Annotated in this window: 130 protein-coding genes and 2 pseudogenes (1 of these 132 only partly in view); 49 read left to right on the top strand and 83 right to left on the bottom strand. The window is 69.3% G+C overall.

Annotation, left to right across the window (positions count from 1 at the left end; genetic code table 11):
- Nucleotides 1-118: the 5' portion of a hypothetical protein gene (locus tag HDA45_RS43115; protein ID WP_184903798.1), read on the bottom strand. Its footprint begins 110 nt before the window's first position; the window shows 118 of its 228 coding nt (coding positions 1-118); the start codon lies at nucleotides 116-118; its stop codon lies beyond the left edge, outside the window.
- Nucleotides 119-326: 208 nt separating this feature from the next.
- Between HDA45_RS43115 and HDA45_RS38235 the strand changes: the two genes are divergently transcribed.
- The 3 genes from HDA45_RS38235 to HDA45_RS38225 all read left to right on the top strand — a co-directional run bounded on the left by HDA45_RS38235 (nucleotide 327) and on the right by HDA45_RS38225 (nucleotide 3883).
- Nucleotides 327-2078 (top strand): CocE/NonD family hydrolase, encoded by a 1752-nt coding sequence (locus tag HDA45_RS38235; protein ID WP_281400843.1) that lies wholly within the window; start codon nucleotides 327-329, stop codon nucleotides 2076-2078.
- A 52-nt stretch (nucleotides 2079-2130) separates the two neighbouring features.
- A complete protein-coding gene (locus HDA45_RS38230) occupies nucleotides 2131-2568 on the top strand; it encodes a hypothetical protein (protein ID WP_184903794.1) in 438 nt (145 codons plus the stop codon).
- A gap of 280 nt (nucleotides 2569-2848) precedes the next feature.
- A complete protein-coding gene (locus tag HDA45_RS38225) occupies nucleotides 2849-3883 on the top strand; it encodes a helix-turn-helix domain-containing protein (RefSeq protein ID WP_184903792.1) in 1035 nt (344 codons plus the stop codon).
- Here the strand turns inward: HDA45_RS38225 and HDA45_RS38220 are convergent.
- From HDA45_RS38220 to HDA45_RS38200, 5 genes are all read right to left on the bottom strand, one after another.
- Nucleotides 3846-7715 carry a S8 family serine peptidase gene (locus HDA45_RS38220; RefSeq protein WP_343072250.1) on the bottom strand — a complete coding sequence of 1290 codons (3870 nt, stop codon included), beginning with the start codon at nucleotides 7713-7715 and terminating at the stop codon, nucleotides 3846-3848. The two genes, HDA45_RS38225 and HDA45_RS38220, sit on opposite strands and share 38 nt — an antisense overlap.
- 366 nt (nucleotides 7716-8081) lie before the next feature.
- Nucleotides 8082-8711 carry a lamin tail domain-containing protein gene (locus HDA45_RS38215; protein WP_184903790.1) on the bottom strand — a complete coding sequence of 210 codons (630 nt, stop codon included), beginning with the start codon at nucleotides 8709-8711 and terminating at the stop codon, nucleotides 8082-8084.
- Between the two features lie 133 nt (nucleotides 8712-8844).
- A complete protein-coding gene (locus HDA45_RS38210; protein ID WP_184903788.1) occupies nucleotides 8845-9153 on the bottom strand; it encodes a helix-turn-helix domain-containing protein in 309 nt (102 codons plus the stop codon).
- A gap of 57 nt (nucleotides 9154-9210) precedes the next feature.
- Nucleotides 9211-9711 carry a lamin tail domain-containing protein gene (locus tag HDA45_RS38205; protein ID WP_184903786.1) on the bottom strand — a complete coding sequence of 167 codons (501 nt, stop codon included), beginning with the start codon at nucleotides 9709-9711 and terminating at the stop codon, nucleotides 9211-9213.
- 100 nt (nucleotides 9712-9811) lie between these two features.
- On the bottom strand, nucleotides 9812-10516 hold the full coding sequence (locus tag HDA45_RS38200) for a response regulator transcription factor (protein WP_184903784.1): 705 nt from the start codon (nucleotides 10514-10516) through the stop codon (nucleotides 9812-9814).
- Nucleotides 10517-11113: 597 nt separating this feature from the next.
- Between HDA45_RS38200 and HDA45_RS38195 the strand changes: the two genes are divergently transcribed.
- From HDA45_RS38195 to HDA45_RS38180, 4 genes are all read left to right on the top strand, one after another.
- Nucleotides 11114-14884, top strand: coding sequence for an nSTAND1 domain-containing NTPase (locus tag HDA45_RS38195; RefSeq protein WP_184903782.1), 3771 nt, complete (start codon nucleotides 11114-11116; stop codon nucleotides 14882-14884).
- A gap of 147 nt (nucleotides 14885-15031) precedes the next feature.
- The gene (locus tag HDA45_RS38190; protein WP_184903780.1) at nucleotides 15032-15892 is read left to right on the top strand and encodes a hypothetical protein; all 861 of its coding nucleotides are present in this window, start codon (nucleotides 15032-15034) and stop codon (nucleotides 15890-15892) included.
- Nucleotides 15893-15972: 80 nt separating this feature from the next.
- Nucleotides 15973-16359 (top strand): hypothetical protein, encoded by a 387-nt coding sequence (locus HDA45_RS38185; protein WP_184903778.1) that lies wholly within the window; start codon nucleotides 15973-15975, stop codon nucleotides 16357-16359.
- 31 nt (nucleotides 16360-16390) lie between these two features.
- Nucleotides 16391-16666 carry a hypothetical protein gene (locus HDA45_RS38180; protein ID WP_184903776.1) on the top strand — a complete coding sequence of 92 codons (276 nt, stop codon included), beginning with the start codon at nucleotides 16391-16393 and terminating at the stop codon, nucleotides 16664-16666.
- A gap of 333 nt (nucleotides 16667-16999) precedes the next feature.
- Here the strand turns inward: HDA45_RS38180 and HDA45_RS38175 are convergent, their stop codons facing one another.
- Genes HDA45_RS38175 through HDA45_RS38165 form a run of 3 tightly spaced genes read right to left on the bottom strand, consistent with a single transcriptional unit; the run spans nucleotide 17000 to nucleotide 20146 of the window.
- Nucleotides 17000-18154 carry an amidohydrolase gene (locus tag HDA45_RS38175; RefSeq protein WP_184903774.1) on the bottom strand — a complete coding sequence of 385 codons (1155 nt, stop codon included), beginning with the start codon at nucleotides 18152-18154 and terminating at the stop codon, nucleotides 17000-17002.
- Nucleotides 18151-19038 (bottom strand): polysaccharide deacetylase family protein, encoded by an 888-nt coding sequence (locus HDA45_RS38170; RefSeq protein WP_184903772.1) that lies wholly within the window; start codon nucleotides 19036-19038, stop codon nucleotides 18151-18153. The genes HDA45_RS38175 and HDA45_RS38170 overlap by 4 nt, the downstream gene beginning before the upstream one ends.
- A complete protein-coding gene (locus HDA45_RS38165) occupies nucleotides 19031-20146 on the bottom strand; it encodes a CapA family protein (RefSeq protein WP_184903770.1) in 1116 nt (371 codons plus the stop codon). The genes HDA45_RS38170 and HDA45_RS38165 overlap by 8 nt, the downstream gene beginning before the upstream one ends.
- Nucleotides 20147-20214: 68 nt before the next feature.
- Between HDA45_RS38165 and HDA45_RS38160 the strand changes: the two genes are divergently transcribed.
- Nucleotides 20215-21006: an IclR family transcriptional regulator gene (locus HDA45_RS38160; RefSeq protein ID WP_184903768.1), complete on the top strand. Its 792-nt coding sequence runs from the start codon at nucleotides 20215-20217 to the stop codon at nucleotides 21004-21006.
- 23 nt (nucleotides 21007-21029) lie between these two features.
- Here HDA45_RS38160 and HDA45_RS38155 read toward each other — a convergent pair whose 3' ends face one another.
- The gene (locus tag HDA45_RS38155) at nucleotides 21030-22337 is read right to left on the bottom strand and encodes an MFS transporter (RefSeq protein ID WP_343072249.1); all 1308 of its coding nucleotides are present in this window, start codon (nucleotides 22335-22337) and stop codon (nucleotides 21030-21032) included.
- A gap of 129 nt (nucleotides 22338-22466) precedes the next feature.
- Between HDA45_RS38155 and HDA45_RS38150 the strand changes: the two genes are divergently transcribed.
- A complete protein-coding gene (locus HDA45_RS38150) occupies nucleotides 22467-23555 on the top strand; it encodes an NADH:flavin oxidoreductase/NADH oxidase (RefSeq protein ID WP_343072247.1) in 1089 nt (362 codons plus the stop codon).
- Between the two features lie 35 nt (nucleotides 23556-23590).
- Nucleotides 23591-24379, top strand: a complete 789-nt coding sequence (locus HDA45_RS38145) for an alpha/beta fold hydrolase (protein ID WP_184903766.1) — start codon at nucleotides 23591-23593, stop codon at nucleotides 24377-24379.
- Nucleotides 24380-24698: 319 nt separating this feature from the next.
- Here HDA45_RS38145 and HDA45_RS38140 read toward each other — a convergent pair whose 3' ends face one another.
- The 4 genes from HDA45_RS38140 to HDA45_RS38125 form a co-directional block, all read right to left on the bottom strand.
- Entirely contained in the window at nucleotides 24699-25382 is a 684-nt protein-coding gene (locus HDA45_RS38140) for a GntR family transcriptional regulator (protein WP_343072246.1), read from the bottom strand.
- A 24-nt stretch (nucleotides 25383-25406) separates the two neighbouring features.
- Nucleotides 25407-26330 (bottom strand): NAD(P)-dependent oxidoreductase, encoded by a 924-nt coding sequence (locus HDA45_RS38135; RefSeq protein ID WP_184903763.1) that lies wholly within the window; start codon nucleotides 26328-26330, stop codon nucleotides 25407-25409.
- Between the two features lie 30 nt (nucleotides 26331-26360).
- A complete protein-coding gene (locus tag HDA45_RS38130) occupies nucleotides 26361-26768 on the bottom strand; it encodes a carboxymuconolactone decarboxylase family protein (protein ID WP_184903761.1) in 408 nt (135 codons plus the stop codon).
- An 89-nt stretch (nucleotides 26769-26857) separates the two neighbouring features.
- Nucleotides 26858-27277, bottom strand: a complete 420-nt coding sequence (locus HDA45_RS38125) for a MarR family transcriptional regulator (RefSeq protein WP_184903759.1) — start codon at nucleotides 27275-27277, stop codon at nucleotides 26858-26860.
- A gap of 56 nt (nucleotides 27278-27333) precedes the next feature.
- On the opposite strand from HDA45_RS38125, the gene HDA45_RS38120 reads away from it, so the two are divergent.
- The 4 genes from HDA45_RS38120 to HDA45_RS38105 all read left to right on the top strand — a co-directional run bounded on the left by HDA45_RS38120 (nucleotide 27334) and on the right by HDA45_RS38105 (nucleotide 32230).
- The gene (locus HDA45_RS38120; RefSeq protein ID WP_184903757.1) at nucleotides 27334-27849 is read left to right on the top strand and encodes a DUF6790 family protein; all 516 of its coding nucleotides are present in this window, start codon (nucleotides 27334-27336) and stop codon (nucleotides 27847-27849) included.
- On the top strand, nucleotides 27846-28472 hold the full coding sequence (locus tag HDA45_RS38115; protein ID WP_184903755.1) for a TMEM175 family protein: 627 nt from the start codon (nucleotides 27846-27848) through the stop codon (nucleotides 28470-28472). Before HDA45_RS38120 ends, HDA45_RS38115 begins: the two co-directional genes overlap by 4 nt.
- A 68-nt stretch (nucleotides 28473-28540) precedes the next feature.
- On the top strand, nucleotides 28541-30481 hold the full coding sequence (locus HDA45_RS38110) for an NPCBM/NEW2 domain-containing protein (protein ID WP_184903753.1): 1941 nt from the start codon (nucleotides 28541-28543) through the stop codon (nucleotides 30479-30481).
- A gap of 225 nt (nucleotides 30482-30706) precedes the next feature.
- Nucleotides 30707-32230, top strand: coding sequence for a nucleobase:cation symporter-2 family protein (locus HDA45_RS38105; protein WP_184903751.1), 1524 nt, complete (start codon nucleotides 30707-30709; stop codon nucleotides 32228-32230).
- Nucleotides 32231-32285: 55 nt separating this feature from the next.
- Here HDA45_RS38105 and HDA45_RS38100 read toward each other — a convergent pair whose 3' ends face one another.
- The 3 genes from HDA45_RS38100 to HDA45_RS38090 form a co-directional block, all read right to left on the bottom strand.
- Nucleotides 32286-36023 (bottom strand): NACHT domain-containing protein, encoded by a 3738-nt coding sequence (locus tag HDA45_RS38100; RefSeq protein WP_184903749.1) that lies wholly within the window; start codon nucleotides 36021-36023, stop codon nucleotides 32286-32288.
- 115 nt (nucleotides 36024-36138) lie between these two features.
- Complete coding sequence (locus tag HDA45_RS38095; protein ID WP_184903747.1) at nucleotides 36139-37743, bottom strand: hypothetical protein; 1605 nt, start codon at nucleotides 37741-37743, stop codon at nucleotides 36139-36141.
- 13 nt (nucleotides 37744-37756) lie between these two features.
- Nucleotides 37757-38899: a phosphorylase family protein gene (locus HDA45_RS38090; RefSeq protein ID WP_184903745.1), complete on the bottom strand. Its 1143-nt coding sequence runs from the start codon at nucleotides 38897-38899 to the stop codon at nucleotides 37757-37759.
- A gap of 25 nt (nucleotides 38900-38924) precedes the next feature.
- Here HDA45_RS38090 and HDA45_RS38085 point away from each other — a divergent pair, with 25 nt between their 5' ends.
- The 3 genes from HDA45_RS38085 to HDA45_RS38075 all read left to right on the top strand — a co-directional run bounded on the left by HDA45_RS38085 (nucleotide 38925) and on the right by HDA45_RS38075 (nucleotide 41768).
- Nucleotides 38925-39644, top strand: a complete 720-nt coding sequence (locus HDA45_RS38085) for an NUDIX hydrolase (protein ID WP_343072245.1) — start codon at nucleotides 38925-38927, stop codon at nucleotides 39642-39644.
- A 27-nt stretch (nucleotides 39645-39671) separates the two neighbouring features.
- Nucleotides 39672-41066, top strand: coding sequence for a macro domain-containing protein (locus HDA45_RS38080; protein ID WP_184903743.1), 1395 nt, complete (start codon nucleotides 39672-39674; stop codon nucleotides 41064-41066).
- A 93-nt stretch (nucleotides 41067-41159) separates the two neighbouring features.
- Nucleotides 41160-41768 carry a mycothiol-dependent nitroreductase Rv2466c family protein gene (locus HDA45_RS38075; protein ID WP_184903741.1) on the top strand — a complete coding sequence of 203 codons (609 nt, stop codon included), beginning with the start codon at nucleotides 41160-41162 and terminating at the stop codon, nucleotides 41766-41768.
- 42 nt (nucleotides 41769-41810) lie between these two features.
- On the opposite strand, the gene HDA45_RS38070 is transcribed toward HDA45_RS38075, so the two are convergent.
- The 4 genes from HDA45_RS38070 to HDA45_RS38055 form a co-directional block, all read right to left on the bottom strand.
- Nucleotides 41811-44051, bottom strand: a complete 2241-nt coding sequence (locus tag HDA45_RS38070) for a molybdopterin cofactor-binding domain-containing protein (RefSeq protein ID WP_184903739.1) — start codon at nucleotides 44049-44051, stop codon at nucleotides 41811-41813.
- Nucleotides 44051-45040: an FAD binding domain-containing protein gene (locus HDA45_RS38065; protein ID WP_184903737.1), complete on the bottom strand. Its 990-nt coding sequence runs from the start codon at nucleotides 45038-45040 to the stop codon at nucleotides 44051-44053. The genes HDA45_RS38070 and HDA45_RS38065 overlap by 1 nt, the downstream gene beginning before the upstream one ends.
- 1 nt (nucleotide 45041) lies before the next feature.
- The gene (locus HDA45_RS38060; RefSeq protein ID WP_184903735.1) at nucleotides 45042-45515 is read right to left on the bottom strand and encodes a (2Fe-2S)-binding protein; all 474 of its coding nucleotides are present in this window, start codon (nucleotides 45513-45515) and stop codon (nucleotides 45042-45044) included.
- Between the two features lie 105 nt (nucleotides 45516-45620).
- Nucleotides 45621-47057 carry an MFS transporter gene (locus HDA45_RS38055; protein WP_184903733.1) on the bottom strand — a complete coding sequence of 479 codons (1437 nt, stop codon included), beginning with the start codon at nucleotides 47055-47057 and terminating at the stop codon, nucleotides 45621-45623.
- 112 nt (nucleotides 47058-47169) lie between these two features.
- Between HDA45_RS38055 and HDA45_RS38050 the strand changes: the two genes are divergently transcribed.
- Both HDA45_RS38050 and HDA45_RS38045 read left to right on the top strand, forming a co-directional pair.
- Nucleotides 47170-48159 carry an RNA polymerase subunit sigma-70 gene (locus tag HDA45_RS38050; RefSeq protein ID WP_343072244.1) on the top strand — a complete coding sequence of 330 codons (990 nt, stop codon included), beginning with the start codon at nucleotides 47170-47172 and terminating at the stop codon, nucleotides 48157-48159.
- Nucleotides 48156-48731: a maleylpyruvate isomerase N-terminal domain-containing protein gene (locus HDA45_RS38045; protein ID WP_184903731.1), complete on the top strand. Its 576-nt coding sequence runs from the start codon at nucleotides 48156-48158 to the stop codon at nucleotides 48729-48731. The genes HDA45_RS38050 and HDA45_RS38045 overlap by 4 nt, the downstream gene beginning before the upstream one ends.
- 126 nt (nucleotides 48732-48857) lie before the next feature.
- Here HDA45_RS38045 and HDA45_RS38040 read toward each other — a convergent pair.
- From HDA45_RS38040 to HDA45_RS38030, 3 genes and pseudogenes are all read right to left on the bottom strand, one after another.
- A pseudogene (locus HDA45_RS38040) lies at nucleotides 48858-54776 on the bottom strand (thioester reductase domain-containing protein); the annotation flags it as partial.
- 38 nt (nucleotides 54777-54814) lie between these two features.
- Nucleotides 54815-64423 (bottom strand): type I polyketide synthase, encoded by a 9609-nt coding sequence (locus tag HDA45_RS43110; RefSeq protein WP_184903728.1) that lies wholly within the window; start codon nucleotides 64421-64423, stop codon nucleotides 54815-54817.
- A 14-nt stretch (nucleotides 64424-64437) separates the two neighbouring features.
- Entirely contained in the window at nucleotides 64438-77307 is a 12870-nt protein-coding gene (locus tag HDA45_RS38030) for a type I polyketide synthase (protein WP_184903726.1), read from the bottom strand.
- 201 nt (nucleotides 77308-77508) lie between these two features.
- Here HDA45_RS38030 and HDA45_RS38025 point away from each other — a divergent pair, with 201 nt between their 5' ends.
- The gene (locus HDA45_RS38025; RefSeq protein WP_184903724.1) at nucleotides 77509-77901 is read left to right on the top strand and encodes a YybH family protein; all 393 of its coding nucleotides are present in this window, start codon (nucleotides 77509-77511) and stop codon (nucleotides 77899-77901) included.
- Between the two features lie 34 nt (nucleotides 77902-77935).
- On the top strand, nucleotides 77936-79111 hold the full coding sequence (locus HDA45_RS38020) for an acyl-CoA dehydrogenase family protein (protein ID WP_184903722.1): 1176 nt from the start codon (nucleotides 77936-77938) through the stop codon (nucleotides 79109-79111).
- A 66-nt stretch (nucleotides 79112-79177) separates the two neighbouring features.
- On the opposite strand, the gene HDA45_RS38015 is transcribed toward HDA45_RS38020, so the two are convergent.
- Nucleotides 79178-80575, bottom strand: coding sequence for a flavin monoamine oxidase family protein (locus HDA45_RS38015; RefSeq protein ID WP_184903720.1), 1398 nt, complete (start codon nucleotides 80573-80575; stop codon nucleotides 79178-79180).
- 165 nt (nucleotides 80576-80740) lie between these two features.
- Between HDA45_RS38015 and HDA45_RS38010 the strand changes: the two genes are divergently transcribed.
- Nucleotides 80741-81157: a YybH family protein gene (locus HDA45_RS38010; RefSeq protein ID WP_184903719.1), complete on the top strand. Its 417-nt coding sequence runs from the start codon at nucleotides 80741-80743 to the stop codon at nucleotides 81155-81157.
- A 400-nt stretch (nucleotides 81158-81557) separates the two neighbouring features.
- Here HDA45_RS38010 and HDA45_RS38005 read toward each other — a convergent pair whose 3' ends face one another.
- The 3 genes from HDA45_RS38005 to HDA45_RS37995 form a co-directional block, all read right to left on the bottom strand.
- Nucleotides 81558-82940 carry an FAD-dependent oxidoreductase gene (locus HDA45_RS38005; protein ID WP_221471347.1) on the bottom strand — a complete coding sequence of 461 codons (1383 nt, stop codon included), beginning with the start codon at nucleotides 82938-82940 and terminating at the stop codon, nucleotides 81558-81560.
- Nucleotides 82937-84427 carry an acyl-CoA carboxylase subunit beta gene (locus HDA45_RS38000; protein WP_246481559.1) on the bottom strand — a complete coding sequence of 497 codons (1491 nt, stop codon included), beginning with the start codon at nucleotides 84425-84427 and terminating at the stop codon, nucleotides 82937-82939. The genes HDA45_RS38005 and HDA45_RS38000 overlap by 4 nt, the downstream gene beginning before the upstream one ends.
- 174 nt (nucleotides 84428-84601) lie before the next feature.
- Nucleotides 84602-85114 carry a flavin reductase family protein gene (locus tag HDA45_RS37995; protein ID WP_184903716.1) on the bottom strand — a complete coding sequence of 171 codons (513 nt, stop codon included), beginning with the start codon at nucleotides 85112-85114 and terminating at the stop codon, nucleotides 84602-84604.
- Between the two features lie 175 nt (nucleotides 85115-85289).
- On the opposite strand from HDA45_RS37995, the gene HDA45_RS37990 reads away from it, so the two are divergent.
- Nucleotides 85290-86840, top strand: coding sequence for an aspartate aminotransferase family protein (locus HDA45_RS37990; protein WP_221471346.1), 1551 nt, complete (start codon nucleotides 85290-85292; stop codon nucleotides 86838-86840).
- 46 nt (nucleotides 86841-86886) lie between these two features.
- On the opposite strand, the gene HDA45_RS37985 is transcribed toward HDA45_RS37990, so the two are convergent.
- Nucleotides 86887-89202, bottom strand: a complete 2316-nt coding sequence (locus HDA45_RS37985) for an ATP-binding protein (protein ID WP_184903714.1) — start codon at nucleotides 89200-89202, stop codon at nucleotides 86887-86889.
- Nucleotides 89203-89892: 690 nt separating this feature from the next.
- Entirely contained in the window at nucleotides 89893-90981 is a 1089-nt protein-coding gene (locus HDA45_RS37980; RefSeq protein ID WP_343072243.1) for a helix-turn-helix transcriptional regulator, read from the bottom strand.
- A gap of 30 nt (nucleotides 90982-91011) precedes the next feature.
- On the opposite strand from HDA45_RS37980, the gene HDA45_RS37975 reads away from it, so the two are divergent.
- Nucleotides 91012-92556 (top strand): FAD/NAD(P)-binding protein, encoded by a 1545-nt coding sequence (locus HDA45_RS37975; RefSeq protein WP_343072242.1) that lies wholly within the window; start codon nucleotides 91012-91014, stop codon nucleotides 92554-92556.
- Between the two features lie 42 nt (nucleotides 92557-92598).
- On the opposite strand, the gene HDA45_RS37970 is transcribed toward HDA45_RS37975, so the two are convergent.
- The 7 genes from HDA45_RS37970 to HDA45_RS37940 all read right to left on the bottom strand — a co-directional run bounded on the left by HDA45_RS37970 (nucleotide 92599) and on the right by HDA45_RS37940 (nucleotide 129343).
- On the bottom strand, nucleotides 92599-92796 hold the full coding sequence (locus HDA45_RS37970) for an MbtH family protein (protein WP_184903708.1): 198 nt from the start codon (nucleotides 92794-92796) through the stop codon (nucleotides 92599-92601).
- Nucleotides 92797-92809: 13 nt separating this feature from the next.
- Complete coding sequence (locus HDA45_RS37965; RefSeq protein ID WP_184903706.1) at nucleotides 92810-94045, bottom strand: MFS transporter; 1236 nt, start codon at nucleotides 94043-94045, stop codon at nucleotides 92810-92812.
- On the bottom strand, nucleotides 94042-108873 hold the full coding sequence (locus HDA45_RS37960; protein WP_184903704.1) for a non-ribosomal peptide synthetase: 14832 nt from the start codon (nucleotides 108871-108873) through the stop codon (nucleotides 94042-94044). The genes HDA45_RS37965 and HDA45_RS37960 overlap by 4 nt, the downstream gene beginning before the upstream one ends.
- A 10-nt stretch (nucleotides 108874-108883) precedes the next feature.
- On the bottom strand, nucleotides 108884-126439 hold the full coding sequence (locus tag HDA45_RS37955) for a non-ribosomal peptide synthetase (protein WP_184903702.1): 17556 nt from the start codon (nucleotides 126437-126439) through the stop codon (nucleotides 108884-108886).
- A gap of 73 nt (nucleotides 126440-126512) precedes the next feature.
- On the bottom strand, nucleotides 126513-127811 hold the full coding sequence (locus HDA45_RS37950; RefSeq protein ID WP_246480927.1) for a serine hydrolase domain-containing protein: 1299 nt from the start codon (nucleotides 127809-127811) through the stop codon (nucleotides 126513-126515).
- A 521-nt stretch (nucleotides 127812-128332) separates the two neighbouring features.
- Nucleotides 128333-128557 carry a hypothetical protein gene (locus tag HDA45_RS37945; RefSeq protein ID WP_184903700.1) on the bottom strand — a complete coding sequence of 75 codons (225 nt, stop codon included), beginning with the start codon at nucleotides 128555-128557 and terminating at the stop codon, nucleotides 128333-128335.
- Nucleotides 128558-128860: 303 nt separating this feature from the next.
- Nucleotides 128861-129343, bottom strand: coding sequence for a hypothetical protein (locus HDA45_RS37940; RefSeq protein ID WP_184903698.1), 483 nt, complete (start codon nucleotides 129341-129343; stop codon nucleotides 128861-128863).
- Between the two features lie 209 nt (nucleotides 129344-129552).
- On the opposite strand from HDA45_RS37940, the gene HDA45_RS37935 reads away from it, so the two are divergent.
- The 6 genes from HDA45_RS37935 (at nucleotide 129553) to HDA45_RS37910 (ending at nucleotide 136615) form a co-directional block, all read left to right on the top strand.
- Nucleotides 129553-130704: an amidohydrolase gene (locus HDA45_RS37935; RefSeq protein WP_221471345.1), complete on the top strand. Its 1152-nt coding sequence runs from the start codon at nucleotides 129553-129555 to the stop codon at nucleotides 130702-130704.
- A gap of 87 nt (nucleotides 130705-130791) precedes the next feature.
- Nucleotides 130792-132036: an MFS transporter gene (locus HDA45_RS37930; RefSeq protein ID WP_184903694.1), complete on the top strand. Its 1245-nt coding sequence runs from the start codon at nucleotides 130792-130794 to the stop codon at nucleotides 132034-132036.
- Nucleotides 132033-133262, top strand: a complete 1230-nt coding sequence (locus HDA45_RS37925; protein WP_184903692.1) for a hypothetical protein — start codon at nucleotides 132033-132035, stop codon at nucleotides 133260-133262. Before HDA45_RS37930 ends, HDA45_RS37925 begins: the two co-directional genes overlap by 4 nt.
- Nucleotides 133237-134568 carry a hypothetical protein gene (locus HDA45_RS37920; RefSeq protein ID WP_184903690.1) on the top strand — a complete coding sequence of 444 codons (1332 nt, stop codon included), beginning with the start codon at nucleotides 133237-133239 and terminating at the stop codon, nucleotides 134566-134568. The genes HDA45_RS37925 and HDA45_RS37920 overlap by 26 nt, the downstream gene beginning before the upstream one ends.
- 147 nt (nucleotides 134569-134715) lie before the next feature.
- Nucleotides 134716-135516, top strand: a complete 801-nt coding sequence (locus HDA45_RS37915; protein ID WP_184903688.1) for a phytanoyl-CoA dioxygenase family protein — start codon at nucleotides 134716-134718, stop codon at nucleotides 135514-135516.
- A 178-nt stretch (nucleotides 135517-135694) separates the two neighbouring features.
- Complete coding sequence (locus HDA45_RS37910) at nucleotides 135695-136615, top strand: LysR family transcriptional regulator (RefSeq protein ID WP_184903686.1); 921 nt, start codon at nucleotides 135695-135697, stop codon at nucleotides 136613-136615.
- Nucleotides 136616-136624: 9 nt separating this feature from the next.
- Here the strand turns inward: HDA45_RS37910 and HDA45_RS37905 are convergent, their stop codons facing one another.
- Both HDA45_RS37905 and HDA45_RS37900 read right to left on the bottom strand, forming a co-directional pair.
- Nucleotides 136625-137809: a glycosyltransferase gene (locus tag HDA45_RS37905; RefSeq protein ID WP_184903684.1), complete on the bottom strand. Its 1185-nt coding sequence runs from the start codon at nucleotides 137807-137809 to the stop codon at nucleotides 136625-136627.
- A 24-nt stretch (nucleotides 137810-137833) separates the two neighbouring features.
- On the bottom strand, nucleotides 137834-139201 hold the full coding sequence (locus HDA45_RS37900) for a DHA2 family efflux MFS transporter permease subunit (protein ID WP_184903682.1): 1368 nt from the start codon (nucleotides 139199-139201) through the stop codon (nucleotides 137834-137836).
- A 116-nt stretch (nucleotides 139202-139317) separates the two neighbouring features.
- Between HDA45_RS37900 and soxR the strand changes: the two genes are divergently transcribed.
- On the top strand, nucleotides 139318-139779 hold the full coding sequence (soxR, locus tag HDA45_RS37895; protein WP_184903680.1) for a redox-sensitive transcriptional activator SoxR: 462 nt from the start codon (nucleotides 139318-139320) through the stop codon (nucleotides 139777-139779).
- Between the two features lie 122 nt (nucleotides 139780-139901).
- On the opposite strand, the gene HDA45_RS37890 is transcribed toward soxR, so the two are convergent.
- Genes HDA45_RS37890 through HDA45_RS37845 form a run of 10 tightly spaced genes read right to left on the bottom strand, consistent with a single transcriptional unit; the run spans nucleotide 139902 to nucleotide 150062 of the window.
- The gene (locus HDA45_RS37890) at nucleotides 139902-141206 is read right to left on the bottom strand and encodes a nucleotide sugar dehydrogenase (protein ID WP_184903677.1); all 1305 of its coding nucleotides are present in this window, start codon (nucleotides 141204-141206) and stop codon (nucleotides 139902-139904) included.
- A 48-nt stretch (nucleotides 141207-141254) separates the two neighbouring features.
- Nucleotides 141255-142223: an NAD-dependent epimerase/dehydratase family protein gene (locus tag HDA45_RS37885; protein WP_184903675.1), complete on the bottom strand. Its 969-nt coding sequence runs from the start codon at nucleotides 142221-142223 to the stop codon at nucleotides 141255-141257.
- Complete coding sequence (locus tag HDA45_RS37880) at nucleotides 142220-143674, bottom strand: FAD-dependent monooxygenase (protein ID WP_184903673.1); 1455 nt, start codon at nucleotides 143672-143674, stop codon at nucleotides 142220-142222. The genes HDA45_RS37885 and HDA45_RS37880 overlap by 4 nt, the downstream gene beginning before the upstream one ends.
- A 4-nt stretch (nucleotides 143675-143678) precedes the next feature.
- Nucleotides 143679-144623, bottom strand: coding sequence for an aromatase/cyclase (locus HDA45_RS37875; protein WP_184903671.1), 945 nt, complete (start codon nucleotides 144621-144623; stop codon nucleotides 143679-143681).
- Between the two features lie 25 nt (nucleotides 144624-144648).
- Nucleotides 144649-145434: a 3-oxoacyl-ACP reductase FabG gene (fabG, locus tag HDA45_RS37870; RefSeq protein ID WP_184903668.1), complete on the bottom strand. Its 786-nt coding sequence runs from the start codon at nucleotides 145432-145434 to the stop codon at nucleotides 144649-144651.
- 38 nt (nucleotides 145435-145472) lie between these two features.
- A complete protein-coding gene (locus HDA45_RS37865) occupies nucleotides 145473-145733 on the bottom strand; it encodes a phosphopantetheine-binding protein (protein WP_184903666.1) in 261 nt (86 codons plus the stop codon).
- Nucleotides 145720-146976, bottom strand: coding sequence for a beta-ketoacyl synthase N-terminal-like domain-containing protein (locus HDA45_RS37860; RefSeq protein WP_184903664.1), 1257 nt, complete (start codon nucleotides 146974-146976; stop codon nucleotides 145720-145722). The genes HDA45_RS37865 and HDA45_RS37860 overlap by 14 nt, the downstream gene beginning before the upstream one ends.
- Nucleotides 146973-148244 carry a beta-ketoacyl-[acyl-carrier-protein] synthase family protein gene (locus tag HDA45_RS37855; RefSeq protein ID WP_184903662.1) on the bottom strand — a complete coding sequence of 424 codons (1272 nt, stop codon included), beginning with the start codon at nucleotides 148242-148244 and terminating at the stop codon, nucleotides 146973-146975. The genes HDA45_RS37860 and HDA45_RS37855 overlap by 4 nt, the downstream gene beginning before the upstream one ends.
- The gene (locus tag HDA45_RS37850; protein WP_184903660.1) at nucleotides 148241-148567 is read right to left on the bottom strand and encodes a TcmI family type II polyketide cyclase; all 327 of its coding nucleotides are present in this window, start codon (nucleotides 148565-148567) and stop codon (nucleotides 148241-148243) included. Before HDA45_RS37850 ends, HDA45_RS37855 begins: the two co-directional genes overlap by 4 nt.
- Before the next feature lie 40 nt (nucleotides 148568-148607).
- Complete coding sequence (locus tag HDA45_RS37845) at nucleotides 148608-150062, bottom strand: FAD-dependent monooxygenase (RefSeq protein WP_184903658.1); 1455 nt, start codon at nucleotides 150060-150062, stop codon at nucleotides 148608-148610.
- Nucleotides 150063-150311: 249 nt separating this feature from the next.
- Between HDA45_RS37845 and HDA45_RS37840 the strand changes: the two genes are divergently transcribed.
- Nucleotides 150312-151181 carry an NAD(P)H-binding protein gene (locus tag HDA45_RS37840; protein ID WP_246480924.1) on the top strand — a complete coding sequence of 290 codons (870 nt, stop codon included), beginning with the start codon at nucleotides 150312-150314 and terminating at the stop codon, nucleotides 151179-151181.
- Nucleotides 151182-151369: 188 nt separating this feature from the next.
- Here HDA45_RS37840 and HDA45_RS37835 read toward each other — a convergent pair whose 3' ends face one another.
- The 9 genes from HDA45_RS37835 to HDA45_RS43105 all read right to left on the bottom strand — a co-directional run bounded on the left by HDA45_RS37835 (nucleotide 151370) and on the right by HDA45_RS43105 (nucleotide 166595).
- Nucleotides 151370-152584, bottom strand: coding sequence for a cytochrome P450 (locus tag HDA45_RS37835; protein ID WP_184903656.1), 1215 nt, complete (start codon nucleotides 152582-152584; stop codon nucleotides 151370-151372).
- A gap of 36 nt (nucleotides 152585-152620) precedes the next feature.
- Nucleotides 152621-153847: an ATP-grasp domain-containing protein gene (locus HDA45_RS37830; protein WP_184903654.1), complete on the bottom strand. Its 1227-nt coding sequence runs from the start codon at nucleotides 153845-153847 to the stop codon at nucleotides 152621-152623.
- Nucleotides 153844-155181, bottom strand: a complete 1338-nt coding sequence (locus tag HDA45_RS37825; protein ID WP_184903652.1) for a condensation domain-containing protein — start codon at nucleotides 155179-155181, stop codon at nucleotides 153844-153846. Before HDA45_RS37825 ends, HDA45_RS37830 begins: the two co-directional genes overlap by 4 nt.
- A complete protein-coding gene (locus HDA45_RS37820; protein ID WP_184903650.1) occupies nucleotides 155178-158474 on the bottom strand; it encodes a non-ribosomal peptide synthetase in 3297 nt (1098 codons plus the stop codon). Before HDA45_RS37820 ends, HDA45_RS37825 begins: the two co-directional genes overlap by 4 nt.
- On the bottom strand, nucleotides 158467-163374 hold the full coding sequence (locus HDA45_RS37815; RefSeq protein ID WP_184903647.1) for a non-ribosomal peptide synthetase: 4908 nt from the start codon (nucleotides 163372-163374) through the stop codon (nucleotides 158467-158469). Before HDA45_RS37815 ends, HDA45_RS37820 begins: the two co-directional genes overlap by 8 nt.
- Entirely contained in the window at nucleotides 163374-164117 is a 744-nt protein-coding gene (locus HDA45_RS37810; RefSeq protein ID WP_184903645.1) for an acyl-CoA dehydrogenase family protein, read from the bottom strand. Before HDA45_RS37810 ends, HDA45_RS37815 begins: the two co-directional genes overlap by 1 nt.
- A gap of 3 nt (nucleotides 164118-164120) precedes the next feature.
- Complete coding sequence (locus tag HDA45_RS37805) at nucleotides 164121-165200, bottom strand: acyl-CoA dehydrogenase family protein (RefSeq protein WP_184903643.1); 1080 nt, start codon at nucleotides 165198-165200, stop codon at nucleotides 164121-164123.
- A complete protein-coding gene (locus HDA45_RS37800; RefSeq protein ID WP_343072241.1) occupies nucleotides 165197-165778 on the bottom strand; it encodes an RBBP9/YdeN family alpha/beta hydrolase in 582 nt (193 codons plus the stop codon). Before HDA45_RS37800 ends, HDA45_RS37805 begins: the two co-directional genes overlap by 4 nt.
- 157 nt (nucleotides 165779-165935) lie before the next feature.
- Entirely contained in the window at nucleotides 165936-166595 is a 660-nt protein-coding gene (locus HDA45_RS43105; protein ID WP_343072240.1) for a response regulator transcription factor, read from the bottom strand.
- Nucleotides 166596-167170: 575 nt separating this feature from the next.
- Between HDA45_RS43105 and HDA45_RS37790 the strand changes: the two genes are divergently transcribed.
- Entirely contained in the window at nucleotides 167171-170467 is a 3297-nt protein-coding gene (locus HDA45_RS37790; protein WP_184903639.1) for an NACHT domain-containing protein, read from the top strand.
- A 9-nt stretch (nucleotides 170468-170476) separates the two neighbouring features.
- On the opposite strand, the gene HDA45_RS37785 is transcribed toward HDA45_RS37790, so the two are convergent.
- Nucleotides 170477-170917 carry a hypothetical protein gene (locus tag HDA45_RS37785; protein ID WP_184903637.1) on the bottom strand — a complete coding sequence of 147 codons (441 nt, stop codon included), beginning with the start codon at nucleotides 170915-170917 and terminating at the stop codon, nucleotides 170477-170479.
- Nucleotides 170918-171029: 112 nt separating this feature from the next.
- Here HDA45_RS37785 and HDA45_RS37780 point away from each other — a divergent pair, with 112 nt between their 5' ends.
- Nucleotides 171030-171653, top strand: coding sequence for a carbonic anhydrase (locus tag HDA45_RS37780; protein WP_184903635.1), 624 nt, complete (start codon nucleotides 171030-171032; stop codon nucleotides 171651-171653).
- Nucleotides 171654-171657: 4 nt separating this feature from the next.
- Here the strand turns inward: HDA45_RS37780 and chrA are convergent, their stop codons facing one another.
- The 3 genes from chrA to HDA45_RS37765 form a co-directional block, all read right to left on the bottom strand.
- Nucleotides 171658-172791 carry a chromate efflux transporter gene (chrA, locus tag HDA45_RS37775; RefSeq protein WP_343072239.1) on the bottom strand — a complete coding sequence of 378 codons (1134 nt, stop codon included), beginning with the start codon at nucleotides 172789-172791 and terminating at the stop codon, nucleotides 171658-171660.
- 151 nt (nucleotides 172792-172942) lie between these two features.
- Nucleotides 172943-173698: a metalloregulator ArsR/SmtB family transcription factor gene (locus tag HDA45_RS37770; protein ID WP_184903632.1), complete on the bottom strand. Its 756-nt coding sequence runs from the start codon at nucleotides 173696-173698 to the stop codon at nucleotides 172943-172945.
- A 54-nt stretch (nucleotides 173699-173752) separates the two neighbouring features.
- Nucleotides 173753-174490, bottom strand: coding sequence for an aminoglycoside phosphotransferase family protein (locus HDA45_RS37765; protein WP_184903630.1), 738 nt, complete (start codon nucleotides 174488-174490; stop codon nucleotides 173753-173755).
- A gap of 71 nt (nucleotides 174491-174561) precedes the next feature.
- Between HDA45_RS37765 and HDA45_RS37760 the strand changes: the two genes are divergently transcribed.
- Complete coding sequence (locus HDA45_RS37760) at nucleotides 174562-175095, top strand: GNAT family N-acetyltransferase (protein ID WP_184903628.1); 534 nt, start codon at nucleotides 174562-174564, stop codon at nucleotides 175093-175095.
- Nucleotides 175096-175714: 619 nt separating this feature from the next.
- Here the strand turns inward: HDA45_RS37760 and HDA45_RS37755 are convergent.
- The 10 genes from HDA45_RS37755 to HDA45_RS37710 all read right to left on the bottom strand — a co-directional run bounded on the left by HDA45_RS37755 (nucleotide 175715) and on the right by HDA45_RS37710 (nucleotide 193167).
- Nucleotides 175715-176974: an HNH endonuclease signature motif containing protein gene (locus HDA45_RS37755; RefSeq protein ID WP_343072238.1), complete on the bottom strand. Its 1260-nt coding sequence runs from the start codon at nucleotides 176972-176974 to the stop codon at nucleotides 175715-175717.
- A gap of 230 nt (nucleotides 176975-177204) precedes the next feature.
- Nucleotides 177205-180060: an NACHT domain-containing protein gene (locus tag HDA45_RS37750; RefSeq protein WP_184903624.1), complete on the bottom strand. Its 2856-nt coding sequence runs from the start codon at nucleotides 180058-180060 to the stop codon at nucleotides 177205-177207.
- Between the two features lie 39 nt (nucleotides 180061-180099).
- Nucleotides 180100-181116, bottom strand: coding sequence for a WD40 repeat domain-containing protein (locus HDA45_RS37745; protein WP_184903622.1), 1017 nt, complete (start codon nucleotides 181114-181116; stop codon nucleotides 180100-180102).
- Nucleotides 181117-181126: 10 nt separating this feature from the next.
- Entirely contained in the window at nucleotides 181127-184795 is a 3669-nt protein-coding gene (locus HDA45_RS37740) for a WD40 repeat domain-containing protein (RefSeq protein WP_184903620.1), read from the bottom strand.
- Complete coding sequence (locus tag HDA45_RS37735; RefSeq protein WP_184903618.1) at nucleotides 184792-185511, bottom strand: nucleotidyl cyclase domain-containing protein; 720 nt, start codon at nucleotides 185509-185511, stop codon at nucleotides 184792-184794. The genes HDA45_RS37740 and HDA45_RS37735 overlap by 4 nt, the downstream gene beginning before the upstream one ends.
- A 184-nt stretch (nucleotides 185512-185695) precedes the next feature.
- A complete protein-coding gene (gene sbnB, locus HDA45_RS37730) occupies nucleotides 185696-186694 on the bottom strand; it encodes a 2,3-diaminopropionate biosynthesis protein SbnB (RefSeq protein WP_184903616.1) in 999 nt (332 codons plus the stop codon).
- Nucleotides 186695-186754: 60 nt separating this feature from the next.
- Entirely contained in the window at nucleotides 186755-188974 is a 2220-nt protein-coding gene (locus tag HDA45_RS37725) for a lantibiotic dehydratase (RefSeq protein ID WP_184903614.1), read from the bottom strand.
- Between the two features lie 20 nt (nucleotides 188975-188994).
- Nucleotides 188995-189924 carry a threonine ammonia-lyase gene (locus HDA45_RS37720; RefSeq protein ID WP_184903612.1) on the bottom strand — a complete coding sequence of 310 codons (930 nt, stop codon included), beginning with the start codon at nucleotides 189922-189924 and terminating at the stop codon, nucleotides 188995-188997.
- Nucleotides 189921-192215, bottom strand: coding sequence for a lantibiotic dehydratase (locus tag HDA45_RS37715; RefSeq protein WP_184903610.1), 2295 nt, complete (start codon nucleotides 192213-192215; stop codon nucleotides 189921-189923). Before HDA45_RS37715 ends, HDA45_RS37720 begins: the two co-directional genes overlap by 4 nt.
- The gene (locus tag HDA45_RS37710; RefSeq protein ID WP_184903608.1) at nucleotides 192208-193167 is read right to left on the bottom strand and encodes an ornithine carbamoyltransferase; all 960 of its coding nucleotides are present in this window, start codon (nucleotides 193165-193167) and stop codon (nucleotides 192208-192210) included. The genes HDA45_RS37715 and HDA45_RS37710 overlap by 8 nt, the downstream gene beginning before the upstream one ends.
- Nucleotides 193168-193423: 256 nt before the next feature.
- On the opposite strand from HDA45_RS37710, the gene HDA45_RS37705 reads away from it, so the two are divergent.
- On the top strand, nucleotides 193424-194044 hold the full coding sequence (locus tag HDA45_RS37705; protein WP_184903606.1) for a helix-turn-helix transcriptional regulator: 621 nt from the start codon (nucleotides 193424-193426) through the stop codon (nucleotides 194042-194044).
- Nucleotides 194041-194628 (top strand): response regulator transcription factor, encoded by a 588-nt coding sequence (locus HDA45_RS37700; RefSeq protein ID WP_343072237.1) that lies wholly within the window; start codon nucleotides 194041-194043, stop codon nucleotides 194626-194628. The genes HDA45_RS37705 and HDA45_RS37700 overlap by 4 nt, the downstream gene beginning before the upstream one ends.
- Here HDA45_RS37700 and HDA45_RS37695 read toward each other — a convergent pair.
- Nucleotides 194621-196123 (bottom strand): amidase, encoded by a 1503-nt coding sequence (locus HDA45_RS37695; RefSeq protein WP_343072236.1) that lies wholly within the window; start codon nucleotides 196121-196123, stop codon nucleotides 194621-194623. The two genes, HDA45_RS37700 and HDA45_RS37695, sit on opposite strands and share 8 nt — an antisense overlap.
- A 5-nt stretch (nucleotides 196124-196128) precedes the next feature.
- A complete protein-coding gene (locus tag HDA45_RS37690; protein ID WP_184903602.1) occupies nucleotides 196129-203397 on the bottom strand; it encodes a non-ribosomal peptide synthetase in 7269 nt (2422 codons plus the stop codon).
- Between the two features lie 179 nt (nucleotides 203398-203576).
- On the opposite strand from HDA45_RS37690, the gene HDA45_RS37685 reads away from it, so the two are divergent.
- Nucleotides 203577-204821 (top strand): MFS transporter, encoded by a 1245-nt coding sequence (locus tag HDA45_RS37685; protein ID WP_184903600.1) that lies wholly within the window; start codon nucleotides 203577-203579, stop codon nucleotides 204819-204821.
- 173 nt (nucleotides 204822-204994) lie between these two features.
- Here the strand turns inward: HDA45_RS37685 and sbnA are convergent, their stop codons facing one another.
- Both sbnA and HDA45_RS37675 read right to left on the bottom strand, forming a co-directional pair.
- A complete protein-coding gene (gene sbnA / locus HDA45_RS37680; RefSeq protein ID WP_184903598.1) occupies nucleotides 204995-206002 on the bottom strand; it encodes a 2,3-diaminopropionate biosynthesis protein SbnA in 1008 nt (335 codons plus the stop codon).
- A gap of 14 nt (nucleotides 206003-206016) precedes the next feature.
- Nucleotides 206017-206232 (bottom strand): MbtH family protein, encoded by a 216-nt coding sequence (locus tag HDA45_RS37675; protein ID WP_184903596.1) that lies wholly within the window; start codon nucleotides 206230-206232, stop codon nucleotides 206017-206019.
- Nucleotides 206233-206409: 177 nt separating this feature from the next.
- On the opposite strand from HDA45_RS37675, the gene HDA45_RS37670 reads away from it, so the two are divergent.
- Genes HDA45_RS37670 through HDA45_RS37655 form a run of 4 tightly spaced genes read left to right on the top strand, consistent with a single transcriptional unit; the run spans nucleotide 206410 to nucleotide 215441 of the window.
- Nucleotides 206410-207399, top strand: a complete 990-nt coding sequence (locus HDA45_RS37670; protein WP_246480922.1) for a TauD/TfdA family dioxygenase — start codon at nucleotides 206410-206412, stop codon at nucleotides 207397-207399.
- A gap of 22 nt (nucleotides 207400-207421) precedes the next feature.
- Nucleotides 207422-213718, top strand: coding sequence for a non-ribosomal peptide synthetase (locus HDA45_RS37665; protein WP_184903594.1), 6297 nt, complete (start codon nucleotides 207422-207424; stop codon nucleotides 213716-213718).
- Nucleotides 213715-215208 carry an amino acid adenylation domain-containing protein gene (locus tag HDA45_RS37660; RefSeq protein WP_184903592.1) on the top strand — a complete coding sequence of 498 codons (1494 nt, stop codon included), beginning with the start codon at nucleotides 213715-213717 and terminating at the stop codon, nucleotides 215206-215208. The genes HDA45_RS37665 and HDA45_RS37660 overlap by 4 nt, the downstream gene beginning before the upstream one ends.
- Complete coding sequence (locus HDA45_RS37655; RefSeq protein ID WP_184903590.1) at nucleotides 215205-215441, top strand: phosphopantetheine-binding protein; 237 nt, start codon at nucleotides 215205-215207, stop codon at nucleotides 215439-215441. Before HDA45_RS37660 ends, HDA45_RS37655 begins: the two co-directional genes overlap by 4 nt.
- 357 nt (nucleotides 215442-215798) lie before the next feature.
- Here the strand turns inward: HDA45_RS37655 and HDA45_RS37650 are convergent, their stop codons facing one another.
- On the bottom strand, nucleotides 215799-216593 hold the full coding sequence (locus HDA45_RS37650) for an alpha/beta fold hydrolase (protein WP_184903588.1): 795 nt from the start codon (nucleotides 216591-216593) through the stop codon (nucleotides 215799-215801).
- Nucleotides 216594-216658: 65 nt separating this feature from the next.
- Here HDA45_RS37650 and HDA45_RS37645 point away from each other — a divergent pair, with 65 nt between their 5' ends.
- A complete protein-coding gene (locus tag HDA45_RS37645) occupies nucleotides 216659-217342 on the top strand; it encodes a GntR family transcriptional regulator (RefSeq protein ID WP_184903586.1) in 684 nt (227 codons plus the stop codon).
- A 117-nt stretch (nucleotides 217343-217459) separates the two neighbouring features.
- A complete protein-coding gene (locus tag HDA45_RS37640; protein ID WP_184903584.1) occupies nucleotides 217460-217939 on the top strand; it encodes a DinB family protein in 480 nt (159 codons plus the stop codon).
- A gap of 19 nt (nucleotides 217940-217958) precedes the next feature.
- On the opposite strand, the gene HDA45_RS37635 is transcribed toward HDA45_RS37640, so the two are convergent.
- Nucleotides 217959-219455 (bottom strand): cryptochrome/photolyase family protein, encoded by a 1497-nt coding sequence (locus HDA45_RS37635; protein ID WP_184903582.1) that lies wholly within the window; start codon nucleotides 219453-219455, stop codon nucleotides 217959-217961.
- A gap of 94 nt (nucleotides 219456-219549) precedes the next feature.
- Nucleotides 219550-220422: a MerR family transcriptional regulator gene (locus tag HDA45_RS37630; protein WP_184903580.1), complete on the bottom strand. Its 873-nt coding sequence runs from the start codon at nucleotides 220420-220422 to the stop codon at nucleotides 219550-219552.
- Nucleotides 220423-220873: 451 nt separating this feature from the next.
- On the opposite strand from HDA45_RS37630, the gene HDA45_RS37625 reads away from it, so the two are divergent.
- A complete protein-coding gene (locus HDA45_RS37625) occupies nucleotides 220874-223474 on the top strand; it encodes an NB-ARC domain-containing protein (RefSeq protein WP_184903578.1) in 2601 nt (866 codons plus the stop codon).
- Here the strand turns inward: HDA45_RS37625 and HDA45_RS37620 are convergent.
- Genes HDA45_RS37620 through HDA45_RS37610 form a run of 3 tightly spaced genes read right to left on the bottom strand, consistent with a single transcriptional unit; the run spans nucleotide 223419 to nucleotide 225700 of the window.
- The gene (locus HDA45_RS37620; RefSeq protein ID WP_184903576.1) at nucleotides 223419-224654 is read right to left on the bottom strand and encodes a glycosyltransferase family 4 protein; all 1236 of its coding nucleotides are present in this window, start codon (nucleotides 224652-224654) and stop codon (nucleotides 223419-223421) included. The genes HDA45_RS37625 and HDA45_RS37620 overlap by 56 nt on opposite strands.
- A 26-nt stretch (nucleotides 224655-224680) precedes the next feature.
- Nucleotides 224681-225013, bottom strand: coding sequence for a hypothetical protein (locus tag HDA45_RS37615; protein WP_184903574.1), 333 nt, complete (start codon nucleotides 225011-225013; stop codon nucleotides 224681-224683).
- A gap of 18 nt (nucleotides 225014-225031) precedes the next feature.
- On the bottom strand, nucleotides 225032-225700 hold the full coding sequence (locus HDA45_RS37610; protein WP_184903572.1) for a Crp/Fnr family transcriptional regulator: 669 nt from the start codon (nucleotides 225698-225700) through the stop codon (nucleotides 225032-225034).
- Between the two features lie 244 nt (nucleotides 225701-225944).
- Between HDA45_RS37610 and HDA45_RS37605 the strand changes: the two genes are divergently transcribed.
- On the top strand, nucleotides 225945-226472 hold the full coding sequence (locus HDA45_RS37605) for a hypothetical protein (RefSeq protein ID WP_184903570.1): 528 nt from the start codon (nucleotides 225945-225947) through the stop codon (nucleotides 226470-226472).
- Between the two features lie 57 nt (nucleotides 226473-226529).
- Here the strand turns inward: HDA45_RS37605 and HDA45_RS37600 are convergent, their stop codons facing one another.
- Nucleotides 226530-227090 carry a helix-turn-helix domain-containing protein gene (locus HDA45_RS37600; protein WP_184903568.1) on the bottom strand — a complete coding sequence of 187 codons (561 nt, stop codon included), beginning with the start codon at nucleotides 227088-227090 and terminating at the stop codon, nucleotides 226530-226532.
- A 56-nt stretch (nucleotides 227091-227146) separates the two neighbouring features.
- Here HDA45_RS37600 and HDA45_RS37595 point away from each other — a divergent pair, with 56 nt between their 5' ends.
- From HDA45_RS37595 to HDA45_RS43300, 3 genes and pseudogenes are all read left to right on the top strand, one after another.
- Nucleotides 227147-228568, top strand: coding sequence for an alpha/beta hydrolase (locus HDA45_RS37595; protein WP_184903566.1), 1422 nt, complete (start codon nucleotides 227147-227149; stop codon nucleotides 228566-228568).
- Between the two features lie 406 nt (nucleotides 228569-228974).
- Nucleotides 228975-229856: a hypothetical protein gene (locus HDA45_RS37590; protein WP_184903564.1), complete on the top strand. Its 882-nt coding sequence runs from the start codon at nucleotides 228975-228977 to the stop codon at nucleotides 229854-229856.
- Between the two features lie 35 nt (nucleotides 229857-229891).
- Nucleotides 229892-230299 (top strand): annotated as a pseudogene (locus HDA45_RS43300) (caspase family protein); the annotation flags it as partial.
- Nucleotides 230300-230686: the final 387 nt, after the last annotated feature.

The raw sequence follows: 230686 nt of genomic DNA, 5'->3' as shown, positions 1-230686 counted from the left end.
CGCGGCCAGCCGGGGTCCCACGCCGCCGGTCGTCCACAGTGGACTCCGCCAGGGCGACCGGGCTCCTCGAAAGGTGGCCCCAATGCCACATCGGGGGCATCGTCCACTGAGAGAACACGCAACTCACCACCCACGACGCACAACAAGAGGGGCCGAAGGGGCCCTTCGCCTCATCCGAAGAGACGAAAGGGCCCTTCACCACACCAACAGCCGGTCACGAAACCGCGCCCATTATTGTTTCCACAATCTGCGAACGCGCTCTCAGAACCGTTGACGGACAAGCCACCCGAACGGTTCCTTGCCCGTCGCGACGAGCACCGACCAGTATGGAAGTCGCCGGTTCGACGGGGTGTGACGGAGCGAAGGGAAAAGCCTTGTCCGATTTCGATGCGGTATTCGGCACGATACCCACGGCTGATATCCCGGTTTCTTTTCATCCTGTCAAAATCGGAGTCGCCGAGGATCCGGAATTTCCCGGAAGGCCTGTGGAATTGGATGCTTGCGTGGCCTTACCGGAAAATGCCCAGACCGCCGAATATCCTTTGATCGTCCTGCCCGCGCCACTGGCACCGATCGGCTGGCGAGCCTACGCCGTTTTCCATCCCCTGCTCAAGAAAGGCTTCATGGCCAACCTCGCGGCGAAAGGGTACGTCGTCGTCGCCTACAGCGAGCGCGGCCTCTCCCACTCCGGCGGGAAGATCGACGTCGCGGGCCCGCGTGATCAGGCGGATGGAACGGCCGTGATCGACTGGGTCTCGGAGCACATCCAGGCAGCGGATCTGAGTCGCGTCGGCATGGCAGGCGCCTCCTACGGAGCCGGCCAGAGCCTTCTGATCGCCGCCAAGGACAAGCGGGTGAAGGCGGTCGTCGCCATGAGCGCGTGGGGCGATCTGTTCAAATCGCTCTACGAGAACGAGACCAGGCACATCAAAGCCTTCCAGGCACTCCGAGGCCTGTTCCAGACCTGGCCGAGCCCACCCTCCATCCCCTCCTTCCCGCCCCAGCCGCAACCGGACCCGATGCCGGGAGTGAGCAGGCTGAACGCCGAAACCGAGCAGGTCTTCCAGAACATCGCCGACAACGTCGAGATCGAACAACTGCGGGAATTCGCCGACAAGCGCTCGCCGATCCATCCCGAGTTCCTCGACGAGCTGAACCGGCCGGACCTGGCGATCCTGCTCTGCACTTACTGGCACGAAACGATTTTCTCGAACACCACCGTGGTGGATCTGTTCAACGGCCTGACCACCGGTTCCAAGAAGCTCATCGTCCAGGTCGGCGATCACGGCAACGCCGAAGGCACCGGCCTCGCCGGTGAGTACAGCAGGCCCACCGTCGCCGCCATGAACTGGTTCGACCTGCACCTGCGGGACGAGGGCGACCAGGAGACCGAACCCGTCGTCGTTGAGACGATGCCCTACCCCTACGCCGACGCGCAGCGCTACCGCACCTGGGAGGACTTCACCAACGCGCCGGTGCGGTTCACCCTCCACCCGCCCAGTGCCGATGCCGACGGCAGCCTCGACACCCAGGACGCGGGACAGTCGTGGAGCCACACCCTCCAGGTCGAAGAGACCTCGGCCGAGATAGCCGACACTTTGGTACAACGAGGGATCAGCGAACGCCTCGCCCAGTTCTACCGCTACAGCACCAGGAACATCTCCCGGAAGAACGCCGCGATCTGGAGTTGCGCACCATTCGGCGACAACCAGCGAATCAGCGGTGAAGTGCGGCTGCGGCTCACGGTGACACCCCAAACCAAGGACGCGACCATCGTCGCGTATCTGTTCGACGCCACCGCGGAACCCTTCACCATCCCCCCGAGCAAGAACTTCGACCGTATCGTCACCAGCGCCGCGTACACCGTCCTGGACCGTGAACCCGGCGTGCCCGTGACGATCGACGTGCCCTTCCAGCTGACCAACTACCTCGTCCGCGCCGGACGTTTCCTGCGGCTCGTCGTGGACACCAAGGACAAATTCCTCGCCGACGCCAACGGGGACACCACCACGCTCACCATCTCGAGCACGGCGGACCACCCCTCCTCCATCACCATTCCCGTCGCCGCGCAAACGTGACCCTGACGGTACGAATCCTTTCGCGGCGCGCCAGGTTCGCCAGGGTGACCGCATGGGGAACGAGGAAGATCAGGGACAGGACGTTCTGTGCGGGGTGTGCGGCGCGCGTCAGCCTGACAGCGACGGATTCTGCGACCTGTGGGGGTCGTGGCTTGCCGGTCAATCCCCGGGGGACGGCTATTCCCAGCCGGTTTCGACTCCTGCGGTCCTTCTCGAAACCACGGCATGGGTGGCGACAGCGGTCGCCTCCGGGGTGTTGGGAAACGCCGCGTACGACGCCCTGAAAGCCACCTACGACAAGATCACGCGCCGGACGCCTCTTCTTCGGGAGCAAGCGGATCGAGACGTGCTGCTCGCTCAGTTGGCCGTCGCCGCACGCTGCGGAGAGCTCGGGCTGCCCGTACCCGATCACTCCGGTCTGCGATGCACCGGCGCCTACGCGAGCGACTCGGAGAAACGGGTTTCCCTCGAATCCACGATCGGCGAGTAGCGGTCAGCTCGCGCCGACGGTCTTGGCGGGACGGACCGTGGTCGTGCCTGCCAGCTCGTTGTCCATGAGGCGGGTGACTCCCCCATCCGCAGCAAGGTGCTGAGCCGAACGACAGTGATCTCGTGACTCACCGCGGACGTTCCCAATGTCGCATTCGAGACGCTCAGCGACTCAAATGCGACATTGGGAACTCAGACCTGAGCCCAGCGATCCCTTTTGCCCGCGGAAGTCCAGCGGTAGGGTCGGGCGAAAGCGCCCGCGCCCCGCAGCGAGGAAGAAATTGCTGGACATCATCGGTTTGAGTGAAATCGACGTCGACGTTTACGATGCTTTCGCCGGCACCGGCTCGATGACCTTCGCCGAAATCCGGAAGCGAACCGGGGTGCCCAAGCAGCGGCTTCTCCGGGTTCTGCGCCTGCTCACCGAAAAAGGGTTGCTCATCAAGCTTCCCGGCCCGGCGGAGGCCTATTCGGCGGTGCGGCCGGAGATCGGGCTGGAGGCGATGCTCCGGCAGAAGGAACAGGAACTCGTGAGTGCGCGGCTGGTCGCCGACCGGTTGCGCGAGCGGTACCGGGCGACGTCCGGTAAACGTCCGGTCGATCTGATCGAGGTGATCCACGGGAACGTGCTCATTGCCGAGCGGGCCGATCAGTTGCTGCGCTCGGCCGAGGAGGAGGTCTCCTTCGTCGACAAACCACCTTACGCGCAAACGCCGAGTGTGCTGCACCCCGCCGAACGTGAACTCCTCGGCCGGGGTGTGCGATTTCGCGGGGTTTACGAGCGCAGCGGGCTGGAATCGCACGATCTGTCGTCCGACCTCGAGGCGGGCCTCGCCCTCGGCGAGGAGGCCCGCGTGGTCACCACCGCCCCGCTGAAGATGATCGTGGTCGACCAGCGAATCGGACTGATACCACTGCGTTCCGATCTCCCCGAGGTCGACACGGCACTGGTGATCCATCCGTGCGCGCTGCTCGACGCGCTCAGCGCGGTCTTCGCTTTCCTTTGGCAGAACGGGCTTCCGCTGCGTCTGCCCAGTTCGGCCGACCAAGCGGACGTCGCGCACTTCGACGACGCCCGCCTGCTCGCCTTGCTCACCACCGGGCTGCCCGACCGGAGCATCGCCAAGCAGCTCGGCATGAGCTACCGCACGTTCCAGCGACGCCTCCGCGATCTCATGACCGCACTCGGCGCGACCACCCGGTTCCAGGCCGGGCTCCAGGTCGCCACCCGGGGTTGGGTCACCTTGCCGGAGACCCAACCCCTGAGCGAGGAGGACGTCAGCGAAGGCGCGGGTTCACCTTCGCCACGTCCGTGAGCGCATAGGCCCGCTGGACCGTCTGCGTCACGGTGTTACCGGAGCTGTCCCGTGCGTCCGAACGCAGCCAGACGAAGCCGTCGGTCGCCGCGAGTCGCGGATGGTCCACCGTCGCCGACCACAGGCCGTTCCCGTTCGGCCGGACGGTCGCCGCCGTCCAGGTGCGCCCGCCGTCCGTCGACGACGAGAGCCGCAGCTGCGTCACCGGACCACCGCCACGCGCGCCGCTGTGCGAGCCGGCGAACACGTCGAAGGTGTACGGGCGTCCGGCCGGCGCGCGGCCGCCGAGATCCAGCGGCAGCCGGTTGTCCAGCTGGATGAGCGGCTGGAACGAACACGCGGTGCCCGACTGATAGCAGGAGAACCCGAGCGGTGACGCGGCGGCGGACCGCGCCGAGGCGAACGTCCACGACGTGTCGGTGCGCGGGGCGTTCTGGAACAGCACTCCGCTCGGGGCGCCGATCTGTGCCTGACCGGGCATCACGTCGGTCACGTCCAGCCGGTACGTGGCGGGAGTGGGCGCGAGCCGGAACACCGGGACGAGCGCGAGCGGATCGTCCATATTGGACCGGGGGATCTCGATCCCGTCCCGGTACAGCCGTGCCGTGCTCGCCGCGAAGTACCGCGCGTTCTCGTAGGGATTCGTGAAGTGCCCGCCGGAACCGGTGGCGGCCGTGCCGTCCATCCACTGCACCGCGGGGACGAACAGGTCGGGATCCGTGCCGCCGCGGCACATCGAGCACAGCACCGTCCAGCCCTGAGCCGTCGCCGGGTAACGTGCCGGATGGTCGGAGGGCAGCTCGACCGTCCCGCTGTGCATCGGTGCGCGGAACCAGTACTCGTCCGGCCTCGACCGCTCGCCCGCGCGGTAGATGTTCTGCGCGTTCATGCTCAGCGCGGCGCGACGGCCCGCGGTGTCGGTGCCGGACAGGGTGACCACCCGTTTCCAGACCAGCCGATCGTCCGCCGGGCCGGTGTACTCGGTCCACGTGCCCGGCACCGGGATCTTCGTCCCCTGCACCGCCTGCGTCTTCCACAGGCCGGTCGGGAAGGCGTACCAGGTCTTCTGCCCGGTCAGCCCCGGCTTTTCGGCCTGGTAGCTGGCTTTCGAGGCGACCAGCGACTTCTGGTCGACACGCCGGACGAGATCCTTGGGTACCCCGTTGCCGTCGAGGTAGCTGAGGTTGTACATCACGTCCGGAGCCGCGCGTACCAGCAACCGCACCGAAACCGCACCCGCGGTCCGCAGGGCCTCGCCTTCGTCCCAGCCGAGGGACAGGGTCGGCACCACCGCACTGCTCAGGCCCGGAACGCTCAGCGAACCCGGTGAACCGGCGTAGGGGATCAACGCCGCCCCACCCGCGGCGGCCACCGCGCGAACCGCGTTCGCGATGCCGGTGGAGACGGCGCTCACCGGGTCCGGCGACCCGGACGGTACCGGGATCCGTGCCAGGACGGCCTTTCCCTTCACGTCGAGACCGGCGAGATCACTCGAGCCCCCCGCGCCGCCGAACACGACCGGCAGCGTTCGTTCACCGGGAGACTTCGCAGTCAACGTCGGCACGTCGTACGCGGGATTCACCACGGGCGAACTGCCGCCCACGACCCGCATCTCGACCGCGGTCTGGGCCAGCGTCGCGCTGTCCTGCAACGTGATCGCACCCGCCGAGGTGGCCTCCGCGGGTGTCACGCGCACATCCCAGCCCGCGCCCGCTGTCAGCCCGGCTTCGCCGACGTAGCCGTTCACGCCCGCTCCCGCGGGGATCACGCGCCGCAGCATCACCGTGCGGTCCCGCAGGTCGGTCGGTGTGGGTGTGACCAGTCCCGTCGGGACGGCGCTCGCCGCGTTCAGCGTGATCTCGGCCGGGGCGGTGACAGACACCTGCGTCGCGCTCATCGCCGACCAGCGACGCACCGCCAGCCCACGCTCCATCACCCAGCCGAGTGCCGAATAACGGCCGGCGGGCACGAGCACCCGGCCGACCCCGTCGACCAGGCCGATCTGCTGGCTGACCTGGTCGAGGAACGGGTCATTGCGGTTGCCCGCACCGGCCGCGTCGTCGATCAGCTGGGCCGACGCGATCTGAGCCGGGCCGCCCGCCGAGTCCCGTACCCGGATCGTCACCGGGAACAACTCGGCCGCGTTGTAAGTGCTCACGGCCGTCCGCACGGAGTTGGCCCCGTCCGCGGTCGTGGCCACCACTGCGCCGCCATAGACGCCCGCCACCCCTTCGCTCGGATTCACGGCGAGGTCGACGGTGGTGCTGGACTTCGGCGGGATCGACAGATCCGTTTTCGCCAGGCGCATCCCGGTGCCCGGCTTGGCGCCGCCGTCCCATGGCTGCACGGCCAGCTTCAGGTTCAAGGCCAGCGGCCGGTCACCGGTGTTGGTGTAGGACAGCTGCCGTACGACCTGCGCCGCGCTGTTCGTCGTCCGTTCGTTACGACCGAAGCTCGCGACAGCGGTACCGGTCGCCTTCTGCGAGACGGCCCGTGCGACGTCGAGGAGTCCGGCTCCCTGCTCGTACCAGCGAAGGCCGACGTCCTTGGCCGTGGTGACGAGCGTGTTCTTCAGTTCCTGCCAGGTGAGCCCCGGCCGCTGCTGCAACAGGATCGCCGCGGCGCCCGCGACATGCGGCGTCGCCATCGAAGTGCCCGATGCCGCGGTGTACGAGTCGTCCACCGGTTCGCCCATCGCCGTGTCCGCCGCCCGTGCGGCGACGATCCCGACACCCGGTGCGGTGATCTCCGGTTTGACCACGGCGTCCCGCAACCGCGGGCCGCGGCTGCTGAACCACGCGATCTTGTCGTCCCTGTCGACCGCACCGACCGTGAGCGCGGACGTCGCCGCTCCCGGCGTCGTGACGCTTCGATCGCCCGGCCCGGAGTTCCCGGCCGCGACCACGAACAGCGTGCCGGACTTCGCGGAAAGCGTGTCGATCTGCTCGCTCAAGGGGTCGGCTCCGTCGCTCACACCGGCACCCAAGCTGAGGTTCACGATCTTCGCGCCCTGGGCGACGACCCAGTCGATCCCGGCCATCACCTGTGCGGTGTCACCTTCGCCGGAAGCGTCGAAAACCTTGGCCACCACCAGTTTCGCGTCCGGTGCCACGCCCTTGTAGCGACCGCCCGAGGCCGCGCCGGTGCCGGCGACGATCGACGCGCAGTGGGTGCCGTGGCCATGGCGGTCCACGACGTCACCGTCTCCGCTGAAATCCGCCGAGGTGATCGTCTTGCCCGCCAGGTCGGGATGTTTCTCGTCGATCCCGGTGTCCACCACCGCGACCGTGCTCCCCTTCCCGGTCCAACCACCGCTCCACGCGGACGGAGCACCGACCTGGCCGGTGCTCTTGTCCAGCGCCACCCGGACCTTCCTGTCCAGCCGGACCTGTGAGATCCCATGGTTCAGAACGGGTTTCCCGCCCGGGTCGAACGCGACGAGCGAACGCCAGAAGTCGGCCGTGCCCGCTTTCCTGACCTGCACACCCACCCCGTTGGCCGTGACGAGCGGGGTGAGTCGCTGGGTCTGCGGGAGCGTCTTCGCTTTCGCGTCCAAAGACTGCGCGGACTGAGCCGACCGATCGCCGTAGCGCACGATGACCGGGATGGTGGCGCTCGCCGCGTCGTCACGCCGGTCTCCGACGAGCGCGGTGACGTTGAACAGCTCCCGGCCGAGCAAACCCTTGCCCACGAACGGAAGCGCGTCGGACGGATACACCATCAGGCCTTCGACGGTACTCGTGATCTGGAACGCCGGACTCGGCCGGTCCGGCCGCACCGCCGGTTCGACTTGAGCGCTGTCGTGCCCGGTGCCGTCTCTTTCGTAGGTCACGATGTCACCGGTGAGCAAGGTGACGCGATGGACGTCAGGTCTCCCGGCGACGGGAGGGGATCCGGCGGTGGCAGCGGTCGCGGCGGTCGTGATTACCGGTAGCGGGGACAGGGCGACCAGTGCGGAGGCAGCCAGAATCGCCAACGGGTGCCGTGGGCGTCTAGTCAAGTGACTCTCCTCGGATAGTGAGAAGCGGCCGTGAGCACGGCCGCCGCGAAGATGGAGTTTCCCGAGGATGAGGCAGGACTACCTGAATGAAAATAACTCTCGGTGGCGGTATGTCGCCGTTGGCGAGATACCGCCATGGAAGGGCCCGGACCGCCGACGGCGGCCCGGGCCCGGTCGAGAGGGGTCGGTCTCGTGGACCTACTGACCCGCGCTGCGCAGCTGGAGCGAGAAGTCCTGCCGGTTGTTGTCGGTGTCGGTGCTCAGGATGTTGCGGCTGTTCGACGCGTTGAGCTGATCGGTGGCGGCGCTCTCCGGAGTCGCGGCCTGGCCTTCACGCGCGGGCAGGACCGCGTTGCTGAAGCCGACACCGTCGAGCTTCGTGCCTGCCAGGTTCTGCACCGTCACGCCACCCGTGGTCGGGATGCCGTCGACGCCGGCCAGCGTGAAGGGGATGACGTTCGTCTGGTCGGAGATGGTGCCGGAGAAGTTCTGTCCGACCAGCACCGCGTACTGGCCGGCGGTGAACTTCGGCTGCAGGATCGTGCCCGCCGGCATGACGATCGTGTCGGTCAGGATGCCCGAGGGCGAGTAGATGCGGACCAGGTAGCCGCTGATGTCCTGCGGCTGGCTCGAGATGTTGCGCAGCTCGATGAACTCGTCGAGCTGGCCGTTCACGCCGCGGGTCGAAACCTCGTTGACGACCACGGTGGACGAGACGAGCGGCGCGACCTCGGTTCCTTCACTCTCGCCTGCCGCGTTCGCGACACCGCCAGCCATACCGATCGCCAGCATCGCGAATACCGCCGAAGCACCCAGAATTCGTCGCATGAGAAATTCCTTTCAGCTTGCTTGCCGGGGGTTTTATTCGCCAGACCGGAATCCTTTCAACCGGTGGCGACCAGATAAGTATCCGAGAACCGGGGCACCGCCGGGAAGGGGCCAGTTTTTCGGTACTTTCCCGTCAGTCGATAATTGTCCACCGTCGCTCGGGCGCGTCTTTTCGCCGTCGTCTTCTCGCGACCGCGGCGGCGATTTCGAGCTCACGGCTGGACGTGTCCAGGACGTCGCCGAGCCACTGCCGCCAGTACGGACCGGGGATGCGCTTTCCCCGCTCCCAGCGGGAAATCTCCTCCCGGGTGACGCTGTCGTTGCCCGAGAGGGTATGCAACTTCGCGACCAGGTCACACTGTGACCAGCCTTTCGCGATTCGTTGTTCGGTGAGCAGCTCGCACAGCGGGGTCGCGTCCCCGCGGTTGCTGTTCGCGGTCACGACCGCACCTTTCTTGCACTGGCGAACGGATTTCACGGACGGACAAGCAGACGACACTCAGTCGATCGGCCGCACACAGCCGAAGTCGGCCTTGTTGTTGTCGGTGTCGCGACTGACGGCGTCCCTTGCCTGAGCCAAACCGGGACAGGCCGAAGCAGCCTGGTTCTCGCGACAGGGCGAAGACGGCGCCCATCCGATGCTGTCGACGCGGGCTCCGCGCCGGTCCAGCAGCATCTCGCCGTCGCCGACGATCGCCTCCACGACCAGCTGCTGCACTGTCCCGCCGAAGCCCTGTCCGGTGATGAGGAAGTGGTCACCGGCGGCGATCTCGCTTCCGGCGGGCACGGTGGCCAGCTCGACGGGCACGGCTCCGCCCGTGCACGCCTGGACGGACCAGCCACCGATGTCGAGCGTGGTGGTAGTGGTGTTGCGCAGGTCGATGTAGCCCGCCGGACCGCCGAGCACCTCATGGATCTTGACCGACGAAGGCCGGACGGTATCCGGGACGGGGGTTCCGGCGAGCGCGAGGAGCAGGAGCAGGGAACCTGGCTTCGTCATGACAGCAACGCTAGGAAAACGGTCTCGGCGCCACAGGATACGGCGGGTACCGAACCTCGGACGGTCTCGGTACTTCCGGTACGTCGCACACCCGACCGGCCTAGCACCGATACCCGGCAAGCCGCTCCGCGGCATACGACTCGCCTTCGTGCGACGTGGAGTCCAGCCGTGGCAGCGGGTTGCCACCCGGCCGGAAACGCAGTGCCCGGAACAGGTCACGCCTGCTGCCGAAGCCCAGTTTCTGTAGGATCCGGCTGACGTAGTTCTTCACCGTCTGCGTCGCGAGGTGCAGTTCTTCGGCGATCTCGTCGTTGGACCACCGGTAGAGGATCAACGCGAGGATCTCCTCCTCTCGCCTGGTCATCAGGCTCGCGTACCGCACGGCTTCGGTGACCGCCGGCGGGGTTCCCCCTGCCTGCAGGCAAACCCGCTGCCCGGCGAGGGTGGAGCGCACCGCCGACATCACCTGGCCGCCGTCGGCCGACTTGTGCACGAAACTGTCCGCGCCCGCGTTCAGCGCCATGGCGATGGCCGAAGGCGAGGCGTCACCGGCGAAGACCAGGACGGTCGCGTGCTCGAGGTGCTCCTTGACGAACCGGCAGATCGCCGTCCCGGCGGGCTCACCCCAGATCGACAGCTCGGTGATGACCATGTCGGGGTGGCTCTTTTCGCACTGCCACAACGCTTCTGGCTCGCTCGCGGCTTCGGTCACCGCCCCCACCCCCGCCGAGTCCCGCAACAGCCTGCTGAGCGCGTATCTGATGAGGGGTTGATCGTCTACTACCAGCGTGGTGAGGCGGTTCATGGTTCCCCTTGGGGTCTTTGACGGGCGCCCGGGGTGGCACCGGGCCGTGCGGGCGGTCCGGGCGGGCGGCGCCCGCAGTCGCCGAGAACAGGTTTGCTCGCTCGGGCGATCCGTCGAACCGACCGCCGTGGCGACGTCGGTACTCATTTTTCGCCGAATCCTCTTTCGTCGCCGTCCGGCATGGATCTTCTCGCTTCTCCTCGCGGGTGAGGACCCGCAATCGGGTGACAAGGGAGAAAAGTCACACGCGAGATGGCCGGATCTGGGCCGGACGGCCGAACGGGGATACAAATTCCGAACCCGCCGTGACGGATGCGTGGAAGCCGAATCCTTGTTGCGCTGTCAAGGTCCCCTCGGGTACGGATCATCCGTTCGCGCCCCCATTCATCGTACTGGATTGGTTCCTTTCGTTGGAAAACCCACGTGATCGGATTCTGCGATCTCGTCCGATATCGTCATCGGAAAGGCGTATTGCCCGGCCCGCTTCCGGTAATGCGCATTCGTCGAGGGCAACGCCGCACCCGGCTGCTAGGCCGTTCGGCCCCACCTGGATGAAGCGGCCTTGATCGTGGACCATGTCGGGTGGGGGTGGGGCGGATGCCGCGTGAGGAAAACCCGTTGGCCGCCGGGAACGGGCCGTTGGTGGAGTTCGCACGAGATTTGCGGCTGTTGCGGGAGAAGGCGGGTAAGCCGACCTATCGGGTGCTCAGCGCGCGGGCGCATTACTCGGAGGCCGCGCTGTCGCAGGCCGCCGCGGGGCGAAAGCTCCCCAGCCTCGACGTGACGCTGGCGTACGTGCGGGCGTGCGACGGGGACTCTGAAGAGTGGGAGCGTCGGTGGCGCGAGGTGTCGGTGGCGCTGCAGCCGCCGGAACCGCCGGCCTTGGACGATTCGCCGTACACGGGGCTCGCGCCGTTCCGGGTCGAGGACGCGGCGCAGTTCTTCGGCCGGGAAACGCTGGTGGAGGAGGTGCTCGACCAGCTGACCCGGCATCGGGTCGTGGTGGTCGTCGGCGCGTCCGGCACCGGCAAGACTTCTTTGCTGCGGGCGGGAGTGACGCCGAAGCTGGCCGGGCCCACCGTGGTGCTGACGCCGGGTCCGCATCCGCTCGAGGAGTGCCTCATCCGGCTGGCGCGCCTGGCGGGCACACCGGTCGCGCGGCCGACGGACGATCCGCGGGGACTGCACCACGTCGTCCGGCGGATCGCCCCCGAAGAGGGCGAACTGGTGCTCGTCGTCGACCAGTTCGAAGAGGTGTTCACACTCTGCGCCGATCGCACCGAGCGGATCCGGTTCATCGACCAGTTGCTCACGGCGGCGACCACCGAGCACAGCACCTGCCGGGTGGTGCTGAGCGTGCGCGCCGACTTCTACGGGGATTGCGTCGGGCATCCCGCGCTGTCGCACGCCTTGCGCGAAGGGCAGGTGACGGTCGAGCCGATGTCGATCGACGAGTTGCGCGAGGCGGTCGTCCGCCCCGCCGCGCTCGTGGACTGCAGGGTGGAGACCGCGCTGGTCGCCCGCGTCGTCGCCGACGCCGCCGGACAGCACGGTGTGCTGCCCCTGGTCTCCCATGTGTTGATGGAGACGTGGCGACGTCGTCGTGGCACGACGTTGACGTTGAAGGGATACGAGGCCGCGGGCGGGATCGAACACGCTGTCGCGCATACGGCCGAAGTCGCGTTCACCGCGCTTTCCCCCGGACATCGTCGCACCGCCCAGCAGGTGTTCCTGCGGCTGTGCGCGCTCGGCGAGGGAACCAAGGACACCAAACGGCGGGCGAGCCGGGACGAACTGGACCAGCTCGGCGGTGACGTCCGATCGGTGCTGGAGCACCTGGCGACCGCGCGGCTGCTCGTGCTGGGCGAGGACAGCGTGGAAATCGCGCACGAAGCCCTCATCCGCTCGTGGCCACGCCTGCGCGAATGGCTCTCGGAAGACCGCGAGGGGCTGCGGGTACACCGCGAACTCACCGACGCCGCGGCCACCTGGCGGGCGCTGGACAAGGACTCGGGCGCGCTGTATCGGGGCGTGCGGTTGGCGCTGGCCCAGTCGTGGGCCGAGCACCACGACGGGGCACTCAGCCAGTCCGAGCGGGACTTCCTGGCGGCCTCGGTGGCCGAAAGCACGCGAATCGACGCCGCCGAACGAAGACGGGTGTCCCAGCTGCGTGCGCTGGTGGCGTTGTTGAGTGTTCTTCTCCTGATCGCGGTGGGGGCGACCTGGTACGCCGCGCGAGCCGCGCAGGTCTCCGCGGCACAGCGAAACTCCGCTCTCGCGCAGAAGGTGGCCACACAGGCACCGGCGCTGCGCACGGTCGACCCGGCGCTGGCGGGGCAACTCGCCCTCGAGGCCTTCCGGCTCGACCCGACCGCCGACACCCGCGGCAGCCTGCTCAGCACCGTCATCGGACCCCGCACCACCGTCCTGACCGGCGACGAAGCCCGGCGGGCGGTGGCGTTCGGGCAGCGCGGCACGCTGCTGGCCAGCGCCGGCGACAGCCGCACGGTGCGGCTCTGGCGGCTGCCGTCGCCCCACTCCCCCGAACCCGCGGCGGAGATCACGGGCAAGTCGGAGCGAGTGGAGTCGCTGGCGTTCACCCCCGACGGAGCCCGGCTGGCCGCCGCCGGGCACGACGGGGTGGTGTCGTTGTGGAATGTGGAAAACCCCGACGTACCCCGGCTGCTCGCCGAGGTGCGGGCCCACACCGAAGCGGTGTACCACGCCGGATTCAGTCCCGACGGCACCGCGCTGATCACCGCGGCCAACGACGGCACCGCCGCGCTGTGGGACGTCCGCGACCCGAGCACGCCGACCCGCGTTTCGACGCTGACCGGCCACGACGGCCCGCTGTCGTGGGCCGAGTTCGACCCCGGCGGGCGCGGCGCGGTCACCGCCTCCGACGACGGCACGGTCGGGCTGTGGGATGTCACCGACCGCGCCCGCCCCGTCCGTACAGCCCGCCTGCCGGTCCACTCGGCCGTGGTCAACTCCGCCGTGTTCAGCCCCGACGGCGCGCTGTTGCTCACCGCCGGATTCGACTCCTCCGCCCGTTTGTGGGATCTGCGGGCCGAGGGCGGGCCACGGGAGGTGGGCCGTCTGGCCCAGCACCGGGACACGGTGCAGGCGGCCCGGTTCTCGCCCGACGGCAAGACCGTCGTCACGACAGGGTGGGACTACACCGCGCTGTTGTGGGACGTGTCGGCCCCGGCGGCGCCCACCGTGATCGGCACCATCGCGGGCCACACCAACACCGTTTGGGCGGCGGACTTCAGCCCCGACGGGCGAGCCGTCGCCACCGGGGGCAACGACGGCACGGTCCGCCTCACCGACGTGCCCGGCAGGATCCTGGGCGGGCACACCGACACCGTCCGGGCTTCGGCGGTCTCGGCCGACGGGCGGACGGCCGCGACAGGCGCCCGCGACGGCGCCGTGCGCCTGTGGGACGTCGCCGACCCGGACCGGCCCCGTCGGCTGGCCCTGCCCGCGTCGCAGATGGCCAAGGTCCGTTCCCTCGCGCTGAGCCGGACGGTGCTGGCCGCCGGGGACGTGGACGGGCTGGTCCGGCTGTGGGACGTCTCCGACCCGGCCCGCGCCCGCCTGCTGCCACGGCCGATTCAGCATCCCGGCACCGCGCGGACGCTGAGCTTCAGCCCGGACGGCGCCGTACTCGCCGTCGGCGGCGACGATGACGAGCACGTGATCCGGCTGTGGTCGCTGCGCGACGCTTCCCGGCCGCTCGCCGTCGGGGAAGTCACGGGCGCCACCGACTTCACACCCGCGCTGGCGTTCTCACCACGCGGTGATCTGCTCGCCTCCGCCATGTCCAGAACCGTGCGCCTGACCGACGTTTCGGATCCCGCCCGGCCTCGGCTGGTGGCGACCCTGCAGGGCCACACCGATCGCGTTCTGGCGCTGGACTTCGCGCCCGACGGACGACATCTCGTCTCCGCCGGACTCGACCGCACCGCACGCGTATGGGAGGTGCGCGACCCGCACTCGCCGTCGCAAGTCTCGACGCTGGCCGGGCATCACGGCGCTGTCCCCGCGGTGGCCTTCTCACCCGACGGTTCCCGGATCGCCACCGCCGCGTACGACCACACCGTCCGGCTGTGGGACGCGCACGACCCCCGCGCACCCGTACCGTGGGCGACCCTCTCCGGTCACCCCGGCGAAGTGCACACGGTGGCCTTCTTCCCGGACGGGCGGAACCTGCTCGCCGGCGGGCGCGACGGGGTCGCCCTGTTGTGGCGGATCGACCCGGACGACGCGGCGGCCGAAGCGTGCGCGCTCGCCCACCCACCGGTCACGACGGAGCAGCGCGCCGCGTACTTCCCCGGCGTCGACACGTCCGCGCCGTGCCGATGACGCCCGTCTGAGCTGGTCAGGCGCTCGTCATTCTTCACCGGTCTTTCTTAACCGGCCGTCCGCCGACCGTGAACAACGGCGCGCCGGTAGATCTGGGCCCTCACCTCGCTGCACTGGGGCGCACGAGGTACACCGCCTGGGGGAGACATGGGGTTGCTGGGGAGGATTCTCGCCGTCGTGTGCCTGGTGCCGCTGGCCGTCACCGGTTGCGCGGCCGCACCCGAACTTCGCGCGCTGACCGGAAGGGAAGAAGCCGAGCTCCACGACGCCGAGCAGTTCCTCGTCCGTGACTGCATGGCGCGCCACGGTTTTCGGCTCTGGATCACGACCTACGACCGCCGGGCCGAACCCGAGCGGTTCCCCTACGTGATCGACGACATCGACTGGGCGAGCCGGCACGGCTACGGCACCGAGTTGCGACGGAACGCCGACGCCCGGGCGGACTCGAACAAGGTGTACTTCGACGGACTCCCGGCCGAGGGCAGGAAGGCCGCGGTGGCCGCGCTCAACGGGACCGGCCCCGGCCGGGTGGAGACCGTCCCGCCCGCCGGCGGGCTGTTGTCGAGGTACGACAACGGCTGTACCTCCCAAACGTGGCGCGAACTCTACGGTGACCTCGCGGCGTGGTACCGGGCGAGCAAGATCGCCGAAGCTCTTCCCGGGCTGTGGCGAGGGCGGGTCGTGACGGATCCGGCTTTCACCGCCGCTGTCGCCCGATGGAGCGGCTGCATGAAGGAAGCGGGACTTCCCTACGAATCCCCGGCGGCGGCGCGAGCGGCGATCAGCGCTCCGGATGCCGGAGCCGGAGGAGACGGGGAGATCCGCACAGCCGTCGCCGAGGCCACCTGCGCCGGGCGCACCGGGCTCGCCGCCACCGCCCGTGAACTGGACCGGTCGCGGCAGGCGGACGTTCGCGCGGAGTACCGGGAAGGGCTGGAAACCCGGCTCCGCCTCCAACTCGCGGCGCTTCCTCGAGCCGGGGCCGCGGTGAAGAACGCCCAGCGATGAGGCCTGCCGAAAACCAGGAAAGGAAACACGAGAAGGGATCGATTGTGTGGAGAAATCGTATTGCCGGTTTGCTGGCACTGTTGCTGGCATTCTCCTTCGCCACCGCACTGCCCGCGGGAGCGGCGACCGCTCCCCCGACGGCTTCGGCCGCTGACGGGTACGTCTACGCCTACACCGAAGTGGGCGCTGACTGTCACTGGAGCAACAACGCGCCGAGCTGGGGCGACTGCACGAACAACGTCAACGCCGTGTTCAACAACGGCTACATGGCGACCAACGACAAGGTCAATCTTTACTGGGGTGCGAGCTACGCGGGCGCGTGGGCGTGCATCGGGCGCGGCGACACGTGGTGGCCGCTGAGCTCCGGCCAGTGGATCTTCAGCTGGGGGCCCGGCCGGTCGGGCTACGGCCAAAGCGTCCAGGACAACATCGCCTCCAGTAAATGGGTCAGCTATTGCGGCAACTGAGTCCGCGATGGTTTCGAAGAAAGGGGATTCGATGAACACGCTGAAGAAAACGGTGAGTGTCGCGGTGAGCGTGCTGGCGCTCACCCTGGGGGCCGGTCTCGCCACACCGGCATCGGCCGCGACGTTCGGGGAGGCCGCCCCTGTGACGGCTCAGCAGCGGGATCTGGAATGGCGGCTGCACGACATCTACAACGACTACGACACCTGCTACTGGGCGGGCTTCGACGGGTGGAACACCCACAAGTGGGACCACTGGCGGTGCCCGGAGAGCCTCGGTGGCTACTGGCTGATGGTCGCGGACGACTAGGAACCGTCCACCGAAGACCGGTCGAGTGCTGTGTTCCGGATTCCGTCCGTGACACAGCGCTCGACCTTTCCGAGAGGTGAGGCGAACGTGTCTTGGTCGTGGGTGGGACTGGGGGTGCGTTGCGAACGCCACTTTCGCAACACTGAAGGTTGCGAAAGTGGCGTTCGCAACGCCTGCCCGTGGCTACCCGTGCCTGGTCCGGCGGGTCGCACCTCACCGCCACCCTGATGTCGCGAAAGCCACTTTCAGGACATCAGACGTCCCGAAAGTGGCTTTCGCGACACCCGAACCGACACACGAGCGAGCAAACCGACACGGTCACCTCTACCGCGTTCACTCCGCGAGTCGGCGGCCCCTGGCGATCAGCCGTGCCCGGATCTCCCCGGACCGCGCGACCTCGGCGACGGTGAGGGCCATCGCCAAGCCTGCGTCGTGGACGAACCGGTCGCCGTCGGGGCCGCCCGCCGCGACGGCGAAGGCGGCGGTGTGGTTGCCCGCCTCGGGCGGGAGGTCGAAGGAGAGCATCGGGTGGATGGCGGGAACGCGCAGCGAGACGTTGCCCATGTCCGTCGAGCCGAACATCTTGTCCGGATAGTCGGGGAAGGTCCGGCCGACGACCTTCGCGTGCTTCTCGAACAGCGGCGCCAGATCGGGGTCGTGCCGGAATTCGCGGTAGATGGAGGGCAACGCGGTGTACTCGACGCCGGTGCCGGTTGCCACGGCCCCCGCGTCGAAGCAGCGCCGCACCCGTTCCCACACTTCGTCGACTTCGTCGATGGTGTCGGCGCGGATCATGCAGTCGACGACCGCGTGGTCGGGGATGACGTTGACGGCCGCCCCGGCCTCCTTGACGACGTGGTGCACCCTGATGCCGTCGCGCAGTTGCTGGCGCAGCAGACCGATCGCGGTCTGGGCGACGACCGTCGCGTCCCCCGCGTTCAGCGCGCTCCAAGGGCGCGAGGCGTGCCCGCCGACCCCGGTGTAGGCGACCTGCCAGGATCGCGAAGCGCGCAGGTGCGGGACGACGACGTCCTTGAGCGTCGGGTGCACCATCATGGCCGCGTGGGTGTCGTCGAAGACGCCGTGGTTGACCATGATCTCCTTGCCGGTCCCCTTTTCCTCGGCCGGGGTGCCGAACACCCGCACCGTCAGCCCGAGTTCGTCGGCGAAGGGGGCCAGCGCCAGCGCCGCACCGACGGCGGACGCGGCGATGACGTTGTGACCGCAGCCGTGCCCGATGCCCGGGAGCGCGTCCATTTCCGCGCACAGGCCGAATACGAAGTCACCGGCCCCGGCCGAGGCGACGAACGCCGTCGGCAGGCCCGCCACCCCTTTCTCCACCGTGAACCCACCGGCCTCCAGCGCCGCGATGAGCGATTCCGACGTCTCGTGTTCTTCGAAGGCCAGTTCGGGGTTGGCGTTGATCCGGTGCGAAAGCTCCAGGACCGAGTCCAGGTTCTGCTCGAACGAGCGCTCGATTCCGGTCATCGTGACAGGTCCTTTCCGACGTGGTCCGCGATCTGGGCGTGCGTGGCGAACCAGACGCCGTCGTGGGAGACGATGTGCTCGAGCAGTTCGGTGAGGATCGCGACGCGGGAGCGATGCCCGATGACGTGCGGGTGGAGAGTGAGCTGGAAGACGCCGCCCTCGGCGAGGGCGAGGTCGAACTCGTCACGCCAGATCGACAGCACACCGCGCGGCGGTGTGTACGGCCGCTGTGCCCCGAATCGCTCCATCATGAAGTACGGCATGTCATCACGGATCCACTCCACGGGCAGCTCGACGATGCCGGTGGGCTCACCGTCGGCGACGATCTCGTAGCAGTCGTCGTCGGCCATCAACGACGAGTCGTACGTCAGGCCCAGCTCGCGGATGATCTCGAGCGAATGCTCGGAGAAGTCCCACGACGGGGTGCGGATACCGACCGGTCGCACACCGGTGAGACGTTCCAGGGTGTCCGCGGCCCGGAAAGCGAGGTCGCGTTCGGCTCCGGGTGGCACCTGGGTGTTGCGTTCGTGGATCCAGCCGTGCAGCGCGATCTCGTGCCCGGCGTCCACATAGGACTTCGCTTCGCCGTCGTGCAGCAGCGCGGACACGGCGGGCATGAAGAACGTCGACGGTGCCTCGAACCGGTCGAGCAGCTTCAGGATCCGGGGCACGCCGACCCTGGCGCCGTATTCGCCTTGCGACAGCTTTCCCGGCAGGATCTCGCCGTCGCGCAGCGGGATCGTCTCGTGATCGGAGTCGAACGACAAGGCCACCGCCACCTTGGCACGACCCGGCCAGGAATCCGGCCGCAACGGACGTCCCGCGCGGACCCGTTCGACGTGCCCGCGCCAGATCTGTTCATCCCACTGCCAAGGTTCACTCATGCCTCACGCTCCCATCATCATCGACCACAAAGGACGGATCCAGTTCCCGCGACATAGCCGAGAACCGGGCAAGGATCGAAGCCGCCACCTCGGGACGTGGCAGGATCGGCTGACTGTCCGCATCGAGTTCGATCGGATCCAGGCGAAGCGTGGGCCCGCCGGCCCCGCCGAGCCGGACCCGGAACACCGCGCTCTCGAACCAAGGACCCGTGACCAAAGCCGCTTCGTAGGGCGGGGCCGGGTGTGCGTCCTCCCGCGCCGTCATCGATTCCGCGTTCCACCCGTCGCACCAATCGAAGAGGAAATTCCCGGTGGAGTACAGGATCAGCCCCTGTTCGTAGAACTCCACCGGATGCAGGCAGTGCGGATGATGCCCGATGACGAGGTCCGCGCCGGCGTCGATCAGGCGCCGGGCCAGCGGCCGCTGGTACTCCGCCAGCGGGCCCTGCGTCGCGGGCAGGTAGCAGAACGGGACACCCCAGTGCAGGGCCACGGCGACGAAGTCGTTGCGCTGCTTGGCTTCGCCGATCAAGGCTTCGGCCGCGCGCACGTCCGGTTCGTGCGCGCTCGAGTGCACGAAGGGCGGCGTCCCGGGGGTCTCGTCGAGGAACGTGCTGTCGAACTCGAAGCTCTGGCGCACCCGGATCGCCCCGATCCCGGCACGGTCGGCCGTGGCGTTGAAGCCCAGCGGAAGTGCGGAACAGAAGCTGAAGAAGGCGAGTGTCCGCCCGCCCGCGGACACGACTCGCGGCCGGTTCGCCTCGGTGATCGTCTCGCCCGCCCCGGCGTGCCGGACACCCGCGGCGTCCAGCGCGCACACCGTGTCGCGAAGACCTTCGACGCCGAAATCCAGCGCGTGGTTCGTCGCCAGGGACACCAGATCGAAGCCGAGTGCCGCCAGCTCCCCCGCACCCGCGGCAGGCGCGCGCATCGTCACCAGTTTCTCGGCACGCACCCCGGCGCCGGTGAGCGGAACCTCCAGGTTGCCGATCGTCAGATCACCGCCGCGGAGCAGCCCGAACGCCGGATCACCCGGTCCGGAGCGCTCCCCCGCCGTTCGCCGCGGCCATCCCGCCGGGACGACGTCTCCCACCACTACGAGATCCATGGACGCTCCGTTTCACAATCCGATACGGCATATCGCATAGTAACCCAACTGCCGGTACGCTCGCTCTCATGAGCGAAGAAGCGGACCAGCCGACCGGCAGCGTCAGATCGATGAACAGCGTCCTGAACACCTTGCGAGTGTTCGAGGAAGTCGCCGTGCGGCAACCGATCGGCGTCTCGGAACTGGCCCGCGTGACGGAGATCCCGAAGGGCACCGTCCAGCGGTGCCTGGTGACACTCCGGCAGGCCGGCTGGCTCAAGATCATGGACCCCGAGCGCGCCCGGTGGGGGGTGACCAGGAAGGTACTGGCCCTCGGGCTGCGCAGTACGGGCGAGCGAGATCTCCAGGACGTGGCGAAGCCGGTCCTCGAGGGCCTGGCGGCCGAGACCGACGAGACGGTCATTCTCGGTCTGCGCGACGGCGAATGTCTCGTCATCCTCGCCCGCGAGGACACCACCCAGGTCGTCCGCGTCTTTCTCGACGTCGGCACCCGGGTGCCGTTGCGCGCCACCTCGGGCGGCACGGCGATCATGGCGCTGCTCGACGACGCCGAGGTCGACGAACTGCTGCGACACGAACTCACGGAGTTCGCCGACGCCCCCGTACCGGACGTCGCGGAACTCCGGCGGGAGATCGCCCAGACCGCGAAGCGCGGGTACGCGCTCAACGGCTCCTCCTCGTGGTATCGCCCGCACGTGGCCTCCATCGGCGCCGCCATCACCAATCCGCTCGGGCATCCGATCGCGACGGTCACCCTCGCCATCCCGGAGATGCGTTTTCACCGCGCCCAGGAGCACACCTTCGCGCCACTGGTGATGGCCGCCGCGGCCGAGATCAGTCACCTGCTGACGGTCGACTGACACCGAGGAGGTCTCGCATGTCGTCACGGGAGCCGGTCCAGGCGCGCGGTATCGGGCATCGTCATGATCGTGACCACGCCGACCACCGCCGCGGCGACCACGTAGATCCAGATCTTGTCCCGCTGCCCGATGTCGGCGAGCCAGGTCGTGAAATACGGCGCCGTGCCACCGAACACGGCGACCGTCGCCGCGTAGGGCAGGCCGGTCCCGGTCGTGCGCACCCTGGTCGGGAACAGTTCGGCGTAGATCGCGGCCACGTTCGCAGAGTTGCCGACGAGCAGCACCACCCCGGCCAGTTCGACGAGCAGCAGCGTCCAGAAACCCGCTCCGTCGAGCAGGCGGTAGGCGGGCCACGCGTACAGCGCGAACCCGACGACGAAGAACATGAAGGTGGGACGCCTGCCGAATCGGTCGGACAGCAGTCCTCCGAGCGGGAGCAGCAGGATGAACACGACGACCGACAAGGAGTTCGCGAGAAGGGCCGAGCCGAGGTCGAGGCCGGTGGTCGCGGTGACATAGCCGGGCATGGCCGTGATCCACAGGTAGTAGACGATCGTCCCGGGAACCGTGATCCCGACGACGCGGAGCAGGCTCAGCTTGTGCTCGGCGAACAGGGTCCGTACCGGCCGATGCGGGGCGGCGGACGCCACCGCGTCGTCGAAGTGCCGCGTTTCCTCGGTGCGGACCCGCAACCACAGGACGATCAGACCCAGCGCCGCGGCGACGGCGAAGGCGATCCGCCAGCCGAAGGCGTGCAGTTGCCGATCGTCCAGCAGCGAGGTCACGGCGAGGGCGAACAGCGACGCGAGCAGGATCCCGCCCGCGGTCGACACCTGCTGGAAGGATCCCGCAAACGCCCTTCTCCGCGGAGCCGCGTTCTCCACGATGTACGACACCGAACTCGGCCATTCCCCGCCCGCGGAAAACGCCTGCACCAGCCTGGCCACCAGGAGTATCAGGGGCGAGACCACACCCGCCTGCTCGTAGGTCGGGCACACCGCGATGGCGAGCCCACCGGCCGACATCAGGCTGATGGTCAACGTCAGCGCCTTCTTCCGGCCGAACCGGTCGGCGTAGGCGCCCAGCACGACGCCGCCGAGCGGGCGCACGAAGAAGCCCGCCGCGAAGATCGCGAGGGTGGACAGGAACGCGGCGGCCGGATCGCCCCGAGGGAAGAACTGGTTCGCGAAGACCGGGGCCAGAGACGCGTAGATCCCCCAATCCAGGTACTCGATCGCGTTGCCGAGCGCCCCGGCGAGGATCGCCTTCCGCTGCTTGCGGGTCATCCTGACCGAAGGCGCGGACACAACGGTGTGCTCGTCTGCTTTCACGGCTCTCCTTGAGGTCGAGGACGACCGGAGCACCCCGCCCGATCGATTGCATTACCGTAATACGGTATTCTCATCTGTCAACAGACCGTATTACGGTCATCGGATGTTCGTGAGGAAGTGAGTTCAGCTGTGCCCAGCAAGGAATCACCCGGCCCGGAGATGAAACCGTTGCGGCTGCGGGAGGTGACGATCCCCAACCGCGTCTGGATGTCGCCGATGGCCCAGTACGCCGCGGGATCCGACGGAATGCCCGCCGACTGGCATCTGGTGCACTACGGCCAGCGCGCGGTCGGCGGGGCGGGCCTGATCATGGTCGAGTCCACCGCGGTCGGCCCGCGGCACCGGACCACCTCGGCGGACCTCGGGATCTGGACCGAAGAGCAGGCTCTCGCGCACCGGCGGCTGACCTCGTTCATCGCCGGACACGGCGCGGTCCCCGCGATCCAACTGCTGGCCGCCGGCCGGAAGGGATCACACCAGGTTCCCTGGGAGGGCGGTGGGCAGAACGGCCCGGTCAGCGTGGCCGACGGCGGCTGGGATCTGTTCGCGCCGTCGGCGATCCCGTTCGGCGACCTTGCCGTGCCCCGCGAAGCCAGTCAGGCCGACCTCGACGAGGTCGTCGAGGCCTTTGCCCAAGCGGCCCGGATGTCCCACCTGGCCGGGTATCAGGCTGTCGAACTCCACGCCGCGCACGGGTACCTCCTGCACCAGTTCCTGTCTCCGCTGGCCAACCACCGGACCGACGAGTACGGCGGCGGCCCGCGGAACCGGATGCGCCTCCCACTGCGCGTGGCCCGAGCCGTCCGGGAAGCCTTTCCGGCGGACAAACCCGTCTTCGTCCGCGTCACCGCCACCGACTGGGCCGAAGGCGGCATCACCATCGAGGACGCCGCCGAGTTCGCGAAGGAACTCGCGGCGGCGGGCATCGACCTTCTCGACGTCTCGTCCGGAGTCTTGGTGCGCGACGCCGAAGCCCGCCCGCCCGCTCGAGCAGGGGTCAACGTCGGATTCGCGAAGACGCTCAAACAGGCTTCGGGGCTCGCGGTCGCCCCGGTCGGGCAGATCGAAGGTCTGGAGGCGGCGAGCCGGATCGTGGGAGACGGGGAGGCGGACGCCGTGCTGCTGGGCCGTCCCCTGCTGCGCGATCCGTACCTCGCCCTGCGCGGCCGCCCGGCGGACAAGGAAGCCTGGCCCGTACGCTACCACCGCGCTCTCTGACGCCGAACCCCGCTCGCCGAAAGGAAATCCCTGTAATGAGCAACACCGAGAGCCGCGAGATCCAGCGTCCCGGCGGGACCACGATCCACTACACCGCCGCCGGACCGGCCGATGGCCCCGTCCTCGCGCTCGTCCACGGCTGGGGCTGCGACCGCCACGACTTCGACGCCATCATCGGCCACCTCCCCCACGACCTCCGCGTCCTCGCGATCGACCTAGCCGAACACGGGGACTCCCGCTCCACCCGCGACGTCTGGACGATGGAGGAGTTCGGCCACGACGTCGTGGCCGTTCTGGCCGCCGAGTCCGTCGAATCGTGTGTGGTCGCCGGACATTCCCTGGGCGGCGCTGTCGCGGTCGAAACCGCCAGGCTGCTGCCCGGCACCGTCACCCGCGTGGTCACCCTCGACGCCCTGCATTACCTGACGCTGTTCCCCAAACAGGACGAGCGAACGGCCGAGGCGATCCTGCGCCCGTTCCGTGAGGACTTCGCCGTCGCGATGCGCGGCATGGTCGAGGCGGGGTCACCGCCCGGTACCGACCCCGCCCTGATCGAGGCCTACATCGCGAAAATGGGCGCGGTACGCCAGCCCGCGGGACTGCACGCGCTCCAAGGCCTGCTGCACTGGGACATGGACGCCGCGTTGCGCGAAGTCGCCCAGCCGGTCTTGGTGTTCGCGGTGCGCGCGATCATCACCCAGGAGGCCGTCGAGCGCTACCGCGACCGCGTCCGCATCGAACAGGTCGACCTGGGCAGTCACCACTTCCACGTCGAATCCCCCGAAGCAACGGCCGAACTCCTGGTCACCGCACTGTCCGATTAGGACGGATTCGGTGTCTTGAGTGGTGTTTCGATCAGCTGGTCCGCGAAACCAGACCACGGCGACACCGCCCGCGACCACGCCGGAAAGGTTGTGAAGGGCCCCTTCGCAACCCTCAGCGTAGGCAAGGAGCCCTTCACAACCCATGCACGATCCGGACCGAAGGCAGCCTTCCCGCCACCTGCACGTGTCGGTGCAGCGGTCGCGAGTGGCGCGCCGGGTTATTGAGAGGTGAGGCGGCGTGTTGCGAAAGCCACTTTCGCAACGTCGGTCGCGGGCGGGGAAGCGGCGGTGGCGCTTGTAGTACGTGAAGGGCGGCGGGTCAGCCGTCGTGTGGCTGCCGCGCGGCGAGTTCGCGCAGCGCGGTGGCCGCGGCGTTGCGGACGTGGTCTTCGCACGCCTCGCGAGCGGCTGCGGCGTCACGGCGTACGGCCGCGGCGTCGTGGATCGCTGTCAGCTCCCGGACGGTCTCCGCCCCGCGGCCCTCGGCCTGCAGGGACAGACCGCGCAGCATCTGCACGCGGGCGTGGATGCCGCGCAGCGTCGAATCGATGATCGGGTTCGCCGCGCCGTCGATGAGGGCGTCGTAGAACTCGTCCTTCATCTCCAGCCGCTCGGCCAGATCGGCCTTGCGGTGCGTGCGGGCGTAGCGCCGGATCACCTTGCCCATCCGCTCGCGGTGCTCCTCGGTGGCCCGCTCGGCGAACAAGGCGCCTGCCAGGCCTTCCAGCGCGCCGCGCACCTCGAACAGTGCTTCGGCGTCACCGGACGTCAACTCGGTGACGACCGGCCCCCGGTTGGGCACCGTGGTCACGAGACCTTCGGTGTCCAGCTGCCGCAGGACTTCGCGGACGACTGTCCGGGAGACCTCGTATCGCGCACACAGCCGCGCCTCGACCAGCCGCTCCCCCGGCTTGAACTCGGCGGCCAGGATGTCCTGCCGGAGCGCTTCGAGAACCTGTGCCCGCAGAGGCGCGGCCACGCGCTGCACTCGTTGTCCTGTCACGCCGGCCGCCTCCTCGTCACTGTTCTATGACGGTATCACTGTAGTACGACCGGTCAGGTCGACGCCGGTCACCTTCGCCAGGTACCGGGCGATCTCGGACTGGTCCGGGTTCCCCTCCCCCAGATCGGCGAGCGCGGCACGGCAGAACCGGACACACGCCTGCGACACCTCCGGCGCCAGCCCGAGCGATGTCGACAGGTCCAAGGCGGTGGTGATGTCCTTGACGGTCAACGGAAGCGAGAACCCGACCTGGAACCGCCCGTCCAGCACCTCCGGCCCGATCTTGACCTCGGTCGACTGGTTGCGGCCGGTGGACCGGTTGACGACTTCGAGCATGATCCGCGGATCCAGGCCGAATTTGGCGCCCGTGGTGAACACTTCCAGCGCCCCGACCAGCCCGATGGCGGACAACAGGTTGTTGAGCGCCTTCAGCGCGTGCGCGGATCCGACGGGGCCGACGTGCGTCACGGACGTCCCCATCGCGCGCAGCAGCGGAAAGATCCGCTCGCAGTCTTCGGCCGAACCGCCGGCCATGATGGTCAGCTCGGCCGTCGCGGCCTTGCGCGGCCCGCCGGACACCGGCGCGTCCACCAGCGCCACGCCGCGCTTTTTCAGTCGCTCGGCCAGTTCCTGGGTCGCGCGAGGCGCGGACGAGCCCATGTCCACCACCATCGTTCCCGGCCGCAGGCGACCGGCGAAGCTCCCCGGGGCTTCGGGATCGCCGAGCACCCGCTCGACGACAGTGCTGTCGGGCAGCATGAGGATCACGACGTCGGCGTCGGCACCGTCCAGGAGGCCGGGCAACGCCGTCACCCCCGCGTTCCGGGCGGCCGCGTCGATCGCGGCACGGTCGGCGTCGTGGACCGAGACCGGCACGGATCGCGCGAGAGCGCGGACCATGGGCTGCCCCATCGTGCCCAGTCCGATGAAGGTGACGGCGTATGCCATGACTGGTTCCCTTCGTGAATGTCCGGCGAGTCAGCCCTGGAAGGCGGCGACAGTCGGTTCGAGACCGTCCGCGCCGACGACCTCCCGCCAGGCCTCGAAACCGGCCTGGAACGCGACGATTCCTGCTTCGGGCAGCGAAATCTCGATCGCCTCCAGGATCTCCTTCGCGGTGACACCCAACTCGAGTGCGACCTTGATGTGACTCTGGATGTGCCCCTTCGCGGCGCGCATCACCGTGAGACTGACGATGAAGATGAGCTCCTTCGTCCGGCGGTCCAGCGTCCGCTGGTCGAGGTACGCGGCGCTGACCAGCCCGTTGGCCGCCTGCAGCACTTCGAAGTCCTGCTTGGCCATCACCTTGTGATAGTCGAGGACGTAGCCCCGTCGACGTGCCATGTCGTCGATGTAGGTCTGCGGATCGTGCTCAGTGGTGGTCATCTGGTCCTCCGGTGGTCGGCTGCAGCAATCATAATACCGTAATACGGTAATTCGCTACAGGGTTCACCGAGGCGGCCGTCGAGGCACCATCAGTCGGCCGCGAGTATCTCGGCCAGCCGAAGGGTGTCTTCGAGATAGCGCTCGTAAGGAAAGCCCGCCGCGACGAGCCCGGCACGGAGCTCGTCGTAGAGCGGTTTTCCGGCGGCATGGAAGGCTTTCCGGCCGACCTCGGTGAGACTGACCAGCCGTCGCCGCGCGTGTTCGGGGTCGACGGTGATCCGCACCAGGCCATCCGCTTCGAGCGGCCGCAGTGCCCGGCTGATCGCCGGATCGGACACCGACAGCGCCTGGGCGAGCCGGTGCTGCGTCGTCGGCTCGACTTCTTCCAGCGTACCCAGGAGCCGTATCTGGCTGTAGGTCAAACCGTCGGGGTCGTCGGCGCGCCGCCGGGCCGCTTCGCCCAGCAGCATGACCACGCGGTGCAACAAGTCTGCGAGTCCGTCATCCACGAGCTCACCATACCAGAGTGTTGACAGGTTAATATTAACTAGGTAAGACTGAGGCCATGGACAACTTCTCTTACCTCGCCCAATCCGCCTTTCCGCTGGTCTGGGTCGTAGTGCCCGCCGCCGGAGCCGCCATCCGGGCCCGCCACGCCACGTCGTCCGAAGAGCGGCTCGAGATCTGGCAGCGCTGGTGGGCCATCGGCGCCTTCGGCTGCGGCAGCCTGTGGATGACTGTCGCCTTCCTCGCCTTCCCCGACGTCATGGCGACGGCGATCGGCTTCGAGCGGACCCCCTTCCTGTTCGAAATCGCCTTCGCCAACCTCGGCATGGCCATCCTGGGGTTCCGGGCCGCCTCGGCGTCGGCGCGCGAACGCATCACCATCGGCATCGGTGGCGGGATGTTCCTCTGGGGAGCCGTGGTCGGCCACGTCTACCAGTGGTTCGCCAACGGTGACCACGCCCCCGGCAACACCGGCGGGGTCCTCGTCACCGACATCCTGATCCCGGCGGTCATGATCGCCCTGGCCGTGCGGTCCCGGCGGCTCGCGAACGCCCCGCGCCCGGTCGCGGCATGACGGCCCCCACGGAAACCGGCGACAGGATCGGGAAGGCCGCCGCCGAACGACTCAGCATCTTCGTCGACGCGGTGATCGCGATCGCGCTCACCTTGCTGGCCCTGGATCTCCCCATCCCCCAGGGCGACACGACCGGCGCCATGCTGAGCTCGTTGGCGGGACACGGCAAGGAATACCTCGCCTTCGCGCTCAGTTTCGTGGTGATCGCCGCCCACTGGCGCGCCCACCACGAGATCTTCCCCCATGTCCGCTCGCTGAGCGGCCGCCTGATCAGCCTCACCCTGCTCTGGCTGTTCATGCAGGTCCTGATGCCGTTCGCGACACGGGTGATCACCGCCGAAGGCGCCTTCCCGCTCCGGTTCAGCCTGTACGCGATGGTGCAGGTCCTGGCGTCCGCGTCGTTCGCGCTGATCATCCGGGAGATCCGGCGCGAGCAGCTGTACCGATCGGACGGCCCGCCCCGCGTGTTCGCCCAGAGCCTGCTGCGCAGCGTCTGCTTGGCCGCGGTGTTCGGGGTGTCCATTCCCGTCGCGTTCCTGACCGAGGACAGCAGCGCGTACCTGTGCTGGCTCGCGGCGCCGATCGCGCTCGCCATCGCCCGCCGGGCCACGAAAACCGCGTAGTTTTCTCTTGACCTCTGTCTCGGGGCAAGACAATCCTGGGAGTCTTGTCCGCTTTCCGGAGGAAACCCATGCGACGCCTTTTCGTACTGCTCTGCGCCCTTTTCCTGACAGTCACCGCCGTCCCGGCGTCGGCCGATACACCGCCTGATCCGGTTCCGGGCGAGAGACCCCCGCTGGGGATCACCTGGGCCACTGGGGATCCCTACTGCGTCTACCCGTTCACCGAGGACGTCGTGAAGGCCGCGGCGGACCAGCTGGTCCGCTCCGGCCTGCGGGACGCCGGGTACGAGTACGTCATGCTCGGCGACTGCTGGCAGGCGGCTCAGCGCGACGCGGGCGGCAGGCTCACCGCCCGTGCCACCTTCCCGTCCGGCGTTCCGGCGCTGGTGGACTACGTGCATTCGCGCGGGCTCAAGATCGGTTTCTACAGCGGCACGGGCGCGAAGACCTGCAGTGGCCAGGCGGCGGGCTCGCTCGACCACGAGGACCTCGACGCCCAGACCTTCGCCGGCTGGGGCGCGGACTACCTGCGCTACGACACCTGCCACAGCGTCAACGGCGACGCGCCCGCGCGGGTCAAGAAGATGGCGGACGCGATCAAGCGCACCGGACGCCCGATCACGCTCGAAGTCGACGATTTCGACCGTGACCAGAAGCCGTGGCTGTGGGGACGGGCGGCCGGGGCACAGGTTTGGCGCACGTACAAGAACGCGACCTTCAACTTCGGTTACTCGACGGGAAGTCTCGACAAGCAGTACGGGCTCGACGGCTACGAAGGCCCGGGTGGCTGGAACATGCCGGGCTCGTTCACCTTCAGCTACCTCGACACCGCCGAGCGCCAGGCCAAACTCGGGCTGTGGGCGGTGCTCAACGCACCACTGGTGGTCGACATGGCACTGGCGGCCGACGCCACGCTTCCGGCCGCCGAGATGAACAACCCCGACATCATCGCCGTCCAGCGGGACTGGGCGGGCGTCGGCGGGCACAAGGTCCGCGACACGGGCTGGACCGAGGTGTGGACGAAGCCGATGTCCGACGGCTCGGCGGTGCTGGTGCTGTTCAACCGCGGCGAGCTGGCCGCGCCGATCGCCACCTCCGTCGCCGATGCCGGACTCCCCGCCGCGTCCGGGTATCGCGTGCGCGACCTGTGGACGGGCGACGAGACCGTGACGACCGGCGCGCTCGGCGGAACCGTTGGACGGCACGCCGCCACCGTGCTGCGTGTGTGGCCAGCGAACGCGACCGCCGCGCCGCGGACGTCGCTGACCGTCGAGCTGCCCGACTCCGTGCCGCCGTCGCAGCCGGTGACCGCGACGGTCGAGTTCACCAACTCCGGCTCGACGCCGATCACCGGCGCCCATCTACGGCTGACCGCACCCGCGCAATGGCAGTTCGACGGCCCCGCCGAAGCGACCACCGAAACCGTCGAACCGGGTGACACGTGGAAGACCGCGGTGACGCTGCGCCCGATTTCGACCGCCATCCAGCCGTTCAAGATGCCGGCCACCGTGACGTACACGACCACGCAAGGCGCGCGGACCGCGACCGCGTCGGCCGAGGCCCCGCTCATGCTCGCGCCGAACCCGCCCCACACCAGCGGAACGCTCAACACCGAGCCGTGGATCTCCACGGAGAACGGCCTCGGCCCTGTCGAGCGGGACAGCACCGACAACGGCCATCCGTTCACGATCAACGGCAAGACCGAGACACGCGGCGGGCTGGGCGCGCACGCGCCGTCGGTCGTGCGGTACTTCCTCGGCGGCAAGTGCAAGCAGTTCACCGTGACCGTGGGTGTCGACGACCGCGGGCCGAACGGGACGCTCGGGTTCCGCGTGCTCGGCGACGGCGTCGAACTGGAGGCCACGGGGAACATGCGGCATGGGGACGCCGCGCAGCGTCTCGTCGTGCCGGTGACGGGCGTGCAAGTTCTCGCGCTCGCCGTGGACGACGCGAGTGACGGCTCCGCCGGGGATTGGGGAGACTGGATAGCCCCCTACGTCAGCTGCTGAAAGCACTCGGGAATTGTCGGTGGTGGATGCCATGATCGCCGCGACCCGAGATTCCCTCGGGCTGGGTGGGTAACCCGGCTGGGCGGCGCCGCAGGACGGCGCCGCCCAGCTCTCCTGCGGCAACGATCAGACGGCGATGTCGGTCTTGAAGTTCTGCCATGCGGAAGCTAACCTCCGCAGATTGGAATTGCCCGGCATCGCTCGCTTCTACCGAGAGGCGGATCCATGGTGAAGAGGACGCAGGCCGAAGCGGCTTCGAAGGGTCGGCCCGAGGACGAACGGCTCGGGATCGGCAAGAGCTTCACTTACGGCATCCAGCACGTTCTGACGATGTACGGCGGGATCATCGCGCCGCCGTTGATCATCGGCGGCGCGGCGGGCGTCTCGCCTGCCGAGATCGGACTGCTCGTCGCGTCATGCCTGTTCATCGGCGGGCTGGCGACGATCCTGCAGTCGTATGGCGTGCCCTTCTTCGGCTCTCGGCTCCCGCTGGTCCAGGGCACTTCCTTCGCAGGCGTGGCGACGATGACCGCGATCGTGGCCGACGGCGGGCTGCCCGCGGTGTTCGGGGCGGTGATCGCGTCCACGGTGATCGGCCTGCTCATCACGCCGGTGTTCTCGCGGCTGGTGAAGTACTTCCCGCCGGTCGTCACCGGGACGGTGATCACCGTGATCGGGCTCAGCCTGATGCCGGTCGCGGCACAGTGGGCGATGGGCAACAACACCAAGGCGGCGGACTTCGGTTCGGTGTCCAACATCGGGCTGGCCGCGCTGACCCTGACGATCGTGCTGCTGCTCAGCAAGGTCGCCGTCCCGGCGATCTCCCGGCTCTCGATCCTCCTGTCGATCGTGGTGGGCACCCTGCTGGCCGCCGTACTCGGCAAGGCCGATTTCTCCAAGGTCTGGGACGGCCCGATCCTCGCGGTGCCGACACCGTTCAGTTTCGGGGCGCCGACGTTCGACATCGCCGCGATCGTGTCGATGTTCATCGTCGTGCTGGTGACCCTCACCGAGACCACGGCCGACATCCTCGCGGTGGGAGAGATCGTCGGAACGCGGGTCAGCAGGCGCCGGATCGGCGACGGCCTGCGCGCCGACATGGCCTCCTCGGCGCTCGCGCCGGTCTTCAACGGGTTCACCCAGAGCGCGTTCGCCCAGAACGTCGGCCTGGTCGCGATCACCGGGGTCAAGAGCAGGTTCGTGGTGACCGCCGGCGGCGTGGTCCTCCTGATCCTCGGCATGCTCCCGGTACTCGGCCGGGTGGTCGCCGCGATCCCGTACCCGGTCTTGGGCGGCGCCGGTCTCGTGCTGTTCGGCACCGTCGCGGCGTCCGGTATCAAGACGCTGTCCAAAGTGGACTACAACGGCAACATGAACCTGGTCATCGTCGCTGCTTCCGTCGGTTTCGGCATGGTCCCGATCGCGGCGCCGGACTTCTACCACCATTTCCCGGCATGGGTCGGCACGATCTTCCATTCGGGGATCAGCTCCGCCGCGCTCATGGCCGTCCTGCTGAACCTGCTGTTCAACCATCTGAAGCCGGGCAAGGCGGGCACCGACCCGTCGGTGTTCGCGACGGCGACCCGCGTGATCGACTACTCCGATCTCAAAGCCCTTTCCCGGCTGGAGAACGGCGACAAGATCGTCGACGGCAAGATCGTCGACGCCGAGGGCAAACCGGTCGAGGTGCGGGACGCGGACGGAAGGCCCGTGCCCTATCGGATCGGGAACGAGCAGGAAGGGCACTGACGGCCGGACATGACACTCGCGACCGCACCGGACGCACCGCGGCGCCTCGACTCGTTCATTTCCAGCGGGCACCACGTGCTGCCGGTACCGCGGAACGGCTCGCGACCGGCCGACCGCTCTTCAGCAAAGTCCGCGCTTCCTCCAGCCATCGGGCTTGGTCGTCTCGATCCACGGACTCGTACTTTTCGACTGCCTGGGACAACCATTGGCGGGCATCGCCTGCCGAGGTGGCCCGCCGCCCGAGTTCCAGCAAAGCCCGGGCTTCCGCGGCGGGCTCGCCCAAATCGGCCAAAGCCTGCCTCGCGGCCCCCAAACGGCTCCATCCCTCGGACACGGCCCACTCGCCGTCCTCCTTTCGACTGGAGACCTCGTTGCCGAAATCCACCAGGGACGCACCCGACAAGAGCAGCATGAGCGCTTCACTTTGCTTGTCACCGCACTGCGTGTACAGCGTTTTCGCCCGGTGAAGAGACCAAGCCGCGTTGAAAGGATCCTTCTCGAGGTAGAACGTTTCACCTTGTAGGGAGTAGGCCTGCGCGAGGTGGTACGAGGCCCCGATCTCCAGTGACCGGGGAATCGTGGCCCAGAGCGCCCGGTGTGCAGCCGCCAAATGGTTGTACACGAAGTAGATGTCCGCGAGGCGCAGGTACGTCAGGATCGTCGACCGAACGGCGCCCATCGCCTGGTAGATACGCAGGGCCGAGCGCAAGGATCTGGCCGCCGCCATCGGCCGTCCGCGACTGAGCAGGCAGGTGCCGATGCCGAACAGCGCATGGGCCTCGAAAAAGCGAAGGTCATGTTTTCTCGCGAGCCGTTCGGCCCGGCGGTAGTAGCGCTCCGCTTCGTCCGGGTCTTTTTCGCGGCTCAGTTGACCGAAACACAGGAGTGCCCAGAGCAACCCTGTCGAATCACCGCTTCGGTCGCAGAGCCAGACCACGGCGGCGGCCGTGGCGAGGTCACGCGTCGAATAGGCCACCATGCACCACGCCGCCAGCTCCCGATCGCGCTCATCGAGCGACCGTGCCCGGCGGACGACTTCAGCGGCGTCGCCGACATCCGAATACAGGAGCTGGTATCGAAGACGGAGCGCCGTGAGCGGCGGCACCGGGCAGTCGCGCACCGCTTCGAGCAAATCCTGTCCCTCGGCCTCGTACCCCCATTCGGTCAGATAAGGCGCGATGGACAAGGCGATGTCTGCGGCGTACTCGAAGTCGCCGTCACGAACGGCCTGGTGAACGGAGGCGACGACTGAACGACGGTCGGCTCGGAGCTGCCGCCACGACTTTCCCGGCAACGACATCGGCCCTTCGGGGGCCGCCAGCAGCCGACGGTAGTACGCCTTGACGGCACCGAGGATCTGTTCCCGCGTACCGGGTGGGTCCACCGCTGCCCGGGTGGCCTCCACAATGGCCAAGCGGCACCCCGCTCGCCATGCGAACCGGTCGTCGGCGCGGGTGAAGAACTCCGCGCGGCGGCAGTCCTCCAGCGACCGCCACGCCTCCGCGACGGGAACTCCCTCGAGGTACGCCGCGAGATCCGCCGTGACATCCGGCCCGGCTGGAACGGCCAGGCGACGGAGAAACCGCTGCCGTTCGCCATCGAGCGACGCATAGCGCTCTTTGGCCGCCTGCGCGAGCAGCCAGTCCCGCAGGACCGGATGCCGGAACCGGTACACATCGCCCTCGCGGCGCACGATGTCCACCGCGTCCATCTCGTCCAGGAACGCGATGAGCCGGAAAGGGAGTTCGCCGCCGAGTGCCAGCCGGATCCGGGCCGCCGCGAACCATGGCCATTCCGCGTGCAGGAACACCTGGACGACGACAACGACCATCCCGCAGACGATCCACAGCGCCAAGTGCTCGCCCGCCCATCGCAGCAACGGAAACGCCTGGGTGGCCCCGCCGATGAACGACAGCTGGATGACCAGGTAGATCGACGATGCCCCGATGACCAACCTCAGGAGCGTCCACCGCCGGTCTTGGGCGAGGGTATGCCGAGGGCTGGTCGCCTGGTCGAATTCGACGCCCTGACTCGCGCCGGGGAAGTCGTCCGGCCGGTCTTCGAGGACGGCCTGCTTGAGGAACATGATGTCCTGGTCCACCGGGCTCAGCGCGATCAGGGCGCCCATGAACAGCCCCAGGCCGAGACTGACCAGGACCAGCAGATCGAACGGGTCATGCACGAGGAGATCCGGCATCACTCCCCCGCCGGAGAGCGCCTGGTGGACGAAACCGGGGGCGAAGAAGGACAGCGCCCACAGCAGGGCACCCATACCCCAGATCAGCCCGCATCCGCCGAGGAACCCGGTCGCGAACCGCCGGGCCAGCCGCGGTCGCACCCGCCGCCGATGGCTCCGGAGCCACGCGCGCGTTCGCCCCGGCCGCATGGTCACGATCTGCTGAGGCTGTCCGGGCGGCCGCAGGCCGACGAAATCGAACGCGACGAAAACGGCGACACACGCCCCCGCCCCCAAGGCGCGAAGCGGCCCGACGAAGTTCCACGCCGCCACGCACACGACCACCGCGGCCGCGATCGCCATGTACGCGAGGGAGGCCCGGGCGGACAAGGCGGTCCGAAGCTCCCACCAACGGAAGTCATGGGTTTCACGGCGGTCGATGTGCCGGGCGAGGAAAGTCAGCCACCGCAGCACTTTGTCCTCACGGCGGGCGGACGGGCCCGCCGAGGAACTCCGTTGGCGCTGAAGCACCGCCGGAATCCAGGCGCCCAGGATGTGTTCGGCCGGGTCCGCGGCGGTGATCAGCTCCTCGGGATCTCGCTTCGGCGCTTCCCGCTGGTAGACCTGAGCGGCCATCGCCACCATGAGCGGCCGGGACAACGTCTCGGCCATCGAACCCTTCGGGTCGTTCTTGACGACGGCGATGACCCGGTCCCAGCTGTCGCGCTGCGACTGGGACGCGGATACCCGCAACGTCGCCAGCATTCTCGCGGGTTTGACCGGCGCCATGGTCAGCACGGCGTCCACGGGGAGCGGCGGCAGCACGGTCACCGGATCGGTGTCGGGATCCGTTCTGCAGGTGAGGATCAGGGGCAGCTCTTCCAAGGCGGCGCCGTGGAGCGCGGCGCAGAAACCGGCCTGCGGGGCTTCCGGGACTTCGTCCAGGCCGTCGATCACCGGAAGTATGCGTTTGGCGGTGATCAGGGCGGACGCGATCGTCGCCCCGGCCTCGGTTTTGCGACCGAGGCCGGGGTGCAGGAGCGACAACTGGCGTTCGATCCAGCTCGGAACCGATTCTCCCGCCGACCAGGTGGACACGGTCAGGACGATCGGCACCGGATGGCTTTCACCCGCGGATCCCGCCCACTTGAGCGCCATCCGCCGGGCGAGCGAGGACTTACCCGCACCGGCGGGACCGATGACGAGAATCCGCGCTTTCTCGCCCAGCACCACGTCGGCCAGCCCGGCGGCACCATCCGCGGCCGCCACCGCACGCGTGGCCTTGGTCTCCCCACGATAGGGACGCGTTTCCCATCGCACGTCGATCAGCTGATGCGCGCCCAAACCACGGTGGTCGACAGCCTCGTCCAACCTGCGCTTGACCGTCTCCGCCAAAGCGGTGAAGGCATCCTCGACGTCCCCTTGTTTCGCTCGGCCGCGCGAGGACCAAGTCAGGTAGGCGGCGGCACTCCCGCTCACCACCATGACCACGCCGACGGCCACCCAAGCCCATCCGCTGGTCTTGAGCACCATCGCCACGTTGACGGTCACGCTCACCGCGATCGCCGCCACCGCGGCCAGCGCGGCCGCGGTCACGGCATGTCTCGGCCCCTCCATCGGCTGACCTCCCCGCCACCGATCGACTACGTAGCGCAGTCTGCCAGCAGCGGCCCGGTCACGCCACAGGTTCGGGACGCGGCCGGCGTGTTCGCGGGCGGCGCCTGTGGCCCGGTCACCCCGCCAGCTTCGCGTTCAGCGCGGCGTCCTTGCTCGTCGCGACGGCGGCTTTGATGCCGGGGACGATCTCGGTCACCTTCGGTTGCGCCGCGTCATCCGCGAGAGGTTCCTTTTTGAGATCCTCGCGCATCTTCTTGAGCGCCTGTTCGAGGCTTTGCTGCAGCGTCGCCTCGTCGGGCACACCGACTTTCGACGAGACGACACCCGCCCGAATCCACAGTCCCGGGCGCTGGTGGGGCAGGTTGACCTGGAAGACGACGTGGTTTCGCTTGGTCCCGTTCTCTTCGACAGGCGCCAAGGTGATCGTGGAGAGGTCGATGGAGATGGACGGCGCTTCGGCCCCTGATCCGGCCAGGCCCAGTTGCTTCTGGTCGAGACCGAAGGGCGGCTTCGGATCTTGTCCGCCCGCCGCCCGGGCGATGACGGCGGAGGCGTAGCTTATCTCGGCTTTGATCTTGAACCATTCCTGCCGGCTGGCAGGCGGCGGTTTGCGCCGTCCGTCCAAAAGCGCCCCGATACCACCCGCCGGATCGACCGATCGGCCATTCAGCTTGCGATCGTAGGCGGGCATGGACAGGCTGCCGTTCCCGAGACCCGTGCCGGTTTCCAAGGAGGACGGCGAGACCACGGCGTAGGACATGTTCTTCCGGCCCAGCAGGCTCACGACCTCGCCGGAGTGCGCCGCGCCGATGTTCATCGCGATCGGCGCGCACTCGCGCACGTGCGTCGTGGCGATCCCGGACGTCAATTCGGCCATCGTGGCACTCCGCCGCGTGGACACGTCGAAGAAGTTCCGCGCGGCCTGCAGGTCTTTGCGGTATTCCGAAACGCCGGCGCCGACTTGCGTGGCCTTGTCCTCGAGTTCGGCGCCGAGCCGCCGCATTTCCTCGGTGGACACCACGGGCGTCTTCCGCGTCAGGAGCTGATGCCGCTCCTGGGTCCACGGATTCGAGTCGACGATGAACTTGATCGCCTCCTCTTTCTTGTCCTGCTTGAGGAGCGCTTCCGCTTGCGCGGCCTGGCTGTTCGTCATGGACTGTACGGCGATGGCCACCAGGTACGAGGTGTACGCCCGGGTGGCCGAGGTCGACAGCTCGACACCGTGTTCGTTCTCGCGCTCGATCGGCTCCAACCGGAAGCCGGGCAGAGCCATCGCCGCGAACTCCGCGGCGCTCACCTCGCCCTGTCTCAGCAAGTTCAGCGCCACGTCGACACGCTGCCGCGGGTCGGGTTTCGCCGCGAACCAGGCGAGGTCCGGCCGGGGCTTTTCGACGACGCCACCCTCCACCGCGAGATTCCGCAGGTTGGCGGTGTGGTAGAGCCGGTTGAGCATCATGGCGATTTCCACCTGCCCGATGCGCGACGCGTGCTGCTCGTCGAAAACGACCACGAACGGGCGGCTGTTTCCCTTGGCCTCACCGGGTTTCCCGACCTCGGCGTAGGTGTCCGGGCCCAGTGAGTACGGCGTCTTGTCGCGGATGCACGCCGGTTCCGCCTCGGGCGACTCCGAAGTGTCGCCGCAACCGGTCGTTCCAGTGCAGAGAAGGATCGTCGCCGCGGCGACGAACCGTGTCCTTCGCGCCCGGATTCGGTGTTCCATGGAATGGATCTCCTTATTCGAAGGGCTCCTGCCATTCCTCAAGAGCTTCCCGGATGGCGAGTCGCTCGATCGGATAGCGCGGATTCAGAGTTCTCAGTGCTTCCCGTGCGGCGGAGTTTCCCAAGCGCCCCAATGCCACGATGATGCGAAGGCTCACATCGGGGTCGAAGATCTCCTGGAAACCTTGCTCGAGCACCGGCACGGCGTTCTCGAAACGGCCGCTGCCCAACGCATCCGCGGCCGTGATCTGCTTATCGGCGCTTCCGGACATGAGGTCCGCCTCGATAGCGCGAGCGGCCCCCGAAGACGTGGCCCAGTGGGCGGGCCTGAATTCCGTCAACAAGGTCATCGCGAACGCGGCCGCGTTCCGGGACGCCTGTTCCTGCCAGCCGCCCCGGCCGGTCGCTTCCTTCCGGCTGTCGGCATAGTCGCTGATTCCCCGGATGACCACCATCGGCAGCGAATCGTTCAACTGGCCCGCGACCGCCGCCCCGGCTCCCTCCATTTCGATCGCCGCCGCGTCGTCGTACTGCCTTTTGCACAGTTGCGCGAGTGACGAGACGACCGAGTCCAGGACCACCTCGCCGGAGGCGATCGCGCGCACGACCGCTCTCGCCTCGGCTCGACGCCTGTCAGGACGTGCGTTTCGCCAGGCGCCGCTTTCCGCGACCCGTTCCGCCCGCTGGAGATGACCGTGGTCGAGCTGCCAGGTGACGGGGCGGGGCTGAAAGCCGGTGTCGTTCTCCTTACCGCTGTGGATCGCGTAGATCTTCTTGGCCACCACCACGTCGCCGAGTTCGAGATCGAGGTGCAGCCGGCCCGCCACGCCCACGAACAGCGCCAGGTCCGGCCGGTAGGACGCGATCGCCCGCTCAGCCAGTACGGCCGCGGGTGAATTCCCTTGCCCTGTCCTGGCGAGGACTATCCGCCACGGGCCGCGTCGTAAGCGGCCGAGGGTGAAGATCGTGCCCGCGGGGTGGACCTGTTCCCGAACGTCGAGCAGATGTTCGCGCACCGCTTCGTATTCGACGGCGATGGCCGTCAGGACGACGGCGAGTGGAGCCGAATCGACCACATTGTCCTCATCAAGGATACGACCCTTTTGGTCAGTATGACGATAGCGGCCGATAGTAGGACGTGAATCACTTGGCGTCAAGCTGACGAGAAGCTAGAGTTCGGCCGTGCCTCCCAAGTCCAAGGATTCCTGGAAGATACCGAAGGTGGCGGTGGCCGTGGATCTCGCGGTCCTGACCGTCCGCGACGACGCACTGCAGATCCTGCTCATCGAACGTGCGATCTCCCCCTTTCGTGGGAAGTTGGCCCTGCCCGGCGGATTCATCGCGTCCGAACGGGAAGATCTCGACGTCGCCGCCGCCCGCGAATTGGCCGAGGAAACCGGACTCGAGGCGAATACACTGCACCTGGAGCAGATGCGCACTTACGGCTCCCCCGATCGGGATCCCCGCGGCCGTGTCGTGACAGTCTGCTATCTCGCCGTCGTACCGGATCTTCCCCTGCCCACCGCGGGCGGAGACGCGCGTGCGGCGCGATGGACGCCCGTCGACACCGTGCTCCACGACGAAAAGACCGTGGCATTCGACCACGGCTCGATCATCGCCGACGCCGTCGACCGGGCGCGTGGCAAACTCGAATACACCACCCTCGGCGCCGCCTTCTGCGCTTCCCCCTTCACCATCAGCGAATTGCGCCACGTGTACGAAACCGTCTGGGGCCACGAACTCGACCCGCGCAATTTCCACCGCAAGGTCACCGGTGTCGACGGTTTCCTCGTCGCCACCGGCGAGCGGACCACCCGCGACGGCGGGCGTCCGGCGGCCCTTTATCGCCGGGGAGAAGCCCGGCTCATGCACCCGCCCATCCTGCGCGTTCCGAAGCAGTGACCGACCACGCACCGGGGTGAGACCGAGATGGCGACGGCCCTGACGATCACCATCGTCTGCCTGGCGGCGGCCACGGTCCTGTGGTGGACCATCCGCCCGGCCCGGCCGCGGGGCCCGCGGGTCCTCGACTCCGGCGAGATCTCCCTGTACCGGATGCGGCACGTCCGGCCGGAGCGCCACCTCGGCATCGTCACCGGCGACCTGCGCCGGGTGCACTGCGCCCAGCTGTGGGTCAATCCGGAGAACACCGCGATGCGGATGTCCCGCGTCGACGAACTGTCCGTCTCGGCGATCATCCGCTACGAAGGCGCCTGCCGTGACACCGCGGGGCGGATCACCGCCGACGTCATCGCCGACGAACTCGAACGCCGTGTCGGCCCGCGACGCCCCGTGCCCGCCGGGACGGCCATCATCACCGGACCGGGTGATCTCGCCCGGTTCGGGGTCCGTTATGTCGCGCATTCGGCCGCGGTGCAGGGTGAGCCCGGCGGCGGCTACCGCCAGATCCGCGACGTGGGCCGATGCGCCACCGCCGTACTCACCGCGATCGACGGCGTCACCGATCCCACGCCGGTGCGATCCGTCCTGTTCCCCCTGCTGGGCGCCGGACAAGGCGGCGGCGACCCGGCGGACACCGCCCGGGCGCTGGTCGGCGCGGTTGTCGACTACTTCACCGCCACACCCGCCTCGGCGATCACGGCCGTGTACTTGCTCGCGTACACCGACATCGATCTGGCCGCTTGCCGGAAAGCGTGCGACCGCGCGGCATTGCGGCCCTCATCGCCGGGAGAAGAGTCGCGCTCCGGCGAACCCGCCCGCGAGGTGGCGATGACGGCGCCGCCGTTCCGCCAGGCGCGCAAGACGCTGCGAATCGGGCTCACCGTCGACGTGGTCGGTTTCGGCGGCCGCTCCACCACCGGCCGCGAGAGCCTGGAGCACCGGATCCCGGCCCTGCTGCGGCGCACCCTCGCCGACGCGGGTGCCGACCTCGGCCAGGTCGATCACCAGTGGCACGGCGACGGCGCCTCGATCTACCTTCCGGGTGACGCCGACCCGTCCCGGATGCTGACCGAGCTCATCGAGGCGACCGCGCGGCGGCTCGCCGAAGACAACCGGCACCACGAAGACCGGATCAGGCTGCGGATGGCCGTGACGCTGGGGCTCCTCGGCCACAGCGGCACCACCGGCTACACCGGGCCGCTCGTCGTCGACCTCGCCAGGATGGTCGACGCTCCTCCCCTGCGCCAGGCCATCGCCGACGAACCGGACCGCGACCTCGCCGTGCTCACGTCGGACCACGTGTACTCCGCGGTCGTCCGGCCGGGAGGTTTCGAGCTCGCCGCCGCCCGGTTCCGGCGTGTCGAGGTCGTGGTGAAGGAGTTCGCCGCGTCCGCGTGGCTGTGGGTGCCGGAGCAGGGCTGAGCCCCTGTTGCTCCATCCGTGATCCGTCGATGAATCCGGCCGTCGTCGCCGGTCACTACTGATAAGGATCTTCAGGCGGGTTAAGGAGAGTTCATGAAAGACCGTGTCCCGGTCGATTTCTGGTTCGACGCGATGTGCCCCTGGTCGTGGATCGCCTCGCGGTGGTTGATCGAGGCGAGCGAGGTGCGACCGATCGAGATCCGCTGGCATGTGATGAGCTGGTCCGTCCTGCAGCACGGCCGTGACATCCCCGAGGAGCACCAGGCGATCGTCGATGAGGGCTGGGGCCCGGCGCGGGTGACGATCGCGGCGGAGCAACGCCACGGCAACAAGGTGCTGGGGCCGCTCTACACCGCTTTCGGCACGAGGTACCAGTATCAGGGGCGGATCCTCGACCGTGAGGCGATCATCGAATCGCTCCGCGAGGCGGACCTGCCGATCGATCTGGCGGACGCCGCGGACACGGAGGACTACGACGCCGCGCTCTGGGCCTCGCATCACGACGGGATGAGCCGTGTCGGGTACGAGGTCGGCACGCCGGTGATCGCGATCCGGGGGGTGGCCTTCTTCGGCCCGGTCATCTCGCCCATCCCGCGCGGTGAGGCGGCGGGGACGCTTTACGACGGGATCTCGGCGTTGGCCAGTGTCGACGGGTTCTTCGAGCTGAAGAGAAGCCGGACACGGCCACCGCTCGTCGACTGAGCGGTGGGTTGCCCTCACGGGCGGAGGGCAACCCACGACCCCTCACACCAGGTCGTCGACCAGGATCGGCACCCGGCGTACGCGGATGCCGGTCGCGTGGTGGACGGCGTTGGCGATCGCGGCGGGCATCCCCACGATGCCCATCTCGCCCACGCCGCCCTTGGCGCCCAGGACGTTGACCAGATCGTCGCGTTCCTCCACGGTCTCGACGATCACCTCACCGATGTCGGCGCTCGTGGCCATGTGGTAGCCGGCGAGGTCGGTGTTCACGAACCGGGCCTTGCCCCGGTCCAGGATGGTCTTCTCCATCAGGGCGTGGCCCGCCGCCCAGATCATCCCGCCCATCAGCATGCTCCTGGTGACGCGCGGGTTGATCACCTTGCCGACGCCGAAGACCCCGACCATCCGGCCCAGCCGGACCCGGCGGGTGATCGGGTCGATCCGGACCTCGGCGAAGTTCGCGCCGTAGCTGAAGGTCACGTGATCCGGCCCGATCGGCCCGGTGATGTTGAAGGTGCTCTCCTCCAACGTGGTCTTGACCATCTCCGGGGTGAGGTTGGGCGGTGTGTACCGGGATTCCAGGCTCAGCACACCGCCGGGCTCGGCGGCGACCAGCTCCGCGACCGACACGCGGGCGCCGTTCGCCGCCCGCACGATCCCGCCCTCGATGGTGAGGTCCCCCGGCAGGTGGGCGGCGGCGAGGGCGAGGATCCGCTCGCGGATCTTGCGGCCGGCCACGTGGACCGCGGACCCGATCGTCGCCACGGTCGACGAAGCGGCCGTGGCGAGGCCGCGGGGCAGGTCGCTGTCCCCCAGCGAGACGCTGACGGCGGTCACCTCGAGCCCGATCGCCGCCGCGCCGATCTGGCCGAGCGTGGTGTAGGTGCCGGTGCCGATCTCCTGCGCGGCGACCTCGACCACGGCCCGGCCCGCGGAGTCCACGGTGATCCGGCAGTCGCACACGCTGCCTTCGAAGACCGGGTAGCTCGCCGACGCGCATCCCCAGCCGACCAGTTCACCGGCCGGGCCCCGCATCGAGCCGATCGCCGGATCGCGTTCGGACCAGCCGAAGAGCTCGGCTCCCCGTCGATAGCACTCGACGAGGGAACGGCTGCTGTACGGCAATCCGTTCACGGGTTCTTTGTCGGGCTCGTTGCGCAGCCGCAGTTCGACCGGGTCGATCCCCAGTTTCACGGCCAGCTCGTCGATCCCGCTCTCCAGCGCGAAGAGCTCCGGGAACTCCAGCGGACCGCGCATGAACCCGGGCGTGTTCGTGTCGGTCTGGACGGTGCTTTCCTTGGTGCGGATGGCGGGGAAGGCGTAGAGCCTGGCGGTGTTGTCGGTGCCGGGCAACGCGACGACGTCGGTCCTGGAGGACTGCGTCAGGACCTCGTGGTCGTACGCGGTGAACCGGCCGTCTTCGGTGGCCCCGAGTCGCAGCCGGTGCCGCGACTGCGGCCGGAAGGCGCCGATGGTGAACATCTGGCGCCGCGAAACGAACAGCTTGACCGTGCCGCCCAGCCGCCGGGCCGCCTCGGCGGTGAACACGGTGTGCCACAGGGTCGCGCCCTTGCAGCCGAATCCGCCGCCGACGTACGGGCTGATCACGCGTACGTCCTCTTCGGACAGTCCGAGTACCGAGGACAATGCGTACCGCTCGCCCGTGACCCATTGGCTGGGCACGCGTACTTCGAGCGCGCCGCCGGTCCAGGTCGCGGTGACGTTGAACAGTTCGATCGGGTTGTGGTGGTTGACCGAGGTCTCGTATTCCTCGTCGAGGACCACGTCCGCGCGCGCGAGTTCCTTCGCCGCGTCACCGGCTTCGACGCCGACCAGGTCGATCACGGCCGCCGTTTCGGTGTCCTGCAACGCGATCACCGCGGGCTCGGCGGCGTACCGGATTTCGATCAGGCTCGCCGCGTACTCGGCGATCTCCGGGGATTCGGCGACGGTCACCGCGACGATCTGCCCGAAGTAGCGGATCTCGTCCGAGGCGAGCGGGTTGAAGCTGGATTGGAACTGACCGCCGTAGACCGGGACGAGGAACCGGCCCTCGCCGATCTCCTCGCCCAGGTTCCGGTGTGTCAGCACCAGCCGGACACCGGGTACGGCCTCCGCCGCACGGACGTCGATTTCGGTGATCCGGCCGCGGGCGACGGTGCTCGTCGTCAACGCGGCGTGCGCCATGCCGACGATGACCTCGTCGGCCGCGTACGGCGCGGCTCCGGTGACTTTGGCGACCGCGTCGACGCGGACCGCGGGCTCCCCCAGGATGTTCCCCACTACAGTTCCCCCCTGCTGTACGCGGTCAGGCACGCTTGTTCGACGACACGTTTCCCCAGTGCGACCTTGACCAGGTTGTCCTTGCGCGGTTCGGCGTCGGCGAATGCCGCGACGCCCGCTTCCTTGACCAGATCCGTGGAAAACGGCTTCCCGACGAGGGCTTCTTCGGCCGCGGTGCTCCGCCAGGGCCTCGGCGCCACGCCGCCGAGCGCGACCCGCGCGTCCACGACGACGCCGTCCCGGATGTCGAGTCCGACGGCCGCGGAAGCGATGGCGAACGAGTACCCGGCGCGATCGCCGACCTTGATGTAGGCGGACCTGCGCAGGACCGGGGTGACCGGGACGGTGACCCCGGTGATCAGTTCGCCCTGCCGCAACGTGGTCTCCACCTCGGGCCGGTCGAGCACGTCCGTATGCAGTTCCGCGAACGGCAGCGCCCGCGCGCCCTCGACGCCGATGAGGTCGACGGTGGCGTCGAAAGCGGCCAGCGCGGTCCCGAAGTCGCCCGGATAGACCGCGATGCACGCGTCCGAACCGCCGAAGACGGCGTGTTCACGATGCGGCCCCGTCAGCGCGCCGCATCCCGATCCGGGCGTGCGCTTGTTGCACGGTGAGACACCGTCGCGGAAGTACGGGCACCGGGTGCGCTGCAACAGATTCCCGCCGATGGTCGCCATGTTGCGCAGTTGCTGCGACGCGGCCCTGCGGAGGCTCTCGGCCAGCACGGGGTACTCGTCGCGGACGACCGGATCCGCCGCGACGTCGGCCATCTTCGCCAGCGCGCCGAACCGGAGCACCGGACCGTCGTGCTCGATACGGTCGAGCCCCGCGATCCGGCCGATGTCCACCACGTGATCCGGCGACACGACGTCGGTCCGCATGAGGTCCACCAGTGTCGTACCGCCGGCGAGCACCCGGCTGCCGTCGCGCCGCGCGGCGTGCACGGCTTCTTCCAAGGTCTCGGCCCTGGTGTAGGTGAACGGCCGCATGTCACGCTCCCCCGGCGACGGACCGCACGGCCCGCACGATGTTCGGATATGCCGCGCACCGGCACAGGTTGCCGCTCATGTACTCGCGGACGTCGTCGTCGGAACCCGCGTTGCCCTCCCGGATGCACGCCTCGGCGGACAGGATCTGGCCGGGTGTGCAGAAACCGCACTGCAGGGCGTCCCAGTCGACGAACGCCTGCTGGAGCGGGTGCAGGGTGCCGTCCTCGTCGGCGAGGCCTTCGATCGTGCGCACCGAGCGGTCGTCCACCGTGACGGCCAGGGTCAGGCAGGAGAGCACCCTGCGGCCGTCCACCTGCACCGTGCAGGCACCGCAGGTGCCTTGGTTGCAGCCGGTCTTGGTGCCCGCCAAGGCCAGGCGGTCACGCAGTAGGCCGAGCAGGGTCGTGCGCGGGTCGACGGTCACCTCATGGTCTTTGCCGTTCACCGTCAGCCGTACCGGCACCGTATCGGACATTCAGTTCCTCCCAGTGGGTTCCGAAAACCGGCTTACCGCCGCGCCGGGGGTGGACGCGGCGGTAAGCCGGTAGGAAGAGGAGCGGGTGACTCCTCGGGTCAGTGGTCAGTGCACGTCCGCGACTTGCTGCGTCTCCGCGTCGGACTTGCGCATGGCCAGCAATACCAGTGCGATCACCACTCCGATGGCCGCGACGATCAAACAGGCCCAGAAAGCCGCCTGGAAGCCGTCGGTGAGCGCCGCCGGGCCGGTGCCGGTGGTGTAGGCGACCGCCACGGTCGAAACGACCGCCGAGCCCAGCGCGCCGCCGATCCAGAACGCGGCGTTGTTGATGCCCGACGCCAGGCCGGCGTCCTCGTCGGGGATGCCGGTCAGGGCGGCGATGGTGACGGCGACGAAGCACGTACCGACACCCGCGCCGAACACGATCAGGCCGAGGAACAGGTCACCGAAGTAGCTTCCGTCCGGCGAAATGAACGTCATGATCAGCGCGCCCGCACCGAACAGCAGCATGCCGATCAGCGCCATCACCTTGTAGCCCAGTTTGGTCACCAGCGCCCCGCCGACGTTCGCGGAGACGAGGTCCATCACGGCGTACGCGAGCGTGCCGAGGCCGAAGATGACCGGCGTGAACAGCAGGACCTGCTGGGCGTAGAGCGAGACGACGACGTTGAAGCCGACCAGCAGCATGCCGACCAGGATCATCATCAGGTTCCCGCCGGTGAGGCTGCTCGACCGGAAGATCCGCAACGGCACCAGCGGCGCCCTGGACTTCGACTCGATGATCACGAACAGCACCAGGAGCACGGCCGCGCCGCCCAGCAGGCCGAGGGTCTGCCCGCTGCCCCAGCCCGCCGTCGGCGCCTCGACGATCGCGAAGATCGCCAGCACGAGGGCGGCGGTACTGGTCACTGCGCCGCCGATGTCGAAACCGACACCCTTCACCGCGGGCGCGCTCTCCCGCAGCAGCACCGGGGTCAGCAGGAGCATGGCCAGCGCGACGGGGATGTTGATGTAGAAGATCCAGGACCAGCCCAGCAGGTCGGTGAGCACGCCACCGATCAGCAGGGCGGCGGTGGCGCCGAAGGCACCCGTGCCGGTCCAGATGGCCAGCGCGCGGTTGCGTTCCGGACCTTCGTCGAAGGTGGTCATCAGCAGGGCCAGCGCCGTGGGCGACATGATCGCGGCCGACACCCCCTGGATCACGCGGGCGATCACGAGGACGTTGCCGTCCCAGGCCAGGCCGCACAGCGCCGAGGACACCAGGAACAACACCACGCCCGCCAGGAACAGGCGGCGTGGGCCGAACAGGTCGGCGATCCGGCCGCCCAGGAGGAGCAGACCACCGAAGCTCAGCAGGTAGGCGCTGAGCACCCACTGCAGGCCGGAGGCGGTGAAGCCCAGGTCGTCCTGGATGGACGGGAGCGCGAGGATGACGATCTGTCCGTCGAGGGCCACCATGAAGAAGGCCGCGCAGAGCAACGCCAGCGCCTTCCACCGGCGCGGGTCCGGCTGGGCCGGAGCTGATTGCGTGTCAGTCATACTAAGGCAGACCGGTGGGCTCCGGCCGATTCATCGGTCGCCCACCGATGAATTCACGGGGTCTCGGCTGTCTTAATGAGGGAAGGTCGATCCGAGGGGTTAGGAGAACGACGTGGACCGAGCCAGACCGGCACCGGCACTGGCCGAAGAGGTCGGGGATTTCGCCAGCCTGACCGATCCGTTCCGGCGCGAGCTGCTGCTGCACTGCCGCCGCATCCTCGGTTCGGTCGACGAGGCCGAGGATCTCGTGCAGGAGACGTACCTGCGGGCGTGGCGGGCGTACCAGGACTTCGAAGGCCGTTCTTCCCTGCGCAGCTGGCTGTACCGGATCGCCACGAACGCGTGCCTGAACGCCATCGAGACGCGGGGCAGGCGGCCGATGCCGACCGGGCTCGGCGGTCCGCCTCCCGGCGCGGACGAGGCGGCGGGCCGTGAGCCCACCTGGCTCGAGCCGATCGCCGACGTCCTGTTCGGCACGGCGGCCGAGGATCCGGCCAAGGTCGTGATGTCGCGGGCGACCATGCGGCTCGCGCTGGCGGCGGCGTGGCAGCATCTGCCACCACGTCAGCGGGCCGTGCTGATCCTGCGTGAGGTGCTGAACTGGCAGGCCTCCGAGGTCGCCGAGCTGCTCGGCACCACCAGCACGGCCGTGCACAGCATGCTGCAGCGTGCCCGCACCCAGCTTTCGCAGGTCACGATGGCCGCGGACGACGTCGCTGAGCCCGCCGACAGGCGCCAGCGGCATCTGCTCGACCAGTACGTGACGGCGTTCGAGGTCGGCGATCTGACCCTGCTGATGCAGCTGCTGACCGAGGACGCGGTGTGCGAGCTTCCCCCGGACCCGGCGGTGCTGGCCGGACGCGAGGAGATCGCGCGGTTCCTCGGCACGGAGTGCCCGGCGTTCGGCACCTGCAAACTGGTGCGGTGCACGGTCGACGGCCGCCCGGCGTTCGCCACGTACATGCTGGGCGAGGACGGGGCGCACCACGCGTACTCCGTCGAGGTGCTCACCATCACCGAAACCGGCATCGCCCGCATCGTCTCGCACCAGAAGCCCGGGCTGTTCGGCGGCCTCGGCCTGCCGACCCGGTTCACCGCATGACGGTGACCACCACGATCGACGGCCTCGGCCTGCTGAAACGGGCGTTGAACTACGCCCTGGGCACGGCCCAGCGCGTCACGCCGGAAATGCTCACGTGGCCGACACCGTGCGAAGGCTGGAACCTGGAACTGCTGCTGCTGCATTTCAGCGAATCGCTGGACGCGCTGCACGAAGGTGTCAGTGAAGGGTGCGTGCGGGTCACCTCGGCACCCGAGTCCGAACCCGTGACAGGCGCGGTGAGCCTGTTCCGCGGCCGGGCGTGCCGTCTGCTGCGGACGTGCGTCGAGGTCTGTCAGGAAGAGCAGGTCGTCACGGTCGCCGACCGGCCGATGTCGAGTTCGATCCTCGCCGCCACCGGTGCGCTGGAGGTCGCGGTGCACGGCTGGGACATCGCGATGGCGTGCCGGACCCCGCAGCGGATCCCGGACGATCTGGCCACGACGTTGCTGGAGCTGGCGCCGGCGGTGGTCACGGACGCCACCCGGCACTCGCTGTTCGCTCCGGCCGTGGCGACCCGTTCGACGCAGCCGAGCGACAGGCTCGTGACGCTACTGGGACGCACTCCTTACTGAGGTGGCCCGCCCCAAGTCCGTGAAGGACTCCTTCACTACCTTCAGGGTAGGCAAGGAGGCCTTCACGGACTAGAGGAAGGGGGCCTTCACGCGCACCACGGTGATTGGTCGGCCGAGGTGGAAGTCTCAAGCCTCCGGGAAGTAGCCCGACTTCACGAAGAAGTCGACGTAGCGGGCGAACAGTCGCTTGTCGATCCTCGGGCAGGTGATGCCGGTGCCCTCCAGTGCCCGTTCGGTGTCCCCCGTGTCGATGACCGGGTATCCCCCGCCGGGCGTCATGATCGCTTCGAACGCCTCGAGCAACGGCAGCATCGCGTTGTCCTTGTCCGCCTGGACGATCGACCGCCACTCGGCTCGCGGCAGCTCGTCGATCGTGTAGCCGAACGAGCGCAGGTGGTCCACGAACTCGGCCAGTGACGCGCCGTTCTGGTTGTACAGGTGGAAGGTCTCCCCCGCGTCGCGTCCGGACAGCGCGACGATCGCCGCGCTGACGTAGTCGGCCGGGACCATCGGGAACCGCCCGACCGCTCCGGCCGGGACAGCCCCGGCCTGGAGCAGGCCTTTCAGGCTGAGCCAGACGAAGTCCTTGGTCTGGCAGGCCCCGGTCGTCTGGTCCCCGCAGACCACGTCGACCCGGTAGACCGACACCGGCAGGCCCCGGTCGCGGGCGACGCCGATGAGCTGTTCGGCCACCCATTTGCTCCGCAGGTACCCGCTGGCGAGCTGCTCGGCGGGCCCGGTCGGATCGGTGACCCGCAGCGGCGCGCCCTCTTCCCCGGGCACGGCGAACACGCCGGTCGTCGAGACGTGGTGCACGGGGACGCTGCGATGCCGGGCGGCCAGCCGCAGGACCTGTTCGGTCCCGGTCACGTTCGAGGCCTTCAACGCGGAGTACGGGTAGAGCCAGTTCACCGTCGCGCCCACGTGGTAGACGACGTCGATCTCCCTGGCGAGGGTGTCGTAGTCCTTTTCGGACAGTCCGAAGAGGGGTTCGGACAGGTCGCCGGGGACGACCACCAAGCGGTCTTCGTCGATCTCCGGCCAGACCCGGTACCACTCCAGGCCTTCCCGCAGACGGGCCGCGTCGCCTCCTCGCACCAGGCAGTACACCTTCGCCTTCGTGGTGCGCATGAGGTCGCGCAGCAGGAAGGCGCCGAGGAACCCGGTCGGCCCCGTCAGCAGGATCTTGTCCGGATCCGGCACCGACCACACGACCTGATCCGACGGCCGGATGTCTTCGGCGAGGTGGATCTCGTCCGCGAAGCGCGGCTCCCCGCCGTCGGATCCGGAACCGGCCAGATCGGCCAGCAGCCGGTCCGCGAGCGCGGCGGGCGTCGGGTGATCGAAGACCATTGTGGACGGTGGGTTCGTGCCTGTCGCCGCGCCGAGGGCGTTGCGGAGTTCCACGGACGTCAGCGAGTCGAAGCCGAGGTCCGGGAGCGGCTGGTCCGGTCCGATCCCGTTCGCGTCCGCGCGGCCGAGCACCGCCGCGATCTCGGCGAGCACGATCTCCAGCAGGATCGCACGCCGCTCCGGTTCGGCCAGCCCCTCGAGGCGTCGCGTCAATCCGCCGGCGTCGGCCTCGGTGTTCTGGGCGACGCGCCGCCGGGTCACGCGGGCCAGATCCCGCAGCAACGCGGGTACCTGGGCGGGCCGCTCCCGCATCGCCCCGATGGCCAGCGGGGTAGCCACGATCGCGGGCGAACCGGCCCGCAGGGCGGCGTCCAGCAGGGCGGGCCCGCGGTCGGACTCGATCGGCAGGAAACCCGCCCTGGCCATCCGCTTCAGGTCGGCCTCGTCCAGATCGCCGGTGATACCCGTGGCCTGTGCCCACATCCCCCACGCGATCGAGGTCGCGGGGAGTCCCTGAGCGTGGCGATGCTGGGCGAGCGCGTCGAGGTAGGCGTTCGCGGCCGCGTAGTTGCCCTGGCCGGGGCCGCCGATCACCCCGGCGATCGAGGAGAACAGCACGAACGCGGTCAGCTCGCCGGTGAGCTCGTGCAGGTACCGGGCCGCGTCCGCCTTGGGCCGCATCACCTTTGCGATCTGTTCGGGCGTCAACGAAGTGATCACGCCGTCGTCGATCACACCCGCCGTGTGCACGACGGCGATCACCGGGTGATCCGCCAGTGCCGCGGCGAGTGATCCGCGGTCGGTCACGTCGCACGCGGTGATCGTGACCCGCGCGCCGAGTCCGGTCAGTTCGGCGTGCAGGCGGTCCGCGCCGGGGGCTTCGGCGCCGCGACGGCTCAGCAACAGCAGGTCACGCACGCCGTGCCGGGTCACGAGGTACCGCGCGAACACCGCGCCGAGGCCGCCGGTACCACCGGTGATCAAGACGGTCCCGTCCGTGTCCCAGGTCCCGGTCCGCGGACCGGGTGCCTGCGCCCGAGCGAGCCGTGGCACGAAGACGCGGCCGTCCCGGATCGCGGCCTGGGGTTCGCCCGCGGCCAGGATGGACGGCAGCAGTGTGTCGAGTGCGTGGTCGTCGTCCGTGTCCACCAGGACGATCCGGCCCGGTGCCTCGGACTGCGCCGACCTCACCAGACCCCACACCGCGCCCGCGGTCAGGTCCGGCACGTCCTCGCCGCCGGTCGAGACGCCGCCCCGGGTGGTGATCACGAGGGTGCGCTCTCCGGCGAGGTGCTCCTTGAGCAGGCCGAGAGTCCGCTGAACGCCTTCGCCGAGCGGACCCGGCTGCCACGCGATCACCTCCGCGTCGTGGCCCGGGGACGAACCCTTGCCCGGCGCCAACGGCAGCCAATCCACCGTGAACAGCGCGTCCTCGGTCCGGATCTCGTCGGCGTGTTCGCGCACGGTCAGGGACTCGACGTCGGCGACAGCCTGCCCGGAGAGATCCGCGAGCCACAGCGCGTAGGTCCCGTCTTCACGCCGCAGTGACCGGACTCGCAGGGCGGTCGCACCGGTCGCGTGGAGATGCACACCCTGCCAGCGGGACACCACGACGCCTTCGGGGAGCACCGCACGCAACGCCTCGTCGAGCAGTTCCGGATGCACCGCGTACCCGCCGGGATCGGCCTTCCCCGGCAATCGGACTTCGGTCCACGGACCGTCCTCCGCCGGGCGGTGTCCCGGTGCCCGCAAGCTCAGCCGTCCCCGCGCGTAATCGGTCCACGGGGACTCGTCGTCGTCGGGGCGGGCGTGGAGGGTGACCGCCCGGCTGCCCGTGCAGTCCGGTTCGCCCACTCGCACCTGGAACTGGAGGCCGCCGCGCTCCGGGAGGACGAGCGAGCCGAGCAGGGTCAGATCGTCGACTTCGGTGCAGCCGAGTTCGTCGCCCGCCCGGATGGCGAGTTCGAGGAGCACCGGCGCCGGGACCACGTCCCATCCGTGCACGCGCCGGGACAACGTGCCGGTGAACAGCGTGCCACCGGAGTCCGCGACCGTGACCGCCTTGGCCAGCAAGGGATGCCCGAGGGCACCGGTCGTGTCCTCGACGCCCGGCTCGATCCAGTAGTGCTCGCGTTCGAAGGGATACGTCGGCAGGTCCGCGATCCGGGCGCCGGTGCCGTCGAAGAACGACGGCCAGCGCACGGATTCCAGCCCGGCCAGTCCGTGCACGAGGGTCTTCGCCTCGGACCGTCCCTTGCGCAGCAACGCCAGGACGTTCACGTCGCCGAGGACGTCCCGGGTCATCGCCGAGAGCACGGCGTCCGGACCGACCTCGACGAACGTCCCCACACCCTCTTCGGCGAGCGTCCGCACGGCGTCCATGAACCGGACGGGCTCACGAACCTGCCGCACCCAGTACTCGGCTGTGCTCCACTCCCCCGACACCACACGACCGGACACAGTGGACACCGCCGCAACACCCGGCGACCCGAACTCCAAACCCTCGACCACCGAACGAAACTCGCCCAGCATCGGCTCCATCAACGGCGAGTGGAAGGCATGACTCACCGCCAGGCGCTTCGTCTTAGCAAAGCTCGCCGCAATCTCCAGAACCCTGTCCTCGACACCGGAAATGACCACAGAGTCCGGCCCGTTGACCGCCGCGATGCCGACACCGGCGGCCAAAGGCACGTCTTCTTCGCGAGCCTGGATCGCCACCATCGCGCCTCCGAGCGGCAACTGCTGCATCAACCGGCCACGCGCCCGCACCAACGTCAACGCATCCTCAAGCGAAAACACACCCGCCACATGAGCAGCCGCGATCTCACCGATCGAATGCCCCGCCACAAAATCAGGCCGAACACCCCACGACTCCAACAACCTGAACAACGCGACCTCAATCGCGAACAGCGCGGGCTGAGCCCACCCAGTCTGATCAAGATCCACCCCGGACGCGATCACCTCACGCAACGACTCATCGCACACCTCATCGAAAGCCCGCGCGAACACCGGGAACGCCTCATACAACTCAAGACCCATACCAGCCCGCTGAGAACCCTGACCAGTGAACAGGAACGCGGTCTTGCCACCGGCGACCCGGCGGGCCGTGACCGAATCCAGCCCGGCGAGCAGTTCGTCGCGGTCCGTCCCGACGACGACCGCGCGGTGGTCGAACGAGGTCCGTCCGGCGAGTGAGAACCCGACGTCCCGGATGTCCGGCCCGCCTTGCTCCATTGTGGACTTGAGGCGTCGTGCCAGCGCCGCGACGGCGTCCGGCGATTTGGCCGACAGCACCCAGGGCACGACCGGCGAGGCCGTCCGTTCGGGCTCGTCGGCGTCGGGCGCCTGCTCGATGATCGTGTGCGCGTTGGTCCCGCTGACCCCGAAGGACGACACGGCGGCCCGCCTCGGCCCGTCCGTCTCGGGCCACGACCGCCTTTCGGTCAGCAGCGAGACCGCGCCCGCCTGCCAGTCGACGTGCGGGCTGGGCTCGTCGACGTGCAGGGTCTTGGGCATCGCGCCGTACCGGATGGCCTGGACCATCTTGATCACCCCGCCGACGCCGGCGGCCGCGACCGTATGCCCGATGTTCGACTTCAGCGAGCCCAGCCACAGCGGCTGTTTCCGGCCCTGTCCGTAGGTGGCGATCAAGGCGTTCGCCTCGATCGGGTCGCCCAGCCGGGTGCCGGTGCCGTGCGCCTCGACGAGGTCCACATCGGACGCTTCGAGTTTCGCGTCGGCCAGTGCCTGCCGGATGACGTGTTCCTGGGACGTGCCGTTGGGCGCGGTCAGGCCGTTCGACGCGCCATCCTGATTGATCGCCGATCCGCGGACGACGGCCAGCACGCGGTGCCCGTTGCGCCTCGCGTCCGAGAGTTTCTCGACGAGCAGGAGTCCGACGCCTTCGGACCAGCCGGTGCCGTCCGCGGCCGCCGCGAAGGATTTGCACCGGCCGTCCGGCGAAAGCCCCTGCTGGCGGGAGAAGTCGACGAAACCACCGGGTGCCCCGGCGACGCTGGCCCCACCGGCGATCGCGATCGTGGACTCGCCGCGGCGCAGGGACTGCATCGCCAGATGCAGTGCCACCAGCGACGAGGAGCACGCCGTGTCCAGTGAGACCGCCGGGCCTTCGAAACCGTAGAAGTACGAAAGGCGGCCGGAGGCGACGCTGCCCAGACGGCCCGTGGTGAGGTAGCCCTCGAGTTCCCGGGGGCCGTCCAGCGGCAGGTACGTCTGACCGGCCACGCCGACGAACACCCCGGTCCGGCTGCCGCGCAACGTGGACGGATCGATCCCCGCGCGTTCGAACAGCTCCCACGAGGTCTCCAGCAGGACCCGGTGCTGCGGGTCCATCGACTGGGCCTCGCGCGGGGAGATCCCGAAGAATCCCGCGTCGAACTTCGTGGCGTCGTCGAGGAAACCGCCGTGCCGGGTGTAGGTCTTCCCCGGTTTTCCCGGTTCCGGGTCGTAGAGCGCGTCCACGTCCCAGCCCCGGTCCTCGGGGAATTCCGAGATGGCGTCCCGTTCCTCGATCACCAGGCGCCACAGGTCTTCCGGGGACGCGACGCCGCCGGGATAGCGGCACGCCATCCCCACGATCGCGATCGGCTCTTCGCGCCCAGCCTCCAGCTCCGCCAGCCGGAGCCTGGTCTTCTGCAGGTCGGCCGTGACCCATTTCAGGTATTCGGCCAGCTTCTGCTCGTTGGACATGCAAACCCCTCGAAGATGGCTCAGCTGACCGTGCGGCCCAGCTCGTTGTCGATGAACGCGAGGATCTCGTCGGTGGACGCCGCCTCGATCCGGCTGGTCACGTCCTCGGCGGGAGCGGACGCGGCGTGCGGCTCGCTCCAGCGGGACAGGATGGTCCGCAGGCGGGTGGTGATCGTGTCCCGTCGCGCGTCGTCGGCCGGGACACCGACCAGGACCTCCTGCAGGCGGTCCAGTTCGTCGAAAATGCTCGAGGAACCGTCGGCGACCAGCCTGCTCCGCAGCAGACCGGCCAGTGCGTCCGGCGTCGGATGGCCGAACACGACCGTCGCGGGCAGCTGCTCACCGGTCCTGGCCTTGAGCCGGTTGCGGAGCTCGACAGCGGTCATCGAGTCGAAACCGAGGTCCAGGAACGGTTGATCGGCCCGCACGGCGTGCCCTTCGGGAAGGGCGAGCACCGCCGCGACTTCGGCGCGGACGACGTCCAGCAACACTTCGTGCTGCTCCTCCACGCTCAACCCGGTCAGGCGGGAGGTCAGCGCGTCCGGACCCACGGTCCTCTTGGCGGGCGCCTTGATCAGGCCGCGCAGCAGCGGGGGCACGTACCCGCTCGCCCGCACCGCCGCCAGGTCCAGTGAGGCGGCGATGACCGACGAGAGACCGGTGCCGAGGGCCGCGTCCAGCAGTGCCAGGCCTTCGGCGGGTGCGAGGGTGAGGACACCGTGCAGCGCATGGCGTTTCCGGTCTCGCTCGGTGACGCCGGGCGTCTCCCAAGGGCCCCAGCCGATCGAGATCGTGTTCCCGCGCTCGGCGAGGGCGTCGAACAGCGCGTTGCCCGGCCGGCCCGGGTCCGACGAGAACAGCACCAGCGGTGTCGTTTCCGGGAGCAGCTCCCGCAGGTGACGGACGTCCGGGACACCCGCCGCGTGCACGACGGCGGACACCGGGTGCTCGCCGAGGACGGCCGCGAGTGCCGCGGGATCCGTCACATCACAGCTGACGAACGTCACTTCCGCCGCGCCGAGGCGTTCCCGGAGTTCGGGGGTGCCCTCGCCGCGACGTCCGGCCAGCACCAGACGGGAGACCCCGTGCTCGGTGACGAGGTGTTCCGCCACCAGGCCGCCGATCGCGCCTGTCCCGCCCAGGACGAGGACGGCGCCGTCGCCCCACACGAAGTCCTTCCGGTCAGCGGCCGCCCGTACCAGGCGCGGCACGAAGACCTCACCGTCGCGCAGGGCCGCTTGCGTTTCGCCTGCTCCGGCGATGGCCGCACCCACCTCGCTCGGCAGCGCCCCGAGGGTGTCCACCAAGACGAGCCTTTCGGGGAACTCCGTCTGCGCCGAGCGGAGTTCCGCCAGGATCGCGGCGGCTTCGAGATCCGGCGATTCCGTGCCGACGCGGACCGCGCCGCTCGTCGTCACCACGAGCGTGGTGTCGCCGGCCTCGGCCAGGAACTCCCGCACCCGGCCGAGGGTGCCGACGGTGTCCGAGGCGACCAGGTGCTCGATGTCCACTGTGGACTTCGTGTCGAGCTCGATCCGCTGCCAGTCCACCCGGAACAGCGACCGCCCGGTACCGAGTCCGCCGGGGACGGGCACGTCCCCGGTGATCACCTCGTCGATCGTCACCACCGGCAGGCCGGACTCGTCCGTGAGCAGCAGCGGATCGGCCGCGGCGAGCCGGACACCGCGCGCTCCGGTCGCGTACAGCCGCACGCCACGCCACCGCGCGGGATTCCCCTCGCGGCGGACGACGGCGTCGAGCAACGCGGGATGGATGCCGAACGCGGAGGCGTCCTCTTCGATTTCGAACGTTTCGCCCCGGACTTCACCGGGCTCGGGTGCGGGGACGACGTCCGCGGCGAGCAGCCCTTCGGCGTGCAGGGTCCATTCGTCGTCGGTGCGGGCGTGGATCGTGAACCGCCTGCTCGCCGTGTCGACGCGGAGCTGGAGGTCCGCCGCCCGCTCCGGCACCGGCAGTCCGGCCACGTAGGTGAGTTCGTCGACCCCCGCGAACCCCGACTCGTCCGCGGCCCGGAGGGCCAGCTCCACGAACAGTGCGCTCGGGACGACCGCGTGCTCGTCCAGCCAGGCCTGCCGTCGCCGGGAGACCGTGCCGCTGAACAGCACCTCCGTGCTGCCCGCGACGGGTACGGCGGGGCCGAGCAACGGCTCTTCGGCACCGTCGGCCAGCCAGTAGCGCCCGCGCTGGAACGCGTACGTCGGCAGGTCGATCAGGCGGCCCGCGCCGGTGAAGAACTCCGTCCACTCGGGCGTGACGCCCGCGGTGTACAGATCGCCGAGCGCGGTGATCAGCGCCGTGGTCTCCGGTTGGCCGCGGCGCTGGAGGGCCACGGCGTCACCGTCGTCGATCAACGCGGTGAGCACCGCGTCCGGTCCGATCTCCACGTACGTCCGGGCGCCGGCTTCCGCGAGGGCTCCGGCGGCGTCCGCGAAGCGCACCGGCAGGCGCACCTGATCGACCCAGTAGTCCGGGGTGCTCCATTCGGAGGTGACCGAGCGGCCGGTCACCGTCGACACCGCCGGGATCGCGGGTTCACCGAGGGTCAAGCCCTCGACCACGCCTCGGAATTCGTCCAGCATCGGCTCCATCAACGGCGAATGGAAAGCGTGACTCACCGCCAGGCGCTTCGTCTTAGCAAAGCTCGCCGCGATCTCCAGAACCCTGTCCTCGACACCGGAGATGACCACGGAATCCGGCCCGTTGACCGCGGCAATCCCGACACCATCGACCAAGGACACGTCCTCTTCACGCGCTTGGATCGCCACCATCGCGCCGCCAGATGGCAACTGCTGCATCAACCGGCCACGCGCCCGCACCAACGTCAACGCATCTGCCAGGGAGAACACCCCCGCCACATGAGCAGCCGCGATCTCACCGATCGAATGCCCAGCGACGAAATCAGGCCGGACACCCCACGACTCCAAAAGCCTGTACAACGCGACCTCAATCGCGAACAGCGCGGGCTGGGCCCATCCGGTCTGATCGAGATCCGTTCCGGAAGCGATCACCTCACGCAACGAGTCATCGCACACCTCATCGAAAGCACGCGCGAACACCGGGAACGTCTCGTACAACTCAAGACCCATCCCCGCCCGCTGCGAACCCTGACCAGTGAACAAGAACGCGGTCTTGCCACCGGTGACACGGCGGGCCGTGACCGAACGCAGCCCGTCGACGATCTCGTCGTGAGTGGCGCCGGTGACGGCGGTCCGGTGGTCGAAGTCCGCCCGTCCCACCGCGAGCGAACGGCCGACCTCGATCAGGTCCGGCCGCGACTCCTCCACGAACGACGCCAGCCGATCGGCCTGCTCCACCAAGGCTTCCGGCGATTTCGCCGACAACACCAGCGGGACGACGGGCAAGTCCGCCCGCTCACCCGCTTCCACCGGCTCGCCCTGCTCGATGATCACATGCGCATTCGTTCCGCTGATCCCGAACGAAGACACACCGACCCGCCTCGGCGCACCCGTCTCAGGCCACGAGTGAGCCTCGGTCAGCAGCGACACCGCACCCGCGTCCCACTCGACATGCGGGCTCGGCGCGTCGACATGCAACGTCTTCGGCAGAACACCGTGCCGCATCGCCTGCACCATCTTGATCACACCACCGACACCGGCGGCCGCCTGCGCGTGACCGATGTTCGACTTCAGCGAGCCCAGCCACAACGGCCGCTCCCGCTCCTGACCGTAGGTGGCCATCAAAGCCTGCGCCTCGATCGGGTCACCCAACGTCGTACCGGTGCCGTGCGCCTCGACAGCGTCCACATCGGATGGTTCGAGTCGCGCGTCGGCCAAGGCCTGACGGATCACGCGCTCCTGCGACGGACCGTTCGGCGCCGTCAAACCATTCGACGCGCCATCCTGATTCACCGCCGAACCCCGCACCACGGCCAAAATCCGGTGACCGTTGCGCCGCGCGTCCGAAAGCCGCTCCAGCACCAGCAGACCGGCGCCCTCACCCCACGCCGTCCCGTCGGCGCCCGCGGCGAACGGTTTGCAGCGGCCGTCCGGCGCCAGCCCGCGCTGCCGGGAGAACTCCACGAACGCGGTCGGAGTCGACATGACGGTCACGCCACCGGCCAGCGCCAGATCGCATTCACCCTGCCGCAAAGCGTTCGCGGCCAGATGCAAGGCGACCAGCGACGACGAACACGCCGTGTCCACCGTCACCGCCGGCCCTTCCAGACCGAACGTGTAGGCCAACCGCCCGGACAGCACGCTTCCCGCGTTGCCGCTGGCCAGCATGCCTTCCAGATCGTCCGGGACGTTCCGGACCCGTGAGGCGTAGTCGTAGTACATCATCCCGGCGAAGACGCCGGCCTTGCTTCCTCGCAACGCGTGCGGATCGATTCCCGCGCTCTCCAAGGACTCCCACGCCGTCTCCAGCAGCAGACGTTGCTGCGGATCCATCGCGTGGGCCTCACGCGGGGAGATCCCGAAGAACCCGGCATCGAATTCGTCGGCGTCGTGCAGGAATCCGCCTTCGCGGACGTAGCTCTTGCCGCGCAGGTCGGGATCCGGGGCGAACAGGTCCTCCGGCCAGCCACGCCGGTCCGGGAACGCCGAGATCGCGTCCCGTTCCTCGGCCACCAGCCGCCACAGGTCCTCGGGAGAACCCACATCCCCGGGATACCGGCACGCCATGCCGACGATCGCGATCGGCTCGGACGTCCTCGAGGAGGCGACCGCCCGCACCGGCTCGGCCCGCTTCCCCGACATCTCGCGCGCCACGAACCGGGCGAGGGCGACGGGGGTCGGGTGATCGAAGACCAGCGTCGTCGGCAGGCGCAGGCCGGTGCTCGTGGCGAGCTGGTTGCGCAGTTCGACCGCGGTCAGAGAGTCGAAGCCGATCTCCTGGAGCGGCCTGCCACCGTCGATCGCCGCCGGATCGGTGTGGCCGAGCACGGACGCGACCTGGGCGAGGACGATGTCGAGCAGGACGGCCTCGCGTTCGCCCTCGTCCAGCGTGGCCAGCCGCCGGGCCAAGGATCCGGTGGCGCGGGCCGTCCGGCGTGCCGGGACGAGGCCGCTCAACAGGCTCGGCAGGTCTTCGCCGCGGGCCCGCAGGGACGCCGTGTCGAACCTCGTCACGGTCAGGGCCGCGTCGTCCGCGCCCTGTGCCGTGTCGAACAGGGCCAAGGCGTGCTCGGACGTCAAGGGCAGCAAACCGTTGCGGGCCATCCGTTTGAGGTCGACTTCGCCGAGCCCGCCGGTGATCCCGCTGGTCTGCTCCCACAGTCCCCAGGCCAGGGACGTCGCGGGGAGTCCGTTCGCCCGCCGATGCTGGGCGAGAGCGTCGAGGAACGTGTTGCCCGCCGCGTAGTTGGCCTGACCGGGTCCGCCGAGCACGCCCGAGATGGACGAGAACACCACGAACGCCGCCAGCTCGCCGGTGAGTTCGTGCAGGTTCCAGGCGGCGTCGACCTTCGGCCGCAGCACCCTGTCCACCTGATCGGCCGTCAGCGAACCGAGTACGCCGTCGTCCACGACACCCGCGGTGTGCACGACCGCGGTGACCGGGTGGCGTTCCAGCAGTTCCCGCAGCGACTCGCGGTCGGCGATGTCGCACGCCACCACCTCCGCCCCGAGCTCGTCGCGCAACTCCGCCGCGCCAGGCGCGTCCAGACCTCGGCGGCTCACCAGCAGCAGATCGCGTACGCCGTGCGCGGAGACCAGGTGACGGGCGACGACGGCACCCAGTTCGCCGGTCCCGCCGGTGATCAGCACCCTGCCCCGGGTCCAGTCCACGGCGGCCGTTTCCCGGGAGGCGCGTTTCGCCAGCCGAGGCACCAGGATCCCGCCGTCGCGGACGGCGGCTTGCGGCTCCTCTGTGGCCACGACAGCGGCCAACGTCGCTTCGTCGACGTCACCGTCCACGTCCACCAGGACGAATCGCCCCGGGTTCTCCGACTGCGCGGACCGCACCAGACCCCACACCCCGGCGTGGGCCGGGTCGACGTCCTCGCCTCGGACCGCGAGCGCGTTCCTGGTGACGACGACCAGCGGAGCGGGATCGGTGTGGGCCCGCAGAAGGCCGAGCACGTGATGCGTGGCTTCACGCGCCGCGTCGGGTACGGGGATTCCGGTCGTCCTCGGGACGTGGACGATCTCGAAACCGTCGTCCTCGCCGGAGCCCGGTTCCGGCCGGACCCAGTCGATTCCGTACAGGCCGTCGGTCTCGCGCAGCGCGCCGGCCGACGGCGCTCGCAGCACCAGGGATTCCACGGTGGCGACGGGCAGGCCCGTTGCGTCGGCCAGCACCACCGAAAGCGTGTCCTGTCCGGTCCGGGTGAGCTTGACCCGGCAGACGGAAGCGCCTGCCGAGTGGATTTCGACGCCGGACCACGAGAACGGCAGCACCATCCGTTCGCCGTCGCCCACCAGTGACGCGTGCAAGGCCGCGTCGAGCAACGCCGGATGCAGCAGGAACGAGTCCGTGGAGACCGCTTCGGGCAACGCGATCTCGGCGAAGACGTCGGAACCCGCTCGCCAAGCCCGGCGCAGTCCCTGGAAGGCCGGGCCATAGCCGTAGCCGCGGTCGGCGAGGTCGTCGTAGAGGTCGGCGATGTCCAGTTCGGTCGCTTCCGGCGGCCAGGCCGCCAGTGCGGTGCCGTCGCCCGACGCTCGGGCCAGCAGGCCGCCGGCATGCCGGACCCAGGTGTCCTCCCGCCGCGAGTAGAGCGCGAACGCGCCGTCCGCGCCGACGATGGCCTGCACCTGCACCGACTCGCGTTCCGGCAGGGAAAGCGGTGCCGAGATGGTGAGTTCGTCGATCCGGGCGTGGCCCGCGAACTCCGCCGCCCGCAGGGCCAGCTCGACGAAGGCGGTTCCCGGCACCAGAACGGTGCCCCGGACCGCGTGATCCGCGAGCCACGGCTGGGCTTCCACGGAAAGCCGTCCGGTGAGCACGGTCGTCTCGCCGTCGGCGACCTCCACGGCCGCGCCGAGCAACGGGTGATCGGCCGGTTCGAGCCCCAGCCCCACCGCGTCGCGCGTTCCGGCGGACGGCGCGAGCCAGTACCGGTCGCGCTGGAAGGGATACGCCGGCAGGGCGATCATCCGGGCGTCGCCGCCCGAGAAGAACGCGGGCCAGTCGACGACGGGCAACCCGGCCACGGCCCGGACGAGTGTCTTGGCCTCCGGCCGGTCGCGGCGCTGCACCGGGACCGCGTCGACGTCGTCGAGCAGGTCGCCGACCATCGCCGTGAGCACGGCGTCCGGGCCGACCTCGACGAACGTCCCCACACCCTCTTCGGCGAGCGTCCGCACGGCGTCCATGAACCGGACGGGCTCACGAACCTGCCGCACCCAGTACTCGGCCGTGCTCCACTCCCCCGACACCACACGACCGGACACAGTGGACACTGCGGCGATATCGGCCGGTCCGAACTCCAGACCTTCCACCACCGACCGGAACTCGCCCAGCATCGGCTCCATCAACGGCGAGTGGAAGGCATGACTCACCGACAACCGCTTCGTCTTCGCGAACTTACCGGCGAGCTCCAGAACCTTGCCCTCGACACCGGAAATCACCACCGAATCCGGCCCGTTGATCGCCGCGATGCCGACACCGGCGGCCAAAGGCACGTCTTCTTCGCGTGCCTGGATCGCGACCATCGCGCCTCCGAGCGGCAGCTGCTGCATCAACCGGCCACGCGCCCGCACCAACGTCAACGCATCCTCAAGTGAAAACACCCCCGCCACATGAGCAGCCGCGATCTCACCGATCGAATGCCCCGCCACAAAATCAGGCCGAACACCCCACGACTCCAACAACCTGAACAACGCGACCTCAATCGCGAACAGCGCGGGCTGAGCCCAACCAGTCTGATCAAGATCCACCCCGGACGCGATCACCTCACGCAACGACTCATCGCACACCTCATCGAAAGCCCGCGCGAACACCGGGAACGCCTCATACAACTCAAGACCCATACCAGCCCGCTGAGAACCCTGACCAGTGAACAGGAACGCGGTCTTGCCACCGGCGACCCGGCGGGCCGTGACCGAATCCAGCCCGGCGAGCAGTTCGTCGCGGTCCGTCCCGACGACGACCGCGCGGTGCTCGAAAGCCGTCCGGCCGACGGCCAGTGAGTAGGCCACATCGGCGGGCTCGATCCGTTCGTCGGCAAGCAACGGAGCCAGCCGTCGTGCCTGATCCGCCACGGCGTCCGCCGATTTCGCCGACAGCACCAGGGGAAGGACTCCGGCGCCGGGGCGGGTACCCGCCTCGATCGGGTCGCCCTCCTCGATGATCACGTGGGCGTTCGTGCCACCGAAACCGAACGACGACACCCCGGCCCTGCGTTCGGACCCGGGCCACGGCCGCGCCTCGGTCAGCAGCGACACCGCACCCGACGTCCAGTCCACTTCGGGGCTGGGCTGGTCGATGTGCAGGGACTTCGGCAGGACACCGTGCCGCATCGCCTGCACCATCTTGATCACACCACCGACACCCGCGGCGGCCTGCGCGTGACCGATGTTCGACTTCAACGACCCCAACCACAACGGCCGCTCACGATCCTGACCGTAGGTGGCCATCAAAGCCTGCGCCTCGATCGGATCGCCCAGCCGGGTGCCGGTGCCGTGTGCCTCCACGACGTCCACATCGGACGCCGAAAGTCCCGCGTTCCCGAGCGCCTGCCGGATGACCCGCTCCTGCGACGGACCGTTCGGCGCGGTCAACCCGTTCGACGCGCCGTCCTGGTTCACCGCGGAACCCCTCAGTACGGCCAAAACCTGGTGACCGTTGCGCCGCGCGTCCGAAAGCCGTTCGACGAGCAGCAGCCCGACGCCCTCGGCCCACGCCGTCCCGTCGGCGCCCGCGGCGAAGGATTTGCACCGGCCGTCCGGTGCGAGACCACGCAGCCGGGAGAACTCGACGAATCCGGTCGGCGTCGACATCACCGTGGCGCCGCCGGCCAGCGCCAGATCGCATTCCCCCTGGCGCAGGGCGTTCGCGGCCAGATGCAGCGCGACCAGCGAAGACGAGCACGCCGTGTCCACGGTGACCGCCGGGCCCTGCAGGCCGAAGGTGTACGAGAGCCGGCCGGACGCGATGCTGCCCGCGCTACCGCTGAGCAGGTAGCCCTCGAACTCGTCGGGCGGAAGGTCCGGACGCGAGCCGTAGTCGTTGTACATCACGCCGGTGAACACGCCGGTCCGGCTGCCCCGCAGCGAATCGGGGACCACCCCGGCGTGTTCGAAGGCCTCCCAGGCCACTTCCAGCAGCAGCCGCTGCTGCGGGTCGGCGGCCAGCGCCTCACGCGGGGACATCCCGAAGAAACCGGGATCGAACCCGTCCACCGCGTCGAGGAATCCGCCGTGCCGGGTGGTGGACTTGCCGACCTGATCCGGATCCGGGTCGTAGAGCCGTTCGACGTCCCATTGCCGGTCGGCGGGGAACAGCGAGATGGCGTCCCGTTCTTCGGAGACCAGCCGCCAGAGGTCATCGGGCGTGGCCACCCCGCCGGGGTAACGGCACGCCATGCCCACGATCGCGATCGGCTCTCGTGCCTTGTCCTGGACCTCGCGCAGCCGTTTGCGGACGTCTTGCGCGTCGGCGATGGCCCGCTTGAGGTAGTCGCGGAGTTTCTGTTCGTCGGACACGTACGGTCAGCTCCTCAATCCAGCCTGTCGACGAGCGCGAACAGGTCCTCGTCGCTCGCGGAGTCCAAGTCGTCCTCGGCGTCGCCTTTGTCCGCCGCCCTGCAGAGATCCACCAGGTCCTCCAACCGGGTGGTGATGTCGTCGGGCAAGGTGCCGTCGGTCGCCATCGACCGGATGGCCGCCCTCAACCGGTCGAGTTCCGCCACGAGCGGGACCGGGGTGTCGTCGGTGGCGAGCAGGCCGCTCAGATGCGCGGCGAGCGCCGCCGGTGACGGGTGGTCGAACAGGACCGTGGTCGTCAGCCGCAGCCCGGTCAGCGCCGCCAGGCGGTTGCGGACCTCGACCGCGGTCAGCGAGTCGGAACCCAGGTCCTGGAACGTCTGCCCCGGGTCGATGGCGCCGCGATCGGCGTGGCCCAAGGCCGCCGCGACCTGTGCGCGCACCAGGTCCACCAACGCTTCCTCGCGTTCGGCGGCGGGCATGGCGGCCAGCCGCGCGCCCAGCGGCTGCCCGTTCTCGGCGTTCTTGGCCCTGCGCGCCGCGGGCAGCAACCCGCGCAATGCGAGGGGGACGTCTTCGCGGGTGCGCAGCGCGCCAACGTCGATCGACGCCACGGTGGTCACCGCCGTCTCCGAAGACACGGCCGCGTCGAACGCCGTCATCGCCTTGACCACCGGCAGGGGCCGCAGACCGGACCGGGCGAGCCGTTTGACGTCCACATCGGACAGTTCGCCGACCATCCCGCCCGCGCTTTCCCACAGTCCCCACGCGAGCGAGGTCGCGGGCAACCCCTGGGCACGGCGGTGCTGGGCCAAGGCGTCCAGGAAGGTGTTGGCGGCGGCGTAGTTGCCTTGTCCGGCGGTGCCCAGCACCCCCGCGATCGAGGAGTACAGCACGAACGCGTCCAGATCCATCCCGGCCGTGTACGTGTGCAGGTTCCACGCGGCGTCGATCTTCGGCCGCAGCACGGTGTCGACGGCTTCGGTGGTGAGATCGGGGATCAGGCCGTCCTCGAGCACACCCGCCGTGTGGACGACCGCGGTCACCGGGTACTCGTCCAGGAGCGCGGCCAAGGCGGCCGGATCGGCCACGTCGCAGGCCACGATCTCCGCGCCCAGCTCGTCCCGCAGTTCGGCGGCACCGGGTGCGTTCATCCCGCGACGGCTCACCAGCAGCAGCTCGCGGACCCCGTGTTCCTCGGCCAGGTGCCGGGCCACGACGGCACCCAGTTCCCCGGTGCCTCCCGTGATGAGCACGCGGCCGCGGCTCCAGTCCGGGGTCGCGTCGGCCGGGCCGGACTTCCTCGCCAGACGCGGCACGAACACCTCGTCGCCGCGGAGCACAGCCTGCGTCTCGCCCGCCGAGAGGAGCCCGTCGATCACCGCGTCCGGCACTTCGCCGTCGGCGTCCAGCAAGAGGAACCGTCCCGGGTTCTCGGTCTGCGCGGACCGCACCAGCCCCCAGACCCCGGACTGGGTCACGTCCACGTCCTCCGTGTCGACCGCGATCGCTCCCCTGGTCACCACGACCAAGGGTTCCGTCCGGTCTTCCGCCAGACGACGCTGCAGCCCGCCGAGCACCTGCTTGACGACCTCACCCGGCACGCCGTCCGGCGCGACGAAGAGATCGGCTGCGGTCCGGCTCGCGGGTGGTACCTCGACGGCCTCCCAGCGGGTCTCGAACAGCACGTCGGAAGCGTCGCGGAGTACCGGCCGCAGGGTCAGGGACTCCACCGTCGCCACCGGGGAGCCCAGATCGTCGGCGAGCAACACCGTCGCCGAATCCGGGCCGGTGAGGCTCAGGCGTACGCGGAGGGTCGTGGCGCCGGAGGCGATCACGTGCACGCCGGACCACGAGAACGGCAGCATCACCTGACCGTCGGTGGCCAGCGCGCCCGGCAGCAGCAACGGATGCAGCGCTGCGTCGAGCAGGACGGGGTGGACACCGAAACCGTCCACGGTGGCCTCGTCGGGCAGCCGTAGTTCGGCGAAGATCTCGTCTTCGCCTCGCCAGAGCCGGCTCACGCCCCGGAAGGCCGGGCCGTACCCGTAGCCGCGGTCCGCGAGGTCGTCGTAGAACTTGCTCGTGTCCACTTCGGACACTCCGGGCGGCGGCCACGCGTGCAGTCCCCCGGCCGTGACCGTTCCGTCGGCGAGCCTTCCTTCGACGTGCTTGTCCCACGGATGCTCTTCGTTGCGGCGCGAGTAGATCGTGAACGCCTGATCCGCGTCCACGACGACCTGCAGCTGGACCCCGCCCTCGGGCTGCACGATCAAGGGGGCGACCACGGTCAGTTCGTCGATCCGCCCGTATCCGGTCAGCTCACCCGCCTTGGCGGCGATGTCCACGAACGCCGAGCCCGGGAGCAGAACCGAACCCGACATGGCGTGATCGTCCATCCACGACTGGGTCCGCGTGTCCAGCCTGCCGGTGAACAGCACCTCACCGGAGCCCGCGACCGTGATCGCCGCGCCGAGCAGCGGATGCCCGGCCGCGCTCAGCCCGACCGACGCCATGTCGCCGACACCGTGCACCGGCTGCAACCAGAACCGGTTGCGCTGGAAGGCGTACGTCGGCAGGTCCACGTGGCGGGCACCGGTACCGGCGAAGAACGCCCGCCAGTCCACGTGCACGCCGTGGGTGTGCAGTGCCGCCAGCGCGGTGACCACCGTCCGCGGCTCGGGCCGTTCCCGGCGCAGGACCGCCGTCACGGCGTGGTCGTCCGGGGCAGGGCCGGTGTCGAGGACGTCCCGGGCCATGGCCGAAAGGACGCCGTCCGGGCCGAGCTCCACGAAGGTCCGGACGCCCAGTTCGGACAGGGTGCGCACGGATTCGGCGAACCGCACGGGCTCGCGCACCTGCCGGACCCAGTAGTCCGGGTCGCCGAGGACGTCCGCCTGCGCGAGCCTCCCGGTGACCGTCGAGACGAGCGGGATCCGCGGTGGGTGGAAGTCGATCGTCCGGACGACCGCGCCGAATTGGTCGAGCATGCCGTCCATCCACGGCGAGTGGAACGCGTGGCTCACGGTCAGCCGCTTCGACTTGGCGAACCTCGCGGCGATCTCCAGGACCTTGTCCTCGACACCGGAGATGACCACGGAGTCCGGGCCGTTCACCGCGGCGATCCCGACCCCGTCGAGAAGGAGCGGCTGGATCTCCGCCTCGCCCGCCTGGATCGCGACCATGGCCCCGCCCCTGGGCAGCTGCTGCATCAGCCTGCCGCGGGCCCGGACCAGCGTCAGCGCGTCCTCCAGCGAGAACACCCCCGCCACATGAGCCGCGGCGATCTCGCCGATCGAATGCCCGGCGACGAAGTCCGGCCGGACACCCCACGACTCCAGAAGCCTGAACAGCGCGACCTCGACGGCGAACAACGCGGGCTGGGCCCATCCGGTCTGGTCGAGATCCACCCCCGCGGTGATCACCTCACGCAGGGAGTCGTCGCACAGCTCGTCGAAGGCCCGTGCGAACACCGGGAAGGCTTCGTGCAACTCGAGTCCCATGCCGACTCGCTGGGAGCCCTGGCCGGTGAACAGGAACCCGACCCGGCCGCCCCGAACCTGCGTCACCGCGAGCGAATCCAGCTCGGCGAGCAGCTCCTCGCGGCTCGTGCCCACGACGGCGGCGCGGTATTCGAAAGCCACCTTGCCCGTGGCGAGCGAGAACGCCACATCCGTCAGGTCGGCGTCTTCACCGGTCAGGAAGCCTGTCAGGTTACGAGCCTGCTCCACCAGGGCTTCCGGCGACTTCGCCGACAGCACCAGCGGGGCGACGGGCAGTTCCGCCCGCTCACCCGGTTCCACCGGCTCGCCCTGCTCGATGATCACGTGCGCGTTGGTGCCGCTGATCCCGAACGACGACACCCCGGCCCGGCGCTCGGGCCCCGGCCACGGCTGCGCCTCGGTCAGCAGCGACACCGCGCCCGCGTCCCATTCGACATGCGGGCTCGGCGCGTCGACATGCAACGTCTTCGGCAGAACACCGTGCCGCATCGCCTGCACCATCTTGATCACACCACCGACACCGGCGGCGGCTTGCGCGTGACCGATGTTCGACTTCAGCGAGCCCAGCCACAACGGCCGCTCCCGCTCCTGGCCATACGTCGCCATCAAAGCCTGCGCCTCGATCGGATCGCCCAACGTCGTACCGGTGCCGTGCGCTTCCACGACGTCCACATCGGACGCTTCGAGCTTCGCGTTCCTCAGCGCTTGCCGGATCACGCGCTCCTGCGACGGACCGTTCGGCGCCGTCAAACCATTCGACGCGCCATCCTGATTCACCGCCGAACCCCGCACCACGGCCAAAACCTGGTGACCGTTGCGCCGCGCGTCCGAAAGCCGCTCGACGAGCAGCAGCCCGACACCCTCGGCCCAGCCCGCGCCGTCCGCGGCGGCCGAGAACGACTTGCACCGCCCGTCGGAGGAAAGGGCACGTTGCCGGGAGAACTCCACGAACGTCGCCGGGGTGGACATCACCGTCACGCCACCGGCCAGCGCCAGATCGCATTCACCCTGCCGCAAGGCGTTCGCGGCCAGATGCAGCGCGACCAGCGAAGACGAACACGCCGTGTCCACCGTCACCGCCGGCCCTTCCAAGCCGAACGTGTACGCGACACGCCCCGAGGCGACGCTTCCCGCGCTGCCGTTGAACAAATAGCCCTCGAACTCCTCGGGCGGCAGATGCGGCCGGGAGCCGTAGTCGTTGTACATCACCCCGGTGAACACGCCGGTCCGGCTGCCCCGCAGGGAATTCGGGTCGAGTCCGGCCCGTTCGATGGCCTCCCATGCGGTTTCGAGCAGCAGCCGCTGCTGCGGGTCGGCGGCCAGCGCCTCACGCGGGGACATCCCGAAGAAACCGGGATCGAAGTCACCCGCCCCGGTCAGGAATCCGCCCGACCTCGTGTAGGACTTGCCGACCTGGTCCGGATCCGGGTCGTAGAGCCCGGCCAGATCCCAGCCGCGGTCCTCCGGGAAGCCGGACACCACGTCGCTGCCGTCGGCGACGATCCGCCAGAGGTCTTCGGGCGAGCGGACGCCGCCGGGGTACCGGCAGGCCATCGCGACGATCGCGATGGGTTCGTCGGCCACCGCGGTCGCGACGGAGTCCTGGCGCCGTTCCCCGCCGGTCAGCCGGTCCGAGAGGTACGCGGCCAGCGCGACCGGCGAGGGGTAGTCGAACACCAGCGTGGTGGGCAGCCGCAACCCGGTCAGCGACGCCACCCGGTTGCGCAGTTCGACGGCGGTCAAGGAGTCCAGGCCGAGTTCCTGGAACGCCCGCTGCGCGTCGATCCCCGCGGCGTCGGCGTGGCCCAGTACGTCCGCGACCTGGTCCCGGAGCACCTTGACCAGGGCCTCTTCGCGGTCTTCCGGCGCCAAACCCGCCAACTCGGCCATCGGGGAGGCCGCCGCCGTCTTCGCACGCCGTTGCGGGCGTTTGACCAGCCCGCTGAGCATGGCGGGCACGTCGTCGGCCCTGGCACGCAGGGTCACCGTGTCGACAGTGGTCACGGCGAAGACCGGCTCGTCGGCCGCCACCGCCAGGTCGAACGCCTCCATCGCGGCGTCCGTGGTCAGCGGGATCAACCCGGTGCGGGCCATCCGCCGGACGTCGACGTCGGCCATCCGGCCGGTCATCCCGCTGCTCTGCTCCCACAGGCCCCACGCCAGCGACGTCGCGGGCAGGCCCTGCGCCTTGCGATGGTGCGCGAGCGCGTCCAGGAACGTGTTCGCCGCCGCGTAGTTGCCCTGACCCGCCGCGCCGAGGATGCCGGTGACCGACGAATACAGCACGAACGCGGACAGGTCGCCGGTGAGTTCGTGCAGGTTCCACGCGGCGTCCACCTTCGGCCGCAGCACCCGGTCGACCTGCTCGTCGGTGAGCGATTCGAGGACGCCGTCGTCCAGCACCCCGGCGGTGTGGATCACGGCGCTCACCGGGTACTCGGCCAGCAACGCCGCCAGGGCGTCCCGGTCGGCCACGTCGCACGCGACGATCTCGGCGCCGAGTTCGTCCCGCAGCTCCGCGGCCCCGGGGGCGTCCGGGCCTTGACGGCTGACGAGCAGCAGATCCCGCACGCCGTGCTTCCCGACCAAGTGCCGGGCCAGCAACGCGCCCAGGGCACCGGTGCCGCCCGTGATCAGCACGTGGCCACCGCCCCAGTCCGAAGTGGACACCGGTTGCGGGAAGCGGCGGGCGAGGCGGGGCACGAAGGCCTGCCCGTCCCGGAGCGCGACCTGCGGTTCGCCGGTGGCCAGCACGCCGGCCAGCGTCTCCCCGTCCACGTCCCCGGGTGCGTCGATCAGGACGAACCGGTCGGGGTTCTCGGTCTGGGCCGTACGCACCAGACCCCACACCGCGGCCTGCCCGAGATCGGCGACGTCCTCGTCGCCGACGGCGATCGCTCCCCTGGTCACCACGGCCAGCCGCTCGGTGCCCGCCAAGGACTCCCGCAGTATCCGGAGCATCCGCTTCGTCACGTCGGCGGGCGAACCGACCGGGACGTCCGTGACGACGACGTCCCCCGGATCCGTGCCCCGGAGCTGGAGGCCGTGCCAGTCGATCCCGTACAGGGTGCCGCCGGTGTTCTCCCGCAACGCTTCCCGGGCCACGGGCCGCATGACCAGTGCGTCCGCGACCGCGACCGGGGCGCCGGTCTCGTCGGCCGCCACGAGCTTCGCGGTGTCGTCCCCGGTGAGGGTGAACCGGACCCGCAACGTGGAGGCGCCCGAAGCCAGGAGCCGGACCCCGGACCAGGAGAACGGCAGCACCAACCGGTCACCGTCGTCGACGACGCCGGGGAGCAGCGCGTGCAGCGCGGCGTCGAGCAGCGCGGGATGGATCACGAAAGCTTCGGTGTCCTCGGTCGTCGACACTTCCGCGAAGATCTCGCCGTCGGCGTGCCACACCTTGCGCAGGCCGCGGAACACCGGTCCGTACACGTATCCCTGGTCCAGCAACCGGTCGTAGACGCCGTCGAGGGCGACTTCCGCCGCGTCGGGCGGCCACTGGGTGAGTTCGTCGGTGACGGCGCCGTCCTCGGCGGACAGCACCCCGGTGGCATGCCTCGTCCACTCCTCGGCGTCTTCCTGACGCGAGTACACCTCCAGCGACCGGCGTCCGGATTCGTCGCCTTCGCCGACCACGACCTGGATCAGCACGGCGCCCGGTTCGGGCAGGACGAGCGGGGCGATGACGGTCAGTTCGTCGATCCGTTCGCAGCCCGCCAGCTCACCCGCCTGCGCGGCCAGCTCGACGAAACCCGTACCGGGAAAGAGAACCGAGCCCAGCACCGCGTGATCGGCCAGCCACGGCTGGGTGTCCCGGGCGAGCCTGCCGGTGAGGACGAGCTGACCGGCGTCGCCCACGTCGACCGCGGCACCCAGCAGCGGATGCCCGGTCGCGCGTACGCCCAGCCCGCTGACGTCCCCGGTTCCGGTGCCGGGGGTGAGCCAGTACGTCTCCCGCTGGAACGGATACGTCGGCAACTCGGTCCACCTGCCTCGCGGCAGCGACCAGTCGACCTCCCGCCCGGCGACGTACACCTCGGCGATCGAGGCGAGCATCCGGTCGAGTCCGCCTTGATCGCGGCGCAGTGAGCCCGTCACGACGGCGTCGGTGCCGTCGAGCAGATCCTGGACACCCATGGTCAGCAACGGATGCGCGCTGCACTCGACGAAGTACCCGAAGCCCAGGCCGGCGAGACTGCTGATCGCGGGCGCGAACCGCACCGTGTTCCGCAGGTTGCGGTACCAATAGCCCGCGTCCATCTCCGTGGTGTCGAGCCATTCGCCGGTCACGGTCGAGAAGAACGGCACCTGCGACGGCCCCGGCCGGATTCCGCCGAGCACCCGCAGGATCTCGCCCTCGATCCGCTCGACGTGCGCGGAATGCGACGCGTAGTCCACCGGGATCCGGCGCAAGCGCACACCGTCGGCGACGCACTCGTCGAACAGTTCGTCCAGCGCTTCGCCGTCACCGGAGACGACCGTCGCGGACGGGCCGTTCACGGCCGCGATCGAGATCCGGCCCTCCCAGCGGGCGATCCTCCGCTCGACGTCGGCCGCGGGCAGCGCGAGGGAGGTCATCCCGCCGAGGCCGGCGATCGCGGTGATGGCCTGCGAGCGCAGGGCGACCACCTTGGCGGCGTCGGCGAGGCTCAGGGCGCCCGCGACGCAGGCGGCCGCGATCTCCCCCTGCGAATGCCCGACCACCGCGCCCGGCTCGACGCCGTGGGACCGCCACACCTCGGCCAGCGCCACCATGACGGCGAACAGGACCGGCTGGACCACGTCGACCCGCTCGAGCGAAGGCGCGCCGTCCTCGCCGAGCAGTACCCCGGTCAGCGACCAGTCGACGTACTCGGCCAGCGCCTCTTCGCAGTCCCGGATCCGGGCGGCGAACACCGGGGACGAATCGAGCAGCCGCGTCGCCATCCCCGCCCATTGCGATCCCTGGCCCGGGAACAGGAACACGACGTCGCCGCGGTCACCGGGCGCCACCCCGGTCACCACGCCGTCACCGGCCTCGCCCGCGGCCACCGCGCTCAGGCCTTCGAGCAGGTCAGCCCGGTCATTGCCGACGATGACCGCGCGATGGTCGAGTGCCGACCGGCCCTGTGCCAAGGACCACGCGATATCCGCCGTCGAGGTCTCGCCGGTGAGCGTGGTGCGGAGCCGTTCCGCCTGGGCACGCAGCGCCGGCGCGCTGTGCGCCGACAGGACCAGCGGCAGGGCTCCGGGCACGTCGGCTTCGGCGGGTTCCTCGGCGTCCGGCGCCTGTTCGAGGATCACGTGCGCGTTGGTCCCGCTGATCCCGAAGGAGGACACACCCGCGCGGCGAGGACGCTCGTCGGCGGGCCACGGCTGGTGAGCGGTGAGCAGCGAGACCGCGCCCGCCGTCCAATCGACGTGCGAGGTCGGCTCGTCGACGTGGAGGGTCTTGGGCAGCACGCCGTGCCGCATCGCCTCCACCATCTTGATCACGCCGCCGACCCCCGCGGCCGCCTGGGCGTGCCCGATGTTCGACTTGAGGGAGCCCAGCCAGAGCGGCCGCTCCCGCCGCTTGCCGTAGGTCGCGATCAGGGCGTTCGCCTCGATCGGGTCGCCGAGCGTGGTTCCGGTGCCGTGCGCCTCCACGGCGTCCACTTCGGACGGGGTGAGACCGGCGTCGGCCAGTGCCCGGCGGATCACGCGCTCCTGCGACGGCCCGTTCGGCGCGGACAGGCCGTTGCTGGCGCCGTCCTGGTTGATCGCCGAACCGCGGACCACCGCGAGTACCGGATGGCCGTTGCGCCGCGCGTCGGACAGGCGTTCCAGCACGAGCAGTCCGACGCCTTCGGCCCAGGCCGTGCCGTCCGCGGCCGCGGCGAACGGTTTGGCCCGGCCGTCCGGTGCCAGCCCGCGCTGACGCGAGAACTCGACGAACATGCCCGGGGTCGGCATCGCCGTCACCCCACCGGCCAGCGCCAGCGCCGATTCCCCGGTGCGGAGCGACCGCACCGCCAGGTGCAGGGCCACCAGCGAAGACGAGCAGGCGGTGTCGACCGTGATCGCCGGTCCGGTGAAGCCGAACTGATAGGCGATCCGGCCGGACATCACGCTGCTGGTGACGCCGGTGAGGATGTGCCCGCCGACGCTTTCGGGGGCATCGTGCATCCGGTGCCCGTAGTCCTGCGCCGTGGCGCCGACGAAGACACCGGTGTCGCTGCCCCGCAGGCTGTCCGCGGTGATCCCCGCCCGCTCCAGCGCCTCCCACGCGGACTCCAGCAGCAGCCGTTGCTGGGGGTCCATGGCCTGCGCTTCCCGCGGGGAGATTCGAAAGAAGCCCGCGTCGAATTCGGCGACGTCCCGCAGGAAACCTCCCTGCCGGATGGTGCCGGGGTCGAGATCGCCCCCGTTCCAGCCTCGGTTCTCGGGGAAGGCCGTGATCGCGTCGCCCGCTTCGGCGACCAGCCGCCAGAGATCCTCGGGCGAGGAGATGTCGCCGGGGTACCGGCACGCCATCCCGACGATCGCGATCGGCTCTTCCAGCGCGGCCGCGCCGAACGTCTCCTCCTCCGTCTCGACGGCGGCGTCGCCGGGGTTCTGCTGGAGGTACGCGATGAGCGCGGCGGGCGTCGGGTAGTCGAAGAGCAGCCCGGAGGGCAGGGCCAGCCCGGTCGCGGCGGCGAGCCCGTTGCGCAGTTCGACCGCCAGCAGGGAGTCGAATCCGAGTTCACGGAACGGTTTGTGCTGTTCCAGCGCGGTACCCGGCGGGAGCTCCAGAATCGCGGCGATGTGGTTGCGGACCAGGTCCACCACCGAGTGATCGCGCTCGACCTTCACCGTGGTCCTGGTCTTGTCGCCGACCCAGTAGCGGCGGCGCTGGAAGGCGTAGGTGGGCAGGTCGACCACGTTCCGCGCGGTGTTCGCGTACGCCGGCGACCAGTCCACCTCGAATCCGCGCGCGAACACGAAGGCGAGCAGGGCCAGGACGGTCTGGCGCTCCGGCCGGTCGCCGCGCAGCGCGGGCGCGGCGCCCTCGACCATCGCCGACAGCACGGAATCCGGTCCGATTTCGGCGAAGGTCGTGGCGCCCTCGGCGGACAGGGTCTGGACGGTGTCCAGGAACCGCACGGGCTCACGAACCTGCCGCACCCAGTACTCGGGTGAGCTCCACTCACCGGACATCACGCCGCCGGTCACCGAGGACACCGCGGCGATACCGGCCGTTCCGAACTCCAGACCTTCGACGACGGCCCGGAATTCGTCCAGCATCGGCTCCATCAAGGGCGAGTGGAAGGCGTGGCTCACCGCCAGGCGCTTCGTCTTCGCGAAACTCGCCGCGATCTCCAGAACCTTGTCCTCGACGCCGGAGATGACCACGGAATCCGGCCCGTTGACCGCCGCGAGACCGACCCCGTCGACCAACAGCGGGAGCACATCCGCCTCACCGGCCTGGATCGCCACCATCGCCCCGCCGAGCGGCAACTGCTGCATCAACCGGCCACGCGCCCGCACCAACGTCAACGCGTCCTCGAGCGAGAACACACCCGCCACATGAGCGGCCGCGATCTCACCGATCGAATGCCCAGCAAGGAAATCAGGCCGGACTCCCCAGGACTCCAAAAGCCTGTACAGCGCGACCTCGACCGCGAACAGCGCGGGCTGAGCCCATCCGGTCTGATCGAGATCCGTCCCGGACGCGATCACCTCACGCAACGACTCATCGCACACCTCATCGAAAGCCCGCGCGAACACCGGGAACGCCTCATACAACTCGAGACCCATCCCGATCCGCTGCGAACCCTGACCGGTGAACAAGAAAGCGAGACCGCCGGGAGTGACCACATTGGACACCGCGTCGCGTGACGGCAGGCCGTTGGCCAGTGACTCCAGGCCCGCCCGCAGACCGTCCACGTCGTCGCCGAGTACGACCGCGCGATGCTCGAACCGCGCCCTGGACGTGAGCAGGGACCATCCGGCGTCGGCGGGGTGCACGTCCGTGTCGAGGAAGTCGCGCAGCCGTGCGGCCTGCGCGCGCAACGCGTCCTCCGTGCGCCCGGTGAGCACCAGCGGCGCCGCCTCGACGGCACCGGCAGGTCGCGGGGCGGGGACGGCGGGCGGTTCCGACAGCACGACGTGACAGTTGGTCCCGCCGATGCCGAACGAGCTCACCCCGGCGAGCAGCGCCCGGTCCTGATGCGGCCAGGCGGTGGATTCGGTCTGCACGGAAAGGTTCAGCTCGTTCAGCGGGATCGCCGGGTTCGGCGTCTCGAAGTTCAGGCTGGGCGGCAGTTCCCGGTGGCGCAGGCTCAGGATCACCTTGAGCAGTCCGGTGATCCCCGCCGCGCCTTCGAGATGGCCGACGTTGGTCTTGACCGAACCGACCCGCAGCCGATCCTCGGCCGGACGTTCGGCACCGAGTACGGCGCCGAGCGCGGCGGCCTCGATCGGGTCGCCGACCGGTGTCCCGGTGCCGTGCAATTCGACGTACTGGACGGAACCCGGGTCGACGCCCGCCCGTTCGTACGCGGTGCGCAGGACCTCTTCCTGAGTCTCCTGCCCGGGAACGGTCAGCCCTGTCGTGGCGCCGTCGTTGTTCACCGCCGTACCGCGGATCACCGCGTGCACGCGATCGCCGTCCTCGACGGCCCGCCGCAGCGGCTTGAGCACGACGACGCCGGCGCCCTCGCCGCGCACGAAACCGTTGGCGCGGGCGTCGAAGGTGAAGCACCGGCCGTCCGGGGACAACCCGCCGAACCGCTCCGCGGTGACCGCGCTTTCCGCGACGAGGTTGAGGTTCACCCCGGCGACGATCGCTGTCGCGGACTCACCGGCGCGGAGGCTCTCGCAAGCCAGGTGCACGGCGACGAGCGAGGACGACTGCGCCGTGTCGACGGTCAGGCTGGGACCGCGGAGGTCGAGCGCGTACGAAAGGCGGTTGGCGATCACGCCCCGGTTCACGCCGGTGATCGTGTGCTGGGTGATGGCCTGCCGGCCGTGCTGGTGCACCACAGCCGTGTAGTCGTCGCGCAAGGTGCCGACGTACACCGCGGTGGAGCTGCCCGCGAGCGTGCCGGGGACGATCCGGGCGTCTTCCAGCGCTTCCCAGGCCAGCTCCAGCACGAGCCGCTGCTGCGGGTCCATGGTGACCGCCTCGCGCGGCGAGATACCGAAGAACCCGGCGTCGAAATCGCCTACGGCGTCGAGGAATCCGCCGAACCGGGCGCTCGGCGTGGCGGTGGCGGACCAGCGGCCCGGCGGCACTTCGCCGATCGCGCTCGTCCCCGTGCGCAGCAATCGCCAGAATTCGGCGGGCGACGCCGCCCCCGGCAACCGGCAGGAAACGCCGATGACGGCGATGTACTCGTCGGACTCGTCAAGTTCGTCAACGACTCTTGTCATCGCGCACGATTGCCTTTCCTCGAATTCCCGGTCACATTCACGCTTCCCAGGGCAGCCGACTTCGGACGTTACCGAGCGCGCGGTAATCCGCGGTTCTCGCTCCACCGATTACTTGACGATGAACGGTCGATGCCGCCGGGTCGGCTAGTTTCGCCGAAGACGCGGAAATCCCCAATTCACAGAAAGCGGGTCTCGTCCATCATGACCAGAGCGCTCGACTTCGAACTCGTCGACGACGCCGCAAAGGCGACCGAACACTACGTCCGCGCCGTCAACGCCGGCGACGTGGACGCGGTGGCCCGGTTCTACACCGAAGACGCCATCGCCGTGCGGGACGGCCAACCGCTGAGCGGGCAGGCCCTGCGGGCACACCTCGTGGAGTTCATCGGCAAGCGGCCCGCGATGACCGCGACCGCGAAACACATCTACGAGGCGGGCGACGCCACCCTGCTGGTCACCGAGTGGACCGTGGACCTGCCCGGTGAGAACGGCGAGACCGAGCACTTCGAGGGTCTCGGTCTCGACGTGCTGCGCCGTGGCGAGGACAACAAGTGGCGGTACGCGGTGGACGACCCCGAGAGCGAAAACCACTGACCCGGTCCAGGAAACGAAAGGAGGGAACGGAACCATGACGAACGACCAGGACGCCGCCGCCGTACTCAAGGCGGTCCGTGACATCGTGCCCCGGCTCCGGGAGAACGGCCACAAGGCCGAGGACGCGCGCTGGATCCCGGACGAGAACGTCGAACTGCTGGACAAGGCGGGCGTCTTCCAGCTCGCGACGCCCGCTCGGTTCGGCGGGCTGGACCTGCCACTGGCCGACCAGTTCGAGATCCTCGCCGAGATCGCCCGCGGCTGCGGTTCGACCGGCTGGGTGGCGATGGCGTGGGTGTCCACCGCCTGGCTGGCCACGCAGTACCCGGACAAGGCCCAGGAAGAGATCTTCGCCAATCCTTCGGTGCGGATCTCGGGGGGTTTCTCGCCGACCGGCACCGTCGAGCGGACCGAGGGCGGCTACAACCTGAACGGCACTTGGCGATTCAATTCCGGCTGCCGCGGCGCACACTGGGATCTCCTGGGGGTGACCCTCGAGGAGCCCGACGGCCAGCACAGGGAACTGTACGTCATCGTGCCGATGTCGGAGCTGTCCATCGCGGACGACTGGCACGTCAGCGCCGCGGCCGCGACGGGAAGCTCGTCGACCACGGCCAACGACGTGTTCGTGCCTGCGCACCGGGTCATCGACGCGGGCGACGCGCTGTTCGGTCTCACCGGTGACCGCTCGAACACCGGCGCGACCGGCCGTAACTACGGCCTGATCGGCTTCGTGATGACGGAGTCGGTCGCGTCCTACGTGGGCATGGCGCGAGCGGCGTACGAGCTGTTCGTGTCCAAGGTGGGCGGGAAGCCGATCGCCTACACGCCCTGGGAGGACCAGGCCGAGCACCCGTTGACACAGCTGAAGGTCTCGCTGGCGGCCAACAAGATCGCGGCCGCGGAGGCACTGGTGGCGCGGTGGATCACCCTCCTGCAGCAGCGCGCCGACGCGGGTGAACAGCCGACGGTCGAGGAGAAGGCGACCGGACGCGGCCAGTGCGGCTACGCCATCCAGCTGGCCAAGGAGGCCGTCGAGGAGCTGCAAAGCGTCAGCAGCGGTTCCGCGATCATGCGGAACTCCCCGTTCCAGCGCTTCTTCCGGGACATCGAGGGCCTCGCGCTGCACGGCATGATGACGCCGAACTCGAACCTCGAGGTGCACGGCCGGGTGGAGCTGGGACTGGACCCGAACACCTACCTGCTCTGATCCTCCGGGCGCACCCGGAGAAAAGTCCCTCGTGAGCAACGGCGCTCACGAGGGACTTTTCTTTGCTCAGCCCAGGCTTCGAGCCGCGCGCACACCCGACTCGATGGCTCCGTCGATGTAGCCGTTCCATCCCAGCGCGATGTCGGCGGTGGCGAAGGCCACGCGGCCGGACGGTCGCTGCAGCGCCTCGTGCAGTCGAGTGAGCTGACCCGGCTGCATGTACGCGGCAGCCCCCAGGGAGAACTCGTCCTTGGACCAGTTCTGCGCCTTGATCGACACGACGTCCGCCTTCGGTTCCAGCGCCTGGACGGCGTCCCGCACCTGCCGCAAGTCGGTGCCGTCGAAGGTGTCGTGGAAGCTGAACGCGACGAACAGCTGACCGTCGCCCAGCGAGGCGAAGGGGATCAGGCTGCCGATCGGGTTGCCCTCGGCGGGCTGGGCGTAGACCCGGCCGATGTCGCCGCGGACGTGCAGCCAGATCTTCGTCCCGTTGGGTACGCCGATCCCTTCCCTGGTGGCCGCCGCGTGAGCCGCGGGCAAGGCCGGGGAGAACGAGATCGTCTTCCACACGTTGACCGGGAGCGCGACCACCGCGATCGGCGCGGTGAACCGCTCCCCCGACCGCGTGGTGACCACGACCTGCCTGCCGTTGTCGACGACCGAGGTCACCGGGGTGCGCAACCGGACCTGGGCCCCCGAGTCGGCCAGGATCGCCTGCACCAGCGCGCCGGTGCCCGGTTCGACGCGGTAATGCCCGGTCGCGGTGCCCCACGCGCTGTTCGTGCCGCCGGCCAGCGCCCACCATTTGGCCATCTGGGTGTACGCGCCGCGGGCGTTGGTCCCGCCCGCGTAGGACGCGGTGAAACCGTTGATCCAGCCCTCGTCCTGCGGCGGCAGGCGAAGCTGATCGAGCCGCCCGCGCAGGGAGAGCCCGTCGATCGCCCGCACCTCGGCCTCGCGGAACAGCGGGTCGAACGGCCGCTCGAAGAGCGCCGAGGAGCCTTCGAAAACGCGATTGAGGAGCTCGCCGATCCGGCCGAAGGCCTCGGCCGGCGGGAACGAGCGCGGCCCGGCGTCGGTGGAGAGGATCACGCGATCCGGACCGGGGTCTTCGACGATCGGCAGGCCGTAGCGCATCATCTCGGCCCACACATGCGGCTGGCTCCAGTGCACCCAGGTCCCGCCACGCTCGATCCGCTTGCCCTGGAAGGTATCCGTCCAGGTCCGACCGCCGATCCGGTCACGGGCTTCGAGGATCAGCGGACGCCGTCCCCTCGCCCGCAATTCCCGCGCCGCGGTGGCGCCGGCGAAACCGCCGCCGATCACGATCGCGTCGTACGCGGTCACCTCGTCGGCCACCGCCTGCCCCGGGAGCACACCGAGACCCACGGCCGCCGCCCCTGCCGCGGTCAGGAGACCCCGCCGCGACAGCCCGTCAGAAGGTTGCGTCGTCACGATGGACATGCCTTTCTTTCCCCGAAATGGTATTTATTCCCCACGCTACCCGGACGCCGAATCGGCCAGTCATCGAATGGTCTTCTCCCCCCGGCGATTACCCGAGAGTGAACACCACTCCGATAAAATTGATTCGCACGCACCTGGATATCCAGAAAGCAGGGAAGTTGGGTTATGACCGCTAATCTCGAAATCGATCTCGAGAACCCGGATCTCACGGCCGACCCGGAGATCCAGAACGAAGTGTTCATGCGAGCGTTCAACTCGGGTGACGGCAACATCTTCAACCGGCTCTACCGCGAGGACGCGATCTCGAACCTGTCCGGCGGGCCGCTTCGCGGTGAAGAGCGCAAGCAGTTCATCGTCGACTTCATCGCGAAGAAGCCGCACCTGAAGTCGACCGTCCGCAGCGCGTGGGTGGCCGGGGACGTCTCCCTGGTCATCGTGGACTTCGACCTCGAGGTCGAAACCGAGCCGGGCAAGCGGGTGACACTGCACGGCTCCTGCACCGACGTGATGCGCCGGGGCGACGACGGCAAATGGGCCATGGTGATCGACCGCCCGATCGCCGACGACATGCCGCAGGCCTGATCAGACCCGCGAGGAAGCCCCCGGTGGTCCGGCACCGGGGGCTTCTTCGCGGGCTGGCCGCGTTCTGTGGATCGAGCCGGCGTTTCGGTTGTCGAGGATGTCCGGTGAAGGTGCCCGGCGCAGGTGCCCGGCGAAGGTGCCCGGCGAGGGTGTCGCGAAAGCCACTTTCGGGACGTCTGATGTCGCGAAAGTGGCTTTCGCGACATGAAGTGGCGGTGAGGGGCCGGTCGGGGTGGTCGTGAGTGGTAAGTCGCGTTCTGACACCACTTGCCACTCACGACCACCTGCACCAGACCTCACCCGGCCCCTGAAACCCCGACAGGCGTTGCGAAAGCCACTTTCGCAACCTTCACCGTTGCGAAAGTGGCTTTCGCAACACCTCCCGATAGGACACGAGACCTCAGCGAGTGACCGCCGCCGCCTCACCCCGCGAGTTGCGCAGGACACGCAGCAACGTCGAGGGGCTCATCAGGGCTTCGGGGCTGATCACCAGGCCGGTCATCTTCAGGTAGGCGCTGGCCACCTTGCCGTCACGCGTGGCGGCTTCCAGCACCTTCGCCGCGTAGGCGTGCCCCATCTTCACCTTCATGCTCCGCTTGCCCGGGACGTCGGGGAAGATCAGGTCGCCGGTGTTCATCATCTCCCACGGCGCGTCGAGGACGTCGCGGGCGAGTTCCTTCAGGAACTGCTTCGGCCGCGGCCCGGCACCGGAGCGCAGATGCTTGCGCATCGCCAGAGCTCCCAGCGCGGAGATGGTCATCCCCTGTGCGTAGGTCGGGTTGAAGCTGCAGACGGAGTCGCCGACGACGAAGAAGCCTTCGGGGAAGTCGGCCAGTTTCTCGTAGCGGCGGCGCAGGTTCGCCGGGAACCGGTACCCCACCGGGTCGTCCAGCGGTTCCGACTCGGAGATCGCGTCGTAGATGTCCGGCACCGGCAGGGATTTGATGAACGCGAGGAAGCCCTCGTTGTCCGTCGGCGGATGGTCGTCGAGGATCCCGTACGCGGTGAGTTCGATCGTGTCCCCGTGCTTGCCGCAGATCGCGCCGCGCGGCAGCATCGGCGAAGCGATCACGTTGATGGAGATGTCGCCCTGGTACGGGTCCGTCTTGAGCCGGTAGTGCCGGGTGGCGTAGCCGATGCCGATCTTCAGCCGCTCTTCCTCGACGCGAGGGTACCCCAGCTCGGTCAGCCAGACGGGGGTCCGGGAACCGCGGCCCATCGCGTCGACCACCAGGTCTCCGTCGAGGGTTTCTTCCGTGCCGTCCGGTCCGCTCACGACGGCGCCGACGATCCGGCGGCCGTTCTCGGCGGTCGCCAGGCTCAGGATGTCGTGCCCTTCGAGGAACTCGACGTTCGTCAGGGCCTGGACGCGGCGCCGGATGTGGTACTCGAGGAACGGACGGCTCGCGGTCACCGCGACCAGACCGGAGTCGTCGCGAGCCAGCGGCTTTCCGTTGAAGTACCAGCGAAGGTTGCCGGCGACGTCCCCGATGCCGGCGCCATCGGCCTTGATCTCCTCGGTGAAACCGGGGAAGAGCTCCTCGATCACCTGTTGCCCCTTGGCGAGCAGGCCGTGCACCTGTTTGCCCTGTGGCACGCTCCGCCGGGTTTCGCGAACCCCGCTCAGGACGTCGCGATCCACCACCAGCACCCGCGAGTACGACTCGGACAGCACTCGCGCGGCGAAGAGTCCCGCCACGCTCCCGCCGAGCACGATCGCACGTTTTCCGGCCTGACCGCTCACCGCGGTCACCTCCTCGTTCTTCGATCCATCGGGGGTCACTGCGGGATGTTCCCGTGTTTGCGCCGCGGCGACGGCTTGCGCTTGTCCCGCAACATGGCCAGCCCGCGCGCCACCATCGCGCGCGTCCGGGCCGGGTCGATCACGTCGTCGACCAGACCTCTTTCGGCCGCGTAGTAGGGATGCATGAGCTCCGACCGGTAGTCGCCGGTCAGCTCGGCACGCAGCCGGACGGGGTCCGCCGCCGCCGCGAGTTGCTTGCGGTGCAAGACGTTCACCGCGCCCTCGGCGCCCATCACGGCGATCTCGTTGGTGGGCCACGCCAGCGAGAGATCGGTGCCGATGGACCGCGAGTCCATCACGATGTACGCGCCGCCGTACGCCTTGCGCACGATCACCTGGATCCGCGGGACCGTGGCCTCGCAGTAGGCGTACAGCAGTTTCGCCCCGTGCCGGATGATCCCCGCGTGTTCCTGGTCCTTGCCCGGCAGGAACCCCGGGACGTCCACCAGCGTCACCAGCGGGATGTTGAACGCGTCGCAGAACCGCACGAACCTGGCGGCCTTCTGCGAGGCCGGGATGTTCAGCACGCCGGCGAGCACCAGGGGCTGGTTCCCGACCACTCCGACGACCTCGCCGTCGATCCGGGCCAGCACGCACACCACGTTGCCCGCCCAGTCCTCGTGGACCTCGAGGAAATCCTCGTCGTCGACGAGTTCGGCGATCACGTCGCGCATGTCGTACGGCCTGTTGGGCTCGACAGGGACGATTTCGGCGAAGCGCGGCCGCTCGCCGTGCACGTCGTCTCGCCGTGGTGCCGCCGGCGGCGACTCCAGATTGTTGCCGGGCAGCAAGGACACGAGATACCGCACGTCCGCGAGACAGGTCACCTCGTCCTCGCGGACGAACGCGGCGACGCCCGAGTGCTCGCCGTGCACCTCCGCGCCACCGAGTTCCGCGTGGGTCACCCGCTCGCCGCTGACCGCCTCGACCACGTCCGGTCCGGTCAGGTACATCTGGCCGATCCCCTTGACCATGAAGGTGAAATCGGCCAGGGCGGGCGAGTAGGCCGCGCCGCCCGCGCACGGGCCGAGTACGACGCTGATCTGCGGGATCACGCCGGACGCGGCGACCTGACGGCGGAAGATGCCGCCGTATCCGTCCAGCGCGGGCACGCCTTCCTGGATCCTGGCCCCGCCGCTGTCGTTCAGCGCGATCACCGGGGATCCGGTCGCCAGCGCCAGATCCAGCACCTTGTGGATCTTCGCGGCGTGCGCCTGTCCGAGGGAGCCACCGAACACGGTGAAGTCCTGGGCGTAGACGAACACCCGGCGGCCGTCGATCGTGCCAGAGCCCGCGACGACACCATCGGTGTGGGGACGCTGCGACGGCGCCGAGAGACCGTGCTCCTGGTGACGGCGGAACAGATCGATCTCGACGAAGGAGTCGTTGTCCAGCAACAGGTCCAGCCGCTCCCGCGCGGTGCGTTTGCCCAGTCTGTGCTGGCGCTCGGCACCGCCGCCCGCCATCGCCCGCGCGCGGATCCGGTCACGCTCTTCGAGCAGGGTCCGCATCGTCGCGGGCGGGGCGGGTACCGCGCGGGGCACGCCGTCCCCGTTGGCCGTCCTCGGCGGCGGGCTCGGCAGGAAATCGACTTGGACGGAGTGCACGGACATCGGCTGTCTCCCTGGTGGACGGTGTGGTCACTGCGCTCGCGGCACGGCCTTGCCGAAACCGCCGTCGAAGAACAGCAACCCCGGCCCGCCCGCGCCCCTGGCCAGGCCCAGCAGCCCGCCGATGAAGATCGTGTGGTCCCCGGCCTCGTAGGAGGAGACGAGTTCGCATTCCATCCACGCCAGCGCTCCGCCGATCAGCGGGGCGCCGGTCCGCGATCCCGGCAGCCAGTCCAAGGAGGCGAACTGGGCCGGGCCGAGCGGCCGGTGCCGGTCGGCGAAGTACCGCGCGACGCGTTCCTGGTCCGCGTGCAGGATCGAGACCGCGAACCCGCCCGCGGTCCTGATCGCGTCGTGCATGACGGCCGTATGCGCCACACAGCACAGCACTTGGGGCGGGTCGACGGACAAGGACGTGAACGCGTTGGCGGTCATCCCGTGCACGCGCTCGCCACCCACCGTCAGCACGGTGACCCCGGTCGCGAATTGCGACATGACCTCGCGCAGGCCGACGATTCCGTCGTTGAGCACCGAAGAATTCATCTCGCACCTTTTCGAGCGTTGTCATGCGAATCCCTGTGACATAACGAAAACGACCCTACCGACGCGTCTTGCCATTCGGCAGGGACCACGGTCATGGCCGAGTAACCCCGCCGGGTACCGGCGCGGATGAACCGGCGATGCCCGGCGAATGACCGGAGAAGGGCACGGTGGCACTATGAATGGGAAAGCCACCGAACCCGAAATCACCGAGCCGAACATGCGCGCGCTGCTGGGCAGCGTGGGCCTCGACGTCGAATACCTCCGGGCGGAGGGCAACACCCTGGTCCACGCAGGCGCCGACGGCGAAGACGTCTCCGTGCTGGATCACGTCGGCGGGTACGGCTCGCTGCTGCTCGGGCACAACAACCCGGAGATCGTCGCGCACGCCAAGGAACTGCTGGACGCGCGGACACCCGTCCACATCCAGTTCTCCCGGCATTCGTCCGCGAATCGGCTGGCGCTGGCCCTGAACCGGATTCTGCACCGGGAGCTGGGAACCACCGAGGACTACCTGGCCTTTTTCGCGAGCACCGGCGCGGAGGCCGTCGAAACCGGGATCAAGCACGCCGAGCTGGACCGCCGCATGCGCGTCGGCGCGCTGATCGCCGAAATCGATTCCCACATCGAGGAAGTGCGTGCCGCCTCCCGGGACGGCGGGGTGACGGTGGGGGCGGAACTCGGGTTCGCGGGGCCCGAGGAACTCATCGCGCACGTGCGCGCCCACAACGAGGCCGTACTCGCCAAACCGCCTCTTTTCCTTGCCCTGGAAGGGTCCTTTCACGGCAAGCTGGCGGGCAGCGTGCAGTTGACCCACAACCCGGTGGTCCGCGGCCCGTTCCAGGCACTCGCCGCGCAGGCCAGGTTCGTGCCGATCGACCAGCCGGACGCGCTGGCCAAGGTCGTCGACAGCGAGCAGGCGGCTTTGCTGGACCTCAAGGTGGACGGCGGTGTGGTCACCGTCGAGCCGAGGGAATACCCGGTGTTCACCGCGTTCCTCGTCGAGCCGGTCCAGGGAGAGGGCGGGATCAACGTCCTCGGCGAAGAGTTCGCCACCCGCTTGCGCCGGACCGCCGACGCGCTCGACGTGCCCGTCATCGTCGACGAGATCCAGTGCGGGATGGGGCGGACCGGGACGTTCCTGGCCGGCTCCGCCGTCGGCCTGCAGGGCGACTACTACACCCTCGCCAAGAGCCTCGGCGGCGGAATCGCGAAGATCTCCCTTTTGCTGATCAGGCGGTCCAAGTACCGGCCGGACTTCGAGTTCCTGCACAGCTCGACGTTCGCCAAGGACGGCTTCTCCACCGCGATCGCCCTCAAGGTCGTCGAACTGCTGGAGGCGGACGACGGAGCCGCGTACCGGCGGGCCACCGAACTCGGTATCCGGCTGAAGTCCGCTTTGGACGGTGTGCGGGCCGACTTCCCCGAAGTCGTCAAAGCCGTCCGTGGCAAGGGTTTGATGCTCGGCCTCGAATTCGGCGACCAGACGGGTTCACCTTCCGAGCCGGTCCGGGACGCCGCGCTGCAGGGAATCCTGGGTTACGCGATCGCCGGCTACCTGTTGCGTGAGCACCGGATCCGGATCTTCCCCACCGCCAGCGCCCCGAACACCTTGCGGTTCGAGCCGTCCCTGCAACTGACCGGGGAGGAGATCGCCAGGACCGCGGCCGCCCTGCGCGCGGTGAGCGTGATCCTGCGGGACCAGCCCGACCGGATCTTCCAGCCGTGACCAGGCAGGGGCGGGCTCCGGCCCACCCCTGCCACGTTCCACCCACTCACCGCCGCGGCGCGGGCACTCTGGATTCGTCCTCGCCCGCGGTCTGCTTGGCGCCGTGGCCGAGCAGCAGCCTGAGGTACTCGCGGCGGTTGTCCGCCACCGGCCCCACTTCGCCGTACTGATTTCCGCAGTAACCGCTCACCAGTCGTTCGAGTTCGCTGTCCATCATGTCGGTGAGCGATTCCGCCAGTTTGTCGATGGCGTCGTCGGACAGGGGCTCGAGTTTGATGGTCACGCTCTGCGCGCCGCTCCCCCAGTCCGGGTTGAGCCCGAGCAGTTCCGGCAGCGCGGTGGCGACGATCATCATCGGGACACCCTGCTGGGTGGGCTGGGCCAGCTGACGGACCCATTGGCGGATGGTCCTGTCGCATCGGTGCAGGTCTTCCACGACGACCACGAGCGGGGTGTCCTTGGCGACCAGCGCGAGGAACCGTTGCCACATCTGCAGGGTGTCGGCCGCGTCGCCCGAACTCGCGACCCTGCGGTCGTCACCGGCCGCCGCCAGCTCCGCGAGCGGCACGAGGCCCGACATCAGCCACTGGACCTCGCCGTCGTCGAGGACGAGTTGCTGAAGCGCGGCCTGGACCTTCTCCCGGACCGCCGACCGGTCGTCGCCGGGCTTGACCCCGCAGTAGCCCGCGAGGATGTCCGCCTGCACCGCCAGCGGGCTGCCGCCCGGGCCCAGCGGCGCGCGCCCGATGAGGAACCGGGCCACGCCCTGCGGACCGCCGTACCGTTTGGCGAACTCCCGCACCAGCCGCGTCTTGCCGATCCCCGGGTCGCCGATCACCGTCACCATATGGCACCGGTTGCGGTGGATGGCCCGGTTCAGCACCCCCCGCAGCAGATCCAGTTCGCTGTCCCGGTCCACGAGCGGCACCACGTCCTGGTAACCCAGGTACTCCGGCCACGGCTCGCCGACCTGCCAGCCCGTCCGCGCATCGGTCATCGAGTGGTAATTGACCACGGACTGGGTGGAGAGGCGGGTGCTGTCGCAGACGAGGATCTCATCATCCGGGACGTCGTTGAGCATCGCCTGGCACTGGTCCAGCAGCGCGCCGTTGACGACCGCGGGCACGTCGGTCTCGCCGTTCTGATAGCGCACCCTCGCCTTGCCCGTCGCGACGGCGACGTGCACCGCCAGACCGCGGACCACCGGCGTCGTGCGCGCCGCCAGCATGGAGGAGACCCTCAGCCGTTCCCGGATCGCGATCGCCGACTTCACGGCGCGTACCGCGGTGTCCGAAGCGTCTGCCGGACCGAAGACCACCATCGAGATGGAGCCGAAGGACGCGACCACCGCCCCGCCGCGTGCTTCGGCCTCCTCACGGATGGTCGTGGACATGCACTCGAAGGCCTCGTCGACGTCTTCCGGCGCGACTTCCGACCCCTGCGGGCTGAGTTGCGTCCGCACCACGATCACGCTGACCGGCTGCCGTTCGGTGGCGTCCGAGTTCTCGACAGGCTCGGGTTCGCCGGCGAGCACCGGTTCCGGTTCCGGTTCCGGCCTGCTGACGGGCAGTGCCTCGATCCGCTCCCTGGTGTCCGGCAGAACCGGTCCGGTCGAGCCCAGCGAGGGGTCGTGCGTCAGGATGGAATGCTGCAGCACCTGCAGTTTCCGGCCCGGCTCCAGGCCGAGTTCGTCGATCAGCTGGGTGCGCACCCTGGCGTAGACGCTCAGCGCGTCGGCCTGCCGTCCACACAGGTAGAGCGTCCGCATCAACTGGCCGCAGGCACGTTCACGCAAGGGTTCCGTCTCGACCGTCGTCTCCAGCTCACGGAGGATCTCGTGGTGACGGCCGCAACCCAGCTCCGCGTCGAAGTAGTCCTCCAACGCGTCCAGGCGGGCGTTCTGCACCGCGGTCAGTTCCGGCCAGGCGGCCCCGGCCTCCACCAGATCGGCCAGCGCGGGCCCGCGCCACAACGCGAGCGCGTCCCGCAAGACCGCGCTGGCCTGCTCGGCGTTGCCGCTCGCCAGGCCGACCCGGCCCGCCGCGACCATCCGCTGGAACCGGTACAGGTCGACCGTCTCCGGATCGACCCGCAACATGTAGCCCGGCGCCTGCGTCAGCAACTCGGGCTCGCGGACGTCATGGATCGACGGGGTGAGCAGGCTGCGCAGCCCCCACACGGCGTTCTGCAGGATCTTGCGCGCCGACATCGGCGTCTCGACCGGCCACAACGCCTTCATCAGCTGACTCGTGGCGGCCACCCGGTTGGCGTTGAGCAGCAGGAAGCCGAGTGTGCCGCGCTGTTTGATCCCGCCGAGCGCGACCTGCCTTTCTTCGGCGAGAACCTCTAACGGACCGAGCATCCTGAAATGCATCACGTCCCCCTCGGATGCGATGGCGCAACGCGGCCCGCGACCGACCACGTATCGGTGAGCCTGTTCCTCAAGGGCTAAGTGACGTCACTGTCACCCACCGCGCGACCAGAAGTTCCGCAGGTGGTCGATTGAGCCATTGGACAGACACAAAACGATGAAACCCCAGTTGCCGCGAATTCTCCGTCTGGCAAGAGTGACAGCCCGAACCTCAATTTCACTTCATGCCCGGACTGACACCTGCAATCGATTGAACACGGTGTACCGCAGTGAAGGCAAGTGACGTGCATCACAAGGCGTAACGGGATTCGGTCACTTGACCGAAAGCAATCCTCTCGACCGCCCCACCAAAATGGCGTATTGACCGAGATGGCTTCCTGCACTACGAAAACAGGCGCCGTCCCGAGTTCGGCCGCGGGACCTTCGTCTCCGTGGGCCCGCCCGGCCAAGAATACCCGATCGGACTATCGCAGCTGGAGTATCGCGGCCCCAAAGGGAAGGCGATCGCCTTGTATCATCGGAGCGCGGAAGGAGCGGATCATTTCACCCCTGAACAGGTGCCCGACTCACTCCATCCCGAATTCGATTCACGAAGCTTGCCCACCACCACTTCAGACCCCATTCACGGCGGCCGCGAATACGCTCGTGCGGTGAACGCGGTCCGCTAACCCTAATCGTCGTTCAGGTCGTCGACGACCTGTGCTGTTCCGCGAAGAGCCGGGCGACGAGCCCGACACGGCTGGAGACCGCGGTCTTGCCGAAAAGGGCTTTGAGGTGGTCGCGGACGGTGTGAGGAGAGAGGAACAGCGCCGCGGCGATCTCGGCGGTGGGCAGTCCGCGCGCGACGAGACGAGCGACTTCGAGCTCACGCGAGGTCAGGCCGTACGCGTCGGCGACCATCCCCGTGAGGTCAGCGGCGGCCGCGGGTTCGATGACCAGCGCCACCGGCCCCGGCTTCCCGTCGAGGCCGGTGAGACAAGAGGCGTGGCAGGTCAGCCACAGGCCGTCGACGGTGCGGATCCGCACGCGGGCGCCGCCACGATCCCGGCCCAGCGCGATCGCCCGTGCCTGCAGCGCCGCGCCCGCCACCCAGATCGGCAGGTCCAGCCCCAGCGCCGAGGGAACGGACGGGCCGTCGGGCAGCCGGGCGAGGTACCGCCGAGCCTCGTCGTTGATCGAGTTCGCCTCGCCATGCCTGTCGAGGAGCAACAGCCCGGGCGCGGAAGAGGTGCTTCCACCGTCTGATTCCGTGGGACGAGCGAACCGGCGCAGCCGTCCGGCGAGGGGTTCGGACAGCCCGGCGAGCAGGGCGACCTCGTCCGGTGCGAAGTCGGCGCCGCCCCGCATGCGGAACAGGCTGATCAGCCCCCACGGCCGGTCACCGGCGCGCAGTACCGCGCGAAGTTCGTCCTCCACGCCTTGGGCGCCGAGGAGGCGCCGGAACCGCGCGCTGCGCACGGGCACACCGCCGGTGGCCGCTCGCAGCGCCGCCGCCGGGACGGCCGCGCGGGTGAGATCCCGGAACGGGAGGACGTTCTCCTCCAGGAACTCGCTCTCCCAGTAGGCTCCGCATCCCTCGCCGGAGCCGAGGTTCTCCACCAGCATCGGCGCGGTGACCAGGCCGGTTTCGGGATCGGTCGCCGTCCACACGGCCGCGTCGAACGGGATGTACCGCCGGAGCCTTGCCGAGGCGCGGGTGAACAGGTCGAGCGCGCCGCCGGCGCGGTCGGCCGCCGCGACGACATCGGTCTGGCGGCGTGGGTCGCTCACGAGGACTTCCTCCCGCTGATAGGTACTTCGGTGACGCTGCCCGATCTCCGGCTCCGTGCCCATCCCTCGTTTGCGGGGGTCGTGCCCGGCCTTTCGGCCTCGCGTGAGGGATGGAGCAAGGCTTCCACGGCGGCGAGGCTCGAAGGCATGGACATCGCCATCGTCGGGGCCGGCGCGGCCGCCGTCGCCCTGCTCGACACCCTGGCGGCCACCGCCGCCGAACCCGCCACCGTCACCGTTTTCGAGCCGTCCGCGCAGTTGTGGCGCGGCCGTGCGTACGGACCGGACCTGGACTCCGTGCTCGTCAACTCCCCACCCGCCCTCATGTCGATCCGTCACGCGGACTTCGGGCACTACGCCGCCTGGCTGGGCGAACGTGGCGCCTCCCACCTTGATGAACTCCTGGGGCAGCCACTTGTTCCCCGCGCGCTCTATGGCGAATACCTGGAACACACCGCCGAGGCCGCGGTGGCCGCGCTACGCGAGCGCGGGATCACTGTCCGCGTGGTCGGACAGCGCGTCACCGCGATCGCCCGCTCCGGCGAACGGCTCGTCCTGCGCACCCAGGACGGGCGAGGGCACGAAGCCGACCGCGTGACGCTTTGCGTGGGCGGAGGACCACCGCAGGACCACTACGGACTCGGGCGGGCCGCCGGGTTCGTCGCCGATCCGTACCCGCTGGCGCGCACTCTCGACCGGATCCCGGCCCGGAGTTCGGTGGCGGTCATCGGCAGCGGCCTGACGGCGGTCGACGTCGTCGTCTCGCTCGCGGCGCGTGGGCACACCGGGCCGATCGCCCTGGTGTCGCGCACCGGTCTGCTGCCCCACGTCTGGCAGCGCCCGCTCGACCGCCGCCCACGACTGGTCACCGTGGACCGCGTATCCGCGCTGCGGCGCGAAAACGGCGTTGTCACCCTCGCCGATCTCGTCCACCTGCTGCGTTCCGAACTCGCGGAAGCCGGGGAGAACCTCGACGATCTCGTGGCCGATCTGCTCGCGGCCGAGTCCGAGCCGCCCGTCGAACGGCTGCGGCGTCAACTGGCCACTGTGGACGGTCCCGCGCTCGGACGCCGTTTCCTGCAAGAGACGGCGCACAGCGTCGGCCCCTTGGCCTGGCGATCGCTGCCGGAGGCCGACCGTGCCTGGTTGTGGCGGCGCTCCCGCCTGGCGAGCAGTCTCGTCTCCCCCATGGTGCCGGTGAACGCGGCCATCCTGCTGCGGCTGCTGGACGGCGGTCAGCTCCGCGTGACCGCCGGAATCCGGGAAATCCAAGCCGCACAAGGGCGTTTCCGGCTGGAGACCGACGCGGGGACCTCCCACGCGGACGTCGTCGTCAACGCCGTGAACCCGGCGCCGCACGCCATGCCGAGTGCGGCGGAGCCCTTGGTCGCCTCGGTGCTCGCGGACGGGCTGGCCACGCCACATCCGGCGGGAGGCCTCGTCCCGGCGGACCCACGGCTGGCCGTCGTCGGGGACTTCGCCGGCGGTGGACCGTTCATCACTTCCGGCATCCCCGGGGTCGCGGCGCAGGCCGCACAGGCCGCCCGGACCACGTTCGCGGTGCCTGCCGCCTGAACACGTGCCCGGGGACGGTGGTGCCACCGCCCCCGAGCCCGGTCACTCGGCCGCCATGCGCTCCCGGAGGCTCCGGGGACGCATGTCCGTCCAGACCTGGTCCACATGGTCCATGCACTCCTGGCGGGTACCGGTCTTGCCCTCGGCACGCCAGCCTTCCGGGACCTCTTTCCCGGACGGCCAAAGGGAATACTGCTCTTCGTCGTTGATCAGGACCTGGAACGTGGTGTTGTCATCCATCGGGTTTCTCTCCTTATTTTCCGGTGGTTTCCGCTTCGAGTGGTTCGGACGTGGCGGGGAGGCCGCGCAAGGTGCGGTTGAGCGTGGTGAAAACGGTGACGACCGCGATGGCGCCCGCGCACGCGAGCACGGCGGACGAGCCGGTCATCACCTCGACCAGCCAGCCGCCCAGCGCGGGGCCGAGCGCGGCGGCCAGGCCGCCGGTCACCCCCAGGACACCGCCGAGGCGGCCGCGCAGCTCGTCGGGTGTGTTCAGCAGCTGGTAGGTGCTGATGGCGGTGTTGGCCGACGGCGGCAGGAAGGCGATCGCGGCGAACAGCAGCCCCATGAGGTAGCCGCTGTCCACGAAGATCGCGAGCGGTGTCAGCACGGTCAACGCCCAGAACACGCCGGTGATCAACAGGTACGGGCTGATCTTGCGATACAGGACGGGTGCGGCGAAGGCTCCGAGCACCCCGCCGGCGCCGAGCATCGCCGCCATCACACCGATCTCTCCGGCGGGCATGCCGCGACCGTCGGCCAGCACGATGATCACCAGGTAGTAGGCCGAAAAGAACAGATTCAGGCTGACCACGCAGAACGTGGTGACGCGCAGCCTGGGTTGCTGCCACACCCACCTCAACCCTTCCGCGATCTCCCGGCCGAGATGCGCGGGCGGCCGGGAGGCCGGGGCTGGCCGCGCCGGAAGCCGGACGAACAGCAGCGACGCGAAGGCGAAAAGGTGCGTGACGACGTCGAAGACGAACGGGACGACCCGGCCGAGGGCGAACAGGAACCCTCCGAGCGCGGTGCCCGACAACTGCCCCGCGCTGGTCCTCGCGGCGTTCAGGGAGACCGCCGTCGGTACCAGCCCGGCCGGGACGAGGAGGGGCAGGCTCGCCTCCTCCGCCGGTTCGAACAAGGCGCGGCATACCCCCATCACCACGGCGACGACGACCAGGAGGCCGACTCCGGCGGCGTTCCACCACAGCGCGAGGACGAGCGCGGCGGCCGCGATCGCCTGCGCGGCCTCGCAACCGAGCATGATCCGCTTGCGGGACCAGCGATCCGCCAGCGCGCCGGCGGGCAGCCCGGCGACCAGCTGCGCGATCGCCACCGCGCCGACCACGAGTCCCGACTGCACACCGGATCCGGTGATCGCCAGCACCAGCAAGGGAAAGGCGATCATCGTGGTGCTGAAACCGGCCTCGGAGACGACCTGCCCTGTCCACAGGAGCCGGTAGTCGCGGTTGTTCCGCAGGCCGCTCACGCCTCGTCACCCCGGCAGTCGGACGCGATGGCGCGCAGGGCTTCGGCGAAGTCCGCGGCGACGGCCGCCACGGTGGTCCGCGTGTTCAGGTGCGGCTGGTAGTACCAGGAGAACTCCAGACGGCCGTCGCGCACACCACCGACCACTTCGAGTACGTGCGGCGGACGGTTCTCGGGGTCCTGCTCGCGGCCGAGGGGCGCGTGGGCCCGGAGGTAGAGCCCGCTCCCCTCCCCCGCGTGATCGCCCTGGCCCAGGTAGTTGAACGCGACCTCCGGCGTCGTGTCACCGAGTTCGGGGAACCGGTAGTGCCGCAGCGCGCCGTAGCCGAAACCGTTGCCGGGCAAGGCACGCAGCTGCTTCCGGACCGCCTTGACGAGCTCACGCCAGCCGACCGAGTCTTCGACCGTGAGGCCCACCGGGAACAAGGTGGTGAACCACCCGACGGTCCGCGAGAGATCGACGTCGTCGAGGATCTCTTCGCGACCGTGGCCTTCCAGGTCGACGGCGACGGCCCGCTGTCCCGTCCAGCGGGTGAGCGCCCGGGCCAGCGCCGTCAGCAGGACGTCGTTGATCCGGGTCCGGTAGGCGCCGGGTGCCAGATGCAGCAGGGCGTCGGTGTCGCGTTCGTCGATCTCGACGGTCACCGATTCCGGTGGCGCGGGCGGGACGTCGGTCCGGTCGCGCGGGATCGTGCGACCGGGCAGCTCACGTGCCCAATGCCCGTGTTCACCGTCCAGCCCGCCGCCTTCGACGAACTCGCGCGACCGGTGCGCCCACTCGCGGAAGGACGTCGTCTTGGCCCCGAGATCGGCCTTCTCCCCGGCTTCGATCTGCCGGTACGCGCGCTCGAGGTCTTCGAGCAGGATGCTCCACGAAACCGCGTCGACGACCAGATGGTGCGCGGCGAGCAGCAGCCGCGGATTCTCCGTCCCCTCCGGTTCCGTCAGCAGCGCGCGCAGATGCGGCGGCCGGGCCAGGTCGAAGTCCGCCTGCGCGTACTCGGCCTCGCTCTCCAGCTCCGCGGCGGGCACCTTCCTCAGCACCGGCCTCGGCTCGGCCGGCTCGTTGTACTGCGTCCACCCGGCCGCGGTCCGCTCGAAGCGCAGGCGCAGCGCGTCGTGCTGGGTGACGACGGCGTCGAGCGCGAGCCGCAGCGACTCCTCTTCCACCGGTCCGGCCAGTTCGACGAGTACCGATTGGTTGAAGTGCGCGGGATTCGCCGGTTCGGAGGCGAAGAACCACCGCTGGATCGGCGTCAGCGGAACGTCGCCGACGACGACCTCGCGATCTTCGTCCGCCGTGTCGACCGGCTTCACCACCGTCGCCAGCTCGGCGACCGTCTGGTGGGTGAACAGATCCTTCGACCGCATCGCCAGACCGGCCTGCCGGGCGCGGTGGACGACCTGGATGCTCAGGATCGAGTCCCCGCCGAGGTCGAAGAAGTTGTCCGTGACCCCGACACGGTCCAGGCCGAGGACTTCGGCCCAGAGGGTCGCCAGCGACTCTTCCGTTTCGGTCCGCGGCTCCACGTGTTCCGCGCCGCGTACCGAAGACGGATCCGGGACGGGGAGCGCCGCCCGGCCCACCTTGCCGTTGGCGGTGATCGGGATGGCGTCCACCGGGACGAAGAGCGACGGCACGAGGTAGTCCGGCAACGTCTCCCCGAGGAAGGCCCGGAGTTCCGTCGCCTCGCCGACCACGTAGGCGACGAGCCGTTTGTGGCCGCCGACCGCACGGGCGACCACGACGGCGTCCCGCACCGACGGATGCCGTCGCAACGCCGTCTCGATCTCGCCGAGTTCCACCCGGAATCCGCGGACCTTGACCTGCTCGTCCACGCGGCCCACGAACTCCAGCCCGCCCGTCGTCGCCCACCGGACCAGGTCGCCGGTCCGGTACATCCGGCCGCCCCGGGCGCCGAAGGGGTTCGCGACGAACCGGTCCGCGGTCAGCCCCGGCCGGTTCAGATATCCCCGCGCGAGACCGGCGCCGGTGACGAACAGTTCGCCGGTCGTCCCGATCGGCACCGGCCGCAGCGCGGTGTCCAGGACGTGGACCTCGGTGTTCGGGATCGGCGCCCCGATCGGTGGCGTGCCGCCGGGGGTCAGCGGCTCACTCCACGAGGTGACGACGGTGGACTCCGTGGGCCCGTAGGCGTTGATCATGCGCCTGCCCGGCGCCCAGCGGTCCACCAGCGAAGCCGGGCAGGTGTCCCCGCCGACGATCACGGTGCGGAAGTCCGGCAGGTCCGTCTCGGGGACGGTGGCCAGCGCGATCGGCGGGATCAGCGCGTGGGTGACCCGTTGGCGTCGCAGGACGTCGGCGAGGGGGGTGCCGAGCAACGGTCCCTCGGGAGGTATGACGAGTGCGGCGCCCGCGGGCAGGGACAGGCACAGTTCCAGGATCGACGCGTCGAAACTGGGCGAACTGAACGCCAGCACGCGATCCCCCGGGCGCACCTCGCAGTGCTCGATCTCGGCGGCGGAGAAGGACGCCAGCCCGGCATGGGAGACCACGACTCCCTTGGGCCGCCCGGTCGAGCCGGACGTGTAGATCACGTACGCGGGTTGCGCCGGGTCGACCGGCGTCCCCGGATCGGTGTCGTCGTATCCGGCGGCGTCGAGTTCGCGATCCACCACCAGAACCGGATCGGCGTCGCGCAGCATGAATTCGACGCGCTCGGCCGGATAGCCGGGATCCACCGGCAGGAAGGCGGCCCCGGTCTTGGCCACGGCCAGTTCGGTGACCACGAGCGCCACCGAACGCGGCAGCCGGACGGCGACGATCCGCTCGGGACCGGCGCCCCGCCGGGCGAGCAGCCTCGCCAGCCGGTTCGCTCGCGCGTTCAGCTCCGCGAAGGTCAGCGAGCCGGTGTCGGACAGCAGCGCGGGTGCCGTGGGGGTCCGCCGGGTCTGCGCTTCGACCAGTTGCGCCAACGAAGCGGCCGGGACGTCGCGCGCGGTGTCGTTCCAGGCCCGCAGCTGATCGAGTTCGCCTCGGGGCACCAACGGCAAGGTGGCCATCGGGCGATCCGGTTCGGCGGCGAGCAGGGCGAGCAACGCCCGCAACCGCGCGATCAGCCGGTCGATCGTCGCCGCGTCGAACAGTCCGGTGCTGTAGTTGATCGCGCCGTGCAGCGCGTCGCCGTCCTGTTCGAACTGCACGAGCAGATCGAAGGTGGCCGACACCGCGGGCAGCGCGACCTCCCCCGCGACCAGCGCGCCGGAACCCGGCCGGTCACCGGTGTTCTGCAGGACCACCATGGCCTGGAACAACGGGGTCCGGCTCGGGTCGCGGACCGGCTGCACGGCGTCCACCACGCGTTCGAAGGGCACGTCCTGATGCGCGAACGCGTCGAGCACCACGGTCCGCACCCGCGCCAGGAACTCACGGAACGACCGCTTGCCGTCCACAGTGGACCGCAGGGTCAGGGTGTTGACGAAGAAACCGACAAGACGCTGCAGTTCGGCGCGCTCCCGCCCGGCGGTCACGGTCCCCACGGCGACGTCCTCCTGACCGGCCCAGCCGGCAAGAAGCACCTGGCAGGCGGCGACCAGGGTCATGAACAGCGTGCCGTCCTGGGTGTTGGCCAGCTCCCGGAGTTTCGCGGCGACGTCGGCGGGGATGTCGAATCCGGCCCACTCCCCCTCCGTCGTGCGCACCGCGGGCCGGGGCCTGTCGGTGGGCAGCTCGAGCGGTTCCAGCCCGGCGAGGCGGTCGCGCCAGTGGTCCAGGTGCCCGGTGAGCTCGGGGCCGTCGAGGAGTTCCCGTTGCCACGAGGCGAAGTCCGCGTACTGCACCGGCAGTTCGGGCAACCGCGGCTCTTCGCCTCGGGCCAGCGCGGCGTAACCGGCGTCGAGTTCGGCGGCCAGCACACCGGACGACCAGCCGTCGGTGACGATGTGGTGCAGCACCAGCAGGAGGACGTGTTCGCCTGCCGACCGCCGGAACAGCCGTGCCCGCAGGAGCGGTCCGGTGCGGAGGTCGAACGGCCGCGACGCTTCTCGCGCCAGCGCGTGCTCGTCGAAATCCTCCACCGGCAGGTCGACGTGGTAGGGCTCGTGCACGTACTGGAAGCCACGGCCGTCGACGGCGTCGAAGGTCGTGCGCAGCGATTCGTGCCGGGCCACCAGGAAGTCCAGCGTCCGGTTCAGCGCGTCGACGTCGAGTTCGCCACGGAGCAGCAACGCCGTCGGCGAAAGGTATTCGCTGCCGCCGGGTTCGAATTCGTCGAGGAACCACAGTCGCTGCTGGGAGAACGAAAGGGGCAAGGCTCCGTCACGGGCGACGACCGGAATCGGCGAGGCGCCTGCCTGCTGGTCCGGCAGAGCCGCGGCGAACCGGCCGAGGGCGGGCGTGGTGAACAACGCGCGTGGCGAGATGTCGACACCCAGTTCGGCGCGCACCCGCGACGTGATCCGCATGCTCAGGATCGAGTCCCCGCCGAGCTCGAAGAAGCTGTCCGTGAGGCCGACACGGTCGAGTTTCAGCACATCGGCCCAGATGGCGGCGAGACGGCGTTCGGTCTCGGTCCGCGGCGCCACGTACTCGGCGACGGTGTCGCGGCCGGGCGCGGGAAGCGCCCGCTTGTCGACCTTTCCGTTGCGGGTCAAGGGAAGCACGTCGAGCGCGACGTACGCCGCCGGGACGAGGTGCTCCGGCAGGCGCTCCCGGAGCCAGTCCCGCAGCCCCTGGGTCTCACCGACGACGTAGGCGACGAGCCGCCTGTCGCGCGCGGCGACCGTGGTGTCGGTGACCGAGGGATGCCGCCGCAGCACGGCTTCCACTTCTCCGGGTTCGACCCGGAAGCCGCGGATCTTCACCTGGTCGTCGACGCGGCCGAGGTAGTCGAGCCGTCCGTCGGCGGTCCAGCGCACGCGGTCGCCGGTGCGGTACACGCGGGTGCCCGGCGGGCCGAAGGGATCGGCCACGAACCGGTCCGCGGTCAGCCCAGGACGGCCGAGATAGCCGCGGGCGAGCTGGACTCCGGCGAGGAACAGCTCGCCCGGCATCCCCTCCGGGACCGGTGTGCCGGTCGCGTCGAGGACGTAGGCCCGCAGATTGGCCAGCGGACGGCCGATCCGCGGCCGGTCCCCGGTCACCGGGCTGTGGACGGAGTCGACGGTCACCTCGGTCGGGCCGTAGTAGTTGAGACAGGTGACGCCGGAGGCGCTGAGCTCGTTCCAGAGCCGCTCGTCGGTCGCCTCGCCGCCGACCATCACCGTGTCGGGCCGGTGTTCGCCGGTCAGCAATCCGGCCTCCATCAGCTGCCGGAGGTAGGTCGGGGTCAGATCCAGCAGGGTGATCCGGTGGTCGCGGACATAGCGGACGGCGGCCCGCGGATCGAGCCGGGTCTCGTCGTCGAGTACGTGCAGCTCGTGGCCGTCGACCAGGGCGAGTATCCCTTCCCACGACGTGTCGAAGGAGAACGACGCGGTGAGCGCGATCCGGCGGCGCTCCCCGCCCAGGAAGGCGCCGCGGTGCGCGGCGAGCAGGTTCATCAGGCCGCGGTGTTCGATCACGACGCCCTTCGGCGTTCCCGTCGAGCCCGAGGTGTAGATGACGTACGCGGCGTTGTCCACGCTCGCCCGTGTCCCGGCGGAGGTCGCCGAAACAGGTCCTTGCTCGCCGAGGACGACCACCGGTCGCGCGTCCTCCAGCAGGAATCGCTTGCGCTCGGCCGGAAGTTCGGGGTCGATCGGCAGATACACCGCGCCCGCCTTGAAGATCGCGAGGATCGCGATGACGGCCTCTGCCGAACGCGGCAGCGCGACGGCCACCACCGATTCCGGACCGGCGCCCCGCGCGGCCAACTCCCCCGCCAGCCGTGTGGCGCGGGCGTCGACCTCGGCGAAGTCCCAAGCCGTGCCCCGGAAGACCAGCGCGGTCTCGTGCGGCGTGCGGGCGACCGTGGCTTCGAAGACGTCCAGGACCGTGCCGGACGGAACGTCGATCACCGGGCCGCTGCCCGAGGCCAGTAGTTCGCGCCGTTGCGACGGCGACAGCGGGGACAGCGCGTCGAGGCGGCACCGCGGATCGGCGGCGATGGCGCGGATGAAACCGGCGAGCTGATCCGCCAGACGGCGAACCGTGGCCGCGTCGAACAACCGCGGGTCGTAGGACAGCTCGAGCCCGAGTTTGTCGTGCAGGTAGGCGGTGAGGTTGAGCGGGAAGTTCGTCGTGTCCAGCGACTCGACGTCGAGTACGCGCACGTCGGCCTGGCCGCTGTCCTCGATCGGGTAGTTCTCGAACACCACCACGCTGTCGAACAGGGCGGTACCGGCGGGAACGGCCGTGAACGCCTGCAGTTCGGAGAGGGCGAGGAAGTCGTACCGGCGCGCGTCGGCCTGTGCCGTCTGGGTCTCCCGCAGCCACTCGACGGCGGACTCGTGCCAGCGGATCTCCATACGGGCAGGGACGGTGTTGATGAACATGCCGATCATCGCCTCGACACCCGGCATCCCTTCCGGGCGGCCGGACACGGTGGTGCCGAACAGCACGTCGGTTTCGCCGCTGTAGCGCGCGAGCAGCAACGCCCAGGCGCCCTGCACGACGGTGTTGACCGTCAGCGCGGCGGACTTCGCCGTCTCGTGCAGCCGCGCGGATTCCTCCGGGGACAACTCGACCAGGATCGCGTCCGCGGATTCGGCGCGGTGTGCTTCCTGAGGCCGCCTGTCGAAGGGCAGCGGGGTCGGCGTCGTGAAACCGTCCAGCACCGCACGCCAGTGGTCCTCGGCCTCGGCCCGGTCCTGCTCGGCGAGCCAGGCGAGGTAGTCGCGGAACGGACGGCGCGGCACCAGCCGCGCGGCCCGGCCTTCGACGATCGCCGCGTACTGTTCGCACACCTCGCCGAAGACCTGCGCCGTGCTCCAGCCGTCGAGCAGGACGTGGTGCGAGGTCCACACCAGCTGGACTTCGTCTTCGGTGACCCGCGCGATCGCCAGGCGCATCAAGGGCGGCGCGGTCAGCTCCATCCCCGCCGCCACGTCGTCGGCCAGCAGTCGCTTCAGTTCGCGGTCCTGCTCCTCCGGGGTGAGCGCGCGCCAGTCGTCCAGCCGGGCCGGGACCCGGACCTCGCGATGGACGCGCTGGATCGGCTGCTCGATGCCCTCCCACGCGGTACTGGTGCGCAGGATCGGCGTGCGGTCGACCACGCGCTGCCAGGCCTCGGCGAGCGCCTCCGGACGGCTCACCCCGGCCAGCCGGAGCCGGAACTGGTCGAAGTACGCGGTCGAACCGGTGTCGAGAAGACTGTGGAACAGCATGCCCGTCTGCAACGGGGTGAGCGGGTAGATGTCCTCGACGTCGCGGCCGTCCCCGGCGAAACGGTCGACCTCGGCCTGGGTGAGCTCGGCCAGCGGGAAGTCCGACGGCGTGCGCCCGCCTGTCTCGGCGCAATGCGCGATGATGCCCCGCAAGGCGTCGAGAGTGGCTTCGGCGAGCGCGCGGACTGTGCTTTCTTCGTGCACCTCATCGGAATACTGCCAGGTGAGATGCAATTCGCCGCCGTCGACGACGCCGATGACGTCGAGCAGATAAGGGCGGACGCTTTCCGGATCGGTGTCGCGCCCGATGCTTTCGCCTCGTCCCCGGAACCATCCATCCTCGGCGCTCCCCATCTCCCAACGGCCGTGGTAATTGAACGAGATCCGTGGTGTGGGCAGGGCACGCAATGCGGAACCCGGCGCGTCTTCGGCACCCAGATACCGCAACGCCTCATAGCCGGCGCCTTTGTTCGGAACCGCGCGCAGTTGTTCCTTGACGGCTTTGAGCACGTCTCCCCAGTCGCCTTCGGACACCGCGGGCGCGAGCGGATATTGCGCGGTGAACCAGCCGATCGTGCGCGAAAGGTCGAGCGGCCCGGCGATTTCCTCGCGGCCGTGGCCTTCCATCGCGAGCACGACCCGCGACCCCGCCCAGCGGGTCAGCACGCGGCCGAGCGCGCTCATCAGGACGTCGTTGACCTCCGTGCGGTACGCGCCGGGGACGTCGTGGAGGAGCGCGGTGGTCTCGGCCCGGCCAAGTGACACCGAGACACCGCGCTCCGATTTCGCGGCGTTACGGCCCGGACGGTCGACCGGAATCTCCGCCCGCGCACCGCGAAGCGAAGTTTCCCAGTAGGCGGTTTCCTTGTCGAGGTGTCCCATTTTCACGTTCTCGGCCAGAGAATGAGCCCAATGGGTGAACGAGGTCCGCACCTGTTCGAGGGAATCGCCGCGGTACGCGCGTTCGAGATCGGCCAGCAGAATGCGCCACGACACCCCGTCCATGACGAGGTGGTGGGCGGTGAGGAACAACCGCGGCGGCCTGTCGTGGAAGGTGAACAGCACCGCGCGCCACAGTGGCCCGGTGGTGATGTCGAGCGAGGTCTGCGCCCGCACCGCCTCGGCGTGCATGGCCGCCGCGGTATCGTCCACTTCGGACAGATCGACATGCCTGAGGATGCCGTCCGCGTCGACGGGCGCGGGCTGCTGCACCCAGCCGCCGTCGGTGCGGGAGAAGCGCATGCGCAGCGCGTCGTGCCGCTCGGCGACGCGGTTCAGGGCGGAGATCAGCTTCGGGACGTCCACAGAGGACAGGACGACGTGCACGGACATGGTCAGCCGCCACGGTTCGTCCAGCCGCTCGAACAGCCAGGACTGGATCGGGCCGAGCGGGGCGGGACCGCGGTCCTCCTCTTCGACGTGCTCGACGGGCGCCTCGGGCTGGGCGACGTGGGCGAGTTCGGCGATGGTCTGGTTCCGGAACAGGTCCTTCGACGACAGCGTCAGCCCCGCCCGCCGGGCCGCGGCGACGACCTGGATGCTGAGGATCGAGTCGCCGCCCAGGCCGAAGAAGTTGTCCTCGACGCCGACCCTGTCGACGCCGAGGACCTCGGACCAGACCCCGGCCAATACCGTCTCGACGTCAGTGCGCGGTGCCACGTAACGGTTTTCGGTGCGCGCGCCCGGCTCCGGCAACGCACGGGTGTCGAGTTTCCCGTTGGCGTTGAGCGGCAGCCGCTCGAGCGCGACGAACACCGCGGGCACCATGTGCGCGGGCAGCGAGCGGCCGAGGAATTCCCGCAGGGCCGTCGTTCCGGGCACGGCTCCGGTCAGATAGGCGACGAGCCGCCGGGCGTCCCCGGCGCCGTGGGCGACGACGGCCGCCGTCTCGACGTCGGGATGGGCGATCAGGGCCGCTTCGATCTCGCCGGGTTCGATACGGAAGCCGCGGATCTTGACCTGGTGGTCGGCCCGGCCGCGATAGTCGAGTTCGCCGTCGGCGGTCCAGCGCAGCAGGTCGCCGGAGCGGTACATCCGGGTTCCGGGGGCGCCGAAGGGGTCCGCGACGAACCGCGACGCCGTCAAGCCGGGGCGGTCGAGATAGCCGCGGGCCAGCCCCGCGCCCGCGACGTACAGCTCGCCGGTCACGCCGGGCGGGACGGGGGCGAGCCCGGCGTCGAGCACGTAGGTCCGCAGATCCGGGATCGGGACGCCGACCGTGGCGGTCCCGTCCGCTCGGAGTGCCCGGTGGGTCACGTGCACCGTGGTCTCGGTGATGCCGTACATGTTGACCAGCCGCGGTCCGTCCGGATGCCGCCGGTACCACTCCGCCAGCCGCGCCGGATCCAGCGCCTCGCCGCCGAAGATCACGTACCGCAGGCTGAGTTCCGGCGAAGGCAGCGCGCTCAGCCGGTAGAAGGCCGACGGTGTCTGGTTGAGCACCGTCACCCGCTGGTCGGCGAGCAGTGCCAGGAAGTCCTCCGGTTCGCGGACCGCGTCCTGCGGGACGACCACGAGCCTGCCGCCGTGCAGCAGCGCGCCCCACAGCTCCCAGACCGAGAAGTCGAACGCGTAGGAGTGGAACAGCGTCCAGACGTCCTGCTCACCGAAACCGAACCAGTGCTCGGTCGAGGAGAACAAGCGGGTCACGTTGGCGTGCGGGATCAGCACGCCCTTGGGCACGCCGGTGGAACCGGAGGTGTAGATGACGTAGGCGGCGTTGTCCGGCTCCACCCGCACCCGCGGAGCGGTCTCCGGCCACTCGCCCGCCTCGACGGAGTCGACGACGCACACCGGACGCGCGTCGGCCAAGGTCGCCTCGATCCGCGCGGCCGGATACGCCGGGTCGATCGGGAGGTACGCCGCACCGGTCTTCAGCACCGCGAGCACCCCGACGACGAGGTCGGCCGAACGCGGCAAACGGAGCGCGACCAGCTTCTCCGGACCGGCGCCTTCGCCGATCAACCGGTGGGCGAGGCGGTTGGCGCGACGGTCCAGCTCGCGATAGGTCAGCTCGACGCTTCCGCTCGTCACCGCGACGGCGTCCGGGGTGCGCGACGCCTGCGCGGCGAAGAGCTCGTGCAGGGCGGGCGCCGGTTTCGCGGCCGCGTCGCCGTTCCACTCCAGCAGTACCCGGTCGCGTTCGGCGGGGCTGATCCAGGGTTGCTCGCCGAGGGGCCGCTCCGGAGCCGTCGCGATGCCGTCGAGCATCCGGCGGAGCCAGCCGGTCAGCCGTTCGATCGTGCCGACGTCGAACAGATCGGTGTTGTAGTTGACGAGCGCGTCGAGCCGTCCGGCGGTCTCCTGGAAGTGGATCGTGAGGTCGAAGCCCGCGGTCACGACAGGCGGGGCGAGCTCTTCGACGTCCAGGCCGGTCATCGACGGCCGGGTGTCCGGAGTGTTGTGCAGGACCACGAGCACCTGGCACAGCGGGGTGCGGCTGGTGTCGCGTTCGGGCTGCAGATCGTCGACGACGCGGTCGAAAGGCACGTCCTGATGTGCGAAAGCGTCCAGGACGGTGCCGCACACGTCGTCCAGGAAGGTGTCGAAGCCGAGCTTCAAGTCCACTGTGGACCGAAGGACGAGCGTGTTGACGAAGAACCCGATCAGGCCTTCGAGATCGGTGCGCTCACGACCGGACACGACGGTGCCGACGGCGATGTCGTCCTGCCCGGACCAGCGGGCGAGCAGCAGCTTGCTCGCGGCGAGCAGGGTCATGAACAGCGTGCCGCCCTGACGGCGGGACAGCTCCTTGAGCCGGGCGGTGGTGCCGGCGGGCACGCTGAACTCGTGCAGGGCGCCGTTCTTCGTCCGCACCGCCGGACGGGGCCGGTCGGTGGGCGGGTCCAGCGCCGGGACACCGTCGAGCCGGTTGCGCCAGTAACTGAGCTGGGCGTCGAATCCGGTGCCCCGCAGGCGTTCCCGCTGCCAGACGGCGTAGTCGGCGTACTGCGCGGGCAGCGGCGGGAGGGCAGGCTCCTCGCCCCGGGCGAACGCGCTGTAGGACGCGGCCAGCTCGGCCAGCAGGACACCGGAGGACCAGCCGTCGGTGACGATGTGGTGCAGCACCAGCGTGAGCACGTGGTCGCCGGGCGCGAGCCGGGTCAGCGCCACCCGCAGGGACGGGCCGGTGTGCAGATCGACGGGACCGGTCGCGGCCGCCAGCGCGGAGTCGAGATCGCCCTCGGTCACCGGCACGTCGACGGCGTACGGCGGATGGATCACCTGCACGCCGCGGCCGTCGACGGTCGCGAACGTCGTGCGCAAGGACTCGTGCCGGGCGACCAGCGCGGTCAGCGCCCGGTTCAGGGCGCCGGGGTCCAGGTCACCGCGCAGGCGCAACGCCGTCGGCGACACGTATTCGGTACTGCCCGGTTCGAATTCGTCGAGGAACCACAACCGTTGCTGGGCGAAGGAAAGCGGCGCTTCGAACCGGCCGCCGTCGCGGGGCAGCGGCGGGATCGCCGCCTGCGGTGCCGTCACCTCGGGCAGCAGCGGGGCGAGGCTGGCCGGGGTGGGCGCGGTGAAGACGAGCCGGGCGGGCACGTCGGCGCCCAGCGCGTCCCGGAGCCGCGCGACGACCCGGATCCCGAGCAGGGAATCGCCGCCGAGGTCGAAGAAGTCGTCATCGACACCGACGCGTTCGACGCCGAGGACCTCGGACCAGATGTCCGTCACCAGTCGTTCGCGCTCGTCGCGGGGCGCGACGTACGGCGTGGTGGTGGCCTGGTCCGGATCCGGCAGGGCCCGCCGGTCCAGCTTGCCGTGCCGGGTCGACGGCAGCCTGTCGAGGCCGACGAACGCCGAGGGGACGAGGTGGGCGGGCAGGATCCGGTTCAGCGCGGTCCGCAGCCGGGCGGGGTCGGCGTGGCCGACGACGTAGGCGACCAGCTTGCCGTGCCGCGCGTCCACCGCGGCGTCCGTCACCTCCGGCTGAGCGCGCAGCACGGCCTCGACCTCACCCGGTTCGATCCGGAAGCCGCGGACCTTGACCTGCTCGTCGACGCGGCCGAGGTGTTCCAGCTGCCCGTCGGCGGTCCAGCGGGCGCGGTCGCCGGTGCGGTAGAGCCGGGCGCCGGGCGGGCCGAACGGGTCCGCGGTGAACCGGTCCGCGGTCAGCCCCGGCCTGCCGAGATAGCCGCGCGCGAGTTGCGCGCCCGCCAGGCACAGTTCGCCGGGGACCCCGGCCGGGACGAGCCGCGACCACTCGTCGAGGACGTAGGCGGTCACGTTGCCGAGCGGCCTGCCGATCACGGGCCGGTCGCCGGTCACCGGCGCGCAAGTGGCGTCCACTGTGGACTCGGTGGGCCCGTAGTAGTTGTGGACCTCCGTTTCGGACGCGGCGAGTTCGCGCCAGAGATCCCCGTCGAGGGCCTCGCCGCCGACCATCAGGAACCGCGGCCGGTGCGCGCCGTCGAGCAATCCGGCGGGCAGCAGCTGCCGCAGGTAGGACGGGGTGACGTCGAGGAAGTCGACGCGCTCGTCCCGGACGTAGCGGGTCAGCCCGGCCGGGTCGAGACGGGTCTCCTCGGTGATGACGTGCAGTTCGTGGCCGTCCGCCAGCAGCAGCGGTCCTTCCCACGAGGTGTCGAACGACAGGGTCGCGGTCAGCGCGACGCGCAGGCGGTCGCGGCCGAACACGGTGCGGTGGTTGGCCAGCAGGTTGACCAGGGCCGAGTGGCCGACGACGACCCCCTTCGGCGTGCCCGTCGACCCCGAGGTGTGGATGACGTACGCGGCGTCCGACGGCAGCGGCGGAGCCGGACGCGGACCGGCGTCGGCGACTGTGAAGGTCTCGTCCAGCACGAAGACCGGCCGGGTGTCGTCCAGCAGCACCCGGATCCGCTCGGGCGGAAGCCCCGGATCGATCGACAAGTGGACGGCGCCCGCCTTGAGCACGGCGAACAACGCGACGATCGCCTCGGCCGAACGCGGCAGCACGACCGCCACGACCCGGTCCGGACCGGCGCCGCGAGCGGCCAGTCCCGCGGCGAGGGCGTCGGAGCGGACGGCGAGTTCGGCGAACGTCAGCCGGACGTCGCCGCAGACGAGAGCGGATTCGTCCGGGCGGGTGCGCGCCTGATGGTCGAGGAGGTCGACGACGGTCGTGGCGGGTACCTCCAGCCCGTTGCTCCCCCAGAACAGCAGGCGGCGCTCTTCGGCCTCGTCGGTCAGCGGCAGGTCGGCGATCCGGCGGCCGGGTCCGGCGGCGATCCCGGCCAGCAGGCTGAGCAGGTGGCGGATCAGTCCGTCGATCGTGGCGGCGTCGAACAGTTCGGTGCTGTACTCGACGAGCCCGGCGAGCCCGCCGCCGGATTCCTCGAACTCCACCGAGAGGTCGAAGTTCGCGGCGTCCCGCGCCACTTCCGCCGGTTCCACGGCCAGCCCGGGGAACTCGGGTCCGGAACCGGTCGCGGAATGCAGCAGCACCATGACGTCGAACAGCGGGTTGCGGCCCGGATCGCGGCCGGCCTGCACGGCGTCGACGACGGCGTCGAAAGGCACGTCGTCGTGGGCGAACGCGTCCAGCACGGTTTGCCGGGTGCGATTCAAGTGCTCGGTGAAGGAAGCCGACCGGTCCACGGCCGAACGCAGCACGACGGTGTTGACGAAGAACCCGACGACCCGTTCGAGCTCCGGCCGATCGCGGCCTTGCACGACGGTGCCGAGCGCGATGTCCTCCTGCCCGGTGTAGCGGGCGAACAACGCCTGGCAGGCGCCGATCAGCACCGTGAACAGCGTCGTCTCAGAAGACCGCGCCAAGTCCGCGAGGCGTCCGGCGACGCCGGTGGGGACGCTGAATTCTCGCACCGCGCCCGCGGTGCTCCGCACGGGTGGCCGAGGCCGGTCGGTGGCCAGGTCGAGGGGTTCGACGTCGGCGAGATGCGCCTTCCAGTATTCGAGCCCTGCTCCTCGCGGTGGACGATTTCGTTGCCATACGGCGAAGTCCGCGTACTGCACCGGCTGCGCGGGCAGCCGCGCGCCTTCGCCGTCGCGGTAGAGCAGGCCGAGTTCCTCGGTCAGCACGCCCATCGACGCGCCGTCGGTGGCGATGTGGTGCACGCAGACGAGGAGCACGTGTTCGGTCTCGCCGAGCCGCAGCAGTACCGCGCGCAGCAGCGGCCCGCGACGGAGGTCGAACGGCCGCGTGTACTCGGCGCGCAGGACGTCCTCGAGATCCTCGCGCGTGACGTCCACGACGGGCAGCGCGACCTCATGGGGAGGCTGGACACTTTGGACGCCTTGGCCGTCGACCTCGTCGAAGGTGGTCCGCAGCGGTTCGTGCCGGGCGACCAGCAGGCGCAGCGCGGTGGCCAGCGCCGCGCTGTCGAGCGCTCCGGTCAGGCGCAGGGCGAACGCGCTGTTGTACTCCGGGTCGTCCGGCCGCAACCGGCTGAGGAACCACAGCCGTCGCTGGGCGGACGAGAGCGGGATCGGGCGGGAACGGTCGGCGGCGGCCGGGATCTCCGGCGCCGGTGCGGCCGTTCCCGCCATCCGCGCGCGCAGCACCTCCCGCAGGTGGGCGGGCAGTGCCGCGATGCGGTCCTGTCGGGACGAGGTCATGGTGGCGTCCTCACGCTTCCGTTTCGGAGGCGAGGCTTTCGAGCTCGCCCAAGATGAGTTCCTCGACCGTTCCGGCCAGCCCCGCGACGGTGCGCGCGGTCAGGACGTCGGCCGGGGTGAGCCGGACGGCGAACAAGGCGCTCGCCTTCGCCGCGATGTGCAGGCTCCGCAGCGAATCCCCGCCCAGTGCGAAGAAGTTGTCCTCGGCGCCGATCCGGTCCACGCCGAGTACGTCGGCCCAGATCCCGGCGAGCGCCTGTTCGGTTTCGGTTTCCGGCTCGACGTGCCCGGACTCCCGCGCGGCGGGCGCGGGCAGCGCCTTCCGGTCGAGCTTCCCGTTGGCGCTGACCGGGATCCGGTCCAGCGCGACGAACGCCGTCGGCACCAGGTAATCGGGTAGCGCCCCGGCCAAGAAGGCGCGCAGTGTTTCTTCGCCGGCGTCCGAGACGACGTAGGCGACAAGCTGTTTCGAACCGGGCTGGTCCTCGCGGACCACGACGGCGGCCTGCGACACGGCGGGATGCCGCGCCAGCACGGCCTCGACCTCGCCGGGTTCGACACGGAACCCCCGCAGCTTCACCTGGTCGTCCGCCCGGCCGAGGAATTCGAGAGTGCCTTCGCCGGTCCAGCGGACGATGTCGCCGGTGCGGTACATGCGCTGTCCGCCCGGGGCGGCGAGGAACCGGTCGGCGGTCAGGCCGGGACGGTTCCGGTACCCGCGGGCCAGCCCGGCCCCGGCGAGGTACAGCTCCCCCGGCACCCCCGGCGGCACCGGACTCAGGCCCGAATCCAGGACGCGGGCGAGGATGCCGTCCAGCGGCCTGCCGATGGGGATCCGGTCCGGCACCGTCTCGTCCATCGGGTGGGCGGTGGCGAAGGTGGTCGTCTCGGTCGGGCCGTAGCCGTCGACGACACGCAACCCCGGGCAGGCGCCCAGCACTCGCCGCACCGCCTCGGCGGGTACGACGTCGCCGCCGGTCCACACCTCGCGCAGACCGGCGAAGCAGTCCGGGCTTTCCTGTGCCAGCACCCGGAACAGGCCCGCGGTGATCCACATGCCGGTCAGCCCGAACTCGCGGATCGACGCCCGCAACCGGGGCGCGTCGAGGTCGCCCTCCGGCGCGGTGACGACGCGGCCGCCGGTGAGCAGCGGTACCCATAGTTCGTAGGTGGTGGCGTCGAAGGCCGCCGGGGAATGCAGCAGCACCCGTTCGTGCCCTCCGCCCCGGAAGCGGCTGTCCCCGGCCAGAGCGGCGACGTCACGGTGCCGGACGGCGACACCCTTCGGCGTGCCGGTGGATCCGGACGTGTACATGACGTACGCCAGCTGATCGGGATCGACGACGACGGAAGGATCACCGTCCGGCTCACCATCCACAGAGGACAGTTGGATGGCACGCGGATGGTCCGTGTCGGAGACGACGAACCGGACGCCTTCCAGCAGCGCCTGCCGTCGTTCCGCCGGGGCGCGGGTGTCGAGCGGGAGATAGGCCCCGCCCGCCTTGACCACACCCAGTTCGGCCACCACCGTGCCCGCCCGGCCGGTGACGAGGCCGACCGGTTCCTCCGGCCGCAGCCCGAGCCCGATCAGGCGGTTCGCCAGCCGGTTCGCTCGCCGGTTCAGCTCGGCGTAGGTGACCCTCTCGCCGTCGAGGACGGCCGCGACCGCGTCCGGCCGGGCGCGGACCTGCTCGGCGAACAGCTCCGGCAGCGACCGGGCCGGGGGTTCCGCGCCGGTCTCCGTCCACTCCGCCAGCAGGAGCTCGTCGTCCGGGGTCGACATCGACACCGCCGTGACCGCCCGATCGCCGTCTTCGCTCAGTTCCCGGAGCAGCGTGAGCAGATGACCGGCCAGCCGGGTCACCGTGGCGAGGTCGAACAGGGCCGGGTCGTAGCCCAGGTCGATGGTCAGCTCACGGCCCGGTGAGGCCACGACGGTGAGCGGGAAGTTCGTCGTCTCCCGCGCCGACAGGTCGCGCACGGTCAGGCCGTGGCCGGCTTCGGCGCCGGTGATCGGGTAGTTCTCGAACACCATCAGGCTCTCGCAGAGACTCACTCCCCCCGGCAGCTCGGCCCAGCCCTGGACCAGCGCGAGCGGCAGATGTCCGTGACGACGGGCCTCGGCCTGCTCCGCCTGCAGGCCCGCGAGCCACTCGGCGACACGGGCGCCGCGGTCGACCTCGACCCGGACCGGCAGTGTGTTGATGAAGATGCCGGTGATCCGGTCCACGTTCGCCACCTCGGGCGGGCGGCCGGAGACGGTGGATCCGAACACGACGTCGTCCTGCCCGCTGTAGGCCGAGAGCAGCAGTGCCCAGGCGCCTTGCAGGACCGCGTTGGGGGTGAGGCCGTGACGTTTGACGAACGCGTCGAGCCGGGTGGTCGCGGCCTCGTCCAGCCGGACGGGCAGCCAGTCGGACGAACAGGCGATGTGCCCGGCCGCGGGCGTCCGGTCGCCGGGAACCGGGGTCGGGCCCTCGATCCCGGCGAGGGTCCGGCGCCAGAAACGTTCCGCGTCGCTCCGGTCGAGGCCGTCGAGCCAGGCGAGGTAGTCGCGGAACGGCGGCCTGGTGGGCAGGGTCTGCCCGGCATAGGCACCGCAGACATCCGAAAGAACGTGGAAGACGCTCCAGCCGTCGAGCAGCGCGTGGTGGAACGTCCACAGCACCTGGACCTCTGTCGGCGACAACCGCGCCAGCGCCACGCGCATCAGCGGCGCCTCCGCGAGATCGAGGCCTTCTTGGTGATCCTCACCGGGCTCGTCGAGCAAGCGAACCGGGAGCCTCGCCTCGCGGCGCACCACCTGCAGCGGCTCTTCGACCCCGGCCCAGACGAACTCCGTGCGCAGCACCGGCGTCCTGTCGACCACCCGCTGCCATGCCTCAGCGAGCCGCTCGAGGTCGGTGACACCTTCGAGCACGAACGTCGCTTGCTCGACGTACATACCTTGCGCGGTCTGGGAAAGCCCGTGGAACACCATCCCGCCCTGCATCGGCGTGACCGGATAGACGTCCTCGATGGCGCGGCCGTCACCGACCAGGGCGTCCACTATGGACTGATCGAGGGCGGCCAGCGGGTAGTCCGACGGTGTCCGGCCACCGGCTTCCGGTGCGGCGCAGTGCGCGATGATCTCCCGCAGGGCGGCCAGCATCCTGCCCGCCAGTTCCTCGACGGTGTCACGGGTGTGCCGGGTGGTGACGTGCGCCCACGTCAGCTCCAGCGTCCCCGCCACGACGCGGCCGACGATGTCGAGCGCGTGGCCGGCGGGAGCGGCCGGGTCGACGTCGGCGTCGAGGGCGCCGGTCCGGAACGCGCCTTCCTCGGCGTCGTCGAACCGGCCGAGGTAGTTGAAGCCGACCTGGGGATCGATGTCCGGCACGGCACCGGTCAGGTACCGCAGGGCGCCGTAGCCGATCCCGCGCCGCGGCACGGCCCGGAGCTGCTCCTTCACCGATTTGAGTGCCGCGCCCCAGCCGTCCGGGACGTCGAGCGCCACCGGAAACAGGCTGGTGAACCACCCGACCGTGCGGGACAGGTCGACGTCGTCGAACAGGTCCTCGCGTCCGTGGCCCTCCAGGTCGATCACGGGGGTCCGGCCGGTCCAGTCCCGCAGCACGCGGCCCAGTGCGGCGAGCAGGACGTCGTTGACCTGCGTGCGGTAGACCTCGGGCACGTCCCGCAGGAGGGCGCGCGTCTCCTCGGCGGTGAGCCGGACGGTCACTTCGCCGGTGTCGGCGATCGTGGCCGGACCGGCGGCCGGCACCCGCGGGATCGCCCGCCAGTGCGCCAGTTCGTCCTCGAAACCGCCTGAAGCGGCATACTCCGCGAGCCGCCGGGCCCACGCGAGGTACGACGTCGTCTTCGGCCCGAGTTCGCCGCCGCGATAGGCGGTTTCCAGATCCTCCAGCAGGATCCGCCAGGAAACGCCGTCGACGACGAGGTGGTGCGCGGCCAGCGTCAGCCGTCTTCCTTCGAGTACCGCCGCCAGCAATGGACCCTGTTGGAGGTCGAACGCGATCTCGTCGGTGAGCAGGTCCGTCGCGTGGACCGGTTCGCCGTGCTGGGCCCGGCCTCGTTCGAAGCGCAGCCGCAGCCCGTCATGGTGCGCCCAGACGGTTTCCAGCGCGCGGCGCAACGCCGTTTCGTCGACGTCCTCGGTGAACTCCAGCACCACTCGCTGGTCGAACCGATCCGGCTGGGTGGCGAAGTACCAGTGCTGGATCGGGGTGAGCGGTGCCGTCCCGGTGACCGGCCCCTGCTCGGCCGACGGTCCGGTGTCGCCACCGGCGTGGGCGGCCAGCGCGGCGAGGGTCGGATGCCGGAAGACGTCGTGGGGTACCAGGATCAGCCCGGCGCGGCGGGCGCGCGACACGACCTGGATGCTGAGGATCGAGTCCCCGCCCAGCGCGAAGAAGTTGGCTTCGGCACCGACGTCCGCGACACCGAGGACGTCCGCCCAGATCCCGGCGAGTGCCCGTTCGGCTTCGGTCGCGGGCGCGGTCCGGACGGCCTTTTCGCCGAAGTCCGGGGCGGGGAGGGCATGCCTGTCGATCTTCCCGTTGGCGTTCAACGGGAAGCGGTCGAGCCGGACGAAGGCCGCCGGGACCATGTAGTCCGGCAGGGTCCGCCCGAGGAACGCGGCCAGGCCGTCCGCGTCGCCGGTGTGGTAGGCGACGAGTCGTTTGACGCCGTGGTCTTCCCTGGTCAGGACGGCGGCCTCGCCGACGCCGGGATGTGTGGTCAGCGCCGTTTCGATCTCCGCCGGTTCGATCCGGAACCCACGCACCTTGACCTGCTCGTCGACGCGGCCGGTGTACTCCAGTTCCCCGTGCGGATTCCAGCGGACGAGGTCTCCGGTGCGGTACATCCGCTCCCCCGGCGGCCCGAACGGGTCGGGCCGGAACCGGTCGGCGGTCAGCGCGGGATCGCCGAAGTACCCGCGTGCCAGGCCCGCCCCGGCGAGGTGCAGCTCACCGGGCGCGCCCTGGGGCACGAGGCGCAGGTCCGCGTCGAGGACGTAGGCACGCATGTTGTCGAGCGGCTTGCCGATCGGGATGACGCCGGGGACTTCGCCCGGGATGGGATGCGAGGTGGCGAAGGTCGTCGTCTCGGTCGGGCCGTAGCCGTCGACGACGACCGTGCCGGGGCACGCCTCCCGCACCCGCCGCACCGACGCGGCCGGGACCACGTCACCGCCGGCCCAGACCTCGCGCATCCCGCGGAAGGTGTCCGGGGCCTCCTGCGCCAGCAACCGGAACAGACCGGCGGTGAAGAACGCCCCGTGGACGCCGTGGTCGGCGATGACCCGCCGGAGGGTTTCGACGTCGAGGTCGCCGGGCGGCGCCACGACGACGGTGCCGCCGTTGAGCAGCGGGACCCAGAGTTCGTAGGTGGAGGCGTCGAAGGCGGGCGAAGCGTGCAGCAGGACCCGCTCGTGCGCGGCGAAGCGCCGGTCGGCCGCCAGGGCGACGACGTCCCGCTGACGTACGGCCACGCCCTTCGGCTTGCCCGTCGAACCCGACGTGTACATCACGTACGCGAGGTTGTCCGGCGCCGCCGCGCGCAGCGGCACGTCCGCGGTCTGCCCGTCGGGGACGACGATCTGTCCCTGGTGGACCACGGATTCGGCCCGGACGTGGTCGGTGACGAGGAGGGGGACGCCGTCCAGAAGCGCCTCCAGCCGTGGTGCGGGCGCCCGGGTGTCGAGAGGCAGGTACGCCGCACCCGCCTTGACGATGGCGAGTTCGGCGATGACCAGCTCTGTAGAGCGGTCCATGAGCACGCCGACGACGGTTTCGGGTCCGGCGCCGAGGGAAGCCAGATACCGGGCGAGCCGGTCGGCCCGCTCGTCCAGTTCCGCGTACGTCAGACGGACGTCGTCACCCGTGAGAGCCACGGCACCGGGGGTGCGCGCGACCTGCCGGGCGAAGAGTTCTGCGAGACTTCCTTCCGGCAACGGGAACGCGGTGTCGTTCCAGTCGCCGAGGATCTGCAGCCGTTCCGACTCGGTGAGCAGATCGATGCCGTCGAGCGGGCGGTTCAGATCCTCCGCGAACGCGTCGAGCACCCCGACGAGCTGCCGCGTGATCCGTTCGGCCGCCGCGGTGTCGAACAGTTCGGTGTCGTAGCCGACGTCGAGGGTCAGCCGCTCCCCCGGCGACGCGACGACGCTGATCGGGTAGTTCGTCGTTTCGGCGGCGTCGACGTCGCGCAGCCGAAGCCCGTCCGTCGCCCGGGTGGCGGCGTCGATCGGGTAGTTCTCGAAGACGACGATGCTGTCGAAGAGGCCGCCGTCGCTCCCGCTCCACGCCTGCAACTTCGTCAGTGGCAGATGCCCGTACTTGCGGGATTCCACCTGCCGTTCCTGCAACTCCGCCAGCCATTTCACGACCGGGGCACGATCGGTGGTGACACGGACCGGCAGCGTGTTGATGAAGATGCCGGTGATGTCGTCGGCGCCGGCCAGTTCGACCGGACGGCCGGACACGGTGGTGCCGAAGCAGACGTCACGCTCGCCGGTGAGCCGCGACAGCACCAGTGCCCACGCGCCCTGCAGGACGGTGTTCATCGTGAGCCCCGCCTTCCGCGCGGCGTCGCTGAGCCGTGCGGAACTCTCGAGGGGAACCCGCAGCCACTCGGCCGAACGGCTCGTGTGGTCCTGAGCCGAAAGCCTTGCGGGAGCGGTGAAATCGCCGAGCTCGCGGCGCCAGTGCCGTTCCGCTTCGGTGTCGTCCTGACGGTCCAGCCAGGCCACGTAGTCACGGAAGGGCGGCCGCTCGGGCACTTCAGCCCCGGCGTAGGCGGCGAAGACGTCGGACAGCACCCCGAACACGCTCCAGCCGTCGAGCAGGAGGTGGTGGAACGTCCACAGGACACGGACTTCCGTGTCCGACAGCCGCGCCAGGGTCAAGCGCAGCAAGGACTCCCCGGCCAGGTCGAGCCCGTCGGCCCGGTCGGCGACCAGGACCTCTTGCCAGAACCGCTCCTGTCCGGCCGGGGTGTGCCCACGCCAGTCGAGCAGGGTGATCGGGACGCTCACCTGCCGCCGCACCACCTGCACGGGTTCCGGTACCCCCTCCCACGCGATCCGCGTGCGCAGAACCGGCGTGCGATCGACGACCCGCTGCCAGGCCCTGGCCAGCGCCTCGACGTCTTCGGCGCCTTCGAGGACGAATCCGACCTGCTGGAAGTAGAGCCGCTCTTCCTGCTGCGAAAGGGAATGGAACACCATCCCCGCTTGCATCGGCGTGAGCGGATAGAGGTCTTCGACCGCCCGGCCGTCGCCGACCAGATCGTCCACTGTGGATTGGTCGAGGGTGACCAGCGGGAAGTCGGACGGGGTCCGCCCGCCGGCGCCCGGTGCGGCGCAGTGCGCGATGATCTCCCGCAACGCGGCGAGCATCGCCTCGGCGAGCCTGTCCACAGTGGACTCGTGGTGGACGCCGTCGGTGTAGTACCAGGTCAGTTCGAGTTCGCCGGACTCGACACGGCCGACGACGTCGAGCAGATGCGCCCGCGCCGAACGTTCGCTCTCGTCGGATTCCAGCCTGCCCGAGGTGAACCGTCCGAGGTAGTTGAAGCTCACGGCCGGGTCGATCGCCGGCGCGGTCCCGGCCAGGTAGCGCAGCGCGCCGTAGCCGATGCCGCGTCGCGGGACCGCGCGCAGGTCCTCCTTCACCGACTTCAGCGCCACGCCCCAGTCTTCCGGGACGTCCAGCGCCACCGGGAAGACGCTGGTGAACCAGCCGACCGTCCGGGACAGGTCGACGTCGTCGAACAGGTCCTCACGCCCGTGTCCTTCGAGGTCGATGACCGGGATCCGGCCCGTCCAGTCCCGCAGGACGCGGCCGAGCGCGGTCAGCAGGACGTCGTTGACCTGTGTGCGGTAGGCGGCGGGCACTTCCCGCAGCAGCGCTTCGGTCTCCGGCTCGGGAAGCCGCACGGTGACCGCGCGCATCGAGGCGACCGTGGACTCGCCCTCACCGTCGAGAGGGATCGAGAGGTCACCGGGCAGACCGCGCCAGTGCTCCAGTTCGTCGTCGAATCCGCCGCCGTCGGTGTGCTCGGTGAGCCTGATCGCCCACTCCCGGAAGGACGTGGTACGCGGTCCGAGGTCGATCGGCTCACCCCGCAGGGCCTGGGCGTACCCGCGATCGAAGTCCTCGGCGAGTACCCGCCAGGAGACGCCGTCGACGACGAGGTGGTGGACGGCGAGGGTGACGTCGTGCTCGGAGATGTCGAGCCGGATCAACGGTGTTTCGGCGCCGACGGGGCCGTTCTCCTGGTTCCGTCCGTCTTCGGTGAACCGCATCCGCAGGGCGTCGTGGTGCTCCAGCAGCGCGTCCACGGCCTTGCGCGCAGCGACGGGATCGACCCGCTCTGGTCCTAAGTGGACGAACTGGTGGAAGTGGTCCGGCTCGGCGGTCTGGGTCGCGAAGAACCAGCGCTGGATCGGGGTGAGCGGCACTTCGCCGCTGACCGGTCCGCGTTCCGCGACCTCCGTGGCGGTGCGCGCCGCGACGGCGAGCGCCGCCGGGGTGCGGTGGGCGAACAGGTCGCCGGGCAGCAGTTCCAGCCCGGCGCGGCGAGCCCTCGACACCACCTGGATGCTGAGGATCGAGTCGCCGCCGAGTTCGAAGAAGTCGTCGGTCGCGCCGACCCGTCCGACGCCCAGTACCTCGGCCCAGATGCCGGTGAGCACGCGTTCGCGGTCGGTGCGCGGCGCCACGTGGTCGCGGACGCCGAAGTCGGGGGTGGGCAGCGCGGTGCGGTCGAGCTTCCCGTTGACGTTGACCGGGAACTTCTCGAGTCGTACGAACGCGGCCGGGATCATGTAGTCCGGCAGCGTCCGGCCCAGGAACTCCCCGAGCCCTTCGGTTTCTCCGACGACGTAGGCGACCAGTCGTTTCACGCCGCCGTCCGCGCGAGCCAGCACGGCCGCCTGTTCGACGTCGGGATGCTCGCCCAGCGCGGCCTCGATCTCGCTCGGTTCGACGCGGAAGCCGCGGATCTTGACCTGTTCGTCCACCCGGCCGACGAATTCGAGGGCCTCGTCGTCGTTCCAGCGCACGATGTCGCCGGTGCGGTACATCCGCTCCCCCGGCGGCCCGTACGGATCCGCGACGAACCGGTCGGCGGTCAGCCCGGGACGTCCGAGGTAGCCGCGCGCGAGCCCGGCCCCGGCGAGGTGCAGTTCGCCGGGCGCGCCCGGCGGGGCGAGCCGCAGGTCGCCGTCGAGGACGTAGCCGCGGGTGTTGTCCAGCGGAGCCCCGATCGGCACGACGTCGGGCACCTCGCCCGGCAGCGGGTGCACGGTCGCGAAGGTCGTGGTCTCGGTGGGGCCGTAGACATCGGCGACCAGGGTGCGCGGGCACGCGGCACGCACCCGGCGCAGCGCGACGGCGGGCACGGCGTCTCCGCCGGTCCAGACCTCGCGGACCCCGGCGAACATCTCCGGCGCTTCCTGCGCGACGAGCCGGAACAGACCGGTCGTCATGAAGACACCGGTCACGTCGTGCGTGGTGATCACCCGGCCGAGGGTGTGGACGTCGAGGTCGCCCGGCGGGGCCAGCACGACCGTGCCGCCGTTCAGCAGCGGCACCCACAGCTCGTACGTCGACGCGTCGAACGCCTGCGGTGAGTGCAGCAGGACCCGGTCGTGGGCCGCGAAACGCTGATCGGCCGCCAGGGCGAGGACGTCGCGATGCCGGGCGGCGACGCCCTTCGGCTTCCCGGTCGAACCCGAGGTGTAGATGACGTAGGCGAGTTGCTCGGCGTCGACCGTCACGGCGGGCGGAGTCTCCGGAGAGTCGCCCGCGTCGGTGACGATCACCCCGCGGTGGATCTCTTCGGCGGTGGACAGCCAAGCCTGGTCGGTGACGACCACGCCGGCCTCGGCCTCACTCAGCAGCAGCCGCAACCGCTCGACGGGTGCGCGCAGGTCCAGCGGCAGGTAGGCGCCGCCGGCCTTCACGATCGCGAGCTCGGCGACGACGAGTTCGGGCGAACGGTCCATCAGCACCGCGACCCGGTCTTCGGCCCGGACCCCGAGCTCGCGCAATCTGTTCGCCAGCCGGTTGGCCCGGAGGTCGAGCTCCCTGTACGTGATGGTCCGCTCGCCTGCCACCAGCGCGATGGCTTCGGGGTTCCGGCGCGCGCGGGCCTCGAACAGCCCGGGCACCGTCCCGTCGGGCACTTCCCCGGCGGTCGTGTCGCGCTCGCGGAGCAGGTGCCGGATCTCCGGTTCGGCCAGCATCGGCACCCGCGTCACGGGCTCGTGCGGTGCGTCCGCGAACCCGCGGATCAGCGTTTCGAGGTGCCCCGCGAGCCTCTCGGCCAGCTCCGGGCCGATCAGTTCGGGATCGTGGGTCAGCATCAAGGACAGCCGCCTGCCCGGGTACGCGACGACACCGAGCGGGTAGTTGGTGCGTTCGGCCGCGCGGACGTCGCGCAGCCCGGGGAGGTCCGCGACAGGGTAGTTCTCGAAGACGACGATGCTGTCGAACAGGCTGCCGCCGTCGTCGCTCCAGGACTGCAACCGCGGCAGGCCGACGTGGCCGAACCGGCGCGATTCCGCCTGCGCCGCCTGCAGTTCCCGCAGCCAGTCGGCGAGACCGCGCCCGGAGTCGAGCTTCACCCGCACCGGGAGGGTGTTGATGAACAGGCCGGGGATGTCGTCCGCACCGGGCAGTTCGACCGGGCGGCCGGACACCGTCGCGCCGAAGCACACCTCGGACTCGCCGCTGTAGCGCGCGAGCAGGACGGCCCAGGCGCCCTGGACGATCGTGTTGAGCGTCAGGTGATGCCGTCGCGCGAAGGCCTGGACTCCGGCTGTCGCGGCGTCGTCGAGCTCCACCCGGACACGGGCGGACGAGCTGGCCGAGTGGGCGCGGGCTCCGCGATCGCCGGGCAGCGGGGTCGGTGTCACCCCGGCGAGTTCGGCCCGCCAGTGGGTTTCGGCGGCGGCGTCGTCCTGCGCGGCGAGCCAGGCGGCGTAGTCGCGGAACGGACGCCGCGTCGGCGGCTTGTCGCCACGCAGCAGGGCGAGGACGTCGGAGAGGACGCCGAAGACGCTCCAGCCGTCGAGCAGCACGTGGTGGAAGGTCCAGATCACCCGGACCGACGTCGCGGTCTCCTTGGCGATGACCAGCCGCATCAGCGGGGCCCTGGTCAGATCGAGTCCGTCGGCGAGGTCTTCGGCCAGCCGCTTTCGCATCGCGTCTTCCGCGTCCACAGTGGACCAGTCCGGATAGGACACCGGGATCTCGACGGAACGCCGGACGAGCTGCAGCGGCTGGGGTACGCCCTCCCAGACGACCTGGCTGCGCAGCACCGGCGTCCGCTCGACCACCCGTTGCCAGGCCGCGCCGAGCGCGTGCGGGTCGGGGACGTCGTCGAGGGCGAAGGAGACCTGCTCGAAGTAGTTGCGGTCGACGGGCCGGGCCAGGCCGTGGAACACCATGCCCGCCTGCATCGGGGTCAGCGGGTAGAGGTCCTCGACGTCCCGGCCGTCGCCGACGAGATCGTCCAAAGTGGACTGATCGAGGCCGGCGAGGGGGAAGTCCGACGGTGTCCGCCCGCCCGCGCCGGGTTCGGCGCAGTGCTCGAGGAGTCCACGCAGGTGCTCCAGCATGCCGTCGGCCAACCGGGTCACGGTGGCTTCGTCGTGCACGCCGTCCGCGTAGTGCCAGGTGAATTCCAGCGTGTCGCCGGTGACCTGGCCGACCACGTCGAGCAGATGCGGGCGGACGCCGCCGGGGTCGGCGGCCAAGGACAGTTCGCCGTGCGAACCGGTGTACAGCTCGCCGGGCAGATCGAACCGTCCGAGGTAGTTGAAGCTGATCTGCGGGTCGACGGCCGGGGCCGTGCCGGACAGATAACGCAGGGCGCCGTAGCCGATGCCGCGCCGCGGGACCGACCGCAGCCGCTCCTTCACGGCTTTGAGCGCCGCGCCCCACTCGTGCGGGACGTCCAGCGCCACCGGGAACAGACTGGTGAACCAGCCGACGGTGCGCGACAGATCGACGCCGTCGAACAGTTCCTCCCGGCCATGACCTTCCAGATCGATCACCGGCACCTGACCGGTCCACTCCCGCAGTGTCCGGCCGAGCGCGGTCAGCAGGACGTCGTTGACCTGCGTCCGGTAGACCTCGGGCACCCGCCGCAGCAGGGACAGCGTCTCCCCCGCGCTCAGCCGGACGGTGACCGCCCGCGTCCGGGCGACCGTGTTGGCACCTGCCCCGTCGACGGGGATCGGGGCGACGGCGGGGATCGCGCGCCAGTGCGCCAGCTCGTCGTCGAAGCCGCCGCCTTCCGTATGCGCGGACAGCCGCGCCGCCCACTCGCGGAACGAAGTGGTCCGCGGCCCGAGATCGGCCTGCCGATACGCCCTGTCGAGGTCTTCGAGCAGGATCCGCCAGGACACCCCGTCGACGGCCAGATGATGGGCGGACAGATGCAGGACACGCCGCCCGGACGGGCCGGACAGCGACCAGCGCAGCAGTGAGTGGCCGTCTTCGGCACCGGTGATGTGCAGCCGCCACTGCTCGCCTTCGCGGGTGAACGTCGTGCGCAGCGCGTCGTGATGCTCGACGAGCGTGGCGACGGCGGCGGCGAGCGCGGTTTCGTCGGTGCCCTCGGCCAGCTCGACCGCGATGGCCTGGTCGAAACGCCCGGGTTCGGCGATCGTGTCGAAGAACCAGCGCTGGATCGGCGTCGGCACGACGTCGCCGGACACGGGCCCGAGGTCGGGCGTCGCCGAGACATCGGACAAGGCCGGGGCGAGGGCGGCGATGGTCTGATGGCGGAACAGGTCCGCCGTGGTGATCGCCAGCCCCACCCGGCGGGCGCGGGCGCTGACCTGGATGCTGAGGATCGAATCGCCGCCCAGGGCGAAGAAGTTGTCCTCGACGCCGACACGGTCCACGCCGAGGACGTCGGCCCAGATTCCCGCGAGCACGGCTTCCCGCTCGGTCCGCGGCGCGACCACCCGGTCACCGCCGGAGTCGAACCGCGGCTCCGGCAAGGCCCGCCTGTCGACCTTCCCGTTGGCGTTCAGCGGAAGCGCTTCGAGGACGACGAATGCCGAGGGCACGAGATAGTCCGGCAGAGTGTGACTCAGGGTGTTCCTGAGCGCGTCGGTGTCCACTGTGGATCCGTCGACCGCCACGACGTAGGCGACCAGCTGTTTGCGGCCACCCGTGGCGTGCGCGGTCACCACCGCCTGCGCGACCGCGGTTTCGGCGCTCAGCGCGCGTTCGACCTCGGCGGGTTCGACCCGGAAGCCGCGGATCTTGAGCTGGTCGTCGGCGCGGCCTGCGAACTCGAGCGTCCCGTCGGCACGCCATCGCCCCCGGTCCCCGGTGCGGTACATGCGTTCGCCGGGAGCGCCGTAGGGACAGGCGACGAAACGATCGGCCGTCGCACCGGGCCGGGCGGCGTAACCCCTGGCGAGTCCCGGACCGGCCACGCAGATCTCGCCGAGCGCGCCGCGAGGTACCGGGCGCAGGCCTTCGTCGAGTACGTAGACACGCATGCCGGTGAGCGGGGTCCCGATCGGGATCACGTCGGGGACCGCGTCGGCGGACGCCATGCGGAACGAGGTCGCGAACGTCGTGGTCTCTGTCGGTCCGTAGCCGTCGACGACCGCGACACCAGGGCAGCTGTCCAGCACCCGGCGCACCGCCTCGGGCGGGACGACGTCACCGCCGGTCCAGACTTCCCGCAGACCACGGAAGCACTCCGGCGTGTCACCGGCGAAGAGCCGGAACAGACCGGCGGTGAGCCAGAGCGCGGTGACGCCGTGCCGCGCGGTCAGTTCCCGGACGATGTCGGCGTCGACGTCCCCCGGCGGCGCGACGACCACGGCCCCGCCGTTCAGGAGCGGAACCCAGAGTTCGTAGGTGGAGGCGTCGAACGCCAGGGGCGAGTGCAGCAGTACGCGTTCGTGGGCGCCGCCGGTGAACCGGGGGTCGGTGGCCAGCGCCACCACATCGGTGTGCCGGACGGCCACGCCCTTCGGCAAGCCTGTCGAGCCCGAGGTGTACTCGACGTAGGCCAGGCTCGCGGGGTCGACCACGACCGTGGCCGCGGCCCCGCTGACCGGCAGGGTCAGGATGTGTCCGTTGTGGACGGTGGCGGCGGTGTCCTGCCACGTTTCGTCGGTGAGCAGGACCGTCGTGCCGTCGAGGAGCAGTCGGAGGCGGTCGGCCGGGGCACGCAGGTCCAAGGGGAGGTAGGCGGCACCCGCCTTGAGGATCCCCAGTACCGCCACGACCAGGTCGGCCGAGCGGTCCATCAGCACGCCGACCCGGTCTTCCGGCCGCACACCGAGCGCGATCAGCCTTCCCGCGAGCCGGTCGGCCTGGGCGCGCAGCTCGCCGTAGCCGAGGCTGCCGTCACCGAAGAGCACGGCGGGAGCCTGCGGACGGCGCTCGGCGTGATGGTCGAACAGACGCGTGATGGTCATGGCCGGGGAGGCGTCCGGGGAGGGCAGGGACAGGCGATCGGCGTCGGTGAGCAGCGGGAGGTCACCCACCGGACGGTCGGGGTCGGCGGCGATCCCGGTGAGGAGGGCTTCCAGGCTCGTGGTCAGCTGCGCGATCGTCGCGGCGTCGAAGAGCGCGGTGGCGTATTCGACGGTGACCCGCAGGCCGTCGGGCCGCGGCCAGAACTCGACGACCAGGTCGAACCTGGCCGACGGGCGGGGCAGGTCGTACTCGCTCACCCGCAGGCCGGCGACCTCACGCGGCCGGACGAGCGGGCTCTGCAGGACGACGACGGCCTGCACCAACGGCGTGCGCGACGGATCGCGTTCGGGCTGCACCTCGTCGACGACGCGGTCGAACGGGACGTCGCCGTGCGCGAACGCTTCCAGCACCGTCTCCCGGAATCCGGCGAGGAAGGCCGGGAACGGCTGCGCGCTGTCGACCAGCGAGCGCAGGACGAGGGTGTTGACGAAGAATCCGGTCAGCGCTTCCCATTCGGGCCGGTCCCGGCCGGCGACCGCGGTGCCGACAGCGATGTCGCGCTGGCCGCTGTAGGCCGACAAGAGCACTTGCACCGCCGCGGTCAGCGTCATGAACAGTGTCGCGCCGTGCGGACGTCCCGCGGCGGTGAGGCCTCGGACCAGCTCGGCGGGAAGGTCGTGGCGGTGCACGGCCCCCTCGGTGGTGCGCTGAGGCGGCCTCGGCCGGTCGGCCGGGAAGGCGAGCGGCTCGAGCCCGTCGAGCGTCTCCCGCCAGTACCGCAGCTGATCCGTGCCGTCGGACCGCTGCCGCCAGAGCGTGTAGTCGCGGTACCCCAGCGGCAAGGCGGGCGGGCTGATCCCGGCGTAGAAGTCCAGCAGCTCGCCGGTCAGGACCCCGATCGACCGGCCGTCGGTGACGATGTGGTGCTGACACAGCACGAGCAGGTGTTCGCCCGGCGCCTGCGGGAAAAGGGTGGCCCTGGTCAACGGGCCGGTGCGCAGATCGAACGGCGCGCTCAGCTCAGCCGCCAAAGCGGCGTCGTCCGCGGCGGATTCCGCGATCCGCAGAGGTATCCGGCCCGTGTCCGCGACGCGCTGGACACCCTCGCCCTCGACGGAATCGAAGGTCGTCCGCAGCGACTCGTGGCGGGCGCAGAGTGCCGCCAGCGCGCCTCGCAGGCCATCGACGTCCAGCGGCCCCGCCAATCGGACACCGACCGCGGTGTTGTATTCCGCGCTGCCGCCGTTCAGCTCGTCGAGGAACCACAATCGCCGTTGCGCCGGGGAAAGCGGGAGAACCTCCGACGGCGTCGTGGTGGGGATCGCGGCTTCTTCGCTCCGAGGCGCCTCATCGAGCAGGCGCGCCAGTTCCGCGACCGTCGGCGCGTCGAACACCGTCCGCGCCGACAGGTCCGCGCCGAAAGTCCGGCGCAGCCGCGACAACGCCTGCACGGCGAGGATCGAGTCGCCGCCCAGGGCGAAGAAGTCGTCGTCGGTGGCGGTGACGGCCGCCCCGAGCACGTCCCCCAGGATCCGGGCCACGGTGCGTTCGGTGTCCGTGCGCGGCGCGGCCTCACCGGCCCTCCGGTCCTCCGGCGGCGCGGGCAGCGCCCGGCGGTCGACCTTCCCGTTGGCGCTCAACGGAAGCGCGTCGAGCACGACGAACGCCGACGGCACCATGTAGTCCGGCAGCGACGCGGCGGCGACCCGGTCCAGCTCCCCGAGTTCCTCGTCCGGACGGGCGACGACATAGGCGACCAGCCGTTTGACCCCTGGCCGCTCCTCGCGGGCGACGACGACGATCTCCTGCACCCCGGGGGCGGCGGCGAGCACCGACTCGATCTCGCCCGGTTCCACGCGGAAGCCGCGGACCTTGACCTGATCGTCGGCGCGGCCGAGGAACTCCAGCTCGCCGTTCTCGCCGTGCCGCACCAGATCCCCGGTGCGATACATGCGCTCCCCGGGCGGGCCTGCCGGATCGGCGACGAACCTTTCCGCCGTCGCACCCGGCTTGCCCCAGTAGCCCCGTGCCAGACCGGCCCCGGCGAGGAACAACTCCCCCGGTTGACCTGGCGGAACCGGGTCCAGCCCGGGGTCCAGGACATGCCCGCGAACCCCGTCGAGCGGACGTCCGATCGGCACGGCGTCGGGAACACCGTCCACCGAGGACATGGGGTGGGCCGTGGCGAAGGTGGTGGTCTCGGTCGGGCCGTATCCGTCGGTCACCGTCAAGCCGGGGCAACCGCGCAGCACCCGCCGCACCGCCGAGGCCGGGACGACGTCGCCGCCGGTCCAGACCTCCCGCACGCCGCGGAAGCAGTCCGGCGCCTCCTGCGCGACGACCCGGAACAGGCCCGCGGTCAGCCAGAGCGCGGTGACCCGGTGCCGTGTCAGGGTGTTCCTCAGCGCCTCCACGTCCAGGTCGCCGGGTGGCGCGACCACCACCGTCCCGCCGTTGAGCAGCGGAACCCACAGTTCATAGGTCGAGGCGTCGAAAGCGGCGGGCGAGTGGAACAGCACGCGGCGGTGCGCGCCTCCGGTGAAACGACTGTCGGCCGCCAGCGCCACGACGTCGCGGTGCCGCACGGCGACGCCCTTGGGCTTCCCGGTCGAACCCGAGGTGTGCATGAGGTAGGCCAGCTGATCCGCGTCCACCCTCGGCAGCGCGGATTGCCGCTCCGGGAGCGGTCCCCCGGCGGGGACGATCAGTCCACTGTGGATGATCGCCGTCCGCTCGGGCTGATCGGTCACCACCACCGACACGTCCGCCGCGGCCAGCGTCAGCCGCAACCTGCTGTCCGGCGCCCGCCGGTCGAGAGGCACGTAGACGCCGCCCGCGAGCACGATCGCCAACTCCGTCACGACCAGTTCGGCGGATCGCTCGAGCAGCACCGCGACCCGGTCCTCGGCTCGCAGTCCCAGGCGTCGCAGATGCGCGGCGAGCCGTCCGGCCCGGTCCGCGAGTTCCGCGTAGGTCAGCCTGACGTCACCGTCGACGGCGACGGCGCCCGGGGCCGAGCGCACCCTGTCGGCGAACAGTTCCGGCAGGGCGGCGGTTCTCTCGGCGTCCGTGGTGGCCGCCGTGTCTCGCACGGTCATCGTCTTTCGCACCTTCCAGGCACAACAAGGAATCCCACCGGGGTGGGCAAGGGGACGGGCGGGGAGGAAGCGGTCAGCGGCGTCCGGCGAGACGGCCGCCGACTTCGATCGCGGTCGCCTCACCGGACGTGCCGCGCAGCCGGCCGCAGGGCGTCGCGTCGCCGGTGGCCGGGTCGCGAACCGCGATCGTGGCGTCTTCGTGCAGCGTGAGGTCGGGGAAGACTTCGCCGTCGACGACGAGAACGGTGCCACCGTCCTCGTCGGCTCGGATCGTGTAGTCGATGGCGCCGTTGCGGTAGGTGCCGAAGTCACCGGCCGGGATCGGGACCGGCCGGGTGATCGCGCGCGGGCGCTGGTCCGGGAGTTCCAAGCCCAGCGCGCGCAGTTCGGTGCTCAGGTCCTGCCACATCCGCGTACCCGCGGCGCCGTTCGCCGTGAACGCGACCACGCAGGCGCCCGCCTGATCGATCCTCAAGTGACAGGAGGTGCCGTCGGCGGTGCCGTCGTGGCCGAGCCAGACGTCGTCCTCGCCGTCGTAATGCGCGATGCCGAGGCCCCAGCCGTCGGCGAGACCGAACGGTTCGGCGCCGGGCACCCGGCCGTGCATGTCCGCGGCGGTCACGACGTCGAGCAACCCGGGCTTCCCCAGGTGCACCCGGCCGAGTTCGACGAGGTCACCGGCACTGAGCGCCAGCGCGCCCGCGGGTTCGAGCAGCGGGGGCAGGGCTTGCTCGATCGGGCGGGCGCCGCCCTGGCCGGTGGCATGCCCGTGCCCGGAAACCGTCCGCGGGCTCTCGGCGTACGCGGGCTCGATCTTCGACGGACGCAGGAGTATCGCCTCGACGGCTTCGCGCCAGGTCATCCCGGTCACGGACTCGATCAGCGAACCGACGAGCGCGTATCCCAGATTCGAATAGGAGAACGCCGAACCCGGCGGGCACACGAGGTCCGCCCCGCGAACCTCGCGCAGGCACGCCGCCGTGACGTCGGCGGGATCGGAGGGCAGGCCGCTGGTGTGGCTCAACAGTCGTCGTGGGGTGAACCGGTCGTCGAGTCCGGTGACACCCAGCACTTCTCCGGCGGGCTGATCGAGTTCGAGGTCGTCGTCCGCGACGAGCACCATCGCGACCGTGGCGGTGGCCAGTTTGGTGATCGAACCGATCGGCACGGCCGAAGCCGCGTCCATCGGTCTCCGTCTCTCTTGATGTTCGACACCGGTCTGGACCACTGTTTTCGTGCCGTCCCGCAGGATCGCGAGCTGGGCCCCCGGCACACCGTGCACGCCGGCCAGCCGGGCCAGCACTTCGTGAAAGTGCGTTGCCGTCACCGGATTCCGGCTCGAACGGTCGTAGCCTTCTCGTATAGGCGGCATGACTCGATCCTCCACATTCGACATGAACCCATGAGTGCTGACCGCGGCTTCTCCCGCGTCACGATCCCTGCTCTCCCCCCGCCCTCCGGGATCAAGTCCACAGTGGGCCGGAAACAACACGCTGCCCGGCGGTCGAGATCGTCAGTACCGCCAAAGGTGGGAAGCCCGGATCGACTGAAAAGCCTCCGGCGTGACGCAAGGTGACTACATCGCCGGAACCATTTTCTTGAACGGCTGTCAATTCACTCCACGTATTGAAATGACGGCACGGATCACGGCAACGACGGACATGACGGGAGTAGCGCGCCCGCCGATCGCCGGACGCGCGAAGAAGAAGTGGAACCAGGTGTTTCACCTACCGGACGGCCACATCCGGCGGAACAATCAAACAAACCCCTCTCCGCACATTTTCCCAGTTCAAGCCGCTCACCGTCGAAAACCGGCCCGGGAGCGGCGCTTGCTGGTTCCCACCGGCGCGGCGGCTCAAACCTGAAATACCAGAAGAAGATGCGCGCGGAACATCATCTTCCCGGCCGCGGCGCCATTAACTGCGAAAACAGCACTTTGATCTTGCCCGATCGAACTCCCACCATCCGGGAGGCACGACCGTCCGCACGTGCACCGGATCGTGCATCGCGTGCGAATGACTCGATTCCGCCGGGTCGTTGATCTTTCGGAATCTTGAGAAAAGCGGAAATTCCCATATTCACCCGGTTGCCTGTAACGGAATGGGCGTCGCCGGTCACCCGACCATCGTCGCTTGCCGGATCGGTCTCCCGTTGGTAAATAGGGTTCCGCGCGATTCGGCTCCGGCCACCTTCTCCTCCGGGAGGAAAACGACGGCGACGTGTCGCGCCTCGTTCCCGAAAGCTTCACCCCGCCGTTGAATTCGACCGTTTCGCCGGCGGCTGGTCCATCACAACGCAGTGAAGGCCTCCTTGAGAGACCCAGGGTCCCTCAAGGAGGCCTTCACTGACATCACAACACCGCTAAAGGTCCACATCGGACGCAACGCCGGACGTGAGACCCCGAGGGGTTCTCGCCTGATCTCAACGCCGGTAGTGGACCTCGCCGCGCAACGCCGGCGCGGTGGGACTGCCGCAGCGCTGTTCGAACGTGGCGTCGAGGGCGGTGAGTCCGGCGGCACCACGTTCGACGCGGCTGATCGTGAAGGACGAATAGTCGTCCGTGCAGCCCAGACCGGTGGCGATCGCCAGGATGTGGGCTCCCTGTGCGTGTTCGTACGAGCCGACCTCGAGCGCGCCGGACGGGGCGCTGAAGTCGAGCCGGAAGTAGTACCGGCCGTTGTCGGCGTCGGCGTCCACTCTCAAGACGTCGCCGACCTCGCGGATCATCACCTCGTGCTCGGGCGAGCCGACCCAGTGCCCGCTCTTCCCGTCGACGGGGAAAGCACCCTGTTCGGCGGAGAAGTCGATGCTCGCGATGGGTTCGTCGGCCGCCGCGACGGGCGCGGACACGCCGATCAGACCTGCGGCGACGGCGAGCGTGGTGAAGGCATGACGGAGCTTCATGGTTCTCCTCGGTGAACGCCGCCCCCAGTGAGCGGACATCACCGAGCTTGCCCGGGCCTCCGTCGCTCCGCACGAGTAGAACTACTCTGTTCCCAGGCCTGCGAGTGGCGACGTTTAAGGTCCCACTTACCGTTTCCCTTCGAGAAGTTTGGCTGGACCTGCCGATCACCGCCCCCTCATCATGGAAGTCATGAAGCTTGGGGGAAATCTTGGATCCGAATGATCCGGTACGCGGAAACCGAGGACTGCTGATCGATTTTCGCCGGGATCTGCACCGCCATCCCGAGCTGTCGTGGGCCGAGCATCGCACCACCGCCCTCCTGCGGGATCGGCTCGTCGCGCTGGGGCTGGAGCCGAGAACCCTGCCCAACAGGACAGGGCTGATCTGCGATGTCGGCGACGGGACGCCGGAGGTACTGCTGCGCGCCGACATCGACGCGTTGGGGGTTTCCGACGAAAAGGACGTGCCGTATCGCTCGACCGTTCCGGGAGTGGCGCACGCCTGCGGGCACGACGTGCACACCACCGTGCTGTACGGGGTCGCCTTGGCGCTCGCCGGCCGAGAGCGGCTCGACAGCGCTGTCCGGCTCGTGTTCCAGCCCGCGGAGGAGGTCATGCCGGGCGGGGCCCGTGCCATGCTCGAGGCGGGTGAACTCGACGGTGTGCGGGCCGCCTACGCGCTGCACTGCGATCCGAACCTCCCGGTCGGCAAGGTCGGGCTGCGGTCCGGCCCGATCACGGCGGCCTGCGATCGGTTGCTGGTCCAGCTGACCGGGCCGGGCGGGCACACCGCCCGGCCGCATCTGACCGCCGATCTCGTCTACGCCCTCGCCAAGATCGCCGCCGACGTGCCCGCCTCCCTCGGCCGCCGCCTCGATCCGCGCAGCGGCGTCAGCCTGGTCTGGGGCAGGGTCAGCGCCGGTTCGGCGCCCAACATCATTCCGCAGGAGGGCGAACTGGAGGGGATCGTCCGGGCGCTCGACCATCAGACCTGGCAGCGGGCACCGGAACTGATCGAGGAACTCGTCTCCGCCATCGCCTCGGCCCACTGCGTCAAGTACACCACCACTTACCACCGCGGCGTCCCGCCGGTGGTGAATCACCCCGAACACACAGAACGGCTGCGTGAGGCCGCGCTCGTGGCGCTCGGCCCAGGCTCGGTCGTCACCACCGAGCAATCGCTCGGCGGCGAGGATTTCGGCTGGTATCTCGATGCCGTTCCGGGCGCGATGGCGCGGCTCGGGGTCCGCGGCCCCGAGAAGACCCGGGTGCCCGACCTGCACCAGGGCGGCTTCGACGTGGACGAGCGGTGCATCGAGGCCGGCGTGCGCCTGTTGCTCGAAACCGTGTGCCCGAGCTGAACCGTTCGGAGATCTTCTACTTCGTGGAGGTGCGCGTGCAGCGAACAGCAGGTCGATCCGATGGCGACGCGAGCACGGGCAAGGGTCATGCTGGCATTCCTACGGTTGCCTAACCGCGCCACCGAGTTGATCGGTGCCGCCACGCTCGTCCTGAGCATCGGCGGCGGCGCGTGGTACACGTGCTGGGCCATCTTCTTCACCCGCTCTCTCGGCCTCTCGGCCGCGCAGGTCGGCATCGGGCTCACCGCCGCCGGCGTCTTCGGCATGCTGACCGGGAGCGTGGTCGGTTTCGTCGCCGACCGCGTGGGCAGCCGCGAGGTGCTCATCGTCCTGGGCGCCATCCAGGGACTCTCCACCTTCGGCTACATCTGGGTGCACGAGTTCTGGGGTTTCCTCGCCGTCGCCTGCGTGGCGACGGCGGCGGAACGGAGCATCCTCGGCATCCGGCTCGCCCTTGTTTCCAGCCTGGCCCCGGAACCGGACCGGATACGCAGTATCGCGCTGATCCGGGTGCTGGCCCACGCGGGCTTCGCGGTCGGCTCCGGGGTGGGCGCCCTCGTCCTGAACCTGGACACCAGGGCCGCCTATATCGGCCTGGTGCTCGTGCACGGCCTCGCCAGCCTCGTCTTCGCGCTGGTCGTCCACCGGGTACCCCATGTGCAGTCGTTGCGCGACATCAACCGGAAACGGAAGGTCCTCGTGCTGCGCGACCGGCCGTTCATGGTCATGACCGTGCTGAGCGCGGTGCTCGCGCTGTGCTGGGGAGTCGGCGGCGCCGCGATCCCCTTGTGGATCGCCAACCACACCGAGGCACCGATGTGGATCGCCGGGGCCATCGCGGCGATCAACGCGGTGGGCATCATCACGCTGCAGACCAGGGTCAGCCGATCCGGCGCGACCGTGCCGGGGGCGGCCCGGCTGGGTGTCTACTGTGGACTCGTACTCGCCGCCTGCTGCGGCTTGTTCGCCGCGACCTACCACGGCTCGGGCTGGCTCGTGATCGTCCTGTTGCTGCTGGCCGGGATCGTGCACGTGCTCGGCGAACTGCTGTACGTCGCGAGCGGATGGGGCCTCAGCGTCGGCCTCACCAAGGACGAGGCACACGGCGAATACCAAGGGATGTACAACACGGGCACCTCGGCGGCCCAGATGCTGGCACCGGCACTGATGACCATGCTGATCGTGGACTGGGGAATCGGCGGCTGGATCCTGCTCGCCGGGCTCTTCGTCGTCGCCGGCTCCCCCACGGTCCTGGTCGGCCGCTGGGCGTTGCGCGACAAGCGGGAACAACCGGTCCGGGCAGGCCACCAAGACGAATCGAGTTTCTCATGAGGCAACCGAAGTCATCGGCGGTGCGGCGTTGGCGCGCGCTCGCCGGCTACACCTGGAACCACAGCAGCGATCCCCTGTTCTCCGGCTACCGGACCTGGTACGACAGCACCGCGCGACGCCGGCTCCCCGCCTTCGTCTCCTACCCCGAACCCGGCTCCGGAGACGGCGCGCTTTCCCTCGGGTACGCCGGGATCCCCGACGGCTTCGTGATCATCTACCAGTTGCTCGACCGGCAGCGTGCCGAACTGGGGCCGGTCACCGGCGTCACGACCGACTACCGGGTTCCCCGGTCCAAACTCCTCTCCGGGGCCGCCATCCCGCACGCGGACCTGGTCGCCGTCGCCTGTTCCCCGGCCGAGGCGGAACGGCTGCCCCGGGATTCCGCGCTCATCCTGCCGTTCCGGCGGCATCTCGTGGTGAGGGTCGACACGACCGAGGCCGAGCTGACCAAACGAGTGTCCAAACGGGAACTGGAGAGGTTCAAGGCGAACCAGCGCGAACACGACTGGCGGCTGGAACGGGCCGAGGACGCCGCGTCGTTCGAGTACTTCTACGAACGCATGCATCGGCCGACGGTGCGTTCACGGCACGGCGAACGCGCCAGGAGCGAGACCAGGGACGTCGCTTACGAATGCCTGTTCCGCCAGGGAGCCCTGTTCTTCGTCAGAAGTGGCGATGGCGAAAGGGTCGCCGGAGGGTTGTGCCGCTGGGAGGCGCGCCGGAAGACGATGCTCGTCCGCCTGCTCGGCGTGCTCGACGCCGACAAGCAGCACTACGACAGCGGGGCCTTCCGCGCCTTCTACCACCTGCTGTTGCGGTGGTGCCACGACAACGCCGTCGAAGCGGTGGATTTCGGCGGCGCCGAAGCCTGGCTGAGCACCGGCATCTTCCAGTGGAAACGCAAGTTCCAGCCTGAAGCCGTCCCCGCGCCCAACCACCTCGGCGGCTTGCGACTGTGGTACTCGGCGACCAGGGACACCCCCGCGGTCCGGGACTACCTGGTGGCCCATCCGGTGATGGAACTGCTCGGCGGCGACGAACTGCGCGCGGTCTACTTCCACGACGACGAACGCCCGGCCCGCAGGGGACTCCCCTATCGCTGCGCCAACGTGCGGACACATCGCACGGTGCACCTCGACGAATTCCTCGCCGGGCTCCCCACGGACCCGTGCACACCGCCGACAGGAAAGGAGGACGGCCTTGACCGGCGCACCCTGGTTCGGTGATCTGAGAGAGCCGCCCGAGATCGGACTGTCCCACAAGGAGACGGCCGACATTCTCACCGAAGAGCTGGACGGTATCCCCTACGTCGGGTTCCCGTTCGCCCTCCAGCCGTTCGTGGTACCCCGCGAGTCGTATCGGGAACTCCTCGACGCCATGTCGCGGCTGCTCGAGCTGGAACGCCGGGCGGTGCGGCACCTCGCCCCGGACAGGGCGGGACGGCTGGCCGCCTTGGAGATGGACGACAACGTCCTGGCGACCGGTGACGAAGAATTCGAAATGGCCCACGACGCCGACATGGGCAGGGCCGACGTGGTCCTCGCTGAGGACGGCCCGAAGTTCGTGGAACTGAACGCCAATGGCGCCGTCGGCGGCCTGGTGCAGTTCCAGCTTTTCCAGCATGCGTGGCAGCGCGTCCGGCAGCGTGCCGGACGGCCGGCCTTCGTCGGGGCGGACGCCTACGCGTCGATCGCCCGGTACTTCACCGAGATCTGTTCGGACCTCGGCGTTCCGCCCGCCGCCGCGATCGTGGGCAGCTGCCGGGAATTCGGCCCCGGCTACTCCACGAAGTACTTCGACGTGCAGGCGGATTTCCTGCGACGGCACGGGGTCTTGGCCGAGCACTTCGAGCCGGACGAGCTCGACCGGCTGATCGGGCCGGGAGGAGCGTTGCGTTACCGGGTCGGCATGGCGCAGTTCACCGTCGAGGAGTACGCCGACGAACTCGGCATCGACCTCGATCCGGTGCGCGAGGTGCAGGCCGCCGGTTTCCGGCTCTACCCCTCGTACAGCTATTGCATGGTGCACAGCAAGAAGATGCTGGCCCTGCTCTCGGAGGGGCAGCCGTGGATGTCGCGGGAAGAGCGCGATTTCGTCGATCGCTACGTGCCTTGGACCAGGTTGGTGCGACCCGGCACGGCCACCTGGCAAGACCGGTCCTACGACCTTCCCGAGCTGCTGTTGAAGTACCAGGAACGTTTCGTGCTCAAAACCGCCTTCGGCTGGGCCGGGCGCGAGGTCACGATCGGCGCCAGGAGCACTCCCGACGAATGGGCGCAAACGGTCCAGCTCGCTTTGTCCAGAAAGGACTTCGTGGCGCAGGAGTTCGTCGAGGCCGTCCGGTTCCCGGTGGACGTGCTCCACGAGTCCGGCTCGGTGACGCGGGTGTCCGCCAACTCGGTGATCAGCCCGTTCTCCTTCGGCGGAAGGCCGGCCGGCTGCTTCGCGCGGTTCGTGTGGACAGAGAACACCGAAGAAGTCATCAGCGGCCAGATCAGCGCGACGCTGAGCTGCCTGCTCGCCGAACCGTGAGCCACGATTTTCCCGGAATCGTTCAGGCTGTTCTTAAACCGAATCGCTAAGGATTTTAAGCGGTTTCGCCGACCACGGCGATTGATTACGTCTCGGCCCGTCGATAAAATTGCCGAAGACAATCACCATTCCGAAAGGAAATGGCTCATGGGAATCGACAGCACGCTATCCCCTGCCCAGGTCGACGAATACCGGGCCAACGGATACCTCGTTCAGGAAAGCGTCTTCTCCGAAGAGGAGATGCAAATCGTGCGGGACGAAACCGCGAAGGAGTTCGCCGCGGGAGGCGAACGCGTCACGGTCGAGGAAGACACCGACATCGTCCGCGGCGTCCATGGCTGCCATCTCTATTCCGAGGTGTTCGGCAAGCTCGTCCGCTCGCCCCGCCTGCTCCCGATCGCCAAGCAGTTGCTGCAGGACGACGTGTACGTCCACCAGTTCAAGATCAACGCGAAGCGGGCGTTCAAGGGCGAGGTGTGGGAGTGGCATCAGGACTACACGTTCTGGCACCACGAGGACGGGATGCCCGCCCCCCGCGCGTTGTCGGCCGCGCTCTTCCTCGACGAGGTCACGGAGTTCAACGGGCCGCTGATCCTCGTGCCGGGAGGACACGACGGCGGCATGATCGAGGCCGAGGTCCAGGGCGAGGGCTGGGCAAGCACCCTGACCGCGAGCCTCAAGTACTCGCTCGAGATCGACATGATCCGCGAACTGGTCGATCGCAACGGCATGGTCGCCCCGAAGGGTCCGCGCGGCTCGGTGCTGTGGTTCGACGCCAACATCCCGCACAGCTCCGTTCCGAACATCTCCCCTCGCGACCGCGGCCTGCTGCTGATCACCTACAACAGCGTGGAGAACAAGGTGGACCTCTCCCGCGGCACGCGGCCGGACTGGCTTTCGGCCCGCGACTTCACACCGCTGACGGAGTCTTACGCCGCACTCGGCTGAGGCACCTATTCTCGCACCGATCGAGTGACGTGATGCCGGACCCTCGTCCGGCATCACGTCACTCGAAATCGTGATTTGGTGGGCAATTTTCTCCTGAATTCGCAACATTTGGCTCCGGCCGGGCGAGAACAGGACGATAATCGCGCGAACCATGTTCGAAATTCTCTATGCTTCGTTCATGGAATCCACCAGCATGGACGTGATCGTTGACGCGCGACGGCTCCAGGTCCTGCGGGAGATGCGGGAGCGCGGAACGGTCGTGGCCACGGCCAAAGCCCTGCACCTGACTCCGTCGGCGGTGTCCCAGCAATTGGCCACCCTCGCCAGACAGGTCGGCGTGCCGCTGCTGAGCAAGCACGGACGCGGAGTCCGGTTGACCGGGCAGGCGATGGTGCTGCTCGAACACGCCTCCACCATTCACGCCCAGATCGAGGCGGCACGGTCCGATCTGGCCAGTTACAACGAGGAACCGATCGGCCAGGTCGCGATCGGGGCGTTTTCCACGGCGATCATCGGACTGGTCGCCCCCGCGCTCGCCGACCTGCAGCGGACGGCGAGCAGGCTGCGCCTCGACATCAGCGAGGTCGAAGCCCCCGAGTGCTACACCAGCCTCGACGTGGGCACCCTCGACCTGATCATCGCGATCGACTACCGGCTCGCGCCGCCGCGCAGGGATTCCCGGTATCACCGGACGCATCTGGCCAGTGACGTCTTCGATTTCGTGGTGCCGGACACGCATCCCCTGGCACAGCGTGAAGGACCGGTGGCGCTGGAGGAATTCGCCGGCGACCGCTGGGTGACGACCGTACCGGACGGACCGTGCGCGGAACTGACCATCGCCAGCTGCACCACCGCCGGTTTCATGCCGGACATCCACCACACCTGCAACGAATGGGAAGGCGTGACAGCGCTCGTCGCGGCCGGGGCCGGGGTGGCCCTGGTGCCCCGGCTCGGCGTGCGCTGCCACCGTGACGGCCTGGTGGTCCGCTCCGTCCGCGACAACCCGCCCAAACGCAACATCTACGCCGCCATCCGCGCCGGCGCGGAAAGATCACCGGTACTCACCACGGTCATCGAAGCGTTGCGCAAGCACGGGTAGCGGGTTTCGTCACCGGGCCGAGCGCTTTTCGCCGATGACCTCGGCCACGCGAGCGATCACCTCATGTGGACTCGGCATCGCCGCCATCTCCGTCGCGATCGCCGTGGCCCGCTCGAGGTAGCCCGGCGAGTCGAGCAGCTGGCCCAGCACCTTCTCGACGCTCTGCGGGGTGGCGTCGGCGAGCCGCAGGCTGGTTCCCGCGCCGCACTGCTCCACCACCCTCGCGTTGTACGGCTGATCCCCGAGGTGCGGGACGATCAACTGGGGTACCCCGGCGGCGAACGCCACGAAGGTCGTCCCCATGCCGCCGTGATGCACGATCGCGTCGCAGCCCCGCAGCAATGTGGACACCGGCAGCCAGTCCACCCTGCGCACGTAGTCCGGCAGTGGCTTCGGCAGCGCCGCGAGATCCGCCGGGACCGGGGTCAGCACCAGCTCGACATCGAGCTTCTCCGCGCCCCGGACGACCGCCGCGAGGAGCTCACCCTCGCCCGCGGTGGAGGACAGCGAGCCGAGCGTGACCGCGACGCGCGGACGAGGACGATCCTCGAACAACCACCACGGCAGCTTGGCGCCACCGTTGTTCGGGCAGTACCGCATGTCCAGGGTCTCGCCGGTGGGCGGCGCGGTCCGCACGGAATCGGGCGTGGCCGAAGCCGCCTGCACGACGGACGGGCTGATGTTCACCTCGAGGTCGGGATCCCTCGGGAGTTCCTGGACCCCCCACTCGGCCGCGGCCTCGCTCAGCCACCGCATCGCGGGTTCCAAAGTGGGCCTGCGCAGCCCGAAACCGTGCAGGATCGCGGGGATGCCGACGATCCGGGCGGCGAGCAGCCCGGCGGGCAGCGCCGGCGGGTACAGCACCGCGTCCGCCCGCCATCGCCGCGCGGCCCGCACGATGCCGTCCAGCATCAGCTCGCTGATCTGCCCGAAGCGCGTCCCCACCTGGGTCATCAGCTCGGGGGGCGACAACGTGAGGTCTTTGGCCGCTTCGGCCAGCTGCTCGTAGGGCGCCTCGACGTCACGATCCGGGGTGACGTCGACCGCGGCCAGACCCGCGCGGACCGCGGCGTCGACCGACGAGCCGCCGTTGGCGACGAGTACCTCGTGCCCCGCGGTCTGGGCGGCGTGGGCCAGCGGCACCAGCGGGAACAGGTGGGCGAGGCCGGGTGGTGTGGTGATCAGGATGCGCATGTCTTCTCCCCAGATTGGAATTCTTCAGGTCCGTGATCGGATCGTCTTCTCGGCGCCGCGGAACACGAGCGGGGTCGCGAGCGCGCCCGCCAGCACGAACCCCGACGCCACCAGGTATGCCGTGCGGTAGCCCTCGACCACCGCGATCGGCTGCCCGGCCGTACTCGCCGCCGTGCTCGCGGCCGCGACCGAGGCCAGGATCCCGAGCCCCAGCGTGACGCCGACCTGCTGAGTAGTGTTGATCAACCCGGACAGGAGCCCCACCTCGTCGGGTCCGGCGTCGTCGACGGCGGCGACGGTGATCGACACGACGGCCCCGCCGAATCCGAACCCGGCCAGTATCGAAGGGCCGAGTACGGCTCCGGCGAAGGTGCCGCCGGTCACCGGCAGGAAGGAGAACCAGAACAGGCCAGCCGAGAACACGACCAGTGAGGCGCACAACGTGGTGGGCACGCCGAACCGCGACACCGCGCGACCGGCCAGGTTGGCGGCGACCAGGATGCTCAACGCCAGCGGAAGGTAGGACAGCCCCGCCAGCAACGCGTCGAAGCCCAGACTTTCCTGCAGGTACAACGAAAGGAAATAGAACATCCCCAGCAGTGCCATGAAGCAGAACAGGCAGACGATGTTCGCGCCGCGGACGGCGGGCCGCCGGAAGACGGCCAACGGGAACAACGGTGACCGTGCCCTGGCCTCGATCACCACGAACGCCGCCAGCAATACCACGGCGCCGGCGAGTTCGGCCAGCACCACCGGTGACCCCCAGCCGTGCTGAGGCACCCCGACCAGCCCGAGCACCAGCAGGCCCAGCCCCGCGGTCACGCTGACCGCACCGGGCACGTCGAAATCCGAATCACCGGCCCCGGGCCTGCTCGACGGCACCACACGGCGCGCGAGGACGAGCAGCACGACACACACCGGGACGTTGATCAGCAGCACCCAGCGCCAGCCGAGCCCAGCGGTCAGCACGCCACCGAGCAGCACTCCGACGGCCCCCGCCGCCCCGACCGCGGCACCCCAGATCCCGAGCGCGCGATTGCGGTCGGGACCTGGCGCGAACGTCGTGGTCAGCAACGACAACGCGGCCGGGGACACCAGCGCGCCCCCGACGCCCTGTGCCGCGCGGGCGGCGACCAGCCACTCGCTCGTCGGCGCCAGACCGCCGGCGAGGGAGGCCACACCGAAGAGCACCACGCCGGCTCCGAACACCAGCTTGCGGCCACGCCGATCGGCCAGCCTGCCGCCGAGCAGGAGCAACCCGCCGAAGGTCAGGCTGTAGCCGTTGACCACCCACGACAACGTTTCCGGGGAGAAGGCGAGATCCCGTTGAATGGACGGCAGTGCCACGTTGACCACGGAACTGTCGAGCACGAGCAGGAATTGCGCCGCCACCAAAAGCGGTAATATCCTCGAACCCATTTCATCTTCCCGGTGATCGAATTGTTCGGGTGTCTCCGTGAGCAGCTTGCAACCTCAAGTCAACATGAGGTCAAGGTATGATCGCCCGTATGCCACAGGTGCACACTTCCCTCAAGGAACTCACCGTCGGCCAGGTCGCCGAGCGGTGCGGAACCACCGTCGCCACGTTGCACCACTACGAACGCCAAGGGTTGATCACCAGCAGGCGGACCGCGGGAAACCAGCGCCGTTTCGATCGCGACATCCTGCGCCGCGTCACGTTCATCCGTGCGGCGCAGCGAGTCGGCATTTCCCTCACGATGATTCGCGACGCCTTGGACAACCTTCCCGACGGCCGCACACCGACCCCCAAGGACTGGGCCCGCTTGTCCACGAGCTGGCGGAAGGAACTCGACATGCGCATCGGTATGTTGCAGGGCCTTCGCGACCGTCTCGACGATTGCATCGGTTGCGGCTGTCTCTCGCTGCGGCAATGCAAGCTGTCGAATCCCGACGACGTCCTCGGCCGGGACGGCAGCGGGGCACGGCGCTTCGGCGGTCAGAGCGGGTAAGGCAAAGGTAGCGTGATGGCACTGTTCGGTGCCCGATACGTCAGCTCGGGTGTCGCGAAAGCCACTTTCGGGACGTCTGATGTCCCGAAAGTGGCTTTCGCGACATCGCCACAGGCCGCCGCTCACGATCGCACGGACGGCGAGAGCGACCGGCCGATGCCGTGACACACGAGGCCCACGCCGTCGAGCACCTCGGGGTCGAGCTGGTTGCGCGTGTCCAGCACCACCGTGCCGTCGAGGAATTTGGCCATGCGCAACCAATCCAGCGTGCGGAACTGCGGCCAGTCGGTCAACAGCACGAGCGCCTTGGCGCCCTCCGCGACCTCGTAGGGATCGTCGACCACGGTGATGCCACCCACCTTGGTCCCGCCCGCCACCGTCGGATCGCAGCCGAGGAGCTCGGCGCCTCTGTCGGCGAGCAGATCCGCGACGGCGAGCGCCGGTGAATCCCGGAGATCGTTCGTGCCCGCCTTGAAGGTCAGGCCGAGCAGGCCGATACGGACGCCGTCGAGCGAACCGCCGAGTGCCGAGGCCAGTTTGGCGACGACGCGCATCCGCTGCCGCGCGTTCATGTCGATGGTGGCCCGCAGCAGCGGGAACGGGAAGCCGGCGGTCTCGGCCATCCGCAGCATCGCTTCGCTGTCCTTCGGCAGGCAGGAACCGCCCCATCCCGGCCCCGGCCGCAGGTAGGCGTGCCCGATCCGGGGGTCGCGTCCGACGGCGTCGAGCACCTCGTCCACGTCCGCGCCGAACCGTTCGCACAGTTCCGCCACGGCGTTCACGAAGGACAGTTTCATGGCGAGGAAACAGTTCGCGACGTACTTGACCAGCTCGGCACTCGCCGTGTCGGTGACCAGGATCGGCGACGGCAGCCGGGAATACAGGCCCGCCACCCGTTCCCCCGCCGCCGGTACGTCGGCGCCCACCACGATCCGGTCCGGCCGCAGGAAGTCGGTGACCGCGCTGCCCTCCCGCAAGAACTCCGGATTGCTCACCACCGCGACGTCCGGCCGGTCGAGCAGTTCCGCGATGCGCACCGCCGTTCCCACCGGAACCGTGGATTTGTTCACCACCACACAGCCGACCGGGAGCAGGTCCCGGATCCGCGCCACCGCGGTCTCGGTCGCGAACAGGTCCGCGCCGCCGTCGGCCCCCATCGGTGTCGGCAGGCACAGGAACAGGAACTCCGCCGTGGCCGCCGCGTCGTCACCGTCCACGGTGAACTCGAGGCGTTCGTTCGCCTGGCCTTCGAGCACCAGGTCGGCCAAGCCGGGTTCCAGCATCGGGATCCGCCCCGCCCGTAACTGATCGATCTTCGCGGCGTCGATGTCGACGCACACCACTCGGTGCCCCAACGAGGCGAGACACGCCCCTGTCGTGAGCCCTACATAACCGGTACCGATCACGACGATCTGCCGTTCTGACACCGATCCACCCCCCAAGTCCCTCTCGATCGACCGTTGTCGACGGTCTTGTCAGCTCCTGAGTGCTTCCCGCTCACCGGCGAAGAAGGCGATGGTCCGGCGCAGGCCCTCCCGCAGTTCCGTACGAGGCGTCCAGCCGAGTTCCCGTGCGGCGAGGTCGATGACCGGCCTGCGCTGACGCGGGTCGTCGACCATGGCAGGCACGAACTCCAGTGAGGACGCGGAACCGATCAGTTCCTTGACCAGGGCCGCCACCCGGCGCACGGACAACTCCACCGGATTGCCGACGTTCACCGGGCCGCGATGATCGCGTTCGATCATCCGGACGAGTGCGTCCACGGTGTCCTCGACATAGCACAACGACCTGGTCTGCTCCCCCGATCCGTGGATCGTGAGCGGCTCACCCGCGAGCGCCTGCATGATCATGTTCGGCACCAGCCGCCCGTCGTCGGAGCGCATGCCGGGCCCGTAGGTGTTGAAGATCCGGACTATTCCGCAGTTCGTGCCGTACTCCCGCACGAACGCCGCGCACGCGGCCTCCCCGAAACGCTTGCTTTCGTCGTAGACGGCCCTCGGCCCGATCGGATTGACGTTGCCCCAGTAGTCCTCGGTCTGCGGATGCACCAACGGATCCCCGTAGACCTCGCTGGTCGAAGCGTGCACGAGGCGAGCGCCCTTGGCACGGGCCAGTTCCAGCAACGCGAGCGTGCCCGCCGAACCGGTCCGCAAGGTCTCGATCGGCGCTCTCAGATAGTCCGGCGGGCTGGCCGGAGAAGCCAGGTTGACGATCGCGTCGAATGGACCCGAGACCACGAGGCCGTCGACGATATCCGCCTCGGCGAAGTCGAATCGCTCCGTTTCCGTCAGCACGTCGAGGTTTCGCCGTCGTCCCGTGCTGAGATTGTCCACACACAGTACGGTGTGGCCCGCCGCGAGCAGACGCGCGCACAGGTGACCACCGATGAAACCGGCACCGCCCGCGACGAGCACTCGCCGAGGACGACCTTCACTGCCGATCATGGACGCTCCTTTCCGAACCAGGTTCGTAACGCGGATTCGAGCGCGATCTCCCCACCGGCCACCCAGCAGACGTACCCGTCCGGGCGCACCAGCAGTGCGTCCACATCGGACAGTGGCCCGTCCTGGGGCCGGGTGGCGGCGACCGCGCGCACCCGATGCGACCATCCCGGCACCGGGTCCACGGAGACCTGCCCTTGCGACAGGTCGAGGAACAACCCCTTCGGCGACCGCGACAACGCGGTCGTGGTGGTACTCCCCAGCTTGACGGTCAACTCCGCCGGAGGCAACCTCTTCCCGAGCAACGAATGTCCATCACCTGGGGAATACCGGAGGTTCAGTCCACTCGCCGATCCGGCGAGGGTGGCGGAAACTTCCTCGTATGCCAGCAGTTCGGCGAGAACTTGTCGGGCCGACTCCACCTCCGGCCCGCCGAGCAGCAGCAATTCCTGCGCGCGCACGTCGTTCTGGGTGCATACCGCCACCGGACGGCGTTCGTCGTCATAGCTGTCCGCCAATCCGGCCGGGGCCCCGCCCCGCACCTGCGCCGCCAGCTTCCAGCCGAGGTTGGCCGCGTCGTGGAGGCCGAGGTTCAACGCCTGGCCGCCGATCGGCATCTGCCCGTGCGCGGCATCGCCCGCCAGGAAAACCCTGCCCTCGCGGTAATCGGTCACCAGATGGCAGGCGTTGTCGAAAGCGTCGACCCAGATCGGCACGCCGTCACCGATGTCTTCTCCGGTCACCCTGAACCAGGCTTCAGCCAGTTCGGTGAACTTGTGTTCGCCACGAACGGTTTTCGCGTCATCGGCGAATTCGTGCACCATGATCCGGGTGACGCCGTCACCTCGCCGGGCCGCGACCGCCAGCCCGGCGGGGAGTCGTTCGAACCGTCGATCCCGCACCGAGATCCCCGCGACGTCCGCACGGAGCAGTTGTCTCGTCACGCCTTCGCGTGCGACAGCGAAGCCGGCGAGCTCCCGCACCGTGCTCTCCCCGCCGTCGCAGCCGACCAGATAGCGGGCGCTCAACCGGATCCGTCCCTGGGCGCCGCTCGCTTCCAGGTCCACCCGATCGGCCCGTTCCGTCACCGCGGTCAGCTCGACGCCCCGGCGCACGTCGACCCCGAGCTCGACCGCGCGCCGTGCCAGTACGGCTTCGGTCTCGTACTGCGGCACCTTCCAGTTCCCCGCGAAGGGACTGTCCAGCCCGCCGACGTCCAGCGGCAGTCCACCGAAATGGCCCGTCCGCTGCCGCTCCGGCGCCGCCAGCCGGTGCACCAGCTCACGCTGGTCGAACAATTCCATGGTCCGGGCGCCGAGCTGCGACGCCCTCGACTCTCCGGTCGGCTCGACGAGCCGCTCCAGCACGACGACGTCCGCTCCCGCGAAACGCAGGTCGCCCGCGAGCATCAACCCGACAGGACCCGCGCCGACGACGATGACTTCGGCGTCCATCGGGTCAGCGCCGCCCCTCGGCGTAACGCTTGGCATGACCGAGGGTGGCCAAACTGTTGCCGCTCAACGCGCTCTGGACGAACTCCCTCGCTTCGGCCACACCGGCCCGCGTGCCGCAGACAGCTTCGATGTTGGCCTCGTTGATCACCACGGTGTGCCGGGAGGTCACCGTCACCCCGTCGCCGTTCTCGGTGAGCACCCACTCCCCCGTGTGCAGATCCAGCAACGCGGGCAGGACGATCTGCTTGTAGACGATCTTCCGCCGGGGAAAGGTGACACGGATCGATTCGGTGGTGTGCACCGAACCGTCCTTCGTCCTGGTGTCCATCGCGAGCACCTGCAGACCGGGGGTGTCCTCCCGCAGGGACACCCGGGCCACGTGCGGCAGCCGTTCGGACCACAGCTGGGCCTCGTCGAGGAAGTCGTAGACGTCCGCGGCCGAGCCCTGCACGTCCACGGTGTCTTCGAAGGACAACAGCAGATCCGACGAGGCGGCGGCCAGCTCCGCCTTGGCCTTCAAAGCGGCCAGTTCGGCGTTGCTGTTGTGGTCGACGGCCTTGTCGATCCAAGCCAGGTTCTCCGGATCGTCGCCGACCGCGCGATAGTCGTGGAACAACCGGACCAGGCAGTGTCCGTCCGAGACCGGTTCGACCACCCAGGCGCCGCCCATGGCGGCCACCGGGGGCTGGGAGACCTCCTGCCGGAATTCGATGCGCAGGCCCGCCGGATCCAGGCTGCGGCGCGAGGTCCAGGTCTTGGCCTCACCGTTGGCGGTGGCCCAGATCCGGATCCGCTCGTCCGTCCGGCCGCGCTCCTCGTGTTCGACGTGGACGGTCGGGGGGAACACCTGCGGCCAGTTCTCCACTTCGGCGACGAGCCGGTAGACCGATTCCGCGGACGCGGCCACCTTGATCTCGTGCTGCACCTTCCGGTTCTCTTGCGGCGCCATGTTCTTCCCTCGCGTTGTCGGATGTTCAGAAGTTGCCGAGACCGCCGCAGACGTTGATCGCCTGCGCGGTGACCGAGGCCGCCGGATCGGAAACGAGGTAGCCCACCATCCCGGCGACCTCCTCCGGGGTGGAGTACCGGCCGAGCGGGATCTTCGCCTGGAAGCGATCGAGGACGTCGTCCTCAGTGGTCTGCCACGCCCGCGCGTACCCCTGGCGCACCCGTTCGGCCATCGGCGTCTCCACGTATCCGGGGCAGACCGCGTTCACGGTGACACCGGTCTTGGCCAGTTCGTTGCCGAGCGCCTTCGTGAATCCGACGACACCGTGTTTGGAGGCCGAGTACGGCGCGCCGAGCACGACCCCCTGTTTGCCCGCGGTGGACGCGACGTTCACGATGCGGCCCCAGGACTTCTTCCGCATCCCGCCGACCTCGAGCACGTCCCTGGTCATCAGGAAGACGCTGTTGAGATTCGTGTCGATCACGTCGAACCACAGATCGTCCGCGATGTCGGCGGTGACCCCGCCGCCACTGCGCCCCGCGTTGTTGACCAGGATGTCCACCGGCCCGTACCGCTCGACGGCCGTCTTCACGAACGCCCGCACGCTTTCCGGGGCACGGACGTCGCAGGTGGTGCCGTCGGCCGTCAGTCCGGCTTCACGGAACTGCTTCACGGTCAGCGCGACGGCGTCCTCGCTTCGAGCGCAGAGGAACACCTTGTTCCCTTGCTCGGCGAGGTTCCTGGCGACCGCCAGCCCGATCCCGCTGGTGGCGCCGGTGACCAGGGCGACTTTCTTCCCGCTTTCGGCCATGCTGCTTCCTCCTCGAAGTTCGGCGGACACGAGTCCGCTCAGGCCGCCAGGCTCGATTGGACGACCTCGAGCAGGCTCCGGGGAGTCACCGCCGAGGTGACCGCCTCCTCGTCGAGCAGAACCCCGTACTCGCGTTCGATGCGGCCGCTGGTTTCCAGCAGCGCCAAGGAGTCGTAACCGAGGTAGTCGAAACTCACGTCGAGGATGTCGCCGTAGTCGAGGCTCACTTTCTCGTCCTCCCCCGCTCCTTCCCGGAGGATGCGTTTGAGGTCTTCGAGGGTGAATTCACTGAGAGCCATGGTGTTCTCCTTTCCTGTACTGATGACGGCCGTCCGCACGGACCACGACGGCCGAGTTGAACCCGTGATGCCCGCGGGCCAGGACGACGGCGGTGCGCAGCGCGGCCTTCCTCGGCGCGCCGACCACGAGGTCCATTTCGTGGTCTTCGGACGGCGACACGTTGATCGTCGGCGGGATCATTCCGTCCTTTATGGACAGCAACGCCGTCACCACGTCGAGGGCGCCTGCCCCGCCGCCCAGCCGTCCGGTCATCGTCTTCGGCGCGGTGACCGCGACGCCCCGTGGCCCGAAGACCGCCCGGATCGCGTCCGCCTCGGCACGATCCAGCGCCGCCACCCCGGCGGCGTCGGCGAAGACCACGTCGACGTCGCCGGGTGTCACTTCCGCGTCGGCCAGCGCGAGCTCGATGGCGCGGCGCAATCCCGGTTCCCCGCCCCGGTCCGCTCGGGGATCGAACGTCGCGGCGTATCCGGCGAGTTCTCCGTAGCTCTTCACAGCACCACGCTCACGAGCGGCTTCCTCGGACTCGAGGATGACGATCGCACCGCCCTCACCCGCGACGTGGCCGTTCGCCCTGGCGTCGAAGGGCAGGTAGGCCCGTTCGGGCTCGTGACTGGTGCTCAGCCTGCCCCCGGCGAGCTGGGCCACCCATCCCCACGGGCAGATCGTCCCGTCCACGCCGCCGGAGACGATCAGGCCGACCCCCTTGCGGATCTGCCTTCGCGCCTGCGCCAGCACGTCCAGCCCGCCCGCCTGGTCGCTGACCAGCACGCCGCTGGGGCCGCGCATACCGTTGCGGATCGAAATCTGCCCGGTGTTGACCGCGTAGAACCAGGCGAAGGACTGGTACGCGCTCACGTACCGGCCGCCTTTGCTCCACAGATTCGCCAGTTCGCGCTGACCGAACTCGAAACCCCCCGCGGTGGCGGCGGTGATCACGCCCATCCCGAACTCGGGCAGTTCGCCCGGCTCCACCTCGGCGTCCGCGAGAGCCCAGTCCGCGGCGACCAGGGCGAGCCTGGTCATCTGGTCGGTTTGCGGCAGGAGCCGCGTCGGCAGGTGGTCCCCGGCGACGAAACCGGGCACCTCACCCGCCAGCCGTGCCGGGTAACCGGTCGCGTCGAAGCGGCTCAGCTCGCCGATGCCGCTGCGGCCCGACAGCGTCGCGTCCCAGAAATCCCGGACCCCCAGCCCGTTCGGTGCCACCACGCCGATCCCGGTCACCAGTACCGGCGAGTTCACGAGGCCCTCCGATCCGGCTCGGTCAGCACCATGGCGCTCTGGAAACCGCCGAATCCGCTGCCGACGCTGAGCACCGTGCCGGTGCGCCACTCCCTGGCGATCCGGGGCACGTAGTCGAGGTCGCATTCCGGGTCGGGATGCTCGAGGTTGGCCGTCGGCGGCACCACGTTGTTCTTGATGGCCAGCACCGAAGCCGCGATCTCGATCGAACCGATCGCGCCGAGGGAATGCCCGACCATCGACTTGATGGAGCTGACCGGCGTCCGATAGGCGTGCTGCCCGAGTTCGCGTTTGAAGGCCGCCGTTTCGTGCCTGTCGTTCTGCTTGGTCCCCGAGCCGTGCGCGTTGATGTAGTCGATGTCCTCGGCGTCGATCCTGGCCTCGCCCATGGCGACCCTGATCGCCTCGGCCATTTCCCGGCCGTCCGGCCGGAGCCCGGTCATGTGGAAGGCGTTGCACCGGGAAGCGAAGCCTGCGACCTCGGCGTAGATGTCGGCGTTGCGGCGCCTGGCGCTTTCCAGCTCCTCCATGACGAACACCGCCGAGCCCTCACCGAGCACGAACCCGTTGCGGGTGCGGTCGAAGGGGCGCGAAGCGTGCTCTGGATCGTCGTTGCGCGGGCTGGTCGCCTTGATCGCGTCGAAGCACGCCACGGTGATCGGTGAGATCGGCGCGTCGGTCGCGCCGGCGATCATGACGTCGACGGATCCTTCCCTGATCAGCTCGCAGGCATAGCCCACCGAATCGAGGCCGGAGGTGCAGCCCGTCGAGATCACCGTGGCAGGCCCTTCGGCACCGACCTTCCACGCGACCTCCGCCGCGAACGAACTCGGCACCAGGTGGTTGTAGAGATGCGGCACGGCGTATTCGTGGTCGACCAGGTCGAGCCTGCCGTCGTTGCTCACCACCCGGTATTCCTGCTCCAGTCCCATCGTGGCGCCGACGGCGCTGCCGATGGCGACCCCGACCCGGTGCGGTGCGACCTCGTCCAGTTCCAGCCCGCTGTCCGCCACGGCCTCCGCCGTGGCCACCATCGCCAACTGCGCGGCGCGGTCGGTCCGGCGGATCTCCTGCTGGCTCAGGCCGTGCGCCTCGGGCGTGAAAGCGATCTCCGCGGCGATCTGCGAACGAAAGGGCGCGGGGTTGAAGAACGAGATCCTCCTGGTGGCGGTCCTCCCCTCGCTGAGCAGGCTCCAGAACTCCTTGGCACCGACCCCGCCGGGAGCCAGTACCCCGATCCCCGTGATCACGACTCGGCGCGCGGTCATTCCGATCGCGTCCAGTGGTAGAACGGGTTCGCCATCGCGTCGGCGGGCGAGCGCCAGGTCTGCGGGTCGTACGGGGTGATGAACGGCTTCAGCTCGTTGCTGATGTCCACGAACAACGGATGCGAACGCACCCCGTCGATCGCCCGCGCCCCGTCACTCTCGAAATCCTGGAGATGGAAATACAGGCCCTGGTAGGCGAAGAGCTGTCGCCGCGTCGTCCCCATCAGCCGCGGCATTTCCGTCGTGTCGAATTCGCTGAACAGTCGCGCGACTTCCCCGCCGGATTCAGGCGTCATACGCGCCACGATCAATGTGCTGTTCATCGTGCGTTCCCCTCGAACCGTGATGCTCGGCAATTCACTTTCAGGAAATCGGCGCGCCGAACCAGCGGGAAAGGCTCGTCCCGAGGTCCGCTTCGTCCGGTGCGGCCCAGGCCACGTGGCCGTCGGGCCGGATGAGCACGGACTCCAGGCCGGCGAGCGGCTCGGCGGGCTTCGCCCGGATCACGTCGACCCGGTCGTGCCAGCCGGCCGCCACCCGGCGCGCCTCGGCGGATTCGGCGAGGTCCAGCAGGAGTCCCTGCCCGCCTCTCAGCAGCTCCGCGACTGTCGTCCGGCCCGCGCCGACGACGAGTTCCAGGTTGGGCATCCGCGCCCCCGGCAAGGGATGCGTGCCGGCCCCCATGTCGTAGCGGACGTCGAAGCCGCTGGTCATCCCTGCGAGGTGGCGCCGGACGACGTCGAATTCCATCAGTTCGGCCAGTAACTCCCGCATCGGCCGCACCTCGTCCCCGCTGAGGTACAGCAACCCCTGTGCCCGCGTGTTCGTCAGCAACCGCGCGCCGGCGGCGTGACGTTCGGTGTGATAGCTGTCCAGCAACCCCTCCGGGGCGCGGCCTCGAACGGTCGCGGCGAGCTTCCAGCCGAGGTTGGCCGCGTCCTGCACACCGACGCTCAGCCCCTGCCCACCGGCGGGCAGATGGGTGTGCGCCGCGTCCCCGGCGAGCAGCACCCGGCCGCGCCGGTATTCGTCGGCGAGATGGGTGGCGTCGGTGAAAGCGCTGACCCACAACGCCTCGCCCCCGCTGATGTCCTCACCGGTGAGCCGCCGCCACGCGGCGGCCACCTCGGCGAATTCGATCGGCTCGGTGCGCTCTCCCGGTTCCGCGCCCCGTTCGCAGACGATGACGCGGTCGACCCCGGGTTCCAGGGGCGCGCTCATCACCATGCCGCCGGGCACCCGCTCCCCGGTGAACCTCGGTCGGATTTCGCAGCCGACGACGTCGGCGAGGTACATCTCGCGCGTGGCAGGTGTTCCGGGGAACGCGATCCCGGCCAGCCCGCGCACGACGCTGCGTCCGCCGTCGCATCCCACCAGGTATTCGGCACGCAGTTCCCGGCGGCCCGCCGGAGAATTCACCTCGACCACGACTGTGTCCGCCGTCTCGGTGAAATCGGTCAGCTCCCACCCTCGGCGGATGTCGGCGCCCAGATCGGTGGCCCATTCCTCGAGCACCTGTTCGGTACGCGATTGGGGAACTCCGCGCGCGCCGAAATGGCAGTCTTCCAGCACGCTGTAGTCGAGCGGCAACCCGCCGAAATGGCCGATCGGATTCACTTCGATGTCCCCGAACCAGGGCAGTAATCCCCGCTGGTCGAACACCTCCACGGCGCGTGCAGTGAAGCCGAGACCACGCGACTGTCCGGTCGGCTTTTCCAGGCGTTCCAGCACGATGACGTCCATACCGGCCAAACGCAACTCACCCGCGAGCATGAGGCCGGTCGGACCGGCGCCCACCACGACGACTTCGGTTTCCATTTCCCCCACGTTTCGATCGATTCGGCGCACACCCCCACGATCGGCGCCTGATCCGACTCGGCGAATGAACAACCTAATCAGGCTTCCATCCTGCTCCGCAAAAGAGACCAGTGTCAATCCGACAATGTCAGGGCTACGCAAAGTTTTGTCAGAGCAAGAACAATGAAGACAGCCATTCCGCGGGTCAGTGAATGGCAGTGATCTGCGTCACATCGAGCAGACCTCATGTTCACATCAGGTTTTACGCTCATGGTGATACCAGTCGTCCCGGAGGGGGAGATGATGATCCTGGTAACCGGCGCCACCGGGAACGTGGGCAGCGAACTCGTCGAGTTGCTGCACCGAGCCGATTTCCCGGTGCGCGCGCTGACCAGGGACGCGGGCAAAGCCCGGTTCCCGGCCGCCGTGGAGGTCGTGGAAGGCGATCTGAACCGGCCCGAATCGCTGGCGGCCGCGTTCAAGGGAGTGGACAAGGTCTTCCTCGTCCTGCCCGGGCCCGGCCAAGAGAGTGAGATCGCCGCCGCCGCGCGCTCGGCTGGCGTGCGGCACGTGGTGCTGATCTCGTCCGGAGCGGCGGGGACCCATCCGGAGCTGATGATCGGCCGCAGCAGCCTGCAGGCCGAAAGCGCCGTCGCGGAGAGCGGACTGTCCTGGACCGTGCTTCGGCCGGGTCAGTTCGCTTCGAACCGAAAGCAGTGGATCCCGGAGATCAAGGGCGGTGGCGTGGTGCACGCCCCGTACGGCGATGTCCAGCTCCCCACCGTCCACCCCGCCGACATCGCCGCGGTGGGCTTCAGCGCGCTCACCGAGGAGGGCCACGAGGGCAGAACCTACGCCCTGACCGGACCGGCGCCGATCTCTCCGCGCGAGCAACTCGCCGCCATCGGCGCCGCCATCGGGAGGGAGCTCACGTTCCAGGAGGTCACTCCGGAGCAAGCGGCCGATCAGATGCGCCGCTTCATGCCGGAGGAAATGGTCGAGTCGCTGCTCGGCCTGCAGGGCGGCGTGCTGACCGAAGCCGACACGCAGGTGCTCCCCACCGTCGAGGAGGTCACCGGGCGTCCGCCCCGCACGTTCGCGCGGTGGGCCGAGGAGAACGCCGGCGCCTTCCGTTCTTGAGGGGAGGTCCGTTTCACCCTCAAGAACGGTCACGGGCCAAGGCGTGACTCGCGTGATCAGGGACCGCACTCCTGTGATCAGACACGGAACTCACGTGACTGGAAGCCGATCAGGCTACGCGGCGCCCAATCACGCGAGTTCCGTGCCCAATCACGCGAGTTCCGTGTCTGATCACGTGAGTTACGGGTTCACCCGGCGCTCGCGGTGAGTGATTGCAGCCTGCGGTGCGCCGAGGTCGGTGCCCAGTCCAGCGTCTCGTCGAGGATCGTCAGCCGCGGAACGCGTTCCAGGAGACGGGGAATGGCCACAGCCGCCTCCAGGACGGCCAGCGGCGCGCCGATGCAGTAGTGCAGCCCGCGGCCGAAGGCGATCTGTTTGGTGTTGCTCCGGTCGAGGGCGAGGCGGTCCGGCTCCTCGAACACCGCCGGATCTCGGTTGGCCGCGCCGATGCAGGCCAGCACGACGTCCCCCTTGCGCAGGGACTTGCCGCCGAACTCCTGGTCGTATCGCGCGATGTAGCCGATGCGCTGCACGGGGGATTCGTAGCGGACGAGTTCCTCGCACGCCTGCCGGGCGAGTTCCGGCCGTGCAAGGAGCAGCTCTCGCTGTTCCTTGTGCTCGAGCAGGAGTCTCGTCCCGTTGGAGATGAGCGTGAACGTCGTCTCGTATCCCCCGAACAGCATCAGGACGCACATGGCCAGCAGATCGCCGCGGGAAAGCTTGTCGCCCTCGTCTTCGACCTTGATCAACGAGCTGATCAGATCCGGACCCGGAGCCACGCGCCGCTCGCGGACCAGTTCGTCGAAGTACTCCACCAGCTTCAGATGCGCGGCCATCCCCTTGTACTTGACCTCTTGCGGTTGCGTGACGTCGAAACTGCGCACGAAGTCCACGGTCCAGTTCTGGAACCGGGTGTAGTCCCCGGCCGGGACGCCGAGGATCTCGCCGATGATGCGGACCGGGATCGGGATGGCGAAGTCCCGCACCAGATCGAAGCGGGGCTTGCCCAGCATCTCGTCGATGAGCTCGTCGACGATTTCGGCGATCCTCGGCCGCTGCTGCTCGACAGCCTTGGGTGTGAAGGCCTTCGACACCAGCCTCCGCAACCGGGTGTGGTCCGGCGGGTCGGAGTCCAGCATGTCGACGGGGATCTCGTCGAGAGCGGCGAATTCCTCCGGACGCGGGCCGTCGAGCGGTGCCGTGCCCTCCGGCCAGGTCTTGCCGAACCGCCGCTGGTCGGCGAAGACCTCGGTCACGAGATCGTGGCGGGTCACCAGCCAGACACCCAGTTCGGCGATGTGGTGCACGGGGTCCTGCTCGCGCAGCAACCGGTAGAAGGGGTACGGGTTCCGGTAGAACTCCGGCGACCGTACGTCGATGTCGGTCAGGGTGATCATGGTCATGCGGCTACTCCGTCGGCGTCGGGTTTCAGTGGACGGTCAGACCAGGGCGGGCCCGAACGGCACCACGCCCGCGCGGATCTCGGCCATCCGGGCGGCCAAGCCGCTCTCGTCGTCGGCGGTGCACACCACGTACGCCGCTCGGGTGAGATATGCCTTGGGCGGCAACAACAATTCGCTCCCCGGCGGGAAGAGCACGCCCCATCGCTCGATCCACGGCGCCTCTTCGAGTTCGGGCGCCATGCGCACGCCGTCCAGCCGCATTTCCCGGTCCGGGTAGATGAATTGCACCGCGGCCAGCCTCGCGTGGCGGGCGAGGGATTCCGGACGACGGTGGACGGCCACGTCGGCGGCGATCGCGCCGGCCTCGATCCCGCCGGCCAGCTCGCCGAGGTACGGGATGAGGTCACCGCCGAGCCTGCCGTTGACCTCGATCAGGCGGGGACCGTCGGCGGTGAGCATCACCTCGGTGTGGGTGACCGCGTGGTCGACGCCGAGGGCGAGATTGGCGGCAGCCACCACTTTCTGGGCTTTTTCGGCCGTGGCCAGCCCGAGCGCGCCGCCGACCAGATGCCCGGTTTCCTCGAAGTGCGGGGCGAGCCCGACGATCTTCTTCGCCATGACGAACGGGGTGACGGTGCCGTCGAGCACCCAGCTGTCGACGCTGATCTCGGTGCCGACCAGGTACTCCTCCAGCAGCAGTCCGCCTGTGCCGCCGAATCCCGGGTAGTGCGCGCTTCCCGCCCGCTCGACGGCCTCGCGCAGTTCCCCGTCGTCACGCACCAGCCGTACCCCGATGCTGCCTGCCAATGCGCGCGGCTTCACCACCAGCGGATAGCCGAGTTCGACGGCCGCGTCGAGTGCTTCGCCCACCGTGTCCACGGTGCGGAACCGGGCCGAGGGCACCCCGTGCCGGGCGAACAGCTCGCGTTGACGCGCCTTGTCCCGGCAGGCCAGCGCCGCGGAAACCGGGAGCCCCGGAACGCCGAGTTGTTCCGCGATCCGGGCGCTGTGCTCCAGCAGGCTCTCGTCCCAGGTCAGCACACCGTTGATCTCGTTGCGCGCGGCGAGTTCCTTCGCCGCGCGGAAAACCGCGGCCTGGTCGGTGAAATCGACCTCCGCGTGATCGGCGACCAAGGCACGCTGCCACGTGACCGGTGTGGGGTTGAGCAGCACGACACGGTGACGGCGGACGATGCCTTCGAGCAGGTACCTGCGGAACTGCTCGAGCCCGGTGCCGACCAGCAAGACGTGACCATCGGTCATCGCGCACCCCCGGTGAACGACCGCAGCCACTTCCCGATCCCGGCCACGACGGCGGTGGCGGCGGAATCGGGAACCTCGGCTCTGTCGTACTCGAAAACCCCTGTCAGCCCTCCGTCGCGGTATCCGAACGACAACGCCGTCCGAAACAGCTCGTCCGGCGGGCTGTAGAACTCGAGGATCGGCGCGACCGGGGGCACGCCGGGCGGACGGACGACCGACACCCGTACGCCGGGCAGAGAACCGTCCCCGCTGGGCGTGTTCTGCAGCGCGAACAAGGCGTCCGCGGGAATCGGGCGCGTCTGGAGCAGTTCCGGCCTGGGCAGGTTCTGGCATTCCATCGCCAGGATGCAGCCGTCCCTGATCGGCGAGAGATCGCCGCCCGCGCGGCCGAAGACCGGCAGCACGTTGCCGAACATGCCGACCGTGCTCATGAAGCGGTCGTCGGTGCGGCCGGCGAGCGGCGTCCACACCGGTGCCGCCGCGCCGAGCAGTCCGGCGGCCTCCACCTCGTGCCGGTACGCGGCCAGCAGCACCATGTGCGTGGTCAGCCCGCGGTGGACCGCTTCGCGGACCAGCTCGTCGTGCACCGCGGCGGGAACCACGAGTTCCATCGCTCCGATATCGGGACGGGCGGGCCTGCTCCGCTGTGGAGGCAGGTCACCAAAGCTGTCCGAGGCGGAGGCAAGGCGTTCCGCCGCCCGGCGCGCCTCCGGCCCGGCGAGCCACTCCCGCTGCCAGAGGGCGAATTCGCCGTACGGCACCGGCTCGGTCTGCTCGTGCCCGCCGCGGTAGGCCGCGGTGAAATCGCTCCACAGCAAGCCGAGCGAGTAACCGTCGACGACGGCGTGGTGCCACGACCACAGCAGGACCTGGGCACCATTGCGGTCGGTGATGAGTTCGGCTCGCGCCAGCGGCCCGGCGCCGAGCAGGTCGAAGGGTTCCTCCCGCGCCCGTTCGAACGCGGTGACCACGCACGAGTCGTCGAGAGGCTCGCCGGTCGAGATGCGCATCGGGAACTCCCCACCCTCCGAGACCGCCTGTCGCCAACCATCGGGATCGGCGCGGAACCCGGTGCGCAGGGCACTGTGGCGAGAGAGCAGGGTGTGATGCGCCGCCCGCAACCCCTCCAGCGAAACCCGGCCGTCGAGCCGGATGGCGAGGTGGATGCCGGCGGCGCGGCTGTCGGGGAAGCGGGCCGCGGTGGTCAGCATCTCCCGCTGCGCGGACGCCACGGGAAACTCCTGCTCGCCGTCCTCGCGATCGAGGAGTTCGGCGAGCAGCAGACGGTCCGCCTCGGTCAGCGCGTCGAGTTCGATCGCGTCCGGATCGATCACCGTGTCCCCCGCTGGTCCGCCAGTTCCTCGACAGCCAACATCGAGGCACGCAGCCGGTGGTCGACGACGTCGCTGCGCCGTTCCCTGCCGTCGACCATCGCCGCGAGACCCCGGATGGTGGGGGTGCCGAAGAAGTCGCCGATGCTCAGCTGGACGTCGAACCGGCGGGCGATACCGGCCACCACCTGGGTCGCCTGCAGCGAGTTGCCGCCGAGTTCGAAGAAGCTGGTATCGGGATCCGGCACCGGCCTGGCCAGCACCGGACCGATCACGTCCTCGCCCAAGGCACGTTCGGTCTCGGTCAGCTCCCGGACGTCTTCGGACGCGCCCGGCGCCTCGGCGATGGCTTCGAGCAGCAACCGTTCCAGGGCCTCGTGATCGACCTTCTTGTTGGCGGTCAACGGGAGATCCCCGACCGGGACCAACCGGGCCGGTACGGCGTACCGGGGCAGCACCGCCGCGGCTTGCCGGAGCACTTCGTCGGGCTTCGGGGCAGGCTCCTCGAGCACGGCGAAGGCCGCCATGGTGCGGCCGAGATCGGGCACCCGGCAGACCGAAACGGCGACCCTGCGCACCTCCGGATGGTCCGTGAGCACCCGCTCGACCTCGGTGAGTTCGATGCGATGGCCGTTCAGCTTGACCTGCCTGTCGGCTCTGCCGAGAAAGTCGAGGTCCCCGTCGCCGCGCCAGCGGACCAGATCTCCGGTGCGGTAGGAACGCCCCTCCGGCCTGGTCACGAAAGCCCTCGCGGTGCCCTCCTGATCGCCGAAATATCCCCGCGCCAGGGTCGGTCCGCTGATCAGCAGTTCCCCGACCGCGCCCGGCGGCACCGGCCGGAGCCGCTCGTCGACGACGTAGGCGTGGCAACCGCGGATCGGCCTGCCGATGGGCGGCATCACCGGCCACTCGCCGGAGCACTGTTTCAACGTCACCGCCACCGTCGTCTCGGTGGGGCCGTAGCCGTTCCAGAACTCGCGGCCGCCTTGGGTCCACGTGGCCACCAGGGCTCCCGGGAAAGCCTCGCCACCGACCGAAACGAGCCGCAGCTCAGGCAGATCCGGATCGAGCAGCGGCATCAGCGCGGGCGGCAGCTCGGCGACGGTGACAGCCTCGTCGCGGAGGAAACCGGTCAGCAACGCCGGATCCCGGCGCTGGTCGAGATCAGGGACGCAGAGGGTGGCGCCCGCGGTCAGGGTCGCGAAGACCTCGAAGACGGAGACGTCGAAGCTGTACTTCGCGAAGCCCAGCACGCGATCCCGGCCGTCGATGCGATAGGCCTCGTTGATCTCCCGGCAGAAATGCGCCAGCGCGCTGTGCGGGACGTCCACCCCCTTGGGCGTTCCCGTGGTGCCGGAGGTGAAGATCAGATACGCGGAATCGGCTTCGGTGGCGGCGGGTTCACGCGGTTCCGCTCGCCGGCGGGCCGCTCCCAGTTCGAGCACGAGCCCGTCGACCCCGCCGATCCGCGCGAGGACCTCGTCCTCACCGGTGTCACCGACCAGCCACGCCGTGACCCCGGCGCGTCCGGCGATGGTCCGGAGACGGGCCGGGGGCGCGTCGACGTCCAGCGGAACGTAGGCGGCGCCCAGCCATTGTGTGGCGAGCATCCCGATCACCGCGGCTGTCGACTGCCGTGCCAGCAACGCCACGCGATCCGAACTCCCGACGCCGGCTTCGGCCAGCGCCCCGGCCACCGCCCGCACCTCGCGGACGAGATCGCCGTAGGTCAGGTCGGTTCCGCCGTACCGCACCGCCACCCGCCCGGGGTCGGTCTCGGCGTGCCCGCGAACGACGTCCAGCACCGTCCCTCGCGTGGGGGCGACAGGATCGCCCGCGCCGTACGCCGCCAGTTCGGCGGGTTCGCCGGGGGCGAGCAGCGCGTGCTCGTCGAGAGGTCGTCCGGGCGCGGCCAAGGCCGAAGTCATCACCGTACGGAACGCGTCGACGAGCGCGGTGATCGTCCGCTCGTGGAACAGATCCGGGTTGTACTCGACGGTGTAGCCGATCCGGTCGCGCGATTCGCGCACGATCAGCGAGAGATCGAACCGGGAACCACCGTCGTGGAGCTTGGCGTGCTCGAACCGGACCTCCCCGAAGTCGACTTCCAGCTGCCGGGCGCTGTCGGTCTCGAACGCGAACTCGATCTGGAACAGCGGGCTGCGACCGGGGTCGCGCGGCGGGTTCACCGCGGCCACGATGTCGGAGAAGGGCAGTTCCCGGTCGTCCATGGCCTCCAGGACACGGTCGCGGGCGACGGCGATCTGCTCGACGAGGCTGCTGCCGGGCTCGGTGGCGATCCGCAGCGGGACCATGTTGACGAAGAACCCGACGACGTCGTCCAGCCGCGGGTCCGCGCGCAGGTCGAAGGGCGAGCCCACGGTGACCTCGTCCGAACGGGTCCACCGCCCCAGCAGATGGGCGAACAACCCCAGCGTCACCATGTAGGAGGTGGCCCGGTGCTCGGCGCAGACCGCGCGCAGCCTGTCGAGGGACTCGGGCGCGAGCAGTTCCCCGTCGAGCGCCTTTCCGCCGAAGGTCTGCTGCCGGGGCCGGGGCAGATCCGAAGGCAGCTCCGTGACGGGCGCGCCGCGCCACCGGGTCCGCCATCGCTCGGCGAGCCCCTCGCGCTTCACCCCGAGCCAGTCGCGTTGCCAACGGCTGTAATCGCGGTACGTCACCGGCGGTTCCGGGGAGTCCGGCTCGACTCCCCCGGACAAGCGCCGGTACGCGGCGGAAAGGTCGCGGAGGAACGGGCCGACCGATCCCGCGTCCCAGGCGATGTGGTGCACGATCCACAGCAGGCGGTGCTCGTCGGGGGCCAGCCGGATCAGCCGCGCCTCGTAGAGCGGGCCTTCCGTCACCGAGAACCGCCGTCCCCGGGAACGCTCGGCGATGGCGTCGAACGTCGCACCGGGATCGACGTCCTCGGTCAGGTCCACGACCGGAAGCGTCCTGCCGGTGCGCTCGTCCACGTGGAAGTCGACGGGGTCCGCCGAGACGAACCTGCCGCGCAGGCTCTCCTGCCTGTCGATCACCCAAGCCAGCGCCGACTCCAGCGCGGCCGCGTCCAGCGGGCCCCGCAGTGTCCACACGTAGGCGAGGTTGTTGGCCGCACCCTGTTCGTCGACGCGGTCGATGTACCAGAGTTGTTGCTGCTGAACGGATGCCGGGACGGGCGCGTCCGAGGCGAGGTGTCGCAGTACTGGTTCCGCCTTGCCCTCGAGAAGCTTGCGCCGCAGCGCTTCCCGCTTCTCCTTGGGAAGCCTGGCCAGGCGTGCCGCAAGGTCAGTCACGGCCGATCCCCCAATCGTCGACTGCTGGTGAGAGGTGACTCAAAAGTTCGGCGAGTCCGGCGACGGTGGGCCGGGCGAAGAACTCCCCGAACCGGACCTGCACCCCGAACTCGTCGCGGACGAGCGCGAGCATCCTGGTGACCAGCAGGCTGTGCCCGCCGAGCGCGAAGAAGTCTTCGGTGGCGGAGCCGATCTCGCGGTTCAGCACCCCACCCCACAGTTCGGCGATCCGGCTCTGCACGGGGGAAAACGCTTGCGCCGCAGGGGCAAGCCCGGTCGCGGCGATCCTCGTGGCGGCGGTCTGCGCGGGAGCGAACTTGCCGTTGCGGTCGTGGCGGAACTCCCTCACCACGACCAGTTCCGGCAGCAGCGAGTCCGGCAGGGCCCTGGACAGCCGCTCGCGCACCTCGGCCTCGTCGACACCCCGCTCCCCGGCGGGTACGACGAACGCCGTCAGGCGCCCGTCCCACACCCGCACCACCGCACGGCCGCACTCGCGGTGCGCCAGGATCAGCCGTTCGATCTCGGCGGGCTCGACCCTGACGCCCCCCACGTTGAGCTGATCGTCCCGGCGGCCGGCGAAACCGACGGTTCCCTCGGCGTCCCACCAGCCGAGGTCGCCGGTCAGGTACAAGGGCCCGGCCACGCCGCCGTCCGGGACACCGTCGGGCGCGAACGCGCCTTCACCGGGCTCGTCCCGGTAACCGAGCGCCAAGTAGCGGGACTGCACGGCGATCTCGCCGAGTTCGCCGGTGCCGGCGAGCCGTCCCGCGGAGTCGAGGATCAGCAGCCTCGCTCCCGGCGAGCCCGAACCCAGTGCGACCACGTCTCCGGTCTCCGGGCCGGGTTCGTGGAGGGACATGACCTGCGGTGTCTCGGTCGTGCCGTAGACGTTGACGAGGCGGGCGTGCGGGAAGCAGCGGGAGGCGGGGCCGAGATCGTCGCCGCGCAAGGGTTCTCCGCCGATCAGGATCACCCGCACACTGGTCACCGGGGAACTGCTGCCCGCCGTGGCGGCGCGCAGCAGTCCCGGTGTGGTGTGCCATACGGTGATTCCCGCGGCGCGCAGCCAGCTCGTCAGTGCTTCCCCGTCCGCCCCGAATTCCTTGTCCGGAATGGACAGAGTGGCTCCGAGTGCCAGCGGTACCAGCAGATCCCGCAGACACGGGTCGTGCATCAGACCGGACAGCAGCGCCACCCGCGCCGACCCGTCGATGCCGAAAGCGGCCGATTCCACCGCCACCTGACGATCCAGCGAGGCCCGGGTGCCCAGGACCAGTTTGGGCTTGCCGGTGGTACCGGAAGTGTGCGCGAGGTAGGCGGTTCCGGGCGGAACCGATCGCGCACCGCGATCGAGGGTCGCCTGGTGGGCCGCGATGAGCTCGCCGTCCTCGCTCAGGCGCACCGTCGGCGACCACGACTGGTCGTTCCCGATCGTCACCACCGCGCTCGGCGCGAGGTTGTCCAGGTGATCCCGCAGCCTTTCCGGCGGTTGTCCCCTGTCGAGCAGGGCGAAGGGCACTCCGGTTTCGAGCAGGGCCAGAACAACCACGGCGAGGGCCGGGGTCCTGGTCGCCAGCACCGCCACAGGCCCGCGCTCCGCGAGTGCGGCCTCGCGCAGGGCGCCGGACAGCGCGTCCACCCTGCCGGCCAGTTCCCGGTAGGTCACCTCGGTCCGCCATTCGACGGCGACCCGCTCGGGAGCTTCGGCGGCCGCTCGGCGGAACCGTTCGGTCACCGGCTCGGCGGTCACCGCCTCGGGTGGCCGGGCGCAGTCGAGCGCTCGCTGCCGACGGCGACTGCTGTCCAGGACCAGATCGTCGAGTGCGAGGGTGCGGGCGGCGGGATCCGCCAGTTGCGTGAGCAGTGACGCGTACTGCTCGGCGAGTTCGGCGACGAGCTGTGGCGAGAACAGGTCGGTGCGGTAGACCCAGCGCAACGACAGCCCGTGCGATCCGGGTTCGGCGTAGACGGTCAGGTCGAATTTGCTGTCTTCGCCGGTGCCGAACTCGACTTCGGCGGCGAGTCCGGCGTCGACGTCGGGCAGGTTGAGCATGTTCAGCACCACCTGCACCACCGGGTTCGTTCCGGGGCTGCGTGGCGGGTCGACCGCGTGGACGATCTGGTCGAAGGGAAGCTCGACGTGTTCGATCGCGGCCAGTGCCGCGTCGCGGACCCGATGCACGGCGTCGGCCGTCCTGAGCCCGCCTTCGAGCCGCATGCGGATCGGCACCGTGTCCACGAAGAAGCCGACGACCTGTTCCAAAGTGGACGAAGGTCTGGTGCCCACCATGCTGCCGACCACGAAATCGGTGGTACCGGACAGTTTCGCCAGCTGAACACCCAGCGCGGTGAGCAGGACGTGAAAAAGGGTCGCCTGCTCACGCACGGCCCACTGGTCGAGCCCGTGCTTCGTCGCCTCGCCGACCGAGACGCGCACCGATCCGGCGGGCGCCGAAAGCCTCGGCTCCCGGTGACCGGTGACGGGCAGGGACAACTCGGCGGGCGCGCCGTCGAGATGGTCCCGCCAGAACCGCCGCAGCTCCTCGGATTGATCCGGCGTCAACCGCTTTCGCTGCCAGTGCGCGAAGTCGTGGTAGCCGGCGCCCGCGGCCGCCGGAGCGGCCTCACCCCGGTACTCGGCGAGTATCTGTTCCACCAGCAACACGGAAGACCAACCGTCGCAGGTGATGTGGTGCAATCGGAGCGCGAGCCGGTGCACCTCGCCGGACACGCGCACCACGTCCGCCCGCGCCAGTGGACCGTGCTCGAGATCGAAGGGTTCGCTGCGACTCTCGCGCAGCCAACGGTCGAACTTCGCCGTGTCGCCGGAGAAATCGAGCAGGCCCACCTCCGGGGCGAGCAGGTCGACGTTCCGCACCGGCGTGCCGTCTGCGGCGCGGAGATAGCGGGACCGGAACACGTCGTGCCGTCCGAGCACGGTCCGGGCGGCCCGCCGCAGCCTCGCGACGTCGACGTCCTCGGTCAGCGTGATGTCGACAGGGACGCAGTAGGCGCTGCTCCCCGGATCGACCGACCACAGGAACCACAGGCGTTCCTCGCCGAAGGACAGCGGATGCGACGCGCCGCCGCTCGATGCCGTGAAGGGCGAATCCGCGACCGGAGACCGCGCACCGGCCTCGCGGATCAGCTCGGCGATACCCGCCACGCTCGCCGCGCCGAGAACCTCACCCATGCGCAGGGCGACGCCGAAGGATTCCCTTGCCCGCGCGCAGATCCGTGCCGCGGTCAGCGAATGCCCGCCGAGTTCGAGCAGGGTGTCGGCGGGATCCTCCGGCGCGGCGGCACCCGACTCGACGAACCAGGTGGCGACACCGCGCTCGATCTCGTCGGCCCACTCGCGTCCGGGGCCCACCCCGGTCGCCTTTTCCGGTGACCGCTCTCGCAGCCAGACGCGCAGCGAAGCACGGTCGAGTTTGCCGCTCGGCAGCAACGGCAAGGCGTCCGCGACGACGAGGACCTCGGGAACCATCGCCGGATGCAGCGTCTCGGCGCAGTGCCCGCGCAGTCCTGCCAGGTCCAGTTCGGGCGAACGGGCCACGACGGCGGCTCCGATCACCGGTCCGCCGCCACCGTCGAGGACCACGGCACCGCAGCCGGCCACGCCGGGGAAACCGGCCAGCGTGTTCTCGATCTCGGCGAGTTCGGTCCGCACGCCGCGTACCTTGACCTGGTCGTCGGTCCGTCCGTGCACCCGCAGCACACCCGACGGCGAGAAGGACGCCAGGTCGCCCGTGCGGTACATGTCCGTACCGTCGGCGGCGAACGGGTCCGGCACGAAGGCGCGCGCTGTCTGATCGGGGCGGGAGTGGTAGCCCAAGGCGGTGCCGATCCCGCCCAGATGGAGCTCGCCGACCTCGTCGGCGGCGACAGGCGCGCCGGCGGGGTCGAGGACGTAGGCCCGCGTTCCCGCGAACAACCGGCCCACCGGCGGGTCCTCGCCGGGGACGCACTGGTGGACGGCCACGCAGATACTGGCCTCGGTGGGGCCGTAACAGTTGAGCACCCGGGGGACGTCGGACAGCCGCCGCACCAGTTCCGCGCCGCAGCGCTCACCACCGAGCCCCAGCGTGGTCACGGTCAGCGGCCTGTCCGCGGGCAGCCACGAAGCCACCGTCGGCGTCAGCAGCGCCGCGTCGACACTGCCGTCGGTGAGCACCCTGTCGACTTCCTCGAGGGGGACGACGACGAGCCCCGCGCCGGAGACCAGCGCCATGCAGATCTCCCACACCGCCGCGTCGAAGCTCCACGAGGCCACCTGCAGCATCCGAGCTCCCGGCCGGAGCTCGAACCACCGCGCGCCCTCGACGGCGCTGTTGGCCAGGCCCCGATGCGGAACCCGCACGCCTTTGGGACTGCCTGTCGTTCCCGAGGTATAGATCAGGTACGCGACGTCGTCCGGCCCTGGTAGCGGCCAAGGCGTCTCCGCCGGAGCCCACGGAAGCTCGCGCGGCGCCACCGACACGCGGGACCCGCCCGCCGCGAACGCCTGCACCGCCTTCGTGCCGAGGTCCTCGGTGAGCACCATCGAGGGACGGGCGTCCCGCACCATCGACGTCAGCCGAGCGGACGGCAGCGCGGGATCGAGCGCCAGATACGCCGCTCCCGTCCGCAGTACGCCCAGCACGGAGGCGATCGCCTCGGCGCCGGGCGTCAGGTGCAGGCCGACGACGTCCCCCGGCCCCACACCCGCGTACCGAAGCCACTGGCCGAGAGCTCGCGCCCGCGTGTCGAGTTCGCGATAGGTCAGCGCGGTGGCGTGGTCGGCCACCGCCCGCTCGGCGGGATGCTCCACCACCACGGCGTCGAACAGGTCGAGCACGGTGCGGCCGGGGTGGGCGACCGCACCACCCGACCACCCTGCGGTCGGTGCTTCCATCAGGACTCTCCTTGCGGCTGAGGGGTGAGGCGATGCGCTTCCCGGTGCACGAGGCGGTAGAGGTCTGGCCCTTCGCTCAGTTCGGTGAGCCCTTTGGCGCCGAGCAACTGGATCAGGTCCCGGCTCGCGGTGAGCGCTGTCGCGCGGGCGAGGTCGTGCGCCCGGCGCACCTTCGTTTCGTCGGGTTCGTCTTGTCCCGCCGCCGCTCGGCACGCGGCCGAGGCGAGCCGGACCTCGCCGAGCAGCCGCACGCACCTCGACGCCACGAGCTGGCGGCTCAGCAGCGGAACACCGCCGACGGTCCGCTGTCTCGCGTGCGCGACCGCGGCCCGGTAACCGGCATCGGCCAGTCCGGCGAGGTACGCGGCGTGCCTGGTCAACCGGCGGTACCACCACGGAGACGCGAAGGCATCGCCCGAGGGCTCCGGGTAGGCGATCTTGCCCGCGCGCAGTTCGTCGGCCACTTCGGCGGGCCCGCCCGCCGAAGTCAGCGCGTCCAGGGCCGCGGCGGTGTGGTCGACCGCCGAGATCGGTGCCCGCAAAGCACCGATCTCATAGAAGACCGCCGCGGCGGGCGAGAGTCCGAGGTCGAGCCCGCCGTACTCGGCGGGGAGTTCGAAGTCGAAGCACCCCGCGTCGGCCACGGCGAGCAGGACCCGCTCCGGTTCCGCGAGATCCCTTCCCCGCAGCGCGTTCCTGGTGAACAGCCGGAACTGGTCGGCGAGCGGATCGGTGAAGGTCATCGTTCACCCGTCCAACGCGGTCGCGGGCAACGCGGTCGCCACCAGATCGATGAGGACCTCGCTCGCCCCGGCGGACATCGTGAGCCCCGGCGCCTCGCGGATCGAGACGTCCAGCGCGTCGCGGGGCGACTGGAGCCTGTCCGCGACGAGGTACGCGCAGCGCTGCGCCAATTCGCTGCACACGAGCTTCACCAACGCGGCGTCGGCGTCTTCGCGGCCGAAGACGTCCGTCCGCTCCGCGACTTCGTAGGCGTGGAACCGCGCGGCGTGATACCGGTCCCACAACGGTGCCGTTTCCCTGGCGTCGAGACCGGATTCGTCGGCCAGCGTCAGCCATCGGTACGCGCGGCTGAGGTAGTCGAAGCCGGTTCGTTCGGACGAAATGGATCCGCTGATGATCGGCCAAGCCGCGCCGGGCTCCCCCACGAGATTCTCGGGTGGTATCAGGACATCGGTCAGCTCGACCTCGTGGAAGGCTTCCGCGCCGAGGGTGGGCAGGGCGTTGATCCGCACCCCTTCCGCGTCCAGCGGCAGCAGCCCGAGCGCGAAACCGTCGTAGACGTGCTCGTTTCCGGTGGCCACCCGGAAAGCGCAGAGCGCGTCGTCGGCGAAGGGGGTGTGCACACTCCACGTCTTGCGGCCGGACACCCGCCAGCCGCCGCCGGGTTCCGCCACTCCCTCCACGGCCATGCCCACCAGATCGGAACCCGCGTCGAACTCGGAGAACAGCACGCTCGCGAAACGGTTGCCCGCCGCCAATTCCGGCAACAGCCGGTCTTTCAGCGCCTCGTCCGCGTGCTCGACCAGCACCGTGCCGACGACCTGCATCGTCGTGACGTACAAGGTGTCCGGGCAACCGGCCATCCCGATCGCTTCGAGGAGCCTGCAGGCGGCGACCTGCCCCGATTCGCGACCGCCGTAACGCGACGGCCAGGAGGGCGCGAGCAGTCCCGCTCGCCCCAGCCGTCGGTACAACGGCCGGGGATCGGCCGCCGGATCGTCCCGCAGCGTGGCGATGAGCGCTCCCACCATGGGGTCGGCGAAGAATTCGTCGAGTTCGTCGTTGAACGTCGTCGGCTTCACCGTGCCGCCACCAGAGCGGTCTTCTCGTCGAGCACCCAATCCAAGACCGAGTTCCACGGGCCATAACCCGACGCGGTGTTCAGGTGCACTCCCCCGGGGATCAGGTCGTAGGCCACGCCGATCGCGCCCGCCAGCTCCGCCAGTTCCTCCGGGGTGCAGGCCGGGTCGTCATCGCCGCCGACGAGCCGGGTCTTCCCCGCCGCCCGCGCGATCGACGGCGGATCGGGCCGGGGTGGATCGAATCCGGTGAGATCGGGATGGGACCAGCGCGGCCCCGGCGGCGCCACGAGCAGCACCCTGTCGACGCGGTGGAGGTCTTCGGTCCATTCCCGTGTATGGTGCAACCACAGCGTGCACGCACAGGAATGGGCCACGACCACCACTTCACCGTCCGGCACCGCGGAAAGCCGGTCTCGCAGGACGGCCAGCCAGTGCGCGAGAACGGGGCGATCGGGCTCGGGGAGTTCGGGAAAGTCCCATCCGACGCCGCGCTGAGCCAGCTCCTCCCGCAACCAGCGCTGCCAATGCGAAGGACCAGAACCCCCGAAGCCGTGCAACAACAGGACGTGTCGGTCCACGAGCAATCAGACCCCCTAGGATCGGTCATGGGCAACCGGCCACAAGTTTTGCGCCGATGATCAAGAACGGTCAAGCGTCCGAACTGCAAGTCTTCGCAAAGTTCGGTTATTTCTCTGCAAGGGACTTTTCGCGAAGAGACAATTCATCGGGCCGGGATCAGCCGTTGCCGAGCCGGAATCCGACACCGCGTACGGTGACGATCCATGAGCTCCCGCCGAGTTTGTTGCGGAGACCGCTGACGTGCGTATCGATCGTGCGACTGCCCGTCGAGTCGTCACACTCCCACACCTTCGACATGATCAACCGTCGGGAGAAGACCGTTTCGGGGCGGGAAGCGAGCAGGTGCAGGAAATCGAACTCCTTTCGCGTCAAGCCGACCTCACGGTCGCCCACCCATACCCGGCGGGTGCGGGTGTCGATTTTCAACGCCCCGCAGAGAAGGGTCTTCGGCTCCGGAAGGCCGCCGCGCACCCGGCGCATCACGGCATCGATACGGGCCATGAGCTCGCGGAAACCGTACGGTTTGACCAGGTAGTCGTCCGATCCGGCCTGCAAGCCGAGCACCCGGTCCAATTCACTGCTTCTGGCGGTGACGACGATGATGGGCAACTCGCTGAAGGAGCGGATCTCGCGGCAGACCTCCAGTCCGTCCAGATCGGGCAATTCGAGATCCATGAGCACCAGGTCGGCACGGTAATACTGCCGCAAGGCCGCGTTCCCGGTCTTCACCACGTCCGAGGCGTAACCGTGCCGCTCCAGCCTGCCGGCGAGTACTTTGGCCGCATCGGTGTCACCCTCCACGATGAGCACACGCACGACGCAAGACCTAGGTTCGCGCTACCGCGGCGGTCACTGGGGCACACCGATAATCAGCGGGCTTCAGCGTATACGACGAGACAGCATGCGAACTTGACATCGATCCCCCACGAATCGTTGATAACGCAGAAAAGCAGAAGTACTTATGCCGAACAGTCACCCCAGGTATCGGCCTCCTACGGTACACGACGACGACGATCCGAACAACGACGAAAAGCACCAGACGTCGAAACCGGAGAATTAAGTTCGATCTTCATGTTCGATTAACCGAACTCTTAACTGTGATATAAAACTGTTTAGCCGCCATATCCTCTCGGCGAGCACCACCGGACGGTCATCCAGGAGAACGCTTGTCCGGCAACAGGGTCCGATCCCTCCGCCGATCACCTCGGAAATAAACCACCGACACGATTCGCGTACTCCGTGCGGCCCCGAACCGCGTTTTCACCGTCGCGCGAAGGTGAAAGTCACGATTTCGGAGTCGACCGCTCGCAGCCACCCGAGACTCGGCACCATCCTCCGAATCCCCCTGCATCCTCTGACAGAATCAGCCGCCTGCCGAGGGAGGACATGGGGTGCCGACGAAACTGACGTACCGGGACGCGGTCGAGATTCTGGGCGTCGAAAACAGCCCGCTGGTCCAGAAGCTCGACAAGCTGTTCGGCGGCTTGCTGCTGGCCGCGACACCGTTCTTGCCGGAGTTGCTCTCGATCTTCGACGCGAAGATCGAATTCGTGAGACTGACCGACGAGCTGGTCAAGCGCGGCATAGACAAGCGCCGGAAAATGAGTCAGTTCGACCGGATCCAGCGACTCCACGCCGCTCGTGGTGTTCTCATGGTCGCGGCCTATTTCGACGCGCTGGAGCGGGAGAAGCTTCCGTTCGATTTCGGCAGCCTGAAGGTCTCGCGTGGGGATTCGGTGCGGTTGGCGACAGCGGGAGACCCCGCGAACTCGCTCGCCGAGGCCGCGGCGGCCATCGTGCGGACCGAAATCCCCTTGTTGGGAATGACTTCGGACAGTCTCGGCCTCCGGTCCGAACTGGAGCGGTTCTATCGCGCGCTGAGCCTTCGCGTCGACACCTTCCTGCAGGGGCTGGCCGTCTGGGATTCCTTGGACGACACCAGGAAGTCCCAGACGAGCGGCGTCCTGCAACTGGCGATCCCCGCGGCGATCTCGAATTTCGACGCGGCGACGCAGCGCCTGGCGGTGGAATCCCCCGAGTTCGCCATCTGGTTGAACATCTCCGGCCATCGTTCGAGCAGAGACCGGCTGGAGGACGTGCACCGGGCGGTCCAAGACCTGCTCACCAGGGCGGAGCCGGTCGAGCGGGTCACCCCCGCGCTCCAGGCGATCGTGCGGTTCAACCGGGCCGTCCTCCAGCGGAAACTCATCGCTTCGGAGGAGCTACCCCCAGGTCTCGACGCGCCGGAGATCGATCGCGCGTACGTCAACCCGAACTTCAGGCTGGCCGACACGGATCCCGGGACTCCCCTGAACGACGAGGATTTCTGGGCGCGGCAGCGAGTATGCGAGGACTTCGAGAAGTTCCTGCTGGGCTACCTCTCCACTCCCTGGGCTTGGACCAAACCCCTGGTCGTCCTGGGGCATCCCGGCGCCGGGAAGTCTTTGCTGACCGAGGTGCAGGCCGCCAGGCTGCCGTCACCGGATTTCGTGTCGGTCCGGGTCGCGCTGCGCGACGTGCCGGCGGACGTCTCGATCCACGAACAGATCGAACGCGCCATTCGCCTGTCCACCCACGAAGCGACGACCTGGCCGGATTTCGCCAGAGCCGCGAGGAACTCGATCCTGGTGCTGTTCCTGGACGGGTTCGACGAACTGCTCCAGGCGACCGGGGTGAGCAGGTCGGACTATCTGCTGCGGGTCAAGCACTTCCAGGAGATCGAAGAAACCCAAGGGCGGCACGTGGCGGTGATCATCACCAGCCGGGTGACGGTCGCGGACCGCATGCGACTTCCCGCGAGCGTGCTCACGGTCCGGCTGGAGCCGTTCGATCTGGAACAGGTGGGGCAATGGCTCAAGACCTGGAACGAGGTCAACGGGGAACACCTGGCGAACGGGGGCCGCGGCCCACTCGGCATCGACGTCGTCGAGCCCTATCTCAACCTCGCCTCACAACCCTTGCTGCTGCTCATGCTGGCGGTGTACGACGCCGAGAGCGGCGCGTTGCAGCAATCACGACACCAGCTGAGCCAGACGGAACTCTACGAACGTCTGCTAGGTCAGTTCGCCCGGCGTCAGGTCGCCAAAACCGATCGTCACGTCTCCTTCGACGACCCTCCTGTCCGGCAAGAACTGATGGTGCTGTCGATCGTCGCGCTGGGGATGTTCAACCGGGGCGCGCAGTGGATCACCGACGCACAGCTCGCCGAAGACCTGTCCGCGCTGCGGATCGTCGCACCCGCCGGGCAGGTCGTCACCGACGAACATCGACTGCTGGCCAGTGAGGCCAAAAACGCGCTCGGCCGCTTCTATTTCGTCCATCGCGCACGGACCTCCTTGGACGACAAGGAGATGGGCACCTACGAGTTCATGCACGCGACCTTCGGCGAGTACCTCGTCGTGCGGCTGGTTTGGCGCAGTCTCATGGACATGGTGGAGCGACTACGCCAGGAGAACGCCCGGCATTTCACCACCGGGCACCTTTCCGGCGACGTCGAACTCCGGGCTTTCCTTTCCTGGTCACTGCTTTCGACCCGGTCGACCACGATCGACTACCTGGAAGAACTCGTCGCGAGGATGTCGGAAAACTGGCGTACGGCCATGCGAGCGGCCTTGCTCACCGCGTTCCACGGTCTGCACCGGCCGGAGGTCAACACCCTCTACAGCGGTTATCTGCCCGCCACCAGGACGGCCACCGCCCGGTTGGCCACCTACGGCGCCAATCTTCTCATTCTGCTGATGGCGATCGGCACGGAAGTGACCTCGAAAGAGTTGTACCCCGAGTCGCGGGACCACGTCGACGAATGGACGCGCACCATGTACCTCTGGCGGTCCCAGTTACGTCCGGGAGAATGGGACAGCCTGGTTCGGCTCTACCGAGCGGTTCGCCTTCTGGACGGCGAAATACCCACCGTGCTCCTGGTTTCGCGGGAAGACCGGACGGAAACGTCCCTTTCGCCTGAACTTCCCTGGCTGCCCATGCCCGCCGGCGCTTTCACCGTGGATCTGCGAGTACCGACTGACATCTTGCCGTCGGCCGAGCTCATCTGCGACCCGAACCTCGACCTCGCCGTCAACGCGCTCGGCGGCCCGGAGGGACTGCCCAGCCAGGTGATATCCGCCTACGTTTCCCTTTCCGGACAAGTGAGATCCGTTGCCGGCGATCTCGTGCGGGCCGGCTCGTTTCATTCGTCCATGACACCGGCGCGAGAACGGATCGCGGTCTTCGAACGCCTGGTCCAGTTCGGCAAACACGCCCTCCTGAGGCATGAGGAGTGGGGACAGCAGTTCGCGTCACAGATCTCGTACCTGCTGGTGAACGACGACGTGGTACCGGTTTCGTTCGTCCTGCAGCACCTCGAGGCGCTGCTCGAGCATGCCGGGCCCACCTACCGGGACCACAACCTCAAGTTGATCCTGCGCCTGTTCGCCAGGATCTCCGATGTCCACACCTTCCTGCCCATGCTCGACGAGATGCTGCGCGGGCATCGCCTCAGAACCGAGCTGGCGGCCGAGTTCTGGTGCGCGCTCACCGAGAAGGGCGCTTCGGCGGCTGAATTCCCGTACGAGGTTCGCGAACACATCGCCGACCTTCGTTCGCGAAACCGGGATGAATTGCTGGCTCATCGCCCTGCCCTGTTGAAACGCCTGTCCGCGTTGAGTGCCCCGATCCCGGAGGGCGGGTCGTGACGCGACCCGTCAGCGGCGGCCGGCGGCCAGGATGACGAGGAACTGGCCGCCGCCCGGCTCGACGGCGGCTGTCACCGGCAGCCCCGGGACCAGCCGTGAGAACCGGTCCACCAGCCAGTCCGCCGCTTCCTGGGCGTCCTGTTCGGTCGGGCACCGGGCCACCATCTCGCGACCGCCCTTGCGCTCCAGCCGCCCGGCGACGGTGATCAGCGGCGCGGGTTCGACCACGTGCAGGCTGTCCGGCCAGGAGATGACCACCTTGACCGCGCCCTTGCGGGTGTTGCACCCGCGATGCGCGAGCCGCTCGGCGATCTTCGCCTTCCGGTCGGCGGTCCGGCTGTCGACACTCGGCCCCCGCGGATCGTTCACCGACATGTCGGGATCGACGGGCTCGTCGCACACCCAGCATCGCCAGCCATCGCGCTCGGCCACATCATCGAGGAGACTCACCCGAGCAAACTAGCCTGTCCCGCCGCCGACCCGTGCCCAGGGCGGTGATGCGCTCGCCACAGTGTCCGCCCGAGCCATGCTGATCTTGACCGCAGCCGGTAATGTCCGGATCATGAGCGACGCGCCGCCGACCCCCTCCGAGGCCTTCGACCTTCTGCTCACCGGCAACCGGCGGTTCGTCGCCGGCACACCGGAGCACCCGAACCAGGACGCCACCCGCCGGGCAGAGACAGCACCAGGACAGCGCCCCTTCGCCGTCCTCTTCGGCTGTTCGGACTCGCGACTGGCCGCCGAGATCATCTTCGACCGCGGCCTGGGTGACCTGTTCGTCGTCCGCACCGCGGGCCACGTCGCCGGAGCCGAGGTGCTGGGCAGTATCGAGTACGGCGTCAGCGTGCTCGGCTCTCCCCTGGTCGTCGTGCTGGGCCATGACTCTTGTGGCGCCGTCGCCGCGACCCGCGCGGCGCTGACCGACGGGCTCGGCACCAACAGCTTCGTCCGCGACGTCATCGAACGGGTCACCCCGAGCGTCCTCGCCGCCCGCGCCGCCGGGCTCACCAGCGACGACGACATCATCGACGAGCACATCCGCCACACCGTCGACCTCCTGGTCGACCGCTCCCGGCTGCTCGCCGACAAGATCGACGCCGGAGAAGCCGCCGTCGCCGGACTGTCCTACCGCCTGGCCGACGGCAGCGCTCGCGTCGTCACGACACGGGGGTTGGACTCTCACTGAGCGGTCAGCTCGGCAGGAGCACCCCTGCGAGCGCGAGCACGACGCCGGCGCCCGCCGCGGCGAGGATCGTGGTCACCACGCCACGCCGCAGCACGATCAACAAGATCGCGGCGCCGGCGAGCACGGCGTACTGCCACGCCTGAGTCAGGCTGAGCGCGAGCGGGATCGCCGAGCCGAGGATCGCGCCGACGGCGGCCGGAGCGGCGCCGTCGAGGAACGCGCGCACGTTCGGGTTCCCGCGCAGCCGGTCGAAATGCTTGGCGCCGAACAAGATGAACAGGAACGACGGGGTGAAGGCGACCAGTGAGGCGAGGATGCCGCCCGCGAGCCCGGCCGCGGCGTACCCGACGACGGCGACGGTCTGCACCACCGGCCCCGGGGTGATCTGGCCGAGCGCGACCGCGTTGAGGAACTGCCCGGCGCTCATCCAGTGGTAGGTGTTCACCGCGTCGTCCTGCATGAGCGGGATGATCACGAAGCCGCCGCCGTAGGACAGCATCCCGACCTTGAGCGCCACCCACGCCACCGAGGCGAAGACACCGGCCCCCGCCACGGCGGCGGCCCATGACTGCGCCGGAACGGCGAGCAATGCCGTCCCCGCTTCGCCGCGGCGTGCTCGGTGCACGGTCAGCTCGATCACGCCGCAGCCGAGCAGGACCAGCACCAGCCAAGGACCGAGCGTGGCCGCCGACGCGATACCCGCGACGACGTAGAGGATCCAGCGAATCCGGCCGGTGCCCGCCGCACGGCGCCAGCCTGCCGGGATCAGGCCGACACCCGCGTGCACCGCGACGGCCGCGACCGCGGCACCCGCACCCGCCCCGGCTCCACGGACCCAGGCAGGCGGAGACCCGGTGAGGAACAGCGCCGCCAGCGCCAGGATCACGACCAGGCCGGGCACGATGAACGCCAGGCCTCCGACCAGCGCCCCCGCGCGGCCGCGCACCCGCCACGCGGTGAAGATCGCCAGCTGGGTCGACGCCGGGCCGGGAAGCAGGTTGCAGGCGGCGATCGCGTCTTCGAACTCCTGATCCGACAACCACTTCTGACGCTGCACACACAACTTGCGGAGCAGCGCGATATGGGTCGGCGGGCCGCCGAAGCCGATACACCCGATCCGGCCCCATTCCTTCAGCACTTTCCCGAGGCTCGGCGCGACGGTTCCGTCCTTTGTGGACTTTCCCTGCGTCGTGGGATCGGGCTGTGATGTCATCGGGCGGCGGGCCCGGTGGCGACATCGCCGCGGAACCGGACGCCCAGCCCGGTGTGGAACTCCACCGATTCCGAAGTCATGCCTTTCTCACCTCATCGATTCGGGAGGTCAGGAACCCGATCCGGCTGTCCAGCTCGACGGCGAGACGACGGAACGCCGGACAGGTCTCCCCCGCTTCACTGGCTTCCCCGGCCGGGTCCGGCAGGCTCCAGTGGACGACGCGCGGATGCCCGGGGAATTCCGGGCGGACCTCGCGGACACGGTCGCACAGGCTGATCACCCAGTGAAAACGCCTGCGCCGAAGGCTGTCCACATGGACCGGTTCGTGCTCCAGCGAGATGCCGCGCTCGGCGAGGGCCCGCACGGCATCGGGATGCAACGGTTTCGGCCGGCTTCCCGCGCTGGACACGTCCACCGACCCACCGGCTCGATGCCGTAGCAACGCCTCGGCCATCGGCGACCGGCCGCTGTTGCCGGTACACAAGAACAGCACCTTGGGCCGGGACGCTGTCCGCGTCGCGTCCACCCGGTTCGGCACGAGGCCAGGGTGCAGTGCGCTTCCCGCCTCGGCCAGGGAGTCCGCGCACTGCTTCAAATCGAGGTGGTAGTAGGTGTCTCGGCCGTCGAAGCTGCTCCGCCGGGCTGTGACCAGCTCCGCGGCCCGCAACTTGCGCAAGTGGTAGGACACCAGGTTCTGCGGCTGCCCGACGATCTCCACCAACTCCCGCACCCGGCGGTCGCCGTGTGCCAGCTCGCGCAGCAAGCGCCAGCGCAGCGGATCACTCGCCAGCCGCACGAACGGCGGCGGCTCCGACGGTCCGGCGATCTCCACCAGCCGGACGATACATCAATATGGATTGATATATCCAGGCGTCGTTCTCCGGCTTCACATTCCGGACTTCAGGACGTCGATTTCGCACCCCGGTGAGGCCGGGTCGAAGCCGTGCTCGACCAGCCAGCGGATCCCCAGCAGACTGCGTATCGACCACCACGCGCGGATCACGTCGAGGTCGACGTCGGTACCGTAGCCCGCGATGACGTCGCCGAGGTGTTCTTCGTGCCCGAGCGTCAAGGTGGCGAGGTCGAACAAGGCATCACCTCGAGCGGCCTCGGTCCAATCGAGCACGCCGGTGATCTCGTCTCCGTCGGCGAAGACGTGGGCGATCTGCAGATCACCGTGGATGAACACTGGTTTCCACGGCCGGAGCGCGGCCTCGGCGATCCGGCGGTTGCGCGTGACCAGGTCGGCGGGGAGGACACCGGTGGTGATGAGCCACTCGCATTCGGCATCGAGCCGCGCCGCGAAATCATCAGGGCTCCGGCCCGGCCACGGAGGCAACGGCGCGTCGTGCACCTTCCGTACCGCGGCCCCCGCCGCGGCCCACGCAGCCGACGACGCGGTGGACGGCTCGCCAAGGCGGCCGAGCGCTCTGCCCGGAAGGACGGCCAGCGCGAGCACGGGCGGTTTCCGCCACAGGACCTCCGGCGTCGGGATCGGCGCCAGGGCCATCGCCTCGACCTCGACGTCAGTGCGCGTCTGATCGGCGTCGATCTTCAGGAACAGATCTCCGACACGCAGAGTCGCGCACTCATGGTGCGCGACGACGACCTCAACTGCCTCCATGCCGGCCATTGTCGCGGAAAAGATCCGGCTGTGATCCCCTGTGCGACAAGATCATCCCCGAGAGGAACCTCATGCCCGACCCGCGCCGAGCCCGCGTCTCCGACCACGCCACGATCGTCGAATGCGTGCACCAGTGGTGGGGCGACTCGCGTACTCCCGAACAGGCCCGCGAACTCTCCCTCCTGCTCCCCAAACTGTTCTTGCAGTTCTTCTCCGGCACGAGCCTGGTCCTGGAGGACGAATCCGGCATCAGGGCTTTCCTCGTCGGCTTCTACTCCGCCGACAACGAGACCGAGGCGTACGTCCATTTCGTGGGAGTGGACCCGACGCTTCGCGGGCAAGGCGCAGCTCGCCGTCTGTACACGACCTTCTTCCAGCGCGCCGCCGAGGCGGGCCGCACGGAGGTCCGGGCGATCACTTCGCCGGGGAACGCCGGATCCATTGCCTTTCACCGCGCCATGGGGTTCACCCTCGAAGCCGGGGATCGAGTGGTGGACGGTCTTTCCTTGCACAGCGACTACGACGGTCCTGGTCAGGATCGGGTGTGCTTCTATCGGAGAATCGGGCGGGGAGAATCGGCTTTCGCGACATCCGGGTGGTTGTGAGTGGTGAGTCGGGTTCTGGCGGACCGGTATTTGGTTGTTCGTTAGGTCGGGTCTTGCCTGGGTGACCTTGCGGGGTTCGTGCTGGTTTCTGGGGTGGTTGAGCGGGGAGGATCGCGGACGTTGAGTGCATCTTCCTCGCCGGTTTGTCGGCCGGAGGTCGTGACCGGCAGGTCTGCTCTCGGGTGGCGTGGGCATGCTCCTCGGGTTCGCGGATCGCTATCCGCTTGTCCGTTGGGCCGGGTCTTGCCTGGGTGACCTTGCGGGGATCTTGCTGGTTTCCGGCGTGGTTAAGTGGGAAGGATTGCGGACGTTGAGTGCATCTTCCTTGCCGGTCGTTGGCCGGAGGTTGTGACCGGCAGGTCTGCTCTCGGGTGGTGTGGGCAAGCTCCTCCGGTTCGCGGACCGCTAACTGCTTGTCCGCCAGGTCGGGTCCTGTCCGGGTGACCTTGCGAGGTTCGTGCTGGCTTCCGGCGTGGTTGAGCGGGAAGGATTGCCGACGTCGAGTGCATCTTCCTCGCCCGATTGCCGGCCGGAGGTCGTGACCGGCAGGTCTGCTCTCGGGTGGTGTGGGCATGCCGAGGGGCCCGTCGCCGGCGGGGGTGGTGGCGGGCTCCTCGGATCATGCGTGGGCGCGGTGGAGTGTGTTGCGCCGGGCTCGTTGTAGCGGGTCCAGGTACTGGGGTGGGATGAACTCCGGTAACCCATCGGCTGCCATCCGGACTTGCCAGTCGCCGTGGTGGATCAGGCGGTGGTGGAACCCGCAGAGCAGGACGAGGTTGCGGAGGTCGGTGGGGCCGCCGTCTGCCCAGTGATCAATGTGGTGGGCGTGACAGTTCCTCGGTCTGCGGTGACAGCTGGGGAAGGCGCAGCCTCGGTCGCGGATGTTGAGGGCTCGGCGCTGGGCGGGGGTGACGAACCGCTTCAACCGCCCCACATCCAACGGCTCACCAGCCGCACTGAGCACGACCGGCAACATCAGGCAATCGCACGCGGCCATCCGTGCCTCGCGGGCGGTCATCTTTCCGATGAAGTCCACGCAGGCGGTGCCGAGCCCGGTCTTGAGTTCCTCGAGCCCGATGGTCACGTGGATCAGAGTCCGGTAGCCGTTGGTCCCAGGCTGATCAGGACACGCGACCGCCAAGTCCAGGAGTTCGGCCCACGCATCACCTTGACGCTCGGCTTTGGTGCGCAGATCCGCTTGGCCGGATTCGTCGATCGGGGGTGGTGCCGCGTAGGCCTCGAGGGCTGCGGCGGTGCGGGCACCGAGTTCGTCGTCGAGGAGGCCGTTCAGTGTCCAGAACCCGTCCTTGCGCCGTTCCAGCGTGACTTCACGACAGGGCTGCTTCGGTTCCGGGTCTTTGGGTTCGTTCCCATCAGGGTCGAGCCAGGCCAGCAGGTTGTCCCCGAGCTTCGACACCTGCCGAGGACCCGCGTCCCGCGCCAGATCAGCGAGGGTCTTCTCCGCGCACTCCCGATCCTCGACCGAGGTGCCCGACGGAATCCGGGCCAGAATGTCCAGGATCTGCTTGATCCGTTCACTCCCGATAGCGCCCTCGGCGGCAGCCGCACCGGTCGCGGGCGCCATCGCCGGAACCTCGGTGCCGTCCAACGCTCGGGTCGGGTTCAGCGCGATCGCCTGACTCACGATCGGACCGGCCTCACCCCGCGACAACCCGGCCACATCAGCGAACCACGCCGCCGTGGAACCGTAGCCGTAGAGGTCTTTCGCGCCCCGGGACTCGACCTCCGCCAGATACCGCCCCAACCCGGCGGAGGCGATCCGCATCAGCTGCAGGAACTGCAGCACGCCATGAGCAAGCTCCAGCTTGCCAGCACGCCACAGCTCCTGCGGCAGTTCAGGGAGAAACGTCTCGGACACCCCACAACAATACCGCAAAACCATCGAACAGGTGTTCGTAATTTTAAGCAACAACACAACCGGCACATTCACCACTGACGGGTGAATCGGCGACCATGCTCGATCACTCCTCGCTAGTGGTAGCCCTGAGAGGGAGGGTGATGACGGAAGAGCGCCTTCGCCCGTTTCTTCTGAGAGGCCAGACCGATTCCCAGAAGCAGTAGTGTTCACCGTCGCTCTCCGGGCCCAAGTCATTCCGCGACGAAGTGGACCTGTCGGTCGAGCCAGGCGTTGACCAGGTCCCGCCGTTCCGGGGGCAGGTCTTCGATGGCCTGGGACAGCCACGAAGGTAGGCCTATACCGTCCCATCGACGCAAGGCCAGAGCGTCCACGACGTCGTAGTACCTGCGCGACCCGACATCCGGGGGCACCGGCGCTCCCGTGCTATCGGCTTCGATGCCGATGAGCACCAGCCTGAAGAGGGTCCATCCTTGGTCTGTGGCGAGTTTCCGTACCTGGAAGTCGCCGCCACGGACGCCGGGCATTGTGCCCGAGTACCCGGGCCGCACCACCCAGGGAGGCGAGCCGAGGCTGTCGATGAATCCGCCGAGCCAATCGAGTTCTCCTCGCGTCACCGGGAAGTCGGGTACCAGGTCGGCGCCGGCTTGGAGGAGGCGGCTGGGGATGAACGAGCCCCAGTCCCCCCAGCCACCACCGACCCACTCGAAAGTCACCCCTCGAAACAACACGCTCAAGGGATAGCGGTCCTCGTTCGGCCCTTCGACGAGCAACTGCTCCAACGAGATCAGCCCGTGCCGCCACGCGGCGACCCAGATTTCCTCCGTCCGGACACTGAGGATCTCCGCGCGCAACTCAACGAACAGGGTGTCGCGGTGTTTTCGCCATCGTGCGTAGTTGTCGGCATAGCCGCCCTTGCTCTCACTCATGACCTCCGGCAACTGTACGATCACCTCGGCGGCGATACCGCGTAGACCGCTGTCGCCGCCGGCCATCGTGGCTCTCAGCACGCCCAGGATCTCCGTCTCGACTGGCTGCTGGAGCTTGAGAAGAACGGTGGGGTGAGACGAGTCGATCCTTTTTTCGGCCGCACCGAACCGGAGCAGAGACTCGGCGAACGACCGTCCGATCTCCTCGGCCAGCGCAACAGGCACGTGGACGAAACCCAGGCAACGCATGGCGAACCGGGCGATGTTGTACCGAGACGCGACCGCGCTGTACCGCTTGTCGGACAACAGGGTCCGAAGGATGCGTGCGGCCCCGTCCCGCGAGTTCCTTTCGGAGATCTGCACCGCCAGTTCGGCGACGATCTCCCACTCCGCGGCCGCCACGTGCGGAAGGATCGCCTTCGCGACCTTCTCCGGCCCGTCATGCAGCCGGGTCAGTTCGAAGGCGGCGAAGTACTCCATGAAAGTCCGATGGGTGAAGGCGAAAAGGGCCTCTCCATCCGCTGTGGTACCCACTTCGGTGAGCACCCAGCCCCGCCCGCGGCAGAACTCGATGAACTGTTTCGCGGCACGTACGGCCTCCGGCCGCGAGCTGAACGCGGGTTCGAGGTAGTCCACGGCTTCGCGAGCCAGCTCCCTTTCCCGGACTCCCTGTGCCGCTTCCGGATCGGTGAACATCCAGTAGGCGAGCTGTTTGATCGCCCCGTCCACATGGTCGCTCGCCGCGAGCTCGACATAGATCTTGCGGCTGCTGTCCCATTTCTCGAACAACAGTTTCGCACAGTGCTCGTACATTTCCGGCCGGTTGCGGGGTATCCAGTTCTGACCGCGATAGATGATGCACATCAGCGAGAGCATCAACGGGTTGCAGCGCAGATCCGGGACGGCCTCGACTTCCTCGGTGAACGACGACGCGAGTGCGCGGGCCTTGTCCTCACCCGCACCGTCGACCTGCATGAACCACTTGGTCACGTAGGTCTTGACATCCTTGTCGGAGAACTCGGCCAGCTCGTGGACCTCGAACACGTTCGGGTCCAGCGCCGCTTCCTCATAGCCGACGCGCCGGGACGTGACGAGCACTTTCGCCAGCGGATACCGCGTGCAGAACAGTTCCACGCGTTCGGTGATCAGACGACGTTTGGACGTGTCGATCAATTCGTCCAGGCCGTCGAAGATGACCAAGGCCTGCCCGGACAACATCAAGCCTTCGACCACGTGTGAAGGAGCGGGGCACTGGTAGTGCGCCGACAGCCTGGACTCGATGTGGTCGACCACGGACTGCTTGTCGTCGACGAAGCTCCGGAGGACGACCACGAACGGGACCAGGTCCTCGGCGAGCCAGGTGATCACGTTGCAGGCGGTCGACTTTCCCCCGCCCGGGTCGCCCAGCAGTACCGTCCGGTCGATCGCGTCGGCCAAGGTCTCCACGTCGTGAACCGGGCTGGTGCCGCTCTCCTCACGCGCGACGACCTGCGGGGACACGAACAGGTCCGCGATGGGTACCTTGCGTTTCCGCTCGAAGTCCGGCGGCTCGATGTAGCCGTGCGCGGCGCGGGCCTGCCGTCGATACGTGGACTCCCACTCCAGCGCCTCCGCCGCTTCCGGCAGCCCCTTCAGATAGGAGTTGTGGCGTTTGATGCTGTCCTCGCTGGAGTGGAGCAGAACCGTCGCGCTCTCACGGAGTTCGGCCAATTCCCGCGAGTCGGTACCGCCGATCTTCGCGACCAGGGCCTGAACGACCCTGTCCAGCTCTTCGAAAAGGTCGATGCCGAAGGCCATGACCTGCTCGGGATCCGCCCGCGGGAACTCCAGGCGCAGCGCGATCCGCATGTTCTCCCGGACACGGTTCACGGTGGCCGACGGCATCCCCATGAGACGAGCCGCGACGAGTTCGTGCAGCAGGCCTTCGAAAACGGGGCCACCGAGGCAGGTCTTCACCTGCTCCAGCGAGAAACCGGCCGAGAGTTCCGGCAACACCGCTGTCAGGCGGAGCTGGCCGGCGAAGTCGTAGGCCGCAAGTTGCCGGACGACTTCCTTGGTGGCCTTGAGCCGCCTGCCGCGCAATCGCTTGCCCAGCTGGGACAAGACCGCGGTGAGAGACTTTTCGATGATCTTCGTGGCAAGAGACTCCAGCGCTGGCAAGAAACCCCTCATCTCGTAGCCGGCAGAGAAGCGAAGAGTTTACCTCTGTCCCGTGCCCGCGAGACCCCACAATCGTGCGGACGGGCCGCCGCTGGCCACAGCGAGGTGACGTCCGTCAGAGCTGTAGGCCACCCTGAGCACGCCGTGCTCGAGCGGCGCGCCGATCTGCTCCTGGCTGGCCACGTCCCATAACCGGGCCGATTCGTCGTGGCCGCTGTCGCTCGCGCTGCCACCGACGGTGGCCAGAGTCCGACCGTCCGGGCTGAAGGCCACTCCGGCGATCCCGTGTCCGAAGGGTTTGCCGATCTGCTTGCGGCTGACCGGATCCAACAGCCGCACCCCGTTGTCGACGGCGACTCCGCCTGCGACTGCCAGCACTCGACCATCGGGGGCGAAGGCCACCCCGGAAATCCAGTCGCCTTGCGCGAAGGTTTCGCCGATCCGCTGTTGATCGACCACGTTCCACAGCGACGCGCCTTGGTGGCCCGCGGTGGCCAGTGTGCTGCTGTCCGGGCTGAACGCCAGGTCGAACATGCCCCGGCCGAAGGGTTTGCCGCGTTGCTGGTGGCTGCTCACGTCCCAGAGCCGGGTTTCGCCGAGGCCGCCGGTCGCCAGGGTGCGCCCGTCCGGGCTGAACGCCAGCGCCAGCACGGGCTGCGGCACCACGGCCTCGGGATCGGAGAGCGGGCCGAGTGGCTGACGACTGGCCACGTCCCACAGTCGTACGTCGGAGCCGCCGGTGGCGAGCGTGCGGCCGTCCGGACTGAACGCGAGCGGCAGCGGGCTGTTTTCGCGGCTAACCCCGGTGATGGGCCTGCCGGACTCTTGTCGGGTGCCGGTGTCCCACAGTCGCACGGTGCCGTCTCTGCTGGAGACCGCCAGGTTTCGGCCGTCCGGGCTGAAAGCCACGTCGTAGACGTCGGCCTGGGCGGTCAGTTCTACCGCCAAACTCACTGCGGCGGCGCTGTCGTCCGAAGGAGGTTGCACCGCCCAGATCACACCTCCGACCACCACGATCGCTCCGGCGAGGGCGCCGATGAGAACGGATTTCTTCATGACGCTCTCCTCATCCACAGGGCGGGGCGAAGGGAACGTCGCCGCCGACATAGCGTTCCCATTCCTTGCTGGTGAGCGTGGCGCCGGTGACGGCGCAGATCCGGTCGATGTCGCGGTCCACGTTCAGCCCGGTCAGCCGGACCGACAAGTCGGCGCCGCCGCTGGCCAAGGTGTTCCCATCGGGACTGAAGGCCACGGAGACAACGGCGTCGGTGTGACCGCCCAGCGGGCGTCCCAAGGAGAGGGGCCGCGCCGGATCCGAGATGTTCCACAGTCGCACGGTGGAATCGGTACTGCCGGTGGCCAACGTGCGGCCGTCTCTGGCGAACGCCACGGAAGAAACGGTGCCGGCGTGGTCGGTCGGCAGCCTGCTCGATCTCGCGGGGTCGGAGATGTTCCACAGGCGCACCGTCGAATCGGCGCTGCCGGTGGCCACTCTCTGACCGTCCGGGCTGAACGCCACCGAGTAGATCGGCTGGGTGTGCCCGGTCAAGGGCGCGCCCTGCACCGGCCGGGTCCGATCCGAGACGTCCCACAGTGTCGCGGTGAAGTCGCTGCTGCCGGTGGCCAGTGTGCGCCCGTCCGGGCTGAACGCCACCGAGAAGATCGCGTCGGTACGTCCGGTCAGGACGGTCTCGGAAGTATGAGTGGTCAGCGGGTACGCGAGGGCCTGTGGTTTGCCCACGTCCGAGATGTCCCAGAGCCGCACCGTGGAATCGCTGCCGCCGGTGGCCAAGGTCCGCTTGTCCGGACTGAACGCCACCGAATTGACGGCGCCTGTGTGCGCCTTCAGCGGCTCGCCGAGGGAGACGGGTCGCGCCGGATCCGCGACGTTCCACAACCGCACCGTGGAATCGGTGCTGCCACTGGCCAGCGTGCGCCCGTCCCGGCTGAACGCCACCGAGACGACGGCTTTCGTCGCGCCGGTCAGCGGCGGTCCCACGGACGCGGGTCGGAGGGGGTTCGAGACGTCCCACAGCCGTACGACGGAATCGCCCTCCCCGGTGGCCAGGGTGCGCCCGTCCGGGCTGAACGCGACCGAGTAGATGGCGCTCGTGCCACCGGTCAACGTGGAGCCCGGGATGTTCCACAGCCTGACGGACTGGTCGAGGCTGCCGGTGGCCAAGGTCCGCCCATCGGGACTGAACGCGACCGCGTCGACGGCGCCGGTGTGCCCCCTCAGTGGTTCGCCGAGTCCCTTGGGCTGTGCGGGATCGGAGACGTTCCACAGCCGGGTCGTGGAATCGGCGCTGCCGGTGGCCACCGTGCGCCCGTCCCGGCTGAAGGCCACCGCCTTGACCGAGCTCACCGCGGAGCCGAGATGGCCGTTCGCGGAGCCGCCGAGGCTCGCGGGCGACGCGGGATCGGAAACGTCCCACAGGCGAAGGGTGGAATCGTCGCTGCCGCTGGCGAGCGTGCGCCCGTCCGGGCTGAACGCCACCGCGTTGACGGTGTCGCGGTGCTCTTTCAAGGCTTCGCCCAGCGGCGCGGGCTTGCCGAAATCAGCGATGTTCCACAAGCGCACCGTGAAGTCGTCGCCACCGGTGGCGAGGGTGCGCCCATCCGAGCTGAACGCCACCGTTTTGACGGACTTGTGGTGACCGAAGACCTCGCTCGGTGACTCGCGCCGGGCAGGATCGGAGACATTCCACAACTGCACCGTTCCTTGTTCGCTGGCCGCGGCCAGCGTATGACCGTCCGGGCTGAAGGCCACCGCGTCGATGGTGCCCACCTGCCCCCTGAAGCCGTCTCGGTCCTTCAGGTAGCCGCCCAGTTCCACCGGACGCGCGGGGTCGGCGACGTTCCACAACCGCACCGCCCCGCTCATGCTGCCGGTGGCCACCGTGCGTCCGTCCGGGCTGAACGCCATGGCGTGGACCCGGCTCCCGGAATCGGCGGCCTGCCCCAGCAGGACCGGCCGGGTGGCGTCGGACACGTTCCACACGCGCAGGTGTTCGTCCATGCTCGCGGTGATCAGGATGCGCCCGTCGGGACTGAACGCCACGGCGGTGACCACGTCCGTATGGCCCGCCAGCGGGGTGGACAACGGCATGTTCGCCGCGGTGACCAGTCGCGTGGCGGTCTCCTCGCCGGGCCGCAGCCGGTGGGCGACCAGATCCAGTTGCGCCGACAACGACACGTCGGTGCCACGGAGCTGATCCGCCTCGGTAAGGACCCTGTTGTAGATGGCGAGGTCGCGCTGGTGCACGGCCTCACTCTGCTGCCTCAAGAAGAGCAGCGCGGCCGTGGAAGCGACCACGGTGAGCACCGTGAGGACGGCGATGAGTCTCGTACGTCGCCGCGCGGCCCGGCGGCGCGCTCGTCCGCAGGCCGCCAGGAAGGTCTCGCCGACCTGGCTCAGCTCACCTGCCGGAGCGTTTTCGGCCCACGTTTGCGCGATCTCGAGACGGCTGCCCCAGAACAACAACGACGAATCGCGATCGGCGCGGTCCCAGGCGGTCGCGGCTTCCTCCAGGTTCTGCTGGGTCAGCCGTCCGGCGCGGTCGTCGTTGATCCACGCCCGCAGCCGTGGCCAGCTGTGCAGCAAGGTCTCATGGGTGATCTCGACGTCGTCCTGCCGCCGGGTGAGCAGCCGGGCCTGGCTGAAGGCCTCCACGATCGCCGCGGCGTTCGTCAACTCGGCGATCGGGACACGTCTGCGGGTGTCCTCGGTCCCGTCCCCGATCTTGATCAGGCGGAGGAACACCGAGCGCGCCGCCTTTCGCCCGGCCTCGTCCAGCCCGGTGAACACCCGGTCGGCGGTGGTGGCGACGGCGTTGCGGATGCCGCCGGTGTCCTGGTACCCCTGCACGGTGAGCGTGGTGCCGCTTCGCTGCTGCCAGCTGACCCGCAACGCGTGCGCCAGCAACGGCAACCGTCCTGCCTCGTATCCCGAGGTGCCGGACTTGGCCGTGACACCCAGATCGCGCAGCAGCACCTCGACCAGCCCGGGTTCGATGTCGAGCTCGACGGCCTTGGCGGGAAACAGGATCGCCTCGCGCAACTCCTCTTCCGACATCGGCCCGACCACCAGCGGCGCGTCCTGCAACGCGGCCCTCAGCCGGGGATGGTCGGCGCAGGCGGGATAGAAGTCCGCGCGGACCCCGATGACGACCAGGCCACCGTTCTCACCGATCTCGAGGAGCCGGTCGATGAACGCGTGCCGTTGCTCGTCGTCGGTGCACAACGTGAAGAGTTCCTCGAACTGGTCCACCACCACGACCCGCGGGGAGCCCTGCTCCCGATCGACGGCGGTCAGTTCCCGCAAGGGTTCCGCGGTGGGGGTGAGCGCCTGCTTCGGCCAGCCGTCGGAGCCGGGCAGGGCGGCGCGGTCGAGCGCGGGCACCAGACCGGCCCGCAGCAAGGAGGACTTCCCGGCCCCCGACGGCGCCACCACGATCTGCACGCCACCGGTGGGCAGGCGCTCGTCCAGATGTGCGATGAGTTCGGCGACCAGGCCGTCCCGTCCGAAGAACCACCCGGCCTGCTCCGGCCCGAACGCGGCCAACCCCGGGTACGGGCACTCCCGCACGAGCCGCCCCGCGGTGGCCCGGCGGCGTCCGTGCACCCCGTCGGCGTAATGGACATGCTGATCGCGGCCGGCTTGGTGGATATGGGCGTCACCGGAGGCATGGGCCTCCAGGTGAATTCCCTCGCCCTCGTCGCCGGGACGCATCATGCCTCGGTGATCTGCTGGTCCCGTGCGGCCTGATACACCCTGCCGCTGTCCGACGAGGTCGCGGTCATCGTGACCGTCGCCCCCGTCTGGCCGGGTTCCTCCTGCTTCGGCGAGGGAGCTTCCGGAGAAGCGGGATAGGGGTGGTCAGGACGGCTGATCCACGCCACCGTCGCGGTCTCCTTCACCGCCACCCGAACCCGTCGGAAGGCCGTCTGATCCGCGACCGGACTGTTGCGCACGACCTCTTCGAAGAACCACCCCGACGTCACCATCGCCAGCACACCCGGCGACTCCGCCAGCGCCTCCTTCAGCACGGGCGCGTCCAGCAACCGGAAGGTCAGATTGACCGCCGCGCCGGTGACCCCGTGGTCGTCGAAGACCACCTCCCCGGCGTGCAACGCGAGGCGCAACCGGATCTGCTGCTCCGCCCGCCGCGTCGCGTTGTGCGCGCGCAGCTCCGCGGCGACCGCGTGGGGAAACAGCTCGACGAACGAAGACTTGGGTGCCTGCGCGGGAGCCAGCACGACGAGACCGTCGCCGCGATCCTCGCGGTGGCACTCCGCCCACGACATACCCGCGGCGCCGAAAGCGTTCTCCACCGCGCGGTACATGCCGTCCCGGACCACGAGCTGATGCGGCGTGGTCCGGCGCTGATCGCCGAACCCCTGCACATCCACCGCCAGCACGGTCCGATGCACGGCTGATCGCGTTCTCATGAATCATGACTAGCAAGAAGTTTCGACGGGGCTTGTGTCAATTGACGCATTGATCGCGCGGGGCTTCTGCTACCGCTTCATCAGGGGCGAGGTCGTGAGGGGTGCCTCGGGGTACGGGGTGTCCGTGAAGGCCTCCTTCCCTACCTTGAGCGTAGGGAAGGAGGCCTTCACGGACACTCCGCGGTCAGGCCGACACGTTGCCGAGGAACCCCGGAATGCGGGTACCGAGGCCGAGCTCAAGGGCGCGCCGGTGCACGAGGTCCGCGACGGCGAGGTCCAGCGCACCGAGGCCGAAGGGCGAAAAGATGGTGAGAGCGTCCGCGCTCCGCTCGTGCCGCCCACCGGCGAGCAAGAGCTCGCCGAGCGAGCTCGAGATGAAGTCGCGATGGCCGACCTGCTGCTCCGCGAGATGCGGTGACGTCGCGGCCCGGCAGACGTGGTCGGCGTCGTCGACGATGTTGACGCCGTCGAGGATGGTCTCCGGCGTGAGGTCGCGCAGGGACAGGTGCAGGATCAACGCTCCCGGCTGACAGTGCGACCCGTCCATATGCGGGACGGTGGCGCTGGTCGCCAGGCTCACCAGCGGATGTGCGGCGAGGGCGTCCTCGATCCTCGCGGCGACGTCGACCTTCATGTCCGGCCACCGCGCGGCGCACCGGCTCGCGAAGGCACCGGCCCGATCCTGGTCGAGGTCGAATACGGTGACCGAGTCCAGCCCGGCGTCCACGGCCCGGAGGAATGCCAGGACCTCGAAGTTGATCACGCCGCTTCCGACGAGCGTCACCCCGGAGCCGGTGGTGCCGAGGGTCGCGGCGGCGACAGCGGCGCTCGCCGCGGTGCGCCGCGCCGAGATGGTCGCTCCTTCGATGAGCACCTCGGGGTGGCCGGTGCGCATCGAGTTGAGGATGATCGCCGCCGACGCCCGGTCCAGCGCGGAGTTCACGTTGCCGGGGAAGGACGACACCCACTTCACCCCGGCGACCGCCGCCTCGGGGCTGTCGAGATAGGCGGGCAGCGCGATGATCCGATTGCGTTCATCGCCGGGGAATCGCAGGAAAACCGAATGTGGCACGGCCGTCCGGCCTTGGGCGTGCAGGACGTACGCGGCCCGCACCGCGGCCAGCACATCGTGCTCCGCACCGTCGAGGACCCGCCGAACGTCACCATGGGACAGGATCAGCATGCCACCCAGCCTGACGGACGGCGCTCGCCTTTCGCAGGGAAGAACGCGCAGACAAACCGGCTATCCGCCGTGCACGGCGACGAAGCGCAGTTCGGAGGTGTAACGATTCCCGGCATCGTCGGTCAACCACGCTTGCTCTGGCGACGGCAACATCTCCGTGATCACCACACGACCACCCGGATCCTGACGCGCCAACCGCCGCACCGCCTTCGCGAAAATATTCACATACACCGGAGCATCAAAGTCCACATAGAACGGACGAGGCTCCCCCGGCGACACCACAAACACAAAACGCGGCAAACCCAACGAATCACGCCACCGACGACCCGACACAAACCGCCGCGCCTCCGACTTCTCCGACACAAAACCCAAATCCCCCACCGGAATCGACCACGACTCCCGCGCCACCACCAACCGATCCACCGTCACCCGCGGCGAATGGTCCGCGTCCGGCATGATCCGGAAGAGGTCCATCGCCAACGTGGTCAGCACGTGACCGAACACGTCGAGCACGTCGAACTCCGCGCCGTCGGGAAGCGCGGCCACCAGCCGGTCACCGCGCGCCTCCACCCGGACGTCGGCGCTCAGCGCGGTCCGCCCCCGTTTCGGGTCGACCGTGTGGTCCACCAAGGCCACGTAGTAGTCCTCCGGCCGGTCGAGGGAATAGCGGATCCGGGCGGACAGGCGGGATCGGTGCTCCTTGGGCAGCATCGGCAGGAGGCGCGGGCCCGGGAAGTCGGCCGCGGTCTCGGCGAGCAGTTCGCCGCGCGCCGGATGCTGGTTGACGAACAGCGAGGCGCCGAGCGTGTTCGACGCGATGTGCAGTTCGCCGAGCACCAGCCCGCCGTCGTCGCCCGGGATGACGAACACGTCCGGGCTGAGGTAGCGGGCCATGCCCCAGCCGGGGGACGGCTCGCCGAATTCGTCCCGCACCCGGTCCGCGATGTCCACACTGGACAGTCGCACGCGGCGGGCTCCTTCGGGGACTTCGAGGATTCGCGCCCATCGGGCGGACAGCTCCTGGCGGAGCGCCGCGGCGTCGGCCACCGCCGAGCCGTGCAGGATCGGCATGCACGCGAACCAGAACGCGGCGAGGTCGACCGGTCCGGCGGCCGCGAGGTCGGCGTGGACCCGCCGGGCGTGACCCAGCACCGCGTCGGCGAGCCTGGAGGTCAGCCAGGTCGCGCTGGTCAGCAGGAGGTCGAGCGGGGTGAGCTCGGCCAGTACGTCGGTGCCGAGCCGGGCCCGCGCCGCGCGGACGGAATCGGAGTAGACCAGCCCGCGGCAGGGGGCGGTGTTCGTGCCTTTGGCGCGGGTGGCCGCCGTTCCCGTCAAGGTCGTGAACTCGGTCTCCAACGCGCTCAGTTCGTCCGGCAGCCCCACCGGCGTCGCCACGCTGACACGATCGCGACCGCGTTCCAGCTCGTCCAGCCTGGCTAGCCAATGCTCCCGGAACTCGGTGTCACCGACGGACTCCAGCCATCCCCGAAGCCGCCGCTCGGGATGCGCGCTCGCCGGGATGTCCAGCCGCCAGACGATCCATCGGCGCAGCACCAGGTCCGTCAACGCGGCGGCCACGTCGATGCCGGGGCCCAAGTCCTCCTGGATCGCCTGCGCCGTGCGGACTCCGTCGCACTGTCCGAGCACCCGGAGGAGGGCCGGCGGGATCTCTTGCGGCGCTCGGCTGGGGAGATGCGCGAATCCGTCGGAGATCCGCACGAACGGCACCCGGCGCGGCGCCACCCAGTTCCGCGATCGCGGATCGGCGCTGATCGTGCGGGCCACCGCGTCGACGGCCCAGCTGGCGAAGTAGACGTTCGAAGCCATGACCAGCCCGGAGCCGGGCTCCACCCGGACGCCGGTGACCGACTCGTCCCACCGCCCCCACCCCACCGGGCCGAAGAAGCCGATCGTGTCGTTCTTCACGCAGAACCGTTGCCAGTACTGCGCCACCAGCTCCTCGCGCTGCCGCGGTTTGCTCGTCCGGCCGGCCACCGACGGCTCCCACGCCAGGAAGGACTCGACACCGGTCCGCCAGATCGTGGAGTTCTGCCACTCGACGGCGGCCCGAAACCCCGGTGTGGAGGCGATCGCCTGGAGTTCGACGGCTGTTTCCACGGCCGAGGCGTCGAACTGCTTGTCGAACACCTCCCCGTCGAACTGGTCCGCGGCCGCGGCCAGTCCTTCCGGCGCCAAGCGCAGCACGCCCGACGCGGGGAAACCGGCGCCACGGACCGCGAACTGGTCCCAGAGCCGCCACTTTTCGCTCAACCACAACATGTCGGTAACGCTCCTCGCGGCTATCGGGGATCGGCGACGCGGAAGCGCCGGGGTGTGTTCCCGCCGGACACGATGGCGACGGCCCGGCCGGCGAACCGGGTCCGCAAGGCTCCGGCGAGCGCGACGCTTCCGCTCGGTTCCGCCTCGATGCCGTTGCGGTGCAACAGTTCCGTCGCCGCCAGGATCGCCTCGTCGGTGACCTCGATCATCTCGTCGACCCGGCGCTGGATGATCGGGAACGGGATGGCGCCCGGACGCTGGCCACGCAGCCCGTCGGCCACCGTGTCGGAAGGGGGCACCTCGACAGGGCATCCGGCCGCCAGCGAGAGGGCGTAACGCCGTGCCGCCACCGGTTCGACGCCGATGATCCGTGGTGCCCTGAGCATTCCCTCGGCGGCCAGACACACGCCCGCCAGCAGGCCGCCGCCACCGGTCGGCACGAAGATCGCGTCGAGATCCGGTATCGCGTCGAAGACCTCCAGCCCCGCGGTACCCGCGCCGGCGACCACCAGCCGGTGGTCCGAGGAGGGGACGAACACCGCGCCGGTGCGGAGGGCGAGGTCGCGCGCGTACTGGTCCCGTTGGGCCACCCCACCGGGCACCTCGACCACCTGGGCGCCGAGCCTCTCGATGGCGGCGGCCTTGTCGGCCCGCGCACCACCCGCGACGACGATCGTCACCCCCACGCCCAGTTCCGCGCCGAGCCGCGCGACCGCGATCCCGTGGTTGCCCGACGAGCCTGCCACCACGTGGGCGGCGGACAGGTCGAGCATCGCGTTCGCCGCGCCGCGTGTCTTGAACGAGCCGCCGTGCTGCAGATGCTCGGCCTTGAGCAGGATCCGCGGCAGGCCTTCCAGTGAAAGCAGCGGTGTGCGCCGGATCCGGCCGGCGGTCCGCCGCGCCGCCGCCAGCACGTCGGCCGCGCCGAGCCGGGGCGCCCTGACGATCATCGGACGGACTGGTCGACCGCGACGAAACGTAGTTCCGACGTGTAGCGATTACCCACGTCGTCGGTCAGCCACACCTGCTCCGGCGACGGCAACATCTCCGTGATCACCACACGACCACCCGGATCCTGACGCGCCAACCGCCGCACCGCCTTCGCGAAAATATTCACATACACCGGAGCATCAAAGTCCACATAGAACGGACGAGGCTCCCCCGGCGACACCACAAACACAAAACGCGGCAAACCCAACGAATCACGCCACCGACGACCCGACACAAACCGCCGCGCCTCCGACTTCTCCGACACAAAACCCAAATCCCCCACCGGAATCGACCACGACTCCCGCGCCACCACCAACCGATCCACCGTCACCCGCGGCGAATGGTCGGCGACCGGACGCAGGGCGAACCGGTCCATGACCCGGTTGGTCATCGCGTTGCTGAACACGTCGAGCACGTCGAACTCCGCGCCGTCGGGCAACACGGCCACCAGCCCGTCACCCCGTTCTTCGACCAGGACGTCGGCGCTCAGCACCGTCCGCTCCCGCTCCGGGTCGACAGTGTGGTCCACCAAGGCCACGTAGTAGTCCTCCGGCCGGTCCAACGAGATCCGGCTGCGCGCCGACCATCGCGGCGGCTGTTCCTTGGGCAGCATCGGCAGCAGGCGCGGTCCGGGGAAGTCCGTCGAGGTCTCGGCGAGCAGCCGTCCGGCGTCCGGATGCTGCATCACCCACAGCGACGTGCTCGCCGTGTTCATCGCGACGTGCAGTTCGCCGAGGACCAGCTCGAAGTTCCCGCGTGCCACCTCGGCCGCGTCGTCCGCGACGACCATCACGTCCGGGCTGACGTACCGGGCCTGCGGCCAGCTCGGGCCGGTCTCCGCGAACTCCTCCCGCACCCGGTCCGCGATGTCCACACTGGACAGTCGCACGCGGCGGGCTCCTTCGGGGACGTCCAGGATCCGGGCCCAGCGTTCCCGTAGCTCGGCCTGGATCCGGTCGATGTCGGCGATCGACTCGCCGTGCGGGGCGGGTAGGCACTCCATCCACAGCGACGCGAGGTCCGCGCTCCCGTCCCGGTCACGCAGACGCTCGTAAGCCTGCCGGACACGTCGTCCGACGACCTCCGCGAACCGGCCCGTCAGCCAGCGGGCGGAAGTGAGGCACAGGCCCAGCGGGGTCAGCTCGTCGCGGATCGCGGCGCCGATCCGGACCGTGGCGGACCGGCGGCAGTCGGCGTAGATCAGCGCCCGGCACGGCGCGGTCCGCTTGCCCTTGGCACGTTGCGCCGCGACCTGGGTCAGCGTCTCGAACTCGCTTTCCAGCTGGGTGAACGCCGCGGACAGGGCGTCGGCGTCGACACCGGCCGCCTGGATCCGGTCGCGGCCGCGCTCGAGCACCTCCACTTTGGACAACGCGTCCCGCCGCAGCTCGGGGTCCGCAACCCGGTCGAGCACGGTTCGCAGGTACTGCTCGGGATGAGCGCAGGTCGGCACCTCCAGCCGCCACACGATCAGCCGTCGCCGCACCAGTTCGTCCAAGATGGACACGACGGCGTCTTCGGCCACCTCGCCGCCGAGAGCCGCCGCCAGCTCCGCCGGACGGCGGATACCGTCGCAGCGCACGAGAATCTCCCGTTCGAGTGGCTCGAGCCGCTGGGGTAGGCGTCCGGGCATCCCCGCCAGGTCTCCGGTGACCCGGACGAAGGACACCCGGCGCGGCGCGATCCAGGCCCGCAGCCGGGGATCCACGCCGATCGTGCGGGCGACCGCGTCGACGGCCCAGCTCGAGAAATAGATGTTCGACTCGGCGACCAGACCGGAACCAGGCTCGACGGTGACACCCTCGACCGACTCGTCCCACCGGCCCCAGCCCACCGGGCCGAAGAAGCCGATGGTGTCGTTCTTCACGCAGAACCGTTGCCAGTAGTGCGCGACGAGCTCTTCACGTTCACGCCGTTTGCTGGTGCGCCCTTCCGCCGAGGGATCCCACGCCAGGAACAAGCCGATCCCCCGCTGCACCAGGGCCGGGTTCTGCCACGCCACCGCGGCCCGGAAGGCGGGCAACGCGGCGATCTCCTGCAGTTCCTTGACGTTGTTCACCATCGCGTCGGCGAACCGCTCCTCGAACGCGAGCCACTCGGGACCGGTGAGCCCGTCGACCCCGTCAGCCGCCTCGGCGAGTCCGAGCGGTGCCAGCCTCAGCACTCCGGCGGCGGGAAATCCGGGGCCGCGCAAGGCGAACTCGTTCCACAGCCGCCATTCGCCTTCCGACAGCAGGACTTCGTCAGCCATGGCTCACCGGATCTCCCCGGGTTTCGGCGCCCGCGCACCATTCGAGTACGGCACGGGCACTGTGGTATTTGTTCTCGGCCAGCTGGAACGCGAGGCTCGACGGTCCATCGAGCACCTCCGCCGTGACCTCCTCGCCGCGGTGCGCGGGCAGGTCGTGCAGGAACACCTTGGCGCCGGTCTCGGCCATCACCGCGGTGTCGACCTGGAACGGGGCGAACACCTCTCGCCAGTCTTCGGTGTGTTTGACCGTTCCCGTGGTCTGCCACCGTGTGGTATAGACCACGTCGACGGGCGGCAGGTCGTCCATGTCGTGGCGCTCCTCCACCAGCGCACCGCTGCGCTTGGCGTTGAGCGCCGCCCGGTCGAGGAACCGTTGGTCAAGGCCGTAGTCCGGCGGCGTGCGCAGGTACAGCTCCGTGTCGGGGTACCGGGACAGCGCCAGGGCCAACGCCGACGCGGTGTTGTTGCCTTCACCGACGTAGAGCACGCGCAACCCGTCGATCCGGCCGAACCGCTGTGTGAGCGTGGTGAGGTCGGCGAGCGCCTGGGTGGGGTGTTCCTCGGCGCACATCGCGTTGATCACGGCCATCCGCCGGTTCACGGCGTAGGCGCGGAGCTCGGCCTCGCCGCCGGCCGTCCGCACCACGAGCACGTCGAGCATCCCCGACAGCACGGCCGCGGTGTCCTCAATGGTCTCGCCGGTGTTCTCCTGGAGGTCGCCGGGACCGTAGGTGATCAGCCGGGCGCCGAGCCGGAGTGCCCCGGCGGAGAACGAGGTCCGCGTTCTGGTCGAGGTTTTGCGGAACAAAATACCGGCAACCAAATCTCGCAACGGCCGCTCGTCTGTTCGGCGGCCGAGCGTGTGCTCGATTCCGCGTCCGACGATCCAATGCAGGTCGGCGTCATCGAGGTCATCGAGGGAAATCAGGTGGCGGCGCGCCGGGCCGGTCATGGCAACCTCCGAGGTGTGCTCGCCTCAGACTGGTGCCGAAGGTGCTGGGACGGCAGGGAAAGAGCGGCAGGATCCGTGCGGGCACCGGCTGCGCGTTTGTCCCTGCGGCGGCGAACGGTGCCGTGGCTACGGTGAAATTCACGCGAAGTGAGCAAAAGACCGCAGCAAAAGTTCTCGATTTCATGCTTAGCGAGGAAGACAACCGCCGGATTCCCGATGAGACTGGACGGCGGTTGGATGGGGAAGGGGAGAAGGCATGGGAGAGCCCGCAAGGGTCAGTGTGGACGCGGCCGATCCGGTACTCGAGGCGGGCATCGGCTGCACACTCAACGGCAGCCCGGAGCTCACCGTGGTGACGAGTGACGAGGAAGCGGACGCCACGGTCGTGGTCGTCGACCTCGTCGACGAGAAGGTGCTCGACGTCGTGAACACCATCCGCAACCAGGCACACCGGCCCGAGGTCGTCCTGCTGGCCACCGAACTGACGCCCGCCGACGCGCTGCACGCGATCGCGGCGGGCGCCCACGGCCTGATGCGCCGCAGGGAGGCCAGCGCGAACCGGCTCTCCCGCGCGGTGCTCGCCGCCGTCGTCGGCGACTGCACCATGCCACCGGACCTGATCGACAGGGTTCTCGAGCAGGGGATGGAAACCCAGACGCCGGTCGCGCCGCAGGCGTGGGCGCGCGCGGGACTCAGCGAACGCGAGCACGCGGTACTGCGCCTGGTCGCCGAGGGCTACGAGACCGACGAGATCGCCCGGCGGCTGTCCTATTCGGCGCGTACGGTGACCGCCGTCGTGCACGACATCACCCAGCGATTCCGGCTGCGTAACCGCGCGCACGCCGTCGCCTACGCGCTCAGGGCCAGGTTGCTGTGATCAGTGTGCAGGTATACGCGGCGGGCGCCGCGGTCCGGGAAGCCGTGGTCGCGAAGCTGAGACAGGCGGGGATCCTCGTCGCGGCCGCGGCGGACACCGTGGTGGCCGCGGGCAGCACGATCGACGAGGCGTTGTCCACCTGTCCCGCCACACTTCGCCCGAAGGGCCATCGGTTGATCGTCGCCGCGGACACGCTCAACCCGTCCGGTGTACTGCGCGCCGTCCGGGCGGGCGCGCGGATCCTCCTCCAGACCCCCGAAGCGACGCCGGATCAGTTCGGCGCCGCCGTGCATTCGGCCGTACACGGGGAAAGCCGGGTGCCGTACGGGGTACTGGTCCGTTTGCTCAGCGGTGGCGCCGAGTTGTCCATGCCGGTCGGCGTCCATCTGGTCGCCCCTCTCACCGAGCGCCAGCTCACCGTGCTCACCCTGGTGGCGGATGGACACGGCAACGCCGACATCGCCCGCGAGCTGTCCTGCTCCGAACACACCGTGAAGAACGTCATCTACGAGCTGATGGCGCGGCTCCAGGTACGCAACCGTGCCCACGCGGTCGCGCACGCTGTCCGCGCCGGGCTCATCTGACGGCGGACAGGAACTCCGGTGGACGGCGGGCGCGGGTGGCCTGCTCGAACGCGTACGCCAGCGCCAGTACCGTCGGCTCGCTGTACCGGCCCGCCATGATCGACAGGCCGACGGGCAGCGAGCCGACGAACGCCATGGGAACGGTGATGTTCGTGTAGCCGGACACCGCGGAGGGGGTGGAGGAACCGAACAGATAGTCGTCTCCCCTGCCGAGCGTGGTCTTCCACGCCGGCGCGTTCGTCGGCGCCACGATCGCGTCCAGCCGGTGTGTCCGGAGCGTGTCGTCCAGCCCTCGCCGCGCCGCTCCCGTCGCCTCCGCGCGCAGGCTCAGGTACGCCGGTTCGGTCAGGTCGCCGCTCGTGGCCTGGGCCTCCTCGAACAGCTCCTGTCCGAAGAAACCCATCTCGACGTCCGCGTTGGCCTTGTTGAACTCGATCAGCCCCGCCAGATCCGCCGGATGGTCGCCGGGGGTCGCCGCCAGGTACTCGTTGATGCCGTGTTTGAACTCGTGCAGCATCGACGGCAACTCGGTGCGGCCCACCACGTCCAGTCCGGGGATCGTCACCTCGACCGGGGTCGCGCCCAAGGACTCCAGCCGGTCGACGGCGCGGGCGAACACCGCCACCGTGTCCGGACTGGTCCCGCCGGTGGGATCCCATACGCCGATCCGCTTGCCCAGTACCGCGTCGGGCTCCAGGAAGCGCAGGTAGTCCGGCCGGGCCGGGCTGTCCGCGGTGGTCGGGTCGCCGCTGTCCGGACCGTTCAGCACACCGAGGAGGATGGCCGCGTCCGTCACGGTGCGCGCCATCGGGCCCGCGGTGTCCTGCACCCCCGAGATCGGCACCACACCGCTTCGGCTCACCAACCCGATGCTCGGTTTGACGCCGACGACCCCGGTGGCGCCCGCCGCACTGACGATCGAGCCGTTGGTTTCCGTGCCGACCGCGACCGTCGCCAGGTGCGCGGCGATCGCCGCGCCGGACCCACTCGACGAGCCGCAGGCGTTGCGGTCGAGTACGTACGGATTGCCGGTCTGCCCGCCGACGGCGCTCCAGCCGCTCGACGAGCGCCGGTCGCGGAAGTTCGCCCACTCCGACAGGTTCGTCTTGCCGAGGATCACCGCCCCGGCCTCGCGGAGCCGCTTGACCAGCGGGGCGTCGGCGGCCGGACGCGACCCGGCCAGCGCGAACGAGCCCGCCGTGGTCGGCTGCTTGTCCGCGGTGTCGATGTTGTCCTTGAGCAGCACCGGGATACCGTCCATGAGGCCGAGCATCCGGCGAGCCTTCCGGCGGTCGTCGCTCTCCTCCGCGAGCCGCGACGCGTCCGGGTTGGTCGTGATGACCGAGTTCAACCGGGGGTCGAGCAGGCGGATGCGGTCCAGGTAGAACTCCGTCAGCTCCACGGAGGTCAGCCGGCCGGAGTCCATCGCCCGTTGCAGGTCCGGGATCGTCGCCCGTTCGAGGTCGATTCCCGCGATCGTGGGACTGCTCGACACCGGCGTCACGCCTCCTCCGTGGCCTTCATCAGCGTGGTGAGCAACTCGGCCAGATTCGCCACGTGCGGCGGGCGCAGCACGCCCATGTGGTCGCCGCCGACCCGGTGGATCTTGAGCCCACCCGGGGCCAGCTTGACCCAGCGATCCCGGTACTGCGCGTAGCTCTGCCCGAAGTTGGTCTCGTGCAGGCCGTCGGCCAGTTCGTCGCCCACCAGCAGGTTGGTCCGGCCGGGGTAGGGACGCTGGCGGTAGCCGAGCATCGCCTGGGTCAGCTCTCGCCACACCCGGATCCGGCGCGGCCAGAACGGGTCTCCCGGGATCGGGGGTTCTTTGGTGCCCTCGTCGATGATGTAGTCGAGCACCTCCGCGAACTGCCGGTGGATCTCGGCGAGCTCGTCGGGATCCGTGGTGTCGTTGAGCTGTTCGAGGAGGTTCTCGCCGCGGTTGAACATGGCTGTCTCCTCCCACATGTTCTCCCGCTTGTAGAAGTCCTGCGCCGGGTCGAGCAGCATCAGCGTGAGACGGTCGCCGTCGCGGTGCAGGATGCGGGCCATCTCGCCGGTGACCAGCCCGCCGCCGCACCAGCCGAGCAGGTGGTAGGGGCCCTGCGGGTACACCGCGCGGATCTGGTCCACGAACAGCGCGGCCACACTCGCGATGCTCTGCGGCGAGGGCGTGTCGCGGTGCAGGCCGGGCCATTCGAGTGCGGCCACCGGACGGTCGGCGCTGATGTGCTCGGCCAGCCGGATGTACCAGAGGCCGCCACCGGGGTACATGCAGAACAGCGGCGGCTTCGAGCCGGTGCGGCGCAGCCACACGACGGCCTCGCGCGCCCAGGCCGCGGCGGATTCCATTTCCGCCGCCTCGGTGGGCCGGAAGCCGCCCTTGCTGGCCGGGTCGACGGCCGCGGCGAGGTCGATCACCGTCCGGTGCTCGTAGAAGTCGCGCAACTCCACCGGCAGGCCGTGTTCTTCGCGGAGCTCGACCAGCACGCGGATGATGAGCAGCGAGTGCAGGCCCAGGTCGCTGAACGGGACGTCCACGCCCACCTGGTCGATGCCGAGCCCCTTGGCCAGCGCGGTGGCGATGATGTTCTCCACCGCGGTGCGCGGGGCCATCGCGGTACGGGCGGTGGCCGTCGGTTCGGGCAGGGCCTTGGTGTCGAGTTTGCCGCTGGGGGTGGTGGGCAGCTCGTCCAGCACCACCCACGCGGACGGGATCAGGTACTCGGGCACGGCACCGGCCAGCAGCCCGGGCAGTCCGGCCGGATCCAGCCCGTCGTGTGCCGGCACCAGATAGGCGACGAGTTCCTGGTCGCCCCGGGCGGTCCGGCGGGCGCGGACGGCCACGTCACGCAGTTCGGCATGCGCGCGCAGCACCGCTTCCACCTCACCCGGTTCGACCCGGTAGCCGCGGATCTTCACCTGGTCGTCCACCCGGCCCGCGAACTCCAGCACACCGTCGGGCCGATACCGGGCCAGATCGCCGGTGCGGTACAGACGCCTGCCGACGGTGTACGGGTCGGGCACGAACCGGTCCGCCGTGAGGTCGGGACGGCCGCGGTAACCCCGGGCCAGCTGCGCGCCGCCGATGTACAGCTCGCCGAGCACACCGATCGGGACCGGTTCGAAGTCGGCGTCCAGCACGCGCAGCACGGTGTTGGCCGCCGGACGGCCGATCGGCACCGGCCCCGCCTCGAGCTCACCGGCCGCGCTCACGTACGAGGCGCAGCCCACGGTGGCTTCCGTCGGCCCGTATTCGTTGTCCACCACCGTGTCCGGGGCGTGCTGGATCCACGTGGCGAGCATGTCCCTGGTCAGTTCCTCGCCGCCCACGACGAGCCGGGCGGCCGCGCCGGGGAGCGCCTCGGCGGGCAGCATCTGGCTCAGTGCCACCAGATGCGACGGGGTGAGCTTGACGAGTCCGAACCCGCCCTGGGTCAGCGTCGCGACCAGCGCCTCGATCGCCGGCGTGCCGTCATCGGGGGTGAGGGTGACCGGCCTGCCGGACAGCAGCGCCGAGAACAGGGAGGTGACCGGCAGGTCGAACGCCATCGACGAGTACAACGGGGAACCGCCGTCGACGGCGGATTCGGCGCGCCAGGACAGGTAGTTGACCAGGTTGCGATGCTCGACCATGACCCCCTTCGGGGTGCCCGTCGAACCGGACGTGTAGATGACGTAGGCGAGCGTCCCCGGCGTCGCGATCCGGCCGAGGTCGCCGTCCGGCCGGGTGGCGATGGCCGGATCACCGACCAGGACCGCCGTGGTGCCGGGCACCCGGTCCGCCAGGGCGGACTCGGTGACGACCGTGGTCGCGTCCGCCTCGGCCAGTACCGTGGCCAGCCGTTTCGCCGGATGACCCGGGTCGAGCGGCAGATAGGCCGCACCGGATTTGAGCACCGCGAGCAGCGCTGTCACCAGCTCCGGGCCTCGGCTCAGCAGCACGCCGACCACCGTCTCCCGGCCGGCTCCGAGCTCGCGCAGATGATGGGCGAGCCTGTTCGCGCGGAGGTTGAGATCCGCGTAGGTGACCGTGGTCCCGTCCGCGCACCGCAGCGCTGTCGCGTCCGGGGTGCGGGCGACCTGGCGTTCGAACAACTCGTGCACGCACTCGTCCGGGTACTCGGCGACCGGGCCGTCCGCGAACGAAAGCAGCCGTTCCGTCTCGGCAGGGGCGAGCGCGGCACCGCGGACGTCACCGTCCGGATCGGCCGCCATGGCTTCCAGTACCCGCCGGTACATCGAGGCGAGCTCGGGCGCGTGGGCCGGGGCGATCCGGTCGGCCTGTGCCCGGAAGTGCAGGACACCCGGGAAGCTCCACACGTCCACACCGAACCCGTTGTAGCTCTCGTCCACGATCTTCGCCGTCTCCACCCGCTGGGTGTCGAAGACGTGGAAGTCCAGGTAGGCGAACGAGATGTCGACCAGCGGCCGTCCTCCGCCCCAGCGCCGCTGCAGCTCGCCGATCGGGAACCGCCGGTGCGGCCAGACCGCCACCTCCTCGGCGAACACCTGCCGGACGAGCCCGGTCCAGGTCTTCGCGGTCAGGTCGACGCACACCGGCAGCGGGTTGAGGTGCATCCCCCTGGCCAGTTCACCGCCGGGCTCCTCGAGCCTGCCGTTGTGCACCAGGCCGGTGTGGAACCGGTTCGACCCGCTGATCGTGCTCAACACCTTGAGATGCGCGGCGAACAGCACGGTCTTCAGCGAAGCGCCCGCCACGGCGGCCAGCGCGCGCAATCGGGGCTCCAGATCGGCGTACCGCACGCTGACCTGGTGGGGAAGGCCGTCCGCGCTCGGTGCCGCCGCCCAACTCGGCGGCAGGCTGACCGGATCGTGGCGATCCAGCCGGTCGCGCCAGAACTCCTGGTCCACAGTGGACTCGATCGAGCGCTTCTCGTGGGCGATGAAGTCGGCGAAGCGCACCGGCGCCTGCTCGGGGAACGTCGGCGTGTGCCCGTCCCGAAGACTGCGATAGGTGTCCAGCAGCTCCTCGAGCAGGGAGTGGTGACTCCATCCGTCGAGGACGGCGTGGCACTCGATGAACGACAGCGTCCATTTGCGCTCCGCGGTCTGGTGCACGTGGAAACGCACCAGTGGCGCCTTCGTGACGTCGAGCGGCCGGCGACGGGTTTCGGCGACGAACTCCCCCAGCACCTCGTCCGCCCGCTGTTCGGTGTCCTCGCGCAGGTCGTCGTAACCGACCTCCATCGGGGCGGTCCGGCGCACGAGCTGCATGGGCTCGCGATAGGTGGTCAAGTCGAAGGCGGTGCGCAGGATCTCGTGCCGCCGCACCAGGAGCGCCGCCGCTTCCCGCAGCGCCGACAGCGAGAACGGGGCGTCGTCGAGGATCGGGAACAGCGTGATGTTGTGGTAGAGGCTGACGTCCTTGTCCGCCACCATCTCGTAGACCATCGCCGTCTGGCCCATGGACATCGGGTAGGCGTCGGCGAGGTCGTCCGGCAGTTTCGCCCGGTCGGCCTCGACGACCAGCTCGAACGGGGCGACCCGCCGGTCCTCGACGGCTCCGCCCGCCGTCCCGGCGAACCGGGTCAGGCTCTCGACCGTCTGATGCAGCAGCAGATCCTGCACGGTCACCGGAAGACCTCGTTTGCGCAGCACGCCCACCACCTGGATGGCCCGGATGGAGTCGCCGCCCAGCGCGAAGAAGTTGTCGTGCACCCCGACCGATCCGACGCCGAGGGCCGTCCCCCACACCTCGGCCATGGCCCGCTCCCCGGGGTCGCGGGGAGCGACCGAACCGGCGGGCGTCACGTGGCCCGCGGCGGGCTCCGGCAACGCGGTTTTGTCGATCTTCCCGTTGGCTGTCACCGGGAACCGGTCCAGCGGCACGAACGCCGCGGGCACCATGTAGGCAGGCAGCAGACGGGTGAGGTGGTCGCGCAGGTCCGCCGCGTCCAGCCGGCGGCCCGCGACGGGGACGGCGTAGGCGACGAGGCGGTGTTCCCACTCCCCCGGGCGCCGTCGCGCGAGCACCAGGGCGCGGGAGACGGCCGCGTGTCCGGCCAGCGCCGCCCCGATCTCGCCCGGCTCGATCCGGTGGCCGCGGATCTTGACCTGGTCGTCGGCCCGGCCCGCGAACTCCAGCTCACCGTCGACGGTGCGGCGGGCGAGGTCGCCGGTCCGGTACATCCTGGCGCCGGGACGCGGGGCGTACGGATCGGGGCCGAACCGGTCCGCGGTCAGCTCCGGGCGGCCGAGGTAGCCGAGGGCGAGCCCCGGCCCGGAGACGTAGAGCTCACCGGGCACGCCGACCGGCACCGGGTCGAGGTTGCCGTCGAGCAGGTAGACGCGCAGGTCGGGCAACGGCCTGCCGAGGGGGCTGCGCGGGCCCGAGGCGGTGTCCTCGGCACGCACCCTGCGGTAGGTGACGTGCACGGTCGTCTCGGTGATCCCGTACATGTTGACCACGGCGGGCCGTTCGTCGCCGAAGCGGGCGAACCACGGCGCCACGTCGGCCACGTCGAGGGCCTCGCCACCGAGCACCACGACACGCAGCGCCAGCGATTCGGGCGAGGTCTCCGCCTCGGCGACCGCGTCGATCAGCCGCCGGAACGCCGACGGCGTCTGGTTGAGCACGGTGACCCCCTCGGTGCTCAGCAGCTCGAGGAAGTCCCATGGGGAACGGGAAATCGCGAACGGCACGACGACGACCCGCCCGCCGTGCAGCAGCGCGCCCCACAGTTCCCACACCGAGAAGTCGAAGGCGTAGGAGTGGAACAGGGTCCAGACGTCCGACGGTCCGAACGCGAACTCGGCCGCGCTGGACCGCAGCAGCCGCAGCACGTTCGCGTGCGTGACCGGGACGCCTTTCGGCCGTCCGGTGGATCCGGACGTGTAGATCACGTACGCCACGTCGCCCGGTCCCGCCAAGGGTGCCGGATCGGTTTCCGGCCAGTCGGAGCCGTCCTGGTCGAGCAGCACGGCCGTCACCGGCTCGCCCGTCAGCCATCCGGCCAGTTCGCCGCGGCTGACCACTGTGCCGACCTCGGCGTCGGCGCGCATCATGGCCAGCCGCTCGGCGGGCTGAGCGGGGTCGAGCGGTACGTAACCCGCGCCGGATTTGAGCACACCCAGGAGTGCCACCACGAGGTCGAGGCCCCGGTCGAGGCAGACGCCGACCAGCTTTCCCGGTGCCGCGCCGTGCGAGCGGAGGCGGTGGGCGAGGCGGTTGGCCCGCGCGTCGAGTTCGGCATAGGTCAGCCGCTCACCCGCACAGGTCACGGCGACCGCGTCCGGTGTGCGGGCGAGCTGTGCCGCGAAGACCTCGGGCAGGCTTTCCTCGGCGGGGAAGGTCAGGTCCGGGCCGTTCCCGGCCGCAAGCAACCGCTCGCGTTCCTCGTCGGCCAGTATGGCGAGCCCGGCGACCCTGCCGCCCGGGTCGGCGGCGATGCTTTCCAGCAGGCGCACGTAATGACCGGACATCCGGTGTGCGGTCGCGGCGTCGAACAGGGCGGTGGCGTACCCCAGTCTGCCGGTGATCGAACCGTCCGGGCGGGTGGCGAGGGTGAGGTCCAGATCGAATTTCGCCACGTCCCAGCCCGGAGACTCCAGCTCGGCACCGAGACCGGGCAGGCGCTGCGGCCCGTCGTCGTCGCCGAGTTGGAACACCACCTGGAACAGCGGGGTGCGGGACGGGTCGCGCTCCCCCGCGAGCTCGTCGACCACCAGGTCGAAGGGCGTGTCCTGATGGGTGTAGGCGTCCAGTGCGGTCGCCCGCACACTCGACAGGAAGTCCACAAAGGACGGATCGGCGGACAGGTCGGCGCGCTGCGCGATCATGTTGACGAACATGCCCAGCAGGCCCTCGGTCCGATCCTGTTCGCGTCCGGCGACAGGACTTCCCACGACCACGTCGGTCTGCCTGGAATAGCGGCTGAGCAGCAACTGGAAGGCCGCCAGCAGCACCATGTACGGCGTCGCGCCGTGTTCCCGGCCCAGGCGGGTCAGGGTCTCGGCCAGCGGGCCGGGCACGGTGACCGGCACGGTCGCGCCCGCGCTGTCGCGGACCGGCCCCCGGGGCCGATCGGTCGGTAATTCGAGCGGGACGATCCCGTCGAGTTGCTTGCGCCAGTACTCGACCTTCTCGGTGAGACGACCGGCGTCGAGCCGGCCCCGCTGCCACGCGGCGAAGTCCCCGTACTGCAGCGGGAGCGGACCGAGCGGCGACGGGAGGCCCGCGCTGAACGCCCCGTACAGACCGTCCAATTCGGACAGCAGGATCGTCTCCGACCAACCGTCCGAAGCGATGTGGTGCACGGAGAGGAGGAGCACGTGGTCCACATCGGACAGCCGGACCAGCAGCGCCCGGAGCGGCCACTCCTCGGCCAGGTCGAGCGGACGGGCCCCGGCGTCGGCCAGCACCTCGGCGAGCGACTCCGGCCGGTCGCCGAGGTCGAGCCGCTCGAAGGGCACCGGACCCGGCTCGTCGATGACCTGAACGGGCTCGCCGCCGGAGCCACCGTCCGGGTACCGGGTGCGCAGCACCTCGTGCCTGGCCACGATCTCGTCCAGCGCCCGGCGCAGCGCCGGTACGTCCACCTCGCCCCGCAGCCGCAGGCGGACCGGCATCAGGTAGTCGGCGCCACCCGGCCGGGTCTGGTCGAGCAACCACAACCCGCGCTGCGCGAACGAAAGTGGCAAGGGCCGGTCCCGGGGCACCGGGACGATCCCGCCGGACGCCTCCACGTTGCCGGAACCTCGCAGCCGTCGCCGCACCAGCTCGGCACGGGGGTTGTCTCGGGTGTCCATGGTCCGCCTTCCTGTCCTGCCACCAAAAGACCGGGAGCCAGGGATGATCGGTCGAGGATGCCCGGCGTCCGCGAGCGGCCGTCAGGGTGAAGGTGGTGCCCGTTCACGCAGCGGGGCGGACGCCGGAGTGCCGATCCTTCTCTGTGCGCGGATGCCCACGCCCACGGAGCATCGGGACCATGAGCGCCCCCGTGCCCCCGCTGTATCGAAACCGTGACTTCGTTCTGCTGTGGGCCGGATCGGCGGTGTCGATCCTGGGCTCGAACGTGTCCAATGTGGCCTACCCGTTGCTGGTGCTCGCGTTGACCGGCTCGGCGACCGACGCCGGTCTCACCGGGTTCGTGTCGCTGCTGCCGCAGCTGCTGTTCCAGCTCCCCGCGGGCGCGCTGGTCGACCGGTGCGATCGCAAGCGGATGATGATCTACTGCGATCTCCTGTGCGCCCTCGTGCTGGGCACTTTGGTGGTGGCCCTGCTGTTCGGGCGGCTGACCCTGCCGCACATCCTCGTGGTCGGCTTCCTCGAAGGCACCTTCGCGGTGTGCTACCGCTTGGCCGCCGCGGCCGCCGTACCCAACGTGGTGGACGCGTCCCAGCTCCCGTTGGCCCTGGCACGCAACGAAGCCCGCCGCCGGGGTGCGGCCATGCTCGGCAAACCCCTCGGCGGGATCCTGTTCGGCTTCGGCCGCGCGGTACCGTTCGTGTTCGACATCGTCAGTTACGCGGTCTCGGTGCTGACGCTCGGGTTGATCCGCAAGGACTTCCAGGTCCAGCGGGACACCGCGAGCAAGCGCCCCCGTGCCGCGGAGTTCACCGAGGGCGCCGTTTGGCTGTGGCGGCAACCGTTCCTCCGTGCGACCACCCTCCTGATCGCCGGCAGCAACCTGTTGTTCCAGGCGCTGTTCCTGGTCGTGATCGTGATCGCCGACAACCACGGTGCCTCACCGGCGACCGTCGGTTTCATGCTCGGCATCATCGCTGTCGGCGGCGTCCTCGGCTCGCTGGTCGCTCCCGCGGCGGCGAGACGGCTTTCGCTCAAGACGGTCGTGATCGGGGCGAACTGGGTCTGGCTCCTGCTGGTCCCGTTGCTGGTCGTGGTGGACCATCCGCTCCTGCTCGGCGCGGTGTTCGGCGCGATGGCCTTCGTCGGTCCACTGTGGAACGTGGGGATCTCGGCCTACCAGCTCGCGATCACCCCGGACCACCTCCAAGGCCGGGTGCTCGCCGCCGCGGGCATGATCGCCTTCGGGGCCGTCCCGCTCGGGTCGCTGATCGGTGGCTACCTGCTGGGCTGGGTCGGCGCCACCTCGACGGTGTGGCTGCTCACGCTGTGGATGGGCGCGCTGGCACTGACGACCGTGATCAGCCCCGCCGTCCGGTCCGCACCGGACCTGGCGGAACTCGAGGCGCCCGCCCCGGCGAAATGACACCGCGGAGGGCGGGTCGGCCGGGTGACGCTGCACCGCACTCGCGTGATCAGACCCGCATCACGCGTGATTGAAGACGTAACTCGCGAGTTACGTCTCTGATCACGCGAGTTACGTCTCTGATCACGTGAGTTACGTGCCTGATCACCCTCGCGACGGCCCAGGCGCTTCCCTCAGCCTTCGACCAGGACCCGCGCCAGCCCTTCGGCAGGCACCTCGCCGAAGTGGGTCGTGACCCAGGCGTCGTTGTAGATCGTGTCGAGGTACCGCTCGCCCCGGTCGGGCAGGACGATCGCGCAGGTGGCGCCGGGCGGCACCCGGTCGCGCAGGCTGTCCACGGCCGCGACCACCGCGCCCGACGAGCCGCCCGCGAGGATGGCCTCGCGCGCGGCGAGACGGCGGCAGCCGCGCACGCTGTCCACGTCGGCGACGTGCACGACGAAGTCGGCCAGGTCGTTCGCGTGGTGAGCGGGACGGACCGCGGCGCCGTGCCCCGGAATCAGCCGGGGGCCGGGGGCGTCGGCGAAGATGGCGCTTCCGGCGGCGTCCACCGCCACGATCGTCACCGGCAGGTCGTTGGCCCGCGCGTACTCCGCGCAGCCGCGCAACGTCCCGCAGGAACTGGTGGCGCAGAACAGGAAGTCCAGCCCGCCCGGCACCTGCTCGACGATCTCGCGCATGGTGGTGTGGTGCGCCAACGGGTTCCCCGGATTCGAGTACTGATCCGGCCAGTAGGCGTGGTCGAGGCACTCGGTCAGCTCGCGGATGCGGCGGATGCGGACCGGCAAGTAGTCACCGGTGACCGGATCGACGTCCTCGATCATTTCGACCTCGGCGCCCAGCGCGCGCATGATCGCGAGATTCTGTTTGCTGGCACGGGGATCCACCACGCAGATGAAGCGGATGCCGAAGTACCGGCACACCTGGGCCATCCCGATGCCCAGGTTGCCCGAGCTGGACTCGACCACCACCGAGCGCCCCGGGACGAGTCGTCCGGCACGGACTTCACCGGCCAGCATGGACAGTGCCGCGCGGTCTTTGCTGCTCCCCCCGGGGTTGTGGCCCTCCAGTTTGGCGAACAACCGGAATCCCGCGGAGGGGTAGAGCTTGGTCAGTTCGATCAGCGGTGTCGCGCCGATCGTGGCCAGCACGCCCGCCGGTCCGTCCTCAGTCAGGTCCATCGGTCTCGGCCGGCTCAGCCGGCTGTCTTGTCCAGTTGCCGGCGCAGGCTGAGTGGCCGCATGTCGGTCCACACCTCGCCGATGTGGGCGAGGCATTCCTCGCGGCCACCGCGTTTGCCCTCGGCGTGCCAGCCGGCGGGCAAGTCCCGGTCGGCGGGCCAGATCGAGTACTGCTCCTCGTCGTTGACCACGACCAAGTACGCGCGCTGGTCGGTCTGCTCCTCGGGCATGGCGTCTCCTGGAAGTCACTGTCGACCCGGCAGTCGGGTCGCCGGCAGGTCGAGCCTGCCCGCGAGGGCGCGTGCGGTTGCAGAGAAGAACACGCAGAACCTCCGGCATGGCCGGTGCCCACCGCGTTACCCGTCATTCTCTTCTGGGCACCCCGGGGAACGGACACGATGGCGGACATGACCGCTGGACCGTCCATCTCCGCGACAAACGAGTCTTCCGGCCAGGAGCGGGCCTTGCCCTACGTGGTGACTCCCGGCCAGGCCGAGGCGAAAGACACCGCCTCCCTCGCGGCAAGCCGCCCCCTGATCCGAGAACGGCTGCTCGAGCACGGCGCCGTGCTGCTGCGCGGGTTCGACATCGACGACGTGGACGGCTTCGACGCCTGCGTCCGCACGTTGGCGGGCACGCCGCTGACCTACCACGAGCGGTCCTCGCCCCGCAGCACGATCAAGGGGCAGGTGTACACCTCGACCGACTATCCGGAGGCCGAGGAGATCTTCCTGCACAACGAGAACTCGTATCAGGCCGCCTGGCCGCTGAGCCTGTTCTTCTACTGCGTCCAGCCGCCCACCACCCTCGGTGCCACGCCGCTCGCCGACACCCGGCGGATCCTCGCGTCGATCGATCCCGAGGTGCGGGCGGAGTTCGAGGCCAGGGGCTGGATGGTCGTACGCAACTTCACCGACTCGTTCGGACTCCCGTGGCAGCACACGTTCAACACCACTGATCGCGACGAGGTCACGGTCTACTGCGCGCGCAACGGTGTCGAGACCGAATGGCTCGACGGGAACGGGCTGCGCACCACAGCCCGACGCCGGGCCGTGCACAACCACCCCGTCACCGGCGAGGCCGTGTGGTTCAACCACCTCACGTTCTTCCACGTGACCACGCTGGCCGAAGACGTCTGCGCGGGGCTGCGCGCGATGCTCTCCGAGGAAGACCTGCCGACCAACACCTACTACGGCGACGGCGGCACCATTCCCGACGAGGTCGTCGCCCATCTGCGGGATCGCTACCGCGCGGCGTCCCGGCGTTTCGACTGGCAGCTCGGCGACGTGCTGATGGTCGACAACATGCTTTCCTCTCACGGCCGGGAACCGTTCACCGGTCCCAGGAAGATCGCCGTGGCCATGGCCGAGCCGTCGACCGGCGAAAACGGTCAGTAGTACCGGACACGAAAGGCTGGCCATGGTGGAAAGCGGTGACGTCCACCCGCTGTCGCCGTCGCAGGAACAGCTGTGGTTCATCGACGAGCTGCGTTCGAACGCGGCCATCGAGCACCTGCTGTCGGCGACATTGCGCTTGCGAGGCGCCCTCGACGTCGGGGCGCTGACAGCGGCACTGACGGAGATTTCGGCGCGGCACGCGGTTCTGCGGTCCCGGTTCGACACGGTGGACGGCGCGGCGGTGCAGATCATCACCGATCCGGCACCCGTCAAACTGTCCATTGTGGACATCACGGGACTGTCGCCGTCGGAACGCGAGACGAGCCTGCGGGAACTCCGGCTGCGCGATCTGCGCACCCCGATCGACCTGCGCACGGAACCTCCGTGGCGGCTCACACTGGTCCGATCGGCCGGCGACGAGGCCGTCCTGCTGATCGCCGTCCACCACATCGCTTTCGACGGCTTGTCCTGGAGTGTGCTCGCCAGGGAGCTCGACGTGTTCTACGGATCGGCGACGCTGCCGGCACCGGCTCTCCAGCACCACGAAGCCCTGCGCCGTCGAGAACAAGGGACCACCACCGGCGGACTCTCGTATTGGGCGGACCGGCTCGCCGGGATCACTCCGCTCGAACTGCCCACCGATCGCGCCAGGCCGTCGAAATGGGTGGCCGACGGCGACTGCGTCGACCTCGTCGTACCGCCGGATCTCGCCGACAGGCTGCGCGAACTGGGCCGGACCCACCGCGCGACGCCGTTCATGGTGTATCTGGCCGCGTATCAGCTGCTGCTCGCTCGCTATTCGCGCCAGGACGACGTCGCTGTCGGCGTCTCCGTCTCCACCAGGCGTCCGGACGAGCTGCCGCTGATCGGCATGTTCCTCAACACGGTGGTGCTGCGGGGCGATCTGTCCGGCGAACCGTCCTTTGTGGAGTTGCTAGGGCAGGCGAGGAAGACGGCGCTCGAGGCGTACGCACATCAGGACGTGCCGTTCGACCAGGTCATCGCCCAGCTGGAGCCGGAGCGGGATCCGTCGCGGAACCCGGTGTTCCAGGCCGGTATCGCGTGGTACGACGCCCGCCGCCAACCTTATCGGCTGCCCGGCCTCGACGTGACGCTGTGCCCGCCACTGTGGGCCAGTTCGGCCTTCGACCTGTCGCTGCACCTGGCGCAGTTCGCCGACGGCTCGGTGCACGGCCAGCTCATCTACCCGACCAGCCTGTTCGACCGGATCCGGATCGAGCGGATGGCGGCCAACTACGTGCGGCTGCTCGAAGAGATCGCCGCAGCGCCGGAGGATCCGGCCCATTCGCTCGAACTGGCCGCCGAATCCGAACAGGACCGGCTTCGCTCCTTCGGTACCTCGACCACCGAGGAAACCGGGCAGTCCCTGCCTGAGCTGTTCTTCGCACAGGCAGCACGCTCTCCACGGTCCGTGGCCGTACTGTCCGATGTGGACGAACTGAGCTACGGCGAACTCGCCGCCCGTGTCGAGGCCCTCGCCGGCCACCTACGTCAGCGAGGCGTCGGCACGGAGACACCCGTCGGCGTCGCCATGGACCGCGGCACCGATCTGGCCGTCGCGCTGCTGGCGATCCTCACCGCCGGCGCCACCTACGTGCCGTTGCCGCCGGACCACCCGGCCGAACGCCTGCGCCACGTCGTCGCCGACACCGGCATCACGCTGGTGCTGTCCCACGCGGGAGTGGACGTCCGGCTGCCGGAAACCCTCACCCGGATCGATCTGGACGAGCGTCGGGACACCATCCCCCTCACCGAACATCCGGCCATCCACGGCGCGCAGATCGCCTACGTCGTGCACACCTCCGGTTCGACAGGAACGCCCAAGGGTGTCGCCGTCACGCACGGCGGCATCCGCAACCGGGTCTTGTGGTCGGTTCGCCACCAGCTCACGGCCGCCGATCGGGTCCTGCAGAAGACCACGATCGGCTTCGACGCCTCGATGTGGGAGCTGCTGGCCCCGTTCGTCGCGGGCGCCACCCTGGTCATGGCGCCGCCCGGCGCGCATCGCGACCCCACCGCGATGGCCGCGTCGATCACCCGGCACGGCGCCACGGTCCTGCAACTCGTGCCGTCGGTCCTGCGCCTGCTGCTCGACGAACCCGGGTTCGCCGGGTGCACCTCGCTTCGCCTGGTCTGCTCGGCGGGCGAGGCGCTGCCGGTCTCGCTGTGCCAACGGCTGACCGCGCTGCTCGACGTGGCGGTCGACAACACCTACGGCCCCACCGAGTGCGCCATCGACGTGACCGCGGGGCGCTACCGCCGCGACGAGCGGGCGGGCACCGTGCCCATCGGCACGCCGCTGTCCAACACGCGGGTGTTCGTCGTCGACGCCGCGGACAGGCTCGTGCCGATCGGCGTGCCGGGTGAACTGTGCGTCAGCGGCGTCGGTCTCGCCCGTGGCTACGCCGACCGCCCGGACCAGACGGCCCGCCAGTTCACCCCGCATCCGTACCCCTCGATTCCCGGCGAACGCTGGTACCGCACCGGCGATCTGGCCCGCTGGCGGGACGACGGCACGCTGGAGTACGCCGGCCGCGTCGATCACCAGGTCAAGATCAACGGCGTGCGGATCGAGCCCGCCGAGATCGAGGCCGCCCTGTGCTCGCATCCGGACGTGACGGCGGCCGCCGTCGTCCCCCACCGGGCACCGGCCGGGGACACCACCCTCGTCGCCTATGCCGTGTCCGCCAACGGAACCACTCCGGCCGAGCTGAGCGAGCACCTGTCCACCCGGCTGCCGTCGCCCATGATCCCCCCGGCCATCCACCTCCTCGACGCGCTCCCGCTGGGCCCCAACGGCAAACTCGACCGCGCCGCGTTGCCCACGCCGTCGAGCGAAGAGTCCACATCGGACGATCACACGGCACCGAGCACCCCGACCGAACGGTTCGTCGCCGCCGCCATGGCCGAGATGCTCGGCGTGGACCACGTCGATGTGCGCGCCGATTTCTTCGGCCTCGGCGGGCACTCCCTGCTGGCCATCCGGCTCGTGCTGAAGCTCCGGCGCGAGTTCGGGGGCGAGCTGACCGTCGGCGAACTGTTCGACGACCGGACCGTCGAGCGTCTCGCCGCCCGGCTCGACGCGGGCACCACCGGCGCCGCCGTCGCCGCGATCCGGCCGGTCGCCCGGGACGGTGGGCTGCCGCTGTCGTTCGCCCAGCAGCGGATGTGGTTCCTCGACCAGCTCGACCCGGGCAGCGTCGAGTACCTCATCCCGTTGGCACTGCGGCTTTCCGGCCCGCTTTCCGTCGACGCGTTCCAGCGCGCGGTGGATCGGCTCGCCGCACGGCACGAAGTGCTGCGCACCCGCTACGTCGATCAGGGCGGCGAGCCCGTGCAGGTCGTCGATCCGCCGGGACCGGTGGCGTTCCGCCTGGTCGACCTGACCGGCAGGCCGACGGAGGCTCACGAGCTGATGGACCAGGTGTCCGGCAGGCCGTTCGACCTCGGGCGCGAGCATCCGCTGCGGGTCACCGTGATCCGGGTGGACGCGGACGAGCATCTGGTCGCGCTGACCCTGCACCACATCGCCTTCGACGCGTGGTCGATGGACATCCTGTTCCGCGATCTGAACGCCGCCCACGACGGCCCGCTGCCGATCCAGTACGCGGACTTCGCCGCCTGGCAACGCTCCGCACAGTCCACTCAGGACAGAGAGGGGCAGCTCCGGTACTGGCGCGACCGGCTGGCCGGGCTCACCCCGGTCGAGCTGACCACCGACCGGCCTCGTCCGGCCCAGCGCGATCCGCGCGGGGACACGGTGGCGGTCACCGTCCCGGTGCCGGTGGCCAAGGCGGTGACCGAACTCGCCACCCGACAGGGCGCCACGCCGTTCATGACCCTGCTGGCCGCGTTCCAGGTGCTGCTCGGCCGCTACACCGGCCGCACCGACGTCTCGGTCGGCACCCCGGTGGCGGGCCGGACCCGGCAGGAAACCGAGGAACTGCTGGGACTCTTCACCAACACCTTGGTCCTGCGCGCCGATCTGGACGGCGAGCCGACCTTCATCGAACTGCTCGACCGGGTGCGCCGCGACTGCACCGACGCGTTCGCCCACCAGGACGTGCCGTTCGAGCACCTCGTCGACGCGTTGCAGCCGGATCGGGATCTGTCCCGCAACCCGCTGTTCCAGATCATGTTCGAGCTGGAGCACCTGGAGAACCGCCCGGACACCCTGTGCGGCACCACCGTCGGGCGGATCGCCTCCGGTGCCCCGGTGGCCAAATTCGACCTCGTCGTGTCCGTCCAGCAACGGGACGGCGGCGAGCTGCGGTGCGTCTTCGAGTACGCGACCAGCCTGTTCGACCGGGCGACCGTCGAGCGAATGGCCGGGCATTACCTGAGCCTGCTGGCGAGTATCGGCGCCGATCCGGACCGCGGGCTGGCCGAGCTGGACATACTCGGTGAAGACGAGCGACGGCGGCTGCTGACCGACTGGCCCGACCCTGATCGAGGTCGGCTGGCGGCGCTGGATCCCGTCGACGAGCACCGGATGGGCGTTTCCGAACTGGTCGAGCGGCAGGCGGCGCTGCGGCCCGGCGCGGTGGCCGTGGTCTCCGGCGAGCGACAGCTGACCTATGCCGAACTGAACGCACGGGCCAACCGGTTCGCGCGGCTGCTGCGAGCACGCGGGACCGGGCCGGAGACCGTCGTCGGAGTGTGCCTGGAGCGCTCGCTCGACGCGGTGGTGGTCCTGCTGGGCGTACTCAAGTCCGGTGGCGTGTACGCCCCGTTCGACCCGCGGCATCCCGCCGAACGGCTCGACTTCATGCTCACCGACGCCGGTGCCCGGATGGTGGTGACCTCCCCCGAGTTCGCGGGCCGGTTCGGTGACCGCGAGGTGGTGACCGTCGACGGCGACTCGGCGGATTGGCCCGCCGAGGAAGACAATCCGGTACCCCGGCCGGATCCGCGCGCTCTGGCGTACCTCATCTACACCTCCGGTTCGACCGGGCGGCCCAAGGGCGTCATGATCGAGCACCGGTCGTACGCCCACCACTGCCGGGTGATCGCGGACGCCTACACCATCGGCTCCGAAGACCGCGTGGTCCTGCTGTCCGCGCTGACCTTCGACGTGGCCATGGACCAGATCGGCGCCACGCTGCTCACCGGCGCGACGATCGTGGTGAGCGACCCGGAGTCCTGGACCCCGGCCGAGCTTCCGGCACGGCTGGCCGAGTACGGGGTGACGATCATCGACACCGCGCCCGCGTTCTACCGCGAGGCGATGCGCTACGGACCGGATCTGCTGGCGGGACTGCGGTTGATGAACGTGGGCGCCGACGTGGTCACGGTCGACGACGCGCGACAGTGGGCGGCGACCGGCCACCCTGGGCGGTTCCTGTGCAGCTACGGGCCGACCGAGGCGACCATCTGTTCGCTGCTGTACCCGGTGGCCGGTGACCTCGACGGGCAGCAGGGCGGCGCCGCGATGCCGATCGGACGGCCGGTGGCGGGCACCCGCGCCTACATCGTGGACGCCGATCTCCGCCCGGTGCCGACCGGCGTGCCCGGCGAACTGTGCCTCGGCGGGGTGCGCCTGGCCCGCGGGTATCACCACCGCGCCGCGCTCACCGCCGAGCGGTTCGTCCCCGATCCGTTCGGCCCGCCTGGTTCACGGCTGTACCGCACCGGAGACCTGGTCCGATATCGCCAGGACGGGGCGATCGAGTTCCTCGGGCGGATCGACCACCAGATCAAGATCCGCGGATTGCGCATCGAACTCGGCGAAATCGAGGCGGCCCTCCTGCGGCACGTGGACGTCGACGCGGCCGTGGTGGTCACCACGGCGGGCCCGTCGGGCGACCCGCTGCTGGCCGCCTACGTGGTCGGTGAGCCAGGCGCCGACGCGTTGCGCGAACACCTGCGGGCGCTGCTGCCCGAGTACATGGTCCCGGCACGCTGGGCGAAACTCGCCGCCCTGCCGATGACGACGAGCGGAAAGGTCGACCGCAAGGCCTTGCCCTCGGCGGATCTGACCGCGTCCGACATCGGACCGGCCGAGGCGCCCCGCGACCCGGCCGAGCAGCTCATCACCGACATCTGGCGCGAGGTGCTCGGGGTGGACCGGGTCGGCGTGACGGACGACTTCTTCGCGTTGGGCGGGCATTCGCTGCTGGCCACCCGGGTACTCGCCCAGCTGCGGCGGGCGTTCGCCGTGGAGCTCCCCTTGCGTCGCCTGTTCGAGGCCACCACGGTCGCCGAGCTGGCACAAGCGGTGACGCAGGCTGTCGAAGACGAGATCACCGGGCTCTCCGACGCCGAGGTGGCACGGCTGCTGGCCAGTGAGGCGACATGAGCTTCGTCGACGACGTCTGCGCGCATCCCCCTGAAGCCGTCGCGATCCGCACCCTCGACGAATCGCTGAGCTACGGGGAGCTGACCGACCGGATCCAGCGGCTCGCCCGAGTGCTGGCAGCCAACGGCTTGGGGCCGGAGCAGGTCTGTGCCGTCGCCGTCGAACGCGGCGTGGACGCCGTGATCGCGATGGCCGCCGTCGCACGGGCGGGCGGCGCGTTCCTCGCGCTCGACGCCGACCTGCCGCCCGCTCGCCTCGACGCCATGTGCCGCACCGGCGGCGCGCGGATGCTGCTGACGACGACGGGGCTCGCCAAGCGGCTCACACTGCCCATCACGGGTCCGGTCATCCCGATCGACCAGACCGCGCAGACCGGTGCGGTGGCACGCTTGCCCGAGGTCACGCCACGCGCGCTCGCCTACGTCAGCCATACGTCAGGGTCGACCGGCGCCCCGAACGCCGTCCTGATCGAACACGGCGGGCTGCGGTCGTACCTGCGCGCGATCGCCGCGGACAACGGACTCGGGCCGGGGACAGTCGCACTTCAGGTGGCCCCGATCGGCTACGACGCGTCGATCCGCGACGCGTTCGCGCCACTCGTCGCCGGTGGCTGCGTCGTGCTCGTGCCCCGCGCCAAACTGCTGCGTCCGGACGAGTTCGCCGGCACCGTGCGCGACTTCGGCGTCACCGCGCTGCTCAGCGTCACCCCGTCGTTCCTCGGTTTCCTCACCGGGCACGAAGCCGCCACGGCGGCGCTGCGGTCGATCGAGCTGATCGTCTCGAGCGGGGAATCGCTGTTGCCGTTCCTCGTCTCCGGCGGACGGCGTCTGCTGCCGGGCGAACTGGTCAACCAGTACGGACCGACCGAGTGCACCATGACCTCGACCCGGTACCCCGTGCCCGAAGAGCCGGTGACGGCGGCCGACCTGATCGGCGCGCCGATCGACGGGGTTTCGGTATGGCTGCTCGGCCCGGATCGCCGCCCCGTACCCGATGGGGCCACCGGTGAGGTCCACATCGGCGGCGTCGGCGTCGCACGCGGCTACGGCGGACGTCCCGGCCTGACCGCCGAACGGTTCGTCCCGGACCCGTTCGGCCCGCCGGGAGCGCGGCTGTACCGCACCGGCGACCTGGCGCGCCGTCACCCCGACGGCAACCTGGTGTACTTGGGCAGAGTCGATCGTCAGCTCAAGATCCGCGGCTACCGCGTGGATCCGGCCGAGATCGAAGGCGCGCTGCTGTCCCATCCCGCCGTGACCGGCGCCGTCCTCACCGCGGCCGAGGACGAACGCGGCCGGATCGGCCTCACCGCCCATGTCGTGGGCGAACTGGCCGACGTATCGGACGCCGCGCTGCGCGCGCACCTCGCCGAATCCCTGCCGCCGTACATGATGCCGCGCCGCTTCGCCCGCATCGCCAGCCTTCCCACCACCCACAGCGGCAAGACCGACCGGACCATGCTGACCCGAAACGAGAACGGACCACGATGACCACGACCCAGGACCTGCCGGAGCTGATCGTTTCGCTGTACCGCGATTCCTTGGGCGACAACACCTTGGACGCCGAAAGCGACTTCTTCGAAGCCAACGGGGACTCACTGGCCGCCTTCCAGATCACCGCCGGCCTGCAGGACGCTCTCGGGATCGAGGTCTCGGTCGCCCTCGTCTTCGCATACCCGTCACCGACGGACCTGGCGGCCGTCCTCAGCTCAGACGCGGCCTAGCGTCTCGCGAGAGGTGATCCGGTTCGTGCGACCGACCGCGCGGCCCGGCCGACCCCGAAACCCTGTTCAGCCAAAGCCTGCTGACCCACGTCCTGCTCGACTCGGTGAAGTACGCGAGGCGGCCATCCACATCGGACAACACCCGCGAGTAGTGCGCTACCGACGACGGCCGGCTATGGGGCGTGACCCGTGCTCGGGCGTCGCGGGAAAACGTTTCGGGTTATCCGCTTGCGTGTCGGCTTCGGGTGTCGCGAAAGCCACTTTCGGGACGCCTGATGTCCTGAAAGTGGCTTTCGCGACATGAGGGTGGCGGTGAGGTGTGGGTCGGGGTGGCAAGTCGTGTTCTGACCTGACTCATCACTCACGACCCACCCGAGCGACCAAGTCGCGCACCGTCGCCAGGGTCTCGTCGGGATGGTCGAGGTGGACGCTGTGCGTCGCCCCAGGCCAGCATTCGACCCGCCCGCCGAAAGCGGCGGCGAGGCGCTCGTGGGAACGCCGCATCGCGCTGTCCGGTTTGCGGTCCGCGGTGACGACCACGGACGGCAGCCGGGGCAGATCCGCCCCTCGCACGCCCTTCGCCAGCGCCGTGATGCCGCGGACCGCCTTGGCCAGCATCGGCGCGTCGAGATCCCCCGTCCGCACGAACGCGGCCTCACAGTCCGGCCGGAGTTCCTGACGTCGCGCGGATCGGACGACGGCGGCGTGGACGACGCGGGGAAAGACGCTACGCAGCACGGGAACTGTCGAGATCGAGCCGAGCACGCCCATCGCGCGCTCCAGACCGGCGCAGGTCCGGGGATCGTCGATGGGTGTCGGGTCGAGCAGGACCAGGCCGGCGACCTGCTCGGGGTGTTCGCGGGCGAGCAGCACCGCCACGGCGCCACCGAGACTCTGGCCGACGACCACGACCGGGCCGAGGCCCAAGCGATCGATGAGCGCGCTCAGATGGGACGCGGCTTCCGCCAGCGCGCCGTCGTCCGCCGAAGCGCCGGTTCCCGGCCGGTCGTGCACGATCACCCGGCAGCCGGGATCGGCGACGAGACCTTCGACCAGACCGGGAAAGAACCCGTCGCAGGCCTCGGCCCCGCCGGGCAACAGCAGCACCGGCTGCCCGGACTCGCCATGGACGCGGACCCCGTCGAACTCCATCAGCGCTCCTCGCCTCTCAGATATTGTTGCACAATCTTACCGGAATCTGTGACGCAAGGAGTGCCATGGCGAGCCTGAACCGTGGTCAGGCCGCCCCTGAGCGGATCGCCGCGGCCCTGCGCGGCGAGTTGCTCGAAGGCGTCCACCCGGTCGGCACCCGCTTCCGTGAAGAGGTCCTGGCCGAACGTTTCGACGTCGGCAGGCACACGATCCGGTCGGCACTCCAGCTGCTCACCGAACGCGGGCTGGTGGCCCACGAACGCCACCGGGGCGCGGTCGTCGCCGCGTTGAGCAGGCGGCGCATCGACGAGGTCTTCGACTACCGCAAGGTGCTCGAACTCGGTGCGCTGCGCATGGCGCTGGACAGGGGCGCGGACCTGAGCCCCGTGCTCGCCGAGGTGGAACGCCTGGAGGAGCTCGCCGCGCGGTCGCCCGCCCCGTCCTGGCGCGAGCTGACCGGGGTGCACGGCGCCATCCACCGCGCGATCGTCGCGGCGGCGGGCAACCGGCATCTGCTGGACGCTTTCCGGCGCTGCGAGGACGAGATCAGGTTGCTGCTCACCTTCGTCCGGCCGGATTTCGACGCCGGGCGCCTCGCCGCCGTCCATCGCGAACTGGTCGAGAAACTCCGGCTGGGCGGGGAAACCGCCGCCGACGCCCTGACCGAGGACATCGACGAAGGAGGACGGGCCGCCTTGCTGGCAGCCTTGCGCCGCGCCGAGGAGAGCGCTCGCCTGCTCGGACGCTGAAGGGGACTTTCCCCGCATGTGACGCGGTGAAGGGAGCTTTCCCGTCATCGCATGCGGGGAAGGTTCCCTTCAGCCCGTCGCGACATAATGGCGTGAAACCAGGACCAGGAGGCTTCGATGAGTTCGTTCGCGGTACCGCTGGACGACGACCGCACCCAACTCGAGGCCTTCATCGAGGAATATCGCGACGCCATCGAGGCGACACTCGAAGGTCTCACCGAGGAGCAGGCCCGCCGTCGTCTCGTCCCGTCGGCGACGACGCTGCTCGGACTGCTCAAGCACGTCACGTGGATGCAGCGGGTGTGGTTCGAGGAGTGCGTCGGCGGAATGTCCCGCCAGGAGCTCGGCCTGGTACGGAATCCGGACGAATCCTTCGCGCTCTCCGGCGAAGACACCGTCGCCTCGATCACGGCAGCACACCGCGAAGCCTGCGCCACGGCCAGGAGGACGGTCGCGGGCCTGCCGCTGGACACCGTCGTGACCGGCCACCGGACCGGACCGCGCACCCTCCACTGGGTGTACCTGCAGGTTCTGCGGGAGCTGGCCCACCATTGCGGACACGCCGACATCCTGCGCGAACAGGTACTCGCCGGCTGACCTTCCGTCGCTTCGCCGGTCAGAATCGATCTCGCCGGTTTTCCCGGGCCACGACCTCGGGAAGGTCGGCCAGCCTGCCGAGACCGTTGAGCGGCCGGCGCATCCGCGGATTGCCCCGCAGCCGATCGGCGTTGCGATCGAGGAACGCCCAATAACCGGCGGTGAACGGGCAGGCGTCGGCGCCCACTCGTTTCTTCGGGTCGTAAGCGCACCCGCCACAGTGGTCGCTCATGCGGTGGATGTAGGCGCCACCCGCCGCGTAAGGCTTGGTGCCCACGATTCCCCCGTCGGCGTATTGACTCATACCGACCACGTTCGCCGGCATGACCCAGGGGAAACCGTCGACGAACGCGGTGGCGAACCAGGCCGTGAGCTCGGCCGGGTCGTAACCACGCTGCAGGGCGTGGTTACCGAGCACCATGAGCCGCTCGATGTGGTGGGCGTAGCCGCGATCCCGCACACCGGCGAGCACGGTGCGGAGACAAGCCGCCTCGACGGAGTCCGCGTCGAGTTCCCGCCACCATCGCGGCAGTTTCCGGTGGGCGCGGAGTTCGTTCTTCTTCAGGTAGTCCGGCCCCAGACGCCAGTAGAGGTGCCAGATCCATTCCCGCCAGCCGAGGATCTGCCGGACGAAACCTTCGACACTCGCCAGCGGCGCGGTGCCGGACCGATGCCGTTCCTCGGCGCGGCGGATGACGTCGAGCGGATCGAGCAGGCCGAGGTTCAGCGGCACCGACAGCAAAGCGTGCGACATCGCCCAGTCCGCGCTGAGCATGGCGTCCTGATGGGGGCCGAAAGTGGCCAGCCGATGGTCCAGGAACCGGTCCAGCGCCTGTTCTGCTTCGGCTTGGCTGACGGCGAAACGACGTGGACCGTCGACACCGACAGGATGGATCTCGCCGTCCCGTTCCGCCCTGTCGAGATCAGCGCGCACCTGCTCGTCCACCTCGTCCTCGGACGGGAAGTAGGGTGCGGGAACGGGTAACGTCGATCGGCCCGGCGGCGGCCGCCGGTTGTCGTGGTCGAAGTTCCACTTCCCGCCCACCGGATCGCCGTCCGGTTCGAGCAGGACGCCGAACCGGCGGCGCTGGTCACGGTAGAAATCCTCCATCACGAACCGCGAGCGGCCCTCCGCCCAAGTCGCGAAGTCCTTTTTGGACCGTACGAATCCCGGTGTCGGCAGCACGTCCGTGACCAAGCCTTGATCCCGCAGCCGTCCCACGAGCGCCTCCGCGGCGCGCGAGCCGGGCTCGTGCACCACGACAGGCCGTCCGAATCGGCGCAAGCCGTCCGAATAGGTCGGTGCGTCGATGATCCGGGCCCGGTCGCCGAGATCCGCGGCGAGCCGCCGGATCCCCGCTTCGACCAAGTGGATCTTCTGCCGATGGAACGGGCGGCGCGCGAAAGCCGCGGCCGAGCGGATCAGCACCACCTCACGATCCCGATTTTCGGCCGTGCCGTGGAAATGTGGTCCCAGCTGATCGCCGAACAGCCACAACGGTTCGGGGCCGGTCACGCTGCCTCCAGGAATCGATTCACGATCGATCCAACCCTATCGCCGATGACGCCTGCCTTCAGCGCGGATACGAACCACCATCGGGTGGAGAAGCTCAGGCCTTCGACCGTTCCGCGGTGAGGTCCAGCGCGCTGGCCAGGTCATTGACCCAGGGAGCACCGCGAACGTTGAGCCCCTCCCAGCCGGGGCCGGCGACCGCGACGGCGAAACCCCGGCGCTGCAGACGCCTGCACAGCAAGAGGTCGACGGTCGACGGGGACATCGACCACAGCACGACGAGCACCGGTTCGAGCCTGTCGACCATCCCGGCCGTGGTCTCCGCCGGCACCATGTGGCCGAGGTAGACGGCCGGGATACCGACCTCCGCCATCGACGCGCGCAGGACTTCGACGGGCAGGCTGTGACGCTCCTCGGGGCAGCACGCGATGAGCACCGTCCGATCCGGCCGAGTACCGGTGAACCGGGAGACATAACGCTGGAGCGCGAAAGACACCTCGGTGGTGAGCGCCCATTCGGATTCGAAACACACGTCGCCCCGGAGCCAGCGCCTGTCGAGATTGCGCAGCACCGGCAAAAGCACTTCGGTCCACATCCTCGCCGCACCCATGGCGTCGAGTGTTTCGTCCAGCAGGGCCGCGATCGCGGAGAATTCGAGACCTTCCGAAGCCTGCTCGAGTTCACCGACGCGCCGATCCCGGGAAACATCGGGGAGCGCCTCGTCCACACCGGAAAAAACGGCGGCGGCCGCTTCCCTCGCGCGGATACCGCGGTCGATCAGGCGCCGCATGTGCTGGAGCCTGCGGACGTCGGCGTCGGAATAGCGGCGATGGCGCCCGTCCGCCCGCAACGAAGGGCCGACGCCGTACCGGGACGCCCAGGTGCGCAGGGTCACCGGCGAAATCCCCAGTTCCCCGGCCACCATTCCGGGAGTCCACGAACCCGCGGCACTCATCTCGTCGACGTCCATCAACACCTCACGAATTCAGGCGTGGTCCTCCCCGGCGCGGGTGTACACCGTGATCAGCTTACGAGATGGCGCGATGTCCGGGCGGCCGGAACGCGAAAGTGAGTACCCGGCGGCGCCTCGGCTCGACCGGGAGGGGCCGGGGCCACCGGGGCGCCGCCGGGCTCACGGACCCGGCACGAGGGGGAGGGTGGCCGGGCCCGCAGGGTGACCGAACGGCACGTCACCCTCGTTCACAGATGGGTCTTTTTCGAAGCACAAGCGATTCAAGACGATACACCAGACGCGCAACGGTTGCGAATCGAATCTCGACGCCAACACCGCAATTGATCGGCGGACTTCGCCGGAAAGGATCACCAAAACCCGATGCCCGTTCTTCCTTGCAGACGACTTCCCGAACTGGCTTGATGGAAACGTGGCTTTCCCCGCGGCTGTGCACCGGACAGTGCTTGTCGTGGACGTGTCCGCCTTCGGGGACCGGCGGCGCACGAATCTGCATCAGCTCACGGTGCGACGCGGACTGTACGGCGTCTTGGAGCGGGCCTTTGCGGAATCCGAAGTCCCGTGGACCGAATGCGACCACGAGGACCGCGGCGACGGGGTGATGGTGATCCTGCCGCCCACGGTGGCGAAGGGCACGCTCGTCGAGAAACTGCCGACACCGCTCGTCGGCGCACTACGGGAGCACAACGCCGGACATCCACCCGAGGAACACATCCGCCTGCGGCTCGCACTGCACGCCGGGGAAATCCACTACGACGACCACGGAGTGGTGGGCCGCGCGGTGAACCTCGCGTTCCGGCTCCTCGACGCGCCCGTGTTCACGGCGGCACATGCCCGGTCCGGCGGGCTGCTGAGCATGATCACGTCCGCGTGGTTCTTCGACGAGGTGATCTGGCACAGCGCGACAGCCGAGCGGGACACCTACCGCCGAGTCCATGTCACCGCCAAGGAAACCGACACCACCGCTTGGGTACGGCTCGTGGACGGAAAGCTCTCGCTCGTGGACGAGCCACCGCCGATGGCCCGCTTGCCCGCACCCCACCAGCTCCCCCCGAGCACCCGGCAGTTCGTCGGGCGCGACACCGAACTCGCGCAGCTGACCGAACTGCTGACCCAGCCGCGGGCGGGGGCCGTCATCGCCGCGATCGACGGCACCGCCGGTATCGGGAAGACCGCGCTGGCGATGACTTGGGCACATCAGGTGCGCGACCGGTTCCCGGACGGCGAACTGCACGTCAACCTCCGTGGATTCGACGAGCAGGATCCCTTGGACACCAGCCAGGTGCTGGACGGTTTCCTCCAGACGCTCGGAGTGCACCCCCAGGCGATTCCGGCCGGGCGCGACGCCAAGTCCGCGCTGTACCGCAGCATGCTCGCCGAGCGCCGCATGCTCGTGGTCCTCGACAACGCGCGATCGAGCGATCACGTACGCCCGTTGCTGCCCGCGAGCCCGATCTCCGTCGCCGTGGTCACGAGCCGAAACCGGCTGGACGGTTTGCTGGTGCGGGAGGGTGCCCACCGAATCGCGCTCGACGTACTGTCCGACGCGGACGCGCTCGCGTTGATCGCCGAGCGGATCGACCGTACCCGTCTCGAGGAGGATCCCGGATCCGCCGCGGAGCTCGTACGTCTGTGCGCGCACCTGCCACTGGCGTTGAGCGTGGCCGCCGCACGTGCGGCGAACCAGTCCCCGCTGTCCCTGCGAGAGCTGCTCGGGGAACTGCGCGACGAGCGCCACCGGTTGGACGCGCTGGACCTCGGGGAGCCGGACCTGAACCTGCGGGCGGTCTTCTCCTGGTCGTACTCCGAACTGCCCCCTACGGCCGCACGCCTGTTTCGTCTTCTCGGCATGCACCCCGGCGCAGACATCGGCCTCGCCGCCTGCCGGGCGCTGGCCGACGACAACGCGCCTGCCGCACTTCGCAAGCTGACCAGCGCCCACCTTCTGACCGAATACCGGCCGGGGCGGTTTCGCCTGCACGACTTGCTGCGTGCCTATGCCACGGAGCTGGCCGCGGCCGATCCGGAGCGGGCCGCCGCGGCGGCCCGGCTCGTGGCGCATTATCTGGATACGGCGCTCCTGGCCGAACGACACATCCTGCCTCATCGTTACGGTCGTGACGCGCTCGTCGGGAGACCTCCGCTCGACCAAGCCGAGATCGGCGACGTCGACGACGCCATGGACTGGTTCACTCTCGAGCACCCCACGCTCCTGACTCTTGTCGGATTCGCGGCCGACCACGACCTGACCGGTCACGCCTGGCGGCTGGCCTGGGCGTGCACCACATTCCTCCGCCGCACGGGCCGGTGGTCCGAGCGGGCCGCCGTCCATCGCGCCGCGCTGGCCGCGACGATCCGAACGGATGACCGGCTCGGCGAAGCCACGAGCAGCCGCAACCTGGCGACAGCCGTCGCACGCCTCGGCGAGTTGGACGAAGCCGTCCGGCTGCTGAGCAGGGCCGCGGAACTGTGCGAGGAACTCGGCGACGAGATCAGCGAATTCAAGACCCACTTGGCCTGCGTGAGGGTCCTCAGCGCTCGGAGCTGTCACGTCGAAGCGCTGAAACACGCGGAAAGGGCGTGGGAGCTGATTCGAGGCCGCCATGATCGGCTCGGTCACGCCGACGCCTTGGCGGCGATGGCAGGCCAGCTTGCCGCGGTGCATCGCGACGACGAAGCGCGCCCGCTCGGTACCCGGGCGTTCGAGCTGTACACAGCGATCGGGCACGTCGAGGGGCAGGCCTACGTCCTGATCGTTCTGGGCGACATCGAACGTGCCCTGGACCGCCCCGCCGAGGCTGTCGAGTACTACCGGCGTTCCCATTCGCTCGACCGGCGGCTCGGCGACCGGTACTGGCGCGCCGTCTCGGCGGAGAAGCTCGCCGAGGTGTATCCGGACGACGATGATCGCGAAAGGTCGCTGCGCGAAGCGCTCGCGACGTACCGGGAAATCCGGCATCCGGCCGCCGAGCGCGTCGAGGTCCGGCTCAGGACGCTCATGGCTTCGGCCGACGGTACGCGGGCACCGGCAGGCGAGACACCAACGTGCTGACCGTCGCGCTCCAGCTGAACCGGACGGCGAGACGACGCTGCATCTCGCGCGCGTAGTCGAACGCGCCGTCCAGGTTGTCCATCTTGCGCTCGATGGCGTCCCGCCAGGCACGGATGTCCTGCTCCAGATTGTCCACGACGGGGACGATCATCGGCTCGGCGAACTCGGGACAGTTGTCGCGTAGCATCTGCGCGAGTCCGCTGCGGCTGCTGATGAGCACCGGGGTGCCGAGACCGATCGCTTCCAGGGCCGCGAGACCGAAACCCTCGGCCCGCGACGGCATGAGGAACAGCGCCGCATGGCCGAGGTCGTGTGCGATGGCGGCGGGAGCCGCGTCGTATTCGCGCACATCGATCCGGTCGCGGGCGATACCGAACCGGGTGACCAGGTCGTTTTTGAGTGAGTCACAACGTTCGCCGTGCGCGCCGCGAATCCGTAGTTCCGGGGGCGGTTGATGATGCGGGAACCGCATTCCGGCGATGGCACTCGCCGCGATGTCCAAACCCTTCGGCTCGATGTGCTTGGTGCGGCACACCATGAGCACGATCGAGTTGGACGGCGGGCTTCGGCGCAGCCAGCGCGGATCGTCGGGGATGTCGATGCCCGGGTCGAGTTGCAGCACGTCGCCACTGCCCAGGATCGCCTCCGCACGGTTGCGCAGCAGCGGCCCCACGGCGGCGACAACGGCGGCGTCGGCGGCGATCTCCCGCATCCGCCGCTCGTGATCGGAGGTCCGCCGGGCCTGGTCCGGGTACGGTTTGTAGGACTCGTTCTGCGACGGAGACGTGTGCATGACGTGCACCAGCGCCGCGGCCGGGACGTAGTACTCGGTGTACGTCCAGGCGACCGATCCGCTGACGACGTCGTGTCCGATCACCACGTCCGGGCGCCAGGCGATCACCTCCGAAGACGGGACGGACAGCGCCGGTCCGTCGGGCGTCGCGGGTGCGGTGAACAGCCGGACGTCGTGCTCGTCCGCGTCGGCACGCTCCATCGCCGACACAGCCTTGACCAAGCAGGCGGTCCGGTAGCCCTCTGCCGCGAACGTGATCGCCAGGCGCCTGTTGAACTGGGAGATCCCACCGCGTGTCGGTGACCACTCGTCGCTGATCAGCAGCACGGACGGGGGCTCGGTGCGTGCCGGATTCCAGCCACCGGCCCGGAACGACGTGCTCGACATGAGTTCCTCCTGCGCCGCCCGCGACGTCAGATGTCGTATTCGCGTTGGTACTTCTCGAGGATCGACGGGGTTTGGCCACGCATCCGTTCCCCGGCCCGATCACGAGCGATCTGAGCTATTTCCGCAGGCCCGTAGCCCAGCCAGCGCATGGTGTTGAGGGCGATGCTGATCACGTCCGTCACTTCGCGCGCGGCCGCTCGACGGTCACCGTTGTCGAGGTGTTCGCGCATTTCCTCGAACTGGATCTCCACCGCGCGGGGAAAGTGCTCGAAGTCCTTGCCGCGAATCTCGTCGTGCACTTCGTTCCAGGCGTTCCAGAAATCCTGGAAGGGCCCCAGATCCTCGGCCAAATTCGTCACCCTTCGGTTTCCTCTCCGTCAGCCGGCCACGATCGCTCGCAGCGCGGCCAGGTCGTGCAGGACGATCCGCCGCCGCCCGGTGGTGACGAGTCCCCGCTCCCGCAACTTCCGCAGCTCGATCGCCACGCCATCGCGGGAAGCGCCGATTCGGGCGGCGAGGTCTTGTTGTGACAACGTCGACTCGATCACCCAGCCCGCCTCGGTGTCTTCACCCACCTCGGTGGCCAGCTCCAGCAACCACCGCGCCAGCCTGCTGCGAACGTCCAGCCGGGCCAGCATCAGCCGCTCCTCCAGCTGACGACGGCGGCGGACGGTCGCCCGGTACATCGCGGGCCAGAGGTCCTGTTCGCGGACGAACCGCAGCAGTTCGTCCGCGCGCAGGATCAGCCCGGACACCGTGGTGATCGTGCTGACCGTGGCCGAACGTGCCTCGTCCATCAGCACGCCTTCCTCACCCATCACCTCGTCCGCCCCGCGGATGGCGAAGATGATCTCCGTGCCGTCCGCGCCTTGCCGGGTCACCTTCACGTTGCCGGACTGGATGATCAGCACCGCGAGAGAAGGTTCGCCCTCCCAGAAGATCGTGTGTTCGGGCGGGTAGGTCACCTCGTCAGCGAGACCTTCCAGCTCAACGCGCTGCTGCGCGGTGAGGAAGTCGGTCACATGAAGAGACGTGTTCTGCGCCATGAGCCTGAGTGTAGTGCACTACACATCGACGTAGGTTGATCCGATCGCATGGTTGGGGCCGAGCACGTTCGAGCACTGACTGGACCACGAAGATCGGCATTCGTGACCTGTGACAAATCACCGTGCCGCCGCCGTCGGCGATTCGTGAGATGTGACGACGACACGGTCGTTCGCAGGACGGCAGGATCGCCGTGAAGGTGAAAACGAGGGAGGCAGCTACATGAAAAAGAGTCAGCCCACCAGGATGTTCAGACACATCCTGGCCCTACTGGGAGCAATACTCGCGATGGCCGTGCTCACGGCCGGCACCGCTTCGGCATCGGTGCCGCGTGTCGACACCGACGCCGTCCTGAAGGCGGACAGCCGTGCGGCCCTCGGGTCCGGCGCCACGAAGCAGTTGATATCCCAAAGGATCGCGAAGAGCGCCCAGGGCACGGCGGGCGTCGCGGCCACGACCTGCACGGTGAACTACTCGTCTCCGGTCAAGGCCGGCACCTCCGAGGTCGCCGCCGACTATTCGGTCAGCTGCGATCAGGAAGTCACGGGTATCGCCGGCTTCGTCGCCATCTTCCGGGTGAACGAAAGCGCTCCGCTGGGCAACACCGTCGACCAGTTCAATTTCGGGACGCTGGGCGGCGGCGAGCAGATCAAGCGGCCGTGTGCCAGCGGCAACCTCTACACCGCGCTGCGCGTGGTGGTCGTCTTCAAGACCGGCGAGCCGAAGATGATCGACCGGACGTTCTTCAGCCCCGTTTCCCGGGTTTCCTGCTGAACGGCGCACAATCGCGAAGACCGGTGGGGGCCCCGTCCGCCAGGGCGCGGGCCCCCGCTATCCGCCGTGCTCCGGCCCGGGATCGTCGTGCGCCTCCGCGATCGGGAAATGGATCGGGCTGAGCAGGTATTGAGCGCGATCCGGCCCGGGTTCGTTGGCCAGGACGGGCACGATGGCCTTCTGCATCGCGCCGATCAACTCGAGGAGTTCCTCGCGAGAGAGCCAAACGGCGTGCTGGCGGTAGCCGACCAGATCCGCGATCGGATCGACGTCGTCCCGCTCCAGGTAGGCGTTGAACTCGGCCACCAGGGCGGCCAGCGCGGTGGCGAAACTCCGTTTGAAGTCTTCGGTGGTCGCCGAGGCGATGTCTCCGGGATCGATGGCCGCGCGATCCTGACGGAGCCGGTAACCGCGCTCGACAGCGCCTCGCACCCGGCGTTCCTCCGCCACTTCCAGGACGCCACCCGTTTCGAGCAGGTCGACATGCCGGTAGACCATCGCCTTCGAGGCGTCGGGGACGCGCGCGCAGAGCTGCGCGGTCGTGAGCACCCGCCCCCCGCGCATCGCGTGCACGATGCGCAAGCGAACCGGATGTGCCAGGAGTTCCCACGCGTTCACCCCGCAACGATCTCACGATGTGCTACCTTTCGCAAAACATGAGAAAGGTAGCTGAGATGGAACTGGGGCCCACGCTCGTCACCACCGCGAGGACGATCGTCGAAATGCTGCGCGAGGAACACTTCGACGAGGTCGTGGCACTTTTCGCGCCACCGTTGCGAGCGGCCGTCCCGGCCGGCGCACTCGAAGCCGCGTGGACGGCGAAGCTCGGCGAACGCGGACCCGTCACCGGAATCGGGGATCCGGACACCGAACCCGCCGGCGCCGGCCTCGTCCGAATCGGCGTTCCCGTGCACTGCGAGCGCGGCGACCTCACGGTGCTCATGTCGATCGACGAAGGCGGCCTGCTGCAGGGTCTGCAGCTCGCGCCCGCGACGAGCACGGCGTGGACGCCTCCGCCCTACGCGGATCCGGCCGCGTTCACCGAACACGACGTCACGATCGACGCCGGATCGTCGGCCGTGGCGGGAACCTTGACCGTGCCGTCGGGTCCCGGCAGCCGGCCGGGCGTGGTCCTGCTCCCCGGGGGCGGCCCTTTCGACCGCGACGAGACCAGCGGGCCGAACAAGCCGCTCAAGGATCTGGCCTGGGGTCTCGCCTGCCGAGGCGTGGCGACGCTGCGGTTCGACAAGATCACCCACACCCGGCCCGAAGCGACGAGCACCCCCGGCTTCACGATGTCCGACGAGTACGTGCCGCATGCCGCGGCCGCCGTCCGCCTGCTGCGCCAAGAGTCCACTGTGGACGACGCTCGGGTCTTCGTCCTCGGCCACAGCATGGGCGGTAAGGTCGCGCCACGGGTCGCCGCCGCCGAGCCCTCCGTCGCGGGTCTGCTCATCCTGGCGGGCGATACCCAGCCGATGCACCACGCCGCGATCCGGGTCGCCCGCCACCTCGCGACCGTGGCTCCGGGACTGCTCGGCCAAGACGCCGTAGACCTGTTCGCCCGCCAGGCGGCGAACGTCGACAGCCCCGGCCTCTCCCCCGGCACGCCGGCCGCAGACCTGCCCTTCGGCTTTTCCGCTTCGTACTGGCTCGATCTCCGCGACTACGACCCCGTCGCGACGGCGGCGGCGCTGGACAGGCCCATGCTCATCCTCCAAGGCGGTCGCGACTACCAGGTGACCGTCGAGGACGACCTGTCACGCTGGCAGGCGGGCCTTTCCTCTCGCCCGGATGTCACGATCCACGTCCACGCCGACGACGACCACCTCTTCTTCCCCGGCACCGGACCGTCGACACCGGCCGACTACGAGAAACCGCACCACGTCGACCCCGCCGTCATCGACGACATCGCGGATTGGCTGGCTTCAGGACGCGCTAAGGCCTGTCCTCAAAGCCAGAGGACAGACTGGCCAGATCGATCAGGCCCAGATATGAGGTGGCGGCATTTGTCGAAGCGGGTGGCGATGGCACGGAATTGCTTGAGCCGCCCCGGACCGGGCTGCGAAACTCGACATCGGCCGTGCCAGCGATGAACTGGGCGCAGTTTTGCCGTTGTCTACGGTCGACGCCGTCGACCGTAGACGCCGCATTCTAAGTGAACCTTGGCAGTAGACCAGCCACGGGCCGACCGATGCCCGGGTCACCTGGTCCTTCCTGCCCGCCGCAACTTGACCTTCCCTCGAGCCACAGTGGCGCGGCGTGCCGCAACCCGTCGCACGTTAGCAGACACAGCTCGTCACGTTCGAGACTCTTCACTCGCCGGTCCGCATCCGTTGAGGGCGACGCGCGCTCGCCCCGTCGACCTTCAGGCCACCGCCAGGCAGGCGTAACAGACCTGCCTCTCGGGTCGACCTATTGGCTGACAGCCGCAGCGGGCGAGCGTGGGCGGGATACCGTTCCGTCTGCCCGTGCAGACAAATCCATGCTGACGAGGAACAAATGTCTCAGATCGTGATGTGTCACGGAATAGGATACCAATTTAAACACCGCGAAACCGGGTACAGCGATTGGTATAAGGCACTGCACGACAGCATGTCGGACGCCTGCCTCCCTGTCCCCTCGTCAGAAGCCATCTCTACGGTATTTTACGGCAACTGCTATCGCAGCCAGAACAGCAAGGGATCCGACAATCGAGATGAGCTCGCGCAGATACCGAACTTGAAGGTGCAGGACCTCACTGATCCATTAGAGGTCGAGCTGCTGCAGACGCTCGCCGCAGGTGTCAGCACGCTGGCGCCGGATGGCAAAGGATTGATGCAATCAGCCCTCCGCAGGCTGGAGAAGTCGGAACGTCTCGGGCGTCCGCCTGCCCGACTCGTGCTCTGGTTGCTGCGGCAGGTTCGTCGCTACCTCGACCCTGAAGACTCTGTGCGTGGTTGCGCACAACAGCGGTTTGCCCGAGTCGTCACGCCGGACACCCGCGTCGTCATCGCCCACTCGCTCGGGTCCGTTGTCGCCTACGAAGCGCTGTGCGGCGATCATCCGGACTGGAACATCGAAACGTTCGTCACGCTCGGCTCACCTCTCGGTCTCAAAGCAGTTCAGGAACGCCTGGTTCCCAGGCCGTCTGCAGCTGAAGGCGACTCGACGCCCAAAGTTCGCCGCTGGGTCAACGTAGCTGCCAGCGACGACCCGATAGCTCTGGTGAAGGAGCTCAAACCGGCCTTCGGGGACATCGTGGAGGACCAGCTTGTCGTCAACACGCCCGTCTTCAACCCGCAGCGATACGTCCTCGGCAGTCACTCGGTGCTGCGGTACATCACCACAGCCGAACTCGCCGAAGCTGTGGATCAAGCGCTTTCCCACGAGGACAAATCGTGACTCGAACCGACTACGCCTTGAGGACGGCGTTGGTCATGGGAACAAGCACGTTCGAGGCCGGCTATCGCACGCTACAGCGCGTGCCGGATGAACTGCGGATGATGAAGGCCGTACTGGTGGAATCGGCTGCCTGCACCATCCACCCGGGTTCCTGCTTGAACCCCACGGTGGACGAGGTTCGACGCAATTTCGAGCACGCTCTGCGAGGCGACGGCGAGCAAGTTCCGGACCTACTGATCGTCTACTACTCCGGGCACGCAAGAGAACTGAGTGAGGGTGAGCTCGTCCTCGCAGCCCACGACAGCGAGGAAGGCGAAGTCCATACCCACTTGTCGATAAACGAGCTCTTCACCTTGCTCAAAGGGGTAGAACGACGCCCACGGGAGGTGGTCATCCTCCTCGATACCTGCCAGTCTGGGCTGGCGGTGGCGCGTTTCGACGAGCTCCAAGCCCGAGCGCGCTCCAGCGGTGAAGCTATGCCAGTGTTCACTGCGTTCAGCTCCATCGACCGCCTTCGCAGCGCCCACCAGCTCCACTTCGCTGACTCGTTCGCAGGTGCGGTCCGTACCGCGCGAGGCGGCGAAACCGAAAAGTTTCTTTCGATCGAAGTGCTCTCCAAAGCGCTCGTCGACCGAATGATGACGCTGCAGGGGGACGAGGGACAACCACCGCGACCGGAAATCATCCCTCCCCGATCAGGGACCCAAGCCTTTCTCAATGCCTGGTACCTCCCCCGGAGAATCCGCCGACCGCGAGAAGCCAACGGCACGAGCGGATGGGCTTTCTGCGGCCGCCGGCGAGCGGTAGACGCGGTGATCGCCCACCTCGTC

Origin of the sequence: Amycolatopsis umgeniensis (assembly GCF_014205155.1) — a bacterium.
GTDB classification, from domain to species: domain Bacteria; phylum Actinomycetota; class Actinomycetes; order Mycobacteriales; family Pseudonocardiaceae; genus Amycolatopsis; species Amycolatopsis umgeniensis.
The sequence above is the reverse complement of the archived record's forward strand: the minus strand, read 5'-3'. Positions and strand labels throughout refer to the sequence as shown.

Excerpts from the sequence above, each read along its gene's own strand:
- HDA45_RS38235 (WP_281400843.1), top strand. The coding sequence starts at position 327 with ATGGAAGTCGCCGGTTCGACGGGGTGTGACGGAGCGAAGGGAAAAGCC.
- HDA45_RS38230 (WP_184903794.1), top strand. The coding sequence starts at position 2,131 with ATGGGGAACGAGGAAGATCAGGGACAGGACGTTCTGTGCGGGGTGTGC.
- HDA45_RS38215 (WP_184903790.1), bottom strand. The coding sequence starts at position 8,711 with ATGCGACGAATTCTGGGTGCTTCGGCGGTATTCGCGATGCTGGCGATC.
- HDA45_RS38205 (WP_184903786.1), bottom strand. The coding sequence starts at position 9,711 with ATGACGAAGCCAGGTTCCCTGCTCCTGCTCCTCGCGCTCGCCGGAACC.
- HDA45_RS38200 (WP_184903784.1), bottom strand. The coding sequence starts at position 10,516 with ATGAACCGCCTCACCACGCTGGTAGTAGACGATCAACCCCTCATCAGA.
- HDA45_RS38195 (WP_184903782.1), top strand. The coding sequence starts at position 11,114 with ATGCCGCGTGAGGAAAACCCGTTGGCCGCCGGGAACGGGCCGTTGGTG.
- HDA45_RS38190 (WP_184903780.1), top strand. The coding sequence starts at position 15,032 with ATGGGGTTGCTGGGGAGGATTCTCGCCGTCGTGTGCCTGGTGCCGCTG.
- HDA45_RS38180 (WP_184903776.1), top strand. The coding sequence starts at position 16,391 with ATGAACACGCTGAAGAAAACGGTGAGTGTCGCGGTGAGCGTGCTGGCG.
- HDA45_RS38175 (WP_184903774.1), bottom strand. The coding sequence starts at position 18,154 with ATGACCGGAATCGAGCGCTCGTTCGAGCAGAACCTGGACTCGGTCCTG.
- HDA45_RS38170 (WP_184903772.1), bottom strand. The coding sequence starts at position 19,038 with ATGAGTGAACCTTGGCAGTGGGATGAACAGATCTGGCGCGGGCACGTC.
- HDA45_RS38165 (WP_184903770.1), bottom strand. The coding sequence starts at position 20,146 with ATGGATCTCGTAGTGGTGGGAGACGTCGTCCCGGCGGGATGGCCGCGG.
- HDA45_RS38160 (WP_184903768.1), top strand. The coding sequence starts at position 20,215 with ATGAGCGAAGAAGCGGACCAGCCGACCGGCAGCGTCAGATCGATGAAC.
- HDA45_RS38145 (WP_184903766.1), top strand. The coding sequence starts at position 23,591 with ATGAGCAACACCGAGAGCCGCGAGATCCAGCGTCCCGGCGGGACCACG.
- HDA45_RS38135 (WP_184903763.1), bottom strand. The coding sequence starts at position 26,330 with ATGGCATACGCCGTCACCTTCATCGGACTGGGCACGATGGGGCAGCCC.
- HDA45_RS38130 (WP_184903761.1), bottom strand. The coding sequence starts at position 26,768 with ATGACCACCACTGAGCACGATCCGCAGACCTACATCGACGACATGGCA.
- HDA45_RS38120 (WP_184903757.1), top strand. The coding sequence starts at position 27,334 with ATGGACAACTTCTCTTACCTCGCCCAATCCGCCTTTCCGCTGGTCTGG.
- HDA45_RS38115 (WP_184903755.1), top strand. The coding sequence starts at position 27,846 with ATGACGGCCCCCACGGAAACCGGCGACAGGATCGGGAAGGCCGCCGCC.
- HDA45_RS38110 (WP_184903753.1), top strand. The coding sequence starts at position 28,541 with ATGCGACGCCTTTTCGTACTGCTCTGCGCCCTTTTCCTGACAGTCACC.
- HDA45_RS38105 (WP_184903751.1), top strand. The coding sequence starts at position 30,707 with ATGGTGAAGAGGACGCAGGCCGAAGCGGCTTCGAAGGGTCGGCCCGAG.
- HDA45_RS38100 (WP_184903749.1), bottom strand. The coding sequence starts at position 36,023 with ATGGAGGGGCCGAGACATGCCGTGACCGCGGCCGCGCTGGCCGCGGTG.
- HDA45_RS38095 (WP_184903747.1), bottom strand. The coding sequence starts at position 37,743 with ATGGAACACCGAATCCGGGCGCGAAGGACACGGTTCGTCGCCGCGGCG.
- HDA45_RS38080 (WP_184903743.1), top strand. The coding sequence starts at position 39,672 with ATGGCGACGGCCCTGACGATCACCATCGTCTGCCTGGCGGCGGCCACG.
- HDA45_RS38075 (WP_184903741.1), top strand. The coding sequence starts at position 41,160 with ATGAAAGACCGTGTCCCGGTCGATTTCTGGTTCGACGCGATGTGCCCC.
- HDA45_RS38065 (WP_184903737.1), bottom strand. The coding sequence starts at position 45,040 with ATGCGGCCGTTCACCTACACCAGGGCCGAGACCTTGGAAGAAGCCGTG.
- HDA45_RS38060 (WP_184903735.1), bottom strand. The coding sequence starts at position 45,515 with ATGTCCGATACGGTGCCGGTACGGCTGACGGTGAACGGCAAAGACCAT.
- HDA45_RS38055 (WP_184903733.1), bottom strand. The coding sequence starts at position 47,057 with ATGACTGACACGCAATCAGCTCCGGCCCAGCCGGACCCGCGCCGGTGG.
- HDA45_RS38045 (WP_184903731.1), top strand. The coding sequence starts at position 48,156 with ATGACGGTGACCACCACGATCGACGGCCTCGGCCTGCTGAAACGGGCG.
- HDA45_RS38030 (WP_184903726.1), bottom strand. The coding sequence starts at position 77,307 with ATGACAAGAGTCGTTGACGAACTTGACGAGTCCGACGAGTACATCGCC.
- HDA45_RS38025 (WP_184903724.1), top strand. The coding sequence starts at position 77,509 with ATGACCAGAGCGCTCGACTTCGAACTCGTCGACGACGCCGCAAAGGCG.
- HDA45_RS38020 (WP_184903722.1), top strand. The coding sequence starts at position 77,936 with ATGACGAACGACCAGGACGCCGCCGCCGTACTCAAGGCGGTCCGTGAC.
- HDA45_RS38015 (WP_184903720.1), bottom strand. The coding sequence starts at position 80,575 with ATGTCCATCGTGACGACGCAACCTTCTGACGGGCTGTCGCGGCGGGGT.
- HDA45_RS38010 (WP_184903719.1), top strand. The coding sequence starts at position 80,741 with ATGACCGCTAATCTCGAAATCGATCTCGAGAACCCGGATCTCACGGCC.
- HDA45_RS38000 (WP_246481559.1), bottom strand. The coding sequence starts at position 84,427 with ATGGCGGGCGGCGGTGCCGAGCGCCAGCACAGACTGGGCAAACGCACC.
- HDA45_RS37995 (WP_184903716.1), bottom strand. The coding sequence starts at position 85,114 with ATGAATTCTTCGGTGCTCAACGACGGAATCGTCGGCCTGCGCGAGGTC.
- HDA45_RS37990 (WP_221471346.1), top strand. The coding sequence starts at position 85,290 with ATGAATGGGAAAGCCACCGAACCCGAAATCACCGAGCCGAACATGCGC.
- HDA45_RS37985 (WP_184903714.1), bottom strand. The coding sequence starts at position 89,202 with ATGCTCGGTCCGTTAGAGGTTCTCGCCGAAGAAAGGCAGGTCGCGCTC.
- HDA45_RS37970 (WP_184903708.1), bottom strand. The coding sequence starts at position 92,796 with ATGGATGACAACACCACGTTCCAGGTCCTGATCAACGACGAAGAGCAG.
- HDA45_RS37960 (WP_184903704.1), bottom strand. The coding sequence starts at position 108,873 with ATGACCTCGTCCCGACAGGACCGCATCGCGGCACTGCCCGCCCACCTG.
- HDA45_RS37955 (WP_184903702.1), bottom strand. The coding sequence starts at position 126,439 with ATGACCGTGCGAGACACGGCGGCCACCACGGACGCCGAGAGAACCGCC.
- HDA45_RS37950 (WP_246480927.1), bottom strand. The coding sequence starts at position 127,811 with ATGCCGCCTATACGAGAAGGCTACGACCGTTCGAGCCGGAATCCGGTG.
- HDA45_RS37940 (WP_184903698.1), bottom strand. The coding sequence starts at position 129,343 with ATGAAGCTCCGTCATGCCTTCACCACGCTCGCCGTCGCCGCAGGTCTG.
- HDA45_RS37930 (WP_184903694.1), top strand. The coding sequence starts at position 130,792 with ATGCTGGCATTCCTACGGTTGCCTAACCGCGCCACCGAGTTGATCGGT.
- HDA45_RS37925 (WP_184903692.1), top strand. The coding sequence starts at position 132,033 with ATGAGGCAACCGAAGTCATCGGCGGTGCGGCGTTGGCGCGCGCTCGCC.
- HDA45_RS37915 (WP_184903688.1), top strand. The coding sequence starts at position 134,716 with ATGGGAATCGACAGCACGCTATCCCCTGCCCAGGTCGACGAATACCGG.
- HDA45_RS37910 (WP_184903686.1), top strand. The coding sequence starts at position 135,695 with ATGGAATCCACCAGCATGGACGTGATCGTTGACGCGCGACGGCTCCAG.
- HDA45_RS37905 (WP_184903684.1), bottom strand. The coding sequence starts at position 137,809 with ATGCGCATCCTGATCACCACACCACCCGGCCTCGCCCACCTGTTCCCG.
- soxR (WP_184903680.1), top strand. The coding sequence starts at position 139,318 with ATGCCACAGGTGCACACTTCCCTCAAGGAACTCACCGTCGGCCAGGTC.
- HDA45_RS37885 (WP_184903675.1), bottom strand. The coding sequence starts at position 142,223 with ATGATCGGCAGTGAAGGTCGTCCTCGGCGAGTGCTCGTCGCGGGCGGT.
- HDA45_RS37880 (WP_184903673.1), bottom strand. The coding sequence starts at position 143,674 with ATGGACGCCGAAGTCATCGTCGTCGGCGCGGGTCCTGTCGGGTTGATG.
- HDA45_RS37875 (WP_184903671.1), bottom strand. The coding sequence starts at position 144,623 with ATGGCGCCGCAAGAGAACCGGAAGGTGCAGCACGAGATCAAGGTGGCC.
- fabG (WP_184903668.1), bottom strand. The coding sequence starts at position 145,434 with ATGGCCGAAAGCGGGAAGAAAGTCGCCCTGGTCACCGGCGCCACCAGC.
- HDA45_RS37865 (WP_184903666.1), bottom strand. The coding sequence starts at position 145,733 with ATGGCTCTCAGTGAATTCACCCTCGAAGACCTCAAACGCATCCTCCGG.
- HDA45_RS37855 (WP_184903662.1), bottom strand. The coding sequence starts at position 148,244 with ATGACCGCGCGCCGAGTCGTGATCACGGGGATCGGGGTACTGGCTCCC.
- HDA45_RS37850 (WP_184903660.1), bottom strand. The coding sequence starts at position 148,567 with ATGAACAGCACATTGATCGTGGCGCGTATGACGCCTGAATCCGGCGGG.
- HDA45_RS37845 (WP_184903658.1), bottom strand. The coding sequence starts at position 150,062 with ATGGAAACCGAAGTCGTCGTGGTGGGCGCCGGTCCGACCGGCCTCATG.
- HDA45_RS37840 (WP_246480924.1), top strand. The coding sequence starts at position 150,312 with ATGGTGATACCAGTCGTCCCGGAGGGGGAGATGATGATCCTGGTAACC.
- HDA45_RS37835 (WP_184903656.1), bottom strand. The coding sequence starts at position 152,584 with ATGACCATGATCACCCTGACCGACATCGACGTACGGTCGCCGGAGTTC.
- HDA45_RS37830 (WP_184903654.1), bottom strand. The coding sequence starts at position 153,847 with ATGACCGATGGTCACGTCTTGCTGGTCGGCACCGGGCTCGAGCAGTTC.
- HDA45_RS37815 (WP_184903647.1), bottom strand. The coding sequence starts at position 163,374 with ATGGAAGCACCGACCGCAGGGTGGTCGGGTGGTGCGGTCGCCCACCCC.
- HDA45_RS37810 (WP_184903645.1), bottom strand. The coding sequence starts at position 164,117 with ATGACCTTCACCGATCCGCTCGCCGACCAGTTCCGGCTGTTCACCAGG.
- HDA45_RS37780 (WP_184903635.1), top strand. The coding sequence starts at position 171,030 with ATGAGCGACGCGCCGCCGACCCCCTCCGAGGCCTTCGACCTTCTGCTC.
- HDA45_RS37765 (WP_184903630.1), bottom strand. The coding sequence starts at position 174,490 with ATGGAGGCAGTTGAGGTCGTCGTCGCGCACCATGAGTGCGCGACTCTG.
- HDA45_RS37760 (WP_184903628.1), top strand. The coding sequence starts at position 174,562 with ATGCCCGACCCGCGCCGAGCCCGCGTCTCCGACCACGCCACGATCGTC.
- HDA45_RS37745 (WP_184903622.1), bottom strand. The coding sequence starts at position 181,116 with ATGAAGAAATCCGTTCTCATCGGCGCCCTCGCCGGAGCGATCGTGGTG.
- HDA45_RS37740 (WP_184903620.1), bottom strand. The coding sequence starts at position 184,795 with ATGATGCGTCCCGGCGACGAGGGCGAGGGAATTCACCTGGAGGCCCAT.
- HDA45_RS37735 (WP_184903618.1), bottom strand. The coding sequence starts at position 185,511 with ATGAGAACGCGATCAGCCGTGCATCGGACCGTGCTGGCGGTGGATGTG.
- sbnB (WP_184903616.1), bottom strand. The coding sequence starts at position 186,694 with ATGCTGATCCTGTCCCATGGTGACGTTCGGCGGGTCCTCGACGGTGCG.
- HDA45_RS37725 (WP_184903614.1), bottom strand. The coding sequence starts at position 188,974 with ATGTTGTGGTTGAGCGAAAAGTGGCGGCTCTGGGACCAGTTCGCGGTC.
- HDA45_RS37720 (WP_184903612.1), bottom strand. The coding sequence starts at position 189,924 with ATGATCGTCAGGGCGCCCCGGCTCGGCGCGGCCGACGTGCTGGCGGCG.
- HDA45_RS37715 (WP_184903610.1), bottom strand. The coding sequence starts at position 192,215 with ATGGCTGACGAAGTCCTGCTGTCGGAAGGCGAATGGCGGCTGTGGAAC.
- HDA45_RS37710 (WP_184903608.1), bottom strand. The coding sequence starts at position 193,167 with ATGACCGGCCCGGCGCGCCGCCACCTGATTTCCCTCGATGACCTCGAT.
- HDA45_RS37705 (WP_184903606.1), top strand. The coding sequence starts at position 193,424 with ATGGGAGAGCCCGCAAGGGTCAGTGTGGACGCGGCCGATCCGGTACTC.
- HDA45_RS37690 (WP_184903602.1), bottom strand. The coding sequence starts at position 203,397 with ATGGACACCCGAGACAACCCCCGTGCCGAGCTGGTGCGGCGACGGCTG.
- HDA45_RS37685 (WP_184903600.1), top strand. The coding sequence starts at position 203,577 with ATGAGCGCCCCCGTGCCCCCGCTGTATCGAAACCGTGACTTCGTTCTG.
- sbnA (WP_184903598.1), bottom strand. The coding sequence starts at position 206,002 with ATGGACCTGACTGAGGACGGACCGGCGGGCGTGCTGGCCACGATCGGC.
- HDA45_RS37675 (WP_184903596.1), bottom strand. The coding sequence starts at position 206,232 with ATGCCCGAGGAGCAGACCGACCAGCGCGCGTACTTGGTCGTGGTCAAC.
- HDA45_RS37670 (WP_246480922.1), top strand. The coding sequence starts at position 206,410 with ATGACCGCTGGACCGTCCATCTCCGCGACAAACGAGTCTTCCGGCCAG.
- HDA45_RS37665 (WP_184903594.1), top strand. The coding sequence starts at position 207,422 with ATGGTGGAAAGCGGTGACGTCCACCCGCTGTCGCCGTCGCAGGAACAG.
- HDA45_RS37660 (WP_184903592.1), top strand. The coding sequence starts at position 213,715 with ATGAGCTTCGTCGACGACGTCTGCGCGCATCCCCCTGAAGCCGTCGCG.
- HDA45_RS37655 (WP_184903590.1), top strand. The coding sequence starts at position 215,205 with ATGACCACGACCCAGGACCTGCCGGAGCTGATCGTTTCGCTGTACCGC.
- HDA45_RS37650 (WP_184903588.1), bottom strand. The coding sequence starts at position 216,593 with ATGGAGTTCGACGGGGTCCGCGTCCATGGCGAGTCCGGGCAGCCGGTG.
- HDA45_RS37645 (WP_184903586.1), top strand. The coding sequence starts at position 216,659 with ATGGCGAGCCTGAACCGTGGTCAGGCCGCCCCTGAGCGGATCGCCGCG.
- HDA45_RS37640 (WP_184903584.1), top strand. The coding sequence starts at position 217,460 with ATGAGTTCGTTCGCGGTACCGCTGGACGACGACCGCACCCAACTCGAG.
- HDA45_RS37630 (WP_184903580.1), bottom strand. The coding sequence starts at position 220,422 with ATGGACGTCGACGAGATGAGTGCCGCGGGTTCGTGGACTCCCGGAATG.
- HDA45_RS37620 (WP_184903576.1), bottom strand. The coding sequence starts at position 224,654 with ATGTCGAGCACGTCGTTCCGGGCCGGTGGCTGGAATCCGGCACGCACC.
- HDA45_RS37610 (WP_184903572.1), bottom strand. The coding sequence starts at position 225,700 with ATGGCGCAGAACACGTCTCTTCATGTGACCGACTTCCTCACCGCGCAG.
- HDA45_RS37605 (WP_184903570.1), top strand. The coding sequence starts at position 225,945 with ATGTTCAGACACATCCTGGCCCTACTGGGAGCAATACTCGCGATGGCC.
- HDA45_RS37595 (WP_184903566.1), top strand. The coding sequence starts at position 227,147 with ATGGAACTGGGGCCCACGCTCGTCACCACCGCGAGGACGATCGTCGAA.
- HDA45_RS37590 (WP_184903564.1), top strand. The coding sequence starts at position 228,975 with ATGTCTCAGATCGTGATGTGTCACGGAATAGGATACCAATTTAAACAC.